We start from the raw sequence: 220526 nt of genomic DNA, 5'->3' as shown, positions 1-220526 counted from the left end.
GGGCGGGGGCGGCATGGGCCGCCGGCCCACCGCCCTCCGGCCCGCCAGCGGGCGCGGCCGGCGGGTCGGCCGGCGGGTCGGCGGGCGCGACCGGCGGCGAGCCGGCTGGCCGGGCGGAGGCCGGGCGGCCGGCGGGCACGGCGCCGGGGACGGGCACGGCCTCGTTGGGCAGGCCGGCGGGCACGGCCGGGCGGCCCGTAGCCGTGACCGACAGGTCGGCGAGGGCGACCGGCGGCGAGCCGGCGGGCACGGCGCCGGCGGTGGACACGGACACGTTCGGCCCACCGGCCGGCTGGCCGGCGACCGGCGGATCGCCAGGGACGACGACCGCCGCCACGTCGGCCGGCGGTCCAGCGGAGGCGGCCGACGCGACAGCGGTGCCGGGCACGGTGGGGCGGGTGGGCGGGGAGCCGCCGGGGGCGGTCACCGGAGGTCCGGCACGGCCGGCCGGGGGCGGTCGGCGAGCAGCGTGGCGAGCGCCCGGCCGGCGGCGACGAACGGCGCCGGCCCGCCCGCGTGCCGCCCGCCGGTGTGCGGCTGAAGACTCAGGTGCGGCTCGATGGAGAGCGGGCCGCGGTAGCCACCCGCCCACAACAGATCCAGCATCGCCGGGAGTTGGGCCTCGCCCTGGCCGGGCAGGGTGTACCGCACGCCGCCCGCGCCGTCGTGCGCCGCGTCCTTCACGTGGACGTGCCCGACCCGGGGCAGCAGCCGTTCCAGCATGGCGAGCCCGTCGTAGCCGTGCGGCACGCCGTTCCCGGTGTCGAAGAGCACGGCCAGCGCGGGGCTGTCGATCTCGTCCAGCAGCCAGTTCAACCGGGCGGCGCTGGTGCCGGCCCAGCCCGAGCAGTTCTCGATCAGCAGGGTCAGGCCCAGCTGTTCGGCGCGCCGGGCGAGCCGGCCGAGCCGTTCGAGGACCAGCGCCCGCCAGCGGTCGGCGGGCAGCCCGCCGCCCGGGTAGCTCATCACCCGCACCCGGCGGCAGCGCAGCACGGCGGCCTGCTGGGCCAGGGTCTCCAGGGTGGCGAGGTCGGCGGAGAGCGGGTCGGTGGCGTGGCTGGCCCAGTTGCCGAGGGTGGAGTCCAGGCAGACCACCTCCAGGCCGGCCGTGTGCAGCCGGGCGGCCAGGTCGGCGAAGTCCCGGGGCGGCAGCTCGGCCAGGCCGACCCCGTCCACCGAGCGCAACTCGATCGCGTGCCAGCCGAGTTGGCGCAGCGCGGCGCACTGGCCCCGGGCGTCGGGCGCGGCCTCGTCGCCGATGCCGGCCAGCGGGGCGCCCCAGGGGGTGGCGCCTTCGGACGGCTCAGGTGTCATGGCGGGCCTCCAGGGCCGGAACGGGGGCGATGGCGGCGTGCTCCTTGGCGGCGCACAGCAGGCGGACCACCTCGCGGTGGACGGGGTAGGTGACCCGCTCGCCGGTGGCGAACCGGCGGTAGGTGTCACGCAGGAACGCGGGCAGCGCGTCGTCCCGGAAGATCGCCGGTGGCCGGTCGGGACGGGTGAGCCGGGCGTGGTCATCGCGTTCGCTGATCGGGTAGTGGCCGGTGACCTCGCCGTCGGCGAACCGCAGTTGGACGCTGCGGCGCTGCACGGGGGCGGTCAGGTCGGAGGTCAGCCGGCTGGTGACGCCGCCGGCGTGCCGGAGGTCCAGCTCGGCGCCGCCCAGCAGGGGGTGCCAGGCGGTCTCGGTGCGCAGTTCCCGGCAGCTGGCCGCGGTCACGGTGGCCGGCCCGGCCAGCTCCAGCACCACGCCGAGACCGTGCGGCAGTTCGACGTCGAAGGCGCTGGGGTGGCCGTCGTCGTGTTGGCCGCGCAGCAGCCGTGGCTTGTCCTGCCGAAAGGCGATGGCGCGCAGCGGCCCGTAGTCCTGATCAGCCGTCAACTTGGCTAGCTGGCGGGTGAGTCGGGCGCTCAGCCAGTGGGCGACCACCTCGATGTGCAGCCGGTGGCGGCGTTGCAGGGCGTCCAGCAGGGCCAGTTGCTCCCGGTCGGTGGCCAGCGGCTTCTCCACCAGCACCCGGGTGAAGCCGAGTCGCGCCAACTCGACGAGCTGGGCGGCCCGTTCGGGCGGAGGGGTGCACAGGTGGACCACGGTGTCCGCCGGGTCGAAGAGCCGGGCCGCGTGCGCCGGGGACTCGACCCGGACCACCCCGGTCAGTCCGGCGCCGGCCTCGGGGCGCGGGTCCATGGCCAGTGGCGGCCCGGTGAACCAGTCCTGGCCGGCGGCCTCGGCCCGCAGCAGCACGGCCGCGTGCAGGCCGGCGCCCGACCGGCCGAGGCCGACGATAAAGGGGCGCAAGTTCTCTCCAGAAGGGATGGTCCGACAGAGGCGGAGGAGACGGGGGAAGAAGACGGACAACGGGACGGCTGGAAACACTGAACGGGAGGCTGACGGCGCTCGGGAGTTGCCCGGGCGAACGGCGGACGAGCGCCGCGCGGTTATCGCCGGAATACCGTGCGGAATCCAGGAGACCGGCGTCAACTCGCCGCGCACCACGCGTCACTCGGACACGCCCGGGTGACTTTCACAGCCGCCCGGGCGAAGTGTCAAGCAATTCGAACGGCCGCTACCTTAAAGGGTGAATCGCCTTGCTGGGGGCGCTCGTTGGGCGAACGAGCGCTATACGTTTGTGCCCTCCCTGGGCGAGTCCAGCGCGCGGCGCCTATTCGGTGGCCGCGCCCCGTGGCGCGCCCCGGAGCGCCTCCCCTTTCCGCCTCACTCTCCCTGGCTGGCACCCCTTGGTTTCGAGGAATTCCCCCCGCGTGATACCAGAAGACGCGGTGGCCGAGGAAGGCGTCGCCTTCTTCTCGCAGGCCGCCACCTTCGAGCGGCTCTGGCCCCGGATAACCGATCGGCTGCACGAGGTCTTCGCCGACGGGAAGTTCTCACACGGTGCCCAGGTCGCCGCTCTGGAGCGGGAGTTGGCCGCCTATACCGGCGCCGGTTTCGTCATCGGGGTGAACAGCGGCACGGACGCGCTGGTGCTGCTGCTGCGCGCCTGCGGGCTGCGGCCGGGGGACGGCGTGCTGGTCCCGGCGTACTCCTTCGTGGCCACCGCCTCCTCGGTGGTACTGGCCGGCGGCCGGCCGCAGTTCGTGGACATCGACCCGGTCAGCTACGCCATGGACCCGGCGGCCCTGGCCAAGGCGGTCACGCCGGAGAGCCGCTTCGTGATGCCGACCCACCTCTTCCACCAGCAGGCCGACATGGCCGCGCTGGGCGAGCTGGCCGAGACGCACGGGCTGACCCTGGTGGAGGACAGCGCCGAGGGCATCGGGATGCGCCAACTCGGCACCCACGCCGGCCTGCACGGACGTGGCGGGGTGCTGTCCTTCTTCCCCAGCAAGACGCTGGGCGCGATCGGGGACGCGGGCGCCGTCCTGACCGACGACCCGGCGGTCGCCGCCAGCGTCGGCGCGCTGCGCCACCACGGGCGGTTCGGCCGGACCCTGGCCCACTTCCCCGGCATCTCCCACGAGACGGCGCTGCCCGGGATGAACAGCAAGATGGACGACTTCCAGGCGGCGGTGCTGCGCGCCAAACTGCCGGAGCTGGAGGCGGACATCGCGCGCCGCGCCACGCTGGCCGCCGCCTACACCGAACGGCTGCGCGGCCTGCCCGGGGTACGGCGGCTGCCCGAGCCGTTCCCCGAGGCCCCCGGCTCCCGGGGCGTCTTCTACGTCTACCTGGTCGAGGTGGACCGGCGGGACGCGCTGGTCGCCGCACTCGCCGCGCGCGGCGTCGGCACCGAGACCTACTACCCGAGGCCGCTGCACCGGCAGCCCTGCTTCGCCGAACTGGGCTACCGGGCGGGCGACTTCCCCGTAGCCGAGGCGGCCAGCCGGCACGCGCTGGCGCTGCCGCTCTACCCGGACCTGGAGCTGTCCCAGGTGGACCGGGTCTGCGCCGCCATCGCCGAGTTCTACACCGAGGCTCCGACCGGGTCACCCGGGGCCACCGCCCCGGTCGCCGAACCCGCGCCCGGCGTCCCGGAGTTCGAGGGAGGGGCCCGATGACCGGGAGCACCGTGCCGTTCTTCTCGCCGCGCCTCTTCGAGGAGGACCGGGAAACCGTACTGCGGCTGGTCCACGCCACCGGCACCGACCCCGGGCAACGCTTCATCCTGGGCGCGCACACCCGCGCGCTGGAGGAGCGGCTGGCCGAGTCCCTGGGCGCGGCCGACGTGGTGGCCTGCGGCAGCGGCACCAGCGGCCTGACCATGGCGCTGGCCGCGCTGGGCGTGCGCGCGGGCGACGAGGTGGTGGTGCCGGCGCTCGGCTGCGCGCCGCTGGCCTCGGCGCCGCTGGCGCTGGGCGCCGTCCCGGTCTTCGCCGACGTGGACCCGGTCACCCTGACCATGGACCCGGCCGACGCCGAGGCCCGGATCACCCCCCGTACCCGGGCGCTGGTGCCGGCCCATCTCTTCTCCACCATGGCGGACATGCCGCGGTTCGTCGCGCTGGCCAGGCGGCACGGGCTGCGGTTGCTGGAGGACTCGGCGGTCGCCCAGGGCGCGGTGCTGCGCGGCACCCCGGCCGGGCTCTGGGGCGAGGCGGGCGTGTTCTCGTTCGTGCAGGTCAAGACGTTCGGGATGCCGGGCGAAGGCGGGGCCGTGGTCACCTCGGACCCGGAGCTGGGCCGGCGGGTGCGGCTGGCCCGCAACCACGGCCAGGCCGAGGGCGAGCGGTTCACCCACCGGGTGGTCGGCCACAACAGCCGCTTCGACGAGCTGCAGGCCCGGATCCAGCTGCACCGACTGCCCGGGCTGGCCGACCGGTTGGCCCGCCGGATGGCGATCGTCGAACGCTACGGCGAGCTGCTGGCGCCGCTGGCCGGGCGCGGCCTGCTGGTGCCGCCGCCCGGCCGGGACGGCCGCTGTGGCTACGTGTACACGGTGCTCGCCGACGAGCGGGAGGCGCTGGTCCAGGCGCTGCGGGCCGAAGGCGTCGAGCCGCACGTCTACTACCCGCGCCCGCTGCCCCGGCACGCCGCGTTCGCCCCCTACGCGCCGCGCGGCGCGCGCTGGCCGCGGGCGGAGTCGGCCGCCGCCCGGATGGTCTCGCTCCCGCTCTACCCCGGCCTGACCGACGCCCAGGTCGAGCAGGTCGCCGCCGCTGTGCGGCAGTTCGTCGAACGTTCCCCCCTCGCCCCCCGCCGTCCGGAGGCCACCACCCCATGACGCGTCCCCTGACCGACCCCGTCCCCGCTCCCCCGAGCGCGCCCGAGCCCGGGACCGCCGGCCCGCCGGCCGTCCGGCCCGTGGAGGGCAAACTGCGCGCCTATGCCCGGCTGGGCAAGCTGGACGTCTACGACTACTACCCGAGCCTGGCCGTGGCCCTCTCCGCGGTGCTGCTGCCGCTGGCCCAGTTCACCGCCGGGGCCGCCGGCACGCTGGCGCTGTTCCTGGCCGGCGAGGTGTTCGTGGTGATGGCGATGGTGGCGCTGGACGACATCACCGGCTACCACGACGGCAGCGACGCGGCCAACTACGGCCCCAACCACCCGTTGCGCGACATCCGCCGCAAGCCGCTGGTGGCCGGCACCCTGACGCTGCGTGAGGCGCACCTGTTCGCCTGGGGCTGCGCCGTGACGGGCGCCGGGCTGTGGGCGGCGAGCGCCGCCGTGGCGCCCCATCTGCCCCTGTGGACGGGGCTGTTGACGGCCGGGCTGCTGGTCGTCTCGCTCCAGTACTCGTACGGCCTGAAGATCAGCTACCACGGCTTCCAGGAGGTCTTCCTGTGTGGCCTGGGCGTCGGCCTGGTGCTGGTCCCGCACGCCCTGGTGGCCGGTGAGTTCGTGGGCTTCCTGCTGGTCCAGGGGGTGCTCTTCGGCTGCGGCCCGCTGCTGTTCGGGGTGTACTCCAACACCAACGACATCGAGGGCGACCGGGCGGTGGGCCGGCGCACTGTGGCCGCGCTGGTCTCGCCGCGGGGCAACGCGCGGTTCGTCGGGGCGCTCTCCGTCGGGGAGTTCCTGGTCGGCGCGGTGGCGTCGGCGAGCGGGGTGGCGCCCTGGTGGTTCGTGCTGGCGATGCTGCCGGTGACCGGCTTGCGGGCCCGGCAGTTCCACCTCGGGTTCGTGGCCGGCGACATCATGCGGGCCCGCCGGCTCGGGTTCACCGCGCACCGGGTCGCCACCGTGCTGCTGATCCTGGTCAACCTGGCGCTGGGCGCGAAGGTGTTGGCGTGAGCGCGGCGCGCGGCGCCGAGTTGGACGTGGCGGTGGTCGGCGCCGGCATCGCCGGGCTGAGCGCGGCGGCCGAGCTGCGGCGCGCCGGGCACACGGTGCGGGTCTTCGAGGCGGCCGACCGGGTCGGCGGGCGGATGCGCAGCCTGCGCCGGGCCGGCTTCACCGTGGACGAGGGCGCCGAGCAGATCTCCACCCAGGGCTACCGCGCCACCTGGCAGTTGCTGCGGCGGCTGGGCGTCCGGCCGCCCGAGGTGCCCAGGATCGGCCGGGGCGTCGGGGTCTGGCGGGGCGGCCGGGCGCACCCGGGTGTCGGCTCGCCCCGGGCCCAGCTGACCGGGGCCGGGCTCTCGCCGCGGGCGCGGCTCGACCTGACCAGGTTCCTGGTCTGGACGGCGAGACAGGGCGCGGCGCTGGACGCCGACCGCCCGGAGCGCGGGCCGCTGGGCGCGCGCACCCTGGCGGAGTTCGCCGGGCAGTACCACCCGGAGCTGCACGACTACCTCTTCCAGCCGCTAACCGGCGCGTTCTTCGGCTGGGACCCGGCGGAGTCCTGCGCGGGCCCGGCGGTCAGCCTGCTGCGCGAGGTGGGCCCGGTGAGCGCCTGGCGCACCTACCGGAACGGCATGGACATGGTGGCCCGGCGGCTGGCGGCCGGCCTGGACGTGGTCTGCGACAGCCAGGTGCGGGAGGTGACCGTCGACGGGGACGTCGCCCGACTGACCGTCGGCGAGCGGACGTTGACGGCCCGGGCCGTGGTCCTCGCGGTGCCGGCGCCGGTCGCCGCCCGGCTGCGCCCGGACGCGCCCGAGGTGGAGCGGTCCTTCCTGGCGGCCTGCGACTTCACCCCGATGCTCAAGGTGAGTTGCCCGCTGGAGCGGCCGTTGGCGCCGCCGGGGGGCGACTCCCTCTACGTGCTGCTCACCCCCCGGGTCGAGGAGGACACCCTCGCCGGGATCGTGCTGGACCACGCCAAGCACCCCGGCCGGGTGCCGCCGGGCCGGGGCCTGGTCAGCCTGATCGCCAGCCCGCACCAGCTGCCCGAGTTGCTGACCGCGCCCCGGGCCGAGGTGATCGACCTGCTGACCCGGGCCGCGGAGCGGTACCTGCCGGGGCTGAACGCGACCCGCACCAACGCCTGGGTGCACGCCTTCGAGCACGGCCTGCCGGCGGCCACCCCGGCCGCGCTGGCCCGGCGCGGCGCGTTCCACGACCGGCCGTTGGGGCCGGTGGAGTACGCCGGGGACTGGGTGCTGCTCCGGCCGGCCAGCGAGGGCGCGGTCCGCTCGGCCGCGCTGGCCGCCGCCCGGGTCCTGGCCAGGCTGGCCTCGACCACCGCCGGCCCTTCCGCGCTGGCCACCCCACGTCACCCCTGAACCGAGGGAGTTCACTGTGCGACCCGACGACATGGGCACGCTGTTCGACGACTGCGCCAGCCGGGGCGGCGCCACGCTGGTCCGGCTGGACCGGCCTTTCGACCTGCCGGGCACCGGGGCCACCACCTACGACCTGGCCCAGTTGGCGGCGCTGGTCGAGGAGACCGCCGGCTGGCTGGCGGCCGCCGGGGTCCGGGCCAGACACCGGGTGGCCATCGTCAAGGACAACCACTGGGACTACGACCTGCTGGCCTGCGCCGCCGTCCGGCTGGGCGCCGTGCCGGCCCAGCTCTCCGCCCACCTGGCGGCCGAGCCGCTGGGCACGCTGCTGGACCGGCTGCGGCCCCGGCTGCTGGTGACCACGGCCGCGCTGCTGGCCAGGCACCGCGCGGCGGGCGTCGATCCGGCGCGGCTGGCCGCCCGGACGGTGCTGCTGGACGGCACGGCCCAGGGCGCCACGTCGGTGGACGAGCTGCGCGGCGCGCGGGCGCCCGGGCCACGCCGGCGCTGCCCGGACGAGCCGCTGGTGATCAACCACACCTCGGGCACCACCGGGGTGCCCAAGCTGGTGGTCCACTCGACGAGGACCATCATCCACAAGCTCGCCAGGTTCGAGGCGTTCCGCTACCCGCGGATCGGGGTGCGGCGGGACGACACGGTGGTCAACGCCAGCTCCTACGCGCACGGCCGGACCTTCTGCTGGACGGCCAGCGTGTTCTGCCTGGCGCCGAAGGAGATCGCCGTCCTGACCGGGACCGACCCGGAGGCGGCCGACCTCTTCCTGCGGGCCCACCCGCCGACCGTGCTGGAGGCGCTGCCCTCGGTCTACGGACGGCTGGCGCCGCTGACCCGACGGCTGGACCAGCCGTTCCACCGGGTGCGGCTCTTCGTCAGCACCTATGACGCGGTGCACCCGCCGACCCTGCGCGCCTTCCTGGGCGCCACCCGCCGGCGCGGCGCGGTGTGGATGCAGGGCTGGGGGCAGACCGAGACCGGCCCGTTGACCTTCCGCTTCCACACCCGGCGGGCGCTGCGCCGGGCGGACGCCGCGGCGGCGGCCGGCGACCCCGGCCACGACGGCACGCCGGGCGGTGCTTCGGACCGCGGCGGCGCGGCGGGCGGCGGCGCGGCGGGCGGTACCTGGTGGTCCGGCGGCGGACAGGACGCCAGGGACCTGGGACGGCCGGTGCCGTTCAAGACCCGGCTGCGGGTGGTCGATCCGGTCACCTTCGCGCCGCTGCCGCCCGGCCGGGCGGGGCTGCTGCTGGCCCGCACCGCGGCCCGCGCCCCCACCTATCTCGGGGAGCGGGAGCGTTGGCTGGCGAAGGACCGGGACGGCTGGTGGAACACCGGCGACATCGGGGTCCGCGACCGCTCCGGCACGATCCGTCTGCTGGACCGCGAGGTGGACCACACGCCGGGCACCAGCTGCCTCCAGCTGGAGGACCTGCTGGAGGACCGGCTGCCCTGGCTGCGCGAGTGCGTGGTGCTCACCCCGCCGGGCCAGGAGCCGGTGCCGGTGCTGGTGACGGACGACGGCGCCTTCGACCGGGCGGACTACAAGCGGGCGGTGGCCGACCTGCCGCCGCTGGCCGAGCCGGTGGTGCGCGCGGAGGATTCGATCCCGCGCACCGGCACCGGCAAGGTGCGCCGGCACGCGCTGCTGGAACAGCTCACCGGCCGCCGGGACACGGCGGGCAGCGGGCGGTGGACCTGATGGCCAGGACCGGGGCGCCCGAGGCGCCACAAGCCACCGGGGCGGTGGGCTACGCGTTCGCGCCGCACGCCACCCACAGCGCGGAGCACCACCGGTGGGTGGCGGAGACCTGGGACCCGGTCACGCTGCCCAGGCTGGCCGCCACCGGGGTCACCCGTGGCTGGCGCTGTCTCGACGTCGGCACCGGAAGTGGCGGGTTGGCCCGTTGGCTGGCCGAGCGCGTCGGGCCCACCGGCGAGGTGATCGCCACCGACCTGCGGGAGCCGACCGCCCCGCCCACCGAGGGCGTCCGGTACCTGACCCACGACATCGCCAACGACCCGTTGCCGGAAGGCAAGTTCGACCTGATCGTGGCGCGCCTGGTGCTCCAGCACCTGCCGAGCCGGCAGGCGGTGCTGACCCGGCTGGCCGGGGCGTTGCGGCCCGGCGGCTGGCTCCAGATCGACGAGTTCGACACCTCCTACGAGCCGCCGCTGCTGACGCCCGACGCGGCGGCCGAGCGGCTCTACCGCAAGTTCCTGGCCGCCAAGTCGACGGCGCTGCGCGCGGCCGGCGGGCACCCGGGCTGGGGGCGCGAGGTGGCGGCGGCGATGCGGAACGCCGGGCTGGTCGCCATCGATCCACGGCCGCTGGTCGAGCTGCGCGACGCCGCCTCGGCGAGCCTGCGCCTCCAGGAACACCACACCCGCCATCTGCGGTCGCGGCTGCTGGCGGCCGGAATGACCGACGAGGAGCTGGCCGCCGTGCGGGAGTTGATGCGCGACCCGTCGTTCCTGGCCTGCTCCAGCGTCCTGTACTCGGTTCAGGGGCGGCGCCCCACGACGCACCCCACGACGGAAGGATCCGCATGACCGACCCACGGTTCGACTGGGACCAGGCGGCGCCCGGGGTGACCGAGGCGCTGGCCCGGCTGGACGGGCTGGCGGCGCGCGGGCTGGACCCGACGCTGGCCCAGCTGGTACGGCTGCGGGTGTCCCATCTCAACGGCTGCGCCTACTGCGTGGAGTTGCACGGCCGGCAGGCCCGGACGGCCGGCGAGTCGGCCGAGCGGCTCGCCTCGCTGGCCGGGCCGGGCGCGGCGACGTCCGGGCTGTTCTCCGAACGGGAGGCGGTGGCCCTGGAGTTGGCCGAGTGGATGGCCCGGCTGGCCGAGCGGGGACCGCTTCCTGAGGAGGTCTACCAGCGGGCCGCCACGGTGCTGCCGATCGCCGAGGTGGCCCGGCTGGTGGCCGTCGCCACCACCACCAACGCCTGGAACCGCCTGGCCACCGCGGCGGCGCTGCCACCCCGCCGCACCGACCCGAGCCGCGCCGTGCCGTGACCCTCCCCCACCCGGGACGGCCCGAGCCCCCACCGCGGGCGCGGTGGGGGCCGGGCGGGTCAGCGACCAGCTCAGCAGATGGGGATCCCCGGGTGCGGCTGGTTGTTCGAACCGCCCTGGGCGTAGACGGCGGTGATGTAGCCGCCCTTGTTCGCCAGCCAGATCCACCAGTCGTTCTGCCAGTCACCGATGGTGACGGGGTCGCCCTTGCGCTGGCAGTTGGCCGCGTGCGTCCCCTTGTTGACGGTGCCCACGATCCTGCTGTCGGTGGTCGGCCGTTCCCGGATGTTGACGCCGTTCTCCCAGACGTAGACCGAGTTGGCCTGCGCCTGGCTGTCGGCCGTGGCGGCCGGCGCGGTGGCCAGCGAGCCGCCCACCAGCACGGTGGCGGTGGTGGCCAGCAGGGCCAGTCGGTTGCGTACGCGCTTGCTCGTCATGTCGTTCCCCTCCCGGGCATTTCTTGGCGGCGCCATGTCACGAGATCCCCCGGCACCGCCCTGATCCGTCCCTCACGTTAGGGGCACCACGACCCGTCGGGCGCACGATTCATTTCTGCCTGAAACCGGCCGCGGAGCCGGGGAGGCGGCACCGGGCCCGGTCAGTAGTAGCCGGTGCGGCCGTCGAGTTGTTCGCGGATGAGGTCCAGGTGGCCGGCGTGCCGGGCGGTCTCCTCCAGCATGTGCAGCAGCATCCAGCGCAGGGTGCCGGCCGCGGCGCGGACCTCGGGGTTCCGGCCGGTGTCGTCCAGCGCGTGCGCGGCGACGATCTCGTTGGAGACGGCGCACTGCCGCCGGTAGTCGTCGAGGAGCTGGTCGAGCGGCACGCCGGCCACCAGCATGTCGCCGTCCTCGGGTTCCTCGCGGAACTGCGGGTTGTCGGCCGCCGGCCGGTTGAGGAAGATCACCTCGAACCAGGCGTGTTCGACCCAGCGCAGGTGGGAGATGATGCCGGCGGCCGTCATCAGGGGCGAGGAGGGCAGCACCGCGCGGTGCGCGTCGGCGGCCGACAGGCCCTCGGTCTTCCAGCGGCAGATGTCCCGCTGGAGGTCGAGCCAGCCGAGGAGTTGGGTGCGTTCGTCGGCGACGAAGGGCGGTCGCTCACGGGGCGTGGACGTGCGTGGAGTGGACATGCGGGTGGAGGCTAACGAGCCGGCCCCCACCCCGCATGTCGTTTTCCCGCGACGGACCGCCGGAGGGGTCAGATCAGGCCGAGGGCGAGCATCGCGTCGGCCACCCTGGTGTAGGCGGCGATGTTCGCGCCGGCCACGTAGTTGCCGGGCATCCCGTACTCCTCGGCGGTCTCCGCGCAGCTGGTGTGGATGCCGCGCATGATGTCCTGGAGCCGCTGCTCGGAGTACTCGAAGCTCCACGAGTCGCGGGAGGCGTTCTGCTGCATCTCCAGCGCCGAGGTGGCGACGCCGCCGGCGTTGGCGGCCTTGCCCGGGCCGTAGGCCAGCCCGGCCTCATGGAAGATCCGGATGCCCTCCGGCGTGGTGGGCATGTTGGCGCCCTCGCCGATCGCGACGACGCCGTTGCGGACCAGCTCGGCGGCCTCCTTGCCGGTGATCTCGTTCTGGGTGGCGCACGGCATCGCCACCTCGCAGGGCACCTCCCAGACCTGTCGGCCGGGGACGAAGCGGGCGCCCGGCCTGGCCTCCGCGTAGGCGGTGAGCCGCTCCCGGCGCACCTCCTTGATCTCCTTCAGCAGGGCGACGTCGATACCCGCCGGGTCGTGCACGTAGCCGCCGGAGTCGGAGCAGGCCACCACCTTGGCGCCGAGCTGGTGGGCCTTCTCTATGGCGTAGATGGCGACGTTGCCGGAGCCGGAGACGACCGCCGTCTTGCCGTCCAGGGAGTCGCCCCTGGCCAGCAGCATCTCCTGGACGAAGAAGACACAGCCGTAGCCGGTGGCCTCGGCCCGCACCTGCGCGCCGCCGTAGGTGAGGCCCTTGCCGGTGAGCACGCCGGACTCGTAGCGGTTGGTGATCCGCTTGTACTGGCCGAAGAGGTAGCCGATCTCGCGCCCGCCGACGCCGACGTCGCCGGCCGGGACGTCGGTGTACTCGCCGACGTGCCGGTGGAGTTCGGTCATGAAGCTCTGACAGAACCGCATGACCTCGCGGTCCGAGCGCCCCTTGGGGTCGAAGTCGGCGCCGCCCTTGCCGCCGCCGATGGGCAGCCCGGTCAGCGCGTTCTTGAAGATCTGCTCGAAGCCGAGGAACTTGACGGTGCCGAGCCGGACCGACGGGTGGAAGCGCAGGCCGCCCTTGTAGGGGCCGAGCGTGCTGTTGAACTCGACGCGGAAGCCACGGTTGATGTGGATCTCGCCCCGGTCGTCCTCCCACGGGACCCGGAAGATGATCTGCCGCTCGGGCTCGCAGAGCCGGGCGACGATCTTGGCGTCGGTGTAGCGGGGGTGCTTGCCGAGCACCGGGCCGATGCTCTCCAGCACCTCCCGCACGGCCTGATGGAACTCGTCCTCACCGGGGTTGCGGGCCAACACCTCGGCGTAGACGGCCTCCGACTTCTCGTGCAACGGCATGGCGTGCTCCCACTCCTGTCCTGGCGTCCCGAACGGCCGACACGGGCGTTCCGGGAAGGGCGGACCGTGCAGGTACGAGCCTGACACGGTGCGTCGTACTGTGCCCGCCAGGCTCCGTTGCCTGGGCGACAAACCGATCACGGTCACTGTATACAGCCAGGTCGGAGGCGGGAAGGGTGGCTACGAACGGGGCCGTGCCGGGCCAGGCTCGGGCCGGTGCGCGAACGACGGGGGCCCGGCGGGAGGCACGTTTTCTGTACCCCCGCCGGGCCCGGTCGGTTCGGTCCAGCTGGCCCTTGGCGGCGCCGGTTCAGTCGGCCGGCTCGGTCGGCCGGCCCGGTTCAGTCGAGGGGGCGGTAGCCCACGCCCAGCCCGTCCAGCAGCGGGAGGTGGCCGCGCAGCCGGCGCTGGAAGTCGGCCAGGCCCAGGTCGGCCTCGGCGGACCAGCCCAGCTCGGCGATGGCCGCCAGGCGCGGGAACGCCCGCCACTCCACGGCGGCCGGGGTCGGCAGGTACTCGCTCCACAGCTGGCCCTGGACCCCGAGCGCGGTGGCCGGCGGCCGGTAGGCGTAGACCTTCTCCAGGGGCAGTCCGGCGCCGATGGCCAGCGGCTCGTCCGGGGCCTCGGTCTCCGCGTAGTCGAGGTAGGTGTGCTGCTGCGGGACGGCCACCAGGTCGTGGCCGGCACGTTCGGCCAGCGCCACCCGGTCGTCGCTCCGCCAGGCGAAGACGGCCGCGCCGGCCGGCACGCCCTGTTCCAGCAGCTCGTCCCAGACGGCGGCCCGGCGGCCGTGGCCGGCCAGGTGCGCGGCGAGCCGCCCGGCCCACCAGCCGAGCAGCCGCTCGGGCCCGGCCAGCCGCTCGGCCGCCGCCCGCTCCCTGGCCTCGGGGCTGGCCAGCCACTCCTCGGTCGGCACCTCGTCGCCACCGATGTGCACGTACTCGAAGGGGAAGACGTCCACCAGCTCGTCGAGCACGTCGCGGACGAACTCCACGGTGCGCTCCCGGGCGTTGAGCACGTGCGGGGAGATGCCCCAGGCGACCCGGACGGGGAGCCGCCGGTCGGGGCGGTTGCCCAGCCAGGGGTAGGCGGCGATGGCCGCCTGCATGTGGCCGGGCGCGTCGATCTCCGGCATGATCCGCACCCCGCGGCGCGACGCGTAGGCGACCAGGTCGCGCAGCTCCCGCTGGGTGTAGGAACCGCCGTGCGGCACCTCGTCGGTGCGGCCGTCCCGGTGGTGCCCGATCACCGAGCCGGTCCGGAAGCCGCCGACCTCGGTCAGTTTCGGATAGCGCCGGACCTCGAACCGCCAGCCCTGGTCATCGGTGAGGTGCAGGTGCAGGGTGTTCAGCTTGTGCAGGGCCAGCAGGTCGACATAGCGGTAGAGGAACGGCAGTGGGTGGGCGTGCCTGGCCACGTCCAGCAGCGAACCGCGCCAGCCGTAGCGCGGCCGGTCCACGATCTCCACCAGCGGCAGCCGGCCGTCCCGCAGCAGTTGGCGTAGCGTCTGGACGGCCCAGCGCAGCCCGGTGAGGGTGCCGGCTGTCCCCCGGACGCCTCGCTCGTCCACGGTCAGCCGGTAGCCCTCGGCGCCCAGCTCCGGGTCGTCCGCGAGGGTCAGCTCGATGCCGGGCCCTGAGCCCCGCACCGGCAGCAACTCCCTGACCAGCTCTGCCACTTCGTCCGGGGCCCGCACTCCCGCCCCGGGCCCGAGCGGCCACCACTCGCCGGGCCGGGTCCGCAGGGTTCGGGGGCGGGGCACCAGGGCCGGCGGTGCGTCGGTGGGGGCGTCGGCGGCGGTGGGCGGCGTGCTCTGCGGGGTCTGGGTCACGTGTCGCACTCTCCCGTTGCTCTCGGCGGTGGGTGGGGCGTCCTCGCAGGACCGCTTCGACGCTAGCCCCCGGCCAGGTCAGTGCCAAGACGCCCGACCACCGGCCGGCGGCGGGTCGGGATCACGGCGGTGAGGTGGGCCGCCGCCAGATGTGGATGTCGGTGCCGGGCTGGCGGGCCGCGAAGCGGCCCGTGGGGGAGGCGGCCCGCAGCAGGCGGCGCAGCTCCGTCTCGAACTCCGCGCGGCGGGCGCCGAAGAGGTGCGGCGCGGAGGAGGAGAGCGAGAAGACCCCGGCGACGGCGTCGTCCACGTCGCGGACCAGCGGCTGTCCGCCGGGGACCACGAGCCGCTCGGGGCCGGTGAACCCGGCCCGGGCGTAGATCGCCGACTCGCCGCCGGGCGTGCCGCCCGGCAGCAGGCCGCGGCCGGCCCGTCTGACCGGGCCGAGGTACCGCCTCACCAGCGCGTCGACGGCCGGGATGGGCACCGCCGGGTGCGGCGGGCCGGCCGGGTCGGTCGGCTCGCCCTTGAGGTCCGAGACGTGCAGCAGCACCCCGCCGGGCCTGAGCAGGTCCCGGGCCCTGGCGGCCACCAGGTCGCGGTCCATCCAGTGGAAGGACTGGGCGAAGGCCACCACGGTGAACGTGCCCAGGTCGGCGGGGAGTCGCTCGGCGCGGGCCCGCACCCAACGGGTCTTCCCGGCCACCCCGGCCTCGGCGGCCAGCCGGCCGGCCTCGGCGATCATCCCGGCGTCCGGGTCCACCCCGACCACCGTCCGGAAGTGGTGCGCCAGCCGCAGCGCCAGCACGCCAGGACCGCACCCCACGTCGAGCAGCCGCCCGGTCCCGTCCCAGCGCAGCGTGGCGCCGAGCGCCGCCGCCAGCCCGGGGGCGTAGGGCAGCCGGCCGCGCCGGTAGTAGGGGGCCGCCCCGGCGAAGAGGGTCTCGTCCCACTGCCAGTCGTCCACGGTCGCCTCCCGTTCTCGCGTGTCTCCCCCGCGCGCCCGACACCGCGCCAGCCGGGCCGGGGGCGCCCGATCCTGCCACGGCGGCCGGGCCGGGCGCGCCTCGGCGCTGTCCGGGCGGCCGAACGGCCGGCACTTTTCCGGAACGGGGCGGAACTTTCTCTTGACGGTGGGCAAAGTCGTTTCTACGTTGTCCGCCGTGGCGAACGCGGTGCAGGCGTCCCGCCCGTCGTGTCCGACGAAGCAACCACAGCACCCACGGCAGGAGTTCGCCCATGTGTTACGGACTTGACGACGACCGCGCCCACGCCCTGGCGCGCGCCGGACGCGCCCCCAGTCGGCGGTCGCTGCTGCGCGGCGCCGCGTTCGGCGCGCTCGGCGCCGGCGCGTTGGCCGCCGGCGTGGCCGGCGCTCCGGCGGCCGCGGCCGCCCGCCGTCCCGGCGGGGGCCGGATCCGGATCCCGAAGGACCGGATCAGCATCCAGCTGTACACCGTGCGGGACGCGTTGAACGGTGACCCCGGGTTCGACGCCTCGCTGCGCCACATCGCCGGGCTCGGCTACCCGCGGGTCGAGCAGGCGCTCGGCTTCTTCGGCCGCACCGCCGACGAACTGCGCTCCTTCTACCGCTCGTTGGGCATCCGGGCCACCTCGAGCCACAACGACATCAGCGCCGACGACGCGGCGTTGGAGACCAAGCTCGCGGACGCCCGCGCCCTGGGGCAGTCCTATCTCAACGTGCCCTACCTGGCCTCGGAGGTCGCCGACGACTGGCGGCGCTGGGCGGAGCGGATGAACCACGAGGCGGCCCTGGCCCGGCGGTACGGGCTGCGCTACGGCTACCACAACCACGCGCACGAGTTCACCACCGACCTGGGCGGCGGGCTCACCCCCTGGGACATCCTGACCCGCGAACTCGACCCGCGCCTGGTGCACCTGGAGATCGACATCTACTGGGCGGTGACCGGCGGCATCGAGACCGGGGCGGCCGACCCGGAGGGCTTCGCCGTCGACGTCATCAGGTCGGCGCCGCAGCGGGTGCTCCAGTACCACGTCAAGGACCGGGACCCGGCGACCGGCGACATGGCCGACCCGGGCACCGGGATGATCGACTTCGCCCGGATCTTCCGGGCCCACCAGGTACGGGAGTACATCGTGGAGAACGACACCCCGGACGTGACGCCGCTGCGCAGCGCCGAGGTCGGCTACGCCTACCTGCGCGACTTCCGCTGCTGACCGGCGGCGGGCGGAGCAGGCACCGGCGGGCGGGCCCGGCACGACGCCCACCGCTGACCGCGAACGGCCGGGCCCGGCACGTCGGTTGACGCGCCGGGCCCGGCCGGGACGTGCGGGTCGGGCCCTTCGGGTCAGCTGGCCGCCCGGGCGGCCAGCGCCTCGGCCACGGTGTCGAAGAAGCGCGCCTGGGCCAGCGCGCTGGGCGGCAGCTCCGGGTTCCAGGGCAGCACGGTGGCCGCCGAACTCAGGGCCAGCCAGCCGGCGTTGTCCTGGAAGACGGCGGGCCCGGCCGCGTTGCCCCGCACGTCGCCCAGCACGATCCCGGGGGCCAGCTCGGCGGCCTCGGCCCAGCCGGCGGTCGCCCAGTTGGCGCCCGGCCCCTCGGCCGGCGCGGCCAGCCGCACCCCGTGCTCGGCCAGCGCCCGCAGGTCGGGCCAGGCGGTGGGGCGGGCCAGGTAGGCGGTGTCGGGACCGGCCGGGGAGAGCGCCAGCACCCGGGTGTCGGGCGCGGCGGCGGCCGCGGCCCGCAGCCGCTCGCGCGCCCCGGCCAGCCGCGCCGCTCGGGCCGCCGGGCCGAGCGGCGGGCCGCCCGACTCGCCGTCGCCGGACTCGGCGCCGCCCGACGCGCCTTCGCCCTCCGGGACTTCGGCCGTCGCGACACCCAACGAGGCGACGAGGGCGGCCAGTCGGGCCGCGACCTCGGCCAGGCCACGGCCCGGGCCGACGTCCAGCACCACGGTCGGCACCCGGGCCTCCAACTCGTCGGCGACCGGCTCAGGCACGCCGTAGAGGCGCTTGCCGTCGTAACTGACGCCGACCAGCAAGTCGGGTTCGGTGGCGAGCAGTTCCGCTATCCGGAGAGCGCCGCCCGGGCCGTGGTAGGGGATCTCGTCCAGTGGGAGCAGGCCGGACTTGGCCGGGTCCGGCGTGCCGCCGTCGTGCAGGGAGCCGAAGTGCCCCGCCGGGCGCACCCCTTCGTCCCACAGCGCGGCGGCCACCTGGGTGTAGCCGACCACCCGCCGGGGTGGGGCGGCCGCGGTGACCCGCGCTCCCCGGTCGTCCTCGAACTGCCAGCCCGGCGCCTGCTCGCGCGCGTCCTCGGTGCCCGAGGTGTGGTCAGTGGTCATGGCCCCGCCCCTCTCCTCACGGTTCTGGAGTGTCCTGGAGTGTGTCGTCCGGTGCCGCCGGACCGTCCGGGCGAACGGGGGCGCCCCCGCCGAGGTGGTCGGCGGGAGCGCGGGTCCGTCCGTGTCCGCTATACCTGCCCAGTACCGGCCGGGATTCCCACTCCTGGCACCCGCCGGCCGTCAGGCGTTGGCGCGGGTCACCAGCAGCACCTCGGACTCGTCGTGCGGCAGGTACTGGGCGCCCACCACCATTCCCGGCTGGACCTGGGGGATGGCGGAGGCCGGCATCGGCTTGGACTGCTCGATGTCGAAGGTGGTGCCGTCGGGGCGGGTGACCCGCATGGTGAAGGTGACGACCGCCTTGTCGTTCCTGATCTCGCCGGTGGGCGCCATCGCCAGGACCACGGCGCGGGTCGCGAAGCCGTGCTCGGCGATCCGCAGCTGCTTCTGGGTCATGTCCCCCTTGGCCACCCGGACCCGGTTCATCGCCTGCTGCATCTCCCGCGGGTCGGCGTCGGTGGCCAGCGCCACCTTCCCGTCCGAGCTGCCCGGCAGGTAGCGGACCGGCAGCATCACACCGGGCTGGAACATGGACAGCTCGTGCAGGGGCACCAACTGCCGGGCCACGCCCCGGAAGGACTGACCGTCGAGGGTGTCCACGTCCATCAGGATGTCCATCTGTGGCGCGTCGTTGACGGTCAGGCCGGTGCGCTCCAGGTCGACCACGGTGCCGACGCCGATCGGCGCGTCCCGGAACGCCTTGGCCACCTTGGCGCCGGTGGCGCCGTCCAGCATGGATCCCACGGTGAACAGGTGCGGCACCACGAAGACCAGCAGGATGGGGCCGACCATGAAGCCGTTCAGCCACGGCATCGGCCCGTCGGAGTTGAGGCCGGTGAGGACGAAGGCGACGGTCAGCCCGGCGGCGATGGCGGCCATCAGCCAGGAGAAGAACTTCATGGGGGTGGTCCTTTCAGGACTTCGGATGTGTTGGCAGGTCTTTGCGTATTTTCGGCCGCATTCCGGGGTGATCTTCACCCGGGGTGACGGCCGGGGGTGACGGGGCCGGTCGGCGTCACTCGGGGTTACCGAAGAAGTCGGTCGCGCCCACCTCGACCTCCACCAGGGAGCCGTCGGGGCGGATCAGCAGCAGCTCGTCGTGCTCGGCGAACTCCTCGTCCGCCGAGGCGACAGGCAGCACGCTGGTGCCGGACGGGGTGGTGAACGCCGGGCCCGCCTCGGCGGCCATCAGCCGGGTGGCGAGGATCTCGCCGGAGTCCAGGGAGACCACGTGCAGCCGGTAGTTGTCGCCGACCGCGTCGGCCGCCTCCTGCACCACCACGTAGCCCTGGTCGGCGCCGAGCGCCAGCAGCCCGGCCTGCTCGTCGCCCTCGCTGCGCGGGGCGGCCCCGCCGAGGCCGGGCAGCCCGGCCAGCCCCGGAAGGTCGGACAGTTCCGCCAGCTCGGGGAGGTTGGTCAGCTCGGCGAGGCCCGCCCAGCCGGGCAGCCCGGGGAGTTCGGCCCCGGCTCCCAGCGCGTCGGACAGCTGGCGGCGCAGCTCCTCGCTCACCTCGACCGGCACGTCGGCCCCCAGCAGCTCCTCGATCCGGCGGGCGACGTCCTCCGCCGGGTCGGCCGGCTCGCCGCCGCCCACCACCACCGGGGCGGCCGAGGCCACCCGCACTCCACCGCCCAGCAGGATCTCCGGCTCCCGGAACGGCTGGCCGCCCAACTGCCGGCTGCCGCCCGCCCGGTCGGTCAGGACCAGGTCGCTGCTCCGCGCGCCGATCTCGGTGGCCCGCAGGGACAGCGAGCCGGCCTCGCCCGCGGCGGCGGACTCGCCGGTCAGCTCGGCGTCGTCCGACGTCAGCGGCCCGTCGCTGAGCCGGCCCCGCCAGGCGTTGGCGGTCGCCTCGTCGGCCGGGGTGGCCGCCAGCTCGCCGATCCGGATCAGGTAGATCTCGCCCAGCGTGTCCATCGCGACCACCGCGTTCCTGGCGCTGTCGAAGGCGTAGGCCGAGCCGGCGGCGATGTGACCGGCGCCGATGCCGGGGATCGCGTCCGGGGCCACGACCGTCGAGCCGTCCGCCAGGGCGACGATCCGCAGCCCGTCGTCGGTGTTGAGGTAGACATGGGTGTCGCTGGTCGCCAACACCCTCGCCTCCCAGATCAGTTCGCCGGAGAGCCGGACGTCCCAGAGCGAGTCGCCGGTGGCCACGTCCACCGCCGCCAGCCGGGTCTCCCACGGGTCGTCGAACATCCGGAACACCCCGGTCCCGCCGTCGCGTTCGTAGGGCACCAGGGCCACCTCACCGGCCGGCGTGACGGCCAGCCCGGTGCCGGTCTGGAGGGCGACGTCGCCCTCGGGGTAGCTGAGCAGCACCGTGCCGAAGATCGCGCCGCCGACGCCCAGCGGCACCGCCAGCCCCAGGAAGAGCGCCAGGCCGCCGCCGGACCGGTTGCGCCGCCTCGGGTAGGAGGGCCGGTCGGGGGTGCCGTAGGGCGAGGTGATCAACCGCACCCCGCCGGCCACACCCGGGTTCCTCGGATCGTTCACGGCCCCGCTCCTCCCGCTCGGTTGTTGGGCCTCCCACCGTGCCGAAGGGCCCTCCGCTACCGATCACAGAAACCGCCCGGCGGGCCGTGGGGCGGGCCGCCGGGCGGCCGGCCGGGGCTGGTCACCACGGCGAGACGCCGGGCTACCATGCCTGGCATGAGCCCCGGAAACCCGACCACCGCCAACGCGCCGGCCACCGTGCCCAGAGCGCTGTTGATCGCCGAGGTCTGGGCCGAACTGGGAGCCGGGGTCGCCCCGTTGAGCAACGGCCAGGGGCAGCCGCTGGCCCGCACCGTGAAGCTGCTGCTGGACCCGCTGGTGCTGCGCCCGGTGCTCAACCCGCACTTCGCCGCCGGCCAGGTGCGCGGCCAGCACGCCGACGAGCTGCGGGCCACGCTGCGCGCCGCCGGGCCCCGACTGGCCGCCACGGCCGCCTGGTTCACCCGGCTCAAGCGGGCCAGGCGCACCCTGCGGATCACCGAGGGCAACCCGCAGGACCTGTACTTCCAGCGCTGCTTCGAGCTGGCCGGCACGCTGGGCGAGCCGGGCGCGGACGCCGAGCGGGTGGCCACCGAGACCGTCGCCGAGATACGCGAGGCGGCCGGCGGACTCACCGTGACCGCGCTGCGCCGCCATGTGACCGACCCGCACCGCGCCGCCGAGCTGCGCCAACGCCTCGCCGCCGCCTGGGCCGAGCCCCCGGCGCCGGCCGCGCCGCCGCTGGCCGAGGGGGCGTTGACCGCCGCGCTGGACGACTTCCTGGACGGGGTGGCCGGCGCGCCCGACCGGGGCAAGCTGGCCGGCCTGGTCAGCGGCCGCCTCGGCTCCCGGGACGCCGACTCGCTCACCCCGCCCGGCGCCGCGCTGACCTGCGGGCTCACCCTGCGGGACCGGATCGCGCCCCCCGAGCTGGGCGAGAGCGCCTCCAAACGCACCCTGCCCCCGCCCTTCGACCGTTCCGTCTTCGAGCGGCTCTTCGCCGGCTTCACCTCCGCTTTCCACCGGGAGGCCATGCCCGAGCTGCCGGACCTGGTCCTCCAGGAGATCCAACGCACCGCCGCGCCCTGGCAGTTGGCCGAGGAGCCGACCCGGGTCACCATGGCGCTCGGCCGGCGCGCCAGCCTGGGGCTCGCCCCGGACGGCGAGCCGGGCAGCGACGCCGGCACCCGGCTGGCGGCGCGCTGGCGGCGCGAGCCGTCCGTGCAGCGCGCGCTGCGGCTGCCCCGGGCCACCGAGCCGGCCGGGCCGGCGGCCGAGGTGGGCCAGGTGCGGCAGGCGTACCTGCGGCGGCTCTGGGTCCGGCTGCACGGCCGGGAGCTGCGCGCCGAGCCGGTCGTCGCGGACGACCTGTGGGACCTGCTGGACGGAGTGCTGCGCTCCGTGATCATGGACCAACGCGACCGGCTGCGCGCGGTGTTGGACCGGGCGGCGGCTTCCGTCGAGGGTGGTGACGCGTGACCGTGACACGGGTGCGGGTGCGACAGTCGGACGGCGTGCTGTGGGTCGGCGAACCGCCGGCGCACGCCGAGTGGACGGCGCTGGTCGAGGCCGGCGGCGCCGTGCTGAGCTGGGACGTGCCGGCCGGGCAGCGGCTGCCGTCCGCCGAGGTGTACCGGCCGTGGCAGGCAGCCGACTGGCTGTGGCAGGTCTACGGGCCGGCCGCCGAGACGCTGCTGGCGGTGCCGGACGGCACCGAGACCGAGATCGAACTCCCGGACGCCGGCGGCCCGTTGGCCGACGCGGTGGCGCGGCTCGCGCTGCTCGGCTGGCTGGCCGCCTGGTGGCCGGCCTCCTATGTGGCCGGCGTGCCGGCGCTGTCGGCGGCGCTGCTCGCCGCCGAACAGGCGGTGGCCGCCGCCGAGGTGGAGTCGCTGCTGGACGACGAGGACGCGGTGACCCGGCTGTTGGCCCGCGCGGCGCCCGCCGTGCACCCGCTGGCGGCGCTCGCCGACCACCCGCGACTCGGCGCGGAGGCCACCCGGTTGGCGGACCGGCTGGCGGATGTCGCGGACACCTTCGGTGTCGAACTGCCGGCGCCGGCCGCGCTGGTCGCCGACCAGACCGGCTGGGCACTGGCGGCCGGCGGCCAGCCGCCGGGCGGGGTCACCGCGCTGGGCGGCGGCGGGCCGCTCGACTGGTGCTGGCTGCCGCCGGGCGTGGTGGACGCCGCCGCCGGGCTGCGCTGGTCGCTGGTGCGCAGGGACGGCCGGCTGCTGCTCGAGGTGTCGGTGGCCAGGGCGCCGGTGGCGTTCGCCGAACGGGTCCGGTCCTGGCCGCTGCGCGCCCGGTCCGACGCGGTGGAGTTCCCGCTGGCGGTCAGCCCCGAAGGCGGCGCGTTCAGCGGCGCGACGGAGCTGCCGCCGACCGCCCTGCTGGTGCCGGCCCCCCGGCGCACCGTGACCGTCTGGGCGCCCGGCTTCGCCGACCCGGACGAACCACCGGTGCCGCCGGCCGAGTTGGCCGGCCGCCAGGAGCCGGTGCTGAGCGCCGCGCGGGAACGACTGGCCGCCACGGACGTCTCGTTCGCCGAGCGGGTGGCCACCCTGGTCGACCCGGAGGCCGGATGACCGGCCCGGGCCCGCGGGGCGCCACCGCCCGGCGGGCGGCGGGCGCGGGCCAGGAACCGGAGGTGGGATGAACGAGGGAGCCGACGCACGGCCGGCCGACGACGAGCCGTTGGGGCTGCGGCCCGACCGGCCGGCGTCGCCGCGCTGGCACCGCTGGCGCGACCTGCACAACGAGGGCACCGAGCTGCTCCAGGCCGGCCGACCGGACGCCGGCGGCGAGCGGCTGGCCGCCGCCCTCGCCGAGACCCTGGTCCCCGACGTGGACGCGGAGGGCCGCCTGCACCGGGCCGCCACCCTGACCAACCTGGCCGGCCTAGCCGAGGGCCTCGGCCAACTCGACGCGTCCGAGCGCCGGTACACCGAGGCCATCGCCCTCTGCGAGACCCTGACCACCGAACTGGCCCGCCCGGCCACCGGGCCGGCCGCCGGCGACGCCCCCGCCCCGGCGGGGGCGCCCGGGTCGCAGCCACCCCCCGCCGGCACTCCCGACCCGGCGCGGCCGACCCCCGACGACGGCGGCACGGCGGGGCCACCCGCCACAACCCCCCAGGCCACCATCGGCGACGCCCCCGACCCGGCGCGGCCCGGGCACTGGCCCGCACCGGCCCCGGCCGCCGACGGCCCCGACGCCCCGGTGCGACCGGCCCTGGCGCAGGCACCGCACGCCGGCATCCCCGACCTGGCGCGGCCGGAGGCCGGGGAGGGGCCGGCGCGCCCGGCCGCCAACGGCCTTGACGCGGCGGGGCCACCCGCCACAACCGCCCAGGCCACCGCCGGCGACGCCCCCGACCCGGCGAAGCCGGAACCCGCCCCCGCCCCGGCGGTGTCCGACGTCGGGCAGTCGTTGGCGAACGCGCGGGTAGGGCGGGCGCAGACCCGGATGTTGGCCGGGGACACCGCCGGCGCCGAGGCCGACGTGGCGGCCGCGTTCGCGGTGGCCGGCGGGCTGGCGGAGCCGCCGGACCTGCTGGTCTTCTCGCTGCACTGCGCCCGGTCCGGCGTGCTGATGATGACCGGCCGGCTGCCCGAGGCCGAGCAGGACGCGCTGCGCGCGCTGGACCTGGCGCTGGACGTCCGGCCCGAGTTGGCGCCGATACCGTGCGAGCACCTGGCCCAGATGGCGGAGGTGTGCGGGAACCCGGAGGGCGCCGCGGAGTTCCGGCGGATCGCGGAGCGGCCGGCGGAGTTCAGCACCATGTGGTCGAACGAGATCGGGTTCGAGGTGGCGGACCCGCTGCCCGGGCCGGAGTTCGGGTCGACGACCCGACCACGCGCCATGACCTGGCCGCTGGCCGCCCGCTGGCGGCGGGTGGCCGCGCTCAGCGCGGAGGGCGTCCGGCTGTCGCTGGCGGGCGGGGGCGAGGAGGCGGCGGCCCTGTTCGAGGCCGCCGAGTCCGCCACCGAGACCCTGGGGGGCGGCCTGGACGTGCTGGTCTGCCGGGCCAGTGTCCGGCTCAACCACGCCGAACTGGCCCGGACGCGCGGCGCGTTGGGTGAGGCGCTACGGCTGGCCGAGGCGGCGATCGGGCCGCTGGCCGAGGTGGTGGCGGCGGTCGGCGACCGGCACGGCGTCGCCGCGCAGCTGCTGGACGCCCGCAACCTGCGGGCCGCGCTGCTGCGGGAGTGCGGTCGCCACGACGACGCGCTGGCCGAGTTGGACCGCGCCGAGCGGGATCTGCCGCTGGTCGGCGAGGGGCGGCAGCCGGCGGCGGTGTGGATCTGGCTGGTGCGGGCCACGGTCTTCGACCAGTTGGGCCGGCTCGGCGAGGGCGAGGCCGCCGGGGAGCGGGCGTTGGCCCTCGCCCAGGAGCACGCGCCCTGGCTGGCGCCCCGGGTGCACCTGATCCTGGCCGACCACGCCAGCACCCTGGGCGACGAGGCGACCAGCCGGGAGCGGATGGCCCTGGCCGGCGAGCTGTTCGCGGTGCTGGGGGACCCCGTGGGCGAGGCGGCGACCCGGATCAGCCTGGGCCGCTCCGACTACCTGGCCAGCCGGCAGGACGCGGCGGCGGCGCACTACGCGGTCGCCGACCAGCTGCTGGCCGGGGTCGAGAACGCCGGGCTGCGCGCCGCCTGCCGGCACGGTCAGGCGGCGGTGGCCGCGTTCGACGGGCGGCCCGCCGAGGCGTTGACGCTGCTGGACGAGGCGTCCCGGCTGCTGGGCCCGGAGCACACCCCGGTGCAGCGGGTCGCCTTCCACCAGATCCGGGCCGGCGCGCTGGGCGCGCTGGACCGGTTCGCCGAGGCGGTCGAGGAGTTGACGAGGGCGCGGGAGGTGGCCGAGGCTTCCTGCGGCTGGCATGTGACGCTGACCCTGGACTGGTGCCAGGCCGACCTCTACGGCCGTTGGGCCGGCGCGCTGGCCGAGGCGGAGCGGGGCCCGGCGCTGACCCGGGCGATCGAGGTGGCGGTGCCGGCGGCGCTGGCCGCCGAGGCGGCCCGGCAGTTCTTCCCGGCCGGTGGGGCCAGGGAGCGCTGGGTGGCGCTGGCCGCCGCGCCCTCGGTGCGGGCCGCGATGGCGGCCGTCCGCAACGCGCGGGACGACCGGCTGGCGGCGGCGTTGATCGACCACCTGGCCGCCACCGCCTCGTTGCGCACGTCGGCGCCCGGGCCCGCCGGCGGTCCCGCCGCGCCACCGGACGTGCTGGACCTGCCGACGCCCGGGCCCGCCCCACTGGCCGGGGACGGCGGCCCGTCGTATGTGGCGACCGCGCTGGGACTGGCGACCGGGGAGGACCCGGCGTTCGCGGCGCCCCGGTTGGCGCTGCCGCCCCGGGTGCGGGTGACGCCCGGGGTGCCGTCGCCGCTGGAGCCGTGGATCGAACGGGCGGAGCGGCGCTACGGGTTCGGGGTGCGCTCGGCCGAGGCGGTGCGGGCCTGGTGAGCGCGCCGGACGGCCGGCCGACACCGGCGGGACAGGGTCCCGATGGCGCGCGCCGGGGAGCGGACATGACACCTGAGGGGGCGGGCGGGACGCTGGACGGCACGGAGGAGACCCCGGAGAACACCGACGACCTGTTGGGCGTGCGCCCGGCCAGCCAGCCCTACGGGCCGCGTTGGCTGCCGCTCGGCCGGCAGGTCAACGACGCGGCGCGGCTGCTCAACGCGGGTCGGGTGCGGCAGGCGCGGGCGCGGTTGGCGAAGGTGGAGGCGGCGACGGCGGCGGCCGACCTGACCGGCGACGGCGAGGGCCTCGACCTGCGGGCCCGGGCGCTGGCCAACCTGGCCAGCGTCGCCGAGCTCCAGGGCCGGCCGGCCGAGGCGCTGCGCCTGGCCGGGGAGGCGCTGGAGTGCTGCGACCGGTCCGAGGAGTCGCTGGGCCAGCGGCGCGGGGTGGGCGCGATGCGGGTCGGGCTGCTGGTCAACCGCGCCCAGACGCTCCAGCTGCTGGGCCGGAACGCGGAGGCGCTCGCCGACTGCGAACGGGCGGCCGAGCTGCCCAGGGGCGAGCACCGGAGCGGCGCGGTGCTGGACTTCTCGCTGCACAACACCCGGGGCTGCGCGTTGATCGGCCTGGGCCGCTACCCGGAGGCGGAGGTCGCGATCCGGGCGGCGCTGGCGGTGGCACAGGAGCGGGAGCCCCGGCTGGCCGGCCACGCCTACTCCAACCTGGGGCTGCTGGCGCAGCGTTCCGGCGATGCCCGGGGGATGGCGGAGTTCCACGACCTGGCCCGGGACTTCCACACGCTGGGCGGCGATCCGGCGGCGCTGGCGCTGTTGGAGGAGAACGAGGCGCGGCGGGCCGCCGGGGAGCGACGGCTGGCGGACGCGGAGCGCGGCTTCGACCGGGCGCGGCGGGCCTATGCCGCGTTGGGCGCCGACCACCGGGCGGCCAGCTGCCAGTACGGGCAGGCCCTGGTCGCGTTCCTGCGGACCCGGCCGGGTCGGGCCCGGCGCGTCCTGCGGCGGGCGCTGCCGGTGATGGAGCGGACCGGTGAGGTGTCCGCGCTGGTGGAATGCCATCTGTTGGCGGGCGACCTGGAGGCGGCCAGGGGCCGGTTCCGGGCTTCCGAGGAACGCTATCTGGCGGCCAGGGCGCTCTGCGCGGAGTCCGGCGCGCTGCACGAGGTGGCCCGGGTGGACGCGCGGCGGGCCCAGGTGGTGCTGTTGGTGCTGCGGTTCGCGTTCCTCCCGCCGCTGCGGCGGCGGTGGATCGAGGGGGCGCTGGCCCTGGCGGTGCCGTCGGCGCTGGCGATCGAGGCGCTGCGGCACTCGTTTCCGGCGGGGCCGGTGCGGGAGCGGTGGAGCCGGGAGGTGGCGGCGCCGGCGGTCGCCGCGGCGATGCGGCTGGTGGCGTTGGCCCAGGAGCCGCAGTTGGCCGTGGAGCTGGTGGAGCACCTGGCGTCGTCGGCGACGCTGGACGCGGACCGGCCGGCCGGCGACATGGCGGCCGACCTGCGGTTCAGGTTCGGTGGCACGACGGACCCGTTGGAGTTGCCGGAGCCGTTCCCCGCCCCGGCCGAGCCGGTGCGGGTGGGGGCGTACGCGGCCGGCGCGCTGGCCGCCTGGGCCGAGGACGCGGCGGACCCGGCGTTCCCGGCGCCGCGCTTCGCGCTGCCGCCCCGGCTGCGGGTCTTCGACGAGCGTCCGCAGGAACTGACCGACTGGATCGCGGAGGCCGAGCGGCGCTACGGCCGGCCCATCAGGTCCGACCAGGAACTCAGGGTGTGGTGAGGAGCGGCATGAGGTGGCGAAGGTCACGGGGGAAGTCCAGGATCCCGCACCTGGATCTCGGGGTGGTGGACGGGCTGGACGGCTCCTTCCAGCCGACGGTCCAGATGAAGTACGTGGACGCCGGGGACCTGTATCTCTCCTGGCGCTGGGAGCACGCGCCGGACGAGCCACGGCTGTTGTACTTCGAGCGGTCGGACGTGGCCGAGGTGCTCACGGAGTTGACCGAGGCGCTGCCGACGCCGCTGCCGGGCGAGTCGATCGAGCGGGCGCTGACCAGGTCGTTGACGGAGGGGCCGCTGACCGACCCGGAGCGGGAGACGGCGCTGCTGGGCCGGTTGACCCGGGCGTTCCTGCCCGACTACCTGGGGGCTGAGCTGCAGACGCTCGTGGAGCGCGGCATCCGGCCGCGGCTGCGGATCCAGCCGTCGCCCTCGACCGGGCAGGTGCCGTGGGAGGCGCTGCCGGTGGACGAGGGCGTGCGGCTGGTGGAGCACCTGGACGTGGCGACGCTGCCGCCGGCCACGGTGCGGCACTCGCCGGAGCGCCGGATCTCGCCCTGGGACCCGGCGGGTCCGGTGGTCGCGGCGCTGGACCCGCGGGTGCCAGGTTCGGCGGCGCACCCGCAGCTGGGGTCGGTGCTGGGCCCGGTCGGCGAGGACTCGCCGCTGCGGGCGATGGTGGCCGGGCTGGGCGACCGGCTGCGGCCGGCCGGGCCGGCGGAGCAGGCGTTCCGCCGCTCGGGGCTGACCAGGGACGTGTTGGAGCCACTGCTGGCGGACGCGGCGCGGTTCCTGTACGTGGGGCATGTCACGACGGCGGACCACGGGCTGGACGCCCGGCTGCACCTGGGGTGCGGCCCGGAGACCACCGGGCGGGCCGCGCCGGTGGGCGGGCACCGGCCGTTGACCGCCGCCGACCTGGTGCTCGGGCACCGGCCGGCGGACCCGAGGCCGTGGCGGATGCCGAACCGGGTGGCGCTGGTGGCCTGCGAGAGCGGCGGCGAGGTGCGGTTCGCCGAGCCGACCGGGCTGGTGGCCGCGGCGATCCACGCGGGCGCCGAGTACGTGGTCTCCACCCGCTGGACGCTGCCCACGGACGCCGGCGTGCGCCGGTTCGCGGCGACCGCCGAGGCGGACACCTCGGTGATCGGCGACGCGGTGGTCGCGGTGGACGCGGCGGGGGACGCGCCCGATCCGGTGGTGGCGCTCAACGACTGGCAGCGGGCCAAGGTGGCGCGCTGGCGGGAGACCGGCGCGGTCGCGCACTCCCCCGTCGTCTGGGGCGCGTTCACCACCACCCATGGCTGAGAAGCCGGCGCGGCTTCGAGTCTCCTGGACGCACGGGATATCTTGATGTCAAGCAATGTTGCAGACGTGGAGTGGAGAGCGCCCGGTGACTGACTCGACCGTCATCTACACACAAACCGACGAGGCCCCCGCCCTGGCGACGTATTCCCTGTTGCCGGTGATCCGGGCCTACGCCGCGACCGCCGGGGTCGATGTCGAACTCCGGGACATCTCGCTGGCCGGCCGGATCATCGCCAGCTTCCCCGAGCGGCTCGCCGAGAGCCAGCGCGTCGAGGACGCGCTGGCCGAGCTGGGTGAGCTGGCCAAGACGCCCGAGGCCAACATCATCAAGCTGCCGAACATCTCGGCCTCCATCCCGCAGCTGAAGGCGGCCATCGCCGAGCTGCGGGAGGCCGGTTACGACCTGCCGGACTACCCGGACGAGCCGGCCACCGACGAGGAGCGCGAGACCCGCGCCCGCTACGACCGGGTCAAGGGCAGCGCGGTCAACCCGGTGCTGCGCGAGGGCAACTCGGACCGCCGGGCGCCCGCCTCGGTGAAGAACTACGCCCGCAGCCACCCGCACCGGATGGGCGCCTGGACGGCGGAGTCCAAGACCAACGTGGCGCACATGACCGCCGACGACTTCCGCAGCAGTGAGCTTTCGGCGATCCTGCCGGCGGCCGGCTCGCTGCGCATCGAGCTGGCCGGCGCGGACGGCACCACCACCGTGCTGCGGGAGTCGGTGCCGGTGCTGGCCGGGGAGATCGTGGACGCCTCGGTGCTGCGCGTCGCGGCGCTGCGGGAGTTCCTGACCGCGCAGATCGCCCGGGCCAAGGCCGAGGGCGTGCTGTTCTCGGTGCACCTGAAGGCCACCATGATGAAGGTCTCCGACCCGATCATCTTCGGCCATGTGGTGCGCGCCTTCTTCCCGAAGACGTTCGCCGCCTTCGGCGAGACCCTGGCCGCGGCCGGGCTCAGCCCCAACGACGGCCTGGGCAGCATCCTCAAGGGCCTGGAGGACCACCCGCGGGGCGCGGAGATCCGCGCCTCGTTCGACGCGGAGCTGGCCGACGGCCCCGAGCTGGCCATGGTCGACTCCGACCGGGGCATCACCAACCTGCACGTGCCGAGCGACGTCATCGTGGACGCCTCGATGCCGGCCATGATCCGCACCTCCGGCCACATGTGGGGCCCGGACGGCACGGAGGCCGACACCCTGGCCGTCATCCCGGACAGCAGCTACGCCGGCATCTACCAGGTGGTCATCGACGACTGCCGGGCCAACGGCGCGTTCGACCCGGCCACCATGGGCTCGGTGCCCAACGTCGGCCTGATGGCGCAGAAGGCCGAGGAGTACGGCAGCCACGACAAGACCTTCGAGATCCCGGCCGCCGGCACCGTCCGGGTGCTGGACGAGGCCGGCGCCGTGGTGCTGGAGCACGAGGTCGGCGCCGGCGACATCTGGCGGATGTGCCAGACCAAGGACGTGCCGGTGCGCGACTGGGTCAAGCTGGCCGTCAACCGGGCCCGGGCCACCGGCGACCCGGCGGTGTTCTGGCTGGACGAGACCCGCGCGCACGACGCGAGCCTGATCGAGAAGGTCCGCGCCTACCTGCCGGAGCACGACACCGAGGGGCTGCGGATCGAGATCCTGGCACCGGTGGACGCCATCGCCTTCTCGCTGGAGCGCATCCGCCGGGGCGAGGACACCATCTCGGTGACCGGCAACGTGCTGCGTGACTACCTGACCGACCTGTTCCCGATCCTGGAGCTGGGCACCAGCGCCAAGATGCTGTCGGTGGTGCCGCTGATCAACGGCGGCGGCCTCTTCGAGACCGGGGCCGGCGGCTCGGCGCCCAAGCACGTGCAGCAGGTCGTCAAGGAGAACTACCTGCGCTGGGACAGCCTGGGCGAGTTCCTGGCGCTGGCGGTCAGCTTCGAGCACCTGGCGCAGCGGACCGGCAACGCGCGGGCCCAGGTGCTGGCCGACACCCTGGACCGGGCGACGGCGACCTTCCTCAACGAGGACAAGTCGCCCAGCCGGCGGCTCGGCGGCATCGACAACCGCGGCAGCCACTTCTACCTGGCCCTCTACTGGGCGCAGGAGCTGGCCCGGCAGGGCGAGGACCCGGCGCTGGCCGCCGCGTTCGCGCCGCTGGCGAAGACGCTGAGCGAGCAGGAGGAGACCATCGTCGGCGAGCTGGTCGCCGTCCAGGGCTCCCCGGCCGACATCGGCGGGTACTACCTGCCCGACCCGGAGAAGGCGGCGGCGGTGATGCGCCCGTCGACGACCTTCAACGAGGCGCTGGCCACGCTGGGCTGAGCCGGGCCCCCGCCCGGGCCGGGCGGCCGGCCCGGGCGGCCGGCCTCCGGCCGGCGGGGGTGGGACTGGTTGAGCCCGGGCCGCTCCGGGCCAAGGGTCGGCCGGGCCCGACCAGGGAGCTTGCCTCGGCCGGCCCGGATCACACCGGGCCGGCCTTGGCCAGGAGCGGACCGACTCTGCCCGACTCAGGCAGTCCTGGGCCGGCTTCGGTCAGCCCCGGTCAGCTTCGGGCCGGCGCAACCCGTCGTAGCCCAGTGCTGGTTGACCGTGGTCGGATGTGGCCGACTCCGGTCAACCCTGGTTTGTTTCGGGCCGGCCGTGCTCAGGCGTCGCCGGCTGCCGGCCGCCCCTGGACGGCCCACGGCGGGCCGGGGCGACGGGATCCGGCTCGGTCGGACGTGGTCGGTTTCGGGCGAGCCCACGCCAGCCCCGGTCGGCTTCCGTCAGTCCTGGTCGACACCGGGCTGACTCCGGCCGGTGCCAGCGCCGGCCGATCGCGATCCACCGGCCGGGCGGCGTGCGGGTCAGCCGCGCTCGGGTCAGCCGGCGGCCGGCCCGTCCCCCGGCTCGGTGGTCCGCATCTGGCCGATGTGGCGGCGCATCAGCGCCTCCGCCGCGGCCGGGTCGCGGCGGGCGAACAGCTCGACCAGCACCAGGTGTTCCTCGGCCGCGGCCCGCAACCGGCCTCGGCCGGCCACCGAGGAGAGGCCCGACAGGCGGGTGCGGGCGTGCAGTTGGGAGACGGTCTCGACCAGCGTCCGGTTCCCCCCGTACTCCAGCAGCGCCAGGTGGAAGCAGCGGTCCGCCTCGCTGTAGCCGAGCAGGTCGCCGCGTGCCGCGTGGTGCACGATCTGCTCGGCGAGTCGGCGCAGCTCCGGCAGGTCGGCGGTCGGCACCAGCGGCACCACCCGCCGCACCGTCGCCGGCTCGATCAACAGCCGCAGTTCCACGATGTCGGCCACGTCCGACGGGGAGATCTCGGTGACCCGGAAGCCCTTGTTGGGCACCGAGGTGACCATGCCCTCGCGCAGCAGGTCCAGCATGGCCTCCCGCACCGGGGTGGCCGAGACGCCGAACCAACCGGCCAGCGCGGGCGCCGAGTAGACCACCCCCGGCTCCAACTCGCCCGAGACCACGGCCGCGCGCAGCGCGTTGGCGACCGCCTCCCGGAGGATCTCCCGTTTGCGGACGGGTAGTCGTGCACTGCCGGCATCGGTCATGGCGTCCCTCTTTGGCGTTCCCTCGTAGCCCGCGCCGCCCCGGCGCCCGGGCGACGGGGCCGTGCGGAGCGGGCCAACTGCCCGTAGTGGTCGGGATGATCTTGCACGGAACGGCCGCGCCGGTCGAAGGGGAAGGACGCCCTCCGCTCAGCGGGGCAGCAGCCCCGCTGCCTCCCGGGCGCAACCCCAGGAGACCGTCACCCCGCAGCCGCCGTGCCCGTAGTTGTGCACGGTGACCCGGCCGTCGCCGGTCGGCTCGGCCGCCAGCCGCACCCGGGGGCGGAACGGCCGCAGCCCGACGCGGTGTTCGAGCACCCGGGCGGTGGCCAGCTCGGGGAAGACCCGGGCACAGCGCCGCACGATGCGGGCGGCCAGCTCCGGGTCGGGCTCCGTCCCCCAGCGGTCCCGGCGGGCGGTGCCGCCCAGCAGCAGGCCGCCCGGCTGCGGCAGAAGATAGAGGCTCTCCTCCCCCTCGATCGGCTCGGCGACCAGCCAACGGTCCAGGCCCGGGTTCTCCACTACCACCAACTGACCCTGGATCGGCCGGACTTCCAGATCCGGCACCAGTTTCCTGGCGGCCAGCCCGGTGCAGTTGACCACCAGCCGGGCCGTCGCCGTGGCCTCGTCGAGGGAGCGCAGCCGACGCCGCTCGATCCGACCGCCGGCCGCCCGCAGCCGGTCGGTCAGGTAGCCGAGGTAGTGCGGCATGTCCAGCAGCGGCATGGTGGCGGCGTATCCGGAGCGGAAGCCGGGCGGCAACTCCGGGGCGCGCAACGGCCGTAGCGCGCCCGGCAGGCTCGGCAGCCACCACGGCGGGACGGGCTCCGGCGTGCGCTGCGCCTTGATCCCCTCGACCATACGCACCCCGGTCTCCGCCGGGTGCTCGGCCAGGGCGACCAGCGTCGGCAGGGTGCGGAACGCCCACTCGGCGACCCGTTCCCGTGGCTCGGCCAGGTACGGCTCCCAGAGTCCGCCGGCCACGGCGGAGGTGGTCTCCCCGGGCGCGCGGTCGCTGACCAGCCGCACCGGCCGCCCGGCCTCGGCCAGCACCACGGCCGTGGTGAGCCCGCTCACCCCGCCACCCACGACCAGCACCTCGTCCTCGACGCTCCCGCCCCGTCGCGCGCTTCCCATCCGCGTCACCTCCGCCGCGGAGTCTCCCACCCGGGACCACGCGAACGGCACCCCGACGACACCGACCGGCCCCGCGCTGCGCGCCGCGCGGAGCGCCCAAGGCGCATGCGGACGCCGGTCAGCCGGCCGGTGTTCCCACCCGGTGGGTGGGGTCCTGCCGGCTGTCCCTTGGAGCCGGGTCAGCTCCCCCCACACCCGCCCGGCGGTGGCAGGGTCGAAGACCCGGTACTCCCGATACGCGGTGATGAGGTTGCGGATCGCCGGCTCCGTCAGGCCCAGGCGGGCACAGGCCCGTCCCAGCAACAGTGAGACATCGGCCACCTGCCCCGGTGCCGCCAGCGCGGTCATCCGCTCGGCCGCGCGCTCCAACCATCCCAACGCCTCGGCCGGGCGGCCGAGATCGAGCAGCAGCTGCCCCCGGCTGGTCCACACCCGCCCGATGTTGTATACGTCCACGGTTGCCAGCCCGCCCAACATGCGCTCCGCCGCCGCGAACTCCGCGAGCGCCGCCTCTGGTTGGTTCAGCGCGGCCAACACCCGGCCGGTGTGGTGACAGAGAAGTCCCTCGGCCCGCTCCGGTCCGTCCGGCCAGCCGGTGGCCATCCGCACAAGGTCTCGGGACTGCCCCAACTGAGCCAGGGCGGCCCCTGGTTGCCCGGATTTCCAGCACACCAGCGCCCGCGCCTCGACGGCCGTGGCCATCCCCCGAAGATGGCCGGCCTCCCGGTCAGCGGCCAAGGCCATCGAGAAGTGTTCGTCCGCCACCGCGAGCTCGCCCAGCAGGTAGTGATGGAAGCCCAGTTGGCTGAGCATGCGCCCGCTCCACCGGCGATCCGCCAGCCGTCGCGCGGCGGCCAAACCCAGCTCCCCGCACTCGAGCCACTCCGGGGTGGTGCGCCCCAGGAAGAACATCGGCCAGGCCGCCTCGACCAGCTCACAGACCAGCAGGGGCATGTCTCGAGCGGCAGCCCAACGGCAGACCGCGACAACGGTGGCCCGCTCGTGCTCCAGACGCAGCAACGCCTCGCGGGATGCACGCATCACCTCGGACGGCGCCGGTCCCACCGAACGCTCCGCCCGCTGGCGTCGCTGGATCTCCTCGCCCAACCACCAACGCTCCGGCATGATCCGCAGCGCCTCCTGGATGACCCGACCCAGCACCCCTCGGGCGAGGTGCTCGCGTGCCGCCAGGCGCTCGGCCGGCGCCAGGACGTCGTTGGCCGCCTCCCGGGCGCCAAGTCGTACCAGTCCGACGGTGAAGCGGTAGCGGTCGGCGACCCTCGGCACCTCCTCGACCAGTTGAAAGTACGCGAGGTCAGCCAGGAGGTGGGCCGTCTCCGGCAACGGCAGATCCAACAGCATGGCCGCGTCAGCCACCGCGAACTCGTCGGTGAAGAGCAGCCCCAACACCGTGATGTGCTGGCGGAGTTCGTCTGGGAGGCAGCCCAGTCCGTAGTCGATGGCCACCCGCATGTCCAGCCGTGCATCGCCCCGCACAGCCAGCCCACGCAGCCGCCCCCGCTCCTCCGACAAGCTGTCGGCCACCGCGCGCCACCGCGTCTGCCCGCCGGCAGCCACCCGCGCAGCCACGATCCGTATCGCCAGCGGCAACCCGCCGCAAAGCCGAACCACCTCCTCGATGGCCGATCGGTCCGCGTCAGCACACCGCCCGGGCAACAGGGCCCGGAACAGCGTGACACCGTCGTCGACGGCGAACGGCGGCACCGGCCGGGACCGCACGGCGCGCGAGTCCAGACCAGACATTGCCTGCCCGGAGGTCACCAGAAGCACGCAGTGCGGTATGCGCGCCACCAGATCCCGCAGGTCCTCCGAAGCGTTGAGGTCGTCGATCAACACCAGGTGCGGCTCGCCGGCAAGGAGGCGGCCGATCAGGGCAAGCCGGTCCTCGCGGGCCACCGGGAGCCGGCCGGCCGGCACTCCCAGCTCGCGGAGCAGGCGTTCGAGGACCTCACCGGCGGATGCGCGGCCCCGCGCGCCGGGCGCACAGTCCACGTACCAGCAGCGGTCGGGGAACGCGGGGCGTAACTCCGCTGCCAACTCAGCGGTGAGGGACCGTTTGCCCACCCCCGGCAGGCCGAAGAACACCCAGACCGCCCCACACCCCCCGGGGGCCTCTCCCAGGACCGCCCGGACCTCGGCTCGAATCGTCTCCCGGTCGGTGAAGTAGTCGGTGGGCACCGGAAGGAAGGTGCCTCGCCCGGTAGGCCTGATCAGCTCGGTGATCTCCCGGTCGGTGAGTCGCAGCCCCAGTTCGCTGTTGAACCGGGCGAGCAGCGCCAGGCGGTCCCCCGATGCTTCCCGGTCGATGAGTTCACCCAGCCGTGCGATCAGCGCAGCCCGGTCCGCGCCAGTCGTGGACTCATCGGCCTCGCCGTCCCCTACGGACTTCAGCAGTCCCGCGATACGGCGGGCCGTCGACCGCAGCCCCCGGCTCCCCAGGTCGATCGCCCCTCGCGTCAGTTCCTCGCTCGCCGCCGATGCCATCTGGCCGGGTAACTCTCCCCACATGCCCCCACCCCTGGTCTCTGATTGCGCCGGATCTCCTCGGGTTCCGAGGTACACGAACCCGCTCCCCGCTGGTCCGCCCGTCCATGCTGCCGGTGACCACGCCGTTCCGGAAGTTCTCGGGGTCGAGACCGGCCGCAGGATACCGGCGCGCGCTACCGCGAGGTTCGGGTGATCGGGAATGACATGTGTTGGCTGCTGAATTTTCTTTTTCGGTGTTCTCGGGTACGGAAAATGCGTCCTTGAGTGGTGGCGCGCCAGGGCGCGGAAAGGCGCCTCGTTAGGTGTTCGTGCCGCGGGGAGCGCGCGCCGGGGCGCGCGTTGATCGGCGCGGCAGCCCCCTGTTTTCGGTCGCCCCGACCGACGGTGCCGAATTCGAAAGCCTTTTCACCTCATCGCCGGTTCAGGGGACGCCGAAGCATTGACGCGCCTCCGTGAGCGACCCCCAGGCACCCCCCAACGCCGCACTTCAGAGACGCGCGATCGGCATTCACCCGGTTAATTCCCGTTACGCCGGCGCACGTTGAAGCTCCCATGCGACCCATCCCGGACACACATCGCCTTTACCATGAGGGCACATCAACGAATCGAGTCACCGAACGAGCAGGTCCGGTAGGACTTTCCCGTTTCTCTCGGCGTGTCCCGCTCGCCACAAAGGTGAGTTCCGCAGACCAACCCCGTTGTCCGGCCGACCGTTCCCGCGCCCTTCCCCGTCGCCCCGATTTCCGTCGCACCGATCTCCGTCACCCGATTTCCGTCGCCCCCGACTCCCGGCCAGGCCCATGCCCACATCCGTGCCCTCACCCGCGGGGGCGCGCGCGCCGCCGCGCCCGCCCCCAGCCGTCCAGCCGTCCGTGACCCGCGGCCGGTGGTGGTGACCGACGGCGTCCACCCGTCCCGTCCACCCCAGCCACCCGTCCGCCACGCACCGCTGCCCCGCTCACCGCTCACCGCAGGTTCCTTTTCTCCCCCGGCCAGCGCCGGGGGCATCCCCGAAGGAATGCAGATGAAGGACACACTCCCCGTCCCCTCCTTCCCTGAGCCCGACAGATTCGCCATCATCGGCATCGGCTGCCGCTTCCCCGGCGGGGCCAACGACCACCGCGCCTACTGGCGCAACCTGCTCGACGGCCGGGACTGCCTGACCGCCACGCCGCGCGACCGCTACGACGTGGCGACCCTGGCCAGCGGCGACCGCGACAAGCCCGGCCGGCTGGTCGGCGGGCGCGGCGGCTACATCGACGGCTTCGACACCTTCGACCCGGCCTTCTTCGGCATCAGCCCCCGCGAGGCCGAGCAACTCGACCCGCAGCAGCGGAAGTTGCTCGAAGTCGCCTGGGAGGCGCTGGAGGACGGCGGCCAGCGGCCCGGCGAGCTGGCCGGCACCGAGGTGGGCGTCTTCGTCGGCGCCTTCACCCTGGACTACAAGATCCTCCAGTTCGCCGACCTGGACTTCGAGACCCTGGCCGCGCACACCGCCACCGGGACCATGATGACGATGGTCTCCAACCGGATCTCGTACTGCTTCGACTTCCGCGGGCCCAGCCTCTCGCTGGACACCGCGTGCAGCTCCTCGCTGGTCGCGGTCCACCTGGCCTGCGAGAGCCTGCGCCGCGGCGAGAGCCGACTGGCCCTGGCCGGCGGCACGTTGCTGCACTCGGCGCCGCAGTACACGATCGCCGAGAGCAAGGGCGGCTTCCTCTCCCCGGCCGGGCTCTCCCGCCCCTGGGACGCCTCGGCCGACGGCTACGTCCGGGCCGAGGGCGTGGCGCTGGTGGCCATCAAGCGGCTGGCGGACGCGCTGGCCGACGGCGACCCGATCCACTCGGTGATCATCGGCAGCGGGGTCAACCAGGACGGCCACACCAGCGGCATCACCGTGCCCAGCGCCGACGCCCAGGTGCGGCTGGTCGAGCAGGTCTGCGCCCGGGCCGGGATCACGCCGGGCGACCTCCAGTACGTGGAGGCGCACAGCACCTCGACGGCGGTCGGCGACCCGATCGAGGCGGCGGCCCTGGGGCGCGCGCTGGCCGTGGGCCGCGCCCCGGGGGACGTGCCCTACGTCGGCTCGGTCAAGGCCAACATCGGGCACACCGAGTCGGCCGCCGGCGTCGCGGGGCTGATCAAGACGGCGCTGGCGCTGCGGCACGGGGTGATCCCGCCGCAGATCAACCTGCGCCGGCTCAACCCGGAGATCGAGGAGGCCGGGCTGGGCTTCCGCATCCCGCGGGAGGCCACTCCCTGGCCGGCGCGCGAGGGGCCGGCCAGGGCCGGGGTCAACGCCTTCGGGTTCGGCGGCACCAACGCCCACGTGCTGTTGGAGGAGCCGCCGGCGCCCCCGCCGGTGGACCTGGCGACGCCCCGACCCGCCTACGGCGTCCTGCCGTTGACCGGCCGGGCCGCCGAGGCGCTGCCGGCGCTGGCCGGCGCGGTCCGGGCCGAGCTGGCGCACAGCGCGCCGGCCGACCTCGGCTGGACGCTGGCGCACCGCAGGGAGCATCAGGCGCACCGGCTGGCCGTCGCCTACGGCTCGGCCGACGAGCTGGCCGAGGCGCTGGCCGCCGCCGAGCGCGGCGAGCCGCACCGGCTGGTGGCCACCGGGCAGCGCCGCGAGGGGCTGCGCCGGCGGCTGGTGTGGGTGTTCACCGGGATGGGCCCGCAGTGGTGGGCGATGGGGCGGCGGCTGTACGCGGAGGAGCCGGTCTACCGGGAGGTGATCGACGCCTGCGACCGGGAGTTCGGCCGGCTGGTGGACTGGTCGCTGCGGGACGAGCTGCTGGCCGACGAGGACGCCTCCCGGATGGCGGAGACCTGGCTGGCGCAGCCGGCCAACTTCGCGCTCCAGATCGCGCTGGCCGCGCTCTGGCGGTCCAGGGGTGTCACCCCGGACGCGATCGTCGGGCACAGCACCGGCGAGATCGCGGCGTTCTACGAGGCCGGCGTCTACACGTTGGCCGACGCGGTCACTGTGGCCGTGCACCGCAGTCGGCTCCAGCACCAACTGGTCGGCACCGGCCGCATGTTGGCGGCCGGTCTGCCACAGGCCGAGGCGGCCCGCCGGGTCCGGGCGCACGACGGGCTGATCGACCTGGCGGCCGTCAACGGCCCCGGCTCGGTCACCCTGGCCGGGAACGCGGCGGCCCTCGCCGAGCTGGCCGACGAGCTGACCGCCGAGGGCGTCTTCGCCCGCTTCCTCGACGTGGACGTGCCCTACCACAGCGCCGGAATGCGGCTGATCGAGGGCGAGTTGCGGGCGGCGCTGGCCGGACTCAAGCCACGCCGGGCCGGGGTGCCGCTCTATCTGACGGCCAGGCCGGGCGCGGTGGCGCACGGGGAGGAGCTGGACGCCGACTACTGGTGGCAGAACGTGCGGGACACCGTCTGGTTCCAGGCGGCGGTGGACCGACTGGTGGACGACGGCTACGAGTTGTTCCTGGAGATAGGACCGCACCCGGTGCTGGGGCACGCGATCCGCGAGTGCCTGACCCGCCGCGAGGTGCCGGGGGTCGCGCTGCCGTCGATCCGGCGTGGCGAGAACGAGCCGGAGCAGGTCGCCCGCACCCTGGCCGCGCTCTTCACGCTGGGCGCCGACATCGACTGGCACGCGCTGCAACCGGCCGGCCGCCAGGTGCCGTTGCCGCCCTACCCGTGGCGGGCCGAGCGGTACTGGACGGAGCCGCCGGCGGTGGCCGGGGTGCGCCTGGGGCGCGAGGACCATCCGCTGCTCGGCCGGCGGCTGCCGGGGGCGGCGCCGGCCTGGGAGGCGGCGCTCGACCTGGAGCGCGCGCCCTACCTGCGGGACCACCGGATCGAGGGCAACGCGCTGTTCCCGGCGGCCGGTTACCTGGAGATGGCGGCCCAGGCGGTGCGGGCGCTGACCGGCGGGGAGCAGACGGTGGTGGCCGAGCTGGAGCTGCGCCGGGCGCTCTTCCTGCCGGCGGACCGGGCCACCCGGGTGCGGCTGGCGTTCGCCCCCGACTCGGCGGCCTTCCACGTGGTCGCGACGGGCGGACCTGAGCCGACCACGCACGCCAGCGGCGTGGTGCGCGGCGGCCAACCCCGTTCGGCCGGCCCCCCGTTGGATTTGGCGGCGGTGCGCGGCCGGGCGGCGGAGCGGCTGGCCGGGGACGCGGTGTACGCGTCGCTCGCGGAGCGCGGGTACCACTACGGGCCGGCGTTCCGGGGGATCGAGGAGCTGTGGCTGGGCCCGGGTGAGGCGCTGGCCAGGCTGCGGCTGCCGGCCGCGGCCGACGACGGCAACGGCGGGGCCGGCCACCAGCTGCATCCGGTGCTGCTGGACGCGTGCTTCCAGACGCTGCTGGCCGGGGCGGTGCGCGCGGAGCCGGCGGACGGCGCGGGCGCCGTGCGGCTGCCGGTTTCCATCGACGAGGTGTGGCTGACCCCTTGGGGCGCCGGCCCGCTGTGGGTGCGGGCGCGGGTCACCGAGCGCAGTCCGGAGCTGCTGGTCGGCGAGCTGACGCTGCACACCGACGACGGGACCCGGGTGGGCGCGGTCAGCGGCTTCCGCGCCGCCGACGTGGAGCGCGCGGCCGGCGCGGTCGCGCCGGCCACCGTCGACGGCTGGCTGAGCGTCCCCGAGTGGTCCGAACTGCCGCCGCTGGCCGTGGAGTCGGCCGGTGCCGGCGAGCGGCTGCTGGTGCTCGCCGACGCGCCCGGCGGGGTGGCCGAGGCGCTGGCCAAGCTGGTGGTGGCCCGCGGTGGCCGCTGCCACCTGGTGCGGCCGGGCGAGGTGGGGCGCACCGACCCGGTGGCCGGCGAGTCGACGCTGGTGCCGGGCTCGGCGGACGACCTGGCGAGGCTGCTGGCCGCGACCGGCGGTGACTTCACCGCGGTGGTGGACCTGTGGGCGTTGGACCAGCACGGTCCGGAGCAGCCGGGGCCGCGGCCGGCGCGGGACGCGGCGCTGGCGCCGTTCACGCTGGTGGCCCTGGCCAGGGCGCTGCTGGAGCGGGGGGAGCCCGGCCGGCTGCACGTGGTGACCAGGGGGAGCCAGCCGGTGCGGCCCGGCGAGCCGGTGGCGCCGCTGGGCGCCCGCGCCTGGGGCGTGACCCGGGTACTGCGCTACCAGGAGCTGACCGGCTGGCCCGGGCGGCTGGTGGACCTGGAGACGGGTGGCGCGGCCGGCCCGGGCGAGGAGGCCGAGGCGCTGCTGGCCGAGCTGTCGGCGGGCGCCGACGAGGCGGTGGACGAGGTCGCGCTGCGCGGCGGCCGGCGGTACACCTGCCGGCTGCGGCCGGCCGACGGGCTGACCAGGCCGCTGCCGTTGCGGCTGCGGGCCGACGGCTGCTACCTGGTGACCGGCGCGTTCGGCGCGCTGGGGCAGCTGCTGTGCCGGACGCTGGTGCGCCGGGGCGCGCGCCGGCTGGTGCTGCTGGGGCGCGGGACGCTGCCGGCGCGGACCCGGTGGCGGGACCCGGAGCTGTCCGGGCGGACGGCCGAACGGGTGCGGTTCGTCACCGAGTTGGAGGCGTTGGGGGCCGAGGTCACGCCGGTCACGCTGGACGTGACGGACGAGGCGGCGCTGGCCGACTGGCTGGCCGGGCACCGGGCGGCGGCGCTGCCGCCGGTGCGGGGCGTCTTCCACCTGGCGGGCGAGGTGCGGGACACCCTGCTGCCTGGGATGGACGCGGAGACCTTCGCGGCGGTGCACGACCCCAAGGTGCTGGGCGCCTGGGCGCTGCACCGGCAGCTGGCCGGGGAGCCGTTGGAGCACTTCGTGCTCTTCGCCTCGGTCGCCGCCTGGCTGCCGACCGCCGGGCAGACCAACTACGCGGCGGGCAACGCCTTCCTGGACGCGCTGGCGCACCACCGCAGGGCGTTGGGGCTGCCGGCGCTCAGCGTGGACTGGGGGCCGTGGGCCACCGGCATGATCGAGGAGCTGGGGCTGGTCGAGCACTACCGGCACAGCCGGGGCATGACCTCGCTCAGCCCGGCGGCCGGGATGGCCGTGTTGGAGCGGGTGATCGGGCAGGACGTGGCGCAGCTGCTGGTGGCCACGGTGGCGGACTGGCCGACGTTCCTGGCCTGGTACGGGGCGGTGCCGCCGCCGCTGGTGGCCGAGCTGGCGGCCGGCGCGGCGCCGGCGGCCGGCGGCCCGACCGGCGGCGCCGGCCAGCCGGACGCCTTCGGCGCGGCGTTCGCCGCGGCCGACGAGGCCGGCCGGGAGCGGCTGCTGACCGAGCGGTTCGCCGCCGTGGTGAGCGCGGTGCTGCGGGTGCCGGCGGACCGGCTCGTGCCGGAGACCAGCCTGCAACTGCTGGGCCTGGACTCGCTGTTGGCGATGGAGTTGCGGGCCAGGTTGCAGGCCGAGCTGGGGGTGGCGCTGCCGGTGGTGGCGCTGTTGAGCGGCTCCGGGGTCGGCGAGCTGGTGGACCAGCTGCGGGGCGAGCTGCTGGAGCGGCTGGCGGACGACGCGACGACGGACGGCGGCGCGGCGGTCGAGGTGTTCACCGACCCGGCGTGCTACCCGCTGACGCAGAACCAGAAGGCGCTGTGGTTCCTCAAGCAGCTGGACCCGGACGGCTTCGCCTACAACATCGGCGGCGCGGTCGAGGTGCGGGCCGAGCTGGACCCGGAGCTGATGCTGGAGGCGTACCGCCGGCTGCTGGATCGGCATCCGCAGCTGCGGGCCAACTTCCTGTTGGAGGACGGGGAGCCGGTGCAGCGGATCGCGCCCGAGGCGCGGCCGGACTGCGCGGTGCTGGACGTCGCCGACCAGTCCTGGGCGGAGATCTACCAGCTGATCATCCGGGAGTACCGCAAGCCGTACGACCTGGCGCTCGACCCGCTGGTCCGGTTCCGGCTGCTGCGGCGGGCGGACGACCGGTGGGTCATCACCAAGGCCGTGCACCACATCGTCTCGGACGCCATCTCGACCTTCACCTTCATCGAGGAACTGCTGGCCGTCTACGAGGAGTTGCGGCGCGGCGGCCCGGGTGAGCTGCCCGCGCCGACCACCCACTACCTGGACTTCCTCAACTGGCAGAACGCGTTCCTGGCCAGCCCCGAGGCGGAGCGGATGTTCCGCTACTGGCGGGACCGGCTGCCGGCCCAGACCCCGGTGCTGAACCTGCCGACCGACCGGCCCCGGCCGGCGGTGCGCACCCACAACGGCGGCTCGGAGTTCTTCGCCCTGGAGGCGACGTTGAGCGCCCGGGTGCACGAGCTGGCCAGGGCGCACAACACCACCGTCTTCATGGTGCTGTTGGCGGCGTACTACCTGCTGCTGCACCGGTACTCGGGGCAGCGGCAGGTGGTGGTGGGCAGCCCGGTGACGGGCCGCACCCAGGAGGAGTTCGGCTCGGTCTACGGCTACTTCGTCAACCCGCTGCCGCTGGCGCTCGACCTGTCCGACGAGCCGAGCGTCGCCGAGCTGCTGGACCGGGTGCGGACGGTGGTGCTGGGCGGACTGGACCACCAGGAGTACCCGTTCGTGCTGCTGGTGGAGCGGCTGGGGCTGCGGCACGACCCGAGCCGGTCGGCGGTCTTCCAGGCGATGTTCATCCTGCTGCACCACAAGGTGGCGACCGAGAAGTACGGCTACCGGCTGGAGTACATCGAACTGCCGGAGGAGGAGGGGCAGTTCGACCTGACGCTGTCGGCCTACGAGGAGGCGGCGGACGGCCGGTTCCACTGCGTGCTCAAGTACAACTCGGATCTGTTCCTGCCGGCGACGGTGCGCCGGATGGCGGACCACTACACCCGGCTGCTGACCGCGCTGACCGAGGCGCCGGCCGACCGGCAGGCGACCTCGCTGCCGATCCTGGGCGCGGCCGAACGGGACCGGCTGCTGGGCGAGTTGAGCGGGGCCGGGCGCACCGTGCCGGTCACCGAGCCGGTGCACCGGCTGATCGCCCGGTGGGCGGAGACGGCGCCGGAGCGGGTGGCGGCGGTGACTCCCGGGGTGCTGGGCTCCCCCGTCACCCTGACCTACGGCGAACTGCACGAGCGGGCCGAGGCGTTGGCCAGGCGGCTGCGGGCGCGCGGGGTGACGGCCGGCTCGGTGGTGGGGCTCTGCCTGCCGAAGTCGCCCGAGCTGCTGGTGGCGCTGCTGGCCGTGTGGCGGGCCGGTGCGGCGTGCCTGCCGCTGGACCCGGGGTATCCGGCGCGCCGGCTGGCGACCATGGCCGGCACCGCCGGCGCGGCCCTGACCCTGGTCGGCGAGGTGACCCCGGCGGGGCTGGCCGGCCCGGTGGTGCCGCTGGCCGAGCTGACGGCGACCGGCGAGCCGGACCCGGCCGACGGCCCGGCGGACCTGCCGGCGGCGGACGACCCGGCCGGTTGGGAGCGCCCGGCGTACCTGGTCTTCACCTCGGGATCCACCGGGACGCCCCGGGCGGTTGCGGTCAGCCACCGCAACCTGGCCTCGGCGTACGCGGGTTGGCTGGCCGAGTACCGGCTGGCCGACGAGGTGTCGGTCCATCTCCAGCTGGCCTCGCCGTCCTTCGACGTGTTCTTCGGGGACGTGGTCCGGGCGCTCGGCTCCGGCGGCCGGCTGGTGCTGGCCGACCGCGAGCTGGTCCTCAACACCGAGCTGCTCTACCAGACGATGCGTCAGGAGGCGGTGGACGCGGTCGAGTTCGTGCCGGCGGTGGTGCGGGCGCTGGCCGGCTACTGCGAGGCCACCGGCCAACGGCTGGACTTCCTGCGGCTGCTGGTGGTGGGCTCCGACTCCTGGAAGGTCGGCGAGTACCGGCGGCTGGCCGCGCTGGCCGGCCCCGACACCCGGGTCATCAACTCCTACGGCCTGACCGAGGCCACCATCGACAGCGGCTACTTCGAGGGCCCGACCGACGGCATGGACGAGCACCGGATGGTGCCGATCGGACGGCCGTTCCCCGGCAGCACCTTCCACGTGCTGGACGAGCGGGGCGAGCCGGTGCCGCCCGGGGTGACCGGCGAGCTGTGGATCGGGGGCGGCGGCGTGGCGCTCGGCTACGTCGGCGAACCGGAGCTGACCGCCGAGCGGTTCGGCGCCGACCCGCTGGGCGACGGCCGCCGCCGGTACCGCACCGGGGACCTGGCGACGATGGACGCCGACGGACTGGTGTGGCTGCTCGGCCGCGCCGACGCGCAGCTGAAGGTGCACGGCTACCGGGTCGAACCGGGCGAGGTGGAGGCCGAGTTGCTCCGCGAGCCGGGCGTCGCCCAGGCCGTGGTGACGGTGCGGCAGGACGCGGCCGGCGAGCCGGTGCTGTGCGGCTACTGGGTGGCCGGGCCGACGGACCCGCCGGACGAGGCGGCGCTGCGCCGCCGGCTGGCCGCCGCGCTGCCGACCCAGTCGATCCCGGACCACCTGGTGGCGGTCGACCGGCTGCCGCTCACCCCGAACGGCAAGGTGGACCTGGCCGCGCTGCCGGCCCCGGTGGCGGGCGGCGCCGAGGTGCCCTACGAGGCGCCGGTGACGCTGTACGAGGAGCGGATGGCGGCGCACTGGTCGCAGCTGCTGGGCGTGCACCGGGTCGGGCTGCACCACGACTTCTTCGCCTCCGGCGGCAGTTCGGTGCGGCTGATCGAGCTGATCCACCGGCTCCAGCTGGAGTTCCAGGTGACCATCCCGGTCGGCCAGCTCTTCAAGGTGACCACGCTGCACGGGATGGCCGGCACGGTGGAGGCCATCGTGACCGGCCGGCTGGCCGGCGGCCGGCCGTGGCTGACGTTCAACGCCGACCGGGAGCCGACGGTGTTCTGCTTCCCGCCGGCCGGCGGGCACGGCCTGGTCTACCGGCGGCTGGCCGCCGAGCTGCCGGACCGGCGGCTGGTCGGCTTCAACTACCTGGCCGGGGACGCGAAGGTGGCCCGCTACGCCGACCTGGTGCTGGAGCTGGCCCCGGCCGGCCCGTTGGACCTGCTGGGCTACTCGCTGGGCGGCAACCTCGCCTTCGAGGTGGCCAAGGAGCTACAGGCCCGCGGGCGCCGGGTGCGGCACCTGGTGATCGTCGACTCGCCGCGCCAGCTGGCCGCGTTCGAGCTGACCGAGCGGGTGCTGACCGCGTTCGACGAGGAGCTGGGTGACCACCTGCGGCGGCACACCGGCTCCCGGACGGTCGCCGAGGAGACCCGCCAACAGGCGCGTGACTACCTGGAGTTCGCCAGCCGCACGGCCAACGTCGGCACGGTGGACGCGGCCCTGACGGTGATCACCGAGCAGGACAACGCCGCGCTGTACGCGCCCGGCGCGGCCGGCAGCTGGCACGGCGCCGGCACCGCGGGCACGGCGGTGGTGCGGGGCGTCGGCGGCCACGCCGAGTTGCTGGACGCCGGCTGGGTGGAACGCACCGCCGAGCAGGTGCGCTCGGCGCTGACCGACGAGGCGGTCGCATGAGCGAACGGGACAACGGGGCAGCGAGGAAGGGGACCGGCAGGATGGCAGAGCCGAAACGCCAACGCGAGACCATGATCATCATCGGCGGTGGGCTGGGCGGACTGGCCACCGGCGCCTACGCCCGGATGAACGGCTACCGCACCCACGTCCTGGAGATGCACGAGATCCCCGGTGGCTCGTGCACCTCCTGGGACCGCGGTGACTTCACCTTCGACTGGTGCGTCTCCTGGCTGCTGGGCAGCGGGCCCGGCAACGAGATGCACCAGATCTGGCTGGAGCTGGGCGCGCTCCAGGGCAAGGAGATGCGGCAGTTCGACGTCTTCAACATCGTCCGGGGCCGGGACGGGCAGGCCGTCTACTTCTACTCGGACCCGGACCGGCTGGAGCGGCACCTGATCGACATCTCGCCGGCCGACGCCCGGCAGATCCGGCGGTTCTGCCGGGGGCTGCGCACCTTCCGCCGGGCGCTGGCCGTCTACCCGTTCCTCAAGCCGGTCGGCATGATGGGCCGGCTGGAGCGCTGGCGGATGATGGCCTCGTTCCTGCCCTACTTCAACGCCATCCGCACCTCCATCACCGAGCTGATGACGGACTACGCGCGGCGGTTCCAACACCCGCTGCTGCGGGAGGCGTTCAACTTCATCCTGTACGAGAAGCACCCGGACTTCCCGGTGCTGCCGTTCTACTTCCAGCTGGCCTCGCACGCCAACCACTCGGCGGGCGTGCCGGAGGGCGGCTCGCTGGGCCTGGCCCGCTCCATCGAGGACCGCTACCTGCGGCTGGGCGGCGAGATCACCTACAACGCCCGGGTCGCCGAGATCCTGGTGGAGGAGGACCGGGCGGTCGGGGTGCGGCTGAGCGACGGCCGGGAGTTCCGCGCCGACATCGTGGTCGCCGCCTGCGACATGCGCAGCGTGGTGATGGACATGCTGGGCGGCCGGTACCTCAACGACACCTACCGGCGGCTGTACGCGGAGACCATCGACGAGCCCGGCATGCTCTCGCCCGGCTATGTCTCCGTCTTCCTCGGGCTGCGCCGCCCGTTCCCCGAGGCCGACCCGTGCACCACCTACCTGCTTGAGGACGAACTGGCCGAGCGGATGACCGGGATGCGGCATCCCAGCATCAACGTCCAGTTCCGCAGCTGCCACTACCCTGAGCTGTCCCCGGCCGAGACCAGCGTGGTCTACGCGACGTACTTCTCCGAGGCGGCCCCCTGGCGGGAGCTGCGGGAGGGGCCGGAGCAGGCCAGCCGGGTGCGCCGGGGGCAGGTGCTGCACACCCTGCCGGTGCGGCACGGCAAGGCGTACCTGGCGGCCAAGCGCCGGGTGCGCACCACCGTGGAGGCGTTCCTGGAGGAGCGCTTCCCCGGGCTGCGGGACGCGGTGGCCGTGCGGGACGTGTCCACGCCGCTGACCCAGGTCCGCTACACCGCCTCGCACAACGGGGCGTTCCCCGGCTGGCAGCCGTTCATGGACGGCGGGGAGACTCTGGAGCAGGAGATCAACCGGAACGGCCCGGTGCTGCCCGGGCTCGCCAACTTCTACATGTCGGGGGTGTGGGTCACCGTCGGCGGCCTGATCCGTGCCGTGGCCGCCGGCCGGCAGGTCACCCAGTTCATCTGCCGAGACGACGGGCGGGAGTTCACCGCCGAGATCGACCGGCGGCTGCCCCCGCCCCGCCAGCGGATCGTGCCGGTCGGCCCGCGGGCGCGGCGCCCCGAGCCGCCGGCCAGCCCGTCCCCGGCCGCCCCGGCCACCACCACCGTCCCCACCGCGTCGAGGAGTGTCTGAGTGAAGACCGAGAAGTGGGTCGTCCGCGAGCACCTGAACGGGGTGCCCGAGGCCGAACGGATCTACGAGAAGGTCACCGAGGAGCTCGATGTCGCCCTGGGCGACGACGAGATGCTGTTGCGCACCCGCTATGTCTCCGTCGACCCCTACCTGGTCGGCCTCTCCCAGGAGACGCCGCTCGGCCACCACGTCGGCGGGGACTCCGTCATGGAGGTGCTGGCCGCCGGGCCGGCGGCCCGGTTCGGCCCCGGCGAGCTGGTGCAGGGCTTCGGCGGCTGGCGCACCCACCTGGTCAGCGACGGCCGGGCCTGGGTCTGGCGGAACGGCCACTTCCCGCTGCGGCTGCCCGCGTTCCGCCGGCTGGACCCGGCCGACCACGACGAGACGACCCTGCCGGTCAGCACCTCGCTCGGCATCCTGGGCACCCCGGGGATCACCGCCTGGGGCACCATGACCAAGTTCCTCGACGTGACCCCCGGCGACACCGTGCTGATCAGCGGCGCGTCCGGCGCGATCGGCACGCTGGCCGCGCAGTTGGCCAAGCGCGCCGGGGCCGGCCGGGTGGTCGGCACCACCAGTTCCCCGGAGAAGATCCCCTACCTGGAGGGCTTCGGTTTCGACCAGGTGGTCTGCTACCGGCAGGGCGACGACGTGGACGACACGCACCGCGCGCTGCTGGCCGCCGCCGACGGCATCGACCGGTACTTCGACAACCTGGGCGGCACCATCACCGACGCGGCGTTCCGGATGCTGCGCCCCTACAGCCGGGTCGCGGTCTGCTGGCAGTGGTCCACCACGGTCAACGGGGACTGGGCCGGCCCCCGGCTGCTGCCGCTGATCATGTTCCCACGCACCACGATCCGGGGCATCTTCGCCGAGGAGTGGTTCACCGAGGAGAACCTGGCGGCCCTGCGGACCGAGGTCGGGGGCGCGGTGCGGCGCGGCGAGATCCGCTACGACCAGACCGTGCACCGCGGCTTCGACAGCTTCCCCGTCGCCTACCAGAACCTCTACACCGACCGGGCCGCGCACCGCGGCAAGGTCCTGGTCGAGGTCTGACGGCGCTCCGGTCTCCGGCGCCCGGGCGGGCGCCGGAGACCGGCGGCGGCCGGTGCGTCAGATGCCGCAGCTGGGTGCGGACCAGCGTCGGGTGCTCTGACTGGCCAGGTGCGCGTGGTCGTTGTGGCCGGGGAAGCCCGGGCCGAGGATGTGGTTGAAGCCGTGGTAGCGCGCCTGCTTCACGATCTGGCAGAAGGTCGGCGAGCCGGTCAGGTCGATGGCCCGGCCGTAGAGGTGGTTGCTGCCGGACGAGCCGCCGACGGCGCTGTTGCACGCGTAGGAGCGGAAGCCGCTGCTGGTGGTGAGGGGCCGGTCACCGAGGGCGTGCCGAAGCGCCTCCAGCTTCCACATCGCCCGCAGGGCGTTCTGTTTGGCGGTCGCGGCACTGACCGCGCCGCCCGTCCAACCGCTGTTGCAGCGGTTCATCTCGGCGTAGGTGAAGTGCGCCGGGGTGCAGTCGTTGTCCTGGAGCGCGTAGATCCTGTTGTAGGTCTGCGGGCCGGCGACGCCGTCGGCGGACAGGCCGTACGCCTGCTGGAACCGCTTGACGGCGGCGGCGGTGGCCGGGCCGAACTTGCCGTCGATCGCCAACTCGGCGCCGTAGCCCGGGTATCCGGCGACCCGGATCTGCAGCTGGGTGACGTCGCTACCGCTGTGACCCTGCTTGAGGGTGCGGCCCCAGGTGTAACACCCGTCGGCCTGCGCGGTGCCGGCGGTGGCCACGGTGCCCACCACTGCGGCTGACGCGATCATGACAAATGTGAGAAACACGCGTAGAAACCGTCTCAACGTGCCACCTCCATGAGGGGAAAGAGGGAACAGAACGAGCGTGCCCGAGCGGTCAACGCGCGTCAACCCGTGCCAGGACAAAGGCAGTTACCCGCCACCGGTGGGGCGGGGGCGCCCCGCCCAGCCGTGGTCCAGCAGCCGGCGGGCGACGACACCGCCCTGTCCGCCGGTCGCGCCCAGGACCAGAATCGTCCGCTGTCTCGACATGGTGGGGTTCCCCTTCGGTGGGTCAGCGCGTGGCTGAACGGAAAAGGCCGGCCGGGCACGGCAGTTGGCCGGCGACGATCGCGGCCAGCGCGAGCCCGAAGCCGAGCAGCTGCACCGGACCGAGGGTCTGGCCGAGGACGACGACCCCGAGCAGCGCGGCGACCAGCGGCGAGAGCAGCACCAGCACGGCGACGGAGGTGACCGGCAGGCCGGCGATCCCGCGGAACCACAGCACATAGGCGAGCAGCCCGCCGACCAGCCCCAGCCACAGGTACCCGAGCACGGCCGGCCCGTCGACGGCCGGCGGCGCCCCCTCCAGCAGCACGGTCAGCGGCAGCAGGAACAGCCCGCCCGCGGTGAGTTGCCAACCTGCCAGGGTCGTCGGCGAGACTCCCGGAGGGCGGCCCCAGCGTTTGGTGAGGGTCACCCCCAGCGCCATCGAGGCCGCGCCGCCCAGGCCCGCCGCGATCCCCACCCCGTCCAGCGCCGCGCTCGGCCCCAACACCACCAGCCCCACGCCGACCACCCCGACCAGGCCCCAGGCCAGCCGCCAGCCGGAGAGCCGCTCCCCCAGCACACCGACCGCCAGCCAGGCGACGAGCAACGGCTGGACCGCCGCCAGCGTGGCGGCCACCCCACCCGGCAGCCGCTCGGCCGCGACAAACAGCAGCGGGAACATCGCCCCGATGTTCAACACGCCGAGCACCGCGGCCCGCCCCCACCAGCCACCGCGCGGCAGCGTCCGGGCGATCAGCAGCGCGACCAACCCGGCCGGCAGCGCCCGCAGCAGCGCCGCGAACAGCGGATGCCCCGGCGGGAGCAGCTCGGTGGTGACCACGTAGGTCGTGCCCCACACGGCGGGGGTGATCCCGGTCAGGGCGGCGCGCGGCAGGTCACCCCGCCGCGGCACGGCGCCGCCGGCCCCGGCGGCGGCCGGCCGGATGGTTGAACTCGTCATGCCGGCAGTCTGGTTCGGCACCGATCAATGAGTCCAACACATGTTTGTCATACCAACGATCGTGATCCACGATGGCTCGGTGGAACTCCAACAGCTGCGCTATGTGGTCGCCGTGGCCGAGACCAACAGCTTCACCAGGGCCGCCGAGCGCTGCCTGGTGGTGCAGTCCGCGCTCAGCCACCAGATCGCCAGGCTGGAACGGGAGTTGGGCGCCCGGCTGTTCGAACGCACCAGCCGCCGGGTGCGGCTGACCGCGGCGGGCGCGGCGTTCCTGCCCGCCGCCCGGCAGTGCCTGGACGCCGCCGAACGGGCGGTCGCCGAGGCCGCCGCCGCCGTCGGCGAGGTGCGGGGGCGGCTCGCCATGGGCCTGATCCCGTCCGTCGCCGCGGTCGATCTGCCGGGCGCGCTGCGGGAGTTCCGCCGGCGGCACCCCCGGGTGCGGGTCAGCCTGCGGGTCGGCGCCAGCGACGAACTCGTGGACCAGGTCAGGGCCGGCGAAATCGAGGTGGCCTTCCTCGGACTGCCGACCACGGCCCGGCTCAAGGGCGTCGAGGCCCGCGAACTCGCCCGCGACCGGCTGGTCGCGGTCCTCGCCCCCGACCACCCGCTGGCCACGGCGGGCCAGGTGAGCCTGCGCGGACTGGCTTCCGAGGTGTTCGTCGACCTGCCGGCGAGGACGGCCGGCCGCGCCCAGTCCGACCTCGCCTTCTCCGCCGCCGGCCTCAGCCGCGAGGTGGCCTTCGAGGTCACCAACGTCGACTACCTGGCCCGACTGGTCGCGGAGGGCCTCGGCATCGCGCTGCTGCCGGCCGCCTACGTGCCCCAGCTGACCGGCGTCACCACCGTCGAGGTCACCGAGGCACCGGCCCGGGTCGAGTACGTCATCTGGAACGAGACCGGCCCGACCCCGGCCGCCGCCGCCTTCCTGGCCGTACTCGACCTACCCCCGGGTCCGGCGGACCCGGCGGACCCGGCGGTTCCGGCTTCGCCGAAGGCGGGTCCGGCTCCGCCGAAGGCCGGTTCGGCTTCGCCGAAGGCGGTCGGGGCGGAAGCGGTCGGGACGGCGCCCAGCCGGTAGCCGGCCTCGCCGGTGGAACGGGGACGGCTTCGCCGAAGGCGGGTCCGGCTTCGCCGAAGGCGGGTCCGGCTTCGCCGAAGGCGGTCGGGGCGGAAGCGGTCGGGACGACGCCCAGCCGGTAGCCGGCCGCACCGGTGGAACGGGGGACGGCTTCGCCGAAGACGGTGGGAGCGGGAGCGGCGGACGCGCCTTCGGCAAAGGCCGTCGGGCCGGCATAGGGCGCGCCGGCGCCCAGCCGGGTAGCCGGCCTCGCCGGTCGAGGGGGCTCGGACGAGCCCGGGGACGCCCCAGCCGGGTCGGCTTCGCCGAAGGCGATGGCGCCGGGTGCGGAGAGGCGGAAAGCGGCCGGCTCGGGATCGGCCCCTGCCGAGGGCTGTCGAGACGGGATCGGCAGGGGCCAAGGCGGCCGGACGGGATCGGCCGCGCCGAAAGCCGTCGAGGCGGCAACCGGGCAGTGGGCGATCTCACCGGCAGCGCCGGGAGCACCGGCAGCGCCGGGAGCACCGGGAGCACCGAGAGCAGCCGAGCCGGGACGGCCCCGAGCCCGGGGCGAGCGAACGACCGTGGGTCGGCTCACGGCCGGCGGCCAGCCGATCCGACGGCGGTCGGGACGGGGGCCGGCCTTGCCGGAGGCCGGCGGGACAAGGAGGTAGTCCAGCCGGGGCCCGCTCGGTGGCCCGCCTCGCCGGTCGCGCGGGCTCGCACCAGCCGGGGCGGCGCCGAGCCCGGGGTGATCGACCGTGGGTCGGGGGCAGCCGAGCGCCCTCCGGGCAGGTCGGGGGTTGACCGAGCCGAGGGCGCGCCGACAAGGGCCGGCGGAGCCGGTGCCCGGCCGGCAGCCGGCGTCGCTGGTCGGCCGGTGCGTGCCCGCCGGGTGCTTGGTAGCTGGGGGCAGGGCCTGCCCGGGGGCGGAAGTCGGTCGGCGCCAGCCCGGTGGACCAGTACCGGAGGCCGGTGCCCCGGGGGTGCACGCCCGACCAGCCAAGGGCCGGGGCCCAGTGGCCTCCGGCCAGGACCCGAGGCTGGGGCGGGGGCCCCGGGGCTCGCCCCGGGCCCGCCGGGGCGCGGGGCGCCCGGCCGGGCGCCCCCGGAGGGCCGAGGCCGGGCCGGCGGCCCGGCCCCGGGCCCGGGGACCCTCGGGCCCGGGGACCCGCGCGCCGCCCGCCCCGGCGGGGCGGGCGGTCAGTCCGGGCGGCCCTCGGCCGCGCGCAGGCCCTCGCGGGCCGCCGTGATGAACGCGAACCTGGCCCGTTCCAGCTCGTCCGGGCCGCGCTGCTGCCGCAGCGCCTCCAGCAGCGCCCCCGCCTCGCTGGCCGCCGGCCCCTCCAACTGCACGGCCCCCATGGCCCGTTGCAGCGCCGCCCGGTCCTCGGCGGTGCCGCCGCCGGCCCGCCGAGCCAGCAGCACCGTCTCGGCCGCGTCCAGAAATCGCAGGTAGGTCGCGCGCCGGGCGGCCAGCGCCCGCTCCTGCCGCTGCTGCTCCACGGTGATCCGCACCGTCTCCAACATCGCCGACGCCTGCCGCCGGCCGGCCGAGCGGGCGAAGAACCCGCTGATCAGGCTGGCCAGCAATGCCGAGCCGGCCGCGATCAACGCCACTCCCCACTCCGTCATACCCGCATTCTTCCCAGCCCGGCTGTTCCACCCACCCCCGACGAGTACGATCGAGCCATGCCGTCGGACAACCCATGCAACCGCCGGTGACCAGCGGCGACAGCCGGGAGTCCGCGCTCCGCCCGGCCCCGTCGGACAACCGCCGCGCGGGCCGGACGGTGCTCTTCGCGGCTCGTTCGGCGACCGCGCTGCACCGGCTGCTCGACACCCTGCCGGTGTTCGCCGGGGACGACCGGATCGCCCGCCGGTTCACCCTGGTCCCCGGCTCGGACTTCGACGCCGAGGCGCTCGCCGCGGTGGAACGCGCCGGCGCGCGCACGCTGCCCTGGGAGCGGGCGCGCGCGGGCAGCTTTGACCTGATCGTGGCGGCCAGCCCCAAGGGCGAGCTGCGCGCCCTGCGCGGCGCCCTCGCGCTGCTGCCGCACGGCGCCGGCTTCGGGAAGTCGCTGCCGGGCGAGGGCACCCCGGGCGCGCCCTCCGGCCTCGACCCGGCGTTCCTGCTGACCGGCGGCACCACGCTGGCCACCCGGCACGCGCTCGCCCACCCCGACCAGCTCACCCGGCTGGCCGGCACCAGCCCCCGGGCCGCGGCGCACGCCGTGGTGGTGGGCGACCCCACACTGGAACGCCTGCTGGCGGCCGTGGGACACCGGGACCGCTACCGGGCGGCGCTGGGCACCGGCGCGCGCCGGCTCGTGGTGCTCACCAGCACCTGGGGGCCGGAGTCCCTGCTGCGCCAACGTCCGGATCTGGTCACCGAGTTGCTGGCACTGCTCGGCTACGACGGCTACCAGTTGGCGCTGGTCACCCACCCCAACGAGCGCAGCCGGCGCGGCTCCTACGACCTGGAGCAGGGGCTGGGCCCGGCGCTGGACGCCGGGCTGGTGCTGCCGGGGCCGCACGCCGAGTGGGCCACGCTGCTGGTGGCGGCCGACGCGGTGGTCACCGACCACGGCTCGACGGCGCTCTACGCGGCGGCCCTCGGCCGCCGGGTGGTCACCGCCTACGACGGCGGCGACGAGCTGCTCGCCGACAGCCCGACCGGCCAACTCCTCGCCGCCAGCCCCCGGTTGACGGCGGCCGACGCGCTGCCCGGCGTGCTCGACCGGGTGTTGGCCGCGCCGCGGGCGCCGGCCGCGCTGGCCGCCGCCGACGCGGCCTTCGCCCACCGGGGGCGGGCGCTGGAGCTGCTGCGGGACGAGCTGTACGGGCTGCTCGGGCTGGCCCCGACCGGCCCGGCGCCGTCGCCGGAGCCGCTGCCGGTCCCGGCCCGGCCGCCACGCCAGCCGGCCGCGTTCCTGGTCGAGGCGGAGCTGGCCGGCGACCGGGTCACGGTGGCCCGCTTCCCGCCCTGGCGGACCCGGCCGGCGCGGTTCCTGGCCGCCGAGCAGGGGGTGGCCGGGGAGCGGCACGCGCAGAGCGCCGGCCTGCTCTACCGCCGCAGGTCGGACCACCAGGGCGGCGCCCACCGGGTGGCCTGGACGGCGACCGGTTGGATCGACGCTGCCCTGCGCGACCATCCGGGCTGCGCCACCGCCGGCGTGCTGCTCTCCCAGACCCGGGCGCTGCTCCGGCGGCGCGGCGGCCCACCGCTGGTCCTGGAGTTGGCGCCCCGGCCGTGCGCCGGCCGGCTGATCCACACCGACCCGGCGGCGGCGCTGTGCGCCGCCCACGTCTGGCTGGCCGCCACCCCCGGCGCCCCCGCCACCTTCACCGCCGACATCGGCGGCCACACTTTCCCCGTCACCCTCCGCCCCGCCACCCCGGCCGAGGCGGAGCAACTTCTCTGAGTCCTCCGGCGTCGAACAGCAGGGTCAGCAGCGGAAGTTGCCCCATCGCGGGAAGCGATGGGGCAACTGGGGGTGCGCGTGTGGTCGGGCCGGCTGGTCAGGTGGGGGCGATCTCCCCGGCCTTGACGCCCGTCACGAACGACGAGAACGCGCCGGTCGAGATGGTCAACACCGGACCGTCCACGCTCTTCGAATCACGAACCGGAACCACACCACGAGTCGCGGCAAGATTGGCGGCGGCCTCCACGCAGGCGCCACCGTTGCTGCTGTAGGAGGACGTGAACCAACGCGGGGCTTCGGATGTCACGGGATGCCCTTTCGGAGTTGCTGAATCGCGGCGACGGTCGCCGACTGGTACAGCGCCTCCGCCTGTAGTTGATGGTAGGCCGCCAGCACCGGTAGCACGGACGCTCCGTCACGCTCGACATGCCCCCACTGAGCGGATTCCGCGTAGGACATCAGGGAGCGGTCCGACATGGTCAGTATGTGGATCGGCAGGTTAAGGGTGCGGCGCACGCGCATCTCGAAGGGAGCCAGCTGGAGCACGGTGTTGGTCCGCTGCGGCAGCGGTTGGCGATGGCCAACCTGCGGTGTCAGGTGTGTGGTGGGCCGGCGCACCGCACCCTGGGCGGGGTGCTGTGGTTGTTGGGCGACGACCCGGACGATCCGGAGGTGTGGACGCGGGGGTGGCACACGGTCCACCCGCCGGTCTGCCTGCCGTGTGCGACGCTCTCGGTGCGGGTCTGCCCGCACCTGCGGAAGCGGTCCGTCGCGCTGCGGGTCAAGACCGGGACGATGGCCGGGGTCCTGGGCGTGCGCTACGGGCCGGGGCCGGACGGGCCCGAGCTGCTCGGGCCGATCGAGCACTCCTTCCGGGAGCCCGGCATCGCCTGGACCGTCGCCCGTCAACTCATCGCCAGGCTGGACGAGTTCACCGTCATCGACCTCGACGCCGAGATCGAGGCCGCCGCCCGCGACGAGATCGCGGTCCAGGAAGCCCTCGCCCAGGCCCGCGCGTTCGCCAACGCGCCGGGGTAGCCGGGGGGTGTCCCCCGGCGCCGCGCCGGACGTCGGGGGTCACGAGGGGCGTTGGGCGCCCGGGCTGGACGGCGGGCGCCGCGCCGGTCGTCGGGGGCCGCCGTCCCGTCACCGACCAGCGGCGGCGGCCCGGTTCGCGTCACTCCGGGTCGGGGTCCGGGGCGGGCAGGGCCCGTTGCAGGAGGAGCGTGTCGATCCAGCGGCCGTGCTTGTGGCCGACGTCGGTGAGCCGGCCGACCTCGGCGAAGCCGAGGCGCCGGTGCAGGGCCGCCGAGGCGCCCTCGCCGGTGTCCGCGACGACCGCGATCATCTGCCGCCGGCCGGCCCGGCCGGCCTCGGCGACCAGGGTGCCCAGCAGGGCGGTGCCCAGCCCGCGGCCGGTGGCCTCGGGGGCGAGGAAGACGGAGTCCTCCACCGTAAACCGGTAGGCCGGCTTGGCCCGCCAGGGCGCGGCGTAGGCGAACCCGACGACGGCGCCGGCCAGTTCGGCCACCAGAAAGGGCAGTCCTGAGCCGGTCACCTCGGCCAGCAGCTGTTCCCACTCGGCTTCGGTGCGGGGCTTCTCGGCGAAGGTGACCACGGTGTGGCGCACGTAGTGCGCGTGGATCCCGGCCACGGCCGCCAGGTCGGCGGGGCGGGCGGCCCGGACCGCCGCACCCGGCGGGACCACGACGAACCCCGCGCCCGAACCCGGACCAGGGCCAGGACCCGAACCCACACCCGGACCAGAACCCGCACCCGAACCCACACCCGCACCCGCACCGGAACCCGCCGCAGCACTCTCATCAGCACTCATGCCGGCACTATGCCGCCCGGGAGCCCCCGCCCCCAAGCACCCACCCCGACCGGCACGCCACCCGCGCCTGAGGCCCCGGGCCCGCGTCTCAGGCGCGGGCCGTCGCCCCGTGTCGGGCCTCGATCCGCTTGGCCGCCGCGCGCAGCGTCGCCGCCTCCGCCGACTCGCCCTGCTCGGCGGCCAGTTCGGCGAACGCCCGGAGCACCCGGGCCTCCTCGTACGTCGCGCCACGGGCCCGGGCGTTGGCCAGCGCCGCCTCGTACCGCGCGCGGGCCTCGGCCGGGCGGCCGAGCCGGCGCAGCACGCCGGCCAGTGCGAGACCGGTGCGGCCGAGCAGCCGCTCGCGGTGCTGCTCGGCGGCCAACCGGTGCGCCTGGGTGAGGAGTTCGGCGGCCCGTTGGTACTCCCCCAGCGCGGCCAGCGCCTCGCCGAGCCGGTAGGTCTGGAGCAGCACGCCGTAGGCGTTGTCGATGTCCCGGTGGACCTGCCTGGCCTCGGCGAAGTCGGCGGCGGCCGACTGCCAGTCGCCGCGCCGGCCGTGCAGCATGCCGCGGAACTCCACGACGGAGGCGGCCAGCTTGCGGTGCTGTTCGCTCGGGCCGAGCAGCCCGACGGCCGCCTGGGCGGCGGCCAGTTCGGCCGCGGCCGCGTCGAACTCCCCCTGTTCCCACAGGACTCGGGCCAGCTGGCTGCGCATCCGGGCGAGCGCCGCCGGGTGTTCGGCGCGCCGGGCCGCGGCGACGCCGAGCTGGAAGGAGTCGGCGGTGTCGGTGTAGTGCGGGTGGTCGAGGAAGTGCGTCCACAGCGGTTCGCAGAGCGCCCAGGCGACGTCGTCCAGGCCGAGTCGGGTGGCCTCGGCCACGCAGCCGTGCAGGGCGTGCCGCTCGGCCTCCAACCAGCGGTAGGCGTCCGTGGCCTGGCCGGCGCCGAAGGTCACGTCCGGGGCTGCCGGCACCGGCTCGGCCGGGGCGGCCAGGGTGAGCCGGGGGCCGGCGGCCAGCAGGTCCGCCCGCTGGGCCTGGCGCAGGTACCAGCGGACGACGCGAACCCGCGCGGCCTCCCGTTCGGCGCCCGAGCCGTCCGTCTCCCGGCCCCGGCGCTCGGCGTGCGCGCGCAGCAGGTCGGGCATCCGGACCCGCTCGCCGCGCGGGTCCAGCAGGCCGGCGGTCTCCAGCGCCTCCAGCGCGTCGTCGGCCGCGTCCCGGCCGCGCCCCAGCAGCACGGTGGCGCCCTCGGGGGTGAAGGAGCCGCCGGGGTAGTGCGGCGCCAGCCGGTAGAGGAGCGCGGCGTCGGCGTCCAGCGACGCGTAGGCGGCGTCCCACACGGCTTCCACCATCGGCAGCCCCCGGTCGGTGAGTTCGGTGTCCAGCTCGGTCAGCAGTCGGGTGAGCGGGCGCCGGCGGTGGCGGCGCAGCCACTGGCCGGCGACGCGCAGCGCGGCGGGCAGCCCGGAGCAGAGCCGCAGCAGCGCGCCGAGCGCCGCCGGCTCGGCGACCAGCCGGGGGTCGTCCACGATCAGCCGCAGCAGTTCGGCCGCGTCCCGGTCGCTGAGCGGGGCCAGCGGCAGCTCGACGGCGGCGCCGTCCGCCAGGTCGTAGAGCGGGCCGTGGCTGACCACGATGGCCAGGCTGTCGCCGGAGGCGGGCAGCAGCGGCAGCACCTCGGCGGCGGTGCGGGCGTTGTCGACGAGCACGATCAGCCGGCGGCCGTCGGTGCGGTCCCAGTACTGCCGGGTGCGGTCCCGCAGCGACTGGTCGAGCCAGCTACCGGAGATGTCGAGCGCGTTGAGCAACTGACCCAGCGCGTCGGTGACTTCGACGACGCCGCCGCGTCGCAGCTCGTCGAGGTCGACCTGGAGGACGCCGTCGGGGTAGCGGTCCCTGAGGGAGCGGGCCAGCCGGTAGGCCAGCTCGGTCTTGCCGACGCCGCCGAGGCCGCTCAGCGCGAGGCACAGCGGCCGGGAGGCGTGCTTCCACTCCGTCACGGCACGGAAGGCCCGCGCCTGCTCGTCCTCCCGATCGACGAAGTGTGCTGTCTCCGGTGGAACGTGGTACACCATGCCGGGCCGACTCCGATGTCCGCTGTCAGTGGTCGCCCGGGCCGGCGCCGGCCGCCGCCGGCCGCGACGCCCCGGGGAGCGTCCGTTCACTCTAGGTGCACCGCCGCCGGGGAACCAGCGAACCCCCGCCGGTTGCCGCGCTGTTCAGGCCAACGGGTCGACGGGCCGCGCCGGCGCGGACAAATCGGTGGCGCCACCAGCCCGGTCGGGTACCGTGCGCGACGCGGGGCGGCCGACGGCCGGGCCCGCGGTTTCGGCCGGACCCACGGTTTCGGCAGGGCACAGCGCGCGAGGGAGAGACGAATGCGGCGTCACCACGGAGCAGTCGAGTCGCCGATCTTCTCTCTCCCGACCACTGAGGACCGTAGTGCCCATCACCACTGTGAACATCGGCGTGCTGGCCCACGTCGACGCCGGTAAGACCAGTCTCACCGAACGCCTGCTCTTCGACCACGGCGCCGTCGCCCGGCTGGGCAGCGTCGACGACGGCAGCACCCGCACCGACGCCGGGGAGCTGGAGCGCGAGCGGGGCATCACCATCCGCACCGCCGTGGCCTCCTTCGCGGTGGGTGACCGCCAGGTCAACCTGGTGGACACGCCGGGTCACCCCGACTTCATCGCCGAGGTGGAACGCGCCCTGTCGGTGCTGGACGCCGCCGTGCTGGTGCTCTCCGCCGTGGAGGGCGTGCAGGCGCAGACCCTGGTGCTGGCGCGTTCGCTGCGCCGGCTGGGGCTGCCCACCCTGTTCTTCGTCAACAAGATCGACCGGGCCGGCGCGCGCCCCGACGCGCTGCTGGCCGACATGCGGGCCCGACTGACCCCGCATCTGGTGCCGTTGACCACGGTCACCGACCCGGGTGGCCGGGCCGCCCGGGTCAGGGCGCGGCGGCTGGCCGATCCCGTCGTGCGGGCGGCGGTCGCCGAGACGCTGGCCGAGCACGACGAGGCGCTGCTGGCGCGGCTCGTCGAGGGCGGCGGGCCGCCGGCCGAGCCGGAGTTGCGGGCGCTGCTGGCGGCGCAGACCGCGGCGGGCCTGACGCATCCGGTGCTGGCCGGCTCGGCGCTGACCGGGGAGGGCGTGCCGGAGCTGACGGCGGCGCTGGCCGCGTTGCCGGCGCCGTCGGCCGCCGGGGGCGGGCCGGCCGGCACGGTGTTCGCGATCGAGCGGGCCCCGGGCGGTGAGAAGACCGCGTATCTGCGGCTGTTCGACGGGGAGTTGCGGGCCCGTCGGGGAGTGCTGCTGCGGCGCCGTGAGTCGACCGGCGGGGCCGCCGAGTACCGGGGGCGGATCAGCCGGATCGAGGTGGTGGCGCCCGGGGCGGTGGTCGAACGCCCGCTGCGGGCGGGCGAGATCGGCCGGCTGCACGGGCTGCCCGGGGTGCGGGTCGGGGACCGGCTGGGCCGGCCGCCGCGGGGCGCGGCGGCGGCGCACTTCGCGCCGCCGGGGTTGGAGACGGTGGTGCGGGCGGCGGAGCCGGCGCGGCGGGGCGTGCTGCACGCGGCGCTGACCGCGCTGGCTGACGAGGACCCGTTGATCCGGTTCCGCACCGACCCGGACGGCACGTTGACGGTGCTGCTGTACGGGGCGGTGCAGCGGGAGGTGCTGGCCGAGCGGCTGCGGCGGGACTTCGGGGTGGCCGCGGTGTTCGCGCCGCCGACCCCGGTCTGCTTCGAGCGGCCGGCGGGGGTCGGCGAGGCGCTGGTGGAGTTCGCCCGGCGGGGGCCGAACGACTTCTGGGCGACGGTGGGGCTGCGGGTCGAGCCGGCGGCGCCGGGCAGCGGCGTGCGGTTCCGGCGCCGGACGGAGTGGGGGGCGCTGCCCCGGGCGTTCCACCGGGCGATCGAGGAGGCCGTCTTCGGCACGCTGCGCCAGGGGTTGGCCGGCTGGGAGGTGACGGACTGCCTGGTGACGCTGGTCCGCACCGGCTACGACGCGCCCATGAGCGAGGTGGCCGACTTCCGTGGCCTCACGCCGGTGGTGCTGCTGCGGGCGCTGGCGGCGGCCGGCACCCGGGTCTTCGAGCCGTGCCTGGCCGTGGAGTTGGCGATCCCGCGGGACACGTTGAGCGAGGTGACCGGTCGACTGGCCACGCTGGGCGGGCGGGTGCGGGACTCGGCGGAGCGCGCGGACGGCTGGCTGCTGGACGTGGAGTTGCCGACCCGGCGGGCGCCGGAGCTGGTCGCGGCGCTGCCGGGGTTGACCCGGGGCGAGGGGGCGCAGTGGTCGCGCCCGGAGGGTGACCGGCTGGTCAGGGGCGTGCCGCCGGTCCGGGCCCGACGGGACGGGAACCCGCTGGACTACGGGGAGTACCTGCGGTACCTGGCGCTGGGCGCGGAGGCCGCCGGCCGGGGGTGACGGCATCGGCGCACCTGTCGGCAGGTGTGTGGAAACGGTGCTTGTTCACCGAATACGGAAAGACCGTCCGGGGCGGAAAACGGAATGCCGGATTCACCGTTCACATCACGACGTGAAACATGCCGGAAATACAGTTGAGTGCCGGGTTCCGTTTTTCATCCGGACGGTCACCCCGCAGGGACGGAACGCGACCACGTCCACCCCTTTCAGCATCGGAACCTTAGTCGCTGATGCACGCATCGACTCGAACAAAGCGGCCAATACGGCCACATCTCCGATCTGGAACCCTTTACCCCCGCACCCGCCAGGAAGGCCTGGACCAATGCGCACCGGATGGCCACAGCCGCTCGCCAGCCAGGCCGACACCCCGACCAAGCACCCCCGTGCGACAACGATTTCATGCCGCCCCACCAGCGATTTCCCCCGGACCCGACCCCGTCGTTAAAACGTTCAAACGACACTGGCAAGCGCCACCCCCAGGACTTCGAATAACTGTCGAATACCCGTCGAACGCGATTAACCAAATGGCCGGGCTAGTCATATGCCGCTCTCTCACGTAAGGTCTGGCCACCAACTCCCCAATCCCTTCACGGGTTTTCCGCACGGCGGAGTTGAGTAACCAACAAGCCGCCCAGAAACGGACATTACGGCGGCTCTCCACACAGTTGAGGAGGTGAAGAACATGGAAAGGGACGACATCCTGGAGAAGGACGCTGTCGACCTGAGCGAGATCGACGTCTTCGATCTCTCGGTGACCGAGGTCAGCGATGGCGCCGCCGCGTTCGCGGTGCCGGCCGAAGGGTCCGGCGGCTGTCTGACCTGTGGCTGCTTCGGCGGCCGCTGCTAGGCGGCCACCCCACGCGCGCCGGTGGTGCACCCAGAGCACCCCGGCGACGACTGGACCGCTGAGCGGTCCGGCTACCGACGGCGGCTGGGCGCCGTCGGTAGTAAATCGACGTAGGTTCTCAGGGGTTTCCCTGGTTCGGCATAACGGAGACCGCGCATGACAGCTCTCACGGGGAAGACGGTGCTGCGCCTCGCACCGGGTCTGGCCTGCTCCTACCAGGGGCGGTCGGCGGTGCTCAGCGCCGCCGGCAGCATCCGCCGCTACGACGGCAACGCCACCCTCCTCCTTCGCCGGATGCTGCCCTTGATCGACGGGCATCGCTCTCTCGACACGGTGGCCGACGAGGTCGGCGGCGACCGGCTCCGGCCGGCCGTGCTCCAGCTCGGTCACCGCCTGGTGATCGACGGCCTGCTGCTCGAAGCCGAGCAGGGCGAACAGGACCGGGCGGACGCCAGGCTGCTGGGCTCCCCCGTGGTCCCCGAGGGCACCGGCGTCCACCGGCACATCACCACGACGCGGGTGGTGGGCGAGCCCGACGAGGTGGCCGCCGTCGCCCAACTGGCGCCGCCGCACTGGCAGGTGACGGCGACGTCGCTGAGCGAGATCACCGGGGTCGCCACCCCGGACGGGGTCTGCACCGTGGTCTGGGTGACCGACCCGCACGACGAGAAGCTCGCGGAGTGGAACGAGACCGCGTACCACAACGGCCAGCCGTGGCTTCCCATCAGTCACTTCGACGGCCAGGTCGCCGTGGTCGGCCCCCACGTGTACCCGAAGGAGAGCCCCTGCTTCGAGTGCTACCGCCGGCGGCGCGCCGCCCGCCACCCGCTCGGCCCCGACTACCTCGACCTGCGCCCGCTGGACCCGGCGCCGCTGACCTCCAAGGCGCTGACCACGGTGCTCGCCGGGATCGCCGTGACCATGCTGCACGACTGGGAGGTCCGCGCCAACCCGTACGTGCCGGGCGCGCTGCGCACCGTCACCTTCGACCGCGGGCTCCAGGTCGGCACCGAGCTGGTGCTCCGGGTCCCCCGCTGCGCGTCCTGTCGCCCCGGGGCGGCGGTGGCCAGGCCGACGCTCTGGTCGGAGTACTTCGCCACCGAGGACACGGCGGCGCGACCGTGACCACGTTGGAGGAACTGACCGGCCCGTTCGTCAGCCTGGCCGGTCGGCTGGGGTCGGCCCGCTGCCCACCGGAGGAGCCCGCGGTGGGGCGGATCTTCTGCGCCGACGTCACCCACGCGCAGGCGTTCGGCAGCGGGGTGTCGTGGTACTGCGGCGTCGGGCGGGACACCCACCGGGACGTGGCGGTGGCCGCCGCCGTCGGTGAGGCGTTCGAGCGTTACGGGCTGCGCGACCTGGACGACACCAGGACCCGCACCGCCTCCCCGGCCGAGCTGGCCAGCCAGGGCGAACGCTTCCTGTCGCCGGCCGAGTTGGCGGCGGTCCACGAACCGGGCGAGGCGACCGCGCGGCTGCGCCCGCCGCCCGCCGGGGACACCCCGATCCGGTGGCTGCCGGCCCAGGACCTGGTCACCGGCGACCCGGTGTTCGTCCCCGCCATGTACTGCATCTACCTGGAGCACGGCTGCGACGGCTGCGGCCGGGAGCACGGCGAGGCGCCCTGGTGCCTGCCCACGTCGAACGGCACGGCCGCCGGCACCAGTCCGGTCGAGGCCTGCCTGTCGGGCCTGTTGGAACTGGTCGAACGCGACGCGTTCATGCTGATGTGGTACCACCGGCTGCGGTTCCCCTTCCTGCGGATCGATCCGCACACCAGGTTGGGACAGCGGATCGACGGCATGTTCGGCCGGGCGCGGGTCGAGGTGCGGTTCCTCGACCTGACCGAGGTGCACGGAGTGCCGGTCGTGGTGGCCGTCGCCCGCGGGAACTCCCGGGGCGAGCCGGTCTTCGCGATCGGTGGCAGCGCCGGACTGGACCTGACGACGGCGGTGTGGAAGGCCGCCCGCGAGGTGGCCGGCCTCTACACCCTGGCGCGCGGCGAGACCGTCCACGGCCGGGCCCGCCGGCTCACCCCCGAACGGGTCGCCAGGTTCGAGGACCACCTCCGCTACTACGCCGACCCGGCGCACCAGCGTGAACTCGACTTCCTGCTGGCCGAACGGGACGGCCCGCCGGTGCCGGTGCCGCGCGCCACCGACCCGCCGCCGGCCGCCGACGCGCTGCGCCGCCTGACCAGCCGGCTGCGGGAGGACGACATCCGCAGCTACGCGGTGGACCTCACCCCGGTGGGCGCGCCGTCCGGCCTCCACTCCTACAAGGTCGTCTCGCCGGACCTGATCCCGCTGGACTTCCACCACCAGGTCCGCCATCTCAACCGCCCACGGCTGCTCACCGAGCCGACCCGGCGCGGCTGGCGGCCCGACCAGCCCGGCCTGGACCAGCTCAACCACGCCCCCCATCCGTTCCCCTAGGAGCCCCGGTGTCCCAGACAACAGTTTCCTCCCGGGACCCGTCGCCCCGGCACGAACAGCTGGTCGGCGACGTGGTCGGGTTGTGCGGTCGGCCCTATGTCGGCCTGCGGGGCCCGGGCGAGGCCCGGATGGGCTTCCTGACCGTCAACGACATCGACGTCCGGGCGCTGGGCTCGGTCGCCTCCTACAACGGGCGCGGCTACGACAGCGACCCGACGGCGCTGCGGGCCGGCGCGCTGTGCGAGGCGTACGAGCGGTACGGCCTGCTCGACCTCGACGACACCAGGACCCGCTACGCCTCGGTCGCGGAACTCCGCGGCGCCGGCACCGCCCACCTGTCACCGACGGACCTGCTCTCGCTGCCCGCCGACGCGGTCCGGCAGGGCTCGTTCGGCACACTGCCGGCGGACGACCAGCCCATCCAGTGGGTCGACGGGGTGAGCCTGGGAACCGGCGCCACCGTCCTGCTGCCCGCCCGCTACTGCGTCATGTTCGGCGACGACGCCTCGAACCGGGCCAGCGACGAGGGCCACTGGTACTGCGCCACCTCCAACGGCGCGGCGACCGCCACCAGCCCCAGCGGGGCGTGCCTGGCCGGCCTGTTCGAGCTGTTGGAACGGGACGCCTTCATGCTGCTGTGGTACCACCGGCTGGCCTTCTCGCACCTGACGGTCGATCCGGCCTCCCGGCTCGGTGGCCGGCTGGCCGCCGCGCTCACCGGCTGCCGGCTGGAGTACCGGCTGATCGACCTGACCGAGGTGCACGGCGTTCCCACGGTGTTCGCGATCGTGCGGGGCGCGGCGGCCGGCAACGTCCAGTACGGGGTCGGCGCGGGCACCGCGGGCAGTGTGACCGAGGCGGTCTGGCGCGCGATCAAGGAGGCACTGGGCTTCTACTCCCTACAGCGCCGGGAGCTGTTGGCGGGGCGCTACCGGGAACTGCGCGCCGATGAGGTGCGGACCTTCGTCGAGCACCCGCTCTACTACATGGACAGCCGGAACCAGGCCGAACTCGGCTTCCTCTTCGCGGACCGGCCGGCCCGGCCGGTCCCGGCCGAGCCCCCGGAGTGGCTGACCGGCCCCCGTCCCGAGGTGCTGCGGCGCGTGGTGGCACACCTGGGCGGGCGGGGCGTCGACCTGTACGCGGTCGATCTCACCCCCGCCGAGGGGGCGGCCACCGGGATGTTCACCTACAAGGTCGTCTCCCCGCAGCTGATCCCCCTCGACAGCGACCACGAGGCCCGCCACCTCACCAATGAGCGGCTGCGGAACGAGCCGACCCGCCGGGGCTGGCGGCCGGACCAGCCGGAACTCGCCGACCTCAACCACGTGCCCCACCCCTTTCCGTGAGGAGTTGCCGTCCCCATGCCCGATGCGCAGATCAACCTTCCGGTGTTCACTCCTCGCTACTGGGAGTTCCTGACCGACGACGAGCCGCCCGAGGGGGACCTCGCCGAGGACTACCACGAGGCGTCGAAGTTCTACCGGGGCACCATGGGCCGGGCGGTGACCCGCCAACGGCTGGAGTCCGACGAGGTGCTGCGGCGCAGCTCCGCGATCGGCGCGCGGGAACTGCCGCACCTGCCGAGGCTGCCGCTGGCCCCGGTGGACCCGGAGCACGAGCAGCAGGCGGCGCCCGCCCTGATCCGCCGGCCGTCCTGCCGGGACTTCGCGCCCCAGCCGCTGCCGGTCGAACAGCTCGGCCGTGCCCTCTGGTTGAGCTACGGCGCCTACCAGGACCGGATTCCCGACTCCCCGGCACACCGCCGGCCGGTCGCCTCCGGCGGTGGGCTGTACCCGCTTGAGCTGTACCTGGTCGCGGACGTCACCGGCAGCGGGCGCAAGGGGCTGTACCACTACTACGTGCACGACCACGTGCTGGAGGAGGTCCGCGCCGAGGTCACCACGGAGGAACTCCGGGAGCTGGGCGCCCAGCCCGACCTGGTCGCCGCCGCGCCGGCGATCGTGCTGATCAACGGCCTGTTCTGGCGCAACCGGTTCAAGTACCGGCTGCGCGGCTACCGGTTCGCGCTGCTGGAGGCCGGCGCCGTCATCCAGCAACTGACGCTGGTGGCACAGAGCTTCGGCTGGGGAGTGGTCCCCTTCGCCGGGCTCTACGACGACGTGGTGGAGCGGCTCTGCGAGATCGACGGGGTGGACGAGTCGTTCCTCAACGCGGTGTTCCTCGGGCTGCCCGAATGAGCCAGCCGAGTGCGACCCGGCGGCCCTCGGGGGCGCGCACGGCCGGCGCGGCCGCGCTCGCCGTCGGGGCGGCGCTGCTGCTCCACGCGGCGCTGCCGGCCGACAAGCCGCCACTGTTCGGTGGGCACGGCTGGGTCGGCACCCCGCTGCGGCTGGTCGGCGCGCTGGTGCTGGGGGCGGTGAGCTGCCTGCTCCTGGCCGCCAAGGGCAGCCCACGTCGGTTGGCGCGGCGGCTGCGGGCGGTGCGGGTGGGGCTGGCCCGGCCGACCACCGGCCGGGCCCGGATCGTCGCCCGGGTGATCGCCGAGGAGGCGCTGTGGCGCGGCGGCGTGCTGCTGGTGCTGTACGTGGCGTTCGGCGCGCTGTTCGCGGTCGGCGTCTCCAGCCTCGCGTTCGGCCTCTCCCATGTCCACCAGGGGCTGCGCGGGATGCTGGCCAACTGCCTCAACGGAGTGACCTTCGCGGCGAGTTACCTCGCCCTCGGCGGCCTGGCCGCCGCCGTGGCCAGCCATGCCGCGCACAATCTGCTGCTGGCCACCGCGATGGCCGGCCGGCGGTCCCAGACAGGACGGCGAACATGACCGAGACCACCCCCGCCCCGACGCGCCTGCCCCTGCTGCTCGACCGGGTGACGAAACGCTACGGGCAGCACACCGCCGTGGACGACCTGGACATCACCGTCGGGGCCGGTGAGCGGGTCGCGGTCCTCGGCCGCAACGGCGCCGGGAAGTCCACCCTGCTGCGGCTGGCGCTCGGCCTGAGCCGGCCGACCAGCGGGCACTGCTACCTGTTCGAGCGTCCACCGGGCGACCACCGGGCCCGCCGCCGGGTCGGCTACGTGCCCCAGGCCAGCGCCGCGCCCGACCGGCTGCGGGTGCGGGAGATCATCCGGTTCGTCCGCGACTGCAAGGGCGCGGCCGAACCGGTGGAGCTGATCGAACGGCTCGATCTGGGCCCCCTGACCAACAGCCTGGTCGGCGGCCTCTCGCTTGGCCAACACCGGCGGCTCACACTGCTGTTGGCCTTCCTCGGGGAGCCGGAACTGTTGGTGCTCGACGAGCCGACGGTGAGCCTTGACGGGCAGAGCCGGCTGGCCGTCTGGGACCTGGTCAACGAGTACTGCGCCGCCGGCGGCACCCTCCTGCTGGCCTCGCACGACTTCCGTGAGGTGTCGGCGCTGACCGAACGGGTGCTGGTGCTGGTCGGCGGCCGGCTGCGGGCGGACAGCGAGGTCACCCAGCTGGCGCGGACCACCGGGGTCACCGCGCTTGAGGTGCCGCGCACCACCGATCTGCCGCTCACCGACGTGTCCTTCGTCAGCCATCAGGCGGACCGGACGGTGCTCATCACCCGCACACCCGAGTCCGTGGTGCGGCGGCTGACGACCGTCGTGGACGGCCCGGTGGTGCAGCGGCGCCCGACCGTCGAAGAGGTCTGCCTGGCCCTGGGCGGTGGGTCCCGATGAGCACGGTACGGCAGGTCAACGCCTTCCTGCGGACCGACCTGATCACCACGGTGCGGTTCTGGTACGTGTCGCTGTTCACGGTGGCGATGACGTCCTTCTACTACGTGATGCTCTCCCGGTTCATCGATCCGGCCCAACGGCCGGAGATGACGCTGACCTTCGTCATCCTGGCCGTCCTCGGGGTGACCCTGTTCCAGTTCGCCATCCGTGCCTCCACCGAGCGGGTCGAGCTGTGGTCCGTCTACGTGCGCACCCTGCCGGTGCCGCTGTGGATCACGTTCCTGGCCCGGCTGATCCTGGTGGTGCTGGTCGGCTCGCTCGCGGCCACCCTGCTGCTGTCCGTCGGCACGATCAGGTTCGAACTGGACCACAGCGCCCGGGAGATACTCAGGACCGTCATCGCGGTCCCGGTCGCCGCCCTGGTGTTCGCGCCGATCGCCGCCTGCATCGGCGGCGTCGCCCACCCCAGGTTCGCGCCCGCCCTGATGACGGTCATCTACCTCACCACCACCTGGACGGCGGGGGTCTGGTCCCGCGGCCTGCGGCCCGAGTTCCTCGACACGTTCGACTTCCTGCTGCCGCTCCAGGCCATCCAGGGGGTCGCCGTGGAACTGTCCGACGGCGCTCCGCTGGCCGCGCTGCCACGGCTCGCGGTGGCCGCCGGGTGGTCCGGCGCCGCGTTCCTGCTGGCCAGGTGGATCCACCAGCGGGACGAGGGGGAGACATACTGAGCGGAGCCGCCGGCCGGGCGGCGGCGAAGGCCCTGCGCGCGACCACCGAGGGCGAGGTGGCCGTGCCGGGCGACGCCCGGTACGACGCCCTGCGGCTGCCGTGGAACCGCCGACTCGATCCACGCCCAGCGGTGGTCTTCCGCCCGCACTCCGCCGCCGAGGTGCCGACCGCCGTCGCGGTGGCCCGGACACACGGCCTGCCACTGGCCCCGCAGTCCACCGGACACGGCACCGAACTCCCTTGCGATGGCGGGCTGTTGCTGCTCACCGGCGGCCTGTCCGAGATCACCGTCCGGCCGGAGCGCCACTCCGTCAGGGTCGGCCCCGGGGTCCGCATGGCCCAGGTGGTGGCGGCCGCCCGGCCGCACGGCCTGACGCCGGTGGCCGGCAGCGGCGAGGTCGGGGTCACCGGCTTCGTGCTCGGCGGCGGCATCGGCTGGCTGTCCCGGGCCCACGGCCTGGCCGCCGACGGCCTGCTCGCCGCCGACCTGGTCACCAGCACCGCCGACACCCTCACCGCCAGCCCGGACGAACACCCCGACCTGCACTGGGCGCTGCGCGGCGGCGGCGGCAACTTCGGCGTGCTGACGGCGCTGGAGCTGCGGCTGCACCCGGTCGTCGACGGATACGGCGGCTTCGCGGTCTACGACCTGCGGCACGCGGCGGGCATCCTGCGGCGCTACCGGGAGCTGGTCTCCGCCTTCGACGAGACGGCCACCGTGGGCGTCGTGCTGTACCGGCAGCCGGCCACGCCGGCCGTCCCCGAGGAGTTGCGGGGCCGTCCCGTGGTCGCGGTCCGGGGTCTCTTCCTCACCAGCGACGCGGCGGCCCGGCGGCAGCTGCGCCCGCTGCTGGCCGAGGCCGGCCGGCCGCTGCTCGGCGGCTTCCGCCGGCTGCCGGTCGCCGCGCTGGGCGTGGGCACGACGCCACCGACGGCCCGGCTGCAACACGTGGACCTCTTCCGGGCGTTGCCCGATCCCGTGCTCGACGCGCTGGTGGCGTGGGCCCAGGCGCGCTCCGGCGTGGTGGAGATCCGGCTCTGGGGTGGGGCGATCGCCCGGCCGCCAGTCCCGCCGGGGCCGGCCGGCCACCGCGACACCCGGTTCTCGGTGCTGGTCGAGGCGCCGGTCGGCGCGGCCGGCGAACTCGCCGCGTTGGCGGGGCGGTTGGCGCCGCACGCGACCGGCGGGACGTTCCTGAACTTCCTGTCCGACCCCGGCCGCACCCGGACCGCCTTCACGCCGGCCCACTACGACCGGCTGGTCGAGGTGAAACGGCGCCACGACCCGGAGAACGTCTTCCACCTCAACCACAACATTCCCCCGGAAGGAGACGGCGTTGGCTGACGCCATCCAGCGGGTGACCACCGGGACCGGCGACCCGGCCTGGCTGGTCACCGGCTACCGGACGGTCAGGTCCCTGCTCACCGACGATCGGCTGGGCCGCACGCATCCGCGCCCGGAGTCGGCGTCCAGGTTCTCCCGGTCGGCGGCCTTCGACCAGCCGCGGGCCGCCTCCGACACCGAGCGTGCCGACCACCGGCGGCTGCGCCGCACCTTCACCCGCTCGCTCTCGGCCTCCCGAATGCGCGCGCTCCAGCCCCGGGTGACCCAGCTCGTGGAGGACCGGCTGGCCGCGCTGGAACGCGCCGAACGCCCGGCGGACTTCCACGGCGTCGTCTCCCAGCCACTGCCCGCGATGGTGATCTGCGAGCTGCTCGGCGTGCCCGACCGGCACCGGGAGCAGTTGGTCGCCTGGTCCGGGCAGGCCGCGTCCCGGGACGGTGGGGAGCGGGCCAGGGAGGCCTATGTCCGGCTCTGCCGTTACATGGCGGTGCTGGCCGCCCGACGCGGTGGTCCTGACGACGCGGCCGACCTGCTCTCGGCGCTGGTCAGGGAGCACACCGAGCGGGCGGCCGGGCTGGCCGCCGAGCTGTTCCTGGCCGGCCATCTGACCACCAGCACCGCCATCGACAAGGCGCTGGTGCTGTTGCTCTCCCGTCCCGACCGGCTGGCCGGACTGCCGCCCGAGGAGCATCTCGGCACACTGGTCGAGGAGTTGATGCGGCTGCCCTTCCCCGGCGGCGGCCGGGACACCGCGCGGCTGCTGCCCCGCTACGCCAACACCGGGCTGACCATCGCGGGGCAACCGGTCGACGGCGGTGAGCTGGTGCTGCTCGCGGTGGACGAGGCGAACCTGGACCCCCGGGAGTTCTCCTGCCCGGCCGATCTCGATCCGGCTCGGAGTCCCAACCCGCACCTCGGCTTCGGGCACGGGCCGTTCTCCTGCGTCGGCGCCCCGCTGGCCCGGTTGGAGCTGCGGGTGCTGCTCGGCCTGCTCGCGACCCGCTTCCCCGGACTCGCGCTCGCGGTCCCCGTCGGACGGCTGCGGCCGCGCACCGACCTGATCAGTGGCGGCCTGTGGGAACTCCCCGTCACCTGGTGACGGGGAGGCGGAGCCGTGGACCCGCCACGGGCCCGTGGGAGATGGGCCGGATTTCGACCTGGACCGGCCGGCGGGTCCCACCTACCCTCGCGTCGTCCGGAATACCGGAGTTGGTTCGACAGCTCGAACACCCCCACGGGAGCCGCGATGACCACCCCCCACCCCACGCGCCGGGGCCGACCGCTGGGCGCGCTGACCGCCGCCCTGCTCGGCTGCGCGCTGCTGGTCCTGCACCTGGGCGGGCCCGCCCAGGCCCGACCCGAGACCGCCGGCCCGGCGCCGGCCGCCGCCTTCACCAACCCCATCGTCACCGAGAACGCCGCCGACCCCTGGATCGTCCAGCACGAGGGGCGCTACTACCACCTCGGCACCACCTGGGCCTCACACTGGGAGATGCGGGTCGCCGACACCCTCGCAGGGCTGCGCTCCGCCGAGCCGGTCACCGTCTACACCGAGGACGACCCCAGCCGCTGCTGCAACTTCTGGGCCCCCGAACTGCACCGCCTGGACGGGCCGAACGGACCCCGCTGGTACCTGACCTACTCGGCCGGGATCGCCGAGAACATCGACCACCAGCACGTCCACGTGCTGGAGAGCGCCGGCGACGACCCGCTCGGCCCCTACACCTACCGGGGGCAGATCGACCCGTACGGCGACAACCGGTGGATGATCGACAGCAGTTACCTCACCACCCCGGACGGCGAACTGTACCTCCTGTACTCCTTCTGGGAGGGAGGCACCCAGAACCTCTACGCCGCCGCGATGACCAACCCCTGGACCCCGGCCGGCCCCGGGACGCGGATCTCCACCCCGACCCACGCCTGGGAGCAGCAGGGCGGCTCGGTCAACGAGGCGCCGGTGATCCTGCGCAACGACGGCCGCACCTTCCTGGTCTACTCGGCCTCGCACTGCGACACCCCGGACTACAAGCTCGGCCTGCTGGAGCTGGTCGGCGACCCGCTGGACCCGGCGGCCTGGGTGAAGCACCCCGAGCCGATCCTGCAACGGGACGACGCGGCCGGCGTCTTCGGCCCCGGCCACAACGGCTTCTTCGACTCCCCCGACGGCTCCGAGACCTGGATCGTCTACCACGCCAACTCCTCCCCCACCGACGGGTGCGGCGGCACCCGCACCTCCCGCGCCCAGCCGGTGGGCTGGCACCCGGACGGCACGCCCGACCTGGGCAGCCCGGTGGCCGAGGGCGTGGAACTACCCGGACCGGCCGGGGAGTAGCCGGCGCGCGCCGGCACCCCGGGATCACCCCCACGGGGGACCCCGGGCGGCACCCCCGACGACCGGTGGGGCCGTGCGCCGAAGGGCGGCCCCACCCGCCGCGCACGCCCCCACACCTGGGAGCCGCCCCGCGCGCGAAGGGCGCGCGCCGGGATCGCGCGCTCGCTGGATCGCGTGACCTCCGGCGCCGCCACCCGCCGGCGGTGCGACCATGGGTAGCGAGCCGATGACAGCGCGTCGTCGGCGTGACGCGGTCATCCGACCGGGCGAGGAGGCGTTCCCATGGGCGTGCGGCACGCCTCGGTCCCGGGCCCCGCGACGACCGCGCGTGGAGCCCCCGCCGCCCCCTGGCCGAGCGCCTCCGAACGGGCGTGCCGGTCGCCGGGCGGCGGGGGCCCCTGACCACCGCCCACCCAAGGACCGGCCCGACGCGGTCCTCTGCTCGCCGAACCCCGGCCGCGTCGGGCCACCCCCATCCTCATCAACCCCCGAGAGAGGCCCTCGTTCGTGCTCGACTCCGCCACCCCTGGCCGTGCGGCGGGCCAGCAGTTCGGTGAACGCACCCACAGCGTCGAGCGGGCCTGGCTGCACGGCCTGGCCGCCGCCGACGAGTTGGGGCTGGCCGCCCGGCACACCCCGGTCCCCGAGACGGAGCCCGACGCCTGGCGCTGCGTGCTGCGCCGGCACGGCACCCCGGCCCGGCTGGGCGAGGGCCACGGCAAGGGCGCCGAGGGCCCGGCCCGGGTGGGCGCGCTCTTCGCCGCGCTGGCCCACCACCTCAGCGGCGACGTGCCCGACTGGCCAGGCACCCGGCTGCGGCAGGCGCACGCGCTGCCCATCGGCGAGCCGGCCAGGGACCAGGCCGTCGCGCGGCTGCGCGACGAACCGGACGCCCCGCTGCTCTGCCTCCCCTACCGCTCGCTGACCGGCGTGGACCTGCTCGACCTGCCGGTCTTCCTCGCCACCCCCGACTACCTGGACCTCGCCGCCCCGGCCCGCGCCGCGCTCGGCGACCAGCACGGCTACCGGACGGTGCGCCGCTACGCGTCCCCGGTCGGCTGGGCCGCCGGCTGCACCCCGGAGGAGGCGACGGTGCACGCCCTCACCCAGGTCGTCGAGCGGGACGCGGCCGCGCGGGTGCTGACCGAGCGGCTCGGCCCGGCCGGGGCCGCGCCGCTGCGGGTGCTGGAGCCGCGGTCGCTGCCGTGCCCGCTGTCCGCCCTGCTGCGCGGCGCGGAGGAACGCCTGGGGCAGCGGGTGGCGCTGTTGGAGATCACCGCCGAGACCGGGATCCCCGCCTACTGGGCCTGGACGCCATCCCCGCCGGGCGCCCCCGACCGGCTGCGTGGCCTGGGCGCCTCGCTGTCGCCGTATCTGGCGGTGGAGCGCGCGTTGCACGAACTGATCGCCAGCCAGGCGGTGTTGGTGGCCAGGCCGCCGGCCGCCCGCCGCCCCGGCCCGGTGCGCTGCCCCCGGTTCGACCTGGCGCCGGCGCTGCGCGTCGCCCGGCACGTGCCGTTCCTCGACGCTGAGGCGCCGGCCACCCCCGAGGCGCATCTGGCGGCGCTGCTGGGCCGGTTGGGCCAGGCCGGGCTCACCGCCTGGAGCTGGGCGCGGTACACGAGCCCGCACCTGTCCGTGATCCATGTCGCGGTCCCCGGCGCGCGGCGGCTGCCCGCGGCCGACGACGGGCAGGCGGACCAAGCGGACCGGGCCGACCTGGCCGGCACCCCCGGCCAGGTCCGGCTGGACGCCACCTCCGGGTAGCACGGGGCCCACGGTCCGGGCGGCGGGGCGCCAGCCCAACGCGTGGACGCGGTAGGCCCACACCGGGGCCCGCCGCGTCCCGGTGCCCGCCGCGTCCCGGTGGCCGCCCGGGCGGGCCCGGCGGGGAGCCGGCGCGGTGCCCGCGCCCGTCTCGGCCCGGCTCCGGGCGACCTCGCCGGTGGCCGGGCCGCACGGCGTCAACGGGCCCCGGTCGCCTCGGGGTTGTCCCGGCTGACCCGGGCCACCGCACCCGCGCCCCGCCGCCATCTCCCCGCCCCAACCTCCCACCCACCGCACCGACCCCCCACCCCGGCCAGCCCGGCGCCTACCCCCGGCGCCCGACCCGCCGGCCGGGCCCCCGCGTCCGGTCACGCGGCGGGGGGCGCGGCCGCGCCCCGGGTCGCTAGACGGGATCTGCGCTCCGCCAGGTCACTTCTCGCGCCCCTGGCGTGAGAACGAGGGTGAACGAAGGGGAGGACCGGGCGATGACGGTCGAGGACGCCACCGTGAAGGCGGGGGCGCGGGAGTGGATCGGGCTGGGGGTACTCGCGCTGCCGACGCTGCTGTTGGCGCTGGACATCAGCGTGCTGCACCTGGCCGCGCCGCAGCTGAGCGCGGATCTCGGGGCGAGCAGCAACGAGTTGCTGTGGATTCTCGATGTGTACGGCTTCATGATCGCCGGCTTCCTGGTGACCATGGGCACGCTGGGCGACCGGATCGGCCGGCGGAAGCTGCTGTTGCTGGGGGCGACGGCGTTCGGCGCCGCCTCGGTGGCGGCGGCCTACGCCACCTCGCCCGGGATGCTGATCGCGATGCGGGCGCTGCTGGGCGTGGCGGGGGCCACCCTGATGCCCAGTACGTTGGCGCTGATCAGCAACATGTTCAAGGACCCCAGGCAGCGTTCGCTGGCCGTGGGGGTGTGGATCATGTGTTTCTCGGGCGGCGCCGCCGTGGGGCCGGTGCTCGGTGGGGCGATGCTGGAGCGGTTCTGGTGGGGCTCGGTCTTCCTGCTGGGCGTGCCGGTGATGGTGCTCCTGCTGGTGGCCGCGCCGCTGCTGCTGCCGGAGTTCCGGGACGACCGGCCGGGCCGGCTGGACCCGGTCAGTGTGGCGCAGTCGCTGGCCACGATGATCCCGCTGATCTACGGGATCAAGGAGCTGGCCAAGGACGGGCTGGCGCCGGTGCCGCTGGCCGCGCTGACCTTCGGCGCGCTGATGGGGCTGTTCTTCGTGCGCCGGCAACGCGCGCTGGCCGCGCCGCTGATGGACCTCGCGCTGTTCCGGAACCGGGCGTTCCGCGCCGCGTTGACGCTGCTGCTGGCCACCACCTTCACCACGGGCGGGGTGTTGCTCTACTTCGTCCAGAGCCTCCAGATGGTGCAGGGGTTCTCGACGCTGCGGGCCGGGCTGTGGATGCTGCCGATGACGGCTGGGGTCATCGTCGGCTCGGCGCTGGCGCCGGTGCTGGCCCGCCGGATACCGCCGGGCCGGCTGATGGCGGCCGGGTTCGGGCTGGCCGCCGTGGGCTACCTGGTGATGTCGGTGGACGCCGGCTCGCTGGCCTGGACGGTGACCGGCCTGCTGGTGGGGACGCTCGGCCTGTCGCCGGCGATGGTGCTGGGCACCGACCTGGTGCTGGGCTCGGCGCCACCGGAGAAGGCGGGGGCGGCGTCCTCGCTCTCCGAGACGGCCTCCGAACTGGGCATGGCACTGGGCATCGCGGTGCTGGGCAGCATCGGCGCGGCGATCTACCGGGCGGAGATGTCCGGCGGCAGCCCGGCGCAACTTCCGCCGGAGGCGGCCGAGTTCGCCGAGGACAGCCTGGCGGGGGCGGTCGCGGTCGCCGAGGAGGCGCCCGCCGCGGTGGCCGACCCGCTGCTGGCCGTGGCCAGGGAGGCGTTCGTCTCGGGCTCCGGAGTGGCGACACTGGTCAGCGCCGGGCTGGTGCTGGTGGTCGGCGTGCTGGCGCTGCGTGGGCTGCGCGAGGTGCCGCCGATCGGCGCGCCGGCGCCGGCGGGCGATGGCGGGGACGGCGACCCGGGTGCTGGCGGCGTCGCGGGCACTGGAGCTGGTGGTGACGCCGCCCCGGGCGACCTGGGAGCCCTGGCCGACCGCCCGGCGGGCGAGGCCGCGGTGCGCGGACGCGCCTGACCGGCGCGCTGCTCGGTGGCGCGCCCCGGCGGGGCTCGCCACCGGGCCGGCTCAGCCGCGTTCGAAGGTGTGGATCCGGCCCACCTGGCGGAAGCCGAGCCGCCGGTACCAGTGCCGTGGCCAGTCGTCGGCCTCGGCGATCAGGAAGCGGGTGGGACAGCCGGCGGCGGCGGCCTGGCGCAGCGCCTCGGTCAGCACCGCGGTGCCGTGACCGTGCCCGAGGTGGGCCTCGGCGGTGAGCACGTCCTCGATCTGCGCCAGCCCGGCGGCCGGGTCGAGATAGAGGTCGGCCCAGGAGGCGACCGCCCCGTCCGCGGCCGGGGAACCGATGAACCGCACGGCGGGCGCGCCCCGATGGCGGGCGTTCCGGCGCTCGACGAGCTGGCGGACGGTCTCCTCGTCGGCGTCCGGCAGGAAGCCGCGCCAGCGGCGGGTCAACGGGCCGCGCAGGGCCGCCAGGTCCACTTCCGCGGCACGCCGGGGCCCGGGGCCCGGCGCGGGCACCGGGCCCCGGTGGACCATCAGCACGTCCACGGTCTGCTCGTAGCCGGCCGCCGCCAGGGCCGGCGCGGCCGCCCGGGCCACCCCGTCGTCCAGCACGGTCAGCAGCCGGTGCGGCAACCCGGCCAGGGCCCCGTCGGCCAGCTCGGGCAGCGCCGCCGGCTCGGCCGGCGGCCGGTCGACGAAGACCTGGTTGTCGGCCCGCGAGTGCCGCAGTTCCTCGTCCAACACCACGAATCCACAGGGCAGTTCACGGACCACGGGGGCCTGGCGCCGGGCGAAGCCGGCCAGGAAGGCGGTCAGCCGCGGCAGTTCGGCCGCCGGCTCGGGAACGGGGGCGTCGTCGGTCATCCCCGCACCCTAGGACGGCGCGCACCGCCCCGCCCGCCGTTTTCCGCGAGCCCAGCGGGCGGGCCCCGCGGGTCACGACTCCAGCCGGTGCTCGGCGACCGGGCCGAGCGGCGCGAAGCCGCCGTCCCGCACCCGGAACAGCTGCGGGCCCGCGCCGGCGTACTCGCCGTCCGCGTCGAAGGCGACCAGGCCGGTGACCCCCTCGTGCCGGTGGGCGGCGACCGCCGCGCGCACCGCCGCCCGGTCCGGCTCCCCGTCCAGCGCGCCCACCGCCTCGATGACCAGGGTGGCCAGGTCGAACACCCGGGCCGTGTAGTGGCCGGGCGACTGGCCCAGCGCCTCCCGGAACCGCTCGGCGAACCGCCGGCCCCGCTCGTTGACCGTGGGGTCGAAACGGTGGGAGACCAGGTACCACCCCTCGGAGACGTCCGACCAGTCGCTGAGGAACCGGCGGCCCATCAACGCGTCCCCGCCGACCAGGGCGCCGGTGAAGCCCTCGTCCGCCAGCGCCCGGGCCAGCTCGCCGGCCTGGTCCAGTTCGCCGCCGAAGACGACGGACGCCGCGCCGCTCCCGGTGACGACCAGCGCCGCGTCGGCGACCGGCGGCACCGCCGCCCGGGCCGGGGCCGGCAGCCGTTCCGCCGCCGCCTCCGCCAAATCCACGCCGTACCGGGTGCCGTCGACGACCACCGCCGTGGCTCCGGCCGGGCTCCCGGCGAGGAGGTCGCCGATGGCCGCGCCGGTCTGCCGGTCGCTCGGGACGCCGCGCAGGACGGCGGCGGCCGTGCCGGGCTCGGCCAGGTCCGGGCCGGTGGCCAGCGGGGTCACCGCGACCAGGCCGGCCGCCGCGTAGTGCGGGCCGGCCGCGCGCGCCGTGTTGGTGTAGGCCGGGCCGACCACCGCGAGCACCCGGTCGTCCTCGACCGCCGTCCGCGCCGCCTCGACGGCGGTGTCGGCCTGGCCCAGGTCGTCGATCTCCCGCACCTCCCACCGTAGGTGCGGGTACGTGCCGGCGGCGTTGGCCAGCTCGACGGCCAGCCGTACGCCCGCCACCAGGTCCGCGCCCACGGCGCCGCCGTCGCCGCTCAACGGGGCCTGGACGGCGATCCGCACGGTGCGGGCGCCACCCTTGCTCTGGCCGTCGCCGTCGCTGGGGCCGGCGCCGTCCCCCGAGGTGGCGAGGACATAGGAGAGCGCGCCGATGCCGGCGGCCCCCACCAACCCCCCGGCCACGGCGAGCGCACGGCGCCGCGAGAGGCCAAACGCCCCGGCCGGCGACGAGGACGGGGACGGCGGGCTGACCGGCGGGGGCGGGACGGCCGGGGACGGCGGCTCCGCCGGGGGCGGCTCGGCGCGCTCCCGGACCGCGTGAGCGACCGGCGCCGGCAGCCAGTCGAGGGCGGCCAGCCCCCGGGGGTCGGCGCCCAGCCGGTCCACCAGCTCCGCCACGTCCGGCCGCCGCTCCGGCTCCTTCGCCAGGCACCGGCCGACCAGGTCCCGCAGGCCGGCCGGCACCCCGCCCAGCTCCGCCGGCTCGAACGCGGCCCGGAAGTTGACCTCGTGCACCAGCCCGGAGCCGAACGGGCCGGCCCCGGTCGCGGTGTGCGCCAGCACCGCCCCGAGGGCGAACACGTCGCTGGCTGGGCGGGCCCCCCTGCCCCGCAGCTGCTCGGGCGCGATGAACCCGGGCGTGCCCACCGCCGAGCCGGTTCCGGTCAGCGCCGGACCGGCGACGTCCAGCGCGATGCCGAAGTCGATCACCCGCGGCCCGTCGCCGGCCAACAGCACGTTCGACGGCTTGAGGTCCCGGTGCACGACGCCGGCGGCGTGGATCGCGCCGAGCGCCTCGGCCAGCGCCGCGCCCAGCGCCCGCAGCGGCGCCTCCGGCCAGGGCCCGTGCGCGGCGACGGCCTCGCCGAGCGGCAGCCCCGGCACGTACGCGGTGGCCAGCCACGGCGGGTCGGCCGTCGGGTCGGCGTCCACCACCCCGGCGGTGAAGAAGCCGTTGACCCGGCGCACCGCGGTGACCTCGCGGGCGAACCGGGCGCGGAACGCCGGGTCCTCGGCCACCTCGGGGCGCACGACCTTCACCGCCACCGGTCGGCCGCCCGGCGAGCGGGCCAGGTAGACCCGTCCCATGGCGCCGGCGCCGAGCCGCGCCAGGACCTGGTAGCGCCCCACCCGGTCCGGGTCGCCTGGCTGTAATCGCTGGTATGCCATGCCGGCTTCCCTACCCACTCCCCTGGCCGACTACAGCGTGTTGCCCGGCACCAGGTGGCCGCTGATGGTGTGCGCGGCGCGGTGCATCCGCTGGGCGATCAGCGGGATGCGGGGCGGCAGCAGGCGTTCGGCCGGCGCGGCCAGCGCCAGCCCGCCGACCGGCTGCCTGGCCTGGTCGCGGATGACGACCCCGACCGCGGCCACGTCGTCGGCGCTCTCGCCGTGGTTGGTGGCGTAGCCGGTCTGCGCGACGGTGGTCAGGTGGCGCTGGATGTCGTCCAGGCTGCCGAGGGTGCGGTCGGTCAGCGCCTGCACGCCGCGCGGGTAGAGGTCGCGGACCCGCTCGGGTGGCAGCGCGGCGAGGATCGACTTGCCGGCGGCGGTGGCGTGCGCGGGCAGCACCATGCCCACCCGCAGCCCGACCCGCAGCGGCTGGGGGGACTCCACGCCGTCCACGAACCGGGCGCCGTTGCCCTCCAGCACCACCAGGTGGACGGTCTCCCCGGTGTCCTCGGAGAGCGCCCGCAGCTGCGGCCTGGCGACCTGCCGCAGGTCGAGCCGGCCGAGCGCGCGCAGCCCGGCGTCCACCAGGGCCGGGCCCGGCCGGTAGACGTGGCTGTCCCCGCGCTGGGTGGCGAAACCGCGGAAGGTGAGGGTGGACAGCAGCCGGTGCGCGGTGGAACGGGCCACGCCCAGCAGTTCGGCGGCCTCGAAGACGCGCAGCTCGCCCCGTTCGTCCAGGGCGTGGATCAGCCGCAGCGCGTTGTCCACCGAGGCCAGGCTGTAGGGCGGCGGGGTGGCCGGCCAGCCGGCCGGCGGGCCGCCCCGGACGGGCCCGGCCCGGCCGGCGGGGCGACCGGTGGCGCGGTCGTCAGGGGCGGTTGACGAGATCCTTGTCATATGCGGCGACTCTCTTGTAGTGGTCGGAGATCGCGGCCATCTCCTCCTGGCTGATGACGTCCTCGATCCGTTCGAAGGGCCGGTCCCCGGTGCGGTCGTGGACCTCCTTGAGGATGGTGTCCGGCGGCTGCACGCGGTTGGTCATCACCACCTGGGTGGTGGCCGGCAGGCGTTCGGCCTCATAGGCGAGGAGCGCTCCGCGCGGGTCGGCCGGGGTGGCGGCCAGCGCCTCGCCGAGCGCCCGGGCGTCGAGGATGGCCTGGCCGGCGCCGTTGGAGCCGCGCGGCACCATGGGGTGGGCGGCGTCACCGAGCAGGGTGACCCCGTCGAAGGTCCAGCGGGGCAGCGGGTCCTGGTCGACCATGGGGTACTCCAGGACGGTCTCGGCGCCCTGGATCAGCGCGGGCACGTCCAGCCAGTCGAAGTGCCAGTCGGCGAAGACGTCCAGGAAGTCGTCCAGCCGGCCAACGCGGTTCCAGTCGCGGGTGGTGTCCCGGGGGCGCTCCACCTCGGCGACCCAGTTGACCAGCTGGTCACCGGCCGCGTTGACGGCGTTCCTGACCGGGTAGATGACCATCTTTCCCGAGGTCAGCCAGCCGGCCCTGACCATGCTGGCGCCGCTGAGGAACGGCTGCCAGGGGGTGACCCCGCGCCACATGGTGACGCCGGAGTAGCGGGGCGCGCCCTCCGCCGGGTAGAGCTGGGCGCGGACGGCGGAGTGGATGCCGTCGCAGGCGACCAGGACGGTGGCGGTCTCGGTGGTGCGGGCGCCGGTGGCGGCGTCCTCGACGGTGGCGGTGACCCGCCGCCCGTCGTCGCTGACCTCGACCACCCGGCGGCCGAGTGCGACCGCGTCGGCGCCGAGCCGGTCCCGGACGGCGGCCAGCAGGCCGAGCTGCACGTCGCCGCGGTGCATGGACAGCTGCGGGTGGGCGTAGCCGGCGTGCCGGCCGAGCGGCTCGCGGTAGCAGAGCTGGCCGAAGCGGTTGAAGAAGACCGACTCGGCGGTCTCGACGCCGGCCGCCGCCAGCGGCCCCGCCACCCCCAGCCGGTCCAGCACCCGGACCGCGTGCGGCAGCAGGTTGACGCCGGCGCCGATGGGCGCCAGCTCGGGCACCGCCTCCAGCACCCGGCAGGGCACGCCGGCCCGGTGCAGCTCCAGGGCGAGGGTGAGTCCGCCGATCCCCGCGCCGACGACGAGAACGTTCATCTGCTTGCCGTGCCTTTCTCCGTGGCCGTCACTCCGGCCGCTCGGTGCCGGCCGTGGTCCCGGCCGCCCGCTGGGCCGTCGGGTGGCCGCCGGGGCGGCGCTCCGCCGCCCGTTCGCCGGCCACACCCGTGACCCGTCTCTGGGACCGGAACCCTAGGAACGCCGGCCGGCGGGATGCCCGGCGCCCCACCTGCGATTCTGCTATGCGGAACTACGAAACGCCAAGGCCCGGACGCGTTCCGCTGAGCGCCATTCCACGGAGCAGAATCCCGTGGCCGGCGGCACCGGACCGCCCGAAGACCGCTCCTAGGGTGTGGCCGGTCGGCCGCCGGTGGCCCGTCCCGCCCCGGCGGGCGACACCCGCCGGACGGCAGCACACCGCAGCCGGACGGCCGCGCACCGCCCCGCCGGACGGCGGCGCGCCAGGCAGCGCGAGAAAGGAAGGGCTCATGACCGTGGACGAGCGACCCACCGACCACGCGTCGGTCGGCAACCCCATGACGGCCGAGGACTCACCCGAACTCAGGCGGCTCTACGCGGACTTCGACGCCGAGCACCTGATCCCCCTGTGGACCCAGCTGGGCGAGCTGATGCCGATGAGCCCCGCCCCCCGGGCCCGGCCGCACGTCTGGCGCTGGGGCACGCTGCACCCGCTGGCCGCGCGGGCCGGCGAGCTGGTGCCGGTCGGCCGGGGCGGCGAGCGCCGGGCCATCGCGCTGGCCAACCCCGGGCTGGCCGGCCACGCCTACGCCACACCCACGCTCTGGGCGGCGATCCAGTACCTCGGGCCCCGGGAGACCGCCCCGGAGCACCGGCACGCGCAGAACGCGTTCCGCTTCGTGGTGGAGGGCGAGGGCGTGTGGACGGTGGTGGACGGCGACCCGGTGCGGATGAGCCGCGGCGACCTGCTGCTCACCCCCGGCTGGCAGTTCCACGGCCACCACAACGAGACCGACCGGCCGATGGCCTGGCTGGACGGGCTGGACATCCCGTTCTCGCACTACACCGACGTCGGCTTCTTCGAGTTCGGCTCGGACCGGGTCACCGACTACGCGACGCCCCGCCACTCGCGCGCCGAGCGGCTCTGGTGCCACCCCGGGCTGCGCCCGCTGACCGGGCTCGCCGACACCGTCGCCTCCCCCATCGCCGCCTACCGGTGGGAGCACACCGACCGGGCGCTGACCGAGCAGCTGCTGCTGGAGGAGGAGGGGCACCCGGCGACGGTGGGGCAGGGGCACGCGGCGATCCGCTACGTCAACCCGACCACCGGCGGCGACGTGCTGCCCACCATCAGGACCGAGTTCCACCGGCTGCGACTCGGGGCCGAGACGGCCACCCGCCGAGAGGTGGGCTCCAGCGTCTTCCAGGTCTTCCAGGGGCGCGGCCGGGTGGTGCTGGACGGCGTCGAACACACCGTGGAGCAGGGCGACCTGTTCGTGGTGCCCTCCTGGGTGCCCTGGTCGGTCGGGGCCGAGTCCGGCACCGAGGGCGGCTCCACCCTTGACCTGTTCCGTTTCTCCGACGCGCCGGTGATGGAACGGCTTGGCTTCGCGCGTACGCACGTAGAGGGAGAGAACCGATGAGGCTGGCGACGATCCGGCTGCCCGAGGGCGGCACCAGGGCGGTGCGAGTGACCGGCGAGACCGTCACCGAGCTGGCGTACGAGGACGTGGGGGCGCTGCTGCGGGCCGGCGCGCTGGACCGGGCGCGGACCGCCGAGGGACCACAACGCGCCTACGCCGACGTGGACCTGGCTCCGGTGGTCCCGCACCCGGGGAAGATCCTGTGCGTGGGGCTCAACTACCGCGGCCACATCCTGGAGATGGGCCGCGAACTGCCCACCGCGCCCACCGTGTTCACCAAGTACCCGGAGGCGCTGGTCGGCCCCAACGACCCGGTGCTGCTGCCGCCGGAGTCCGACCAGATCGACTGGGAGGGCGAGTTGGCCGTGGTGGTCGGCAGCACGGTGCGGCGCGCCGACCCGGCGGCGGCGCGGGCCGCGATCGCCGGCTACGCGGTGCTCAACGACGTCACCATGCGGGACTGGCAGTACCGGACGCTCCAGTGGCTGCCGGGCAAGTCCTTCGAGGCGAGCACCCCGTTCGGGCCCGAGCTGGTCACCCCGGACGAGTTCACCCCGGGCCCGGCGCTGGTGACGGCGGTGGACGGCGAGGAGGTGCAGCGCGCGGCCACCGACGACCTGGTCTTCGACCCGGCCGAGCTGATCGCCTACCTGTCCACCATCCTGACGCTGCGGCCCGGCGACGTGATCGCCACCGGCACGCCGGGCGGCGTCGGCCACGCGCGCAAGCCGGCCCGCTACCTGACGCCCGGTCAGACCCTGACCACCACGGTCGAGGGGCTCGGCACGCTGCGCAACCCGACGGTCGCCGAGCCGGTGGCCACGGCCGCGACCCCGGCATGACCAGCCCGACCGGGGTCGGGGCGACGGGGGCCGGGGCCGGGGCGACCGGCCAGGCGTTCGACGAACTGGCCGCCGCCCGGGCCGAGTTGCGGCGCCGGCAGGGCCCGGGGCTGCGCACCGACGCCCCCGGGGCGCCGCACGCCGAACTGGCGCTGGCCCGGCTCGGCACCGCCTTCCTGGCCCGGCAACTGGCCGGGATCAGCGACGCCGAGCTGGCCGGGCCGAGCCTGCTGCCGGGCTGGAGCCGGGCCGCGCTGGTCGCCCATGTCGGCTACAACGCCCGGGCGTTGACCCGGCTCTGCGCCTGGGCCGAGACCGGGGAGCCGCACCCGATGTACGCCTCGCCCGAACAACGGGCGCGGGAGATCGAGTACGGCGCGAGCCTGCCGCCCCGGGCGCTGCGCGCGCTCTTCGCGCACAGCGCGACCCACCTGGACGTGGCCTGGCGCGACCTGCCGTCGGCCGCCTGGACGGCCGAGGTGGTCACCGCGCAGGGGCGGACCGTGCCGGCCGCCGAGACGGCCTGGATGCGGACCAGGGAGGTCTGGGTGCACGCCGTCGACCTGGCCACCGGCGCCGGCTTCGGCGCGTTCCCGCCGGACCTGCTGGACCGGCTGGCGGCCGACGCGGTCGGCGCCTGGCGGCGGCGCGGCGAACCGCCGGCGCTGACACTGGCGGCCGACGACCGGGCCGCGCCCCTGGTGGTGGGCGACGGCACCGGCCCGACGGTCGCCGGCCGCCAGGCCGACCTGGTCCGCTGGCTCCTCGGCCGCGGCCCCCACCACCTGCGCCACCCCACCCCCGACCCGCCACCCCTCCCCCGCTGGCTCTGACCCACGAACCCCCGCGCCACCGCGGGGGTTCGCTGGCGAACGCCCAGCCGGTCGTCGCTCCTGCTGCGAAACGCCTACGTGGCGTCCTGGTGTGACAGGTTCGACCTACCCGTGCCGCCCATGGTCGCTGGTCGTGCTGCCGGCCGCCTGAACCTCCGCTTCGAGGTCGGTGAACGTGAAGTTGTCGAGGGTCACGGCAAGTTGGCAGGCGACAACCCACCGGATCCGCGGATCGCCGAAGGGGATGCCGGCGGCGTCAACGAGAACGGGGCCCAGGGGCCGAGGTCCCCGCAGTGGGAGCCGGCCCTCTCGCCTTCGCATCACGCATGACCAAGACGCTATTCGCGAAGGTAGCGAGGTTGGTCTCTATGCTCACCGTGCACAGTGGCAAGGCGCGGCCTGGCAACGAACGGAGTGGCGCGTGGTGGGTGGCAATGAGTGGGTCAACACGTCGGCGCCGTACACGCGTGCGCGTGCGGCGGGGCAGGGCGACGCCTGGGGCGCGGAGACCGCCGCCCGAGGTCGGCGCGGCACCCAACGCGTCCTCGGCGCCGGGACGGTGCCGGCCCCCGAGCCGGTGGCGCGGGCGTTCGGCCTCCCCGCAGGCCATTCCGTGGTGGAACGACGCCGGATCATCTACCTGGACGACGAGGCCACCGAGGTGACCGGCAGCTACTACCCCCTGGAGGTGGCCGCCGGGACGCGGCTCGCCCAACGGGCCAAGATCCCCGGCGGCGCGGTGACCCTGCTCGCCTCCCTCGGTTTCGTCGCCCGCACCGTCACCGAGGAGGTCCGAGCCCGAATGCCCGACGAGGAGGAGAAGCGACTCCTCGACCTGGACCACCACGAGCCCGTGCTCCACCTACTCCGCCACACCTTCGGCGACCACGAACTCCCGTTCCAGGTGGACGTGTCCGTCTTCCACGCGGGCACCCAGAGCCTGCGCTACGAGATGAGGACTGTCTGATGTCGAGGGCAGATGAAGCGGAAGCCGCTCGGCGACCACCCGACGCCCGTGCCGGCGGGCCTCCGTGCCAAGGTCACGTCGGGCGGCCTCACACCCCGACACGGCCCCTCGACCGGGTGTCGGCACACGTCGCGCAACCGCCCGGGCGGTCAGCCGCCTGCCGGATGCCGGGCTCGCGCCGGAACGCGGCGCGAGACGAGCGGATGCCGCGATGAGCGAGCGCATCACCGAGCAGGCGTGGGCGGACGCCCGCGTCCTCTGGGGGTATCAGCGGATGCGGCACGAGCCGCGCCCGTGCTCCGTCGCCGTGGGGCTCGGCAGTCACGACCTGGGGGTGGCGGACGTGGCCGCCAGTCTCTACCGGGCGGGGCTGGTGCCGCTCGTCCTCTTCACCGGGGCGAACAGCCCGACCACCCGCGAGCGGATGCCAAGGGGCGAAGCCCAGCACTACCGGGAGCGGGCGCTCACCCTCGACGTGCCCGACGCGGCGATCCTGGTCGAGCCGCGGGCGACGAACACCGGGGAGAACATCCGTTTCTCGCGCGCCCTGTTGGCGGACCGCGGGATCGCCGTGGACTCAGTGCTGCTGGTGAGCAAGCCCTACGAGGAACGGCGGGCCTACGCCACCGCGCGGAAGCTCTGGCCGGAGGTCGAGGTGGTGAGCGCCTCCTCGCCGATGTCGTTCGCGGACTACGTCGCTTCCGTGGGGGACGCCACCCTGGTCATCGACATGCTGGTCGGCGCCCAGCAGCGGCTTCTGGTCTACCCGGAGCGCGGGTTCATGATCAGCCAGCCCGTGCCGACGGAGGTGCGCGCCGCCTTCGACCGGCTCCGCGCGGCCGGCTTCACCAGCCGCCTCGTCCCGTAGCCACGCCGGAGAGACACCCAGCGACAGCACCCACCCACGGGAAGCGACCGCCTCCCTCGCGGGCGACGGCCGCCTCGGCCGCGGGCCGCCGCGCAGCGCGACGGCCCCGCCGTCCCGCGCACCGCCGACCCCCGTCGCCGCCCCGCCGGGGTTCGCACATGCGTGTGGGATGTCAGCCGGACCGACCACATTCGCCACGAACCGCCCATAGCGTGGCCACACCCCCGCCATACTTCTCGGTGACAGCCGACCGATCAACAGCCCAGGGTCAACGACCCCTTGACGGGCCAGGCCCGCGCCACCAGCATCTGTAAACGATTCCAGCGGCTGGAAACGTTTCCCGGAACCAGCCGAACACGGGGTGAAGACCGCCAACCACCATGAACACAGCACAAGGGGACAGGACATGCCAGACGGGGGCCCGCCGACCATCGTGTCCATAGCCGAACGCGCCGGCGTCTCCATCGCGTCCGTCTCCCGGGTGCTCAACGGGCAGGGCGCCCGCCGGGACACCACCGAGCGGGTGCGGCGGGCCGCCGCCGAGCTGGGCTACGTGCCCAACGCGGTGGCCCGCTCGCTCAAGGGCGGCCGGACCCGCCAACTGACCTTCGCCATGCCGGACATCGGCAACCCGGTCTACGTCGCGATGGTCCGGGCCATCCAGGAGGTCACCAAGGCCGCCGGCTACCGGCTGCTGCTGCACTCGACGGACGCCGTCGCCGAGGACGAACTGGCCGTGCTGCGCAGCCTCCAGGACCGCACCAGCGACGGGCTGATCCTGGTGCCGATCCGGATCACCGACGCGCACGTCGCCGCGCTCGGCGCGGCGGCCGGCCCGGTGGTGGTGATCGGCTCGCTGCCGCCCGGCGTGCCGGTGGACAGCGTGCGGGCCGACTCGGTGGCCGGCGCCACCCTCGCGGTGCGCCACCTGCACGCCACCGGCCGCCGCCGGATCGCCTTCGTCAACGGCCCCGCCGACACCGTGCCGGGGCACCACCGGGAGCTGGGGTACCGGGCCGGGCTGGCCGAGTGCGGCCTGCCCTACCGGCCGGAGCTGGTGGTGCGCACCGAGTTCGGGGTGGAGGCCGGCGCCCGCGCCGCGCGGCGGCTGCTGCCGGCCGGCCCGGACGCGCTGTTCTGCGCCAACGACCAGTTGGCGCTGGGCGCCGCGCACGCCCTGCTGGCCCGCGGCCTGCGGGTGCCGGCGGACCTGGCGGTCGCCGGGATGGACGACAGCGAGCTGGCCCAGGTCGCCTGGCCCCCACTGACCAGCGTGGACCTGGGCTCCGCCGAACGCGGCCGGCGCGCCGCCGAGTTGCTGCTGGACCGGCTGGACGGCCGGCCGGCGCCCCCCGGCGGGGAGCGCGCCGGCCCGGCGCCCCGCACCACCACCGCCCCACCCCGCCTCGTCGTGCGCGCCTCGACCGCGCCGGCGACCGACCCGAAGCCATGAGGTTCGCATGACTCTGCTTCCCGCCCGGGCCAAAGCCGTCCCGGGTCAGGGGAACCGCGGCACCCCGCCCCCGAGGACGCCGGCCGAGCGCCGGCGGGCCCTGGGGCTCGACCGGGGCGCCTGGTTCCTGCTGCTGCCGGCGCTGATACCCATCCTGGTGCTGAGCGTGGGCCCGTTGCTGTACGCGGTCTCCCTCGCCTTCACCGACGCGCAGGCCGGCCGCACCGAACCCACCCAGTTCGTCGGCCTGTTGAACTTCACCGACCTGCGGCACGACACCCTCTTCTGGGACTCCTTCCGGATCGGACTGGTCTGGGCGCTGTGCGTCACGACGCTCCAGTTCCTGCTGGCGCTCGGCCTGGCGCTGCTGCTCGACCAGAACCTGCGGCTGCGCTGGCTGGCCCGCACCCTGGCGCTGGTGCCCTGGGCGATGCCGGAGGTGGTGGTCGGCATCATGTGGCGGCTGGTGTACCACCAGGACGCCGGCATCCTCAACCAGACGTTGGGTCAACTGGGCCTGATCGAGAGCGATGTGGACTGGCTGACCAGCCTGTCGCTGGCGCTGCCCTCGGTGATCGCGGTCGGCGTCTGGGCCGGCATGCCGCAGACCACGGTGGTGCTGCTGGCCGGGTTGCAGAACGTGCCGCGGGAGCTGCGGGAGGCGGCCGAGCTGGACGGCGCCGGGGCGTGGCGCCGGTTCGCCTCGGTGACCTGGCCGGCGATCCGGCCGGTGGTGCTGGCCATCACCGCGCTCAACCTGATCTGGAACTTCAACTCCTTCGGGCTGGTCTACGTGTTGACGCAGGGCGGCCCGGGTGGCAACACCAGACTGCCGGCGCTCTTCGCCTACGAGGAGGCGTTCAAGTACGGGCAGTACGGCTACGCGGCGGCGATGGGGCTGGCGATGGTCGCCCTGGTCGCGGTGCTGTTGGCGCTGTTCCTGCGCGGCAGGCTGCGGGAGGACGCCCGATGAGCGACACCCCACGACCCGCGCCCCCGGTCTCCCGGCCGCCGACCCGGCGGCGGCTGGCGCGCGGCGCCGGCCGGGCCGGGCAGTACCTGGCGCTCGGCTGCTACCTGGTCTTCCTGGGCTTCCCGCTGCTGTGGCTGCTGTCCACGGCGCTGAAGTCGCCGCAGGAGCTGGGCTCAATCGACCCGACGTGGATCCCGGAGCAGCCGACGCTGGAGAACTTCCGGGCCGCGTTCGACGCCCAGCCGCTGCTCAGGTCGGCGCTCAACAGCGCGCTGGTGGCGACGAGTTCGGCGGTGATCGCGGTGACGGTCGCGGTGCCGGCCGCCTATGTGATGGTCCGCTACCGGTCGCGGATCGGTCAGGTCGGCACGGTCTGGGTGCTGGTCAGCCAGATGTTCCCGTTCGTGCTGGTGATCATCCCGCTCTTCCTGGTGCTGCGGAACCTGCACCTGATCAACTCGCTGCCCGGGCTGGTCGTCGTCTACGTGGTGTGGAACCTGCCGTTCGCGCTGTGGATGCTGCGCGGCTACGTGCGGGCGGTGCCGGTCGCGCTGGAGGAGGCGGCGGCGGTGGACGGGGCCAGCCGGCCGCGGACGCTGGTCAGCGTGGTGCTGCCGCTGTTGACGCCGGGCCTGGTGGCCACCCTGATGTTCTCCTTCGTGACCGCCTGGAACGAGTTCTTCTTCGCCCTGGTCCTGCTCAAGTCTCCGGAGAAGCAGACGATGTCCGTGATCCTGACCCACTTCATCGGCGCCGAGGGCGTCGCCGACCTGGGCCCGCTGGCCGCCGCCGCGCTGCTGGCCACGCTGCCCAGCCTGCTGTTCTTCGCGCTGCTCCAGCGGCGGCTGGTCAGCGGGATGCTCGCCGGGGCGGTGAAGGCGTGAGCGCCGCGCGCCGGGCCCGGCTGCTGGGCGCCACGCTGACGTTGGCCCTGTTGGGCACGGCCGGCTGCGGCGGCGGCTCGGGCGATCCGGACGGGCCGGTCACCCTCGACTTCCTGAGCCTCGCCTGGCAGGCCGAGTCGGTGGCCGCCAACGAGGATCTGGTCGCCGAGTGGAACGCGGCCAACCCGGACGTCCAGGTGCGCTACGTGCAGGGTTCCTGGGACAACATCCACGACCACCTGCTGACCTCCTTCGAGGGCGGCGAGGCGCCGGACGTCATCCACAACGACGCCTCGGACCTGACGGACTTCGCGAACGGCGGCTTCCTCGCCGACCTGACCGGACTGCTCCCCGCCGAGCTGCTGGCCGACGTGCCGGCCGCCGCCTGGTCGACCACCGAGTACGACGGCGGCCTCTACGGGGTGCCGTTCCTCCAGGAGCCCCGGGTGCTGGTGGTCAACCAGGCGCTGCTGGCGGACTCCGGGGTGCGGGTGCCGACCCCCGACGCGCCGTGGAGCTGGGCCGAGTTCGAGGCGGCCAGCGCCGCGCTGACCCGGGACACCGACGGGGACGGCGAGACCGACACCCACGGCGTCGCCTGGTCGATGAGGGAGCCGGTCACCCAGACCGTCAACCTCTCGCTCTCCACCGGCGGCCAGGTGTTCACCCGGCGGGACGGCCGGAACGAGGTGCGCTACGGCCCGGCGGACTCCGCCGTCGCCGAGCTGATCCACCGGCAGGTGCACGAGGACGGCACGGCCGCCGCGAGCGCCCTGGGCATGTCGGGCTCGGACACGCTGCCCGGCTTCTACGCCGGCCGGTACGCGATGCTGCCGCTGAACTTCTCCTTCCGGCAGCAGGTCGCCCAGCAGGCACCGGACGGCTTCGCCTGGACCGTGCTGCCGATGCCCAGCGGCGGCGCCGAGCACGGCCTCGCGCAGGGGACGGCACCGCAGACCCTGTCGGTCGCCGAGGAGAGCGACCACCAGCGGGCCGCCGCCGACTTCGTCGCCTTCCTCACCCAGCCGGAGCACCAGGTGCGACTGGCCCTGGGCGACTGGATGTTGCCGACCAGCGAGACGGCACTCGCGGACCCGGCGCTGGACACCCCGGAGCACGGCTGGCGCACCGGGACCCGAATAGCCGGCGAGCTGCGTCCCTCCCCGGTGCTCGGGGTGCGCGGCTACCCCGAGTGGAAGGACAAGATCGCCACGCCCGCGCTCCAGGAGTACTACCGCGGGGGCATCGATCTGGACCGTCTCCGCGAGCAGCTCACCGACGACGGCCAGCGGATTCTCAACCGCTACCAGCGCTAGCGGCCCGCCGCGTCGGAGGCTTCCGCCCAACCAGAAATGAGCACGTCAGACATGAGCGTCAGCCTCGACCCCGTTCCCGAGCCGAGAACCACGACGCCAGCCGCGGGGAGCCCGGACGGGCCCCGCGGGCTTCGGACCATGACCGCGGGAGCGCCCCCCGTCGTGCCCAGGGACCGCGCCAGGGGCGCGATGCTGGGCCTGGCGGTGGGCGACGCCCTGGGCGCGCCGGCGGAGAACCTCACCCCGTCCCAGATCCGTGACCGGTGGGGTCGGATCGACGGGTTCGTCAGCGAGGACCCGGCCGGCACCGACGACACCGAGTACGCCATCTTCTCCGGCCTGTTGCTGGCCGAGCACGGCTCGGCGCTGACCGTGGCGCAGGTCGAGTCGGCCTGGCACGCCTGGATCGCCGACCGGGACGAGGGCCCGTTCAAGGGCGCCGGCTTCAGCGAGCGCGGCACCCTGGAGAACCTCCGCCGGGGCCTGGCCGCGCCGATCTCGGCGCAGCACCGGCACGCCTGGAGCGACGGACTGGCCATGCGGGCCGCCCCGTTCGGGGTGTTCGCGGCTGGCCGGCCGGCGGAGGCGGCCCGGCTGGTCGCCATCGACGGCACCGTCTCGCACGACGGGGAGGGCATCTACGGCGGGCGCGCGGTGGCCGCCGGGGTGGCCGCGGCGATGGTCGGGCACCGGCCCGAGGTGGTGGTGCAGGCCGCCCTTTCGGTGGTGCCGGAGGACTCCTGGACGGCCAGGTCGCTGCACCGCGCGGTGTCGGCGGCCCGGCGGGCCAGGCGGGACCCGCTGGCCACCCGGCTCTCGGTGGAGCGGGCGGTCAGGTCGGCCACCGTGATCGGCGGCTACCCGTGGACGGACCTGGCGCCGGAGGCGGTGGGCCTGGCGTTCGGCGCGTTCGCCGCGGCCCGCGGCCGGTTCCGGGAGGCGGTGACCACCGCCGTCAACATGGGCCGGGACGCGGACACCACGGCGGCCGTCGCCGGGGCGCTGGCCGGCGCGCTGGGCGGCGAGTCGGCCATCCCGGCCGACTGGGCCGCGGCGATCGGCCCGGTGCGGGGCAGCTGCCTGCCGTCCATGGCGGGCCGTCATGTGCTGGATGTGGCCGAGCTGTTGACGCCGACGTCGGACGACAGCGCGGGGGCGGTCGCGTGAGCGCGCACCCCACCGCCGACGGGGGCCAGCGCCGGATCGAGGGCCTGCTGCTGGGCATCGCGGCCGGCGACGCGGCGGGCTGGCCCTCGGGCCGGCACCGGGCGACCCGACTGCCGGACTGGACCCGCCGGCTGACCAGGGAGCTGGACACCTTCGCCGAGCAGAACGCGACCACCACGCTGCCGGTGCCGATCGCGCTGAACCAGCCGCCCGACCCGCTGCGGCTGGGCCCGTCGGACGACGCCGAGTGGGCGGCGTTCACCGCGCAGGCGGTGCTGTCCGCGACGGTGTCCGGCGGCAGCGACCTTTCCACCGACCAACGGGTGCGCTCCGCCCTGGCGTTGGCCTGGAACGCGCTGGCCGACGAGGTGGCGGCGGCGGCCGAGCAGGCCGAGGAGATCGAGTCGGCGCACGTGCCGCTGCGGGCCCGGATCTCCGTCCGCGCCGGCCTCGGCAACCTGGCCGCCGGGCTGCGCCCGCCGGCCACCGGCCACGACAACCCGCACTACTTCGACGACGCGGCCTGCGTGCGGGCCGCCGTGCTGGCCGTGGTGCACCCGGGGCAGCCGGCCGCGGCGGCCGATCTCGCCGAGTTCGACGCCCGCTACACGCAGGACGGCGACGGGGTGCACGGGGCGCGGGCGGTGGCCGCCGCGGTGGCGGTGGCGCTCGGCGGCGGCCCGATGGAGAGCTGCGTGGCCGCCGCGCTGCGGCAGCTGCCGGCGGAGACCGAGATCCGGCGGAACGCGCTGCGCGCCGTGGAGTTGGGGCAGGCCGCGGCCGCCGCCAGGCCGGGGCTGCCGGGGAACGCGTTCGCGCTGGTCCCGGTCCTGGAGCACGAGATCGTCGACCACGTCTACAGCTACGGCATCGCGGCGGCCGAGACGGTTCCGGTGGCCCTGGCGGTGGCCACGGCGGCGGCCGGCGCGGTCACCGAGGCGGTGCCGAGCGCGGCCTGCCTCTCCCGGGTCGCGGACTCGGCGCCGGCCCTGGCCGGGGCGCTGACCGGGGTGGTGGGTGGCGCGGCGGCGCTGCCGGCGAGTTGGCGGGACGCCTGCCGGACGCTGGCCGGCTGCGCGCTGCCCCGGCTGGCCGGCGTGGACCTGGTGGAGCTGGCCACCGCGCTGGAGTCGGCGCCGTGCCTGCCGGACCCGGCGGGCGCCGCGTCCGCCGACCCCGCCGCCGGACCAGCCGCCGGACCGACAGCCGACCCCGCCGCCGGCCCCGCTGGAACCCAAGCAGTCACTGCCGATCACCTCGCAGCATCGTCGGAAGGACTCCGAGCATGAACCGACACGAGACCGTCACCGTGGCGCCGTCGCTGGCCGAACGCACCGCGGGGGTCCTGGTGGGCGCCGCCGTGGGCGACGCGCTGGGTGGGCCCGTCGAGGGCTGGACGCCGGAGGCGATCGTCGAGCGGCACGGCGGCCGGGTGCAGGGCATCGTCGAGCCGTTCCACCGGGACGACTGGCGGACCGCCCGGCCGATCGCCCCGTACCACAAGGGCGACGGGCACGTCACCGACGACACCCTGATGACCCACGCCCTGGTCCGCGTCTACGAGCGGGTCCGCGACCACCTGGACGCCTACGCGGTCGCCGACCACCTGGTGCCCGACCTGATGGGCACCCCCCGCTGGATTCCCGAACTGGAGGCGGAGGCCCTGCCGTTGCAGCGGATCTTCCTCGCCGAGAAGTGGATCGTGGCGCGGCTGCACTACGGCCACGTGGACCCGCGGGAGGCCGGCGTGGGGAACATCGTCAACTGCGGTGCCGCGATGTACATGGCGCCGGTCGGGGTGGTCAACGCGGCCAACCCGGCCGGCGCCTACGCCGAGGCCCTGGACGTGGCCGGCGCCCACCAGTCCAGCTACGGCCGGGAGGCGGCCGGTGTGTTCGCCGGCGCGGTGGCCGCCGCCTGCCAGCCGGACGCCACCCCCGACTCCGTGGTGGCGGCGGCGCTGGCGCTGGCCAAGGACGGCACCCGGGCGGCGATCGAGGCGGTCTGCGAGGTGGCCGCCGGCTTCGACGACTACGAGGCGGCGCTGGCTCCGCTGCGGGCCGCCGTCGCCCCGTTCGACACGGTCGGGCCCGAGTACCGCCAGCCGTCGCTGGGCGCCCGCCGGCCGTCCCGGCTGCACGCCATCGAGGAACTCCCCATCGCCCTGGGCATGTTGCTGATCGGTCGGGGCGACTACCGGCACACCGTGCTGGGTTCGGTGAACTACGGCAGGGACTGCGACTCGATCGCCACCATGAGCGGCGCCCTGGTGGGCGCGCTGGCCGGCGAGCGGGCGGTGCCGGCCGAGTGGAGCGAGGAGGTCGGCCGGGCCAGCCGGCTGGACCTGCGCGCCCCGGCGGTGGCGCTGGCCGAGGTGGCGCGCGAGGTGTTCGCCCGCGACCTGGCCAGGCGCCGCGCCCACGAGGCGCTCTTCCGCGCCATCGAGGCGGCCTGATGGGGGCGCCCGCGAGCCCGGCCGGGCTGCGGCTGACCTGGGTGCAGCCGGAGGACCTGGTCGGCCACGAGCTGGCCCAGGCCGCCCAGGACGGGCGGGACGCGCGCGCCGTCGAGCGGCGCTGGCTGGCCGCCGGCGGCCGGCCGGCGCCCGACCGGGCCGGCGCCTCGCCGACCCCGGCGCCGCCCGAGCGGCGCCGGCTCGCCCACGCGCTGCTGGACGAACTGGCCGCGCTGCCCTCGCCGTTGGCGGACCGCGAGCCGACCGAGCTGGCCGCCATCCGGGCCGCCTGCCCCGCCTGGCCGGCGCCGCCGGCCCGACCGGTTGCGCCGGAGCCGGCCCGGCTGGCGGCCGCCTGGCTGGGGCGGGCGGTCGGCTGCGTGCTGGGCAAGCCGGTGGAGAAGCTGCCGCTGTCGGCGATCCGGGCGCTGGCCCGGGCCGCCGGCAACTGGCCGCTGGACAACTGGTTCACCGAACGCGGCGTGCCGGCCGAGCTGTTGGCCGCGCACCCGTGGAACCGCCGCTCAGCGGCCACCTCGTTGGCCGAGAACATCGCCGGCACCCCGGAGGACGACGACCTCAACTACCCGTTACTCAACCTGCTGTTACTCCAGCGGCACGGCACCGACTTCGGTACCGCCGAGGTGGCCGGGGTGTGGCTGGACGAGCTACCGGCCGGCCGCACCTTCACCGCCGAACGGGTCGCCTACCGCAACCTGCTGGCCGGCCTTGAGCCACCCGCGACCGCCCGGCACCACAACCCGTTCCGCGAGTGGATCGGCGCCCAGATCCGTGCCGACGTCTTCGGCTGGACCCACCCGGGCGACCCCGGTCGGGCCGCCGAACTGGCCCACCGGGACGCGGTGTTGACGCACACCGGGAACGGCGTCTACGGGGCGATGTTCGTGGCGGCGGCGCTCGCCGAGGCGATGACCGGCCGGGCGGACGTGGACCGCTGCCTGACCGTCGGGCTCTCCGTGGTGCCGCCCGGCTCCCGGTACGCCGCCGCCGTCCGGGCCGGCGTCGCCGCCGCCCGCGCGCACCGGGACTTCGACCGCGCGGTGGACGAGCTGCACGCCCGCTTCGCCGGCCACCACTGGGTGCACGTGCTGCCCAACGCCGCGCTGCTGGCCGCCGCGCTGACGCACAGCGGGGGCGCGTTCACCGCGGCCGTCTGCCGCGCGGTGGCCGGCGGCCTGGACACCGACTCCAACGGCGCCACCGCCGGCTCGCTGGCCGGCGCGCTGGCCGGCACGCCGGCGGCGCTGCCCAGCCGCTGGACCGCCCCGCTGGACAACCGGCTGGCCAGCTCGGTCGCCGGCTTCGACGGCGTCGGCTTCGACACCCTGGCCGAACTGACGGCGGCCGTCGCCCCGGCCGCCGCGCCCGCCGGCGGCGGGGGCGGCCGGGACGGCGCCGGGTCGGGGAGCCCCCGCCGGGAAGACGCCGCCCGACCCGCCGCCCGGGGCACGACCAGCCCGGACGCCGACCCCGGACGCCGGGCCACCCGAGGCGAAGCCGCCCCGGACCTGCACGCCGGCCCCGCGCCTGCCCCGGGCGGAGTCGCCCCGGACGTCACCTCACCCACCGCCGGCGCCCGGCACGGGACAACCCGCGACGACGCCGCCCGGGACGGCCGCCAGCCGGACGCCGCCGGCGGCCCGCCGCCCGACCACGACGCGGCCCGGCACACCACCGGCCCCGCCGGCCCCGCCGGCCCCGCCGGCCCCGCCGGCCCCGCACCAGCTCAGGAGGCCCCCGCATGACCGGACCCCGCGCCACCGCCGTCGCGGTCCTCGGCTCGACCAACATGGATCTGGTGGCCTTCGTGGCCACCGCCCCCCGTCGCGGGGAGACCGTCGCCGGCCGGGAGTTCCGCACCCTGCCCGGCGGCAAGGGCGCCAACCAGGCCGTCGCCGCCGCCCGCGCCGGGGGCCGGGTCGCCATGATCGGCGCCGTCGGCGACGACCCGTTCGCGCCCCGGCTGCGCGCCGCGCTCGCCGACGCCGGCGTCGACACCACCGGCCTGCGCACCGTGCCGGGCGCCAGCGGGACCGCGCACATCGTGGTGGACGACGAGGGCGGCAACTCCATCGTGGTGGTGCCGGGCGCCAACAGCACGGTCACCGGCCTCGCCACCGGCGACGAGGAACGGATCGCCGCGGCCGACGCCCTGCTGACCCAGCTGGAGCTGCCCGTCGAGGGGGTGCTGGCCGGCGTGCGGGCGGCCCGCGCGCACGGCGTCCGCACCGTGCTCACCCCGGCGCCCGCCCAACCGCTACCGCCCGAACTCCTGGCCCTCACCGACCTGTTGGTCCCCAACGAACACGAGGCCGCGGTGCTGACCGGGGTCGCCGAACCGCTGGCCGCCGCGCGGGCACTGCTGGCCCTGGTGCCCGAGGTGGTGATCACCCTGGGCGCCGCCGGCAGCCTCTACGCCGCCCGGGACGCCGAGCCGGTCAGCGTGCCGGCCGTGCCGGTCCGGGCGGTGGACAGCACGGCCGCCGGCGACACCTTCGTCGGGGCGCTGGCCGTCGCGGTCGGCGAGGGCCGACCGGTGCCGCGGGCCATGGCCTGGGCCGCCGGCGCCGCCGCGCTCGCCGTGAGCCGTCCAGGCGCCTCGGCCTCGATGCCGAACCGCGCCGAGATCGACACCCTGTTCCGCTCAGCACCGACCCCCGGGAGGGCGTCGTGACCCACAACTCCGCCGCCGCGACCACCGCTTCGACGACTGCCCCGACCACCGCCGCGACCACCGGCTCCGCGCCGGACGACCGGCCGACGCCGCTGGCCGGCCTGCGGGTGCTGGACCTGGCCACGCTCTTCGCCGGGCCGCTGGCCGCCACCCTGCTCGGCGACTTCGGCGCGGAGGTCGTCAAGGTCGAACACCCGCGCCGGCCGGACCCGTCCCGCGGCCACGGGCCGAGCAAGGACGGCGTCGGGCTCTGGTGGAAGCTGCTGGGCCGCAACAAGCGGACCATCACGCTCGACCTGTCCACGCCGGACGGCCGCGAACTGCTGCTGCGGCTGGCCGCCGGGGCGGACGTGGTGATCGAGAACTTCCGCCCCGGCACCCTGGAGAAGTGGGGCATGGGGCCCGACGAACTGCACGCCGTCAACCCGCAGCTGGTGCTGGCCAGGGTCACCGGCTTCGGCCAGTTCGGGCCGTACGCCGGCCGGCCGGGCTTCGGCACGCTCGCCGAGGCGATGAGCGGCTTCGCCGCGATCACCGGCGAACCGGACGGCCCGCCGACGCTGCCGCCGTTCGGCCTGGCCGACTCGATCGCGGCGCTGACCACCGCCTACGCGGTGATGACGGCGCTGGCCGGGCGGGCGCACACCGGCCGGGGACAGGTGGTTGACCTGGCCATCATCGAGCCGCTGCTGACCGTGCTCGGCCCGCAGCCGCTCTGGTACGACCAGTTGGGCTACGTGCAGCCGCGCACCGGGAACCGTTCGACCAACAACGCGCCCCGCAACACCTACCGGACCGCCGACGGGCACTGGGTCGCGGTCTCCACCTCCGCCCAGTCCATCGCCGAACGCGTGCTGCGGCTGGTCGGCCGTCCCGAGCTGATCGAGGCGGACTGGTTCGCCAGCGGCGCCGGACGGGCCGCGCACGCCGACGAGTTGGACGAGGCGGTCGGCTCCTGGATCGCCCGGCACGACCGGGCGCAGGTACTGGCCGACTTCGAGGCGGCGCAGGCCGCCGTCGCCCCGGTCTACGACGTGCGGGACGTGCTGGCCGACCCGCAGTACCGGGCGCTGGAGACCGTCACCGAGGTGCCGGACCCGGAGTTGGGCACGCTCCGGATGCAGAACGTGCTGTTCCGGCTCTCCGCGACGCCCGGCGGCATCCGCTGGGCCGGCCGGCCGCACGGCGCCGACACCGACACGGTGCTGGCCGAACTCGGCGTCCCGGCCGACGAGATCGCCCGGCTGCGCGCGGCGGGCACCCTGTGACCGGGCCCGAACGCCCGCCGCTGACCTGGCTCTACGCCCCGGGGGACCGGCCCGAGGTGGTCGCCAAGGCGCTGCGCGCCGGCGCGGACGTGGTGATCGTGGACCTGGAGGACGCGGTCGCCCCGGACCGGAAGCGGTACGCGCTGGACGCCACCGCCGAACTGCTCGCCGACCGGACACCGGTGCCGGTGCACGTCCGGGTCAACGCGGTGGCCGGCCCGCTGGCCCGGCGGGAGGTGGCGCGGCTGGCCGGGCTGCCGGGGCTGGCCGGCCTGCGGCTGCCCAAAGTGACCGGGGCGGCCGCGCTGGCCACGGTCGCCGACTGGGCCGGCGCCACCGGCCCGGTGCCGCCGCTGTGGCCGCTGCTGGAGAGCGCCCTCGGCCTGGAGGCGGCGTTCGCCATCGCCTCGGGGCATCCGGCGGTCGCGGGGCTGGCCCTCGGCGAGGCCGACCTGCGGGCCGAGTTGGGGGTGCGGGACGAGGCCGGGCTGGCCTGGGCCCGGGGCCGCGCGGTGGTCGCGGCCCGGGCCGCCGGCCTCGACCCGCCGGCCCAGTCGGTCTACCCGGACGTGCGGGACCTGGCCGGCCTGGCGGACTCCTGCCGGGTCGGGCGGTCCCTGGGGCTGTGCGGACGGGCGGCCATCCACCCCCGCCAACTCGCGGTGATCGAGGAGGCGTTCACGCCGACCGCGGACGAGGTGGCGGCAGCCGGCGAGATCCTCGCGGCGGCCGCGGCCGAGGCCGGGGCGGCCGCCCTGCCGGACGGCCGGTTCGTCGACCCGGCGGTGGTCGCCGGCGCCCGCCGCACCCTGGCCCTGGCCGCCCGCCACCCCTGACCCCGGGGCCGCGCCCGCCCGCCGGCGGCGGCGCACGTGGCCCGCCCCGCCCGGCCGTTGCCGGCCGGGGCCGGGCGGGCGGGGCCGGGCCGGCCGACCTGCCGGAGAGTCCGGAGGCGTCGCCGGACGAACCGGGCACGCTCGACCAAGGCGTCGCCGGACGAACCGGGCACGCTCGACCAAGGCGGGGGCGGAGGGGGCCGGGACCGTCCGGCCGTGTCGACCGCCCGCACCGGTTCACCCGGGCGCGCCCGGCCGCCGTCGGCGGGCCAGGACCGCCGGGGCGGGGCCGACGAAAAAGGGGAACCGGCCCGGCCGGGACGGCTGTTAGCGTGCTCGGCATGTCAGAGCAGCTCGCGCTCTCCCCCGCCGACACCCGGTCCGTCGCGGTCGCCTTCGGCCTCGGCTCGGTGGTGCGGGAATGCCGGCCGGTGCCCGGCGGGCTGTCCCACCCGCTGTACCGGCTGCGCACCGAGCGCGGCACCTGGGCCGTCAAGCGGCTCAACCGGTCCCGGGAGGACTGGTGGTGGCGGGACCACCTGCTGGCCGCCGCCGTCGAACGGGCCGCGCTGGCCGCCGGCGTTCCGCTGCCCCGGCCGGTCGTGCCGCCGGCGCCGGCCGCCGCCGGCAGCCCGCTGGCCGACCTCCCGCTGGGCGGCGAGCCGGTCAGCTTCCTGGCCTGGGAGTGGTCCGAAGGCGACCGGTTGGACGATCTCAACGTGCCGGACGACGTGCGGAGTTGGGTCGGCGGCACGCTGGCGACGCTGCACGCCCTGGCGGTCGAGGCGCCGGCCGGCGGGCAGGTCCACCCGCCGCACCCGGTCGAGGAGTGGCGGACCTGGCTGGCCGAGGCGCCGCCGGCGACCGACCCAGAGTTCCTCCGGTCCGTCGCCGGTCACCTCGACGCGGTCGCCGAGGCGTACCGGCTGGTCACCGGCTTCACGGCGCGACTCGCCCCGAGCGAGCCGGTGTTCACCCACCGGGACGTCAAGCCGGACAACGTGCTGGTGACCACGCGCACCCCGGTGCTGCTGGACTGGGAGGGCGCCGGGCCCGAGCCCGCGCCCTGGGAGGCGGCGCGCGCCGCGCTGGCCTTCGCCCGCACCCCCGACGGCTGGTCCCGGGCCGGCTTCCTGCGGGTGCTGGCCGCCTACCGGGCGGCCGGCGGCGGCGTCCTGCCGGCCGACCCGGCGGTCTTCGGCGGGCTGTTGGCGAACCGGCTGGGCGGCGCCGCGTTCCTGCTGTGGCGGGCCCTGGGCCACCGCCCGGTCTCCGCGCCGGAACGGGCCGCCGCCCACCGGCACACCCTGGAGTACCTGGCCCAACTCCGCCTGACCCTGGGCCGACTCGACACCTGGACGGGGTGGCTGGCCGAGCTGGAGGGCTCCCCGGCGGCCCCGGCTGCCCCGCCGGGCCGACCGGCCGGGTAGGGGCGCGTCGCCGACCGCCCGGCGGCCGGATTTCGTAGGCTGGTCGCATGACCCAACAGGATCCCCAACGTCCCGAGATCAGCGTGCTGTTGGACCCGTCCCGCGCTGACCTGCGAAGCCCGGGGCAGCCCCGGCCGGTCCGGATCTACCGGTGGCGGCCGGACCTGCCGGCCGGGGAGCCGGCGCCGCTGGTGCTGGTCTCGCACGGCACCGGCGGCTCGGGCAGCGCCATGGGCTGGCTGGCCGGGCCGCTGACGGCGGCCGGCTTCGAGGTGGTCGCCGTTGACCACCACGGCAACAACTTCCTGGACGGCTACGAGCCGGAGGGCTTCCTCTTCGTCTGGGACCGGCCGCTGGACCTCAGCCTGGTGCTGGACGCGCTGGCCGCCGAGGGCCCGCTCGGCCCGGTCGGCGCGGTCGGCTTCTCGCTGGGCGGCTACTCGGCGGCGGCACTGGCCGGCGCCCGGCTGGACGGCGCGGTGCTCCGGGCGCTGTACGAGACGACGGAGCCGCTGGACGGCGTCCCCGAGTTCCCCGACGTGGTGGGGGCGCTGCGGGCGAAGGTCAGCGACGAGGAGCTGGCGGCCCGGGCCGTCGAGGCGGTCGGGGACTACACCGATCCCCGGGTGCGGGCCGTCTTCCAGATCTGTCCCGCCATCGGGCACGTGGCGACCGTGGCGAGCCTGCGGGAGATCACCGTGCCGGTGGAGATCCGCTGGGGCGGCGCCGACACCGTCACGCCCTACGAGTTGGACGTCCGCCCCTACCTGGAGCACGTGCCGACGGCCCACGGCCGGTCGGCCGGCCCGGCGGTGCGACACGACGACTTCTACGCCGAGGAGCCGGCCGACCCGACGGCCAGGCCCAGGACCGCGGCCGAGGCCGTGGCGTTCTTCACCGAACGGCTGGGCGCCGCCGGGCGGGACGCCGCGCCCGCCGAGGCCGGGGCTACCCCGGGCTGAGGTAGGGGGTGGTGACGGTGAGCGGGGTGAAGCCGAGGCGGCGCAGGATGGGGCGACTGGCCGCGACGGCGTCCACCTGGAGGTAGCGGCAGCCGGCCGCCGTGGCGAGCGCCGCGCGGTGCGCCACCAGCGCCCGGTAGAGCCCCCGGCCGCGCCACTCGGGGAGGGTGCCGCCGCCCCACAGGCCGCCGAAGCCGGTGCCGGGAATCAGCTCCAACCGGGCGGCGCAGACCGGGAGTTCCCCGGCCTCGACGAGCAGCAGCCGGGTCAGCTCCGGGGCCTCGCGCAGCTGGGCGGCGAGCCGGCGGCCGAGCGACTCCTGGTCGCCGCCGAAGACCCGGTGGTGCAGTGCGAGGACCGGCCCCAGGCCGGCCGGGTCGGTGATCTCGCGGACCGAGACGCCCGCCGGCCAGACGGGCTCCCGGTCCAGCGCCGCCACCTCGGCCACCATCAGCGTCTCCGGCTCCTGGGCCCGGAACCCGGCGGCGCGCAGCCGGTCGGCCAGGTCGGCCGGCTGGTCGTGGGCGTAGTGCTTCCACTCGAAGGGCAGCCCCAGCGCGCCGAAGTGGCGCAGCGTCTCGGCGATGGCCAGGTCGGCGGCCGCGCCGCTGGCACAGCCCGACCAGACGACCCCGTTCCAGCCGCCGTGCCGGCTGGTCTGCCACACCACGTCGCCGACGCGTTCCCGCACGGCTCCCGGTTCGTCCGGCGGGGCCTCGCGGCGCAGCCGGCGGTCGAAGAGCGCGCGTACCCGGTCCACATCCATGCCGCCATCCCAGCCGACGCCGGGCACCCGGCCAACCACTTTTCCCCGCGCCGGCCGCCCCGGCCTCGTCAACTCGACTGCGGCCGGGGGACGTTCACGCTCTGGTGCGCGGGGTGGCGAACGGGTAGCGTCCACCCCGGCCGCGGCGGGGTGCCCACCCCGGGTCCCCGGCCGGTAGCGCCGGCAGCACGTGGCCCCACCCCCGAGGATGTCCCCCACACTCCTGGAGTCGCCATGCCACGCCGTCACCCCCGAGGAGCCGATCCGACACCCCCCACCCGCCGCCGCACCGGCCGGCTGTTGGCCGCCGCCGTGCTGGCCGCCGCCGTCCCGCTGGGCGGGCTCGCCTGGTCGGCCGGCGCCGCCGAGGAGGAGACCGCCCGGCCGGCCGCGGTGCCGCTGGAGCAGCTGACGCTGGCCACCGAGCAGGTGGCGACGGGCCTGGCCAGGCCCACCGCGATCACCGCGCCGGACGACGGCAGCGACCGGCTGTTCATCACCGAGAAGCGCGGCACGATCCGGGTCCACGACCCGGCGACCGGCCTGGCCGACGAGCCGCTGGCCGACCTCACCGACGTGGTGACCGGCGCCGGCAACGAGCGTGGCCTGCTCGGCATCGAGGCCGCCCCGGACTTCGCCACCAGCCAGCTGCTGTACGTCGCCTACACCGCCCTGCCGGACGGCGACGTGACGCTGGCCCGCTACGACCTGGCCGCCGGCGACCTGGAGGTGCTGCTGTCCGAGCCGCACCCGCAGACCAACCACAACGGCGGCCAGCTGGCGTTCGGCCCCGACGGGTACCTCTACTGGGGCCTGGGCGACGGCGGCGGCGCGGGCGACCCGGACGGCAACGGGCAGCGCCTGGACACCCTGGCCGGCAGCGTCCTGCGGCTGGACGTCAGCCAGTCCTGCGGTGAACTCGCCTACTGCGTGCCGGCGGACAACCCGTTCGTCGACGAGGCCGGGGCGCGCGGCGAGATCTGGGCCTACGGGCTGCGCAACCCGTGGCGGTTCTCCTTCGACCAGGCCGACGGCTCGCTGTGGATCGGCGATGTCGGCCAGGGCGCCTGGGAGGAGGTCAACCACCTGGCGGCGGACGGCGGCGGGGCCAACCTCGGCTGGGCCTGCCGGGAGGGGTTGGCCGAGTTCGACCCGGGCCAGTGCCGGGAGGGCGCCACGCTGACCGACCCGGTCTTCACCTACGCCACCTCGACCGAGGGCTGCGCGGTGATCGGCGGGCACGTCTACCGGGGCGCCGAGTTCGCCGACCTGGCGGCGGGCACCTATGTGGCCACCGACTACTGCTCCAGCAGCGCGTGGGCGCTGCGCGCGGACGGTTCGGGCGACTACCAGTCCGCGGTGATCGGGGAGTTCCCGACCCAGGTGACCGCGTTCGGGGAGACCGTGGACGGCGAGCTGTACGTGGTCAACGACCTGCCCGGGCAGCTGCACCGGGTGACGTTCGCGGCGGCCGGCGCCGGGTAACCGGCGGGCCGGCGGGGCGCGTTCGGCCCGGTGCGCTCCCTCACGGGGGAGGCGCGCCGGGCCGCTTCCGTCACCCTGGGCCGTCGAACAGGTGCGCCCTGACTGGTCATATGGGCGGGTTTTCTCTACTCTTGAAAAGATTCCGTCAAGGACGGATGGACAACTCAGCGCGTCTGGTGCGGGGGAAGTCCGGTGCGAATCCGGCGCTGACCTGCAACCGTGAGCGGCGTTCCCCCCAGGGGCGCCGCGAGTCGGAACACCCGGCCGTTCGCGTGGTTTCGCTTCTCACTGTCATGGTTCGCAGCGTGGAGCCCACAGCCCCGGCTGGCCGGCCCCCGCCGCTCGCGTCACGCGTGCGCCGGGGTTTTTCGTGCCCGCGCCGGACGCGTCGGGGGTCACGCGTCGGACCTGGGAAAGGTCAGGTCCCCGATGGCACGCCGTTCCGCCGGCGCCGCCGCGCTCGGCGCGCTGCTGACTCTGCTCGCCGCCCTGTTGGGCCCCGTCGGGGCCGCTTCGGCGGCGGCGCCCGCGCCGGCCAGGCCGGCCGCCGGGACGCCCGGCCACTGCCCGGACGCGTCCGGGGTGACCGTGGTGGTGGACTTCCGCGAGCTGGGCGGCGGCCGGGTGGTGCGCTGCGCCCCGGGGCCACAGGCGGACGGGCTGGCCGCGCTGCGCAACGCCGGCTTCGAGGTGACCGGCACCAACCGCTGGGGCGACTCCTTCGTCTGCCGGATCAACGGCCGCCCCGGCGCCGACTCCGAGCCCTGCGTGGACACCCCGCCGGCCACCGCCTACTGGTCGTACTGGCACGCGGACAACGGCGAGAACTGGACCTACAGCCAGCGCGGCGCGACCTACCGCACGCCGGCCGAGGGCACCTTCGAGGGCTGGTCGTTCTCGCTGGACGCGGACGAGGGCTCGGCCCCGCCGCCCGGCGTCGCCGCCCAGCGGCCGGCCGACGGCGGCTCGGGCGGGGCCGACTCCGGTGGCTCGGGCGGCGGCTCGGCCAGCGGCGGCTCGGGCTCCGGCGGCTCGGGGGGTGCGGGGGGCTCCGGCGGCGGCTCGGACGGCGGCGGCGCCGGGAGTGCCGGCGGCTCCGGCGGCGCGGCCACCGGCGGCTCCGGCTCGGGCGGCGCGGACGGCTCAGGCGGCGCGGACGGCGACGGGGGCCGGGCGCCGGAGCGGGACCAGGAGGCGCCGGAGCCGGACGGCGCCGAGGAGAACGCCGAGCCGGGCGACGAACCGACCGACGAGCCCACCGAGGACGCCGACGAGGACCCGGCGGCCGAGGACGGCACCGAGGTCGGGGCGGCGCCCCAGCCCACCGAGGCGGCCGAGTGGTCGGGCAGCGACGAGGAGTTCGCCCGGGAGCAGGCCGCCAGGGACGACTCCGGCGGCCCGTCCACCGGCACCCTGGCGACGTTCGGCCTGCTGGCCGTGCTGCTCGGCGCCGGCGGCCTCACCGCCTGGCGGCGGCGCCGCGCCGCGGCGGGCCCGGCCGGCACGGCCGACGCCGACGAGCGACCGACCGATGACCGGTGACGGGCGTCGGGCTCGCGGCCGGGCGGCTCGCCCGGCCGCTGCCCCGGGCGCTGCACCCGGGCGCCTGGTGGCTGTGGGCGCTCTGCCTGGCCGTGGTCGCCAGCCGCACCACCAACCCGCTGCTGCTGGCCTGCCTGATCGCGGTCGCCGGGCTGGTGGTGGCGCGTCGCCGCGGGGACGCGCCCTGGGCTCTGTCCTTCCGGATGTACCTGGTCTTCGGCGCGGTGATCGTCGCTCTGCGGGTCCTCTTCCGGATCGTCTTCGGCGGCGGGGGCGGCGAGACGGTGCTGCTCACCCTGCCGGAGATCCCGCTGCCCGAAGCGGCGGCCGGCATCCGGCTGTTGGGGCCGGTGGCCGCCGAGGAGGTGCTCGGTGGGGCGTATGACGGGCTGCGCCTGGCGGCCATGGTGATCTGCGTGGGCGCGGCGAACGCGCTGGCCAACCCCAAGCGGCTGCTGAAGACCCTGCCGGGCGCGCTGCACGAGATCGGCACCTCCGTCGTGGTGGCGCTCAGCGTGGCGCCGCAGCTGGTGGAGAGCGTCGGCCGGGTGCGCCGGGCCCGGCGGCTGCGCGGCGCGGCCGGCAAGGGCCGGCAGGCGGTGCGCGGCATCCTGATCCCGGTCCTTGAGGACGCGCTCAGCCGGTCGTTGGCGCTGGCCGCCGCGATGGCCTCGCGCGGCTACGGCCGGACCGGCGCGCTGGCCGGCGGCCGGCGGGCGCTGGTCGGCACGCTGGTGATCGGCGGCCTGCTCGGGGTCTGCGCCGGGCTGTACGGGCTGTTGGACGGCTCGGCGCCGCCGGCGCTCGGGCTGCCGCTGCTGCTGGCCGGGCTGGCCGTCGCGGTGCTCGGGCTGGCCGCCGGCGGGCGCCGGGTGCGCCGCACCGGGTACCGGCCCGACCGCTGGCGCGGCGCCGAACTACTCACCGTGGGCAGCGGGTTGGCCGCCGCCGCGGTGATGCACCTGGCCACCAGGATCGATCCGACCGACATCTACCCGTCGCTGACGCCGCTGAGTTGGCCGGAGGTGGCGCCGCTGCCCCTGCTGGCGGTGCTGCTCGGGCTGCTGCCCGGCTACCTCACGCCGCCCCCACCGCCCGCCGAGGTGAGCTGAGTGATCGACTTCGAGGCGGTGACCGTCCACTACCCGGACGCGCCGGAGCCCACCCTGCGGGACGTCGGACTGCACCTGGCCGAGGGCGAGTTGTGCCTGGTGGCCGGCCGGACCGGGGTGGGCAAGTCAACGCTGCTCGGCGCGGTCAACGGGCTGGTGCCCCGGTTCACCGGCGGCCGGCTGGCCGGCCGGGTCACGGTGGCCGGGCAGGCCACCGACCAGCGCCCGCCGCAGGAGTTCGCGCACCTGGTGGGAGTGGTCGGCCAGGACCCGCTGGCCGGCTTCGTCACCGACACGGTGGAGGAGGAACTCGCCTACGCGATGGAGCAGTTGGCCATCGCTCCCGAGGTGATGCGGAAGCGGGTCGAGGAGACCCTCGACCTGCTGGGCATCGCCGAGCTGCGGCACCGGGCGCTGCGCACCCTCTCCGGTGGACAGCAGCAACGGGTCGCGATCGGCGCGGTGTTCACCACCCACCCGCAGGTGCTGGTGTTGGACGAGCCGACCTCGGCGCTCGACCCGACGGCCGCCGAGGAGGTGCTGGCCGCCGTGCTGCGGCTGGTGCACGACCTGGGCACCACCGTGGTGATCGCCGAGCACCGGATGGAGCGGGTGCTCCAGTACGCCGACCGGCTGCTCTACCTGCCGGGCGACGGCACGGTCCGGGACGGCGCCCCGGGCGAGCTGCTGCCGGAGATGGAAGTGGCGCCACCCGTCGTGGAGTTGGGGCGGGTCGCCGGCTGGCGGCCGCTGCCGCTCTCGGTGCGCGACGCCCGCCGGCACGCGCCGGCGCTGCGCCGCCGGCTGGCCGGCCGGCAACCGGCGGCGGCCCACCGGGCCGGCGCGCCGGCCGCGCTGACCGCCGAGCGGGTCAGCGTCGCCTACGGCCGTAAGGTCGCGGTCCGGGAGGTGGACCTGACGCTGCGGGCCGGCGAGGTGACCGCCCTGATGGGGCGGAACGGGTCCGGCAAGTCCTCGCTGCTGTGGGCGCTCCAGGGCTCGGGCCCCCGACACGCGGGCCGGGTGCGGGTGGCCGGCGACGACCCGGCCGAGCAGGACCCGCGGCGGGCCAGGGCGCTGGTCGGGCTGGTGCCGCAGACCGCGGCCGACCTGCTCTACCTCCAGACGGTGGCCGCCGAGTGCGCGCAGGCGGACGCCGAGTCCGAGGCCGAACCCGGGCACTGCCGCGCCCTGTTGGACCGGTTGGCGCCCGGGGTGCCGGCCGCCGCGCACCCGCGCGACCTCTCCGAGGGGCAGCGGCTCGCCCTGGTGCTGGCCATCCAACTCACCGCCGCGCCGGCGGTGTTGCTGCTGGACGAGCCCACCAGGGGCCTGGACTACGACGCCAAGCGGGCGTTCGGCCGACTGGTGCGCCAACTCGCCGACGAGGGCGGCTCGGTGCTGATCGCCACCCACGACGTGGAGTTCGTCGCCGCCACCGCCGACCGGGTGGTGGTGCTCGCCGACGGCGACCTGGTGGCCGACGGGCCGACCGCCGAGGTGGTCTGCGCCTCCCCGGCGTTCGCCCCCCAGGTGGCCAAGGTGCTGCGGCCGGATCCGTGGCTGACCGTCGCCCAGGTGGCGACCGCGCTGGCCGAGGCCGGGCCGGCGGCCGTGGCCGAGGACGGGACCGGGACTGGACCCACGGTCGCCACCGGGTCCGGAACCGGGCCCACCGCCGCCACCGGGTCCGCGACCGGGCTCGGGACCGGGGAGGCGGTGTCATGAGCCCCGCGGAGCTGCCGCGGCGGGCCACCGCGCTGCGGGTGGGGCCGCGTGCCGCCGTGGTGTTGGCGTTGGCCAGCCTGATCGGGCTGGCCATGTTCTGCTGGCCGCTGCTGGTGCCGCCCGAGCCGCAGGCGGTGGCGCACGCCGACCAGGCGCCGCTGCTCTTCGTGCTGCTGCTGCCGGTGATCCTGGCACTGGTGCTGGCGGAGATCTCCGAGGGCGGCATCGACCCCAAGGCCCTGGCGCTGCTCGGGGTGTTGGCCGCGGTCAACGCCGCGCTGCGCCCGCTTGGCGCCGGCACCGCCGGCATCGAGACGGTGTTCTTCCTGCTGGTGCTCGCCGGCCGGGTCTTCGGCCCCGGCTTCGGCTACGCGCTGGGCACCGTCTCGCTCTTCGCCTCCGCGCTGCTGACCGCGGGTATCGGCCCCTGGCTGCCGTTCCAGATGATGGCGGCCGGCTGGGTGGGGCTCGGCGCCGGGCTGCTGCCCCGCGGCCTGACCGGCCGGGCCGAGATCGCGCTGCTCGCCGCCTACGGGGTGGTCAGCGCCTACGCCTTCGGCTTCGTGATGAACCTGTGGTTCTGGCCGTTCGCCGTGGACGACGGCACCCAGCTGGCAGTGGACCCGGAGGCCGGGCCGCTGACCAACCTGCGCACCTTCTTCCTCTACACCCTGGCCACCTCCAGCTTCGGCTGGGACACCGGCCGGGCCGTCACCAACGCGGTGGCCATCTGCGTGCTCGGGCCCGCCGTGCTGGTGACGCTGCGCCGGGCCGCCCGGCGGGCCGCGTTCGACGCCCCGGTCACGTTCGACGCCCCGGCGTCCCCCGACCCGCCGGCCGAGTCGGCCGGCGCCCCCCAGGCCACCCGGCCGGCGCCCCGGCCGGCCGGGGTGCCCGCTGTCCCCCAACCCCATCCCGCCCCCGTCGAAGGAACGTGAACAGCCGTGACCCAGACATCCGTTGACCAGCCGACCCGGCTCCGCCGCGGCAGACCGTGGCGCGGCGCGCTGGCACTGGCCGGCAGCGCCGTGCTGACCGGCACGCTGCTGGTGCCCGGCGGCGCCAGGGCCGACGCGCCGCCCGAGCTGGCGTCGCCGGCCGAGGCCGCCGTGGCCTGGTCGGTGGCCCAGCTCACCGACGGCACCCACGCCTCGGCCGACCACGGGCTGACCGCCGACCTGGTGCTGGCCTTCGCCGCCACCGGCACCGCCGGCGACGCGGCCGAGCGGGCCACCGACTGGCTGGCGGCCAACGCGGCCGACTACGCCAGGCGCGGCGGCCCCGACGCGGTCAACGCCGGCGGCACCGCCAAGCTGGCGCTGGTGGCCTCCGTCCAGCACCGCGACCCGGGCGACTTCGGCGGCCTGGACCTGACCGGGCTGCTGCTGGAGCGGCTCAACGCGGACGGCCGGTTCACCGACGCCGCGCCGACCGGCGACATGTCCAACCAGTTCAGCCAGTCGCTGGCCGTGCTCGCCCTCAACCGGGAAGGCGAACTCCCGGACTCCGCCGTGGAGTTCCTCGCCTCCACCCGCTGCGACAGCGGCGGCTTCCCGCTCTCCCTGAGCCGCCGCCCGGACCGCTGCAACCCCGACACCGACAGCACCGGCATGGCCGTGCAGGCGCTGGTCGACGCCGGTCGGACCGCCGACGCGGAGCCGGCGCTCGACTGGCTGGAGGGCCAGCAGCAGGCGAACGGCGGCTTCGGCTACAACGCCACCAGCGCGCCCAACTCCAACTCCACCGCGCTGGCCGTCCAGGCACTGCTCGCCGGGGGCCGCACCGAGGCCGCCGCGTCCGGCGTCAGTTGGCTGCGCGGCCTCCAGGCCGGCTGCGCCGCGCCGGCCGCCGACCGGGGCGGCGTCGGCTACATGGACCCGGAGATCGACGGGATGGCGCTGCGCGCCACCGCGCAGGTCATCCCGGCGCTGGCCGGCAAGCCGCTGGGCGAGATCGACGGCGCGGGCGCCGACCCGACGCCCGGCGTGATCGACTGCGCGCCGGACGACGGCACCGGCGGCGGCACCCAGGGCACCAGCGACGGCGGCGACCAGGGCGCTGACGGCGGGGCCTCGGACGCCGGCGCCGCCAACGGCGGCACGGACGGCGGCACCGACGGTGGCGCGGACGCCGGCCAGGCCAACGGCGGTGCCGACGGCGGGACCTCGGACGCGGGCACGGACGGCGGCCTGGCCGGCGGCGCCAGCGACGGCGACGGCACCGAGCCGCCCGGCGGCGACCCGGCCGAGCCGGGCGCCACCCTCGGCACCACCACCGGCGGCTCCGACGGCGGCCTGGACGGCGGCGTCAGCGGCGACGACTCCGGCCTGACCGCCGGCGGCACCGACCGCGACGGCAACCTCGCCAGCACCGGCAGCTCGGTGCTGCCGCTGCTCGGCTGGGCCGCCGCGCTGCTGGCCGCCGGCGGCGGCGCCTGGGCCCTGGCCCACCGCCACCGGCGGCGCACCGCGGCGCACTGACCCGGCCGCACCGCCCACCACCCCGAAGAATCCCACTCGGTCACCCCGGCGCCCGACGCGCCGGGGTGCCCCGCCCTGACCACCCCCTGCCCGAAATCAGGGGGAACGCCCAGGAATCACCGCGCACGACAAGGAGCACGCACCATGACCGCACCCAGCACCCAGCTCAGACGCGCCCTCGCCACCGGCGCCGCGCTCGGCCTGACCCTGCTCGCCACGGCGCCCGTCGCGCACGCCCAGGACGAGGTCGCGGCCGCCGCGCCGATCACCGTCGGCCTCACCGTCACCGGCCCCGCCGGCGTGATCATCGACACCGACATCACCACCGACGGGCACACCGTCAGCCCGGCGACCGGCGGTGCCCAGCTCTGCGACTCCACCAACAACGGCGCCAACGCCACCCCCGGCGCCACCCCGACCGCCGCCCTGGACGACGCCGCCACGCTGCACGGCTTCGACTGGGACGGCGTCTGGTACCCGTCCTTCGACGACTACCTGGTGACCACCATCGACGGCCAGAGCCAGACCGCCGACGACTTCTGGCTGATCTCCGTCAACGGCACCGCGACCGCGGTGGGCGGCTGCCAGCACCAGCTGTCCGCCGGCGACCAGGTGGACTTCACCTGGACCCCGGTCGGCTGACCCACCCCCGGCCGCACGACCACCGGTGCCCCCGGACCCGCCAGCTGGCGGGTCCGGGGGCACCGGCGCGCCACCCGGTCAGTCGAGCCGGCCGTCCAGCGTGAGCTCGACGTCCGCCACCGGCTCCCCGACCACCGCGAACTCCCGCACCGGCCACCTGCGTTCGGCGATGGCGGCGCCCGCCTCCGTGGTGTAGGCGGGGACCGCCAGCAGCGCCGCGCCGCCAGCGTCGACCAGCACCTCGGCCAGCAGCGTCACCCCGTCGGAGAAGAGCAGCTCCAGGCTGACCGGCGCCGGCGCGGCGACGTACCCGGCCGGGTCGGGCAGCCCCTGCACCCGCACCCGGGCGCCCCGGAAGAGATGGGAGAAACCGCAGACCGCCGGATAGGGGCCACCGGCGGCGGGATCGGGAGTGGCGGGCATCGGACTCCTCCGGCGTGCTGCTGACCGACCGCGCTGCCGCGGCCCCCGCCACCCTGCCACGCCGGCCCCCGAGCACCGCCGAACCGGCCGGCCGGCGGGTCGTGTCCCGGCTTCGCCCGTTCCGGGCGGGCTGGCTCGGCGCGCTCGGCCGCTGCGCCGCGCGGTCGGTGGCGCGGCGTGTACTGGGGCCATGAGCAGGGGACCGGAGGGCGCCGGCGCGGTGCCGGACGCCGTCGCGCCGATGCTGGCGGTGGACGGCCGGCCGCCCACCGGCGACTGGGCGTACGAGTGGAAGTGGGACGGCTACCGCTGCTGCCTACGGGTCGCCGCCGACGGCGGCACCCGGCTGACCAGTCGCAACGGCAACGACCTCACCCCCAGCTACCCCGAGTTGGCGCGGCTGGCACCCGGGCCGCTGGCCGGCAGGTCCGCCGTGCTGGACGGGGAGATCGTGGCGCTCGGCCCGGGCGGCGGACCGGACTTCGGCCGGCTGCAACGCCGCCACCAGCGGCGCCGCCCGGACGCCGGGCTGCTCGCCGAGGTCCCGGTGGTCTTCTTCGCGTTCGACCTGCTGGTGCTGGGCGGTCAACGGCTGCTGGCCGAGCCCTACCGGCGGCGGCGGGCCGCGCTGACCGGGCTGCCGGCCGACCCGACGGGCCGGCTCGTGGTGCCGCCCGCCTACCGGGGCCCGGAGGCCGACCCGGCGGAACTGCTGCGGGTGGCGCGCCAGCACGGCCTGGAGGGGCTGGTCGCCAAGCGGCTGGACTCGCCCTACCAGCCGGGCCGCCGCTCCCCGCTGTGGGTGAAGACACCGCTGGTCAGCACCGTTGAGGTGGTGGTCGGCGGCTGGCAGGCCGGCGGCGGGCGGCGGACCGGGACGGTGGGTTCGCTGCTGGTCGGGGCCTACGACGCGGCGGGCCGGCTGGCCTATGTCGGGCACGTGGGAAGTGGCTTCAGCGAGGCGGTGCTGACCGATCTGACCACCCGGCTGACCGGTCTCGCCCGGGCCGGCAGCCCGTTCGACGGTCCGGTGCCCGGGCCGCGGGCCAGGCTCGCGCACTGGGTGGAGCCGCGGCTGGTCGGGGAGGTCGCGTTCCGCGCCTGGACCAGGGAGGGGCGGCTGCGGCAGCCGTCCTGGCGCGGGCTGCGGCCCGATCGTGACCCGCGGGCCGCCCGGCTGCCCACCCCACCCGGCTGACGAGCGAACCCTCGTTAACTTACGCTGATGGCCATGGAATCCACCCCACTGGCCGAGGACGCGCGGGCGCTGGTGCCGGCCGCCGGCCGCGTCGTGCTGGGCCTGGCCGGCCCGCCGGGCGCCGGCAAGTCGACGCTGGCCAGGTCGCTGGTGCGGGCGCTGGGCGAGGTGGCCGCCTATGTCCCGCTGGACGGTTTCCACCTCTCCAACGACCAGCTGGACCGGCTGGGGCTGCGCACCCGGAAGGGCTCCGAGCCCAGCTTCGACGCGTTCGGGTACGCCGCGCTGCTCACCCGGCTGGTCGCCGCCGTGGACCGGGAGCCGGTCTACGTCCCGGACTTCGACCGGGCCCTGGACGAGCCGGTGGCCGCGCGTCACCTGGTGCCGCCCGAGGCCCGGTTGGTGGTCACCGAGGGGAACTACCTGGGGCTGGACGCGCCGGGCTGGCGGGCGGCCTGGTCGCTGCTCGACGAGCTGTGGTACGTCGAGGTGCCCGAGGCGGAGCGGGACGCCCGGCTGCTGGCCAGGCACCGGCGGCACGGCCGGAGCGCGGCGGCGGCCCGCGCCTGGGTGGACGCCAACGACGTGCCGAACGCCCGGCTGGTGGAGGGCACCCGGGGGCGCTGCGACCGGGTGGTGTGTCCCCTGGGCCCCGCACCGCCGTGACGGGCGCCCTCCCGCGACCCCCCTGTCCTACCCCAGACTTCTCCCAGGACCTATCCCGGCCGACCACCGGTGTGCTGCCCTGTTGATGCCTTGCGACGTCCCCCAGTCGTCCCCTAGCGGAAGCGCGTAGCGATGGAGTTGACAGTTCCTCCCGACGACCTCAGCCTCGCCGGCGGCTTTCCGCCCGGCGACCTCGAACAGTGGCGGGCGCTGGCCGCCGGCGTGTTGAAGAAGGCCGGGGCCGGCGAGCTGACCGGCGCGGAGGCCGAGGAGCGGCTGGCCACCCGGCTGCCGGACGGCCTGTCCGCCCGGCCGCTGTACACGGCGGAGGGCGGCCACCCGCTGCCCGGGCCGCCCGGCTTCCCGCCGTTCGTCCGCGGCGGGCGCCCCGAGGGCGCGGTGCTGGGCGGCTGGCAGGTGCGGCAGCGGCACGCCGACCCGGTGCCGGCGCGGCTGAACGAGGCGCTGCTGACCGACCTGGAGCTGGGGGTCGCCGCGCTGTGGCTGGTGGTCGGCGAGGGCGGCCTGCCGGTCGCCGAGCTGCCGGCCGCGCTGGACGGGGTGCTGCTCGACCTGGCCCCGGTGGTGCTGGACGCCGGCGCCGAGTTCGGGCCGGCGGCCCGGGAGTTGCTGGCGCTCTTCGCGGCCCGCGGGGTGGCGCCCGGGGCGGCGCTCGGCGGGCTGGGCGCCGACCCGCTGGGGGTGCGGGCGGCCACCGGCCGGGACGTCGCGCTGACCGAGGCGGTCGAGCTGGCGGTGCGCTGCGCCCGGGCGTACCCGGGGGTGCGGGCGCTGGTGGTGGACGGGCTGCCGTACCACGAGGCGGGCGGCTCGCCGGCGCAGGAGCTGGGCTGTTCGCTGGCGACCGGGGTGGCCTACCTGCGGGCGTTGACCGGCGCCGGGCTGACGGTGGACGAGGCGCTCGGGCAGCTGGAGTTCCGGTACGCGGTGGACGCGGACCAGTTCCTCGGCATCGCGAAGCTGCGGGCGGCGCGGCGGCTGTGGGCGCGGGTCGCCGAGGTGTCCGGCGCGACGCCGGCCGCCGGGGCGCAACGGCAGCACGCGGTGACCTCGCGGGTGATGATGACCCGCCGCGACCCGTGGGTGAACATGCTGCGGACGACGGTGGCCTGCCTGGCCGCCGGCGTGGGCGGCGCGGACGCGGTGACGGTGCTGCCGTTCGACGAGGCGCTGGGGCGCTCCGACGGGTTCGCCCGGCGGATCGCGCGGAACACCTCGACGATCCTGGTGGCGGAGTCGCACCTGGGCCGGGTGATCGACCCGGCCGGCGGCTCCTGGTACGTGGAGGCGCTGACCGAGGAGTTGGCGACGGCGGCCTGGGCGTGGTTCCAGGAGGTGGAGGCGGCCGGCGGGCAGGCCGCCGCGCTGGCCTCCGGGCTGGTCGAGGAGCGGCTGGCCGAGACCTGGGCGGCCAGGTCGCGGCGGCTGGCCACCCGGCGGGAGCCGATCACCGGGGTGAGCGAGTTCCCGCTGCTGGACGAGGAGCCGGTGGTCCGCGAGCCGGCGCCCCCGGCGCCGGGCGGCGGGCTGCCCCGGGTGCGGCGGGACGACGCGTTCGAGGCGTTGCGCGCCCGGTCGGACGCGGCGCTGGCGGCGACCGGGCGACGGCCGGCGGTGTTCCTGGCGACGCTGGGGCCGGTGGCCGCGCACACCGCGCGGGCCACCTTCGCGGCCAACCTCTTCCAGGCCGGCGGCGTCGAGCCGGTCCGCGCGGCGGGGCCGGTCGACCCGGCGACGGTGGCGGCCGAGTTCCGGGCCAGCGGGGCCGGGCTGGCCTGCCTGTGCGGGGCCGACGCGGCCTACGCCGAGCAGGCCGCCGAGGTGGCCACCGCGCTGGCCGAGGCCGGCGCGCGGCGGGTCTACCTCGCCGGCCGGCTGCCCGAACGGCCGGCCGGCGTTGACGAGTTGGTGTTCCTTGGGGGTGACGCGGCGGCCACCCTGGACGGCGCGCTCGAGCTGATGGGAGTGGCCAGATGACCGAGGGCATCCCGGACTTCACCCGGATCGGGCTGGGCGCGCCACCGGGCGCAGGTACCGCAGGTGAACGGTGGGCGGCGACGGTGAAGGAGCACACCGGGCACTCCGTGGAGGAGCTGGTCTGGCGGACCCCGGAGGGCATCGACGTCCGCCCGCTGTACACGGCGGACGACCTGGCCGGGCTGGACTTCCTGGCGACCTACCCGGGGATGGCGCCGTTCCTGCGCGGCCCGTACCCGACGATGTACGTCAACCAGCCGTGGACGATCCGGCAGTACGCCGGCTTCTCCACGGCCCAGGAGTCCAACGCGTTCTACCGCCGGAACCTGGCGGCCGGTCAGAAGGGCCTGTCAGTCGCCTTCGACCTGCCGACCCACCGCGGCTACGACAGCGACCACCCGCGGGTGACCGGCGACGTCGGGATGGCGGGGGTGGCGATCGACTCCATCCTGGACATGCGGCAGCTGTTCGACGGCATCCCGCTGGACCGGATGACGGTGTCGATGACGATGAACGGCGCCGTGCTGCCGGTGCTGGCGCTGTACATCGTGGCCGCCGAGGAGCAGGGCGTGCCGCCGGAGAAGCTGGCCGGGACCATCCAGAACGACATCCTCAAGGAGTTCATGGTCCGCAACACCTACATCTACCCGCCGGCGCCCTCGATGCGGATCATCTCCGACATCTTCGCCTTCACCTCCCGGCGGATGCCGCGCTACAACTCGATCTCCATCTCCGGCTACCACATCCAGGAGGCCGGCGCGACGGCCGACCTGGAGCTGGCGTACACGCTGGCCGACGGCGTCGAGTACCTGCGGGCCGGGCGGGCCGCCGGCCTGGACATCGACGCCTTCGCCCCCCGGCTGTCGTTCTTCTGGGGCATCGGCATGAACTTCTTCATGGAGATCGCCAAGCTCCGCGCGGCCCGCCTGCTGTGGGCCAGGCTGGTCGGGCAGTTCGCGCCGAAGAACCCCAAGTCGCAGTCGCTGCGCACGCACTCGCAGACCTCCGGCTGGTCGCTGACCGCGCAGGACGTGTTCAACAACGTGACCCGGACCTGTGTGGAGGCGATGGCCGCCACCCAGGGCCACACCCAGTCGCTGCACACCAACGCGCTGGACGAGGCCCTGGCGCTGCCCACCGACTTCTCGGCCCGGATCGCCAGGAACACCCAGATCCTGCTCCAGCAGGAGTCCGGCACCACCCGGGTGATCGACCCGTGGGGCGGCTCCGCCTACGTGGAGCGCCTCACGCACGACCTGGCGCGCCGGGCCTGGGGCCACATCCAGGAGATCGAGGCGGCCGGCGGCATGGCGAAGGCGATCGACGCCGGCATCCCGAAGCTGCGGGTCGAGGAGGCCGCGGCCCGCACCCAGGCCCGCATCGACTCCGGCCGGCAGCCGGTGATCGGCGTCAACCAGTACCGGGTGGCGGCCGACGAGCAGATCGAGGTGCTCAAGGTCGACAACAGCTCGGTGCGGGCCCAACAGATCGACAAGCTCCGCCGGTTGCGCGCCGAGCGGGACGAGGCGGCCTGCCGGCGGGCGCTCGCCGCGCTGACCGGGGCCGCGGCCGGCGACGGCAACCTGCTGGAGTTCGCGGTCGAGGCGGCCCGGGCGCAGGCGACCGTGGGGGAGATCTCGGACGCCCTGGAGCAGGTCTTCGGCCGGCACACCGGCGATGTCCGTACCATCTCCGGGGTGTACCGACACGAAGCCGGCCCGTCCGGCACCGTCGAGCGGGCCCGCGAGCGGGTGGAGCGCTTCGCCGAGGCGGAGGGCCGCCGGCCCCGCATCCTGATCGCCAAGATGGGCCAGGACGGCCACGACCGGGGTCAGAAGGTCATCGCGACCGCCTTCGCCGACCTCGGCTTCGACGTGGACGTCGGCCCGCTGTTCCAGACGCCGGCCGAGGTCGCCCGGCAGGCGGTCGAGGCGGACGTGCACGTGGTGGGCGTCTCCTCGCTGGCCGCCGGCCACCTCACCCTGGTGCCGGCGCTGCGCGGGGAGTTGGACGAGGCGGGGCGGGACGACATCGGCATCGTGGTGGGCGGGGTGATCCCGCCGGGCGACGTGCCGGCGCTGCACGAGGCCGGCGCCGTCGCGGTCTTCCCGCCCGGCACCGTCATCCCGGACGCGGCGCTCGACCTGCTGGACCATCTGGCGGCCGCGCTGGGCCACGACGCGTAGGCCGTGCCGGCCGGCCGGTGCGTCGGCCGGGATCGCGGCGCCCCGGCGACCGGAGCACCGCCCGGGCCGGGGCGCCCCGGTCAGTCCTCCGGGTCGAGGACGGCGGCCACGCCGCGCTCGGCGCGGACGAACGCGGGGTACTGGTCGGGCTCGCAGGCCACCTCATGCCAGCCGGGCCCGGTCAGCGGCGGGCAGCCGAGCAGCCCGTGCCACTCCCCCGCCGGCACCCACAGGGTGCGCCGGCCGCCGGGCTCCAGCAGCGGGGCGACCAGCACGTCGGGCCCCAGCAGGTACTGTGACCAGGCGTCCCTGGCGCTCCGGTCGCCGGGGTAGGCCAGCGGCATCGGCCGCATCAGGGGCAGCCCCTCGGCGGCGCTCCGCTCGGCGGCGCCGGCCACGTAGCGGCGCAGCCGGTGCCGCAGCCGGCAGGCCGCCACGGCCGCCGGGCCGTACGGGGCCGGGTAGGCGGTGGGCTCCCGGCGGCCCACCCCGTGGAAGCGGGTCAGCGGGGAGAAGGCGGCCCACTGGGCCCAGCGCCCGTACAGCTCGGGATCGACGTCGGCGTGCACCGCGTCGGGGGTCATGGTGGCCCGCAGCTCCTTGCCGCGCCGGTAGGACTCCGGGGTCCAGTAGCCGCCGGCGTCGTGGGTGACCACGGAGCAGCCGCTGAGCGCCATGGAGAGCACCGCGCGCAGCGTGGAGACCATGCCGGTCCAGGTGGACGGCAGGTCGCCGGCCCAGTGCGCCGGGTCGCGCTGCGAACCGGCGGTGCCGGAGCGGGAGATGGCGACGAAGTCGCCGGCCCTGGCCAGCCGGCCGGCCTCGTGCACGGCGTCCTGGTAGATCAGCCCGTAGGTGTTGTGCCAGTCGGGCCCCAGGTGGCCGTCGGCGAAGACGGCGTCGTCGGGGATCTCCTCCCCGAAGTCGGCCAGCACCGCCGCGTTGTGCTCGGTGCGCAGCGTGGCGGCCAGCCGCCGGGTCCACCAGGAGCGGGCCTCGGGGTTGGTGAAGTCGACGGCGCAGATGCCGGGGGTGTCGACGACGGTGGCCGGCTCGCCGGCGCCGTCGCGCACCAGGTAGCCGCGGGCGGTGAGTTCCTCGCCGAGCGGGCTGTCCCGCTTGATGTAGGGGTTGATCCACAGGCTGAGCCGGACGCCCCGGTCGGCGAGCCGCCGGGCCCAGCCCTCGGGGAAGCGGGTCCGGTCGGCCTCGGTGTACCAGGAGGGGGTGGCGAGCACGGTCTCGTCCAGCCACTCGTCGACGTGGATGACGTCCACCGGGCAGCCGGCCCGGTCGAGTTCGTCCACGGTCTCCACCACCTCGTCGGCGGTGAAGTAGGAGCTGCGGCTCATCCACACCCCGAAGGCCCACTCCGGCAGGGTGCGGGGGCGGCCGGTGAGGGCGTGGTAGCGGCGCAGGATGGTGGGTCCGTCGCCGGTGATCAGGAAGAGGTCCAGGTCCTCGCCGTCGATCCGGACGCAGGCCGCCTCCGAGTGCACGGCCCCGATGTCGGCCTCCACCTGGGCGCCGGTGTGGGCGAACAGGCCCCAGCCGGCGTCCGACCAGAGGAACGGCACGTTGAGGTAGGCGGAGTCGCGGCCGCCGTCCCGGTTCTCCTCGGTGTTGCGCAGCCGCCGCCAGCGGCCCCGCAGGTCGATGCCCTGGTAGCTCTCGCCGCCGCCGTAGACGGCCGCGTCGGGCGCCAGGTGGATGGTCTCCACCCAGCCGGCCCGGCGGCCGTCGCCCGCCGGCTGGTAGCCAGCCAGGCAGGGCACGGTGTCGGCCTCGGGCCGGGCGAACCGCTGGTAGGCGCCGAACCGCAGCCCCTGGACCACGCCCTGCCCCGGCTGGCCGCCGGCGTCCCAGTGGGCGTCCACGCCGGGGCCGGTGATGGCGACGCCGTCGGCGACCCGGGTGAGGGTGGCGGGCTCGTCCGCCAGCTCGACCAGCATCGGGGTGCCGTCGTCGTCGGTGAGTCCGGGCGTCGCCGAGCGCAGCCGGAGCACGCCGGGCACCGGCACCGTGGGCACCAGCCGCAGGGTCCGGCCGGAGCCGAGGGTGACCAGCAGTTCGCGCCCGTCGGCCGAGGGTTCGGCCGCCACGTAGGGGTCAGGCTCCAGGTCCACCGGGACCACTCCCTTCCGTCCCGTCCCCCGCCGCTCCCGGTCGGTTTGTCGGCTTTTCCGCGCGGCGCCGAGTACCCGGGCGCGAATCGGGCAAACGCGCGACATCCGACGGTGTGGCACGAACCGAAGGGAGGATGTCCGCGTGACGGAAGTGTTGCTGTTGTGTGTGGCGCTGGCCCTGACGCTGGCCTGCGCGGTGTTCGTGGCCGCCGAGTTCTCGCTGACCACGGTGGAGCGCGGCCAGCTGGAGCGGGCGGCCCGGCAGGGGCAGAAGGGCGCCGCCGGCGCGGTCCAGGCGGTGCGTCAGCTGACCTTCCAGCTGTCCGGGGCGCAGCTGGGCATCACGGTGACCTCGCTGGTCATCGGGATGCTGGCGGAGCCTTCGGTGGCCACCCTGCTGCGCGGGCCGCTCGGCGGTCTTGGCCTGTCGCCCTCGCTGGCCTCGTCGGTGGCGGTGGCGCTGGGCGTGGTGCTCTCCACGGTGGTGCTGATGGTGGTCGGCGAGCTGGTCCCGAAGAACTGGGCGATCTCCCGGCCGGTGCCGGTGGCCCGCGCCATCGCGGCCCCGCAGCGGCTGTTCACGGCCACCTTCGGACCGTTCATCCGGCACCTCAACGGGATGGCCAACCGGCTGGTGCGGGCCTTCGGCATGGAGCCGACGGAGGAGCTGGCCTCGGCCAGGACCCCGCAGGAGCTGGTGGCGCTGGCCCGGCACTCGGCCGCCGAGGGGGTGCTGCCACGGGACTCGGCCGAGCTGTTCGTGCGCACCCTGCACCTGACCGAGCTGACCGCGGCGAACGTGATGACGCCCCGGTTCGCGGTGCGGGCGCTGCCGGCGGGCGCGACGGCGGCGGACGCGGCGGCGCTGACCCTGGAGACCGGCCTGTCCAGGTTCCCGGTGCACGAGGGCGGCCTGGACGAGGTGGTGGGCACGGTGCACATCAAGGACGTGCTGGCGGTGCCCGGCCCGCGGCGGGCCAGCACGCCGGTGCTCGAACTGCTGACGGAGCCGGTGCTGGTGCCGGACAGCCTGCCGGTGGACCGGCTGCTGGAGCGGCTGCGCGGGACGAGGTCGCTGGGGGTGGTGGTGGACGAGTACGGCGGCACGGCGGGGGTGGTCACCCTGGAGGACATCGTCGAGGAGGTGGTCGGCGAGGTGCGGGACGAGCACGACCCGGCGGAGACGCCGGACCTGGCGCGGGTCGGCCCCGGCCGCTGGGAGGCGGGCGGCGGCGCCCGGCTCGACCAGCTGGCGGCGATCGGGCTGGCGGTGCCGGAGGGCCCGTACGAGACGGTGGCCGGGCTGCTGGCCACCGAGCTGGCCCGCATCCCGGAGCCGGGGGACACCGTGGAGGTGGCCGGCTGGCGGCTGCGGGTGCTACGGACCGCCCGGCACCGGGCGGAGCGGGTGGCGATCACCGCGCCGGACGCCGAGCCCGGCGGCACGGCGGCGCTGGCCGGCCCCGGAGGTGCCGGATGATCGCGCTGCAACTGACGCTGGGTGCGCTGTCCATCCTGGTCAACGCGTTCTTCGTGGGCGCGGAGTTCGCGTTGATCTCGGTCCGCAGGGACCAGATCGAGCCGCGCGCCGAGGCGGGTGAGCGGGGCGCGGCCACCGTGCTGTGGGCGCTGCGGCACCTGTCGGCGATGATGGCCACCGCCCAGCTGGGCATCACCACGATGTCGCTGGTGCTGGGCGCGGTGGCGGAGCCGGCGATGGCGCACCTGCTGGAGCCGGTCTTCGACGCGGTCGGGGTGCCGCACTCGCTGGTGCACCCGATCTCGTTCGCGATCGCCCTGTCGGTGGCGACCTACGCGCACATGCTGTTCGGCGAGATGGTGCCGAAGAACATCGCGCTGGCCGCGCCGGAGCGCACCGCGCTGCTGTTGGGGCCGGCGCTGGTGGCGCTGACCCGCGCGCTGCGGCCGGTGATCTTCGGCATCAACGCGTTCGCCAACGTGCTGCTGCGGCTGATCCGGGTGGAGCCGCGGGACGAGGTGGCCTCGGTCTTCACCGAGCTGGAGCTGGCGGAGCTGGTCGCGGACTCCAACCGGGCCGGGCTGCTGGCCGCCGAGGAGAGCGAACGGCTGCGGGACGCGCTGGAGTTGGGCAGCCGGACGGTCACCGAGATCATGGTGCCGACCGGCCGGATGGTGACGGTGGGCCACCAGGTCACGCCGGGCCAGCTGGAGCGCGCCTCGGCGGCCTCCGGCTACTCGCGGCTGCCGGTGACCGGCCCCGGTGGCACGGTGCTGGGGTTCCTGCACGTGAAGGACGCGTTGGCGGCCACCCAACACGACCGGCCGTTCCCCCGGCGGGCCCTGCACCCGGTGGTGCGGGTGCGGCTGGACGCCCGGCTGGACGACGTGCTCACCGCGATGCGCGCCGCCGAGACCCATCTGGCGGCGGTGGTGAACGAGCGGGGGGCGCTGCTGGGCTTCGTCACGATGGAGGACGTGCTGGCCGAGCTGGTGGGACCGGCCGCGCCGGAGGTCGGCTGACGGGCCGGGTGGCCGCCGGCCGGCGGCTCACTCGTCGTCCCGGTCGTCCATCCGCTCGCCCTCGGCCTGCGAGGGCGTCTGCCGGGGATGGTCGTGGCCGCTCCGCTCCCGCTCGTCCTCGGGGTCGGCGCCGTCCGGCAGATCCGGGTCCCGCTCCCCTTCGGCCTGGGAGGGCAGCTGATCGCTCATGGCCCGCGAGTATCCAGGTCAGGGGGGCGTAAACCAGGGCGCGCACGCCGCCAGGTGCCCCCCGCGCGCCGCTTGGGACGGCCCTGCGCGAGGGTAGGGGTGTCCGCGCGGCGGCGCGCGCCAGCGCGGCACCGAGTCACCCGAAGGACCTGGGGGAACACCCGATGACCGACCCGACCGAGCTGACCGACCCGACCGAGCTGACCGAGCCGACCGACCCGACCACGCCCGGGGAGGCGGCCGGCTGGACGCCGGTCGCCGTGGTGACCGGCGCCGGCTCCGGCATCGGCCGGGCCACCGCCGTCGCGCTGGCCCGGCAGGGCGTGGACGTCGGCATCGCCTGGTACGGGGACGAGGCCGGCGCCGAGCGGACCGCCGAACTGGTCCGCGCGGCCGGCCGGCGGGCCGAGACGGCCGAGCTGGACCTGGGCGTGCTGCCCGGGGCGGCCGACGTGCTGGACGGGCTGGCCGAGCGCCTCGGCCGCCTCGACATCCTGGTCAACAACGCCGGCACCGCCGGCCCCTACCCGTTCCTCGAACTCGAACTCGCGGACCTGCGCCGCGTGTTGGACGTCAACCTGATCGGCCCGACGCTGCTGGCGCAGCGCGCCGCGCGGTGGATGATCCGGCAGGGCGACGGGGGCGCCATCGTCAACGTGACCAGCGTCCACGAGCACCAGCCGCGGGTCGGCACCGGCGCCTACTGCGCCGCCAAGGGCGGCCTGGGGCTGTTCTCCTCGGTGATGGCGCTGGAGCTGGCCGAGCACGGCATCCGGGTGAACGCGGTGGCCCCCGGCGAGATCGCCACCCCGATGAACGGCTACCGGGACGTGGACGTGCACAGCCTGGAGCGGCCCGGCATCCCGCTGGGGCGGCCGGGCGACGCCCGGGAGGTGGCCGAGGTGATCGCCTTCCTGGCCAGCGACCGGGCCAGCTACGTGACCGGCGCCTCCTGGCCGGTGGACGGCGGGATGCTGCGGATGGGCCCGGTGGGCGCGTCCGCGCTGCCGACCACCGACTGGCGGCGCCCCTGAGACCAGCCGGCCGGCCGGTCAGTCGGCCGCCGCCTGGTCGAGCCGCTCGGCCAGGCCGGTGCGCTCCGCGTTCCTGGCCCGGTCCTCGCGCAGGATCTCCGGGTGGTGCAGGTCGAAGGCGGGCGACTCGGACCGCACCCGGGGCAGGGTGGTGAAGTTGTGCCGGGGCGGCGGACAGGAGGTGGCCCACTCCAGGGAGCGGCCGAAGCCCCAGGGGTCGTCCACGGTCACCCGGGGCGCGGTGTGGTGGGTGCGCCAGACGTTGTAGAGGAACGGCAGGGTGGACAGGCCCAGCAGGAAGGCGCCGACGGTGGAGAGGGTGTTGAGCCCGGTGAAGCCGTCGGCGGCCAGGTAGTCCGCGTAGCGGCGCGGCATGCCCTGGGCGCCCAGCCAGTGCTGCACCAGGAACGTGGTGTGGAAGCCGATGAAGAGCGTCCAGAAGTGGATGCGGCCCAGCCGCTCGTCCAGCATCCGGCCCGTCATCTTCGGCCACCAGAAGTGGAATCCGGCGAACATCGCGAAGACCACGGTCCCGAAGACCACGTAGTGGAAGTGGCCGACCACGAAATAGCTGTCGGTCACCTGGAAGTCGAGCGGCGGGGAGGCCAGGACGACCCCGGTCAACCCGCCGAAGAGAAACGTCACCAGAAATCCCACACACCAGAGCATCGGCGTTTCAAAAGAGAGCGACCCCTTCATCATCGTGCCGATCCAGTTGAAGAACTTCACCCCTGTCGGCACCGCGATGAGAAAGGAAAGCAAAGAGAAGAAGGGCAGGAGCACCGCTCCGGTGACGAACATGTGATGGGCCCACACCACGGCCGACAGTCCGGTGATGGCCACGGTCGCCCCGACCAGTCCCAGATAGCCGAAGATCGGTTTCCGGCTGAAGACCGGAATGATTTCCGAGACGATACCGAAGAACGGCAGCGCGATGATGTACACCTCGGGATGGCCGAAGAACCAGAAGAGGTGCTGCCACAGCAGCGCCCCGCCGTTGGCCGGGTCGAAGACGTGGCTGCCGAAGCGCCGGTCCGAGGCCAGCGCGAACAGGGTGGCCGCCAGCACCGGGAAGGCCAGCAGCACCAGCACGCTGGTCAGCAGCACGTTCCAGGTGAAGATCGGCAGCCGGAACATGGTCATGCCGGGCGCACGCAGGCAGATGATGGTGGCGATGAAGTTGACCGCGCCCATGATGGTGCCGAAGCCGGACAGCGCCAGCCCCATCACCCACAGGTCGGCGCCGACCCCCGGGGTGTAGACCGCGCTGTTCAGCGGCGCGTAGGCGAACCAGCCGAAGCTGGCCGGCCCCTCGGGGGTGAGCAGCGAGCCGACCACCAGCAGGCCGCCGAACAGGAACAGCCAGTAGGACAGCGCGTTCATCCGGGGGAACGCCACGTCGGGCGCGCCGAGTTGCAGCGGCACCACCACGTTGCCGAAGCCGACGAAGAGCGGCGTGGCGAAGAGCAGCATCATCACCGTGCCGTGCAGCGTGAACGCCTGGTTGTACTGCTCGGCGGTGAGCAACTGGAGCCCGGGGCGGGCCAGTTCGGCCCGCATCAGCAGCGCGAGCACCCCCGCCAGCAGGAAGAACAGGAAGGACGTGGTCAGGTAGAGCACGCCGACCCGCTTGTGGTCGGTGGTGGTCAACCAGCCGACCAGCGCCCCGCCGGCGGGGCGCGCCGGCGGGTCGGCGGGCGGTCTGGGCCTCGGTGGTGCCAGCGTCGCCATGGTGTCCTCCCGGGCTCCGTCGGTCGCGGACCCGTTCTACTGGCTGGACCCCGTGGCGCGGCCGGTTAGGCCGACCGTGGGCGCCGCCCCACCGACCATCAGCCCGGCGCGGGGGCCGGGCTTCCGGTCGCCGGCGCTCAGCTCAGCTCGGCGTGCCCGAAGAGGTCGGCGTAGCCGGAGGGCAGCTGGCTGATCAGCTTGTTCATCTCGCCGCCCGAGATCTGGTCGGCGAGGACGGAGAAGACCACCCGGGTGTCCTCCTCGGCGCTCTCCTCGTCCTGCTCGGTGTGCTCGGCGACCTGGTTGATGAACTCCGAGACGCCCCAGGTGCGGGCCGGGCCGGCGGCGCGGTCGACGAGGTCGGCCAACGGGATCGGCAGCTGGTCGGCGAGGTGCTCGGCGGACGGCTCGGGCAGCCGCTCGCCGAGGGTGGCGATCACGGCCTGGACCAGCCGCTCCGCCTCGTCGGCGGCGTACTCCCCGCGTTCGCGCACGGTAGCCATGAAGGTGCCATAGGTCACGGTGGGCTCCTTTTCGAAGATGTACTGACGTGTGTTTCGGACCCGTTTTCCGACGGCGCTCGAATCCGTGTTTCGCGCGCCAGTTCCGGGTAGGAGCTCCGATCCGAGGGATCTGAGCACTCCGCTGGAGCGCGGGTAACCAGCGGGCCGCCCGGATAACGCGTGCCCGCGCCCTTTTCGGGCTTCCCGAGCCCGATGTCCCGCGCCGCCCCGCAGTGCCAGGGCCGGCGTGGCGGCCATCGTCCGACTTCGAGATGTGACCCGCCGGGTTGGCGTGCAGACTGGGGGCAGCGGTCTCTTCCCGTGGCGAGTTCAGCGCGGAATCGCACGCCCACCCTCACCTGGGAGAGCAGGAATGAATACGCCAGTACGTCCCCGTAAGAAACGCCATCCGCACGACGACGCCCCGGATACCAGCCGGCAGTTCCGGCGTATCGCGGAGCTGCCGAACTGTCCGGAACGCGAGGCGCTGTACAAGGATGTCATCTGCGCCTGGATCCCGATGGCCGACCGCCTGGCCCGCACCTTCAGGGACCGGGGCGAGGCACTGGAGGATCTGGAGCAGGTGGCGGCGCTCGGCCTGGTCAAGGCGGTGCACCGGTACGACCCGGACCGGGGTCGGCCGTTCGAGAGCTACGCCGTGCCCACCATCGTGGGCGAGGTCAAGCGGCACTTCCGGGACCACATGTGGGGCCTGCACGTGCCCCGGCGGACCCAGGAGCTGCGGAACCGGGTGCGCGCCTCCGCGCGGCAGCTGAGTTTCCGGCTGGACGACCGGGGGCCCAGTGTGGCGCAGCTGGCCGAGCACAGCGGGCTGACCGAGGACGAGGTGCGCACCGGCCTGGAGGCGCTGGACAGCTACAGCACGCTGTCGTTGAACGCCGAACTGCCGGGCGCGGACGGCGACTACTCGCTGCTGGACACCCTCGGCACGGTGGAGCCCGGGTTCGACCGGGTGGTGGACCGGGAGGCGGTCCGGCATCCGCTGGCCTCGCTGCCGGAGCGGGAGCGGCACATCCTCTACCTGCGGTACTTCCACGGGATGACGCAGAGCCGGATCGCCGAACAGCTCGGCATCTCGCAGATGCACGTCTCCCGGCTGCTGAACCGCGCCTGCGAACGGGTCCGCGCGGAGATCGAGGGCGGCGAGTCGGGCGGACCGCCCGCCGGCACCGAGCGGCCGGCGCCGGCGGAGCGCCGGCGCGGCGAACGCCAGCCGGTCGAACTGCCCGGATAGGCCGGCCACGGGCCGACAGACCGCCGCGCCGGCGCCCCCTGGACGAGGGGGCGCCGGCCGCCGGCCGTGGTCCGGCCACCGCCCGCGCGCGGCCCGAGCGGCGGCCGTTTGCCCGCACGCGATCGGGCAACTCGTCGGACATGTCCGGTTCTCCCCGCACCCTGGTGGTGCGTCTCGACGGCGCCGGGGACGTGCTGCTGGCCGGTCCCGCCCTGCGCTCGGTGGCCGCCGGCTCGGCCACCACCACGCTGCTGTGCGGCCCGCGGGGGGCCGCCGCCGGGCGGCTGCTGCCGGGGGTCGACGAGGTGCTGGTCTACGACGCGCCCTGGGTCTCCATCTCCCCGCCGGCGGTCCGCCGCTCCACCGTGAACGAGCTGGTGGCGCGGCTGGCGGCGCGCCGCTTCGACCGGGCGCTGGTGTTCGCCTCGCACGGGCAGAGCCCACTGCCGGCCGCCCTGCTGCTCAGGCTCTCCGGCGTGCCGTGGGTGGCGGCCGACTGCGAGCACCGGCCGGGGGCGCTGCTCCAGCTGCGGCACCGCCGGGCGGAGCGGCGGCACGAGGCGGAGGCGGCGCTCGACCTGGCGGCGGCGGCCGGTTTCCCCCCGCCGCCGGGCGACGAGGGGGCGCTCGCGGTGCTTGACCATCCGCCGGCGGACGAGCTGACCGGCCCAGGACCCTATCTGGTGGTCCATCCGGGCGGTCGGACCGCCGACCGGTCCTGGACCCCGGGGCGGGCCGAGCGGGCGGTGGCCGCGCTGGCCGAGGCGGGCCACCGGGTGGTGGTGACCGGCGGCGACGACGAGCGGGCGCTGACCAGGCGGGTGGCCGGCCGGCACGCGCTCGACCTGGGCGGACTGACCGAACTGCCGCAGCTGGCCGGCGTGTTGGCCGGCGCCACCGCGCTGGTCGCCGGGGCCACCGGGCCGGCCCACCTGGCGGCGGCGGTGCGCACCCCGATCGTCTGCCTGCTGCCGCCGTGCCTGGGCGCGGACCGGCTGCTGCCGTACCGGGTGCCGCACCTGCGGCTGGGCGACCGGAGCGCGCCGAGCCTGGACGCCATCGGGGACGAGGAGCTGCTGGCCGCGGTGGCGGCGCTGACCGGCCGGGCGCTGACCGGCTGAGCCCTCCGTCCCACGCCCCGCCCCGGGGGCCACCGTTCACCGGAACGGCCCCGCGGCGTCACCGGAACGCCGGCGTTTGCCCCGGTCGGCGCCGGGGACCCGGCGCGCACGCGCGACCCGGGCCCGGCCGGAGGGCCCGTCCGCCCGCGCCCCGACCGCGAGGAGAGCCGATGGCCGACGAGGAACAACTGGACAAGCAACGGCAGTTGGACCCGCTCCGGGACCGGAACGAGGACGGGGCGCTGACCACCGACTTCGGTACCAGGGTCGATGACACGGACAACGCGCTGCACGCCGGCGAGCGCGGCCCCACCCTGCTGGAGGACTTCCACTTCCGGGAGAAGATCACCCACTTCGACCACGAGCGGATCCCGGAGCGGGTGGTGCACGCGCGCGGGGCCGGGGCCTACGGCCACTTCCGGCCGTACGCGTCGCTGGCCGAGTACACCCGGGCGGACTTCCTCCAGGACCCGGCGCGGGAGACCCCGGTCTTCGTGCGGTTCTCCACGGTCGCCGGCTCCCGCGGCTCGGCCGACACGGTGCGCGACGTCCGGGGCTTCGCGACCAAGTTCTACACCCGGGAGGGCAACTACGACCTGGTCGGCAACAACTTCCCGGTCTTCTTCGTGCAGGACGCGATCAAGTTCCCGGACTTCGTGCACGCGGTGAAGCCGGAGCCACACCACGAGATGCCGCAGGCCGCCTCCGCGCACGACACCTTCTGGGACTTCGTCTCGCTCCAGCCGGAGACCCTGCACACCGTGATGTGGCTGATGTCCGACCGGGCGCTGCCGCGCAGCTACCGGATGATGCAGGGCTTCGGGGTGCACACCTTCCGCTTCGTCAACGCGGCCGGCCGTGGCACCTTCGTGAAGTTCCACTGGCGTCCGCTGCTCGGCACCCACTCCCTGGTCTGGGACGAGTGCCAGCAGATCGCCGGCGCCGACCCGGACTTCAACCGCCGTGACCTGTGGGAGTCCATCGACCGGGGCGACTTCCCCGAGTACGAGCTGGCCGTCCAACTGGTCCCGGAGGAGGACGAGTTCGCCTTCGACTTCGACCTGCTCGACCCCACCAAGATCATCCCGGAGGAGGTCGTGCCGCTGCGGCCGATCGGCCGGATGACGCTGGACCGCAACCCGGACAACTTCTTCGCCGAGACCGAGCAGGTCGCCTTCCACACCGCGCACGTGGTGCCGGGCATCGACTTCACCAACGACCCGTTGCTCCAGGGCCGCAACTTCTCCTACCTCGACACCCAGCTGATCCGGCTGGGCGGTCCCAACTTCCAGCAGCTGCCGGTGAACCGCCCGCTGGCCACCGTCCGCAACCACCACCGGGACGGCTACGGCCAACACCGCGTGCACCCCGGGCAGACCGCCTACTCCCCCAACAGCCTGGGCGGCGGCTGCCCGGCGGTGGCCGGCTGGGACGCCGGGGCCTTCCGGCACCACCAGGTGCGGGTGGACGGCGACAAGATCCGCCGCCGCAGCCCGAGTTTCGACGACCACCACAGCCAGCCGCAGCTGTTCTGGAACAGCATGGCGCCCTGGGAGAAGGCGCACATCGTGGCCGCCTACCGGTTCGAGCTCGGCAAGGTGGACGCCCCGGCGGTGCGGGCCCGCACCGTCGAACAGCTGAACCTCGTCGACCACGAGCTGGCGGTCGCGGTGGCGGTCGGCATCGGGGTCACGCCGCCCGCCGAGCCGGCCGTGGAGAACGCCGGGCGCACCTCCCCCGCGCTCAGCATGGCCACCGGCCAACCCGGCAGCATCGCCACCCGGAAGATCGCGCTGCTGGTCGCCGGCGGCGTGTCGGGGGCGGACGTGACCGCCGTGCGGGAGGCCCTGATCGGCGGCGGCGCGGTGCCCGAGGTGCTGGCCGCGCACGACGGCGAGGTCGCGTCCGAGGAGGGCGGCACGGTCCGGGTGGACCGCGCGCTGGCCACCATGTCCTCGGTGCTCTACGACGCGGTCTGCGTCCCGGGCGGCGCCGCCAGCACCCTGGAGCTCAGCCGCGACGGGCTGGCGTCGCACTACGTCGCGCAGGCGTTCAAGCACGGCAAGGCGATCGCTGCGCTCGGCTCCGGCGTCGGCCTGCTCCGCGAACTCGGCCTGCCCGGCATCCGGTTGGCCGACGAGGGCGAGCCGGCGGTGGACAGCCTGGGGGTGGTGACCGGCGTCGATCCGGACACCGTGCTGGCCTCCTTCGCCGACGCGATCGCCCTGCACCGGGTCTGGGAGCGGGACACCGACCGCACCGTCGCCTGAGCCGGCGGCCGAACCACGCCCGGGGGGCCGGCCCGGCACGAACCGCCGACGCCCCGGACCCGAGCCGGGTCCGGGGCGTCGAGTGCGGGTGTCGGTGGGTGCGGGTGTCGGTGGGTGGGGGGAACGGGCGGCGCGCGGGGCCGGTCAGCGCGCCGGGCGGTCCTCCCGGAAGACCCGGGCCAACTCGGGCGACGCGGTGTCCAGCGGCACCGACCCGGAGCGGACCATGCCCAGCTGCACCGCCTGCCGGGGCAGCACCGCCTCCAGCAGCCAGTCGGCGCCGACCCGCACCCGGTTGCCCGGCATCGACATCAGGTGGTAGCCCCGGGTCACCGCGCCGGCCAGCGGCCCGGAGAGCGAGGTGCCCAGCGGGTTGGCGGCGCCCTGCACCCCGCCGAGGTCCACCGCGAAGCCCAGCTCGTGGTGCTCGTAGGGACGCCGTTCCGTCATGCCCAGCTGGGCGGAGACGTTGCGGGCCGCGATCTTCCCCTGCCGCCAGGCGTGTTGCGCGGTCATCGGGGTGAACTGGCCCGGCCTGGTCGGGTCGGGCACCGCCGCGGCGTCGCCGGCGGCGAACACCTCGGGGTGTCCTGGCACGTTGAGGTAGCGGTCCACCACCAGCCGCCCCCGTTCGGTGTCCAGGCCGAGATCGGCGACCAGCGGGTCGGGGCGCACCCCGACGCACCAGGCCAGCGTCCTGGAGGGCACGAACTCGCCGTCGTCCAGCAGCACCCCGTCGGCGGTGGCCTCCTTGACCGACATCCCGGTACGCACGTCCACGCCCCGCCGGCGCAGCACCCGGTCGGCGGTGCGACTGAGCCCCTCGTCCAGCTCCGGGAGCACCCGGTCGGCGATGTCCAGCAGCAGCCAGCGGGGCTTGACCCACTCGCCCGCGCGCTCCCCGCGCATCACCGCGTCCGCGAGCATCGCGCCCTGCGCCGCCACCTCGGTACCGGTGTAGCCGGCGCCCACCACCACGAAGGTGGCCCGCGCCTGCCGCACCTCGGGATCGGGCTCGGCGGCGGCCAGCTCCAGCTGCCGCACCACGTGGTCGCGCAGGTAGAGCGCCTCGGGCAGGCCGCGGAAGCCGTGCGCGTGCTCGGCGACGCCCGGGATCGGCAGCAGCCGGTTGACGCTGCCCACCGCGAGGATCAGCTGGTCGTAGCGCAGCTCCCCCGGCCGGTCCTCGGGGTCGCAGTAGTGCACGGTGCGGCTGGCCAGGTCCACCCGGGTCGCCTCGCCCAGCACCAGCCGGCTGTCCGGCAGGGTGGCCCGCAACGAGACGCTCACCCGGCGCGGCTCCAGGATGCCGGCCGCCACCTGCGGCAGCAGCGGCAGGTAGAGAAAGTAGTCGGTGGGATTGAGCAGCACCACCTCGACCTGCCGCCGTGCGGTCCGATTCAGAATCCGGGCGGCCCGGTAACCGGCGAACCCCGCGCCGACGATCACCACACGGGTCCGGCTCATGCTCCCACCTCCAAGGCACCGACACAGTCAGGGCCGGCGAGTACCCCACCGACCGCCGGCCCACGCCTCCGGACGGCACCCCGTCACCCTCCGCGTCCACGTCCACACGGTTCGTGGCCGACGGCCCGGAGGGGGGCGGCCGGCCCCGTTCCCGCTGGCCGGGCGCCCCGGGCGGCACCCGCCGCCGGGCGACCGGCGCGCCCGGCAGGGGGAACCACGGCTCCGGGGCAGACCGCGCGGTGCCCCGCTGGCGGTGTCCGGCCGTTCCGGCCGGGCACCGCCGTACCGGCGCGGTTCGCCGGCGGCCCAGGACCGCGCCCGCGACCCGCGGTCCGGCGGCCGACCGGTGGGCGGCGCCGAACAGGCGGGGAACTGGCGGCAGTTGGTCGGGGTCGGTCAGCCGGTACAACTCGGGTTGTCAGCTCCGGGTTGTCGGGAAAGGCTGCGGAAATACCTCCTGGGCAGGACGACTTCGGCGGCTCGACCACCGAGAATGGAGTCGCTCGACCGCAAGCGACCACAGAGAGGAGCAGGCGTGACGGCCTCCTCCCGACGTTCGAAGCGAGCCCTGACGACAGGCGCCGCCTCCGCCGCGCTCTGCCTGAGCGCCCTGACCGTGCCCGCCGCCGTCGCCCAGTCGGCGCCGGACACGCCCGTGAGCACCACCAACGCCGCGCTGGACGCGGCGCTTGCCGAGATACCAGCCAGCGGACTGCCCGGCGCCTACGGCGCCGCGCGGGTCGGCGAGGAGCGCTGGCAGGGTGCCGCCGGCGTCGCCGACCTCACCGACGGCTCGCCCGCCGAGGCCGACTCCTACCACCGGATCGCCAGCCTCACCAAGACCTTCGTCTCGGTCGCCGTCCTCCAGCAGGTCGCCGATGGCGCCCTGGAGTTGGACGCGCTGGCCGCCGACCACCTGCCCGCGGGGACGCTCCCCGCGGAGCTGGCCGAGGCGGTGACGGTGCGGATGCTGCTGAACCACACCACCGGCATCGGCGACTACATCGCGTCCGCCTTCCCGTCCCTGGCGACCCTCTCGCCGGCCAGCCTGGAGGAGCACCGCTTCCGCGAGCTGGCCCCGGCGGAGCTGGTCGAGCTGGGCCTGGCCGCCCCCCGCACCGGCGAGCCGGGCCAGCGGTACTCCTACTCCAACACCAACTACATCCTCGCCGGGCTGCTGGTGGAGCAGGTGACGGGGCAGCCGGCCGAGGAGTACGTCACGGAGCGGGTGATAGCGCCGGCCGGCCTGACCGACACCTTCTTCCCGGACTCCCCCGAGCTGCCCACCCCGCACGCCCGGCTCTACCAACCGCTGCACGGCACCCAGGACCCGCCGGACGACTTCACCGAGTACAACATGTCCTGGGCGGGCACGGCGGGGGCGTTGGTCTCCACGATGCCCGATCTCAACCGCTTCCAGGAGGCGCTCTTCGGCGGCGAGTTGCTGCCCGCGGAGCAGCTCGCCGAGATGCTGGAGACGGTCCCCATCCGGGGGCAGAACGGCCAGGTGACGGGCGCCTACGGGCTCGGCCTGTACCCGATAGCCCTCTCCTGCGACACCTTCTGGGGCCACGACGGCATCGCCTGGGGCGCGAGCACCCTCGCCTTCTCCAGCCTGGACGGCGAGCGGCAGGCCGCCATCGGCTACAACATGTCGCACTATCAGACGCTCTCCGCGGACGGGTATCTCAACCCGCATCCGGGGGACCGGGCGGTGGTCCGCTATCTCGACGAGGCCCTCTGCGGGGCGGAGAGCGAGCTGACCGCCGAGACGCTGCGGCAGGCCGAGCTGGCGCTGCAGACGGCCCGGTTGGACCGCACACCCCTCAGCTGATCCGGCATCGACCGGGCGGCCCCGGTGGCGCGGCGGAGCGCCACGCCACCGGGGCCGGGCCGGGACGGGGCACGCCGGGCACGCCGGGCACGCCGGCCGGGAGTGTCGCTGCGGAGTGACGGGGCGTCGGCTGACTGATGATGAGGAGGAGCCGCACGCCGCCCCACCGAGACGGGACCCCCTCGTGCCAGACCACTCCTTTCCCGCCCCCACCACCGAACAGGGCCTGCTGGTGGCCCACTTCCTCACCGTGCGGGATGTCGCCCGCGCCCGCCGCTTCTACCGGGAGGTGCTCGGCGGGGAGGTCGTCCTGGCGGAGAACCCCTGCACCGTGCGGCTGGCCAACAGCTGGTTGATCATGAACCCGGGGGGCGGCCCGACCCCCGACAAGCCCGGGGTGACGCTGGTCCCCCCGGCAGAGCGGCCCGACACGGTCTCCGCCTTCCTCAACCTCCGGGTCGCCGACATCTGGGCGACCTACGCCGAGTGGCGGTCCCGGGGGGCCGAGTTCCTCACCGAGCCGATCGACCGGGGGGCCGAGATCCGCTGCTACCTGCGCGATCCGGACGGGTACCTGATCGAGCTGGGGCAGGCCACCGGCATGCTGCACGGCGAGTTCGCGCGGGCCGGCAACAGCGCGGAGTGACGTGCGGCCCCCGCCACCCCGGCGGGGGCGAGGCGGCTCAGCCGGCGGCGGCCGCGCGCAGCGCCTCGACGTCGATCTTCACCATGCCGAGCATGGCCTGGGTGACCCGCGCGGCCTTCTCCCGGTCCGGGTCGGCGGTCAGCTCGATCAGCTCCCTCGGCACGACCTGCCAGGACAGGCCGAACCGGTCCTTCAGCCAGCCGCACTGGACCTCCTGGCCCCCGTCGGCGGTCAGCAGCGCCCAGTAGCGGTCGACCTCCGCCTGGTCGACGCAGTCCACATAGAGCGAGATCGCCTCCGTGAAGGGGAACCCGGGGCCGCCGTTGAGCGCGATGAACCGCTGGCCGTTCAGCTCGAACTCCACGGTCATCACCGAGCCGGCCTCACCCGGGCCGACGGCGCTGTAGCGCTGGACCTCCAGCACCCGGGAGTCGTCGAAGACCGAGGTGTAGAAGGCGGCGGCCTCCTCCGCCTGGTTGTCGAACCACAGGTGCGTGATGATCTTCTGCATGGTCGGGCTCCTCGCCGCCGTACCGGATCGGTGTGTGACGGGGAGACCCGCCGGGCGCGCGGGACTCATCGGTGCGGCGCCTGGCCCGGGCCCGAATGGCCGAAAACCACCGAAAACGGCCGGTAAGGGACGGCAGGGGCCGAGGCCGCCGGCCGGCGTCGGGCGTCCGGCGTCGGACGCCCGACGCGTCGGGTCAGGCCGGTTCCAGGGTGCTGAGGTGGGCGTGGCTGGCGGCGAGGGCGGCGAAGAAGTCGGTGTCGCAGGTGTCCAGTTCGACGATGCGGTGGGCGTCGGGCGCGGCGGCGAGGATCTCGCGCACCGGCATCCGGCCGGCCCCGACAGCCAGGTGGGCGTCCTCCTTGGTCACCGGCCCGTCCTTGACGTGCAGGGCGAGGACCCGGTCACCGAGGGCGGTGAGCAGCCGCGGCACGTCGGCGCCGCCCACCGCGGCCCAGTAGGTGTCCAGCTCCAGGAAGACGGCCGGGTCGAGACGGTCCACCAGGTGCTCCAGCGCGTGCCGGCCGTCGATCACCGGCTCCAGCTCCCACCAGTGGTTGTGGTAGCCGAGCCGAACGCCGTGACCGGCGGCGGTGGCGGCGACCGCGTTGAGCCGGTCGGCGATCCGGGAGACGCCGTCCAGCGTGGTGAACTCCTCCGGCGCGATGCCGGCGGGCAGGATCGCCAGTTCGGTGCCGACGGTGTTGATCGCGTCCAGGATCGGCCCCGGCTCGGCCGCGTCCAGCAACGCCATGGCGTGGATGGCCGGCACGGTGAACCCGAGGTCGTCCACCAGGCGGCGGAAGCCCTTCGGGTCGTCGGTGGGGTCGTACGGTTCGACGGCGGTGTAGCCGATGTCGGCGATCCGGCGGAGCGCGTGGGCGCGGTCGGCGGCGAGCGCGTCGCGCACGGTGTAGAGCTGAACGCCCAGTGGTTCGGGCATGGTCACGGCCTCCCGGAGATGCAACGGAACATCAGGACGATAATGGGCCTTTCGCAGCAGACGCCACCCGGGCCCGGGCCGGGACCCGGGCCGTCCGGACCGCCCCCGAGGCCCTCACCCGGCCGCCGGCGGGGCGAGTTCATCCCCCGTTCGCACGCCGCAACGTACAAGCAACTCCCCTTCAACCGGAGCCAGTTGGGCTACACATCCGGGGATGGCCGGCGGCCCGGCGCCGGCCCAGGGGGCGGGGGCACCGGGGCCCCGGGTGGGCGTCTTGACCAGGCCCGCGAACGTTCGCTACGTTCCCCGGCATGCGGACCTCCGAGCAGCTCACCGAGCGCCGTGCCGTCGATCTGATGCGCGTGAGCTCCGCCATCTGTCGCTGATCCGCCGCGCCCGGCCCGGCGCCTGACCGCTGCCCGCCGGTGCACGCCCCGCCGCCGCGCCCCCCCTTCCCTCCGCCGGCCGACCGACGGCCGGCGACCGCCCGCGCCCGGCCGGCCCCGTGCCCTGACCGGCGCCGTGCCCTGACCGGGACCGGGACCGGGACCGGGACCGGGAACCGCTCGGCGGCCCCGCGGAGTTCCCGGCTCCGGCGGCCCGGCCGGTGCGGCCGGACCGGGACCGAACCCCCGGCGGTGCCGCCCACCCTGGCCCCTCCCCGACCCACCCGCGCGCCCTCGCCCCAGCACCGCCCACCGAGAGGAGCCCCATGTCCACGGAGTCCGTGCCGTTGTCCGTGCTCGACCTGGTCCCGGTCAGCTCCGGCGGCGACGCCGCCACCGCCCTGCGCAACACCGTCGATCTGGCCCGGCACGTCGAGGAGTGGGGCTACCACCGCTACTGGCTGGCCGAGCACCACCTGGCGGCCGGGGTGGCCAGCTCGCAGCCGGCGCTGGTGATCGGCCTGGTCGCCGGGGCCACCAGCCGGCTGAGAGTGGGCTCGGGCGCGGTCCAGTTGGGGTATCCGACGGCGGTCTCGGTGGTGGAGCAGTTCGGCACCCTGGACGCCATCGCGCCCGGCCGGATAGACCTGGGCCTGGGGCGCGCGGGACACCGCCCGGCCCGGGCCCGGCCCGCCGACCAGGCCGGTCAACCCAGTCAGCTGAGTCAACCTGGTCAACCGGCCCCGGCGGGGCCAGAGCCGGCACCGCCGGCCAGGTCACGGGTGGTGGGCGGGCTGCTGATCCCGCCGCCGTTCGCCCCGGGGCGGCTGCTCTCGCTGCCCAGGTTCGTGGCGCAGCAGGAGCTGCTGCGCCCGCCGGACGCCACCCCGCGGGACTACGCCGAACAGGTCGACGAGATCCGGGCGTTGCTGGCCGGCACCTTCCGGACGCCGGACGGCCACCCGGTGCACGTGGTGCCGGGCGAGGGCGCCGCGCTCCAGCTGTGGGTGCTGGGCAGCAGCGGCGGCGAGAGCGCCCGGGTGGCGGGCGCACGCGGCCTGCCGTTCACCGCCAACTACCACGTCAGCCCCGGCACCATCCTGGAGACGGTGGCCGCCTACCGGGCCGCCTTCGTGCCGACCGAGGCCCGGCCGAGGCCGTACCTCCAGGTCTCGGCCGACGTGGTGATCGCCGATGAGGCGGCGACCGCCCGGCGATTGGCCGCCGGCTACGCGCCCTGGGTGCGGGCCATCCGCACCGGCCGGGGCGCCATCCCCTTCCCCACCCCGGCGGAGGCGGACGCCCTCAGCTGGACCGACGAGGAACGCGCCCTGGTCGCCGACCGGTTGGACACCCAGTTCGTGGGCGACCCGGACCAGGTGGTGGCCGGCCTGCGGCGGCTGGTGGAGGTCACGGGCGCGGACGAGTTGCTGGTCACCACCGTGACCCACGAGCACGCCGACCGGCTGCGCTCCTACCGGCTGCTGGCCGAGGCCTGGGGCCGGTCCGGCTGAGCCGCCGGCCCCGGCGGGACGCCCACGGTCAGGCCGCGGCCCTGGGGTGCGGGCGGGCGGCCGGCTCCGCCCCGGCGCGGCCGGCCAGCTCGCGCGCGAACCCGTCCACGACCAGCTCCAACGGCCCGGCCGTGCCCGCCGGCAGCGTCACCGCGCCGTCCGCGCCCACCTGGATGTCGCGGTCCAGCACGAACCAGCCCTGGGTGATGTGGCGCGGCCCCATCGAGGCCAGCACCGGCCGCAACGCGTAGTCGACGGCCAGCACATGCGCGGTGCTGCCACCGGTGGCCAGCGGCAGCACCGTCTTGCCGGCCAGCGCGTACTGCGGCAGCAGGTCGAGCAGCGCCTTGAGCAGGCCGGAGTAGGCCGCCTTGTAGATCGGGGTGCCGACGACCAGCCCGTCAGCGGCCCGCACGAGTTCGGCGACCTCCACGATGTCCGGGTGGTGCGGGTCGGCGCCCAGCAGCGCCTCGGCCGGCAGCCGGCGCGCGTCCAGCGGCACCACCTCGTGCCCGTGCGCCCGCAGGCGGTCGTCGAGGTGCCGCAGCAGCCGGGCGGTGCGCGAGGTGGGCGACGGGCTTCCGGACAGGGACAGGACGACAGCCATCTCTCAGCTCCTCAGACACGGGACGAGGTCGACACGGGACGCGGTCGACACGGGACGCGGTCGACACGGAACGAAAGCGGGGCGCGCGACGAAGCCGAACGCGCCGGGCAGGGGGCGAGGTGGGGGGCGCACAGCGGGCACCGCGCGCCCAAAAAGACGGGCACGCGGCGGACGGCGGACCCGGCCGGCGGGTCAACCCGAGCCGGAATGGCGGAGGTTGCCCCTACGGTCGAGCCGCGGCCCGGCGGGGCGACGGGGTCAGCGGCGGACCGGACACATCGCGGCGGCCACGCGGAGCAGGTCCACGCAGCGGCGGCGGGTCAGGGTCCGGACTCCGGGCATGGAGCCGATGCAAACACGGCCGCCGGGGACCGTCAATGCCGCGCCCGCCAGGCGAGACGGGCACGGGACGCCCGACAGAACGCCCTCCTGACCCCCCTCCTCGCGGTGGCCGGTTTCGTATTACCGTCGCCCCATGCAGACCACCGGGGCCCGGGCACGCAACTGGGCGGGAAACATCACCTTCGGCGCCGCGCGGCTTCACCGGCCGACCTCGCTCGACGAGCTGCGCCGCGTCGTCGCCGGCGCCGAGCGCGCCCATGTGCTGGGCAGCGGGCACTCGTTCAACCGCGTCGCCGACACCACGGGGGACCTGCTGCGGGTGGACGGGCTGCCCCGCCGGGTGGAGATCGACGCCGAGCGCCGGCAGGTGACGCTCAGTGGCGGGCTGCGCTACGCCGAACTGGCCGCCGAGTTGCACGCGGCGGGCTTCGCCCTGGCCAACCTCGCCTCGCTGCCGCACATCTCGGTCGCCGGTTCGGTGGCCACCGGCACCCACGGCTCGGGCAACGCCCAGCGCTCGCTGGCCGCGGCGGTGACCGCGCTGGAGTTCGTCGGCGGCGACGGGGAGTCGTTCACCCTGAGCCGCGCGGCCGACCCGGAACGCTTCCCCGGCGCCGTGGTGCACCTCGGCGCGCTGGGCGTGGTCACGGCGCTCACCCTGGAGCTGGAGCCGGCCTTCGAGGTGGCCCAGTGGGTCTACCCCGGCGTGCCGTTGGCGACGGTGGCGGCGCGCCACCCGGAGATCTCCGCCGGCGCCTACAGCGTCAGCGTCTTCACCGACTGGCACAGCGACACGGCCACCGTCTGGCTCAAGCGCCGGCTCGACCGGGAGCCGGCCGAGCACCCCGGCGAACGGTGGCTGGGCGGGGCGCTGGCGGCCGGCCCCTGGCACCCGATCCCGGGGATGCCGGCCACCTTCTGCACCGAGCAGGGCGGGGTGCCTGGCCCCTGGCACGAGCGACTGCCGCACTTCCGGCCGGAGTTCACGCCGAGCCGGGGCGAGGAGTTGCAGTCCGAGCTGTTCCTGCCCCGGGCGGCGGCGGGCGAGGCGGTGACGCTGCTGCGGGCGATGGCGGCGGAGTTCGCCGGGGTGCTCCAGGTCGCCGAGATCCGCACGGTGGCCGCCGACGACCTCTGGCTCAGCCCGGCCGCCGGCCGGGACTCGGTGGCGCTGCACTTCACCTGGGTGAAGGACCTGGCGAGGGTGCTGCCGGTGCTCGGCGCGGTGGAGGACCGGCTGCTTCCGCTGGGCGCCCGTCCGCACTGGGGGAAGGTGACCGCGGCCGCCCCGGCCACGGTGGCCGGCTGCTACCCGAGGCTGGCGGAGTTCCGGCGGCTGGCCGAGTCGCTCGACCCGGCGGGCCGCTTCCGCAACGCCTTCGTGGACGACCTCTTCGCCGCGCTGCCCTGAGCCCCCCGCCCGGGGGCCGGGCGGCTCGGATGGCCGACCCCGGTGGGCCGTCCTACGCTGATCCCATGGACGACAAGGACATTCTCGCCCGCGTCGACGACCTGGTGGCCGAGGAACGGACGCTCCGCGACCGCGCCACCGGCCGCGGCCTCGCCGACGACGAGCGGGTCCGGCTGGCCGACCTGGAGGTCCGGCTCGACCAGTGCTGGGACCTGCTGCGGCAGCGGCGCGCCAGGGACGAGTTCGGCGCCAACCCGGACACCGCCGTCACCCGTCCCGCCCGCGAGGTCGAGGGCTACCAGTCCTGACCGGACCCGGCCGGCCCTGACCCCGGCCGGTCGCGGTGGGCGAGGGCGCTCGGGGCGAGCCGGCCGACGACGGCCGGGGTCTCCGGGCGCCACCGGGCCGGCCCGGTGGTCGGCTCGTTCGCGCCCTCGCGGGGCGCGCGCCGGGGCGGGATACTGGTCCCCCCACGACGCGGAGGGCGGGCCCGATGGACCAGGGATGGGCCGCCGTGCTGGGGGCCGCGGTCGGCGCCCTGGCCACCGGGGGCGGGTCGCTCCTGACCGTCCGCTACGCCAGGAAGACGCAGAAGAAGGCCGCCCGCCGGGAGGTCTACCGCGCCTTCCTCACCGAGCTGGCCGAAGCCAGGGCCCAGTTGCAGAAGGTACGCGACCTCATGTTCTACGGCGCCAGGGACGAGGCGGACGCGCGGAGCGTCGCCGCCGGCTTGCGCGAGGCCGAGCAGGGGGTGGCACGCCTGCGGGGTCTGGAGATCGGCGTCCGCCTGGAGGGGCCGGACAGCGTCTCGGTCCCCGCGCGCGAGGTGACCCAGACCATCACCTGGATGTGGGCGCGGCTGCGGTTCGCCCACGCCAACCCGCTCGGCGAGGACGAGTTCCGGAGCATGACGGCGACGATCGAGGCCGATTTCGCCAACCTGGAGGGGAAGGCCGACGACCTGCTCCTGGAGGCCCCGCGCCACCTGTGAGCGAGCGGGCGCCGGCGCGTGCCGGCGGCCGCCCCCGGAACGTCCGGAAGCGGGCGGCGGGGACCCGGGCCAGCGTGTAGCCTCCCAGCGGCAGGCGGGTCGGATCGGGTGAGGTGGGAGTCAGGTGGCTGCGGCGCGGCGCATCACGACGAGGAACGCGCGCTTCCAACAGTGGCAGGCGCAGCTGACCAACCGGACCAAGCGGCAGCGCGCCGGCGAGTTCCTGGTGCAGGGCGTCCGCCCCATCTCCGTCGCGGTGGAACGCGGTTGGCCGGTCAGGACGCTGCTGTACGACGCGGAGCGCGGGTTGAGCGGCTGGGCCGCCGAGCTGCTCGCCGAGGTGCCGGCCGAGCGGGTGGCGATGGCCCCCGAACTCCTCGCCGAGCTGGGCGAGAAGGACGCGGGCCCGCCGGAGCTGGTGGCCGTGGCCGAGCTGCCGCCGGACGACCTGGACCGGGTGCCGGTGGGCCCGGACTTCCTCGGGGTGGTCTTCGACCGCCCGACCAGCCCCGGCAACATCGGCAGCGTGATCCGCTCGGCGGACGCCTTCGGCGCCTCCGGGATGGTGGTGACCGGACACGCGGCCGACGCCTACGACCCCAAGTCGGTGCGGGCCAGCACCGGTTCGCTCTTCGCGCTGCCGGTGGTGCGCGCCCCCGGACACCGGGAGGTGCTCTCCTGGCTGGCCGCCGCGGCCCCACCCACCGGCCAGGTCACGGTGGTCGGCACCGACGAGACCGGCACCGTCCCGGTGGACGCCTGCGACCTGACCGGCCCCGTGCTGCTGCTGGTCGGCAACGAGACCCGGGGGCTGAGCGCGGCCTGGCGGGAGCGGTGCGACGTGCTGGTGTCGATCCCGATGGGCGGCTCGGCCAGCTCGCTCAACGCCGCCAACGCGGCCAGTGTGGTGCTCTACGAGGCGGCCAGGCAGCGCCGCGCCCGCACCGGCTGACCGGGTGGTCGCCGGCCCGGCCCGCCGGGACGCGGGCCGGGCCCGCGCTCACCTGAGCTGGCCCGCCTGGAGCGCGGCGTAGACCCCGTCCTGGGCCAGCAGTTCCTCGTGGGTGCCGATCTCCACGATCTCCCCCTGCTCCATGACGACGATCCGGTCGGCGCCCCGGATGGTGGACAGCCGGTGCGCCACCACGAAGGTGGTGCGCCCCTCGACCAGCCGCGCCAGGGCCTCTTGGACGAGTGCCTCGGAGCGGGTGTCGAGCGCCGAGGTCGCCTCGTCCAGGATCAGCACCCTGGGGTCGCGGATCAGGGCCCTGGCGATGGCCAGCCGCTGCCGCTGCCCGCCGGACAGCCGCGCCCCGTGCTCGCCGACGACCGCGTCCAGCCCGTCCGGCAGCCGCTCGACGAACTCCAGGGCGTTGGCGGCGGTGAGCGCGTCCCGCACGGCGGCGTCGTCCACGTCCTCCATGCCGTAGGCGACGTTCTCCCGGATGGTGCCCTCGAAGAGGATGGACTCCTGCGGGACCACCGACACGAAGCGGCGGTAGGTCCGCAGGTCGAGCCCGCTCATGTCGGTGCCGTCCAGCAGGAGTCGGCCCTCGGTCGGCCGGACGAAGCCGATCAGCAGGTTCAGCATGGTGGACTTGCCGGCCCCCGAGGCGCCGACCAGGGCGATCGTCTCGCCGGGCGTGACCGTGAGGGAGACCCGGCGGACGGCGGGCCGGTCCGGTTCCTCCTCGTAGCCGAAGGACACCTCCTGGAAGTCGAAGGCACCCCGCACCCGGGTCACCTCGGCCTTGCCCTGGTTCTCCTCCAGGGCGGGGGCCTGGAGCACCTCGCCGACCGAGCGGACGGACTCAAGCCCCTTGGTGATGACGGGGATCAGCGACATCAGGGTGGTGGTCGAGTTGGTCAGGGTGGTCAGGAACGCGCTGAGCATGACCACGTCGCCCGGGGAGACGTCCCACACCTCGTAGTAGGCGATCAGCGCGGCGCCGGTGAGGAAGGACAGCCCGATGATGTTCAGGAACACCCAGGAGGCCGACGCCACCCGCCCGTTGAGCAGGTCGAGCCGGAGGGCGGAGTCGAGCACCTGGCGCAGCGTGCGGTCCATCCGGCCCAGGGCCTTCTTCTCCAGCCCGTGCGCCCGGGTGACGGAGATCAGCCGGGTCATCTCGGTGACCCGGGAGGAGAGCTGCTCTATCTCGCGGCGGAAGTGCTCGTTCCTGGTGCGCAGTCGGACCCGCATCCGCATCACCAGGAAGGCGGCGCACGGCACCACCACCAGGAAGATCGGCAGGAACTCGGGGGCCCGCAGCCCGATGATGATCAGGCCGCCGAGCAGCACGGTGCTGGCACCGAGTCCCATCTCGGTGGTCTGCTGCACCATCTGCTCGATGGTCTCGACGTCCCGGACGACCTTCGCCTGGAGCACGCCCGCGCTGACCCGGGTGTGGTAGCCGATGGACAGCTGCTGCATCCGGGTGCAGAGCGCGGACCGCAGTCCGGTCCCCATCCGGCGGATGCTGCCGTACATCAGCCGCACCCAGAGCAGGTGCAGCGGGAAGTTGATCAGCAGCACGAACATCACGACGCCCGCGCTGGACCACAGGTTGCTGATCGGGAGGTGCTCGACGACGGTGTCGACGATGGCGGCGGTGGTCAGCGGCAGCAGCCAGATCGGGCTGTGCTTGATGGTGAAGACCACGAACGCCAGGACGATCTTGCCGCGGTCGGGTCTGAGGAGCCAGAGGAGGGTACGGACCGGGTGTTCGCCCCGATATCGGTGTTCGAGGGGGGCTTCCGGCGAGGCCACAGGGGATCAACTCCAGGTAGAAAGCGCTTGCGGCGGGTGATCCTACCCGCTGCCGGTGCTCGCCTACCGGGCATTCCAGACCCGCCGGAAGACCCCGTTCCGCCCGCCGGCTCGCGCCCCGTGGTGTGCGTCGGGGCGCGAGCCGGGGGCGTGCGCTAGCGGCGCGGGTAGCTGATCCGCGGCGCGGGCGGCTCGGTCATGCCGTCCCCGAGGTAGAAGCCGGGGTGCGGCGGCTGGTTGTACGCCGTGTTCTGCCAGGCGACCGCGAGCCGGTACTGCGGGTCGTGCATCAGCGTCCGCAGCCGCAGCTCGGTCGGCTCGCTGGTGGTGAAGACCCGCAGCGCGCTCTCGTCCTGGGTGCGCAGCACGACCTCCTCACGCCAGTCGCCGTACAGGTCGGCCTGGAGCACCGGGGTGCCCTTGGTCCAGTTGTTGCTGTACGTCCCCTCCGGCTCGAAGACGACGCGCTGCTCGCCGGCCTCCCAGTCCCACTTGGCGATGAACGGGGCGCCGGCCTCGTCCACCGCCTCGTCGAAGGTGTGGTCCAGGATCTCCCGCAGCGGGTCGCCGTCCCACCAGATCATGAAGTTCGCCGACGGGATGGAGGTGCCGATCAGCTCCCCGTCCACCGCCCGGAGTTCGCCCTCCCGGGAGTTCCAGGTGCCGTCCACGGTCACCGCCCACGCCTCAGCGCCACGGTGCCGCGGGTCGATGTCGCCGGCGGCGCCGCGGCCGATGTCCCGGGTGGCCGGCATGCCGTAGATGACCTCGCCGGTGCCCGCGTCCCGCAGGGTGCCGCCCAGGTTGCCCGAGGCGCTCATGCTCTCGTGCACCGAGAACAGTTCGAGGCCCGGCCGGTCCGGGTCCAGGTCGCCCAGGTGCGCCGCGTCGCCGTGGCCCAGCCCGGTGTTGTACAGCGGGGTGCCGTCGTCGTCGATGGTCATCGAGCCGTAGACCAGCTCGTCCCGGCCGTCGCCGTCCACGTCGCCGACCGCCAGGTTGTGGTTGCCCTGGCCCTCGTACTCGGCGCCGGCCTCGTTCGAGTCGAAGAACCAGCGCCGGGTCAGCCGCTCGCCGTCGAAGTCGTAGGCGGCGACCGTGGAGCGGGTGTAGTAGCCACGGGCGAAGAGCACCGAGGGGGTGCGGCCGTCCAGGTAGGCCACCCCGGCCAGGTACCGGTCGCCCCGGTTGCCGTAGCAGTCACCCCAGTCGCAGATGTCGCCGCGCGGCGGCTCGTAGTCGACGGTGTCCACCGCCGCGCCGGTCTCCCCGTCCAGCACGGTCAGGAACTCGGGCCCCTCCAGCACGTAGCCGGACGCGTTGCGGTGGTCGGCCGTCGGGTCGCCGATCACCTCGCCCGCGCCGTCCACCGTGCCGTCGGCCGTCTTCAGCACCACCTCGGAGCGGCCGTCCCCGTCCAGGTCGTACACCTGGAACTGGGTGTAGTGGGCGCCGGCCCGGATGTTGGGGCCGAGATCGACCCGCCACAGCTGCTCGCCGTCCAGCGTGTAGGCGTCCAGGTAGACGTTGCCGGTGTAGCCGGAACGGGAGTTGTCCTGCGCGTTGCTCGGGTCCCACTTCTGGACGATCTCGTACCGGCCGTCCCCGTCCAGGTCGCCGATCGAGGCGTCGTTGAGGTGGTAGGTGTACTCCTCGCCGGTCGGGGTCACCCCGCCCGCCGGGCGGTTGACCGGGATGTCCCGGTAGCCGTCGGCCCACACCCCGAACTCCTCGGTGCGGTCCCGGTTGCCCTGCCCGAGCGTCACCACCTGGTAGACCGAGTCGGCGGTGCCGTCCGGGTCCACCAGGCTGGTCGCCTCGCGCAGCGGCCTGTCGGTGATGCGCTCGCCGTCCCGGTAGACGTGGAACGCGACCCCCTTGGGGTCGAGGCCCAGCATGCGCCAGCCGACCAGCACGCCGTCCTCGGTCGGCACCGCGACGGGCGCCCGGTCGAGGCGCTCCATCTGCCGTACCGGCGGGCCGGGTTGGCGGTCGGCCGCGGCCTGGGCCGGCTGCGCGCCGGCGGGGGCGACGGCGGTCGCCAGCACGGCGAACGCGGAGAGGACGGCGGCCCGGGCCATCAGGGCCCGGCGTCTGGCCGGCCGGGGCGCGGCGGCTCTGCTGCCCATCAGTGAACTCCTCGGTGGGGTGGTGGGTTTTCTTGGGCGTGGTGCGTGGTGCGTGGTGCGTGGTGGGGTGGCGGGTGGGAGGGTGGTGCTGCCTGGTGCGGCGACCCGGGGGATTACGGCTCGGCTGACGGAAGGTCGGCCGCCCGTCGTGGACTCGGGGGCGGGCGCTTTCCGGAGGTGCGGCTCAGCAACGAGGAGTTGCCTCAGGATGTGCGGCTCAGCACCAGGGAGTTGAGGTGGCCGGTCTCGCCGTAGAGGGACAGGTCCAACCGCCCGTCGGCGACCGTCACCTGGGTGAAGGTCTTGGGGGTGACGGCGCCCGGGTAGCCGATGACCTGGCCCCGGTCGGAGCCCTCCAGCACGAAGCCGGTGCGCGAGGCGCCGGCCGGGTCGCCGACCGTCGCGGAGACCGTGTAGACGCCGTCGGGCACGTCCACCGCCAGCTGGTAGGTGGCACCCGGCGAGGAGACGAAGTCCCGGCTGAGGTCGTCCGTCCCCGGGCCCCGGTCGATCGCCTGCCCGGGGAGCGCGGTGGCCACGAAGCCGAGGCCCCGCTCGCCCGGGTAGACGGTCTCCGGGGAGACCCCCAGGTAGCCGTCGGCCACCGGGCTGTCGGCGGTGCCGAAGTCCAGCCGCAGGTCGGCGGCCGAGGTGGTCAGCGGCAGCCAGCGCGAAGCGGCCGACGGGCCACGGTCGTTGACGGCGATCACCCGCACCTCGTAGCGGGTGTCGGCGGCCAGCCCGGTCACGTCCGCCACCGGGATCGGGGCGACGGCGACCAGCTCGCGCCGGCCCCGGTCGTCCAGCCGCCTGGCCTCCACCCGGTAGAGGTCGGCGTTCGCCACCGCCGGCCAGGTCAGCCGGGCACCGTCGTGCCCGACCTGGCTGGCGGCCGGCCGGTCGGGACGGGCCGGCCGGTGGCCGGTGGGCTCGGTGTTGACCACCGCGTCGGCCAGCGGGAGGTCGGTGCCGGCCAGTTCGACGGCGATCAGCCGGGCCATCCGGTCCGCGCCGTAGGTCTGGAAGTGGGTCTCGTCGATGGTGCCGGCCGGCCGGTTGGGGTAGACGCCCGGCGGCACGTGCAGGAAGACGGCGGTGGACTCCAGCGGCCCGACCCCGCTCAGGTACTCCCGGCTGGCCTGGCCCAACTCCAGCAGCGGCACGCCCTCTTCGGCCGCCACCTCCCGGGCCGCCTGGGCGTACTCCGGGAAGGACTCGCCGAGTTCACCGCTCGTCGGGTCGAACACCCGGCGGGAGACCGGGGTGAGCACCACCGGGGTGGCGCCCCTGGCCAGCGCGCCGCCGATGTAGTCCTCGCGCAGGTACTCCTTGAAGTCGGCGGGCGAGGTGTACCGGTCGGGCCGGCTGATGGTGGCGTCGTTGTGCCCGAACTGCACGAACAGGTAGTCGCCCGGCCGGATCTCGTTCAGGATCGCGTCCAGCCGGCCCTCCTCCACGAAGGTGCGTGAACTGCGGCCACCGATCGCGTGGTTGGCGACGGTCACCGGCTCGGCGAAGTACCGGTCGAGCAGTTGGCCCCAGCCGGCCTGCGGGGCGAAGTCCGTGGTGTAGCTCTGCGCGGTCGAGTCGCTCGCGACGAACACGGTCGGCCCCTCGGCCCGTTCCCCGGCGGCCCGTTCCTCGGCGTGGGCGACGGCCGGGAGTCCGAGCCCCAGCAGCGTCGCGAGGGACAACGTTCCCGCGAGCCTCGCTCTGAACCGGGGACGCGGCGCCGCGCCCGACGACGGGCGGGCGGTCAGTTCGCGCATGCTCTTTCCTCTCCTCGGGTCCGTTCGATCGGTTCGGGGTGCAGGGGGCCGCCGTTGTGAATCGATTCATTTTGTGGGTGGGCGCGGCTGGGCACCGGAAGGCCGGTGACCGCACGGGTTGTTGGGTGGACGACGACCCGGGATGGGTAAGCGCTTGCTTGCGCCTGACGGAGTGTTCCAACGCCCCAACGAGAACGTCAAGACACCTGCCACGACTTTCGCTGACGCGCGGCCGGGTCGCCTGGGCGGGCGTCCGTGCCGGCTGCTTGGGCCGGCGAGCCGCAGGGACGCCGGTTGGGCACCTCCGGCGACCCGGGGGCGGCCCGGGCGGGCTCCGCCGGCGACCCGGGGGCGGTTCCGCCGGTGGCCGGGCCCGCGGCCTGGGCCGGCGGCTTGGGCCGGCGAGCCGCAGGGACGCCGGTTGGGCACCGAGGGGAGCGTGGGCCGCCGCCGTGGGCGACGTCGACCGGCGCGGCTGACCGCCGTTGACCAGCGTCGAGGGCGTCACTCACCGGCACGGATGCCGTCAGTTGCCGGCGTCGAGGGCGACGTCGACCGGCGCGGCAGACCACCGTTGACCAGCGCGGATGGCCGTCGATGAGGGCGCCGTCGGGAGCGCCGTTGGCGCCGCCTCGGACGCCGGAGGCCGTCGCCGGCCGCGAGAAGCCAGCGGGAAGCCGCCGGAGGCCGGCGACTTCCGCCGCCGTGGGCCGACGGCCAAAGAGCAACCGGGGCCCGGGGGTCCGTGGTTGACTGACCGGATGGCCTCCGATGTCGCGCCTGACCGGCCCGGGCGGGCGACCGCCGCGCTGCCGCTGCTGTTGTTGGACGTGGACGGCGTGCTCAACCCGTACGCGGCGGAACACTGCCCCGACGGCTACCGCGAGTACCCGTTCTTCCCCGACGAGGACCCGCCGATCCGGCTCTGCGCCGAGCACGGCGGCTGGCTCGCCGACCTCGGTCAGCTCTTCGAACTGGCCTGGGCGACCGGCTGGGAGGACGAGGCCAACGTGTACCTCGCGCCGGCCTTGGGGCTGCCGCAGCTGCCGGTGGTGCGGTTTCCGCCGGTGCCGTTCCCGCCGGCCGCGAAGGTGCCGGCGATCGACGCCTTCGCCGGCGACCGGCCGGCGGCCTGGGTCGACGACGTCCACCCGCCGGAGGCCTGGGCCTGGCAGCGCGGCAGGTCGGCGCCGACCCTGCTGGTCACCGCCGACCCGGCGGGCGGGCTGACCCGGGCGATGGTCGACCGACTCGTGGCCTGGCACGGCGCGTTGTAACGCACCGCGCGCCGGACGGGGCAGACACGGACCGGACGGGCCCGGACGGCGCGCGCGGAGCGACGCGCGCGGCACGGCGGGGCGCGCGGCGCGCGGGGCACACCGCGCGCCGGATGCAACAGGCTCAACTGGCGCGCGGGCGATGGGGCGCACGAGATGTACCGCGCGCCGGATGAAACGGACCCGGACGATGCGTGCGGCCCAGGGCGCAAGAGGTGCGCCGCGCGCCGGAGCGGGCGTGCGGGCCGGGGCGCACCGTGAAGCAGCGCGCGCCGGAGCAGGCACACGGGGCCAGGCGGGCCGCACTCCGGAGCGAGTCACGCGGGCCCGCGCCGGCGCGAGCACACCGCCCGACGGAACGAACGCGCCGCGCGAAGCCGGGCCGCGCCGCGCCAGGCGGGGCCCGCCCGCGCCAGGTGAAGCCGCGCCGCGCCAGCCGGGGCGCCCGGCCCTGCCGCGCCAGGCGGGCCGCAACCGCGCGAAGCCGCGCCGGCCGGCCGGCCGACCGACCGACGCTAACGCCCGATCCTGTCAGGATCGTTGACCGGTTCCGCGCCGCGTTGCCATACTGCCGGACCGCAAGCGCTTTCCAGCGCTCGCGGGACACCAGCAGCATCAGCACACCCAGGTACGTCTCCCCCGGAGGACCCACGCAGCCCCTTAATGAATCGATTCACGCCGCGTCGTCCTCCTCCCCCACTCACAGGAGAGCAGCGATGGGAAGCAGAGCCGCATCCCCCGGTATCAAGCGCAGGTACGCCCTGCTGGCCACCGGCCTGGCCGTGGTGGTCGCCGCCGGCACCGGACTGACCGCCGCCGCCGGCGAGTCCACCGGGCCCGACCAGGCCCCGGACCCGCCACGGGCGCTGGCCTGCGGCGACGGCAGTTACGACGCGGAGGTGACGCTGGACGGCGACACCTGGACCGCGCCCGGCTACAGCGGGGGCTCGATGCTGGAGGCCATGCGCGCCGGCGTGGCCAGCCTCAGCGAGGGCCGCACCAGCACCGAGTCGGTGGTCGTCCGGGGCTCCGGCGACGTCCCCGCCGACCAGTCACTCGACCTGCCGAGCCACACCTCCCTCGAGGTGTGCGGAACACTCAACGTGACCGGCTCGATGGCCGCCGGGCACGCCCCGATCCGGGTCCGGGACGCCCAGAACGTGGCGGTGCCCTACCTGGAGAACATGCACGGCGCCCCTTACTTCGGGATCTTCGTGCAGAACTCCCACGACGTCGCGCTGGGCGACATCACCATGGAGCTGAACGGCGGACTCGGCATCCGGGTCGACAACCACCGGAACCGCGACCAGCCCACCACCGGCGTCCACATCGACTCGGCCACCATCTCGGGCGCCGGCAGCCACGCCGTGGAGACCTACGGCGTGGACGGCTTCACCGCCGGCACCATCACCGCCAACTCGGTCGGCGAGTCGGGTCTGTTGCTGAACGACACGGTCAACGCGGACATCGGCACCGTGCGCGCCACGGACGCCGGCACCGGCACCGGCTACGCGGCCTTCCGGATGGCCAACCGCAACGGCGCCCTCGACGACTACCGGACCAACATCCGGGTGGGCGAGGTCGTCGCGCGCGGCGGCGGGCGCGGCGTGTTCTGCGTCTCGGAGAGCGGCGGCGCGGTCATCGAACGGGTGGACATCGCCGACACCGGCAACAACGCCGTCCTGATCGAGAACTGCTACAACGTCACCATCGCCAGCCAGGGCGGCACCATCTCCGGCGGCGGCGAGGTGCGGCTGGCCGCGCGCACCGAGTTCGCCAACAACCGGGACATCACGCTGGCCAACTTCACCCTGGTCGACTCCGCGCTTACCGAGAACCCGTGCGGCGAGAACGTGACCGTCGACATCACCTTCCAGAACAGCGCCGACAACAGCTGCTGACGCCGTCAGCCCAGCGCGTCCGGGTCCGTGGCGGGCCGCGGCCCAGCCCGCCACGGACCCCCGGCGCCCCCCACAGCCCCTCATACCGGCCCCCACACCGACCCCCCACGCCGACCCCACGCCGATCCCCACATCCCCACCACGCGAAGCTCCCCCCGCACCAACTCCCCCGTACCAGAGAGGGAATCCCGATGAGACACCACAGACGAGGACGTCGACCCGCGCGGGTCGCGCTGACCGCGCTGCTGGCCGGCGCGGTGCTGGCGAGCGGCGCGCCCGGCGTGGCCCAGGCCGGGGACGGCCCGGGCCGCCCTGGCGGGGATCCCGCCCCCCGGATGGAGGAGCTGGACCGCGGGCTGGTGGCGGTGCGGACCGACGAGGGGGTCTTCCTCAGCTGGCGGCTGCTGGCCGACGAGGCGACCGGCGCCTCCGCGCGGGGCCTGACCGGTGTGGACTTCCGGGTCTACCGGGACGGCGAGCGCCTGGCCACGGTGCGGGACTCGACCAACTACCTGGACGCCGAGGCGGGTTCGGACGCCTCCTACCGGGTGGAGGCCGTCTACCGGGGGCGGGTGCGGGACGTCAGCGAGTCGGTGAGCCCGACGGCCGACGGCTACCACGAGCTGCCGCTGACCAGGCCGGCCGGCGGCGTCACCCCCGCCGGCGAGAGCTACACCTACTCAGCCAACGACATGAGCGTCGGCGACGTGGACGGCGACGGCGCCTACGAGTACATCGTCAAGTGGGACCCGTCCAACTCCAAGGACGTCTCCCAGGTCGGCTACACCGGCAACGTCTACCTCGACACCTACGAGCTGGACGGCACCCTGCTGCACCGGGTGGACCTCGGCCCCAACATCCGGGCCGGGGCGCACTACACGCAGTTCCTGGTCTATGACTTCGACGGCGACGGCCGCGCGGAGTTGATGTTCAAGACCGCGCCGGGCACCCGGGTGCTGCGCTACGACGACGCCGGGGAGGTGGCCGAGGAGCGTCATGTCACCATGCCCCGGGCGGACGTTCGGGCCGGATACTCACACGCGGACGACTACCGGATGAGTGCGGACGACTACCACGAGCACCTGGTGGGCGTGTTCCAGGGCTGGTCGTCGCACCCCGAGGTGGTGGCGGGGAACTGGCCGGCGACGCTGGAGGAGGCGTTGGGCGTCACCGACCGGGAGCCGTTCCCGTATCCGCTGGAGCGGGCGCACGCCGAGGAGTTGGTGGACTACTTCATCGACGTGTACGCGCCGTCCCGCAGCGAGCGGAACCAACTGCGGGCCTTCGAGGGGTTCGTGGTGGACGGGCCGGAGTACCTCACGGTCCTGGAGGGCGCGACCGGGGCGGAGTTGGAGACCATCCGCTACCCGGTCGAGCGGGGTGACGACGGGCTGCTGTGGGGGGACTACGCCGGCGAGCGAATCGAGCCGGGCAACCGGGTCGACCGGTTCCTGGCCGGGGTGGCCTACCTCGACGGGGAGCACCCGTCGGCGGTCTTCGCCCGTGGCTACTACACCCGGGCCACGCTGGTGGCCTACCGGTGGGACGGTCGGCGGCTGCGCGCCGAGTGGACGGCGGACAGCGGGCACGTCCCGATGGACAACCCGTTCCGCAACACCTCCGGGGCGCGCGACGGGCGGAACCCGGCGCACGCCGAGCTCACCCAGCAGGGCTTCCACTCGCTGAGCGTGGGCGACGTGGACGGCGACGGCCGGCAGGAGATCGTCTACGGGGCGGCGACGCTGGACGACGACGGGAGCCTGCTCTACAGCTCGTTCGACGAGCTGCCGGAGGGCAGCGCGAGCCCGGGCGAGTGGCGCCGGCTGGGTCACGGGGACGCGATGCACCTGGCGGACATCGACCCGGAGCGGCCGGGGCTTGAGATCTTCACCGTGCACGAGGGCGGGGCCAGCGTGCCGCACGGCTACGCGCTGCGGGACGCGGCCACCGGCGAGGTGCTCTTCGCCGGGCACACCGGCGTGGACACCGCGCGGGCCATGATCGGTGACATCGACCCGGACCGGCCGGGGCTTGAGGTGTGGGCCAACTCGGCGGAGGACGCGACGGCCGAGCCGGTGGGGATGTGGAGCGCGAGTGGCGAGCCCATCGAGGGGCCGTACCCGGGCGCCAACCAGAGCGTGCGCTGGGCCGCCGATCTGACGACCCAGCAGGTGCACGGCGCGACCACGGAGGTGTACCAGACGCCGACCCTGGAGGACTGGCGGCGCGGCACCCTGTTGACCGCCGACGGCACCACCACCAACAACTGGTGGAAGGGGAACCCGTCTCTGGTGGCCGACGTCTTCGGGGACTGGCGCGAGGAGCTGCTGCTGCCCACCACGGACGGCTCGGCGATCCGGATCTACTCCAGCACCGAGGTGACCGACCACAAGCTGTACACGCTGATGCACGACCCGCAGTACCGGGTCGAGGTGGCGCGCCAGCAGTCCACCTACAACCAGCCCTCGCATCCGGGGTTCTATCTGGCGGCCGACATGGACTTCCGCCGGGTGCCGCTGCCGGGCCGCCGCTGACCGCGGGCCGCTCCGCCGCCCGGCCCCACCGACCCGTGTCGCAACGCTCAGTAGCAGATGAAGAGTTGGGCGTCCGGGTGGCGGAGCAGCGGCCACGGGTACCCGTGCGGGCAGTGCCGGCCGTGGTGCGGGTGCCAGAACCGGCCGGCCGGGGTGCCGCAGAACGCGCAGGCCCAGACCGGTGGCCGGCCGGGCACGGTGACGTCGGGCCACAGCGCCCGGCCGCACTGGCCGCAGGCCGGCTGCCGGAGGGTCAGGGGCGGGACGGCGACGTGGCGCGGGAAGAACGGGAAGGCGTTGAGCACATCGTCTGGCACGTCCGTATCCTTCTGGCCGGGCCGCGCCGGGCCGCCCCGCTACGCCCTCCGTTCCACCGAACGAATGACAAGCGCCGCCCCAAGAGGGCGTAACGTTGCCCCGTTTTGCCCGGGTGGGCCGGCCGGTGGCCGGGGGCGGGGCACGGTCAACGCGCCACTCGGCGCTCGCCGTCGACGGCCCCGACGAACGCCCGCCAGGCCGCCATCGAGACCGCCACCACGGGCCCCCCGGCCCGCTTGCTGTCCCGGAGCGGCACCAGTCCGCCCCGCCCCAGGGCGACCTCCAGGCAGTCGCCCCCCGACGCACCGCTGTAGCTGCTCTTGCGCCATCGCAGAGTGTCCGCGCCATGGTCAGCCATGCCCATCCCCTTCGCGCGCAGTTGATCACCGTCAGGGGCGCTGTCGGGACAGTGCGTGAACACTCCCCCCTGGGCGAATGGTAGGCCATCGACCCCGGTCAGTCAGCGCATCAACTGGCGTGTCCACCAACCCACTTCACACTCAGCAAGACGCCGGCGCAAACGGAACGCCGGCCCCCGGCGCGGCCGGGACGGGCGGCCGGCTCAGGCGTAGAGGGCCTCGATCTGCCCGGCGTAGGCGGCGGCGACGGCCGCCCGACGGATCTTCAGGGACGGGGTCAACAGGCCGTTCTCCTCGGTGAACTCCCCCTCCACCAGCCGGAACCTGCGGATCGACTCGGCCCGGGAGACCGCCTCGTTGGCGTAGTCGACGGCCCGCTGGATGTCGGCCAACAGCTCGGGATCGGCCCGCAGTTCGTCGAACCGGGTGTCCGCGGGCCGGCCGCGGGTGGTCAACCAGTGGGCGGTGGCCTCCGGTTCGAGGGTGATCAGGGCGGCCACATAGGACCGGCCGTCGCCGACCACCATGCACTGGCCGACCAGCGGGCGGCCCCGCAGCCGGTCCTCCAGCACGCTGGGCGAGACGTTCTTGCCGCCGCTGGTGATCAGCAGGTCCTTCTTCCGGCCGGTGATGGTCAGATAGCCGTCCCGGTCCAGTCGGCCGAGGTCCCCGGTGCGGAACCAGCCGTCGGCGAGGGCCTCCTCGGTGGCCGCCGGGTTCCCCCAGTAGGAGCCGAAGACGATGTCGCCCCTGATCCACACCTCGCCGTCCTCGGCGATCCGCACCGCGGCGCCGGGCACCGGCTGGCCGACGGTGCCGAACCGGGGGGCCAGCGGGGGGTTGAGGGTCGCGGCCGAGGTGGTCTCGGTCAGGCCGTACCCCTCGTAGACCAGCACCCCGCAGCCGAGGAAGAACAGGCTGAGCCGCTCGTCCAACGGGGACCCGCCGCTGATCGCGTACCGCAGCCGGCCGCCGAGCGCGGCCCGGATCCGGCGGTAGACCAGCAGGTCGTAGAGGGCCTTGGCGGCCCGCAGCCGGAGCCCGGGGCCCCGCCCGCCGTCCTGGTAGGCGGCCAGCTCGGCCCTGGCCCAGGCCACCGCGATCCGGTCGGCCCGGTCGAACGAGGCGCCCCGGCCCAGGCGTTCGGCGGTGACCCGGCCGGTCTCGTGGATCTTCTCGAAGAGATAGGGCACGCCGACCACGAACGACGGCTGGAAGGAGGCCAGTTCGGGACGGAGCTCGGCGGGCTTGACACTGGGGCAGTGGCCGATCTCCACCCGGCCGGCGACGCAGGCGAGTTGGATGGTGCGGCCGAGGATGTGCGCCAGTGGCAGGAAGATCAGCGTGGTCGGGCGCTCCCCGGTGACCTCCTCGAAGACCGGGATCAGCAGCTCGGCCAGGTTCGCCGTCTCGGCCCACAGGTTCCCGTGGGTGAGCACGCAGCCCCTGGGCCGGCCGGTGGTGCCCGAGGTGTAGGTGAGGGTGGCGACCGTGTCGGCGGTGAGCGCGGCGCGCCGCGCGGTGACCTCGGCCGCTGGCGTCTCGGCGCCGAGCGCGGCCAGTTGTCCGAGGGCGTCCTCGTCCAGCCGCCAGACCCGCGGGCGGTCCGCCAGCCCGGCGACGGCCCGCTCGGCGAGCGCGGCGTGCTCCGCGGTCTCCACCAGCAGCAGGGTGGCACCGGAGTCGGCGAGCTGCCAGGCGAGTTGCTCGGCGGACGCGGTCGGGTAGACCGGCACGCTCTGGCCGCCGGCCGACCAGATCGCGAACTCCAGCACCGCCCACTCGTACCGGGTACGGGACATCAGCGCGACCCGGCCACCCACCGGCAGGCCGGCCGCGACCAGCCCGGCGGCCACCGCGGCGATCTCCTCGGCGAACCGGGCGGCCGTCACCGGCCGCCACGCCTCACCCACCCTGCGCCGCACCACCACCAGATCGGGCTCGGCGGCGGCGTTCCGGAACGGGGCGTCGGCCAGCCCGCTGCCGGGCTCCGGCGGGACCAGCGGCGGCACGGAGGCCCGGCGCACCTCCCCGCTGGCGTCGGTGACCAGCTCGGGCACCGCCCGGTCCGCCCAACCGCCGCGCGCCCGCACGCGTTTCATGTCCCGTCGTACGCTCATCTCCGCTCCCGCCTCCGTCGCCCGTGGGTGGTCGTCTCGGTGTGGTGCGCCCGGTGTGGTGCGCTCCGGCGCGCCTGGTCTTGCCGCGTGCCTCGCTCCGGGGCGCGCGGTCCGGCGGCGCGCCGGGTCGGTCAGGTCTCCAGCAGCGCGGTCACCCCGAGGCCGCCGGCCGCGCAGACCGAGATCAGGCCGCGCAGCGGCGGCCCGTCCGCCGGCCGCCCGGCGGCCCGCTGCCGCAGCGCCTTCGCCAGGGTGGGCACGATCCGGGCGCCGGTGGCCGCGAACGGGTGGCCGGTGGCCAGCGAGGAGCCGTGCACATTGAGCCGCGCCCGGTCCACCGTGCCCAGCGGGCCCGACCGGCCCAGCCGGCGCGCGCAGTAGTCGGCGTCCTCCCAGGCGGCCAGGGTGGCCAACACCTGGGCGGCGAACGCCTCGTGCAGCTCCAGCAGGTCCAGGTCGGCGAGCGTCAGTCCGGCCGCGTCCAGCAGCTCGGGCACCACCCGGGTCGGCGCGGTGAGCAGCCCGTCGGGCCCGTCCACGAAGTCCACCGCGCCGGTGCGGGCGTGGGTCAGCCAGGCCAGCACCGGCAGCCCGCGCTCGGCCGCCCACTCCTCGCTGGCCAGCAGCACGGTGGCGGCGCCGTCGGTGAGCGGGGTGGAGTTGCCGGCGGTCAGCGTCGGCCGCTCGCCGGCCAGCCCGTAGACCGGGCGCAGCCTCGCCAGCCGCTCCGGGGTGCTGTCGGGCCGCAGGTTCTGGTCCCTGGCCAGGCCCTGGAACGGGGTCACCAGGTCGGTGAAGAAGCCGTCGTCCCAGGCGGCGGCGAGCCGTTGGTGGCTGGTCGCGGCCAGCTCGTCCTGCGCCTCGCGGGTGACGCCCCACTCGACGGCGGTGCGGGCCGCGTGCTCGCCCATCGAGAGGCCGGTGCGCGGCTCGGCGTTCCGCGGCGCCTCGGGCACCAGCTGTCCCGGCCGCAGGCCGGCCAGTGAACGCGCCCTGGCCGCCAGGCCCTTGGCCCGGCGGGTGCGCAACAGCACCTTCCGCAGCCGGTCGTCGAGCGCCAGCGGCACATCGCTGACGCTGTCCACACCGCCGGCGACGCCGACCTCGATCTGGCCCAGCGCGATCTTGTTGGCGACCAGGATGACCGCCTCCAGGCCGGTACCGCAGGCCTGTTGCACGTCGAAGGCCGGGGTGCGCCGGTCCAGGGCGCTGCCCAGCACCGTCTCCCTGGCCAGGTTGAAGTCCCGGCTGTGCTTGAGCACCGCGCCCGCGACGAACTCCCCGAGCAGCGCGCCGGAGAGCCCGAACCGCCGCACCAGGCCGGCCAGCGCGGCGCCGAGCAACTCCTGGTTGGAGGCGGTCGCGTAGGGCCCGTCGGCCCGGGCGAACGGGACGCGGTTGCCGCCGACTACGGCCACCCGACGGCCGGTTGGGGTCATGACTGGGCTCTCCTTCGCTTGCCTCCGGCGCCGGCCGGGTACCCGGCCGACCACGCCGGGTCTGCCTTGTGGTGCCGAACACCGTGGTTTAACTTGCCAGTAGACTTACCCGGGAGTAGGGAGGAAATCAATGGCCGACCGTTATCTCTCCTTCGCCACCGGCCGGACGGGCGCCCGCGTGGTGCGCCGGCTGGGCCTGCCCCGCCCCGTCGAGCTGCCCCGGCACCGGCCGGGCGGGCCGGTGCTCGCCGGCCCCGTGGTCCTCGGCGAGGCCGACGGCGCCCGCCTCGGCAAGCCGCTGCGCGCGGTGCTGGAGTCCTGCGGCGCCCGGATCGAGGAGCGCCCCGAACGGCCCGCGGCCCTGGTCTTCGACGCCTCCGGGATCGAGACGCCGGCCCAACTCGACCAGCTGCACGCCTTCTTCGCCCCACGGGTCCGCTCGCTGGCGGTCGGCGGCCGGGTGCTGGTCGTCGGCGCCCCGGCGGCGGACGCGGCCTCGGTGGCGCAGGCGGCGGCCCGGCGCGCGCTGGACGGCTTCGTCCGCTCCCTGGGCCGGGAGCTGCCCGGCGGCGCCACCGCCCAACTGCTCCTGGTGGCGCCCGGCGCCGAGCGGCCCGAGTCGCTGGCGGCCACGCTGCGGTTCCTGCTCTCGGCCCGCTCCGCCTACGTCTCGGGCCAGTCGCTGCTGGTGGGCCCGGCCGAGCCGGGCGAGCCGCCGGCCGACTGGGACCGGCCGCTGGCCGGCCGCTCGGCGCTGGTCACCGGGGCGGCCCGGGGCATCGGCGCGGCCATCGCCGAGACGCTGGCCAGGGACGGCGCGCGGGTGCTCTGCCTGGACACGCCGGCGCAGGCCGAGCCGCTGGCCGCGCTGGCCGACCGGCTGGGCGGCGAGGCCGTCCCGCTGGACATCACGGCCGAGGACGCCGGCGCACGGCTGCGGGAGCGGCTGGCCGCGCCGGCGGACGGCGCCGGCGGCGGGCTGGACGTGCTGGTGCACAACGCGGGCATCACCCGGGACCGGACGCTGGCCCGGATGGACGCCGAGGGCTGGCGGTCCGTGCTGGGGGTCAACCTGATCGCGGTGGAGCGGCTGACCGACGCGCTGCTGCCGGCCCTGGCGCCGGGCGGCCGGATCGTCGTCACCTCCTCGATCGGCGGCATCGCCGGCAACGCGGGGCAGACCAACTACGCCGCCAGCAAGGCCGGGTTGATCGGCCTGGTCGAGGCGCTGGCGCCGCGGGTCGCCGACCGCCGGATCACCGCGAACGCGGTGGCGCCGGGCTTCATCGAGACCCGGATGACCGCCGCGATGCCGGCGCTGCTGCGCCAGGTGGGCCGGCGGGGGAACAGCCTGGGCCAGGGCGGGCGGCCGGTCGACGTCGCCGAGGCGGTGGCCTACCTGGCGGCGCCGGCCAGCGGCGCGGTCAGCGGGCAGGTGCTGCGGGTGTGCGGCCAGGCCCTGTTGGGGGCGTGAGCGCCGGATGCCGGGCCCCGAGACCGTGCTCCCCCGCCCGCCGAGGCTGACCGCCGCCTACGCCCGGGCGGTGCTCCCCCGCCGGCGCCGGCCGGACGCGCCGCTGCCGGACCGGTCGCTCGCGTTGGCCGCCGCGGTGCCCCACCCGGATCGGGTGCGGGCCTACGCCCGGCTCTGCGGCGCCCCCGACGACGACCGGCTGCCCGTCGGCTATCCGCACCTGCTCGCCTTCCCGCTGACCATGGCGCTGCTCACGGCCCCCGACTTCCCCTGTCCGCCGCTGGGCCTGGTGCAGTTGGCCAACGAGATCAGCTGCCTGCGCCCGCTCGCCGCGGCGGAGCCGCTGGCGGTGCGGGTGACGGCGGTGGCCGCGGCGCCGCGGCCCCGGGGCCGCGCGTTCGAGGTGCGGGCCGAGGTGTCGGACGCGCGGGGGCTGCCGGTGTGGCGCGGCAGCAGCACCTACCTGCACCGTTCGGGCCCCGGCGGCGCGGCCCGCGGCGCCGGGCGGGCGCCCGACGCCGAGCCGGCGCTCGACTCGCCCGCGCTGACCGCGCGTTGGCCGCTGGCGGCCGGCCTCGGCCGGCGCTACGCCCGGGTCTCGGGCGACCGCAACCCGATCCACCTGCACCCGCTGACCGCCCGGCCGTTCGGCTTCCGCCGGCCGATCGCGCACGGCATGTGGAGCAAGGCGCGGGCGCTCGCCGCGCTGGCCGACGAGCTGCCGGAGGCGTTCACCGCGCGGGCGCGGTTCCTCGCCCCGGTGCCGCTGCCGTCCCGGCCGGCCTTCGCGGCCACGCCCCGGGCGGGCGGCGGCTGGCTCTTCCAGCTCAGCGCGGCCGACGGCCGCCGCCAACTCGCCGGGGAGATCGTCCCCCACTGAGCCCGCCCACCCATCCGGGCGGGCGACAGCCCCGTCCCGCCACCGGTTCGCCCCGGTTCGCCCCGGCGCGGCAGGGCCGGAGGCGGCCGGGGCCCGGGCCGGTCAGGACGGCCGGAGCCGGCGATCGGCCGGGCCCGGAGCGGCCTGAGCCCGCGATCGGGGCGGGCACGGCCGGACCGGAACAGACCGCCGAAGCCGGCCGTACCGGCGGCCGGGCGACCGGCCCCGCACGTCACCCGGCCGGGCACAGCAAGTCCCGCGCCCGGCACAGCCGTTCAGTCCGACGGCGGAGCCGGGACCGCACCCCCCCCGGCGGGGGCACCGGAGCCGCCGCGCCGGCCGGCCGGGTCGGGCGGCGAGACGTCGCGCCAGCACGGCCGCCCGCCGCGGGGGCGGCGGCACCGCGGTCGTCCGGGCGGGCAGCCGCAGAGGCCGGCCCGGCACGTCACCGGGCCGGGCGGCGGCGGTTCAGGCCGGTGACGGCGACGGCGGAACCGTTCACTCCGCCGGGGGCGGCGGTGGGGTCCACAGCTCGCCGTCCAGCACGTCCCGCATGCCGAGCCAGATCATGTTCATCAGCCGCAGCGCGACCCGTTCCGGCGTCTCGTCCGGGTGGCCGGCCATCCAGTCGGCGAGCGAGTCGGCCGCGCCGACCAGCGTGTGGGCGACGAAGTCGGCGTCCACCGCGCCGAGTCGGGCGTCCGCGCCGCCCTCCTCGATGCCGCGCCTGACCAGCGCGCCGACCTCGGCCAGCACCGAGGCGCGGGCGGCGGCCAGCTCGTCGGTGATCGCCGCGCTCAGTTCGGGCGCCTGGCGGTGCAGCAGGACCCAGCTGTCCCGGTGCTCGGCGACGAAGTGGAAGAACGCCGACAGCCCGCGCCACAGCCGCAGTTCGGGCTCGTCACCGCTGGCAGCCGCGTCCCGGAAGGCGACCGTGAGGGTCCGCGAGGCGTGCTGGACGCAGGCCACGAAGAGGCGCTCCTTGGAGCCGAGGTAGAGGTAGACCATGGGCTTGGAGATCCCGGCCAGCTCCGCTATCTCGTCCACCACCGCCGCGTGGTAGCCGTGGCGGGCGAACACCCGCAGCGCGGCCTCGACGATCTCCCGTTCGCGCACGCTTCTCGGCAGTCGTTTCCGGGTTCGGTCCATGGTCAATCTTGTCAGCCCACCCAGCTCGCCTCTAATCTTACTTTTCAGTAAGTCTACTTGACGGTAGATAGTGCGAGGGGAGTCCCGCCACCCCCGGGGCTGGCGGGACTTCGGTGAGGAAGGACGGCCATGGCCGAGAACGGTCCCGAGCTGAGTGAGCTGGACTTCGCGCAGGTCACGCCGGCGGAGTTCGCGTCCCTTGTGAAGCGGACCCCGGCCAGGGAGATCAGCCGGCTGCTGCGCGGGGAGCTGCGCACCCGGGTGCTCGCGGAGATCTTCGCCCGGATGGAGCGGCAGTTCCGGCCGGACGCCGCCGGCTCGACGCACGCCGTGATCCGCTGGGAGATCACCGGCGAGTCGCTCGTCGTCTACGAGACCAGCATCGCCGACGGCGTCTGCACCGTGCGCGAGGGCGCGCACGCCGCCGCGCCCCGGGTCACCCTGACCATGGCCGACCCCGACTTCCTCAAGCTGGTCTCGGGGAACGGCAGTCCGGTGACGATGTTCATGACCCGCAAGGTGGCGATCAGCGGGGACATCGGCTTCGCCTCCGGCCTGACCCGGCTCTTCGACATCCCCAAGGCCTGATCGACGATGAGCGGATTCTCCCTTGAACTGACCGAGGAACAGCGCGACCTGAAGGAATGGGTTCACGGTTTCGCCGCCGAGGTGGTCCGCCCGGCGGCCGCCGAGTGGGACGAACGCGAGGAGACCCCCTGGCCGGTGATCCAGGAGGCGGCCAGGATCGGGCTCTACGGCTTCGAGTCGCTGGCCGAGATGTTCGGCGACCCATCCGGGCTCTCCCTCCAGATCGCCAACGAGGAGCTGTTCTGGGGCGACGCCGGCATCGGCATGGCCCTCTTCGGCACCTCGCTCGCGGTGGCCGGGATCTTCGCCGCCGGCACCCCGGAACAGCTGGTGGAGTGGGTGCCGCAGTGCTTCGGCGACCCGACCGAGCCGAAGGTGGCCGCGTTCTGCGTCTCCGAGCCGGAGGCCGGCTCCGACGTGGCCGCGATGCGCACCAGGGCCCGCTACGACGAGGCCAGGGACGAGTGGGTGATCACCGGTCAGAAGGCCTGGATCACCAACGGCGGGATCGCGAACGTGCACGTGGTGATGGCCTCCGTCGACCCCGAGCTGGGTGCCCGCGGCCAGGCCGCGTTCGTGGTGCCGCCCGGCACGGCCGGCCTGGTCGGCGGCCCCAAGATCAGGAAGCTGGGGCTGCGCGCCTCGCACACCGCGGACGTCTTCCTGGACGAGGTGCGGGTGCCGGGCGGCTGCCTGCTGGGCGGCCGGGAGCGGCTGGAGCGCCGGCTGGCCAGGGCCCGCGAGGGCGGCCGTGGCAAGGGCCAGGCGGCGATGGCCACCTTCGAGGTCTCCCGCCCCACGGTCGGCGCCCAGGCGTTGGGCATCGCCCGCGCCGCCTACGAGTACGCGCTCCAGTACGCGGGCGAGCGGGTCGCCTTCGGCCGCCCCATCGTGGAGAACCAGGCCGTCGCCTTCCCCCTGGCCGACCTGCGCACCGAGATCGACGCCGTCCGGCTGCTGGTCTGGCGGGCCGCCTGGATGAGCCGCCACGAGAAGACCTTCGAGGCGGGCGAGGGCTCGATGGCCAAGCTGCGCGCCGGCGAGCTCGCCGTCGACGCCACCGGCCGCGCCGTCCAGATCCTCGGCGGCGCCGGCTACAGCCGGGAGCACCCGGTGGAGCGGATGTACCGGGACGCCCGCATCTACACCATCTTCGAGGGCACCAGCGAGATCCAGCGCCTGGTGATCGCCCGCGCCATCACCGGCCGGCAGATCCCCTGAGCGCGCGGCACCCGAATCCGCCCCCACCCACGCGGATCGCCGGTGGGGGCGTTCGGGACCGACCGCCGCCGACCCCGCGTGGGTCAGATGGGTCGGCCGCGTCTCCAGAGGTCCTCGACGTGCTCGGTGAAGCGGTCGAAGAGACCGCCGTCCGCCTGCCGGCGCAGGTGCAGCATCGGGGAGTCGTGCCCGACCGCCCGGGCGAGGTGGGGGGTGACCAGGGCGTCCCCGTCGAACCTGAAGACCGACAACGAGACGTGGTTCATGGCGTCCTCGGCGGCGGAGTAGCGGGCCTCGACGCCGGGCGCCGCGTTCAGCCGCGCCAGATGCTCCAGGGTGATGCGGATCCGGGTGGAGACCGAGAGGGCCACGTCCTCGACCTCCTCCCGGAGCCGCGTCACCTCGCCCTCCGGGTCACCGATCAGGAACCTGACCCGGCAGCCCTCCTCCGCCTTGCGGCGGAGCGTCTCCACGTAGGCGGGCTGGTCGAGCCAGAGGAAGTAACTGGTGTAGCCGGCCAGGGTGATGCCCTCGGTCGCCGTCCGGGTCAGGTCGCCCCAGAGGGAGGACGGGCACGCCGCCCGGTAGGGATAGCCTCGCAACAGCTCTCGGTCCGGTTCCGTCCTGACGGTGTCTCGTGCGGCTCTGGGCCACCACCACATCCGGGCTCTTCCCTCCCGACGCCGTCCGGCGTCAGCTCGGTCGCGCGCGGTTGGGACCAACGCGTCTTCGCTGGTCCGCCGCCCGAGTCTTCCCCGCGACGGTCCGGCCCATGGGCGCCCGCGTGAAAGGGAGATCGAATGCAACAACGGCGGTGCGCGCCAGCGGACCGGGGCGCTCCACCGGCGCCCACCGCCGGTCACCCCGCGCCGGCCGCCCCCGCCGGCCCGGCGCCCGGTGGCGGGGCGCCGGGGACGGGTGGGGTCCTGGTGGCCGGGGCTAGCGGGTGAGAACGTGTGGGGCCGCGGTCCAGTCGACGATCTGGACGGCGGCCCCGGCGGCTTCCAGGCCACGGCAGCAGTGCTCGTGCGCGCGGGCCAACTCGGCCAGCCGCAGCTGGCCGCCGAAGGCGGGCAGCGCGCAGAGCCGGCGGGCGTAGGCCCACAGCGCCGGGTGTCCGGCGATCCGGTGCACCGCGTCGGCGCCCAGGTGGCAGCGGTGCGCGGTGTCCAACCGCACCAGGGCCACCCAGAGTTCGACATCGGCCGCGGTGAGCGTCTCGCCCAGCACGAAGGAGGAGCCGGCGACCCGCCGGTCGAACTCGGCCAGCGTCGCGAGCAGCACGTCGAGGGCCCGCTCGCCCGCCGCGCCGGCGTCGGCCTCGCCGGCCAGCTGGGCGGCCTCGGCGATGTCCCGTTCGCACCGCACGGTCAGCGCGTCGATCTCGGCCGCCAGCCCGGCCGGGCGCAGCTCGGGCCGGCCGGCGGCGCGGAACCGCAGGCTGAGGTCGACCAGCAGGTCGGGCACGTGGTTGCTGACCAGCCGGCCGGTCCAACTGTCGGTCAGCGCCGGGCTGCTGGCCGGCCCCTGGTAGCCGTGCACGGTGGCCTGGTAGGCGGCGCGCAGCGCGGCGCGCTCCGGCCCCTCGTCGGGCGGCGCCGGCAGCAGGGTGACCGGCAGGGTGTCGGCCAGCCCCAGCAGCGCGTGGGTGATCGCCACGCGCAGGCCGTCCGCGCAGGACAGCGAGAGGTGGAGCCGGTAGCGGTGCGGTACGGGGTAGTGGCCGCTCTTGGCGTCGGAGCCGATCCGTTCCCGGACCAGACAGCGGGCGGACTCGTGCGCGGGGGTCGGCGTCGTTGCGGGCATGGCTCTCCCTTGGAGACGTCTACACGGGGGACGCGGGGCAGGCGGGCAGGAGAGAGGGCGGTCGCGGGGCCAGGGGCCCACGACCGCCGTGCGCGCGGGGTTAACCGGCGCTGCAGACGCGCAGCAGATCGATGTGGCGGCGGCAGGTCAGCAGCCGGGGCGCGTAGCGCCGGGGCGGCGCGGGGCGCGTGGCGGGCGCGGCGACGGGCCGAGGGGCGAGCTGGCGCTCCCTCGTCGTTCCGTCCGCCATGGGCGCTCCGTCCGTATCGTCGGTCCCGACCCTCGGGCGGGCCTTCCGTGGGATTGTCCGGCGCCACGGGGAGGGGCGTCAAGGGGTGGCCGCCCGCTGTCCCGCCACGCCCGCACCACCCGCCGGTGCGCCGGCGCCCACCGGACCGCGCGCGCCGGCACCGGTCGGCTCAACGCGCGCCGGATCGAAACGGGTCGGCGCGCGCCGGCCTGGGCGCCGGTCGGGGTCAGTGCGCGCCGGCGTGGGCGCCGGACCGGGGTCAGTGCGCGCCGGCCGCCGTCTCGGCCGCCGCCGTCGCCGCGGCGGTGGCGCGTCGGTCGCGGGCCGCCCGGTCGGCGTCCCGGCGGGCGACCTCGGCGCGGACCAGCGGGATGACGTGCCGCCCGAAGTCGATGGCGTCGTCCAACAGGTGGTAACCGCGCGCCGAGATGATGTCCACGCCCAGGTCGTAGTAGTCGAGCAGCGCCGCGGCCACCGTCTCCGGGGTGCCGACCAGGGCGTTGGAGTTGCCGGCGCCGCCGGTCGCGGCGGCGGTCGGCGTCCACAGCGCGCGGTCGTAGCGTTCGCCCTGCTCGGCGATGGCGATCAGCCGCCGTGAGCCGGTGTTCTCCGGTTGCCCCTCGCCGCCCGGGCGCCGGCGGACGACGCCGCCGCGCTGCCGGATGGCGGCCAGCGTGCGGTGTGCCTTCTCCCAGGCCAGCTCCTCGGTCGGCGCGATGATCGGCCGGAACGCGACCTGGATGCGCGGCGGTTCGGCCCGCCCGGCGGCCAGTGCGGCGTCGCGGACCGCCGCGATCTGCTCGGCGGTACGGGCCAACGGCTCGCCCCACAGGCAGTACACGTCGGCGGTGGCCCCGCCGGCGGCCAGCGCGGCGGCCGACGAGCCGCCGAACGACACGCCGGGGCGGGGCTGTTGCACGGGGAAGACGTCGCTCACGTAGTCCTGGAACTGGTAGTACTCGCCTGCGTGGTCGAAGGGCTCCCGGCTGGTCCACACCCGCTTGACGATCTCGATGTACTCGCGGGTGCGGGCGTAGCGCTGGTCCTTGGTGAGGGTGTCGCCCTCCCGGCGCTGCTCGTGGTCGTTGCCGCCGGTGATGAAGTGCACGGTCAGCCGCCCGTCGCTGATCTGGTCCAGGGTGGCGAAGACCCGGGCGGCGTAGGTCGGGTAGGACTGGTTGGGCCGGTGGGCCAGCAGGATGCGCAGCCGGTCGAGGCGGCTGGCGAGCAGGGCCGCCGCGGTGGCCGGGTCGGGCGAGCCGGAGCCGTAGGCGAAGAGCACCCGGTCCCAGCCGTGGTCCTCGTGGGCCCGGGCGAGCCGGACGGTGTACTCGGGGTCGAAGGCGGCGCCGGAGCGCGGGGTGGTCTCCGTGCCGTCGTTGGTGGCGGCGATGCCGAGGAACTCGACGGGCATTGCTGATCACACCTTTCGGCCGCGGCTCCGGGGCGTCGCGGCGGCAGGGGGTGGTGGCGCGGGGGTGGCGCCGCGGGACGCGGGCGCCGGTGCGGGGCTGAGGGTCAACGCCGGTGCGCGCGCCCCGGGTTGGCGGGGGCCCTGGGGCACCCAGGGGCCGAGGCGCGGCCGGGGCGGCCGGGGTCAGCCGGCGAGGGCGCGGCGACACGCCGCCGACCACACCCGACCGAAGTCGATGTGGTCGCGGGTCACCAACCGCCGCCGGTACCTCATGGATGCCAGTGCAACAGGGCCGAGGGCCGCCGTCAACGGGGCGGGGCCCGCCGCCCGCCAGCCGTAACCCGGCGACAAGCCCCCGTAACATCCGGCCCGGCTCCGTAACCGGCGCGCGATCCGCGGTCAAAGCCGGCGAAACGCCGGCCGCCTAACGTCCCCGGCCATGGATGCACCGCTGTATGCACCCCCGTCCACAACCGCCGGCCGGCCAGCCGCCGGGCCGCCGGCCCCCGCGCCGACCCCGGCACCGGCCGGCCGCCCTCCGGTCGCGGTCTCCGGCACCAGGGCCGGCCGGGACCGCCGCGCCGAGGTCTACGTCCGGCTGCGCGACCTGCTGCTCACCGGCGGGCTCGACGTCCGCCAGCGGCTGGTCGAGGTGCGGCTGGCCGAGCGGCTGGCGGTCTCCCGCACCCCGGTCCGGGAGGCGCTGGTCCGGCTGGTCGCCGACGGCCTGGTCGAGCGGCGGGACGAGGGCTACTACCCGGCCCGGCTCAGCCTGGCCGAGCTGCGGGACCTCTACGAGCTGCGGGTCACCGTCGAACTGCGCGGCATCGCCCGGGCGTTGGAGTCCGACCTGGTGCGCCACGACGCGGCGCTGCTGGAGCCGCTGCGCGACCGGTGGCGCCGGCTGCGGAACGAACCGCCCGCGCCCGACCCGGGGTTCGTGGCGTGGGACGAGGACTTCCACCAGACGCTGCTGCGCGCCTCGGGCAACCCGCGGCTCACCGAGACGCTGGAGTCGGTGAACGTCCGCATCCGGCCGGTGCGGATGTACGACTACCTCACGCCGGACCGGATCGAGCGCACCGTGGTCGAGCACCTGGCCATCGTGGAGGCGGTGCTCGCCGGTCAACTCGCCCAGGCCCTGGCCGCGTTGCGCAGCCATGTCGGCGAGTCGCTGGAGGTGGTGGCGGAGCGGGCGGCGCACGCCATCGCCCAACAGGCCCTGCGCGAACCCTGAGTCACACCTCCCGCCCCCTTTCAACCACCCACCGTGCCACCCGTTTCCACCCCGTTCAGGAGAGTCCGTTGCGCACCACCCCCGCCCCGCCGTCCACCACCCGCTCCCGTCCCGGCGCCGTCGAGCGGGCCCGCCTGGCGCTGCGGCTGCTCGCCGCCGGGGACCGCCCCGAGGCCTGGATCGCGGTCCGCGAGGAGGCCGAACTGCTCGCCGAGGCCGAGGCGTTGGACGCCCGGTTGGCGGCCGGCGAGACGCTGCCGCTGGCCGGCCTGGTCTGCGGCGTCAAGGACAACATCGACGTGGCCGGGCTGCCCACCACCGCCGGCTGCCCCGGCTACGCCTACCGGCCGGAGCGGGACGCGCCGGCGGTGGCCCGGCTGCGGGCGGCCGGCGCGCTGGTGGTCGGCAAGACCAGCCTGGACCAGTTCGCCACCGGGCTGGTCGGCACCCGCAGCCCCTACGGCGCGGTGCGTTCGGCCGGCGACCCGGAGCGGGTCAGTGGCGGGTCGAGCTCCGGCTCGGCGGTCGCGGTCGCACTGGGCGTGGTGGACTTCGCGCTGGGCACCGACACCGCGGGCTCGGGGCGGGTGCCGGCCGCGTTCCAGGGCATCGTCGGGGTGAAGCCGACGCTGGGCCTGGTCCCGACCGCGGGGGTGGTGCCGGCGGCGCGGTCCTTCGACTGCGTCACGGTGCTGGCCCCGACGGTGTCGCTGGCCCAACGGGTGGCCGGGGTGCTGGCGGACGGCCCGGTGGGGGCCGACGGCCGGCCGTGGCCGGCGGACGCGCCGCTGGCCGCGCCGCCCGTGCCGGTGGTCGCGGTGCCGGAGCCGGCGGGGCTGACCGCGCTGGACGCCGACTGGCTGGCCGCCTTCGAGGCCGCCGTGCGGCGGCTGGAGGCGCTCGGGGTGACCGTCCGGAAGGTGGACATCGGCCCCTTCCTGGCCGCCGCCGAGCTGCTCTACGGCGGCGCCTTCGCGGCCGAACGGTACGCCGCCGTGGGCGCGTTCCTCGACGACCCGGCCACCGGGCGGGCGCCCGGGGTCGATCCGTCGGTGCGGTCGGTGATCACTGCGGCCGGGCGGCTGCCGGCCCACCGGTACGCCGCCGACCTGGCCACCCTGCGCGAGCTGCGGCACGCGGCCCTGTCCCGACTGGCCGGCTGCGACGCGCTGTTGCTGCCCACCGCGCCGGAGCACCCGACGCTGGCCGAGGTGGCGGCCGACCCGATCGGGGTCAACAGCCGGCTGGGCGTCTTCACCAACTTCGTGAACCTGCTGGATCTTTCGGCGGTCGCGGTGCCGGCGGGCGAGGTGGCCGGCGGCCCGTTCGGAGTGACGGTGATCGCCCGGGCCTTCGCCGACCGGGTGGCCGGCGACCTGGCGCTGCTGCTGACCGGCGAGCCGGCCGAGCCGGTGGACCCGGCCGGCCCCGGGCCGCTGGGGCCGCCCGGACTCCCGCTGGTGGTCTTCGGCGCCCACCTGTCGGGCGAGCCGCTCAATCACCAACTGACCTCCGTCGGCGGCCGGTTGCTCGGACCGGTGCGCACCGCGCCGGAGTACCGGATGGTGGCGCTGCCGGGCGAGCCGGCCCGCCCGGGGCTGCTGCGGGTGGCACCCGGCGCGCCGGGGCACGCGCTCGGCGGTGAGCTGTGGGCGTTGCCGCCGGCGGCGCTCGGCCCGTTCCTGGCCGGCCTGCCGGCGCCGTTGGCGCTGGGCCGGGTGCTGCTGGCGGACGGCCGGGAGGTCACCGGCTTCCTCTGCGAACCGCACGCCGCCGCGGCCGCCCCCGACATCTCCGAGCACGGCGACTGGCGTGGCTACCAGGCGGCCACCCGCGGCTAGCCGCGGCCAGCGGACACGGAGGGGGCGGGGCCGTCGCGGCCCCGCCCCCTCCGGCGTCCCGCCACCGCCCGCCCCGACCCCGCCAGGAACTGAAAGTTTTTCGGCCGGCCAGCCGTCAACTGGCGTGCCACAAGCGGCCGTTACCGGAGTCTTGACCCGCCATGAGAGCGTGCATAGCCTTCCGGAACCGTTCCGATAATTATCGGTTCCCACCCCCTCATCGCGCGGAGCTGACCTATGACGAGCCGGCGTGCCTTCCTGAGCATCCTCCCGCTCACCGTCGCGGCCACCGCCGTCCCCACCGTGCCCGCCGTCGCGGCCAGCGCCGGCGGGGCCGGCCGGCCGGGCGCCCGCGAGACGTTCGTCACCGACACCTGGCGGCCCGGCAGCCTGCCCCTGGTCGCCGCCGGCCGCGCCACCCCGATCCTGGTCAGCGACGCGGACCACCCCGGGGTGGTCCGGGTGGCCGGCGACCTGAGCGCGGACCTGGAGCGGGTCACCGGGCTGGCCCCCGAGGTGCGCACGGAGCCCGGCGGGCGGCTGGAGGCGGCCGTCATCATCGGGACGATCGGCCGAAGTCCCCTGGTGGACCGGCTGGTCGAGGCCGGGAAACTGGACCTGGACGGCATCGCCGGCCGCTGGGAGACCAGCCGGCAGCAGGTGGTCCACGACCCGCTGCCCGGGGTGCGGCGGGCGCTGGTGATCGCCGGCAGCGACCAGCGCGGCACCATCTACGGCGTCTACGAGGTCTCCCGGCAGGCCGGGGTCTCCCCCTGGTACTGGTGGAACGATGTGCCGACACCGCACCGGGATGCGCTGTACGCGCTGCCCGGCCGGCACACCCAGGGCACGCCGGCCGTCCGCTACCGGGGCTTCTTCATCAACGACGAGAACCCGGCGCTGGGCACCTGGGCGCCCGCCTTCTTCGGCCCCGGCCACGCGCCCGGCTTCCCCAACGGGTTCAACAGCGCCTTCTACGCGAAGGTGTTCGAGGTGATGCTGCGGCTGCGGGCCAACTACCTGTGGCCGGCCGTCTGGGGCCGGGCGTTCGCCGAGGACGACCCGGCCAACCACGCCACCGCCGCCGCCTACGGGGTGGTGATGGGCACCTCGCACGAGGCCCCGATGATGCGCGGCATCGAGGAGTGGAACCGGCACGCCGTCCCCGCCCAACGGAACGCCGACGGCGAGATCGTCACCCCGGGCAGCGACCCGTACGGCGGCACCGGCGAGTGGAGCTTCCGCTTCAACGGCGAGGCCGTCAAGCGCTACTGGGCCGACGGCGTGCGCCGGATGGTGGACGAGGGCTTCGAGGGCGTGGTCACCCTCGGTATGCGCGGCAACGGCGACGTCAGCCTGCCGGACGGCGACGGCATCGAGCTGATGGAGAACATCATCGCCAGCCAACGGGAGATCCTGGACGAGCTGACCGACGACGACCTGGCGAGCATCCCGCAGGTCCAGACGCTCTACAAGGAAGTTCAGCACTACTGGGACGAGGGGCTCCGCCCACCGGACGACGTCACCGTCATCCTCTGCGACGACAACTGGGGCAACCTCCGCAAGGTGCCCGACCCGGCGCTGCCCGCCCGCTCCGGCGGCTACGGCCTCTACTACCACTTCGACTACGTGGGCGTCGGCCGGAACTACAAGTGGGTGGACACCGTCAACCTGGCCAGCACCTGGGAGCAGCTGCACCTCGCCTACCGGTACGGCATCGACCGGCTGTGGGTGGTCAACGTGGGCGACCTGAAGGCCGAGGAGCTGCCGCTGCAGTTCTTCCTCGACTACGCCTGGGACCCGGAACGCTGGGACATCGACGCGCTCGGCGAGTGGGAACGCCGGTACGCCGAGCAGAACTTCGGCCCCGAGCAGGCCGAGGCGATAGCCGCGGCGCTGCACACCTACGGGGTGCTCCAGGCCCGCCGCAAGCCGGAGCTGCTCAACCGGCGGATCACCGTGGACCCGGCGAGGGACCTGGCGACCGACCCGTCCGCCGTGGTCTACGACGACGAGGCGTCCCCGTTCAGCCTGACCGACTACCGGGAGCTGGAGCGGGTGACCGCCGAGTGGGAGGCACTGGACGTCGAGGTACAGCGGATCGGCGAGACGCTGGCGCCGGACCAGCAGGATGCCTACTACCAGCTGGTGCAGTACCAGGTGGAGGCGACGGCCAACCTCTACGCCCTGCGCGCGGCCGAGTTCACCAACCTGCTCTATGCCCGCCAGGGCCGGCTGGCCACCAACGCGCTGGCCGAGGCGACCGACGCCAGGTTCGCCGACGACCAGGCCATGTCGGAGTACTACAACCACGAGCTGGCCAGCGGGAAGTGGGCCGGCTTCCAGACCCAGCCCAAGATCGGCTACGGCGATGTCGCGCGCTACGGGCCGGACGCCGGCTGGCAACAGCCGCAGACCCCCGACCACGTGGCGCTGCCCGACGAGGTGTTCCCGCCGGTTCGCCGGCTCCAGCCGGGCACCGCGGCCGAGTTGGGGGTGGCGATCGACGGCTCCGAGCTGAGCTGGCCGGAGGCCGACGAGCCGGCCGTGCTGCCGGCCTTCAGCCCGTACCAGAGCCAACCCCGCCAGTATGTCGAGGTGTTCAACCGGGGCACCGAGCCCTTCCCGTACACGGTGACCGCGGCCGAGCCCTGGCTGACCGTCAGTGAGCCGGCCGGCACCGTGCACGACCAGGTGCGGGTCGAGCTGGCGGTGGACTTCGAACTGGCCCCGGCCGGGCGGCACACCGTGCCGGTGACGGTCACCGGCGCCGGCCGCATGGTCGAGGTGCTCGCCGAGGTGGACAACCCGGCGGTACCGCGCGGCGGCCTGGCGGGCTTCGTCGAGGCCAACGGCTACGTGTCCATCGAGGCCGCGCACTACCTGCGGGCGGTCGAGACGGCCGGCGTCACCTGGCGGACGCTGCCCGACCTCGGGCGGACCGGCGCCGGGGTGACCCCGTTCCCGGTCACCGCCCCGCGCCGGGCCCCGGGCGGGCGGAGCCCGCGGCTGGAGTACGAGCTGACGCTCTTCACCACCGGCCGGGTCCGGCTGTGGGTCCACCTCTCGCCGCGCAACAACGTGCTGCCGACGGACGGGCTCAGCTACGCCGTCTCACTGGACGACGAGGCCCCGCAGACGGTGAACGTCACGGCCGTCACCGGCTCCGACGACCAGAACATGAACCCGCAGTGGGCCCGCAACACCTCGGACAACGCGACCGTCGTGAGCACCGTCCACACGGTGACCGAGCCCGGCCGGCACCTGCTCGCGTTCTGGATGGTCGACCCCACGGTGGTCCTCCAGAAGCTGGTCCTGGACACCGGCGGCCTCCGTCCCAGCTACCTCGGGCCGCCCGAGAGCTTCCACGTCGCACGGTGAGCCCGGGCCCCGCGCGGGGCTAAGCACTCGGCTCGGGCGCCGCTTCGAATGACTCCGTGATCGAACTGGCGGTCGGCCTGGCCGCGGCGGGGCTGACGATGGGGCTTTTCCCACCGGAAGGCGCGTCAGCGCTCCGCCGCCGCCGCACGGGGCGAGGTGCTGATCGCGGTGATGCCGAGGGAGCTGGAGCACCTGCGCGCCGCCCTGGACCGGACGGCGTGGCCGGCCGCCTGGCGCGGCCCGCCAGGCGGGTCCGCCCGCCCCACCGCGCCGGTCGGGGGCCGGTGTCATGGGCCCGGAGCCATGGGCCGGTGTCATGATGGCGAGATGGGACGGGTCACCGAGCGTCGGCGGGTCATTCGGGTCAGGGACGGCGTGGTCGCCGCGCGGTCGGACACGCTGGTCGGCGAGGAGCCGCTGGAGATCAGGGTGAACGGCCGCCGGCTGGCGGTCACCATGCGCACGCCGGGCGACGACTTCGCGCTGGCGGTCGGTTTCCTGGTCAGCGAGGGCGTGCTGGCCGAGCCGGCGGAGCTGGCCCGGATCGCCTACTGTGCCGGCGCCACCGGCCCCGACGGCGCCAACAGCTACAACGTGGTGGACGTGCGGCTGGCGGACGGCGTGCCGGGGCCCGATCTGTCGCTGGACCGGCGGGTGTTGACCAACTCCTCGTGCGGGCTGTGCGGCCGGGTCAGCCTGGACACCGTGCACACCACCGCCCGCTGGCCGCTGCCGTTGCCGCCGGGCCCTGTGCTGGACCCGGCGGTGCTGGCCGCGCTGCCGGACCGGCTGCGCGCCGCGCAGCGGGTCTTCGCCCGCACCGGCGGGCTGCACGCGGCGGCGCTCTGCGCGCCGGACGGCACGCTGCTCGACGTGCGGGAGGACGTCGGCCGGCACAACGCGGTGGACAAGATCGTCGGCCACGCGCTCCAGGCCGGCGCGCTGCCGCTGACCGACGCCGTGCTGCTGGTCTCCGGTCGGGCCTCGTTCGAGCTGGCGCAGAAGGCGGTACTGGCCGGCATCCCGGTGCTGGCCGCGGTCTCGGCGCCGTCCGCGCTGGCGGTGGACCTGGCGACGGAGGCCGGCCTGACCCTGGTGGGCTTCCTGCGCGGCGCCTCGATGAACGTCTACAGCGGGGCCGAGCGGCTCGGGCTGGCCGAGCCGGCCGAGGACCCGGTGGGTTGACCAGGCCGCCCCCGGGCGAAGCCCGTCCCGGTTTCGGAGACCGGAACGCCGGATATGTAAGACTGCCGTGCATACCGATCGCACCCGATCAGAGAAGGACACAAGAGCACGTGAGTGGCGTCCCCGAAGTTACTCTCAACAACGGTGTCCAGATGCCGCAGCTCGGCTTCGGCGTCTGGCAGGTGCCGGACGACGAGGCCGAGGTCGCGGTCGGCCAGGCCCTGGCCGCCGGCTACCGGAGCATCGACACCGCCGCCATATACGGCAACGAGGAGGGCACCGGGCGCGCCCTGGCCTCCTCCGGCCTGCCGCGCGACGAGCTGTTCGTCACCACCAAGCTGTGGAACACCGACCAGGGCTACGACACCGCCCTGGCGGCCTTCGACCGCTCGCTGGAGAAGCTCCGCCTGGACTACGTGGATCTCTACCTGATCCACTGGCCGGCCCCCGCCCACGACCTCTACGTGGAGAGCTGGAAGGCCCTGGAGAAGATCCTGGCCGACGGCCGGGCCCGGGCCGTCGGCGTCTCCAACTTCAAGCCGAAGCACCTGCGTCGGCTGCTGGACGAGACCCAGATCGTCCCGGCGCTCAACCAGATCGAGCTGCACCCCAACTTCCAGCAGGCGGAGTCCCGCGCCTTCCACGAGGAGCTGGGGATCCTGACCGAGGCCTGGTCCCCGCTGGGTTCCGGCAAGGGACTGCTCGACGACCCCGAGCTGGCCAGGATCGCCGCCAAGCACGGCCGCACCCCCGCCCAGGTGGTGCTGCGCTGGCACCTCCAGCTGGGCAACGTGGTGATCCCCAAGTCCGTCACCCCGTCCCGGATCACCGAGAACTTCGATGTCTTCGGCTTCGCCCTGGACGACGAGGACCTCGCGGCGATCGGCGCCCTGGACACCCCCAACCGGGTCGGCGCCGACCCGGACGAGGCCAACTGGCGCTGAGCCGGCCGGCGTTCACCGTCCGTCGGACCGCCGCCCCTCAGCGGGTGGCGGCCCGGCGGGCGAAGGTGATGATCTCCGGGCTGCCGGCCGTGTGCGGCCCGCCGGACCAGTCGCCGTACCGCTCGACCACCGCCAGCCCGGCCTCGGCCAGCCGCGCGTCCAGCGCCGGCGCGGTCAGGAACCGCAGGGTGCTGCGGCTCGTCTCGGGACGCGGCCAGTCGGGGCTCGTGTAGGTGGTGTCGAAGGTGACGGTGTCCCCCTCGACCGGGGTGTGCACCCGGTGACTCATCGTTACCTCCGCCCCGTGCTCGTCGCGCACCGTGACCGCGTGCTCCGGAGTCCAGCCGGCCCAGGCGCGAGCCGCGGGCTCGCGGGTCTCGAAGGCGAACAGCCCGTCGGCGGTGAGGAGTTCCCCGACGGCGGCGAGCGCGCCACGGATCTCCTCGTCGGTGACCAGCGCCTGGAAGGCGTGCCCGGTCATCACCGCGAGGTCGAACTCCCCCGGGCGGTCGAAGGATTCGAGATCCCCCGCGACCCACTCCACGTCCCCGCGGCGCCTGGCCAGCTCCAACATGCCGACCGCCGGGTCGAGTCCGCAGAGCCGGCCGGTGTGCCCGGCCGCCCTGGCCCGGTGCAGCAGCAGGCCGGTGCCGCAGCCGATGTCCAGCACCGAGCGGGCGGCCAGCAATCGCGGCAGGTAGAAGGGGAAGTCACCCCTGGACTCCCAGGGATGGAACCGGTCGTAGAGCGCGGCGAGCCGGGCGTCGGCGAACTGGTGGTCGACCATCCGGACATTATCCGGCGCCAACTCACCCATCGCGAGCGGGAATTGGCGCACCCGTCGGCCGCGCCCCACCGGTCGCGCGCCCCGGCCCGCGCGGCCGGTCGCCCGCCCGGCTCAGCGGGCGCCGTGCCCGGCGGCGATCTCCTCGATCCGGCTGGCCAGTTGGGTGTCCAGCTCGGTCACCCGGCCGCCGACGCTGTGCGTGTTGACGGCGACGCCCAGCTGGTCGTAGGTCACCGTGAGGTTGGCGTGGTGGTTCAGCTGCTCCTGGATGGTGGCGATGTGCACCAGCAGCGCGACCGCCGCCAGATGGCTGTCCAGCGTGTACTGACGGACCAGCCGGTCCTCGCCGAACGTCCAGCCGGGCAGCCCGCTGAGCACCTCGCCGAGCTGCGTCTCGTCCAATGGCCGCGGCGCCATGCCGTCCTCCTCGCCTCGGGGTCCCGCCCACCGGCGCGGGGCCGGGACGTTCGCCCCTCAGCCTAGGAAGGTCGGCGCCGATCCGCGCTGTGAACGGGCCGGCCGGGTCAGCCGGCGGCCCCGGCGCCCGCCCGGGCCGCCGCCCGGGCCTCGGCCAGCCAGCGGCGCAGCACCCCGTGCACCGCCTCGGCACCCACCAGCGCCCCGTCCCGGTCGGCCGGCGACAGGCCGGGCGGGGCCAGCAGGAACGCCCGACTCTGCTCACCGCCGAGGCCGCCGTGGCAGCCCAGCTGCTCCTCGAAGGCGTGCACCCGGCCGGTGACCGGGTCGTAGGCGGAGTTGACCATGATGTCGGCGCAGTGCCGGAACCCGGCCGTCCGCCGCACCGCCTCGGCCGCGCCGGGACCGAACGGCGCCAGCGGGTCGGCCACCAGCACCTTGCCGGAGTCCAGATGGTGTTCCGCGCCGCCGGCGCCCAGCACCACCGGGCCGTGCCGCTCGTCCCGCACCAGCAGGAAGCCGATGCCCGGATGCTCGGCCAGGGTGCGCAGCAGCGCCGGATAGCGGCCGTCGATGGCCTCACGGCCGGCCCGTTCCGGCAGGTCGGGGAAGGAGACCAGGCCCAGGTTGCCGGAGGCCAGCACCACCGGGGCGGTGCGCCCGCCGGGCTCGGCGCGCCGCTCGGGCGGCGGCGCGGCCGGCTCCTCCGGCCGGTGCAGCGCCGCCCTGGCCACGCCCCTGGCCTCGGCGCCGGTCTCCTCCCGGCGCGGCGGGGCGACCACCGGCCGGCCGCAGCCGATCCGCACCAGCTCCTCCAGCGAGTGCCCGAACGCGCCGCTGAACGTGGGCCCCTCGCTCTGCCCGTGGTCGGAGAGCAGCACCAGGTGGTAGGGGCGCGGGGCGTGCTCGACCGCCTGGCGGACCAGCGCCACGCACCGGTCGAGCCGGGCCAGGACCTGCCGGGTGTCCCGGCTGCTCGGCCCGGAGTGGTGCGCCACCTCGTCGTAGGCCACCAGGTCGGCGTAGACCACGCCGCGCCCGTTGAGGATGTCCCCCACCACGGCCGCCGTCACCACGTCCCGCTGGACCACCGTGGCGAACGCCCGGATCAGCGGGTAGAGACCGCCCCTGCGCACCCGGGGGCGCACCCCGGCCAGCCGCGCGCGGGTGGACTGCCCGATCTCCCGCACCAGCTCGGCGACGAACGCGCCGGCGGTGCGCGCCGCGTGCGCCGGATCGGAGAAGTAGGCGAAGTAGCCGGCCCGCGACCGCTGCCCCCGGCGGCGGCGGGTCGCGATCGAGAGCACCAGCGCGACCTGCCCGGCGCCCCCGGTGAAGAGGTTGCCCCGGCTGGCGCCGTCCGTGGCCAGCAGCCCGGCCCGGCCGGTCCGCGCCTGCGCCCGCCGCTGCAACTCGGCCGCGCTGGACGGCCGGTTGCTCACCAGCACCTGGCCGGTCTCCTTCTCGTACCAGCGGAACGCCGGCACGTCCTCGTTGCTGCCGTGCAGGATGCCCAGCTGGGCGGCGCCGGTCTGGCTGGACCAGTCGGTGCGCCAGGGCAGCAGCGTGTGGCCGCCGGCCAGCAGCCCGGCCACCGTCGGCATCACCGGCCGCTCGCCGGCCACCGCGTCCCGCAGCACCCGGTAGCCGATGCCGTCCAGCTGGAGGCAGACCAGGCCGGCCTCCCGGCTGGCCGGGCTCGGCGCCAACCGGCCGAAGCGCAGCCCGGCCATCCGGCGCAGCCGGCGCCGGGCCGCGCCCCGGTCCCGCACCGCCAGGAACGCGCCGGTCGCCGAGGTGGCGACCGAGGTGACCGCGGCGACCACCACCGCGGTACGCAGCCCGGCCTGGCCGCGGCCGGGCACCGCGCTCAACGCCAGCGACAGCGACAGCCCGTTGAGCAGGAACACCAGCGAGCCCAGCGCCAGCGCCGGCGCCAGCAGCAGCGCCCGCACCAGCCACGGCCACACCAGCGCGTTCAGCAGCCCGAAGAACGCGGCGCCCAGCGCCGCGGTCAGCCCGACCCGGGTGAGGCTGTCGCCGTCGGCCGACTGGAGCCGGAAGTCCGGCAGCACCAGGGACAGCAGCACCAGGGTGCCGGTGGCCACCGCCCACACCGCCAGTACCCGCAACACCGCGGCGCCCGCGCTCCGCCACCGCCCCACCGCCACACCACCGTCCTGCCCGGCGTTCCCGCCACTCGTGCCCGTTGCCGCCCGGTCCGCTCCGCCAGTCCCGTCCGCCGGCCCGGTCCGGGGCCGGCCGGCGTCCCCGGTCCCCGCCATCCTCGCCGATCGGCCGGGGTGCCCGCCGCCGCGGCTGGCATCCTTGACCCAGGCCGTCGGGAGCGACGTCGGGACGGCCAGTGAAGGAGAGAGCCGGATGTCCGTGGAGATCACCTGGTGGGGGCATGCCACGGCGACCGTCCGGGACTCCGGCACCACCCTGCTGACCGATCCGCTCCTCACCCGGGGCTGCGCCCATCTGCGGCGCCGCCGTGGCCCGCTGCCGCCGCCGGCGGCCAGCGGCGCCGACGCGGTGCTCGTCTCGCACCTGCACTGTGACCACCTGCACCTGCCGTCGCTGGCCCGGCTCCCGGCCGGCACCCCGGTGCTGCTGCCCCGGGGCGCGCCGCGCGCGGTGCCGCTGCTGCGCCGGCTCGCGCGCCGGCTTGAGGTGTGCGAGCTGGCCGCCGGCGACCGGGTGCCGGTCGGCGGGGTCGTGGTCCGCGCGGTGCCGGCCGAGCACGACGGGCGGTGGCTGCCGTTCGCCCGCCGCCGGGTCACACCGCTGGGCTTCGTGGTGGAGGGCGCCGGCCGCACCTACTTCGCCGGGGACACCGACCTGTTCCCCGGGATGGCCGACGCGGTCGGCCCGGTGGACGCGGCGCTGCTGCCGGTCGGCGGCTGGGGCCCCGGCCTGGGCCACGGCCACCTCGACGCGGGGCGGGCCGCCGAGGCGCTGACCCGGCTCCGTCCGCGCTGCGCGGTGCCGGTGCACTACGGCACGTTCTGGCCGTGGGGGCTGTCCGCGGTGCGCCCGCACGAGTTCCACGCGCCGGGCGACGAGTTCGTCCGGCACGCCGCCCGGCTGGCGCCCGAGGTGGCGGTGCACCGCCTCCGGCACGGGGAGAGCCTGCGGCTGGCGGTGCGCGGATGAGCCCGGCCCCGGCGGCGCTCGCCGGCTACGCGCTGGCCGCCGAGGGCACGGTCACCACCGAGACCACCCAGCAGGCCATCGGCTACCCATCGCTCTTCGCGCTGGTGCTGCTCGGCTCCCTGGTGCCGGTGGTGCCGACCGGCGCGCTGGTCAGCTCGGCGGCCGTGGTGGCCGTCCACCACAGCGACCCGGTGCTCACCTCGCTGCTGGTCTGGCTGGTGGCGGCCGGCGCGGCGTTCCTCGGCGACGCGGCGCTCTACGGGCTCGGCGCACGCGGCTCCCGCTGGCTGGGCCGGATCAGCGACCAGGTCGCGCCGGCCACCCTGGCGGCGGCGCAACGCCGCCTGGACGAGCGGGGCACCACGGTGCTGCTGGTCTCCCGGCTGGTGCCGGCCGGCCGGCTGCCGGTGCTGCTGGCCTGCCTGTTGGCCGGGCTACCGGCCCGCCGCTACCTGCGCGGCAACCTGGTCGCGACGGTCGCCTGGGCCGGGGTCTACGGCCTGCTGGGCGTGGTCGGCGGCGCGCTCTTCCCGCATCCCTGGCAGGGTGTGCTGGCCGCCGTGGCCCTGACCCTGCTGATCGCCGCCGTCCCCCGGCTCGGCCGCCGCCTCCGCCGGCGGGGCGCGCCCGAGCGCCCGTGACCGCTCAGCGCGGGAACAGGCTGGGGATGACCCGGTGGTCGGAGCTGCGCGCGGTCAGTTCGACGAGCACCACCCCATCCTCGCCGAGCGGGTCGTACCAGACGTCCACCTGCCCGCCGGGGGTCGGGGCGTCCAGGGGACGGGTGACGAACGGCTGGGTCACCTGCCGTGGCCCGTACTTGCCCACATAGGTGACGGTGACCTCGAACCGCGGGTTCCCCTCGATCCAGGTGTGGGTGAAGTCGACCCGGGCGATGGTGCCCGGCATCCGGACCCCGTGCTCCCTGATCTCCGCCGCCTTGGTCGCCGCTCGGCGGCCGGGCCGGTGGGTGGCGGCGAGGCGCAGCAGGGTGACCGCCGCGGCGCTGCCGAGTCCCGCCGGCAACAGCCAGGGCCCGTGGTAGGCGACCCAGGCGACCAGCCCCCAGTCGGCGCTGCCGCCGTCCCACTCGGAGACCATCTCGCCCACTGTCCGCGGCGCTGTCCACCGGCTGGCCAGCCAGGCGGCGAGCAGCCCGGCGGCCGTCCCGCCGGAGGTGACGGCGCCGCCCAGCAGCGCCCCGGCCCTGAACGTGGAGAACGCGCTGGTGGCCTGCCAGCTGACGGCGAACCCGAGGAACGAGGCGGGGAGGGCCGCGGCGAAGAACAGCGTCGGCCCGCCGACCAGACCGGCCGTCCCGTCGCCCCAACCCCCGATGTCGTTGGTGGCCATCAGGCGGAGGGTGTCGAGGAAGGACACCGACGCGTAGCCGGCCACCGCCCACAGCAGGGCGGCCGCGGGGAGCAGCCCCACCAGCCACGCCCTGGCCCGGCGGCGCCTGGCCGGGCCGTGGTCGGGGCTGGCGGCTGGCCGGGGCGACCGGCGGGGGAACGCGGGCACGGCTCAGCCGATCCGCTCGAAGATCCCCACCTCGGCGCGGTCACCTGGGTTGACCTTGCCCCGGAACCGGGCGCCGACGGTGTACTGGGCGAACACCGGTGCCGGGACGACCTGCACCGTCGAGGCCTGGTAGGGCTCGCCGGCACCGGTCACCCGCACGCCGATCGTGTACTGGCGCTGCCCGCCCAGGGTGACGCCGGTCGGCGCGATCGAGGTGATCGTCAGCTCCGCGTCGGTGCCGGTCTCCCACAGCGCGCGGAGCCGCTGGCCGTAGGCCTGGAGCTCCTGCTGCTGGCGCAGCTGCTCGGCCTGCGGCAGCGCCAGGTAGGCGGCGGTCTCCGGGTCGCTGAGCGCGGCGGCCGCCCGCGGGTCGTAGTGTCCCTGGGCGCCCTGGACGATGTTCTGCTGCGTGGCCTGGCGCTGCTCCGGCGGGACGTCGTGCATCTGGGCGTAGGTCTCGAAGGCCTGGTCCTGGTACGCCTTGATCTTCCGGTCGAGCCACTTCACTGGCGTTCTCCCTCGGTGCCGGTGCTCGGGGCCGAGCACGCGGTCACCGTAGGAGGGCGGCCGCTCCTACCGATCCCAACTTTCCGGCGCCGCCGGGCCGTCGGGGCCGTCCGGCCGGACGGCGTCGGCGGTCGCCGAGCACCCCCCCGAAGGCGCTCGCCGACCGGTCACGTCGCCCGGCCGGTCCGCCGGCCGGCCGCGTCGGGGCGGGCGCCCCGGACGCGGCCGGCGGCTGGTCAGCCGACCAGCGCGCGCCAGCTGACCGGGCCGGCGAGGCCGTCCCTGACCAACTGGTTGAGGCCCTGGAAGGTGCGGACGGCGGTGGCGGTCACGGAGCCGAAGGCGCCGTCGACGACGAGCCCCGCGCTCCGCTTGTTGAGCGCGGTCTGGAGGGCGCGCACATGGTCGCCGCTCGCGCCCTGCTGGAGTGAGTAGACCAGCGCCGGCCAGGTCTGCGGGCCGATCTGGCCGTCGGCGGTGAGACCCCTGGCCGCCTGGAAGGAGCGGGCCGCGGCGGCCGAGACGGAGCCGTAGTCGCCGTCCACCACCAGGCTGGCGCCGCGTTGGTTGAGCAGCAGCTGCACGGCGCGCACCCGTTGGCCGGCGGCGCCCGGGTTGAGGCGGGGCCAGCCGCCGTCGAGGTCCACGCCGCGGGCGGCCAGGAAGGAGACCGGGTTGACGACGCTGCCCAGGCTGCCGGAGTGGGTCTCGAAGTGCAGGTGGGGTCCGGTGACGTTGCCGGTGGCGCCCATGTCGGCGATGCGCTGGCCGGCGGCGACCCGCGCCCCGTTGGCCACCCGGAAGGCGTTGAGGTGGCCGTAGTAGGTGTAGACGCCGCCGGCGTGCTGGATGACGATGCCGTTGCCGGTGCGGCCGCCGATCACGCCGACGCCGCGACGGATCACGGTGCCGGCCGCCGCCGCGTAGACGGCGGTGCCGATCGGGTGGGAGATGTCCTGGCCGGCGTGCGGGCCGGCGCCCCGGGGCGCGCCGAAGTGACCGCCGGCCGGGAAGCGCCCCTGGGCCGAGGTGCACCAGGCGCCGTTGAGCGCCGCCGCGCCGACGTTCCGGGCGCCGGCCTCGGCGGCCTCGGCGTCCGGCGCGCCGGCGGCGTGCGCGCTGCCGGGCAGCCCGGTGAGGGCGAGCCCGACGCCGGCCCCGGCGCCGGCGAGCAGCGCGCGACGGGAGAATCCACGCGCGTAGCGTTCGGCCGGATGGTCATCGGTTCCCGCGCTGTCCCGCGCCGGATGGTCCTGGCACATGTGCCCGTCACTCTCCCCGCTGTCGAAGGCCGTCGCGCCTGATGGCACGCGTGAGGGCGGCCCTGGCTGTCAGGTGCAGGTCACGATAGCCGGGGAAACGCGCCACTGACAGCGGTCCGGCTGGCGAGAACCAGCCAGCGACCCACGCCAACCACGCGCGGCGGAGAAGAGGTTGGGGAGGAACCGGAACACCGCCCGCGGGTTCCGGTCGGCCGGCCGACGTCAGTCCCCGCTCCCCAGCACCCGGCTGGCGCCGATCGGCAGGTCCCACAGGTCCTCCGGCGGGCGGCCCGCAGCCCGCCAGGCCGCCCGCACCCGCACCAGCGGCTCCAACGGCGGCTCGGCGGAGAGCGAGAACGTACCCCAGTGCATCGGCGCCATCCGGTCGGCACCCAGGTCGGCGCAGGCCAGCACCGCCTCCTCCGGGTCGGTGTGCACCGGCCGCAGCAGCCACGGCGGGGCGTAGGCGCCGATCGGCAGCAGGGCCAGGTCGATGCCGGGATACCGGGCGCCGATCTCGGCGAACCAGTGGCCGTAGCCGGTGTCCCCGGCGAAGTAGACCCGCCGCCCGTCGGCGGCGGTGAGCAGCCAGCCGCCCCACAGGGTCCGACAGGTGTCCAACAGGCCGCGCCGCGACCAGTGGTGGGCCGGGACCAGGTCGAAGCACACCGGGCCGGCCGGCCCGGGCAGCTGGGCCGTCTCCCACCAGTCCAGCTCGGTGACCTGGTGGAACCCGCGGCGGCCGAACCACTCGCCGAGCGCGGCCGGCACGAAGACCGGGGTGTGCCTGGGCAACCGCTTGATGGTGGGCGCGTCCAGGTGGTCGTAGTGGTTGTGGGAGATCACCACGGCGTCCACCGCCGGGAGTTGGGACCAGGGCACGCCGACCGGGGTGAGCCGGGGCGGGGTGCCGAGGATCTTGCGGGACCAGACCGGGTCGGTGAGCACGGTCAGCCCGCCGATCCGGAGCACCCAGCTGGCGTGCCCGACCCAGCTGACCGCCACCTCGTCCGGGCCGACCTCGGGCACCGGCTCCGGCGCGAACGGCAGCCCGGCCGCCGCGTAGCGGGCGGCGGCGCCGGGCCGCAGCGCGCCCTGCCGGGCGGCCCGCAGCATCGCGCCGAGGCCGGGCAGCGGCTCGGTGAGCCGGTCGGCGAAGCCGCGCGGCCAGGCGCGCCGGCCGAACAGCGGGCGCGGCCGGGCCGCGGACGGCGGGGGCTCGCCGGCGGAAACGGGGCGTCTGGTGGGTCCACTGGGTTCGGTCCGGTCGGTCATCAGGCCTCCGATCTCCCGTATCCCAGCGCACCACGGGGCCCACGCGCGGCCCCTCCGGGCGACCGGCGGGCTGGTCCGATCCAGTGAACCCGTCCATTATTCGGAACACTCTTGCTCGGTATGCGAGACAGCGGCAGGGTGGTGGCATGTCGCATCCCACGCCGGAGACCGGCTACGTGCACGGCCATCACGACTCGGTGCTGCGCTCCCACCGCTGGCGCACCGCCGAGAACTCCGCCGCCTACCTGCTGCCCGAACTCCGCCCGAGGCTGGCCCTGTTGGACATCGGCTGCGGCCCGGGAACGCTCACCGCCGACCTGGCGGAGCGGGTGGCGCCCGGGCCGGTGACCGCGGTGGACCACGCGCCCGGCATCCTGCCGGCGGCCCGCGCCGAGGCCGCGGCGCGCGGCCTGACCCGGGTGCGGTTCGCGACGGCCGACGCGCACGCGCTGGACTTCGCCGACGACTCGTTCGACGTGGTCCACGCGCACCAGGTGCTCCAGCACCTGGCCGACCCGGTCGGCGCGTTGGCCGAGATGCGCCGGGTCTGCCGGCCCGGCGGGGTGGTCGCGGTGCGGGACGCCGACTACGGCGGAATGACCTGGTTCCCGGAGAGCCGGGGGCTGTCGACGTGGCGGGACCGCTACCGGGCGGTGGCCGCCGCCAGCGGGGGCGAGCCGGACGCCGGACGCCGGCTGCTGTCCTGGGCGCGGGCCGCCGGCTTCTCCTCGATCAGCGCGACCGCCTCGGTCTGGTGCTTCGCCGACGAGGGCGACCGCGCGTGGTGGAGCGGGCTGTGGGCGGAGCGGACCGAGGCGTCGACCTTCGCGGAGCTGGCCACCGCGGGCGGCCACGCCAGCACGGCCGAGCTGGCCGAATCGGCCGCGGCCTGGCGATCCTGGGGCGCGGCCGGGGACGGCTGGTTCCTGGTACCGCACGGCGAGCTGCTCTGCCGCCCCTGACCAGCGCGGGGCGCGGCCGGCCGGGGCGGACCCGTTGGGCGGCGGGAAGGACGGTCACGTCCGCCCAACCCCCGGCCGGAGCAGGCCCGGCCGCGCGGACCAGCGGCTGGCCGCCGACTCGACAGCCGACCCGGGCGGACCCGTTGGGCGGCGGGAAGGACGGTCACGTCCGCCCCGCTCGCCAACGGCCGGCCGGGACCGGCCCGTTGGATCGCGGGGCGGCGCGGCCGGGCCCGGCGAGTCCCTCAAAGGCGGACCACGCCCGTTGGGGCCACCAGCCCGCGGGACGTCACCGCGTGCGTGTCCGGCAGCGGCCGCGCAGCGGCCCGGGGCGTCACCAGGCCACGCGGCGAGGCCCAGCGCGGCTGGCCAACGGCCGCTCGGCGCCGTTCCGTTGCGCCGCCGGCACGCGGCGGGCCGGACGCCTTGACCCGACCACGGCCCGTGGCACGCCTGTCGCCCCCCTGGGGCCGCACGACAAGCCAGGCCGCCCGCCGCCGACAGGCCCGGCCCGGCCCCCTGCTCAAGGACGGTCCACGGCAGCCTCGTTCGGCTGCCGGATCGTAGAGCGACCCCGCGCCGGCCCGCCGTGCGTGGCGGCAATCGCCGCCCCGCCGGCCACGGCCGACCGCCCCGGCGGGCCCGTCGCCCCGCCGCCAAGGCGGGTGGCGATCCCCCGGCCGCAACACCCCTCCGTGGCCGGCCCGTTGGCGGTGCCCCGCGGTCAGCCCCGGGGCCAGAGGAGCAGGCCGAGACCGGTCAGGGCCACGGTGCCGACGGCGGCCACGGTGCGCAGCGCGTTGGCGCGGGTCCAGCGGGGCGCGAACTCCGCCCACAGCGCGGCGGCCCGCTCCGGCCCGTCGGCCGCGCCGCCGGCCAGCGCCTCGTTGAGGGGGACGTTCACCACGGCGGTCGGCAGGAAGGCGCCCAGCAGGTAGAGCAGGGCGGCGGCGAGGAAGGCGACCGCCGCCGCCCGGTGGCCGAGCGCCAGCAGCGCCACGCCGGTCAGCGCCGCCGTGACCGGGACGGCCACGAACGGGGTGAGGAAGAGCGGGTTGAGGATCTTCGCGTTCATCCCGCGCATGGCCGCCACCGCCGGCTCCGCGCCCAGCGTGCCGAGGCCCGGCAGCACGGAGACGGAGAAGGCGAAGAAGGTGCCGGCGATGACCGCCGCCAGGGTGAGGGTCACGAGCGCGCCGAGCGCGGCGAGAACTGTCATGTCCCCCAGTGAAGTCCCGCCGTGTGGCGGCGGCCATCGGTCACTCGCTCGGGCGCATAAGCGAGCGTCTCGGTGGCGCGTCCTGGCAGGTCAGGGCCGGACCACGATCTTCCGGCCCTGGCCGGCGGCGAACTGGTCGAGCGCCCGCGGGTAGTCGTCCAGCGGAAGCCGGTCGCTGATGAACACCGACGGGTCGAGCACGCCGGCGGCGAACAGGTCGGCGGCCCGCTCGTAGCTGTGCAGCACCGCCATCGAGCCGGTGATGGTGATCTCCTGGTTGTAGATCCGGTAGGGCTCGATCACCGCCCGGGCGGCGTAGTCGGCGACGCCGAACTGGAGGAAGGTGCCGGCCTTGGCGACCCGGCCCAGGCCGTCCTGGATGGCGGCGGCGTTGCCGGTGGCGTCCACCACGACGTCCCAGCCCTGCGGCCGGTCCAGCTCCTCGGCCGAGCCGGCGGTCCTGGAGCAGCCCAACGTCTCGGCGGTGGCGAGCCGTTCGGGGTTGATGTCGACCACGTCGACCCCGCTGGCGCCGGTCCGCTTGGCCAGTTCCAGCATCATCAGGCCCATGGTGCCCGAGCCGTAGATCAGCACCCGGGCGGCCAGCGTGGAGCGCAGCACGTCGTAGCCGCGCACCGCGCAGGACAGCGGCTCGATCAACGCCGCGTCCTCGGTGGCGACATGGTCGGGCAGCGGCACGCAGTTGGCGACCGGGGCGACGGCGTACTCGGCGGCGCCACCGGCCGTCGTGACGCCGATCGCCGCCCAGCGGTCGCACATGTTGTTGTGGCCGGTGCGACAGTAGCGGCACTCGTGGCAGTAGAGCGACGGGTCGACGGCGACCCGGTCACCCACGGCGCGTTCGGTGACCTCGGTCCCGACGGCCACCACCTCGCCGGCGAACTCGTGGCCCGGCACCACGGGCAGGGTGGGCGCGAACTCGCCCTGCCGGATGTGCAGATCCGTGCCGCACAGCCCGCAGGCGGCGACCCGGATCACCACCTGGCGGGGGCCCGGGGTTGGGTCGGGCACGGTCGTGACGGTGACCGTGCCGACGGATTCGATCAGGGCGGCTTTCACTTGACTGCTCCTAGCGACAGACCTTGGACGAGTTTGTCCTGGGCGGCGAAGCCGGCGGCGAGCACCGGCAGCGAGATGGCGATGGCGGCGGCGGACAGCTGGGCCAGGAAGAGTCCCTGGCTGGTGATGAAGCCGGTGAGGTGGACCGGGGCGGTCTCGGCCACCACGCCGGTCAGCACCCGGGCGAAGAGCAGCTCGTTCCAGCTGAAGATGAAGCAGATCAGCGCGGTGGCCGCGATGCCGGGCAGCACGATGGGCGCGATCACCCGGCCGAGCACCACCGGCAGCCGGGCGCCGTCGAGTTGGGCCGCCTCGATCACCGAGACCGGCACCTCGGCCAGGAAGGACTGGAGCATCCACACCGCGATCGGCAGGTTCATCGAGGTGTAGAGGAGGACCAGCAGCCAGACGTTGTCCAGCATCCCGGTGTTCCTGGCGAACAGGTAGATCGGCAGCAGGCCGGCGACGACCGGCAGCATCTTGGTGGACAGGAAGAAGAACAGCACGTCCCGCCAGCCCTTCACGGGCCGGATGGCGAGCGCGTAGGCCGCCGGCAGGGCCAGCAGCAGCACCAGCGCGGTGGAGGCCAGCGACGCGGTCATCGAGTTGATCAGCGGGGGCCAGGGCGTGGACCCGCCCGAGGTGTCGAAGAACGCGCGGTAGCCGTCCAGGGTGAGCGGCGCGGTGAGCGCCGGCGGGTTGCTGGCGGCGTCCGCCTCGCTGTGGAACGAGGTCAGCACCAGCCAGGCGACGGGCAGGAAGAACACCAGGCCGGCCAGCCAGGCCGCCAGGCCGAGTGCGGCGCTCTTGACCGAGCGCGGCTTCGAGGCCCGGACGGGGGCGGTGAGAGCGCTCATCCGCGGCTCCCCTCCTCACGGAAGAGCGAGGACACCACGCGCAGCGCCAGGACGGCGATGGCGAGGGAGCCGATGACCACCAGCACCCCGGCCGCCGAGGCCACTCCGTAGTCCTGTGCCTGGTAGAACTCGCGGTAGATGACATAGGGCAGGTTGGCGGTGTCGAGGCCGCCGCCGGTGAGGGTGTACACCGCCTCGAAGTTCTGCACGATGTAGATCGAGCCGAGCAGCGCGCCGAGTTCGAGGTAGCGGCGCAGGTGCGGCAGCGTCAGGTAGCGGAAGACCTGCCAGTTGCCGGCGCCGTCGATCCGGGCCGCCTCGGTCAGCTCCGGCGACCGGCTCTGCAGGCCGGCCAGCAGGATCAGCATCATGAACGGGGTCCACTGCCAGACCAGGGCGATCTCGACGGCCAGCAGCGGCATGTCGGAGATCCAGTCCGGCTGGGGCGCGGTGAACCCGAACAGGTCGCCGAACTTCGCCAACAGCCCGTTCAGCAGGCCGTACTCGGGGTTGAACAGCAGGTGCTTCCACATCAGCGCGGCGGCGATGGGGACCAGCAGGAACGGGGTGATGGTCATGGTGCGGACCAGCCCCCGGCCGCGGAACTTCCGGTCGAGCAGCAGCGCCAGCAGCAGCCCGAGGAGCAGGCTGACGACGACCACGGTGGCGGTCAGCAGCACGGTGGTGATGACCGCGTTGCGCAGGCTGGACTCGTTGAGTACGGACTGGTAGTTGTCCAGGCCGGTGAAGCCGCGGTCCTCCGGGTAGAGCGCGTTCCACTCGAAGAGCGAGATCACCAGCGTGGCGACGAACGGGAGTTGGGTGGCCACGATCAGGAAGACCAGGGCGGGCAGCAGCGGCGCTCTGGTGGCCCAGACCCGGGCGTTGCCGCCCCGGCCCCTGGGGCGGCCGCCCGCGGGGCGCTTGCCGGGGCGCTTTCCCGGGCCGCGGGGGTCGGTGGCGGCCGGGCGTTCGGTGGTGGTCATCGTTCGCGGTACCTCTCGGTCGCGGTCTCGGCCATCCGCTGCGCGGCGTCCAGGGCGTCCTGGACGCTCTGTTGGCCGGCGATGGCGGAGCTGATCTCCTGGGAGACCCCGGTGCCGAGGTCGGCGAACTCGGGGATGCCGACGAACTGCACGCCGGGGGCGGGGCGTTCCTGGACGCCGGGGCTGGCCGGGTCGGCCTCGCTGATGGCGTCCCTGGTCACCTCGTAGAAGGCGGCGGCGGCCTCCTGGTACCGCGGGTTCTCGTAGGTGGAGGCCCGCTTGCCGGCCGGGGCGTTCTCCCAGCCGAGGGTCTCGCCGACCAGTTCCTCGTACTCGGCGCTGGAGGCCCAGGAGATGAACTCCCAGGCGTCGTCCGGGTTTCCGGAGGAACGCTGGATGCCCCAGGCCCAGGTGTAGAGCCAGCCGGAGCTGTCGGTGACCTCCACCGGGGCGGCCACGTAGCCGATGTTGCCGCGCACCGGCGAGTCGGCCGCCTCCAACGAGCCGGCGCCCGCGGTGGCGTCGTACCACATCGCGGTGTTGCCCTGCACCATGTTGTTGAGGCACTCGGCGTAGCCGGACTGGGCGGCGCCCGCCTCCCCGTGCTCCCGGACGAGTTCGACGTAGAACTCGGTGGCCTCGACGAACTCCGGCGCGTTCAGCCGGGGTTCCCAGTCGGCGTCGAACCAGGTGCCGCCGTGCGTGTTGACGACGGTGGTCAGCGGCGCGATCACCTCGCCCCAACCGGGCAGCCCGCGCAGGCAGATGCCCTTCATCTCGGGCTCGGCCCCGTCCACCGCGGCGGCCAGTTCGGCCACCTCGGTCCAGGTGGGCCGCTCGGGCATGGTCAGCCCGTGCTCCTCGAAGACGTCGGTCCGGTACATCAGGAACGAGGACTCGCCGTAGAACGGCTGCGCGTAGACCTGGCCGTCGTCGCCGGTCAGCGAGGTCTGGATGGGCTCCAGGATGTCGTCCACCGCGTAGTCCGGGTCGTCCGCCAGGTAGGGGTCCAGCGGGCGCAGCCAGTTGTTCCTGGCGAAGATCGGCGTCTCGTAGTTGGAGATGGTGGCCACGTCGTACTGGCCCGACTGGTTGGCGAAGTCCTGGCCGATCTTGTCCCGGACCTCGTTCTCCGGCAGCACGGTGAAGTGCACCTCGATGCCGGTCTCCGCGGTGAAGTGATCGTCCGTCAGCTGTTGCAGCTGCGTCATCTGCGGGTTGTTGACCATCAGCACGTTGATGCTGTCCTCACCCGAGGTGCCGGAGCCGCCGGCTCCCGCACACGAGGTGAGCAGCAGTCCGGCGGCCGTGGTGGCCAACAGGACGCGCCGCTTTCGGCGGACATCTGGGGACATGTCAGGGGCTCCTGAGGGGATGGCGGCCGTGCGGGATCGCCCCACCCGCCTGGCCGGGGTCGGTTGGTTCGGTGCGCGGGCCGGTCAGACGCGGATGACCTGCGGCCCCTTCAACACGTAGCGCTGGGCCTCGGACGCGGGCAGCCGCAGACTGGTCACGATGGTGTCCAGGTCGGAGACGTCCGCGAAACGGCAGAAGCTGGCCGCGCCGAACTTGGTGTGGATGCCGGCGAAGACCCGGCGCCTGGAGGCCGCCAGCGCGCGGCGTTTGATCTCGGCGACCGCCGGGTCGGGGGTGGTCAGGCCGTGCTCCCTGGAGATGCCGTTGGCGCCGATGAAGCCCAGGTCGATCACGAAGCCGGAGAGCATGTCGGTGGCCCAGTGGTCGACCGTCGCCAGCGTCGCGTTCCGCACCCGGCCGCCCAGCAGCAGCACCGTGAACTCGTCGATCGTCGCCATCGCGCTGGCCACCGCCAACGAGGCGGTGACCAGGGTGAGTCGGCGGTCACGCGGCAGCGACTCGGCGATCAGCTGCGGGGTGTAGCCCTCGTCCACGAAGATGGTCTCGGCGTCGCCGACCAGTTCGGCCGCCGCCGCCGCGATCCGGCGCTTCTCCGGGACGTGCCGGGTCGAGCGGGCCGCCAGCGTGGTCTCGAAGCCCGCGCTCTCCACCGGATAGGCGCCGCCGTGGGTGCGCCGCAGCAGGCCGTGCGCCTCCAGCACCCGCAGGTCCCGCCGGATGGTCTCGCGGGCCACCTGCAACTCCTCGGCCAGCGCGGTCACCTCGACCGAACCCGACCGGCGCGCCGCCCGCACGATGGCACGTTGCCGCTCTACCGCTGCCAATGCCGCCTCCGCCACGGTCGCTGCTCCCGATGCGCTGCCCGATTGGGCCCGTACGGAGATTTGTACCCGCGACGCGGGGCGCGGCACAGGGGGTTCCCCTGGACGATCGTGCCCGGTTAAGCCCGCTTACCGGAACCGGCCCGTCCGCCACCGTGCTGTTCAGGGCGCCGGGTCCGCCCGCCCCCGGCGGGCGCCGGGCCCGTTTCCGCCCCGTTCGGCGCCCGGTCGTGGCCCGGACCGCGCCGGACGCCCGAGCGGGTGTCAGCGGGTCCGAACGGACGTGCCGGCCGGCCGGGCCGGATCAGCGGCGGCGCAACGTGTAGTGGCCGCAGAGCACCCCGATCACCAGGGTGCCCAGCAGCGCCAGCCAGAGCGGCATGGTGACCTCCGGGACCAGCAGCCTGATCCGGGTCTGCCGGGTGTTGCCGAAGATGAAGATCAGGGTGAGCGCCGCCACCACCAGCATGACGATCCGGCCGGGGGTGAAGAACTCGTGGCTGCGCGGGGCGCGGGTCCTCGTCGTCATGCCCCCAGGATGACCGCGAAGGCGGCCGCCCGCCCGCCGAGCGCGGCGGGGAGGCGGCCGCGGGCGGCGCCGTGGCGCGCCGGGCCCGCGGTCCGGCCCGGGTCAGGCGTAGACGCGCTCCACGAACTCGGCGAGCTGGTCGTCGGTCAGCGTCCTGGCCAGGTCGGCCTCGCTGATCATGCCGACCAGCCGCTTGTTCTCGTCGATCACCGGGAGCCGGCGGATCTGGTGGCTCTCCATCTCGGCCAGCACGTCGTCCACGCCGGCCACGCTGGAGATCCAGCGCGGGGTGCCCTCGCACAGGTCACCGGCGGTGGTCTTGCCGGGGTCCCGGCCGGCGGCCACGCAGCGCACCACGATGTCGCGGTCGGTGATGATGCCGCAGAGCCGTTCGTTCGGGTCGCTGACCGGTAGCGCGCCCACGTCCAGCTCGCGCATCAGCTGCGCGGCGCGGTCCAGGCTCTCGGTGGCCGGGATCCACTGGGCGCCGGGGTTCATCAGGTCGGCGGCGGTGGTCATGGGTCCTCCTCCTCGGGGTCCGCGTCAGGGGCCGTGTCGGCTGCCTCCCCTCCATGCTCCCCGCTCCGGCCGCGCTGCGCCATTCGGGTGGCCGCGCCCGGATTCCGACCGGTTCGCCCCGGATCACTTGCCGACCGAGCCGTCCGCCAGTTCCCTGGCGATGTCCAGGTGACCCAGGTGCCGGGCGTATTCCTGGACGACGTGGCAGAGCACCCAGCCGAGGGTCGGCGCCGCCTCGGTGACCCCGTCGAACCGGCCACCGACCGCGGACCGCTCGGTCAGCCCGGCGTCGCCGATCGCCACCCGGGACCGCTCGGCCTGCTCCCAGAAGCGGCGCCGCAGCTCGGCCACCGTGATCCCGTCCGGCACCCGCCAGCCGCCCGCCGGGGCCCGGTCGGCCCACGGCTCGGCCACCTGCTCGGCCCGGAAGCCCCAGACCAGCCAGCGCCGCTCCATCATCGCCAGGTGGAACACCAGTTGGGCCGGGGTCCAGGCGGACGGCACCCGGGAGGTGTGGAACTCCGCCTCGGACAGCCCGGCCAGCTTGTCCCAGAGCGCCGTGCGGCAGCCCTCCAGGTGGCCGAGCAGCAGGTCCCTCGGGTGGGCGATCTCCCGCGCCGGCTCGCCGCTCACCACCGCTCCCGCCCGGCCGCCAGGTCCAACGGTTTCAGGTCGGCCCGCGCGAAGCCGAACGCGTGGGCGTAGAGGGCGAGTTCGGCCTCCAGGGCGCGCTCTATGGTGGCCGCGCGGCGGAAGCCGTGCCCCTCGCCCTCGAAGGTCAGGTAGGCGTGCGGCACGCCCCGCCCGGCGACGGCGGCCAGCAGCCGCTCCGCCTGCTCGGGCCGGCAGATCGGGTCGTCCAGCCCCTGGAGCAGGACGAACGGCGCGGTGATCCGCTCCGCCCGGTGCACCGGGGAGCGCTCCCGGTACCGCTCGGGCACCTCGGCCAGCGGGCCGAGCAGCGACTCCAGGTAGCGGGACTCGAAGTCGTGGGTGCCGTCCGCCGTCCAGCCGGCGAGGTCGAGCAGCGGGTAGCTGATGGTGCCGGCGGCGTAGAGGTCGGCGGTCTCGGCGGCGCTCAGCGAGGCGGCGGTGGTGTAGCCGCCGGCGCTGCCGCCCCGGATCGCCAGCCGGCCGGCGGCCGCGCTGCCCTCGGCGACCAGCGCCCTGGCCACCGTGGCGCAGTCCTCGACGTCCACCACGCCCCACCGGCCGCGCAGCCGCTCCCGGTAGGCGCGGCCGTAGCCGGTCGAGCCGCCGTAGTTGACCTCGGCGACGCCGATGCCGCGCGAGGTGAAGTAGGCGATCTCCAGGTCGAGTACGAGGGGGGCGCGGCCGGTCGGGCCGCCGTGCGCCCAGACCACGAAGGGCGGGGCGGTCTCGGCCGGCCCCGGGTGGTCCGGGTGGCGCGGCGGATAGACCTGGGCGTGCACCTCGCGGCCATCGGGGCCGGTGAAGACCCGGGCCTCGGGCGCCGGCAGGTAGCCGGGGTCGACCGGGTCCCGGTGGTGCTCGGCGAGCACCCGGCAGTGGCCGGTGACCGTGTCCAGGGCGACCACCTCGTAGTGCCGGGTGGGGCCTGCGGCGATGCCCACCACCCGCTGTCCCCGCACGGCCAGCGCCGGCCACCACTCCGTCCAGGGCCCTGGCACGTCCGCCAACTCCCCGCTGGCCGGGTCGAGTACGCCGAGCCGCAGGTCGCCGGTGCCGTGCAGGACGGCGAGTGTGCCGTGCGGCAGCGGCGCCAGCCAGCGGGCGCCGACCTTCCACAGCGCGTCGGCGAACTCCTCCTCGCGCGGGCAGAGGTTGACCGCCTCGCCGGTCTCCGGGTCGACCCGGTGCGGCTGCCACCAGCCGGCCCGGTCGGTCAGGGCCAGCAGGGCGCCGTCCGGCGCCCACTCGACCTGCGCCACCGACTCGTCGGGGCCGCCCAGCAGGGTGCGGGGCGCGCCGAGGCGGCCGGCCTGGTCGAGGTCGGCGAGCAGCACCTCGGTGCCCTCCCAGGGCATCCCCGGGTGGTCCCAGGCCAACCAGGCCACCCGACGCCCGTCGGGCGCGAGCCGCGGGCCGGTCACGAACCGACGCCGGTCGTCCGTCAACTCCCGCACCGCCGAACGGTCCTCGGCGGCCGAGCCGTCCAGGGGGACGGCCGCCAGCAGCCGGCGCAGGTCGGTGGGGTTCGGGCCGGTGAACTCCTCCAGCACGCACCAGACCTCGCCGCGCTCGGGCAGCAGCACCGGGTCGCACCAGCGCAGCCCGGCGCCGACCGGGGAGAGCGGGGTGAGCGGCCGGGGCGCGGCGCCGCCCGGCGCGTCCGGCTCCACGGCGTACAGCCGCTGGTCACCGAAGTCGGTGAAGACCACCAGCGGCCCGCCCTCGCCCCTGGCGACGCCGGCCCAGGGCTGCCCGCCGTACTCGTGCACGCTGTTGCGCACGTTCCACGGCGGCGGCAGCACGACCTCCGGGGACCGCGCGTCCGGCCGCAGCCGCAGCAGGGCGCGGCGCCCGCCCTCGGCGGGGCGCGGCGCGGTCCACCAGACCTCGTCGCCGACCGCGCCGAGCGCCTCCGGTCGGCCGTCGTGCGCCGCGACCAGCGCGGCGTCGATCGGGGACGGCCAACTTCCGTACGGGGCGTGGGACATGGCAGTGATCACTCCCGGGAGTCAGAGAACGGAAACGGGGAACGTCCGGCGAACACAGCGGACGTGACGCGGTGTCAGAGCGAGCGGATGGCGCGGTCCAGCACCCGCACGCCGAAGTGCAGCGCGCTCACCGGCACCCGCTCGTCCACCCCGTGGAACATCGCCTGGTAGTCGAAGCCCTCGGGCAACCGCAGCGGCATGAAGCCGTAGTTGACCACGCCCAGCCGGGAGAACTGCTTCGCGTCGGTGCCGCCCGACATGCAGTAGGGCACCACCGCCGCCTCGGGGTCGAAGTGGCGCAGCGCGTCCCGCAGCGTCGCGTAGGTGCCGCTGTCGACCGGGGCCTGGAGCGGGATCTCGTGGTGCAGGAAGTCCCACTCCACGTCGGGGCCGGTGAGTTGGTCCAGCGTGGCGGCGAACTCGCGCTCGGCGCCCGGCAGTACCCGACCGTCCACCTGCGCCGAGGCGCTGCCCGGAATCACGTTCACCTTGTAACCGGCCGCCAGCACCGTGGGGTTGGTGCTGTTCCGCACGGTGGGGGCGAGCAGCCCGGCGGCCGGGCCGAGCCGGGCCAGCAGGCCGTCCACCGCGGCGGCCAGCCGGTCCGGGTCCGGCTCGTCGAGGTCGGGCAGCGGCACGTCGTAGAGCGCGGCCAGCTCGGTGAGGCCGGCGCGCACCGTCTCGGTGAGCCGGACGGGCCAGCGGTGGTCGCCGATCCGGGTCACGGCGGCGGTGAGCCGGGTGACCGCGTTGGCCGCGTTGATCTTGGAGCCGTGGCCGGCCCGGCCCCTGGCGGTGAGGGTCAGCCAGGCGGTGCCGCGCTCCCCCGCCGCCAGCGGGTAGAGCCGCCGGCCGTCGCCCGGGTGGAAGGTGAACGCGCCGGACTCGCCGATGGACTCGGTGCAGCCGTCGAAGAGATCGGCGTGCTGGTCGGCGAGGAAGCCGGAGCCGTAGGCCGCGGTGTCCTCCTCGTCGGCGGTGAACGCCAGCACCACCGACCGCCGCGGGCGCACCCCGGCGCGCGCCCAGGCGCGCACCAGCGCGAGCACCATGGCGTCGGCGTCCTTCATGTCCACCGCGCCGCGCCCCCAGACCACCCCGTCGCTGACCTCGCCGGAGAACGGGTGCACCCGCCACTCGTCGGGATCGGCCGGAACCACGTCCAGGTGGCCGTGGACCAGCAGCGCGTCCGCCGTCGGGTCGGTGCCCTCGATCCTGGCCACCACGTTGCCGCGGCCCGGCGCCTTCTCCAGCACCCGCGGTTCGAGGCCGGCCTCGGCCAGCCGCTCGGCGACGTACTCGGCCGCCGGCCGCTCGTGGCCCTCGCCGCCGCCACGGTTGGTGGTGTCGATCCGGATCAGCTCGGCGGTGAACCGCACCACCTCGTCGAGCGCGGTGGCGTCCACCGGGCCGCCGGCGTCCGGGAGTCGCGGACCGGCGTCGGTGGGCGGGGCGGGGGCGTTCGGGTCAGCCATACCATTCCTCCACGGCGGCGGACACCATCGTGGTGACCGCCTTGAAACAGCGGATTCCGTCGTACATGTTCGGCGCGGTGAAGGCGACGCGTCGCTCGCCGGTCTGCTCGACGCCGGGGACCGGGGTGGCGGCGCCGGCCAGCTGCTCGGCGTCGAACTCGATCTCGAACCGGCGCGGGGTGGGCGCGGCCGGCGGGTGCCGCACCGCCAGCGCGGCGGCCCGGGTGGCGCCCTCCGTGATGTCGGCGGCGGTGCGCGCGGGGGTGCGGCAGACCGCCGCGTAGCGGGAGACGTAGTCCTTGACGGCGACGCCGACCGCCGTCGGGGCGTACCGCTCGGCGTCCCTGACGGTCAGGTCGTCACCGGTGACCAGCACCACGGGGGTGCCGAACTCGGCGACCACCAGCGCGTTGAGCAGTCCCTCGCTGGCCCGGACGCCGTCCACGAAGACGCCGGTCAGCGAGTTGCCCAGGTAGGTGTGGGCCAGCACCCCGGCGTCCCCGGCGCCGGTGTGGTACCCGACGAAGGCGATCCCGTCGACGTCCCCGTGCTGGACGCCCTCGACCATGCTGAGCGCCTTGTGCCGGCCGGTGAGCAGCTGGGCGCGGTCGTCCAGCCGCTCCAACAGCAGGTTGCGCATGGTCATATGGGCCTCGTTGACCAGCACCTCGTCGGCGCCGCCGGCCAGGAAGCCGGCGATCGCCGCGTTCACGTCCGAGGTGAGCAGCGGCCGGCAGCGCTGCCACTCCGGGGTGCCCGGCAGGCAGTCCGCCGGCCAGGTGACCCCGGTGGCGCCCTCCATGTCGGCCGAGATGAGGATCTTCGTCATGGGGCGACGCTACCCCCGCGTAGCGCCCCCAGCCAGGCCCAGCGCCTCCGCGTCGGCCGGCGGCTCGGCGAGTCGGCGCAGCGCGGCGGCGGCCGGGCTGCCGGGCGCGGCCGAGTAGACGTGCAGCCGCTGGCCGGTGCGACCGTCGGCCGGGGGCACGTGCAGCGTCTCGGAGTCGAGGTCGAGCACGCCGAGCGCCGGGTGCCGGAAGCGCTTGCGGCCCACCGTGCACCGCCGCACGTCGCCGTCCTCCCACAGCTCCCGGAACGGGCCGCTGCGCTCGGTCAACTCCGCCACCAGCGCGGCGAGTCGGGCGTCCTCGGGGTAGCGACCCACGGCGTGCCGCAGCAGCGCCACGTCCTCCCCGCGCCGGGTCCGCAGGTCGGGGAAGAGCCGGCGCGCGGCCGGGTCGAGGAAGAGGAACCTGGCCTGGTTGCGGTCCCGGGCCGCCGGGTCGTCCAGGCCGCCGAAGAGCGCGCCGCCCAGCGCGTTCCAGGCCAGCACGTCCAGCCGCTCGTCCAGGACCACGGCCGGCAGGCCCGGCATGCCGGCCAGCACCCGGCGCAGCTCGTCGCGGACCGGCGGCGGCTCGGCGGCCGGCGGGGCGGTGGCCGCGCCGCGCGGCCGGTGCGCCAGGGTGGCCAGGTGGCGGCGCTCGACGTGGTCCAGTCGGAGCGCCCCGGCCAGCGCGTCCAGCACCTCGTCCGACGGCTGGGTGGCGCGGCCCTGCTCCAACCGCACGTAGTAGTCCACGCTGATGCCGGCGAGCTGCGCCAGCTCCTCCCGGCGCAGCCCGCGCACCCGGCGCCGCCGGCCGGCGGTCAGGCCCACGCTCTCCGGCGCGACCCGGCCCCGGCGCACCCGCAGGAAGGCGCCCAACTCCCGTCCGCTGTCCCGCGTCACCGCCGCCACCCGTCCCGTCATCCCTCCAGTATGCGGCCGGTCTCGCCGGGGCGGCCGCCCGCCCATCCTGGTACCGGCAGTACCGGGAACGGCGGTCCCCAGGCCCGGCCGGGTGCTGGCTGAACCGGCTGTGAGCTGCGAGAACTGGGGGCATGACCGAGAACTCGACCACCTCGGGGGAACGCGCCCCGGGCTCCGTCCCCGATCCGGCGGGCGCCCGCCGGGTGCTGATCGTCAGCGCGCACCCCGACCCCCGGTCCCTGACCGCCTCGTTGACCGGCTTCGCCGCCGACGAACTGCGCCGCGCCGGGCACGAGGTGCGGATATCCGACCTGTACGCGATGAAGTGGAAGGCGGTGCTGGACGCCGACGACTTCCCGAGCCGGCCCGCCGGCGACCGGCTCGACGTGATGGCCGCCTCCGAACACGCCTACGCGACCGGGACGTTGACGGCTGACGTGCGGGCCGAGCAGGAGCGGCTGCGGTGGGCGGACGCGGTGATCCTCCAGTTCCCCCTCTGGTGGGGCGCGGTGCCGGCGATCCTCAAGGGCTGGCTCGACCGGGTGCTCAGCGGCGGCTTCGCCTACGGCGAGAACGCCAAGCCGCCCTACGGCGAGGGGGAGTTGGCCGGCCGGCGGGCGCTGGTCTCGGTGACCCACGGGGCGGGGAGCCCGTCGCTGGCGGCCCGGGGGATCCACGGGCCGCTGCCGGAGCTGCTCTTCCCGCTCCAGCACGGGGCGCTGTTCTTCCTCGGCATGTCGGTGCTGGAGCCGTTCGCGGTGCCGGACGCAGCCGATCTCGACCCGGCCGGCTACCGGGCGGCGACCGCCGGCTACCGGGCCAGGCTGGCCGGGCTGTTCACCGAACAGCCGCTGCCCTACCGGCGGTTGACCGACGAGGAGTACACCAGGGAGCTGGCGCTCCGGCCGGGGCGGGAGCGGCCCGGCAGCACGGGGTTCGGCCTGCACCTGCGGTGACGACACGGTGAGCCGTCGGCGGGCCCGGTGGTCGGCGGGCCCCGGACGGGGTGCCCCGGGGGGCGGTCAGCTGGACTCCGGCGCCGCCGGCTCCACCTCGGCGGCCAGGTTGGCCAGCACCCGCTCGTAGACCCCGTTCAACACCCGTGGCGCGAAGAGCCGTTCGAAGAAGCCGCCGATGCCGCCGGCGCTCTCCCAGACCGTGCGGACGGTGATCCGGGACTGGTCGTCGCCGCCGTCCGGCTGAACCGTCCACGTTGTGGTCAGGGTGGAGTTCCGGTCCTTCTCCACCAGGGTGCGCTCCGCCGGCTCGTCGATCTCCAGCAGGCACTCCCGCACCCGCTTCCTGGTGGCGTGCAGCCGCAGGAAGATCACCGTGCCGGCGCCCTGGCCGCCCTCGCGGACCTCGTAGTCGGTGAACTCCTCGGGCAGCAGTCTCGGGTGGGTCTCCTGGTAGTCCGCGATCGCCGCGTAGACCACCTCCGGCCTGGCGGCGATCCCGCGCCGCGCCTCGACCTCGACCTGCGCCATGTCCGCACTCCCTCTCCTGTGATCGCCCGCGACGCGGCCCGGGTGTCCCGTCGCCGACGCGGGTGTTGCTGGGTCGTACCCACAATTCCCGCCGCCCATCGCGGACTTCACCCTACGCAGCCGAAGGGCGGAGCGGTGTTCGAATCCGGCGGCCCGGCCGGCACCCGGCGGCGCGCCCGGCCGGGCCGGCCGGAGCGCGCTTGACAGCGCATATTCGAACATGTGTCCTATAGCTGTGCACCACCACCGCAGCGAGGAGGCCCCACCGTGCGCTGGACCAACCTGACCGACAGCACCCGCGCCGCCCCCACGCTCTTCGGCACCGACGTGGTCAGCCGGACCATCGACACCCCGGAGTTCCGTGGGGTGACCTTCCACGAGGTGCGGGCGAGGTCCGTCATCAACCGGGTGCCGGGCGCCTCCCGGATGCCGTTCACCCACACCGTGAACCCCTACCGCGGCTGCACCCACGCCTGCGTCTACTGCTTCGCCCGCAAGACGCACAGCTACCTGGACCTGGACACCGGCCTCGACTTCGACTCCCAGATCGTGGTCAAGGTGAACGCCCCGGAGCTGCTGCGCCGCGAGCTCGCGGCGCCCGGCTGGCGGGGCGAGCACATCGCGATGGGCACCAACGTCGACACCTACCAGCGGGCCGAGGGTCGGTACCGGCTCATGCCGGGCATCATCAGGGCGCTGCGGGACCGGGCCAACCCGTTCTCCATCCTCACCAAGGGCACCCTGATCCTGCGGGACCTGCCGCTGCTCCGGGAGGCGGCCGCCGTCACCGAGGTGGGGATCTCCGTCTCGGTCGGCCTGCTGGACGCCGAGCTGTGGCGCACCGTGGAGCCCGGCACGCCGGCGCCCGAGCGGCGGCTGGACGTGGTGCGCGCCCTCAGCGAGCAGGGCATCCCCTGTTCGGTGCTGATGGCCCCGGTGCTGCCCTACCTCGCCGACTCGCCGGCCCGGCTGCGCGAGACGGTGCGCGCGGTGGCCGCCGCCGGCGCCACCTCGGTCACCCCGCTCGCGCTGCACCTGCGCCCGGGCGCCCGGGAGTGGTTCATGGCCTGGCTGGCCAGGCACCACCCGGGGCTGGTGCGCCGCTACGAGGTGCTCTACGCGGACGGCGCCTACGCGCCCCGCTGGTACCAGCGGCGGATCACCGGCCAGGTGCACGAGCTGGCCGCCGAGTACGGGATCGGCCCGGCCCGGCCCGGCGCGCACCGCTTCCGGTCGCCGGAGCGCGCCGAGACCGACGCGCCGGAGAGCACGCCGGCGCCCGCCACGACCCCCGCGCCGGGCGCCACCCAGCTCACCCTGCTGTGAGCCGAGGGCGCCCGGCCACGGGGCGGGCGGCTCAGTCAGCCGCCGGCTTCGGCTGCATCGCGAAGGCCTCCAGGGCCCGCCGCAACAGCTCCTCGGTGGTCGACTTGTCGAGGCCGAGGTCGCTCAGCAGCCCGGCGCCGTTCTCGAACTCCAGCAGCGCCAGCAACAGGTGCTCGGTGCCGATGTAGTTGTGCCCCAACCGCAGCGCCTCCCGATAGGTCAGCTCCAGCACCTTGCGGGCCGCGGCGTCGTACGGCACCAGCGAGGGCGGCTCAGCCGCCGGCGCCGGCAGCGCCGCCCGGGCGGCCCGCCCCAGGTCGTCGAGCGAGACCCCCTGCTCGGCGACGACCAGCCCGGCCAGGCTCTTCGGGTCGACGACCAGCCCCAGCACCAGGTGCACCGGGGCGACCTCGGCGCTGGCCGCGCCGCGCGCCGCCTCGTGCGCCGCGACGATCGTCGCCTTGGCGCGCGGGGTGTAGCGGGCGAAGCCCTCCTGCGCGTCCAGCCCGCCCCCCGGTCCCGGACTCCCGGCAGCGCCGGGGCCCTTGGGGACGAACCGCTTCTGGGCGGCCTGCCGGGTGACCCCCATGCTCTGGCCGATCTCCGTCCAGGAGGCCCCCGAGCGGCGGGCCTGGTCCACGAAGTGGCCGATCAGGTGGTCCGCCAGCTCCCCGAGGTGGTCGGCGGCGATCACCGCGTCGGAGAGCTGGTCGAGGGCGTCCGAGTGGGACTTCTTGATGGCCTCGATCAGATCGTCGAGGCGTACCGGATGAGTCGTGCGCTCCTGCTCCGTCATGCTGTCAACCTTAGGTTGACAGTGCGCCGACCGTCAACCCCAGGTTGACAGTAGGGCGCCGCAGGGCGCCCGGACGCGACAACACCGGCCCAGCGGGCCGCGGTTGACCGCCCCGGCACCCGGGCGGTGGCCGGCCGACCCGCCGGGCCCCGCCTGCCACACTGGACACCCCCGCCCCCTGATCCCTGGAGGCCCCCGCATGACCCACCCGCCGACCGAGCCCCCGGCCACCCCGGAGGCCGACGCCGGCCACCCCCACCGACCCGACCCCGACCCGGCCCGCACCCCCCGGCGCGCCGCCCGGATCGCCGTGCTCGACCCGACGGGCGCGATCTTCCTCTTCCGCTACGACAACGAGGAGGTCGGCGTGCACTGGTCGATGCCCGGCGGCGGACTCGACCCCGGCGAGTCACCCCGCGAGGGCGCGCTGCGCGAACTGCGCGAGGAGACCGGCTGGTCCGACCTCACCCCGGGCCGCCTGCTGTGCACCTGGGAGCACGACTACACCCGGGTCGGCGTGCCGGTCCGCCAGCACGAGCACATCTACCTGGCCAACGGCCCCCGCCGCGACCTCGGCCCGGGCCTGGCCGCCGCCCACGCCGAGGACGGCATCCTGGCCTGGCGCTGGTGGACCCCGGCCGAACTCGGCGCCACCACCGAGGCGTTGTGGCCCCCCACCCTCGCCACCCTGCTGGCCGAACGCGCCCACACCGGCCCGGTCCACCTGGGCTACGTCCCCAACAGCCCCCGCACCGACACCGACACCACGGAACCCGGCTGACACCCGTCCCGGCCGGCCGACGCGCGGGAGGGGGCTTCTCCCCGGCCAGGTCGCCCGTCCACCGCTGGCCACGGCCGTCCGACGCCCGGAGGGCCGCCCCGGGACAGCGGTGACCAGGACGCCGAGCGAGCTCGGCTTCCGGTGAACGCCGGGGCGCCCGGCCCGCTCGCCCATCGGCCGGGCCACACCTCGGTGGCACGGCGGGGGTTCCGGTGGTGGAACGGTGGCCCTGCGGCCTTGTCACCAGCCTGCTATCCGCTGGCCGTTTCCCGCGCCGCGGGGCGACAATCCCGCTGTGGCCGAGACCAGGGTGAACGTGGAACTGCTGGCGGACCGTCCCGAGTTCGTCGAACCGCTGGCGGCGCTCCGGTTCCGGGAGTGGGGGCCCGAACCAGGGCGCGAACGGCTCGCGGACTACGTCACGGTCACGGCTGGTGAGGCCGGCCGGGAGGGCCTCCCGGTCACCTGGGTGGCATCGGCCCGTGCGGCCCTGGTCGGTGGCGTCGGCCTCGCCGCGCGGGACCTTCCGCAGCGACGCGACCGCGGTCCCTGGATCGTGGGCGCCGTGGTCGCCGCCGACCATCGACGGTCCGGAGTCGGCAGACTGCTGCTGGCCCAACTGGAGCGGCACGCCGCCCACCTGGCGGCGGCCAGGGTCTACGTGGCTACCGGCGGCGACGCCGTCGCCTTCTACCAGGCCTGCGGCTGGGCGGTCGACGAGCGCGTGCCCACCGGCCCCGACGAGCACGCGACGGTGCTCAGCAAGGCGCTGTGAACACCGGACGGTCACACCTGAGGGGCCGGCCGGCACCCGCACGGCCGGCGCGCGGGGAGCCCGCCGGCACGCCCCACCGCCCCGCCGTCACTCCAGCAGATGGCGGTGGGCGCGGGTCCAGGCGGTGCGGTGGGTGAGTTCGGTCAGGTGGCCGTCGGCGAGCCAGTCGGCCTGGGGCTGGTGGCCGGCCGCCGCCAGTTGGCGGACCAGCGCCACGGTCCGTTCCTGGGCGTCGATGATCGCGTCGACCAGTCCCTCCGTCGTGTCCAGGCCGTACGCTTCCGCGAACACCTCGATCCGGCGCCGGCGGTCGGGCGGCTTTGGGTACGCCAGCCAGCGCAGGCACTCGGCGTCGTCCCTGGCGGGTGCCGCGTACTCCAGCGCGTAGCCGATGTCGTGCCGTGGGTCGGCGGGGCGGGCGTAGTCCCAGTCGAGCAGGCCGACCGGCCGGCCGCCCCGCCAGACCACGTTCCAGGGGCCGAAGTCCCCGTGGCAGACCAACTGTCGTGGGCCGCGCCCGGTGCTGCCGTCACACCAGGCGAGGTCGGGTGCCGGGTGGAAGTCGGCCACCGCGCGGTGGTAGTCCCGCAGCAGCCGGGCGAAGGCGCGCAACCCGTCGTCGGGGACGATCCGCGCCCAACCGGCCGGCCCGGCCTCGCCGGCCAGGTAGCCCAGCGTCTCCCGCCCGACCGCGTCGGCGCCCAACGCCCGTGGGGCGTACCGGAACCCGACCGTCTCCAGGTGGCGCAGCAGCGCCCGCACGGCCGGGGTCCAGGGCTGCGCCGGCCGCCGGACTGTGGCGCCGACCCGCTCGATCCTGCGGTGCGGAGTGTCCTGCAACACCTCGGCCCCGCCCGCCACTTCACCGTCGCCCGGTGCCGGCTCCCGTTCCGTCACGGCCCCGAGCGTGCCGCACCGGGGCGGGACCCGGCCACCGGGTTTCGCCACACCGGGCCCTCGGCGGCCGGCGGTTGACGCCCGGACCGCTACGGAACGCCCCCGGTGGGCTAGGGGGGTTAGCCCCACCCGGGGTGACCGGCGCGCACCATGGGCCGGGGCGCGGCCCGTTCCTACCGTGGACGTTGACCGGAACGACCGGGGCGGGGCGCCCCGGCCGAGGCGACCAAGGGTGGAAGGCGGAAAGCTGATGGTGCTGTTCGGCGGGCGGCTGACCAGGGCGTGGCTCTACACGGCGGGGGTCGGCCTGTTGGCCACCGGCGCGGCGATGGTGGTGGCGCCGAACGGGTCCGCGTTCGGCCTCGCGGCGGGTGGCCAGGAAGCGACGGAGCGGTCACGGCTGCAAAGGGACGCCGACGAGGTGGCGGCGGCCGGCGCCACCGGCCTGGTGGTCGCGGTGGACGGCGCGGACGGCGGCCACCGCCGGGCGCGGGCCGGCGAGGCCGAGGTGGGCACCGGCACCCCGGTGCCCTGGCAGCCGTACTACCGGATCGGCAGCGACAGCAAGACCTTCACCTCGGTCGTGCTCCTGCAACTCGTGGACGAGGGCGAGGTGTCGCTCTCCGACACGGTGGAGCACTGGCTGCCAGGCGTGGTGGCCGGCGCGGGCAACGACGGCTCCCGGATCACCGTGGAGAACCTGCTGCGGCACACCAGCGGGCTGGCCAACTACACCGACATCCTCTTCGACCTGGAGACCTTCACGCCGGAGTTCTACCAGGACGACCGGTTCACCGTGCGGTCGCCGCGGGAGCAGGTGGCCCTCGCCATGACCCGGGCGCCCGGCTGGCTGCCGGACGCGGCGGACCCGGCCGGCGAGACCCGGTGGAGCTACTCCAACACCAACTACCTGCTGGCTGGCATGATCATCGAGCGGATCACCGGGCACACCTGGGAGCGGGAGGTGCACGAGCGGATCATCGAACCGCTGGGCCTGACCCGCACCATCTCCCCCGGCAGCTCCGTCTACGTGCCCGAGCCGACCGCCCACGGCTACCTCCAGTTCCCCGGCGAGGAGGAACTGACCGACACCACACTGGTGGTGGGCGGCGGCGCGGACGGCGGACTGCTGAGCACGCCGTCCGACATGAACACCTTCCTGCGCGCGGTGCTGGACGGCACCCTGCTCTCTCCCGAGCGGGTGGCCGACCTGCAACGGACCGTGCCCGCACCGGACTTCGGGCCGGGCGCCGAGTACGGCCTCGGGCTGGTCAGCGCGCCGCGCTGCGGCTCGGACGAGCCGCCGCTGTGGTTCCACGGCGGGACCTCGTTCGGCACCGTCTCGGAGGGCGCGGTCACCGCGGACGGCTCGGCGGCGGCCAGCGCCGCGATCTTCACACTGCGCCTGGGCGACCTGGAGCGGCAGGAGGCGCAGGACGAGGCCACCCGCGCGATGATCGACCACGCCCTGTGTGACGACGGGCGCTGACCGAGCGGGCGGGGTGACGGCGAGGGCGGGGGCGACCACCCGCCGGCGCGGCAGGCCCGGCGCGCGCGGGCCCAGGGCGCGGCAGCGGGCGCCAACCACCCGGCGGCGTGCGCCCGGGCGCACGAGAGGGCCAGGAGCGCTGGTAGCGGGGGCAGGGCGGGTGGAACGCGGCGCGCGCCCCGCACACGGGTAGGCGCGGGGGCGACGGCTCACGGAAGGAACTACGGCCGTCGCCGCCCGCGCCGCTCGGGAGGGCGGGCGCGCCGCTCAGGCGGCGGCCATCGCCGGCTTCAGCAGCACCTTGGTCCAGCCCGGGTCGCGCTTGTCGAAGTGCTCGTACGCCTGAGGCGCCTCGGCCAGCGGCAGCCGGTGCGAGACCACGAAACTGGGCGTGGCCCGGCCGGCGATGATCATGTCCCGCAGCTGCCGGTTGTACTGCTTGACGTTGGCCTGTCCGGTGCCCATCCGCAGGCCCTTCTCGAAGAACTTGCCGATGCGGACCAGCAGTTCGCCGTGCCGGGCGCTCTCGCTCGGGCCGCCGGGGTCGGCCGGCACGTAGAGCCCGACCACCCCCAGCGCCCCGGTCGGGCGCACCGCCTCGATCAGCGTGTTGAGCACGATGGCCGGCTGCTCCTCGCCCTCCTGGACGGTGGCCTGGTAACCGACCGCGTCGATGCCCTTGTCGGTGCCCTCGCCGCCGGTCTGGTCCTTGATCTGCGCGGCCGCGTCGGCCTTGCTGTAGTCGATCGGGACCGCCCCGATCCGTTCCGCGAGGGCCAGCCGGTCGGGCTGCCGGTCCACCACGAACACCCGCGACGCACCGCGCAGTTGGGCCGAGTAGGCGGCCATCAGGCCGACCGGCCCGGCGCCGAAGACGCAGACCGTCTCGCCGGGGCTCACCCCGGCCAGCTCGGTGGCGTGGTAGCCGGTCGGGAAGATGTCGGCGAGCAGCGCGAAGTCGTCCTCGTGCTGCTCGCCGGGGGGCAGCGTCAGGCAGTTGAAGTCGGCGAACGGCACGCGCAGGTACTCGGCCTGGCCGCCCCGGTAGGGGCCCATCGACACGTAGCCGTAGGCGCCGCCCGCGAAGCCCTCGTTCACCGTCAGGCAGAAGCCGGTCTTGCCGGCCAGGCAGTTCTTGCAGAAGCCGCAGCCCACGTTGAACGGCAGCACGACCCGGTCGCCCTTCTTGATCCGGGCGACGCCGGGGCCGACCTCCTCGACCACCCCCATGTTCTCGTGGCCGAAGACGATGCCCGACTCGGCGCCGGTGCGGCCCTCGTACATGTGCAGGTCGGACCCGCAGATGGCGCTGGTCGTGATCCGGATGACCACGTCGTTGGGGTCCTCGATCCGCGCGTCCGGCACGTCCTCAACCGTCACGGAATAGGGCTCGTGGTAAACGACCGCCTTCACAGCTACCTCCCGGCACGCGCGTTCTGCTCCTTTTAGGGCGCTTTGCTCCACCGTAGTGGCCCCCCACCGGCTCCGCGACCCGACTCGTTACCCTCGGACCCGTGAACGCCACGACCCGCGCGATGACGCGCGCGGACATCGGGCCGGTCGCCGCCCTGCGCACCACGGGCTGGCGCACCGCCTACCGGGGCCTGCTCCCGGACGAACTGCTCGACGGGCTGTCCCCGGCCGCCTACGCCGCCTGGCTCGCCGGCCTGCCGTCACTGGCCGGGCACTTCGTCGCCCTCGACGGCGCGGGCGCCGTCACCGGCTGGGCGTCGGCCGGCGCCTACCACCCGGAACCGACCCTGGACGAAGCCGATGTACCGGATCCCGACGGCGAGTTGTACGCGCTCTACGTCCAACCGGACAACCAGCGTTCCGGACTCGGCCGCGCCCTGCTCGCCGAGAGCCGCGCCTGGCTGGCCGCCCACGGGTACCGGCGGCTGCGGCTGTGGGTGCTGGACGGCAACCTGCCGGCGCTCGCGTTCTACGCGGCCGCGGGGCTGGCGCCCGACGGCGGCCGGCGCGGCGAGCGGATCGGCGACCGCTGGGTGACCGAGCTGCGCTGCGCTGGCGCCGTCGCCGCCGGGCCCGGCTGACCGACGGGCACCGGCCGACCGGTGGCCAGCGAGCGCGCCGACGCCCCCATGCAGTACGTTCCCTGCATGGCTCGCCCGGTGAAGTCGGCACGTACGCAGCACTCCTCCCAGCGGCGCAAGGTCCGCCGCGACCTCGCGGCCGCCGCGCTGGAGTTGTTCGCCACCAAGGGGTACGAGGCGACCACGGTGGACGAGATCGCCGCCACCGCCGGGGTCGCCCGGCGCACCTTCTTCCGGCACTTCAGGTCCAAGGAGGAGGCGATCTTCCCGGACCACGACGACACCCTGGTCCGGGTGGAGGCCGTGCTGGTGGACGCGCCGCCCCAGGAGCACCCGATCGACACCGTGTGCCGGGGGATCAAGGAGGTCATGCGGATGTACGCCGCCTCCCCCTCGCTCTCGGTGGCCCGCTACCGCCTGACCCGGGAGGTGCCGGCGCTGCGGGAGCGGGAGATCGCCTCCGTCTCCCGGTACGAACGGCTCTTCACCCGCTACCTGTTGGCCCGCTACGACGAGCACTCGCACCTGGGCGACGAGCCGTTGCTGGCCGAGGTCGCCGCCTCGGCCGTGGTCACCGCGCACAACCACGTGCTGCGCCGCTGGCTGCGCCGGGACGGGCAGGGCGACATGGAGGCGGCGCTGGACCACGCCTTCACCATCGTCCGGCGGGCCTTCGGGGAGCTGCCGTCCGGCGCCTCGACGCCGCCGGCGGCGGCCCCGGCCGCGACGGTGGCCGGCAGCGGGGACGTACTGGTCACGGTGGCCAGGACGGACGCCCCGCTGAGCGAGGTGATGGCGGCGATCGAGCAGGCGCTCCAGCGGCGGGGGTGAGCCCGCCGGGCGCGGGCCGCGTCGTATCGTCAACGGGTCAGCCGCCCCGCCCGTTCCCGGCCCTGAGGACCTTCCGATGACCGACGCCGCCCAGTCCGCCCCGCGGCCGCGCCGCTCCTGCCTCGCGGTGCCAGGCAGCAACCCGCGCTTCCTGGAGAAGGCCCAGCAACTCCCCGCCGACATGGTCTTCCTCGACCTGGAGGACGCCTGCGCCCCGGCCGCCAAGGAGGACGCCCGCGCCCTGGTGGTGCGGGCGCTCAACGAGGGCGACTGGGGCGACCGGACGCGCGTGGTGCGGGTCAACGACTGGACCACGCACTGGACCTACCGCGACGTGATCACCGTGGTCGAGGGCGCCGGCGACCGGCTGGACTGCCTGCTGCTGCCCAAGGTGCAGGACGCCCAACAGGTGGTGGCGCTGGACCTGTTGCTGACCCAGATCGAGCGCACGGTGGGCCTGCCGGTGGGCCGGATCGGCATCGAGGCCCAGGTGGAGAACGCCCGGGGGCTGCTCAACGTGGAGGCCATCGCGGCGGCCTCGCCCCGGATGGAGACCCTGGTCTTCGGGCCGGCCGACTTCATGGCCTCGATCGCGATGCGCACCCTGGTGGTCGGCGAGCAGCCGCCCGGCTACCCGGCGGACGCCTACCACCACATCCTGATGCGCATCCTGCTGGCGGCCCGCGCGCACGGTCTCCAGGCGATCGACGGCCCCTACCTGCAGATCCGCAACCCGGACGGCTTCCGGGAGGCGGCCCGCCGCTCGGCGGCGCTCGGCTTCGACGGGAAGTGGGTGCTGCACCCGACCCAGATCGAGGCGGCCAACGAGATCTACGCGCCCTCGCAGGCGGACTACGACCACGCCGAGCTGATCCTGGACGCCTACACGCACGCCACCTCGGTGGCGGGCGGGGCGCGGGGCGCGGTGATGTTGGGCGAGGAGATGATCGACGAGGCCAGCCGGAAGATGGCGCTGGTGGTGGCCGGCCAGGGCCGGGCCGCCGGGCTGCGGCGGACCTCCGTCTTCACCCCGCCCGAGGGCTGAGCGGCGCGCGCCGCCCCGGCCCGCCGGGAGCGGTCGCGGGGCCCGGGAGCGGGACCGGTCGCCGGGGCCGGGAGCGGTCGCCGGAGCCGGGGCCGGCCGCTGAAGCCGGGGCCGGGATCGGCCGGTGCACGCCAGCCGCACATTCCGGCCATTTCGGGGACTTTCTCGCCGGGGCGCGCCCGGCAACGTGTTTTTTACCCGATGATGGCGCGCCACCCCGCCCCGAACCGGGCCGCGACCGCCCCGGACCGGCGGGCCGGCGGCCCGGCCGGGGGCCCCGATGACGGGTTCCGGCCATTTCCGGCCGGGAGGGTGGAGTTCGCCGCCCGGCGGTCGGCCCGGCGCTCGCCGTCCCCCCGCCCGGCTCCCACCACCCCCCGGAGGGACCCGCCACGACCAGCGGAAAGACGGGTTCGGCCGGACCCGACCCGAGGCCCGACCGACGGCCACCAGCCGGCCCCCGGCCCGGCCGCACACGGCCCCACCCACCCCACCGGCCACCCGCCGCCGGCGTGACCGCCCCCGCACACTGGGCGACCACGGGCTGCGGCACCGGACGCGACCGAGCGCGGAGGCACCGCGACGGACGGTGAGGCCGGCCGGAGGGCCTGAGACGTATATCCCTTTCATCCGCCCACGGAACGGCGCCCGCCGGCCGCCGGATCGGCCCGACAAGCCCGCTGGCTTGCCGAGTTACCGCCGAGTGCCGATAGCATCGGTCCTAAGCCGCTTCGTTTCTGACAGGTGCGGCGCTCACCGCTACGAAGGTCTCTCATGCCTCACCGCTCTTCCTCTCTGCCCAGCGGCCGGGTACGTCTGGCCCGAGGGGCCTCCGCCTGGTTGCTCCCCACCGTCGCCACCGCCGCCGTCAGCCTGGCCAAGGCGCGTGGCTCCGCCCGCTGGGCGGCGGTGGCCGTGCCGAGCACCGCGCTGGCCGCCGGCATGCTGTGGTTCTTCCGGGACCCGGAGCGGGAGATCGGCCAGGGCCGGGTGATCTCCCCCGCGGACGGGGTGGTGCAGAGCATCATGGAGTGGCCGGACGGCCGGACCCGGGTGGCGATCTTCATGAGCCCGCTCAACGTCCACGTCAACCGCGCGCCGGTCGCCGGCACGGTGGCCTCCGTCCAGCACATCCCGGGGGGCTACGTTCCCGCCTTCGACAAGGAGAGCGAGAACAACGAGCGGGTGGTGTGGCGCTTCGACAGTGAGTTGGGCGACCTGGAGATGGTCCAGATCGCCGGTGCGGTGGCCCGCCGGATCGTGCCGTACGTGCCGCAGGGCTGCAAGGTCGAGCAGGGTGAGCGGATCGGCCTGATCCGCTTCGGCTCCCGGGTCGATGTCTATCTGCCCGAGGGTGTCGAGCCGGCCGTCGAGGTCGGCCAACGTACGACGGCGGGAGTGACACGTCTTGACCGTGATTGACCGCAAGTCCGCGCGGCGCTGGGCGGAGACCGAGACGGACGGTGACGTCGACGACGACGGCATGCCGCTGTCCATGCGGCTGTCGATAGCGGACACCCTGACCCTGCTGAACGCCACCTGCGGCTTCCTCGCCGTCTACTTCACCACCACCGGCGTGCTGATCCCGCACCTGACCAACAGCGGGGACGCCGGGGTGGTCCGCAACAACGCGGCCACCGCCGTGCTGCTGATGTTGCTCGCCTCGGTCTTCGATCTCTGCGACGGGCTGGTCGCGCGCAAGCTGCGGTCCTCGCCGATGGGCGCGGAGCTGGACAACCTCTCCGACCTGATCAGTTTCGGTCTGGCTCCGGCCTACTTCGTGCTGGTCTGGGGCATGGTGGTGGGGGACGTCCACGAGCCGCTCTCCGCGTTCGCCGCCACGGTGGTGCTGCTGGCGGTGGTGCTGCGGCTGGCGAGATTCTCCTGCGTGACCATGCCGGACGGCGTCTTCCAGGGGATGCCCAGCCCGTTCGGCGCGCTCACCGTGGTCTCCATCGTGCTGCTGGAACTGCCCTTCACGCCGACCCTGCTGGCGATCATGGGGGTGGCCTGGCTGATGGTGAGCCGGGTCGAGTACCCGAAGCCGCGCGGCACGCTGGCGGTGGCCATGCTCTCCTGGATCGTGCTCAGCATGACGCTGCTCACCGCCTGGGCCTTCGACGCGCCCGGCGGGCTGCTGATGCTCCAGACCGCCTGCTCGCTCCAGCTGGTGCTGGGCGCGGTGATCCCGCTCTTCGCGATGGTCCGCCGGGTCTACGCGTTCCGCGACAACCGCCGGGAGGCGCGGGCCGGCGCGCACTCCTGACCGCCCGCCCCGTCCCGGCCCCGCCCTCCTCCCGACCCCACGGCCCCCCGGCCGACCGCGTCCGCCCCCGCTGGCCGCGTCGACCGCCGGGCCGTGGGGTCGGCGCGCTCCGGCGGCTGTCAGTGGGCCGATGCACAATGGCCGCATGGAGTTGACCAAGAAAGGCCACGCGTGCGTGCGGCTCACCGACGGGGAGCGCACCCTGGTGATCGATCCGGGGGCGTTCAGCGAGCCGGACGCGGCGGTGGGCGCCGCCGCCGTCCTGATCACCCACGAGCATCCCGACCACTTCGACGAGGGCCGGCTGCGGGCCGCCCTGGCGGCCGACCCCGGCCTGGTGGTGTACGCCCCGCGCGGCGTGGCCGAGCAGCTGGCCCCGGGCTTCCCCGGGCGGGTGCGGGTGGTCGGCCGGGGGGACGCCCTGGAGGTGGCCGGCTTCCGGGTCGAGGTGCACGGCGAGCTGCACGCGGTGATCCACCCGGACCTGCCGCGCATCGCCAACGTCGGGTATCTGGTCGATGACACGCTGTTCCACCCCGGGGACGCCCTCACCGTCCCGGACCGCCCGGTGAGCACGCTGCTGGTGCCGCTGGCCGCCCCCTGGTGCAAGTTCTCCGAGACGGTCGACTACGTGCGCGAGGTCGCCCCGCGCCGGGCCTACCCGGTGCACGACAGTCTGCTCTCCGAGCCCGGCCTCGCCGTCTACGGGCGGAACATGGGCCCGCAGGGCCCCGGGCTCGGCGAGGTCGAGTACGCCAGGCTGGCCCCCGGCGAGTCCGTCGTCCTGCCCTGAGCCGGCCCACCCCCGCCGCGCCCCGATTCCCCTCCGTACCTCCGCAGCCACCCGAGAGAGCCCCATGCGCATCGCCACCTGGAACGTCAACTCGATCACCGTGCGGCTGGAGCGGCTGCTCGCCTGGCTGGAGCGCAGCCAGACCGACGTGCTCTGCCTTCAGGAGCTGAAGTGCGACGCCGCCGCCTTCCCCACCGCGGCGCTGCGCGCGGCCGGCTACGAGGCGGCGGTGCACGCCGACGGCCGGTGGAACGGCGTGGCGGTGCTCTCCCGGGTCGGCCTGACGGACGTGGTCCAGGGCCTGGCGGGCGGCCCCGCGTTCAACGGCTCGGCCGAGCCGCGCGCGGTCGCGGCCAGCTGCGGCGGGGTGCGCGTCTGGTCGGTCTACGTGCCCAACGGCCGCGAGGTGGGGCATCCGCACTTCGCCTACAAGCTGGCCTGGCTCTCCGCCCTGCGCGAGACGGTGGCCGCGGACGCGGCGGGCGGCACGCCGTTCGCCGTGCTGGGCGACTTCAACGTGGCCCCCACGGACCACGACGTGTGGGACATCGCGGAGTTCGAGGGCGCGACGCACGTGACGGAGGCGGAGCGCACGGCGCTGGCCGAGCTGCGGGGCGTCGGCCTGGCGGACGTGCTGCCGCGCCCGCTGAAGTACGAACGGCCGTTCAGCTACTGGGACTACCGGCAGCTGTGCTTCCCGAAGAACCGGGGCATGCGGATCGACCTGGTCTACGGCAACGCCCCGTTCGTCGCCGCCGTCTCGGACGCCTACGTGGACCGGGACGAGCGCAAGGGCAAGGGTGCCTCGGACCACGCGCCGGTGGTGGTCGATCTGGCGGTGGCCGCTGGCTGATCGGCCCGACCGGGCGTCAAGTGGCCGGCCGGGGGTGCCGGTTGTGGCGCGGACCGCGCGCCGCGGCCGGGGTTTCGGGCCCGAGGTGCGACCCTGGGGCCATGAACATCCCTTTCCTGGACAACTGGCGCAAGCGGCCCGCCGCGACCGACGCCTGGCCGGACTCCGAAGGGGTGGCGGAGCTGCTCTCCGAGTGCGAGTTGCTGCGGGACCGCGCGCGACGGGCGGGACTGGTGCTGGGCGACTCCCCCGTCTCCCTGGAGGCGTTGGACCAGCTGGCCCCCCGGTGGCGGGACGACCCCGAGGAGTTGCCCCGGCTGGCCAACGACGCGGGCCTCTATCTCGGCTCGGTGATGGTGCGTTCGCTGCCGGGGGCCCGCTGGGGGCCGGGCCCGGACGGCCGGCCGGTGGTGGTGCTGGCCTCCGGCCGGCGGGTGGACGTGGCCGAGGTCGGCCGGCAGTGGGCGGAGGCGGGGGCGCCTGAGCTGTCCCAGGTCTACGCCGAGGTGGCCGAGGTCTGACCGGCCCGCGCCGGCCCGGCGGCCGCCGGGCCGGCCGGCCTCCCCGGGCCTCAACCGCCGAAGGAGATGGCGTACTCCAGGCGCCAACGGTCCCCGGGGACCACCATGTCGGAGGTCTCCACGGCGCGGTCGTCCGCGTCGTAGTGGGTCCGCTCCACCGCCGTCACGCACTGGCCGGGCGAGCAGCCGAGGGCCTCGGCCTCGGCGCCGGTCGCCGGCCGGGAGCCGACCACCTCGCGGGCCCGCACCACCCGCACCCCGATGGCGGCGAACCGGCCGCGCACCCCGCGCCTGGCGTAGGGCCCGCGCTCCGGGTAGGCCACGTCGGTGCCCTCGGTCAGCGCCAACGGCTCCCAGCTGGTCGCCAGTTGCAGCGGCCGGCGGTCGGCCAGGTACTCGTACTGGGTGCACATCACCCGGTCGCCCTGGGGCACCCCTAGCCGCTCGGCGATCCCGGGCGGCGCGACCGTCGCCGTCGAGACGGCCTCCCAGGAGATCTCCGGCTGGTCGGCCAACTCCCCGACCAGGGCGGCGACTCCGGCCGCCAGCGGCGAGTCGACCGTGTCGGTGGAGCGCAGCAGCGTGCCGATCGGGGCCCGGTCGCTGACGAAGACGCCACGCCCGAACTGCCCGATGGCGTACCCGGCCGCCTTGAGCACCCGGACCGCGCGGTCCACCGTCTGGTCGCTGGCCCCGTAGGACCGCTTCAGCTCGGCCCGGGAGGGGATGCGCGCCCCCACCGGGAGGGCACCCTCGTCGACCTGGCGGCGCAGGTCGTCCGCGATGCGCTGGTACATCGGCCGGCTGTCGCCCATCCAGGAACTCCCTTCGGTGGGACACGAGGCGTACGTATCCGCCCGCACAGGCTACGTCACACCGTGTCAGAGTTCCTTACTGGTGGTGAACCCCGATGGCTCGACGGTGGCAGCCTTGCTGACATCGGCGACCAGTTCGACCACATCCGCGCCATATGCCTGGGAGTTGACGACCTTCAGGAGCAGGCAGAAAGTTCCGGTCGAGCCGTGCTTCCTGGCCAGCTTCGGGTAGTTACGGGCCAGATAGCGGGTGGCGGCCTGGTGGGTGACCGACCGCTGGCCGCAGGCCAGGAAGACGGGCCGCTCCCGGTCCCCCGCCATCAGCCGGGCGAGCAGCACGTACTCGGTCACGCCGGCGTCGAGCCGGTAGCTCTCCTCGCCGATCTCGAAGGCCCAACGGTCCGGCCCTTCGGTCTCGGTGCGGACCCGGACGCCGGGCAGCAGCCCGGCCAGGTGGGCGGCGGAACGCCGGTTGGCGACCGGGCCGCCGAGGCAGAACTCGGTGCGGTCACCGAAGCCCTGCTTGGCGTTCTCGCCCGAGGTGAGCTGGGGGACGGCCCCGCAGTTCCGGACCACGGCGGCCAACTCCATCAGGCCCAGCACGTCGTTGCGGGCCACCATGCCCTCGGCGGTGGCGTCGCGGCTGACCACCAGCAGGCACTCGGAGTTGTCCGGCAGCCCGAAGAAGCGCTGCTGTCGGCGTCTGGCCCGGGCGGCCAGCCGGCCGTGCAGCACCCCGCCGAGCACCAGCGCGAGCAGGGCGGTGGCGGACACCGCTATCAGCAGCAGGCGGGCGTCGTCATCCATGGCCGGGAATCTACCGGCGCGAAGCGAGGCGCACGAGCCCCGCAGCGCGGCCTACCAACCAGAGTGACCGGCGGACAACCGGCGCACGAAGCCCCGCGCACGCCCCCGACGGCCTAGGTCGGGTGGCCATCGGCGGGGGCGCCCGCGGGGTCGTCGGCGTAGCGGTCGGCGAGGCCGCGCACCGCCGTGGCGACGGCGGCACGGAGCGCGGGCGGCCCGAGGACCTCGGCGTCCGGGCCCAGCCGCAGCAGGTCGCCGACGGCGATCGCGGTGGTCTCGACGGCCAGGTGGACGGTCGTCCAGCCGTCCTGGTCGGCGGGGTCGGCGGCGGCCAGCGCCTCGGCGCCGGCCGCCCCGAAGAACATCGGCAGCAGCCGCGCGGCGCGTGGGGCGAGCCGCAGGCACGCCACCTCGCGGAACCGGTCGGCCGACAGCCGCCGGGTGAACTCGGCCCAGTAGGCGGCCAGATCGAAGTCGGCCGGCCGCTCGAAGCGCTCCGCGCCGAGCCGGACCGCGCCGAACCTGGCGGCCCGGTAGCTGCGGAGCGGGCCGGACCCGGCCTCCTCCGCAGCCGCCCCCTCGCCGGTGCTCGTCCGACCGGTCGCCGTTCCCCCCGTCGCCGCTGCCCCGGTCGTCATTGCCCTCGTAGCCGCCTCGGTCGCGGCCGGACGGCGCTCCGCCACCACGTACCAGATGCCGCCCTTGAGGACCAGGCCCAGCGGCCACAGCTCGCGGGCGCCGGCCGCGCGCCATCCCCGGTAGTGGGCGTGCACCGGCCGTTGCTCCCAGACCGCCCGGGCCAGCACGGCCAGCTGGGGCACGGACTCGTGCTCCCGGAACCAGCCGTGCGCGTCCAGGTGGAAGCGCTCGGCGACGCGTTCCGCGCGGCCGGCCGACTCGGCCGGCAGGGCGGCCCGCACCTTCAGGCTGGCCGCCGCCAGCTCCGCGTCCAATCCCAACGCGCGGGCCGCTGCCGGGACTCCGGCGAGGAAGAGCGACTCGGCCTCGGCGTCGGTGAGCCCGGTGAGCCGGGTTCGGTAGCCGTGTAGCAGCCGGTAGCCACCGGCCGGCCCCCGGTCCGCGTAGACCGGCACCCCGGCGGCGGCCAGCGCCTCGACGTCGCGGTAGACGGTGCGCACCGAGACCTCCAGCTCGCGCGCCAGCTCCGGCGCGGTCAACCGGCCCCGGTTCTGGAGCAGCAGCAGGAGGGAGAGCAGACGGTCAGCACGCATGCGGACCATTCTCGTTCGATTCGTTTCGGTACCTGACAGAGGATGTCAGGTACGGGGTCGAGGGTGGTGCCCGCACGGCATGGAACGGTCATGCCACCAACCCCAGGAGCGCCACCGTGCCCACCCGTCCCACCCACCCGCACGCCCACGAGCAGGCCACGACCGGCACGACGGCCGAGACCACGACCGAGAGCACGACCGGGGCCACCCGACGGGCGGTCGGCACCTTCGGCTTCGCCGACTGGCGGGAGCGCCCGCTCGGCCCCGAAGCCACCGAGGACACCGAGGACGCCAAGGGGACCAGGCTGGCCCACGCCTCGGTGCGCAACAGCTTCTCGGGCGACATCGAGGCGGCCGACACGCTCTGTGAGTACACCGTCGCGTACACCCCCGAGGGGACCGGCGGCTTCGCCGGCCTCGAACTGGTGACCGGCACGCTGGCCGGCCTGGCCGGCGCCTTCGTTCTGGAGGAACGCGGCACCTTCACCGAGCACGGGACGGTGGACTGCGCCTTCACCGTGGTGCCCGGCTCCGGGACCGGGGCGCTGACCGGACTGGCCGGCACCGGCTCGTTCGTCCACCGGCCCGGGCAGCGGGCCGTGCCCTACACCTTCGACTACTCGCTGCCCGGGGACGGCCGGGCGAGCTAGTCGGGTCGGGGCACCGAGGCCGGGTAGCCGAGCCGCCGCTGGGTACTCGGGGCGTCGGGGACGCAGCGCGAGAGGAGAGTCACCCGATGTCGCGGATGTCGTATTTCCAGCAGGTGCCAGCGGAGGAGGCCAGCGCCGCGGCCGGCCGGCCCGTGGTGGGTTCCTACCCCGACTACCCCGGTGCCCAGCGCGCGGTGGACTTCCTCTCCGACGACCAGTTCCCGGTGGAGCGGACCGCCATCGTGGGCACCGACCTGCGCATGGTGGAGACGGTGCTGGGCCGGCTGACCCGGGGCCGGGCGGCCGGCGCCGGGGCGGGCGCCGGCGCCTGGTTCGGTCTGCTGGTGGGTCTGCTGCTGTCGCTCTTCGCCGAGGGCGGGGCCGGCGTGCTGCTGCTGATCTTCTCCGGAGTGCTCTACGGCGCGGTCTTCGGCGCCGTCTTCGGCTTCGTCGGACACGCGATGACCGGCGGGCAGCGGGACTTCGCCTCCCGCAGCCGGATCGTCGCGGCCCACTACGACGTGGTCGCCGACCAGGAGGTCGCCGAGGACGCCAGGAACCGGCTGATCAAGCTGGGCTGGCGGGAGAGTTGACCGCCGGCCCGCGCCGCCCCCGCCGGGGCCACGGCGCGGTCAGCCGGTGCGGGTGGCCACCCAGAGCTCCTCGCTCGGCCAGGCGCGCGCCCAGTCGGCCGAGACCTCGGGATAGTCGCGGACCGCCGACTCGGGCGCCGCCACCTCGATCAGGTCGTCCACGGTGAAACCGTGCCCGCGCAGCAACCGGAGCATCGCGCCGTGCGGCAGGTTGAACTCCACCCCGGCGCCCTCCGGATGGCGGCGCACCGAGAAGTAGGGCCGCCGCAGCCGCGCGTCGGCCGGCCCGGACTCCGCCCGGCAGGCGGTGAAGAT

179 protein-coding genes, 3 pseudogenes and 1 riboswitch (1 of these 183 running past the window's edge) are annotated in these 220526 nt (G+C 75.2%); of the genes and pseudogenes, 107 read left to right on the top strand and 75 right to left on the bottom strand.

From position 1 onward, the window contains the following. From RM844_RS09610 to RM844_RS09600, 3 genes and pseudogenes are all read right to left on the bottom strand, one after another. Window positions 1-274, bottom strand: a pseudogene (locus RM844_RS09610) (2-oxoglutarate dehydrogenase, E2 component, dihydrolipoamide succinyltransferase); the annotation flags it as partial. 149 nt (window positions 275-423) lie between these two features. After that, a complete protein-coding gene (locus tag RM844_RS09605; protein ID WP_311666563.1) occupies window positions 424-1314 on the bottom strand; it encodes a sugar phosphate isomerase/epimerase family protein in 891 nt (296 codons plus the stop codon). Further along, window positions 1304-2299 (bottom strand): Gfo/Idh/MocA family oxidoreductase, encoded by a 996-nt coding sequence (locus RM844_RS09600; RefSeq protein WP_311666562.1) that lies wholly within the window; start codon window positions 2297-2299, stop codon window positions 1304-1306. Before RM844_RS09600 ends, RM844_RS09605 begins: the two co-directional genes overlap by 11 nt. 464 nt (window positions 2300-2763) lie before the next feature. Here RM844_RS09600 and RM844_RS09595 point away from each other — a divergent pair, with 464 nt between their 5' ends. From RM844_RS09595 to RM844_RS09565, 7 genes are read left to right on the top strand one after another with little or no spacing between them, the layout of a single operon-like run. Next, complete coding sequence (locus RM844_RS09595; RefSeq protein ID WP_311666561.1) at window positions 2764-4017, top strand: DegT/DnrJ/EryC1/StrS family aminotransferase; 1254 nt, start codon at window positions 2764-2766, stop codon at window positions 4015-4017. After that, window positions 4014-5180: a DegT/DnrJ/EryC1/StrS family aminotransferase gene (locus tag RM844_RS09590; protein WP_311666560.1), complete on the top strand. Its 1167-nt coding sequence runs from the start codon at window positions 4014-4016 to the stop codon at window positions 5178-5180. Before RM844_RS09595 ends, RM844_RS09590 begins: the two co-directional genes overlap by 4 nt. Further along, the gene (locus RM844_RS09585) at window positions 5177-6190 is read left to right on the top strand and encodes a UbiA family prenyltransferase (protein ID WP_311666559.1); all 1014 of its coding nucleotides are present in this window, start codon (window positions 5177-5179) and stop codon (window positions 6188-6190) included. Before RM844_RS09590 ends, RM844_RS09585 begins: the two co-directional genes overlap by 4 nt. Next, window positions 6187-7563: a protoporphyrinogen/coproporphyrinogen oxidase gene (locus tag RM844_RS09580; protein ID WP_311666558.1), complete on the top strand. Its 1377-nt coding sequence runs from the start codon at window positions 6187-6189 to the stop codon at window positions 7561-7563. Before RM844_RS09585 ends, RM844_RS09580 begins: the two co-directional genes overlap by 4 nt. Before the next feature lie 31 nt (window positions 7564-7594). After that, window positions 7595-9280, top strand: a complete 1686-nt coding sequence (locus tag RM844_RS09575; RefSeq protein WP_311666584.1) for a class I adenylate-forming enzyme family protein — start codon at window positions 7595-7597, stop codon at window positions 9278-9280. Next, window positions 9280-10131 (top strand): class I SAM-dependent methyltransferase, encoded by an 852-nt coding sequence (locus RM844_RS09570; protein WP_311666557.1) that lies wholly within the window; start codon window positions 9280-9282, stop codon window positions 10129-10131. The genes RM844_RS09575 and RM844_RS09570 overlap by 1 nt, the downstream gene beginning before the upstream one ends. Next, window positions 10128-10601, top strand: a complete 474-nt coding sequence (locus RM844_RS09565) for a carboxymuconolactone decarboxylase family protein (protein WP_311666556.1) — start codon at window positions 10128-10130, stop codon at window positions 10599-10601. Before RM844_RS09570 ends, RM844_RS09565 begins: the two co-directional genes overlap by 4 nt. Window positions 10602-10672: 71 nt before the next feature. Here the strand turns inward: RM844_RS09565 and RM844_RS09560 are convergent, their stop codons facing one another. The 5 genes from RM844_RS09560 to RM844_RS09540 form a co-directional block, all read right to left on the bottom strand. After that, window positions 10673-11038, bottom strand: coding sequence for an SH3 domain-containing protein (locus RM844_RS09560; protein WP_311666555.1), 366 nt, complete (start codon window positions 11036-11038; stop codon window positions 10673-10675). A gap of 161 nt (window positions 11039-11199) precedes the next feature. Continuing rightward, on the bottom strand, window positions 11200-11730 hold the full coding sequence (locus RM844_RS09555) for a DinB family protein (protein WP_311666554.1): 531 nt from the start codon (window positions 11728-11730) through the stop codon (window positions 11200-11202). A 68-nt stretch (window positions 11731-11798) separates the two neighbouring features. Continuing rightward, the gene (gdhA, locus tag RM844_RS09550) at window positions 11799-13142 is read right to left on the bottom strand and encodes an NADP-specific glutamate dehydrogenase (RefSeq protein WP_311666553.1); all 1344 of its coding nucleotides are present in this window, start codon (window positions 13140-13142) and stop codon (window positions 11799-11801) included. A 341-nt stretch (window positions 13143-13483) separates the two neighbouring features. Then, window positions 13484-14974, bottom strand: a complete 1491-nt coding sequence (locus RM844_RS09545) for a beta-N-acetylhexosaminidase (protein ID WP_311666552.1) — start codon at window positions 14972-14974, stop codon at window positions 13484-13486. A gap of 121 nt (window positions 14975-15095) precedes the next feature. Continuing rightward, on the bottom strand, window positions 15096-15941 hold the full coding sequence (locus RM844_RS09540) for a class I SAM-dependent methyltransferase (RefSeq protein ID WP_311666551.1): 846 nt from the start codon (window positions 15939-15941) through the stop codon (window positions 15096-15098). Window positions 15942-16213: 272 nt separating this feature from the next. Here RM844_RS09540 and RM844_RS09535 point away from each other — a divergent pair, with 272 nt between their 5' ends. Next, on the top strand, window positions 16214-17173 hold the full coding sequence (locus RM844_RS09535; protein WP_311666550.1) for a sugar phosphate isomerase/epimerase family protein: 960 nt from the start codon (window positions 16214-16216) through the stop codon (window positions 17171-17173). Window positions 17174-17304: 131 nt separating this feature from the next. Here the strand turns inward: RM844_RS09535 and RM844_RS09530 are convergent, their stop codons facing one another. From RM844_RS09530 to RM844_RS09520, 3 genes are all read right to left on the bottom strand, one after another. After that, window positions 17305-18300, bottom strand: coding sequence for an ABC transporter substrate-binding protein (locus tag RM844_RS09530; protein ID WP_311666549.1), 996 nt, complete (start codon window positions 18298-18300; stop codon window positions 17305-17307). A gap of 180 nt (window positions 18301-18480) precedes the next feature. Next, window positions 18481-19260: a hypothetical protein gene (locus tag RM844_RS09525; protein WP_311666548.1), complete on the bottom strand. Its 780-nt coding sequence runs from the start codon at window positions 19258-19260 to the stop codon at window positions 18481-18483. 115 nt (window positions 19261-19375) lie between these two features. Beyond that, the gene (locus tag RM844_RS09520; protein WP_311666547.1) at window positions 19376-20857 is read right to left on the bottom strand and encodes a PA2928 family protein; all 1482 of its coding nucleotides are present in this window, start codon (window positions 20855-20857) and stop codon (window positions 19376-19378) included. Window positions 20858-21013: 156 nt separating this feature from the next. Between RM844_RS09520 and RM844_RS09515 the strand changes: the two genes are divergently transcribed. From RM844_RS09515 to RM844_RS09490, 6 genes are all read left to right on the top strand, one after another. Next, window positions 21014-22315: a hypothetical protein gene (locus tag RM844_RS09515; RefSeq protein ID WP_311666546.1), complete on the top strand. Its 1302-nt coding sequence runs from the start codon at window positions 21014-21016 to the stop codon at window positions 22313-22315. Next, window positions 22312-23424 carry a hypothetical protein gene (locus tag RM844_RS09510; protein ID WP_311666545.1) on the top strand — a complete coding sequence of 371 codons (1113 nt, stop codon included), beginning with the start codon at window positions 22312-22314 and terminating at the stop codon, window positions 23422-23424. The genes RM844_RS09515 and RM844_RS09510 overlap by 4 nt, the downstream gene beginning before the upstream one ends. Window positions 23425-23491: 67 nt before the next feature. Beyond that, complete coding sequence (locus RM844_RS09505) at window positions 23492-26308, top strand: hypothetical protein (RefSeq protein ID WP_311666544.1); 2817 nt, start codon at window positions 23492-23494, stop codon at window positions 26306-26308. Window positions 26309-26373: 65 nt separating this feature from the next. Further along, window positions 26374-28098, top strand: a complete 1725-nt coding sequence (locus tag RM844_RS09500; RefSeq protein ID WP_311666543.1) for a hypothetical protein — start codon at window positions 26374-26376, stop codon at window positions 28096-28098. Window positions 28099-28106: 8 nt separating this feature from the next. Beyond that, the gene (locus tag RM844_RS09495; RefSeq protein ID WP_311666542.1) at window positions 28107-29405 is read left to right on the top strand and encodes a CHAT domain-containing protein; all 1299 of its coding nucleotides are present in this window, start codon (window positions 28107-28109) and stop codon (window positions 29403-29405) included. Between the two features lie 85 nt (window positions 29406-29490). After that, entirely contained in the window at window positions 29491-31710 is a 2220-nt protein-coding gene (locus RM844_RS09490) for an NADP-dependent isocitrate dehydrogenase (protein ID WP_311666541.1), read from the top strand. A 539-nt stretch (window positions 31711-32249) separates the two neighbouring features. On the opposite strand, the gene RM844_RS09485 is transcribed toward RM844_RS09490, so the two are convergent. The 3 genes and pseudogenes from RM844_RS09485 to RM844_RS09475 form a co-directional block, all read right to left on the bottom strand. Then, window positions 32250-32930, bottom strand: a complete 681-nt coding sequence (locus tag RM844_RS09485; protein WP_311666540.1) for a GntR family transcriptional regulator — start codon at window positions 32928-32930, stop codon at window positions 32250-32252. A gap of 147 nt (window positions 32931-33077) precedes the next feature. After that, window positions 33078-34064, bottom strand: coding sequence for an FAD-dependent oxidoreductase (locus tag RM844_RS09480; RefSeq protein ID WP_311666583.1), 987 nt, complete (start codon window positions 34062-34064; stop codon window positions 33078-33080). Window positions 34065-35594: 1530 nt separating this feature from the next. Further along, a pseudogene (locus RM844_RS09475) lies at window positions 35595-36569 on the bottom strand (NB-ARC domain-containing protein); the annotation flags it as partial. 1027 nt (window positions 36570-37596) lie between these two features. Here RM844_RS09475 and RM844_RS09470 point away from each other — a divergent pair. The 3 genes from RM844_RS09470 to RM844_RS09460 are packed head-to-tail and all read left to right on the top strand — an operon-like array spanning window position 37597 to window position 49787. Next, complete coding sequence (locus RM844_RS09470; RefSeq protein ID WP_311666539.1) at window positions 37597-46935, top strand: non-ribosomal peptide synthetase/type I polyketide synthase; 9339 nt, start codon at window positions 37597-37599, stop codon at window positions 46933-46935. 41 nt (window positions 46936-46976) lie between these two features. Beyond that, the gene (locus RM844_RS09465) at window positions 46977-48728 is read left to right on the top strand and encodes a phytoene desaturase family protein (RefSeq protein ID WP_394814465.1); all 1752 of its coding nucleotides are present in this window, start codon (window positions 46977-46979) and stop codon (window positions 48726-48728) included. After that, on the top strand, window positions 48729-49787 hold the full coding sequence (locus tag RM844_RS09460; RefSeq protein ID WP_311666538.1) for an MDR family NADP-dependent oxidoreductase: 1059 nt from the start codon (window positions 48729-48731) through the stop codon (window positions 49785-49787). 57 nt (window positions 49788-49844) lie between these two features. Here RM844_RS09460 and RM844_RS09455 read toward each other — a convergent pair whose 3' ends face one another. Both RM844_RS09455 and RM844_RS09450 read right to left on the bottom strand, forming a co-directional pair. After that, window positions 49845-50540: a D-Ala-D-Ala carboxypeptidase family metallohydrolase gene (locus RM844_RS09455; RefSeq protein ID WP_311666537.1), complete on the bottom strand. Its 696-nt coding sequence runs from the start codon at window positions 50538-50540 to the stop codon at window positions 49845-49847. 265 nt (window positions 50541-50805) lie between these two features. Next, the gene (locus RM844_RS09450) at window positions 50806-51741 is read right to left on the bottom strand and encodes an EamA family transporter (protein WP_311666535.1); all 936 of its coding nucleotides are present in this window, start codon (window positions 51739-51741) and stop codon (window positions 50806-50808) included. A 40-nt stretch (window positions 51742-51781) separates the two neighbouring features. On the opposite strand from RM844_RS09450, the gene RM844_RS09445 reads away from it, so the two are divergent. Further along, on the top strand, window positions 51782-52819 hold the full coding sequence (locus RM844_RS09445; protein WP_311666534.1) for a LysR family transcriptional regulator: 1038 nt from the start codon (window positions 51782-51784) through the stop codon (window positions 52817-52819). Between the two features lie 1182 nt (window positions 52820-54001). Here the strand turns inward: RM844_RS09445 and RM844_RS09440 are convergent. Then, window positions 54002-54433 carry a hypothetical protein gene (locus RM844_RS09440; RefSeq protein WP_311666533.1) on the bottom strand — a complete coding sequence of 144 codons (432 nt, stop codon included), beginning with the start codon at window positions 54431-54433 and terminating at the stop codon, window positions 54002-54004. Window positions 54434-54519: 86 nt separating this feature from the next. On the opposite strand from RM844_RS09440, the gene RM844_RS09435 reads away from it, so the two are divergent. Next, entirely contained in the window at window positions 54520-56223 is a 1704-nt protein-coding gene (locus RM844_RS09435; RefSeq protein ID WP_311666532.1) for a translation initiation factor 2, read from the top strand. A 97-nt stretch (window positions 56224-56320) separates the two neighbouring features. On the opposite strand, the gene RM844_RS09430 is transcribed toward RM844_RS09435, so the two are convergent. Further along, window positions 56321-56530, bottom strand: coding sequence for a DUF397 domain-containing protein (locus RM844_RS09430; protein ID WP_311666531.1), 210 nt, complete (start codon window positions 56528-56530; stop codon window positions 56321-56323). Further along, window positions 56527-56700: a hypothetical protein gene (locus RM844_RS09425; protein WP_394814464.1), complete on the bottom strand. Its 174-nt coding sequence runs from the start codon at window positions 56698-56700 to the stop codon at window positions 56527-56529. The genes RM844_RS09430 and RM844_RS09425 overlap by 4 nt, the downstream gene beginning before the upstream one ends. 9 nt (window positions 56701-56709) lie before the next feature. On the opposite strand from RM844_RS09425, the gene RM844_RS09420 reads away from it, so the two are divergent. After that, complete coding sequence (locus RM844_RS09420) at window positions 56710-57261, top strand: hypothetical protein (RefSeq protein WP_311666530.1); 552 nt, start codon at window positions 56710-56712, stop codon at window positions 57259-57261. Window positions 57262-57400: 139 nt separating this feature from the next. On the opposite strand, the gene RM844_RS09415 is transcribed toward RM844_RS09420, so the two are convergent. After that, window positions 57401-57931 (bottom strand): GNAT family N-acetyltransferase, encoded by a 531-nt coding sequence (locus RM844_RS09415; protein ID WP_311666529.1) that lies wholly within the window; start codon window positions 57929-57931, stop codon window positions 57401-57403. A gap of 214 nt (window positions 57932-58145) precedes the next feature. Next, window positions 58146-60116, bottom strand: coding sequence for a hypothetical protein (locus RM844_RS09410; RefSeq protein ID WP_311666528.1), 1971 nt, complete (start codon window positions 60114-60116; stop codon window positions 58146-58148). 373 nt (window positions 60117-60489) lie between these two features. On the opposite strand from RM844_RS09410, the gene RM844_RS09405 reads away from it, so the two are divergent. The 14 genes from RM844_RS09405 (at window position 60490) to RM844_RS09340 (ending at window position 77746) form a co-directional block, all read left to right on the top strand. Beyond that, on the top strand, window positions 60490-62472 hold the full coding sequence (locus RM844_RS09405) for a TetM/TetW/TetO/TetS family tetracycline resistance ribosomal protection protein (protein ID WP_311666580.1): 1983 nt from the start codon (window positions 60490-60492) through the stop codon (window positions 62470-62472). Window positions 62473-63145: 673 nt separating this feature from the next. Beyond that, window positions 63146-63319, top strand: coding sequence for a hypothetical protein (locus tag RM844_RS09400; protein ID WP_311666527.1), 174 nt, complete (start codon window positions 63146-63148; stop codon window positions 63317-63319). A 156-nt stretch (window positions 63320-63475) separates the two neighbouring features. Then, the gene (locus RM844_RS09395) at window positions 63476-64444 is read left to right on the top strand and encodes a TOMM precursor leader peptide-binding protein (protein ID WP_311666526.1); all 969 of its coding nucleotides are present in this window, start codon (window positions 63476-63478) and stop codon (window positions 64442-64444) included. After that, on the top strand, window positions 64441-65754 hold the full coding sequence (locus RM844_RS09390) for a YcaO-like family protein (protein WP_311666525.1): 1314 nt from the start codon (window positions 64441-64443) through the stop codon (window positions 65752-65754). Before RM844_RS09395 ends, RM844_RS09390 begins: the two co-directional genes overlap by 4 nt. A gap of 8 nt (window positions 65755-65762) precedes the next feature. Further along, complete coding sequence (locus tag RM844_RS09385) at window positions 65763-67103, top strand: YcaO-like family protein (protein ID WP_311666524.1); 1341 nt, start codon at window positions 65763-65765, stop codon at window positions 67101-67103. Between the two features lie 15 nt (window positions 67104-67118). Further along, complete coding sequence (locus RM844_RS09380; RefSeq protein ID WP_311666523.1) at window positions 67119-67955, top strand: SagB/ThcOx family dehydrogenase; 837 nt, start codon at window positions 67119-67121, stop codon at window positions 67953-67955. After that, window positions 67952-68536: a CPBP family intramembrane glutamic endopeptidase gene (locus RM844_RS09375; protein WP_311666522.1), complete on the top strand. Its 585-nt coding sequence runs from the start codon at window positions 67952-67954 to the stop codon at window positions 68534-68536. Before RM844_RS09380 ends, RM844_RS09375 begins: the two co-directional genes overlap by 4 nt. Continuing rightward, window positions 68533-69420 carry an ABC transporter ATP-binding protein gene (locus RM844_RS09370; protein ID WP_311666521.1) on the top strand — a complete coding sequence of 296 codons (888 nt, stop codon included), beginning with the start codon at window positions 68533-68535 and terminating at the stop codon, window positions 69418-69420. The genes RM844_RS09375 and RM844_RS09370 overlap by 4 nt, the downstream gene beginning before the upstream one ends. Next, a complete protein-coding gene (locus tag RM844_RS09365) occupies window positions 69417-70151 on the top strand; it encodes a hypothetical protein (RefSeq protein WP_311666520.1) in 735 nt (244 codons plus the stop codon). The genes RM844_RS09370 and RM844_RS09365 overlap by 4 nt, the downstream gene beginning before the upstream one ends. Next, the gene (locus RM844_RS09360; protein WP_311666519.1) at window positions 70115-71497 is read left to right on the top strand and encodes an FAD-binding oxidoreductase; all 1383 of its coding nucleotides are present in this window, start codon (window positions 70115-70117) and stop codon (window positions 71495-71497) included. The genes RM844_RS09365 and RM844_RS09360 overlap by 37 nt, the downstream gene beginning before the upstream one ends. Continuing rightward, window positions 71490-72596, top strand: coding sequence for a cytochrome P450 (locus RM844_RS09355; RefSeq protein WP_311666518.1), 1107 nt, complete (start codon window positions 71490-71492; stop codon window positions 72594-72596). Before RM844_RS09360 ends, RM844_RS09355 begins: the two co-directional genes overlap by 8 nt. A 147-nt stretch (window positions 72597-72743) precedes the next feature. Next, window positions 72744-73829 (top strand): glycoside hydrolase family 43 protein, encoded by a 1086-nt coding sequence (locus RM844_RS09350; protein WP_311666517.1) that lies wholly within the window; start codon window positions 72744-72746, stop codon window positions 73827-73829. A gap of 507 nt (window positions 73830-74336) precedes the next feature. Next, complete coding sequence (locus RM844_RS09345) at window positions 74337-75596, top strand: YcaO-like family protein (protein WP_311666516.1); 1260 nt, start codon at window positions 74337-74339, stop codon at window positions 75594-75596. Window positions 75597-76081: 485 nt separating this feature from the next. Further along, entirely contained in the window at window positions 76082-77746 is a 1665-nt protein-coding gene (locus RM844_RS09340; protein WP_311666515.1) for an MFS transporter, read from the top strand. A 51-nt stretch (window positions 77747-77797) separates the two neighbouring features. On the opposite strand, the gene RM844_RS09335 is transcribed toward RM844_RS09340, so the two are convergent. The 4 genes from RM844_RS09335 to RM844_RS09320 all read right to left on the bottom strand — a co-directional run bounded on the left by RM844_RS09335 (window position 77798) and on the right by RM844_RS09320 (window position 82928). Next, window positions 77798-78598, bottom strand: coding sequence for a GNAT family N-acetyltransferase (locus RM844_RS09335; RefSeq protein ID WP_311666514.1), 801 nt, complete (start codon window positions 78596-78598; stop codon window positions 77798-77800). A gap of 72 nt (window positions 78599-78670) precedes the next feature. Then, window positions 78671-80818: a bifunctional serine/threonine-protein kinase/ABC transporter substrate-binding protein gene (locus RM844_RS09330; protein ID WP_311666513.1), complete on the bottom strand. Its 2148-nt coding sequence runs from the start codon at window positions 80816-80818 to the stop codon at window positions 78671-78673. A gap of 30 nt (window positions 80819-80848) precedes the next feature. After that, the gene (locus RM844_RS09325) at window positions 80849-81718 is read right to left on the bottom strand and encodes an IclR family transcriptional regulator (protein WP_311666512.1); all 870 of its coding nucleotides are present in this window, start codon (window positions 81716-81718) and stop codon (window positions 80849-80851) included. Next, on the bottom strand, window positions 81690-82928 hold the full coding sequence (locus RM844_RS09320; protein WP_311666511.1) for a flavin-dependent oxidoreductase: 1239 nt from the start codon (window positions 82926-82928) through the stop codon (window positions 81690-81692). The genes RM844_RS09325 and RM844_RS09320 overlap by 29 nt, the downstream gene beginning before the upstream one ends. A 449-nt stretch (window positions 82929-83377) precedes the next feature. On the opposite strand from RM844_RS09320, the gene RM844_RS09315 reads away from it, so the two are divergent. The 18 genes and pseudogenes from RM844_RS09315 to RM844_RS09230 all read left to right on the top strand — a co-directional run bounded on the left by RM844_RS09315 (window position 83378) and on the right by RM844_RS09230 (window position 103460). Then, window positions 83378-84511, top strand: a complete 1134-nt coding sequence (locus RM844_RS09315; protein ID WP_311666510.1) for a cupin domain-containing protein — start codon at window positions 83378-83380, stop codon at window positions 84509-84511. Next, window positions 84508-85353 (top strand): fumarylacetoacetate hydrolase family protein, encoded by an 846-nt coding sequence (locus tag RM844_RS09310; protein WP_311666509.1) that lies wholly within the window; start codon window positions 84508-84510, stop codon window positions 85351-85353. The genes RM844_RS09315 and RM844_RS09310 overlap by 4 nt, the downstream gene beginning before the upstream one ends. Beyond that, a complete protein-coding gene (locus RM844_RS09305; RefSeq protein ID WP_311666508.1) occupies window positions 85350-86186 on the top strand; it encodes a maleylpyruvate isomerase family mycothiol-dependent enzyme in 837 nt (278 codons plus the stop codon). Before RM844_RS09310 ends, RM844_RS09305 begins: the two co-directional genes overlap by 4 nt. 421 nt (window positions 86187-86607) lie before the next feature. Beyond that, on the top strand, window positions 86608-87153 hold the full coding sequence (locus RM844_RS09300) for a GntR family transcriptional regulator (RefSeq protein ID WP_311666507.1): 546 nt from the start codon (window positions 86608-86610) through the stop codon (window positions 87151-87153). A gap of 211 nt (window positions 87154-87364) precedes the next feature. After that, entirely contained in the window at window positions 87365-88021 is a 657-nt protein-coding gene (locus RM844_RS09295; RefSeq protein ID WP_311666506.1) for a YdcF family protein, read from the top strand. 406 nt (window positions 88022-88427) lie between these two features. Beyond that, window positions 88428-89474, top strand: coding sequence for a LacI family DNA-binding transcriptional regulator (locus RM844_RS09290; RefSeq protein WP_311666505.1), 1047 nt, complete (start codon window positions 88428-88430; stop codon window positions 89472-89474). A gap of 7 nt (window positions 89475-89481) precedes the next feature. Then, on the top strand, window positions 89482-90447 hold the full coding sequence (locus tag RM844_RS09285; RefSeq protein ID WP_311666504.1) for a carbohydrate ABC transporter permease: 966 nt from the start codon (window positions 89482-89484) through the stop codon (window positions 90445-90447). Beyond that, window positions 90444-91331 carry a carbohydrate ABC transporter permease gene (locus RM844_RS09280; RefSeq protein ID WP_311666503.1) on the top strand — a complete coding sequence of 296 codons (888 nt, stop codon included), beginning with the start codon at window positions 90444-90446 and terminating at the stop codon, window positions 91329-91331. The genes RM844_RS09285 and RM844_RS09280 overlap by 4 nt, the downstream gene beginning before the upstream one ends. Continuing rightward, on the top strand, window positions 91328-92647 hold the full coding sequence (locus RM844_RS09275) for an ABC transporter substrate-binding protein (RefSeq protein ID WP_394814463.1): 1320 nt from the start codon (window positions 91328-91330) through the stop codon (window positions 92645-92647). Before RM844_RS09280 ends, RM844_RS09275 begins: the two co-directional genes overlap by 4 nt. 138 nt (window positions 92648-92785) lie before the next feature. Next, window positions 92786-93814 (top strand): ADP-ribosylglycohydrolase family protein, encoded by a 1029-nt coding sequence (locus tag RM844_RS09270; RefSeq protein ID WP_311666502.1) that lies wholly within the window; start codon window positions 92786-92788, stop codon window positions 93812-93814. Then, window positions 93811-95103: an ADP-ribosylglycohydrolase family protein gene (locus tag RM844_RS09265; protein WP_311666501.1), complete on the top strand. Its 1293-nt coding sequence runs from the start codon at window positions 93811-93813 to the stop codon at window positions 95101-95103. Before RM844_RS09270 ends, RM844_RS09265 begins: the two co-directional genes overlap by 4 nt. Further along, the gene (locus RM844_RS09260) at window positions 95100-96269 is read left to right on the top strand and encodes an ADP-ribosylglycohydrolase family protein (protein WP_311666500.1); all 1170 of its coding nucleotides are present in this window, start codon (window positions 95100-95102) and stop codon (window positions 96267-96269) included. The genes RM844_RS09265 and RM844_RS09260 overlap by 4 nt, the downstream gene beginning before the upstream one ends. Then, a pseudogene (locus RM844_RS09255) lies at window positions 96269-97630 on the top strand (ADP-ribosylglycohydrolase family protein); the annotation flags it as partial. The gene RM844_RS09260 and the pseudogene RM844_RS09255, both read left to right, overlap by 1 nt. 401 nt (window positions 97631-98031) lie before the next feature. After that, window positions 98032-98964 carry a ribokinase gene (locus RM844_RS09250; RefSeq protein WP_311666499.1) on the top strand — a complete coding sequence of 311 codons (933 nt, stop codon included), beginning with the start codon at window positions 98032-98034 and terminating at the stop codon, window positions 98962-98964. Between the two features lie 92 nt (window positions 98965-99056). Beyond that, window positions 99057-100232: a CaiB/BaiF CoA transferase family protein gene (locus tag RM844_RS09245; RefSeq protein WP_311666578.1), complete on the top strand. Its 1176-nt coding sequence runs from the start codon at window positions 99057-99059 to the stop codon at window positions 100230-100232. Further along, window positions 100229-101068: an HpcH/HpaI aldolase/citrate lyase family protein gene (locus RM844_RS09240; protein WP_311666498.1), complete on the top strand. Its 840-nt coding sequence runs from the start codon at window positions 100229-100231 to the stop codon at window positions 101066-101068. The genes RM844_RS09245 and RM844_RS09240 overlap by 4 nt, the downstream gene beginning before the upstream one ends. Window positions 101069-101409: 341 nt before the next feature. Beyond that, window positions 101410-102498 carry a phosphotransferase family protein gene (locus RM844_RS09235; RefSeq protein ID WP_311666497.1) on the top strand — a complete coding sequence of 363 codons (1089 nt, stop codon included), beginning with the start codon at window positions 101410-101412 and terminating at the stop codon, window positions 102496-102498. Window positions 102499-102545: 47 nt separating this feature from the next. Then, the gene (locus RM844_RS09230) at window positions 102546-103460 is read left to right on the top strand and encodes an alpha/beta hydrolase family protein (RefSeq protein ID WP_311666496.1); all 915 of its coding nucleotides are present in this window, start codon (window positions 102546-102548) and stop codon (window positions 103458-103460) included. Here the strand turns inward: RM844_RS09230 and RM844_RS09225 are convergent. Then, complete coding sequence (locus RM844_RS09225; RefSeq protein ID WP_311666495.1) at window positions 103447-104226, bottom strand: GNAT family N-acetyltransferase; 780 nt, start codon at window positions 104224-104226, stop codon at window positions 103447-103449. The genes RM844_RS09230 and RM844_RS09225 overlap by 14 nt on opposite strands. A gap of 234 nt (window positions 104227-104460) precedes the next feature. Between RM844_RS09225 and RM844_RS09220 the strand changes: the two genes are divergently transcribed. The 7 genes from RM844_RS09220 to RM844_RS09190 all read left to right on the top strand — a co-directional run bounded on the left by RM844_RS09220 (window position 104461) and on the right by RM844_RS09190 (window position 113215). Continuing rightward, window positions 104461-105711 (top strand): PQQ-dependent sugar dehydrogenase, encoded by a 1251-nt coding sequence (locus RM844_RS09220; RefSeq protein ID WP_311666494.1) that lies wholly within the window; start codon window positions 104461-104463, stop codon window positions 105709-105711. A gap of 120 nt (window positions 105712-105831) precedes the next feature. Then, window positions 105832-105993: riboswitch (cobalamin riboswitch) on the top strand. A gap of 147 nt (window positions 105994-106140) precedes the next feature. After that, window positions 106141-107253 (top strand): hypothetical protein, encoded by a 1113-nt coding sequence (locus RM844_RS09215; protein ID WP_311666493.1) that lies wholly within the window; start codon window positions 106141-106143, stop codon window positions 107251-107253. Continuing rightward, window positions 107250-108365, top strand: coding sequence for a CbiQ family ECF transporter T component (locus RM844_RS09210; protein ID WP_311666492.1), 1116 nt, complete (start codon window positions 107250-107252; stop codon window positions 108363-108365). The genes RM844_RS09215 and RM844_RS09210 overlap by 4 nt, the downstream gene beginning before the upstream one ends. Beyond that, the gene (locus RM844_RS09205; protein ID WP_311666491.1) at window positions 108366-110093 is read left to right on the top strand and encodes an ABC transporter ATP-binding protein; all 1728 of its coding nucleotides are present in this window, start codon (window positions 108366-108368) and stop codon (window positions 110091-110093) included. Next, window positions 110090-111031 carry an ECF transporter S component gene (locus RM844_RS09200; protein WP_311666490.1) on the top strand — a complete coding sequence of 314 codons (942 nt, stop codon included), beginning with the start codon at window positions 110090-110092 and terminating at the stop codon, window positions 111029-111031. Before RM844_RS09205 ends, RM844_RS09200 begins: the two co-directional genes overlap by 4 nt. A gap of 6 nt (window positions 111032-111037) precedes the next feature. Continuing rightward, window positions 111038-112573, top strand: coding sequence for a prenyltransferase/squalene oxidase repeat-containing protein (locus RM844_RS09195; RefSeq protein WP_311666489.1), 1536 nt, complete (start codon window positions 111038-111040; stop codon window positions 112571-112573). A 144-nt stretch (window positions 112574-112717) separates the two neighbouring features. Then, the gene (locus RM844_RS09190; RefSeq protein WP_311666488.1) at window positions 112718-113215 is read left to right on the top strand and encodes a DUF4430 domain-containing protein; all 498 of its coding nucleotides are present in this window, start codon (window positions 112718-112720) and stop codon (window positions 113213-113215) included. Between the two features lie 78 nt (window positions 113216-113293). On the opposite strand, the gene RM844_RS09185 is transcribed toward RM844_RS09190, so the two are convergent. Beyond that, complete coding sequence (locus RM844_RS09185; protein WP_311666487.1) at window positions 113294-113638, bottom strand: hypothetical protein; 345 nt, start codon at window positions 113636-113638, stop codon at window positions 113294-113296. 190 nt (window positions 113639-113828) lie between these two features. Between RM844_RS09185 and ligD the strand changes: the two genes are divergently transcribed. The 4 genes from ligD to scpA all read left to right on the top strand — a co-directional run bounded on the left by ligD (window position 113829) and on the right by scpA (window position 119686). Continuing rightward, entirely contained in the window at window positions 113829-114836 is a 1008-nt protein-coding gene (gene ligD, locus RM844_RS09180) for a non-homologous end-joining DNA ligase (protein ID WP_311666486.1), read from the top strand. Window positions 114837-114869: 33 nt separating this feature from the next. Continuing rightward, window positions 114870-115502, top strand: coding sequence for a nucleoside/nucleotide kinase family protein (locus RM844_RS09175; protein ID WP_311666485.1), 633 nt, complete (start codon window positions 114870-114872; stop codon window positions 115500-115502). Between the two features lie 138 nt (window positions 115503-115640). After that, window positions 115641-117500, top strand: coding sequence for a methylmalonyl-CoA mutase family protein (locus RM844_RS09170; RefSeq protein ID WP_311666484.1), 1860 nt, complete (start codon window positions 115641-115643; stop codon window positions 117498-117500). Next, entirely contained in the window at window positions 117497-119686 is a 2190-nt protein-coding gene (gene scpA / locus RM844_RS09165) for a methylmalonyl-CoA mutase (protein WP_311666483.1), read from the top strand. The genes RM844_RS09170 and scpA overlap by 4 nt, the downstream gene beginning before the upstream one ends. 80 nt (window positions 119687-119766) lie before the next feature. On the opposite strand, the gene RM844_RS09160 is transcribed toward scpA, so the two are convergent. Then, the gene (locus RM844_RS09160; protein ID WP_311666482.1) at window positions 119767-121812 is read right to left on the bottom strand and encodes a glycoside hydrolase family 31 protein; all 2046 of its coding nucleotides are present in this window, start codon (window positions 121810-121812) and stop codon (window positions 119767-119769) included. A 142-nt stretch (window positions 121813-121954) separates the two neighbouring features. Between RM844_RS09160 and RM844_RS09155 the strand changes: the two genes are divergently transcribed. Further along, window positions 121955-123292, top strand: coding sequence for a hemolysin family protein (locus RM844_RS09155; protein ID WP_311666481.1), 1338 nt, complete (start codon window positions 121955-121957; stop codon window positions 123290-123292). Then, on the top strand, window positions 123289-124314 hold the full coding sequence (locus tag RM844_RS09150; protein ID WP_311666480.1) for a hemolysin family protein: 1026 nt from the start codon (window positions 123289-123291) through the stop codon (window positions 124312-124314). The genes RM844_RS09155 and RM844_RS09150 overlap by 4 nt, the downstream gene beginning before the upstream one ends. Before the next feature lie 27 nt (window positions 124315-124341). Here the strand turns inward: RM844_RS09150 and RM844_RS09145 are convergent, their stop codons facing one another. Further along, on the bottom strand, window positions 124342-124503 hold the full coding sequence (locus RM844_RS09145) for a hypothetical protein (RefSeq protein ID WP_311666479.1): 162 nt from the start codon (window positions 124501-124503) through the stop codon (window positions 124342-124344). A gap of 164 nt (window positions 124504-124667) precedes the next feature. Between RM844_RS09145 and RM844_RS09140 the strand changes: the two genes are divergently transcribed. Next, window positions 124668-125537: an SDR family oxidoreductase gene (locus RM844_RS09140; protein WP_311666478.1), complete on the top strand. Its 870-nt coding sequence runs from the start codon at window positions 124668-124670 to the stop codon at window positions 125535-125537. A gap of 18 nt (window positions 125538-125555) precedes the next feature. Here the strand turns inward: RM844_RS09140 and ctaD are convergent, their stop codons facing one another. Both ctaD and RM844_RS09130 read right to left on the bottom strand, forming a co-directional pair. Continuing rightward, complete coding sequence (gene ctaD / locus RM844_RS09135; RefSeq protein ID WP_311666477.1) at window positions 125556-127268, bottom strand: aa3-type cytochrome oxidase subunit I; 1713 nt, start codon at window positions 127266-127268, stop codon at window positions 125556-125558. Between the two features lie 137 nt (window positions 127269-127405). Further along, window positions 127406-127789, bottom strand: coding sequence for a DUF2267 domain-containing protein (locus RM844_RS09130; protein ID WP_311666476.1), 384 nt, complete (start codon window positions 127787-127789; stop codon window positions 127406-127408). 355 nt (window positions 127790-128144) lie between these two features. On the opposite strand from RM844_RS09130, the gene RM844_RS09125 reads away from it, so the two are divergent. From RM844_RS09125 to RM844_RS09115, 3 genes are all read left to right on the top strand, one after another. Further along, complete coding sequence (locus RM844_RS09125) at window positions 128145-129026, top strand: SigB/SigF/SigG family RNA polymerase sigma factor (protein WP_311666475.1); 882 nt, start codon at window positions 128145-128147, stop codon at window positions 129024-129026. Between the two features lie 140 nt (window positions 129027-129166). Next, a complete protein-coding gene (locus RM844_RS09120; RefSeq protein WP_311666474.1) occupies window positions 129167-130147 on the top strand; it encodes a glycosyltransferase family 9 protein in 981 nt (326 codons plus the stop codon). A gap of 170 nt (window positions 130148-130317) precedes the next feature. Then, a complete protein-coding gene (locus RM844_RS09115) occupies window positions 130318-132417 on the top strand; it encodes a catalase (RefSeq protein ID WP_311666473.1) in 2100 nt (699 codons plus the stop codon). A 144-nt stretch (window positions 132418-132561) separates the two neighbouring features. On the opposite strand, the gene RM844_RS09110 is transcribed toward RM844_RS09115, so the two are convergent. Beyond that, a complete protein-coding gene (locus tag RM844_RS09110; protein WP_311666472.1) occupies window positions 132562-133884 on the bottom strand; it encodes an NAD(P)/FAD-dependent oxidoreductase in 1323 nt (440 codons plus the stop codon). 535 nt (window positions 133885-134419) lie between these two features. Between RM844_RS09110 and RM844_RS09105 the strand changes: the two genes are divergently transcribed. Continuing rightward, window positions 134420-135718: a serine hydrolase domain-containing protein gene (locus RM844_RS09105; RefSeq protein WP_311666471.1), complete on the top strand. Its 1299-nt coding sequence runs from the start codon at window positions 134420-134422 to the stop codon at window positions 135716-135718. Between the two features lie 184 nt (window positions 135719-135902). Beyond that, window positions 135903-136364 carry a VOC family protein gene (locus RM844_RS09100; RefSeq protein WP_311666470.1) on the top strand — a complete coding sequence of 154 codons (462 nt, stop codon included), beginning with the start codon at window positions 135903-135905 and terminating at the stop codon, window positions 136362-136364. A gap of 37 nt (window positions 136365-136401) precedes the next feature. Here RM844_RS09100 and RM844_RS09095 read toward each other — a convergent pair whose 3' ends face one another. Next, a complete protein-coding gene (locus tag RM844_RS09095; RefSeq protein ID WP_311666469.1) occupies window positions 136402-136875 on the bottom strand; it encodes a VOC family protein in 474 nt (157 codons plus the stop codon). A gap of 193 nt (window positions 136876-137068) precedes the next feature. Next, window positions 137069-137815, bottom strand: a complete 747-nt coding sequence (locus RM844_RS09090) for a sugar phosphate isomerase/epimerase family protein (RefSeq protein WP_311666468.1) — start codon at window positions 137813-137815, stop codon at window positions 137069-137071. A gap of 311 nt (window positions 137816-138126) precedes the next feature. Between RM844_RS09090 and RM844_RS33505 the strand changes: the two genes are divergently transcribed. Beyond that, window positions 138127-138201: a putative leader peptide gene (locus RM844_RS33505; RefSeq protein WP_394814470.1), complete on the top strand. Its 75-nt coding sequence runs from the start codon at window positions 138127-138129 to the stop codon at window positions 138199-138201. 326 nt (window positions 138202-138527) lie between these two features. Then, complete coding sequence (locus RM844_RS09085) at window positions 138528-139715, top strand: LLM class flavin-dependent oxidoreductase (RefSeq protein WP_311666467.1); 1188 nt, start codon at window positions 138528-138530, stop codon at window positions 139713-139715. Window positions 139716-139743: 28 nt separating this feature from the next. On the opposite strand, the gene ssuE is transcribed toward RM844_RS09085, so the two are convergent. Continuing rightward, the gene (gene ssuE / locus RM844_RS09080) at window positions 139744-140322 is read right to left on the bottom strand and encodes an NADPH-dependent FMN reductase (protein ID WP_311666466.1); all 579 of its coding nucleotides are present in this window, start codon (window positions 140320-140322) and stop codon (window positions 139744-139746) included. Between the two features lie 475 nt (window positions 140323-140797). On the opposite strand from ssuE, the gene RM844_RS09075 reads away from it, so the two are divergent. From RM844_RS09075 to RM844_RS09060, 4 genes are all read left to right on the top strand, one after another. Then, window positions 140798-142075: an FAD-binding protein gene (locus tag RM844_RS09075; protein WP_311666465.1), complete on the top strand. Its 1278-nt coding sequence runs from the start codon at window positions 140798-140800 to the stop codon at window positions 142073-142075. Window positions 142076-142140: 65 nt separating this feature from the next. Beyond that, entirely contained in the window at window positions 142141-142383 is a 243-nt protein-coding gene (locus RM844_RS09070; protein ID WP_311666464.1) for a DUF2630 family protein, read from the top strand. A gap of 185 nt (window positions 142384-142568) precedes the next feature. Beyond that, entirely contained in the window at window positions 142569-143066 is a 498-nt protein-coding gene (locus tag RM844_RS09065) for a hypothetical protein (RefSeq protein ID WP_311666463.1), read from the top strand. 124 nt (window positions 143067-143190) lie between these two features. Next, entirely contained in the window at window positions 143191-144018 is an 828-nt protein-coding gene (locus RM844_RS09060) for a TrmH family RNA methyltransferase (RefSeq protein WP_311666462.1), read from the top strand. A 48-nt stretch (window positions 144019-144066) separates the two neighbouring features. Here RM844_RS09060 and RM844_RS09055 read toward each other — a convergent pair whose 3' ends face one another. From RM844_RS09055 to RM844_RS09045, 3 genes are all read right to left on the bottom strand, one after another. Beyond that, entirely contained in the window at window positions 144067-145836 is a 1770-nt protein-coding gene (locus RM844_RS09055) for an ABC transporter ATP-binding protein (protein ID WP_311666461.1), read from the bottom strand. 155 nt (window positions 145837-145991) lie between these two features. Next, the gene (locus tag RM844_RS09050; RefSeq protein WP_311666460.1) at window positions 145992-147965 is read right to left on the bottom strand and encodes a rhamnogalacturonan lyase; all 1974 of its coding nucleotides are present in this window, start codon (window positions 147963-147965) and stop codon (window positions 145992-145994) included. A 203-nt stretch (window positions 147966-148168) separates the two neighbouring features. After that, window positions 148169-149659 carry a GDSL-type esterase/lipase family protein gene (locus RM844_RS09045; RefSeq protein WP_311666459.1) on the bottom strand — a complete coding sequence of 497 codons (1491 nt, stop codon included), beginning with the start codon at window positions 149657-149659 and terminating at the stop codon, window positions 148169-148171. Between the two features lie 836 nt (window positions 149660-150495). Between RM844_RS09045 and RM844_RS09040 the strand changes: the two genes are divergently transcribed. The 3 genes from RM844_RS09040 (at window position 150496) to RM844_RS09030 (ending at window position 155446) form a co-directional block, all read left to right on the top strand. Beyond that, on the top strand, window positions 150496-151011 hold the full coding sequence (locus RM844_RS09040; RefSeq protein ID WP_311666458.1) for a hypothetical protein: 516 nt from the start codon (window positions 150496-150498) through the stop codon (window positions 151009-151011). 716 nt (window positions 151012-151727) lie between these two features. Beyond that, a complete protein-coding gene (locus tag RM844_RS09035) occupies window positions 151728-152912 on the top strand; it encodes a right-handed parallel beta-helix repeat-containing protein (protein ID WP_311666457.1) in 1185 nt (394 codons plus the stop codon). A 191-nt stretch (window positions 152913-153103) separates the two neighbouring features. Continuing rightward, complete coding sequence (locus RM844_RS09030) at window positions 153104-155446, top strand: rhamnogalacturonan lyase (protein ID WP_311666456.1); 2343 nt, start codon at window positions 153104-153106, stop codon at window positions 155444-155446. A gap of 47 nt (window positions 155447-155493) precedes the next feature. Here the strand turns inward: RM844_RS09030 and RM844_RS09025 are convergent, their stop codons facing one another. The 4 genes from RM844_RS09025 to RM844_RS09010 form a co-directional block, all read right to left on the bottom strand. Then, a complete protein-coding gene (locus RM844_RS09025; protein ID WP_311666455.1) occupies window positions 155494-155763 on the bottom strand; it encodes a hypothetical protein in 270 nt (89 codons plus the stop codon). A gap of 146 nt (window positions 155764-155909) precedes the next feature. Further along, window positions 155910-156122, bottom strand: coding sequence for a DUF397 domain-containing protein (locus RM844_RS09020; protein ID WP_311666454.1), 213 nt, complete (start codon window positions 156120-156122; stop codon window positions 155910-155912). 204 nt (window positions 156123-156326) lie between these two features. Further along, window positions 156327-158243, bottom strand: coding sequence for an AMP-dependent synthetase/ligase (locus RM844_RS09015; protein ID WP_311666453.1), 1917 nt, complete (start codon window positions 158241-158243; stop codon window positions 156327-156329). Between the two features lie 131 nt (window positions 158244-158374). Further along, complete coding sequence (locus RM844_RS09010) at window positions 158375-159682, bottom strand: acetyl-CoA C-acetyltransferase (protein ID WP_311666452.1); 1308 nt, start codon at window positions 159680-159682, stop codon at window positions 158375-158377. 130 nt (window positions 159683-159812) lie between these two features. Here RM844_RS09010 and RM844_RS09005 point away from each other — a divergent pair, with 130 nt between their 5' ends. Next, window positions 159813-161156 (top strand): 3-oxoacyl-ACP reductase, encoded by a 1344-nt coding sequence (locus RM844_RS09005; protein WP_311666451.1) that lies wholly within the window; start codon window positions 159813-159815, stop codon window positions 161154-161156. A gap of 7 nt (window positions 161157-161163) precedes the next feature. Beyond that, window positions 161164-162036: a MaoC family dehydratase gene (locus RM844_RS09000; RefSeq protein WP_311666450.1), complete on the top strand. Its 873-nt coding sequence runs from the start codon at window positions 161164-161166 to the stop codon at window positions 162034-162036. Window positions 162037-162534: 498 nt separating this feature from the next. On the opposite strand, the gene RM844_RS08995 is transcribed toward RM844_RS09000, so the two are convergent. Beyond that, window positions 162535-163185, bottom strand: a complete 651-nt coding sequence (locus tag RM844_RS08995) for a TetR/AcrR family transcriptional regulator (RefSeq protein ID WP_311666449.1) — start codon at window positions 163183-163185, stop codon at window positions 162535-162537. A 129-nt stretch (window positions 163186-163314) separates the two neighbouring features. Between RM844_RS08995 and RM844_RS08990 the strand changes: the two genes are divergently transcribed. Together RM844_RS08990 and RM844_RS08985 are read left to right on the top strand one after the other, a co-directional pair. Further along, on the top strand, window positions 163315-163773 hold the full coding sequence (locus RM844_RS08990) for an SCP2 sterol-binding domain-containing protein (protein ID WP_311666448.1): 459 nt from the start codon (window positions 163315-163317) through the stop codon (window positions 163771-163773). 6 nt (window positions 163774-163779) lie between these two features. Continuing rightward, complete coding sequence (locus tag RM844_RS08985) at window positions 163780-164994, top strand: acyl-CoA dehydrogenase family protein (protein ID WP_311666447.1); 1215 nt, start codon at window positions 163780-163782, stop codon at window positions 164992-164994. A gap of 83 nt (window positions 164995-165077) precedes the next feature. On the opposite strand, the gene RM844_RS08980 is transcribed toward RM844_RS08985, so the two are convergent. The 4 genes from RM844_RS08980 to RM844_RS08965 form a co-directional block, all read right to left on the bottom strand. Further along, a complete protein-coding gene (locus RM844_RS08980) occupies window positions 165078-165596 on the bottom strand; it encodes a DUF5919 domain-containing protein (protein ID WP_311666446.1) in 519 nt (172 codons plus the stop codon). Window positions 165597-165933: 337 nt separating this feature from the next. Further along, complete coding sequence (locus RM844_RS08975) at window positions 165934-166800, bottom strand: glutathione S-transferase C-terminal domain-containing protein (protein ID WP_311666445.1); 867 nt, start codon at window positions 166798-166800, stop codon at window positions 165934-165936. Window positions 166801-166900: 100 nt separating this feature from the next. Continuing rightward, entirely contained in the window at window positions 166901-167050 is a 150-nt protein-coding gene (locus RM844_RS08970) for a hypothetical protein (RefSeq protein WP_311666444.1), read from the bottom strand. Between the two features lie 259 nt (window positions 167051-167309). Beyond that, the gene (locus RM844_RS08965; RefSeq protein ID WP_311666443.1) at window positions 167310-168464 is read right to left on the bottom strand and encodes an LLM class flavin-dependent oxidoreductase; all 1155 of its coding nucleotides are present in this window, start codon (window positions 168462-168464) and stop codon (window positions 167310-167312) included. A gap of 439 nt (window positions 168465-168903) precedes the next feature. Here RM844_RS08965 and RM844_RS08960 point away from each other — a divergent pair, with 439 nt between their 5' ends. The 5 genes from RM844_RS08960 (at window position 168904) to RM844_RS08940 (ending at window position 177052) form a co-directional block, all read left to right on the top strand. Further along, entirely contained in the window at window positions 168904-169701 is a 798-nt protein-coding gene (locus RM844_RS08960; protein ID WP_311666442.1) for a GntR family transcriptional regulator, read from the top strand. Between the two features lie 68 nt (window positions 169702-169769). Then, window positions 169770-171542, top strand: a complete 1773-nt coding sequence (atzF, locus tag RM844_RS08955; RefSeq protein WP_311666441.1) for an allophanate hydrolase — start codon at window positions 169770-169772, stop codon at window positions 171540-171542. A gap of 237 nt (window positions 171543-171779) precedes the next feature. Beyond that, entirely contained in the window at window positions 171780-174923 is a 3144-nt protein-coding gene (locus tag RM844_RS08950; RefSeq protein WP_311666440.1) for a glycosyl hydrolase 115 family protein, read from the top strand. Between the two features lie 327 nt (window positions 174924-175250). After that, window positions 175251-176108, top strand: a complete 858-nt coding sequence (gene fdhD, locus RM844_RS08945; protein ID WP_311666439.1) for a formate dehydrogenase accessory sulfurtransferase FdhD — start codon at window positions 175251-175253, stop codon at window positions 176106-176108. A gap of 110 nt (window positions 176109-176218) precedes the next feature. After that, window positions 176219-177052 carry an aldo/keto reductase gene (locus RM844_RS08940; RefSeq protein WP_311666438.1) on the top strand — a complete coding sequence of 278 codons (834 nt, stop codon included), beginning with the start codon at window positions 176219-176221 and terminating at the stop codon, window positions 177050-177052. A 37-nt stretch (window positions 177053-177089) separates the two neighbouring features. Here RM844_RS08940 and RM844_RS08935 read toward each other — a convergent pair whose 3' ends face one another. The 3 genes from RM844_RS08935 to RM844_RS08925 form a co-directional block, all read right to left on the bottom strand. Beyond that, window positions 177090-177839 carry a class I SAM-dependent DNA methyltransferase gene (locus RM844_RS08935; RefSeq protein ID WP_311666437.1) on the bottom strand — a complete coding sequence of 250 codons (750 nt, stop codon included), beginning with the start codon at window positions 177837-177839 and terminating at the stop codon, window positions 177090-177092. Window positions 177840-177950: 111 nt separating this feature from the next. Then, window positions 177951-178256, bottom strand: coding sequence for a 4a-hydroxytetrahydrobiopterin dehydratase (locus RM844_RS08930; protein ID WP_311666436.1), 306 nt, complete (start codon window positions 178254-178256; stop codon window positions 177951-177953). 107 nt (window positions 178257-178363) lie between these two features. Next, complete coding sequence (locus tag RM844_RS08925) at window positions 178364-180421, bottom strand: phage holin family protein (RefSeq protein ID WP_394814469.1); 2058 nt, start codon at window positions 180419-180421, stop codon at window positions 178364-178366. 217 nt (window positions 180422-180638) lie between these two features. Here RM844_RS08925 and RM844_RS08920 point away from each other — a divergent pair, with 217 nt between their 5' ends. Further along, on the top strand, window positions 180639-181415 hold the full coding sequence (locus RM844_RS08920; protein WP_311666434.1) for an MBL fold metallo-hydrolase: 777 nt from the start codon (window positions 180639-180641) through the stop codon (window positions 181413-181415). Then, window positions 181412-182056, top strand: coding sequence for a DedA family protein (locus RM844_RS08915; RefSeq protein WP_311666433.1), 645 nt, complete (start codon window positions 181412-181414; stop codon window positions 182054-182056). Before RM844_RS08920 ends, RM844_RS08915 begins: the two co-directional genes overlap by 4 nt. Window positions 182057-182060: 4 nt before the next feature. Here the strand turns inward: RM844_RS08915 and RM844_RS08910 are convergent, their stop codons facing one another. The 4 genes from RM844_RS08910 to RM844_RS08895 form a co-directional block, all read right to left on the bottom strand. Beyond that, window positions 182061-182936 (bottom strand): hypothetical protein, encoded by an 876-nt coding sequence (locus tag RM844_RS08910; protein ID WP_311666432.1) that lies wholly within the window; start codon window positions 182934-182936, stop codon window positions 182061-182063. Window positions 182937-182939: 3 nt separating this feature from the next. Further along, complete coding sequence (locus RM844_RS08905) at window positions 182940-183443, bottom strand: hypothetical protein (RefSeq protein ID WP_311666431.1); 504 nt, start codon at window positions 183441-183443, stop codon at window positions 182940-182942. Between the two features lie 236 nt (window positions 183444-183679). Then, window positions 183680-184705, bottom strand: coding sequence for a peptidoglycan DD-metalloendopeptidase family protein (locus RM844_RS08900; RefSeq protein ID WP_311666430.1), 1026 nt, complete (start codon window positions 184703-184705; stop codon window positions 183680-183682). 222 nt (window positions 184706-184927) lie between these two features. After that, window positions 184928-185980: an MBL fold metallo-hydrolase gene (locus RM844_RS08895; RefSeq protein ID WP_311666429.1), complete on the bottom strand. Its 1053-nt coding sequence runs from the start codon at window positions 185978-185980 to the stop codon at window positions 184928-184930. Window positions 185981-186126: 146 nt separating this feature from the next. Here RM844_RS08895 and RM844_RS08890 point away from each other — a divergent pair, with 146 nt between their 5' ends. Beyond that, window positions 186127-186942 carry a methyltransferase domain-containing protein gene (locus RM844_RS08890; protein ID WP_311666428.1) on the top strand — a complete coding sequence of 272 codons (816 nt, stop codon included), beginning with the start codon at window positions 186127-186129 and terminating at the stop codon, window positions 186940-186942. A 724-nt stretch (window positions 186943-187666) separates the two neighbouring features. Here the strand turns inward: RM844_RS08890 and RM844_RS08885 are convergent. The 13 genes from RM844_RS08885 to RM844_RS08825 form a co-directional block, all read right to left on the bottom strand. Then, on the bottom strand, window positions 187667-188161 hold the full coding sequence (locus RM844_RS08885; protein WP_311666427.1) for an anthrone oxygenase family protein: 495 nt from the start codon (window positions 188159-188161) through the stop codon (window positions 187667-187669). Between the two features lie 90 nt (window positions 188162-188251). Beyond that, window positions 188252-189241, bottom strand: a complete 990-nt coding sequence (locus tag RM844_RS08880) for a zinc-dependent alcohol dehydrogenase family protein (protein WP_311666426.1) — start codon at window positions 189239-189241, stop codon at window positions 188252-188254. Continuing rightward, on the bottom strand, window positions 189238-190098 hold the full coding sequence (locus tag RM844_RS08875) for a carbohydrate ABC transporter permease (protein WP_311666425.1): 861 nt from the start codon (window positions 190096-190098) through the stop codon (window positions 189238-189240). Before RM844_RS08875 ends, RM844_RS08880 begins: the two co-directional genes overlap by 4 nt. Further along, window positions 190095-191084, bottom strand: coding sequence for a carbohydrate ABC transporter permease (locus RM844_RS08870; RefSeq protein WP_311666424.1), 990 nt, complete (start codon window positions 191082-191084; stop codon window positions 190095-190097). The genes RM844_RS08875 and RM844_RS08870 overlap by 4 nt, the downstream gene beginning before the upstream one ends. After that, complete coding sequence (locus tag RM844_RS08865; protein WP_311666423.1) at window positions 191081-192439, bottom strand: ABC transporter substrate-binding protein; 1359 nt, start codon at window positions 192437-192439, stop codon at window positions 191081-191083. Before RM844_RS08865 ends, RM844_RS08870 begins: the two co-directional genes overlap by 4 nt. A gap of 84 nt (window positions 192440-192523) precedes the next feature. Further along, the gene (locus RM844_RS08860; RefSeq protein ID WP_311666422.1) at window positions 192524-193285 is read right to left on the bottom strand and encodes a DeoR/GlpR family DNA-binding transcription regulator; all 762 of its coding nucleotides are present in this window, start codon (window positions 193283-193285) and stop codon (window positions 192524-192526) included. 301 nt (window positions 193286-193586) lie between these two features. Beyond that, window positions 193587-193811 (bottom strand): LapA family protein, encoded by a 225-nt coding sequence (locus tag RM844_RS08855; RefSeq protein WP_311666421.1) that lies wholly within the window; start codon window positions 193809-193811, stop codon window positions 193587-193589. Between the two features lie 102 nt (window positions 193812-193913). Further along, entirely contained in the window at window positions 193914-194330 is a 417-nt protein-coding gene (locus tag RM844_RS08850; protein WP_311666420.1) for a CBS domain-containing protein, read from the bottom strand. Between the two features lie 123 nt (window positions 194331-194453). Continuing rightward, window positions 194454-194963: a mycothiol transferase gene (locus tag RM844_RS08845; RefSeq protein ID WP_311666419.1), complete on the bottom strand. Its 510-nt coding sequence runs from the start codon at window positions 194961-194963 to the stop codon at window positions 194454-194456. Then, on the bottom strand, window positions 194960-196972 hold the full coding sequence (locus tag RM844_RS08840) for a S9 family peptidase (protein ID WP_311666418.1): 2013 nt from the start codon (window positions 196970-196972) through the stop codon (window positions 194960-194962). The genes RM844_RS08845 and RM844_RS08840 overlap by 4 nt, the downstream gene beginning before the upstream one ends. Before the next feature lie 74 nt (window positions 196973-197046). Further along, window positions 197047-198447: a M20/M25/M40 family metallo-hydrolase gene (locus RM844_RS08835; RefSeq protein ID WP_311666417.1), complete on the bottom strand. Its 1401-nt coding sequence runs from the start codon at window positions 198445-198447 to the stop codon at window positions 197047-197049. Next, window positions 198440-199276, bottom strand: a complete 837-nt coding sequence (locus RM844_RS08830) for a M55 family metallopeptidase (RefSeq protein WP_311666416.1) — start codon at window positions 199274-199276, stop codon at window positions 198440-198442. Before RM844_RS08830 ends, RM844_RS08835 begins: the two co-directional genes overlap by 8 nt. Window positions 199277-199285: 9 nt before the next feature. Beyond that, the gene (locus RM844_RS08825) at window positions 199286-200200 is read right to left on the bottom strand and encodes a helix-turn-helix transcriptional regulator (protein ID WP_311666415.1); all 915 of its coding nucleotides are present in this window, start codon (window positions 200198-200200) and stop codon (window positions 199286-199288) included. Window positions 200201-200331: 131 nt separating this feature from the next. Here RM844_RS08825 and RM844_RS08820 point away from each other — a divergent pair, with 131 nt between their 5' ends. Continuing rightward, a complete protein-coding gene (locus tag RM844_RS08820) occupies window positions 200332-201156 on the top strand; it encodes an NAD(P)H-dependent oxidoreductase (RefSeq protein ID WP_311666414.1) in 825 nt (274 codons plus the stop codon). 66 nt (window positions 201157-201222) lie between these two features. On the opposite strand, the gene RM844_RS08815 is transcribed toward RM844_RS08820, so the two are convergent. Continuing rightward, the gene (locus RM844_RS08815; RefSeq protein ID WP_311666413.1) at window positions 201223-201687 is read right to left on the bottom strand and encodes an SRPBCC family protein; all 465 of its coding nucleotides are present in this window, start codon (window positions 201685-201687) and stop codon (window positions 201223-201225) included. Between the two features lie 267 nt (window positions 201688-201954). Between RM844_RS08815 and RM844_RS08810 the strand changes: the two genes are divergently transcribed. Then, on the top strand, window positions 201955-203013 hold the full coding sequence (locus RM844_RS08810; RefSeq protein ID WP_311666412.1) for an Rv2578c family radical SAM protein: 1059 nt from the start codon (window positions 201955-201957) through the stop codon (window positions 203011-203013). A 31-nt stretch (window positions 203014-203044) separates the two neighbouring features. On the opposite strand, the gene RM844_RS08805 is transcribed toward RM844_RS08810, so the two are convergent. Then, the gene (locus RM844_RS08805) at window positions 203045-203809 is read right to left on the bottom strand and encodes a Clp protease N-terminal domain-containing protein (RefSeq protein ID WP_311666411.1); all 765 of its coding nucleotides are present in this window, start codon (window positions 203807-203809) and stop codon (window positions 203045-203047) included. A gap of 199 nt (window positions 203810-204008) precedes the next feature. Between RM844_RS08805 and RM844_RS08800 the strand changes: the two genes are divergently transcribed. Both RM844_RS08800 and RM844_RS08795 read left to right on the top strand, forming a co-directional pair. Beyond that, entirely contained in the window at window positions 204009-204590 is a 582-nt protein-coding gene (locus tag RM844_RS08800) for an NUDIX hydrolase (protein WP_311666410.1), read from the top strand. 295 nt (window positions 204591-204885) lie between these two features. After that, window positions 204886-205365: a GNAT family N-acetyltransferase gene (locus tag RM844_RS08795; protein WP_311666409.1), complete on the top strand. Its 480-nt coding sequence runs from the start codon at window positions 204886-204888 to the stop codon at window positions 205363-205365. 87 nt (window positions 205366-205452) lie between these two features. Here RM844_RS08795 and RM844_RS08790 read toward each other — a convergent pair whose 3' ends face one another. Further along, window positions 205453-206262: an aminoglycoside phosphotransferase family protein gene (locus RM844_RS08790; protein ID WP_311666408.1), complete on the bottom strand. Its 810-nt coding sequence runs from the start codon at window positions 206260-206262 to the stop codon at window positions 205453-205455. 232 nt (window positions 206263-206494) lie between these two features. Here RM844_RS08790 and RM844_RS08785 point away from each other — a divergent pair, with 232 nt between their 5' ends. Then, a complete protein-coding gene (locus tag RM844_RS08785) occupies window positions 206495-207751 on the top strand; it encodes a serine hydrolase domain-containing protein (RefSeq protein WP_311666407.1) in 1257 nt (418 codons plus the stop codon). 267 nt (window positions 207752-208018) lie between these two features. Here RM844_RS08785 and RM844_RS08780 read toward each other — a convergent pair whose 3' ends face one another. Further along, window positions 208019-209164, bottom strand: a complete 1146-nt coding sequence (locus RM844_RS08780; protein WP_311666406.1) for a glutathione-independent formaldehyde dehydrogenase — start codon at window positions 209162-209164, stop codon at window positions 208019-208021. Window positions 209165-209265: 101 nt separating this feature from the next. On the opposite strand from RM844_RS08780, the gene RM844_RS08775 reads away from it, so the two are divergent. From RM844_RS08775 to RM844_RS08740, 8 genes are all read left to right on the top strand, one after another. Then, window positions 209266-209805, top strand: coding sequence for a GNAT family N-acetyltransferase (locus RM844_RS08775; RefSeq protein WP_311666405.1), 540 nt, complete (start codon window positions 209266-209268; stop codon window positions 209803-209805). Between the two features lie 66 nt (window positions 209806-209871). Continuing rightward, complete coding sequence (locus RM844_RS08770; protein WP_394814462.1) at window positions 209872-210636, top strand: TetR family transcriptional regulator; 765 nt, start codon at window positions 209872-209874, stop codon at window positions 210634-210636. Between the two features lie 76 nt (window positions 210637-210712). Beyond that, on the top strand, window positions 210713-211681 hold the full coding sequence (locus RM844_RS08765; protein ID WP_311666404.1) for an HpcH/HpaI aldolase/citrate lyase family protein: 969 nt from the start codon (window positions 210713-210715) through the stop codon (window positions 211679-211681). Between the two features lie 774 nt (window positions 211682-212455). Then, window positions 212456-213103 (top strand): phosphatidylserine decarboxylase, encoded by a 648-nt coding sequence (locus tag RM844_RS08760; RefSeq protein ID WP_311666403.1) that lies wholly within the window; start codon window positions 212456-212458, stop codon window positions 213101-213103. After that, window positions 213090-213947, top strand: coding sequence for a CDP-diacylglycerol--serine O-phosphatidyltransferase (gene pssA, locus RM844_RS08755; protein ID WP_311666402.1), 858 nt, complete (start codon window positions 213090-213092; stop codon window positions 213945-213947). The genes RM844_RS08760 and pssA overlap by 14 nt, the downstream gene beginning before the upstream one ends. A 145-nt stretch (window positions 213948-214092) precedes the next feature. Then, window positions 214093-214740: an MBL fold metallo-hydrolase gene (locus RM844_RS08750; RefSeq protein WP_311666401.1), complete on the top strand. Its 648-nt coding sequence runs from the start codon at window positions 214093-214095 to the stop codon at window positions 214738-214740. Window positions 214741-214804: 64 nt separating this feature from the next. Next, window positions 214805-215593: an exodeoxyribonuclease III gene (locus RM844_RS08745; RefSeq protein ID WP_311666400.1), complete on the top strand. Its 789-nt coding sequence runs from the start codon at window positions 214805-214807 to the stop codon at window positions 215591-215593. A gap of 101 nt (window positions 215594-215694) precedes the next feature. Continuing rightward, window positions 215695-216114, top strand: a complete 420-nt coding sequence (locus tag RM844_RS08740) for a DUF6278 family protein (protein ID WP_311666399.1) — start codon at window positions 215695-215697, stop codon at window positions 216112-216114. Between the two features lie 50 nt (window positions 216115-216164). Here the strand turns inward: RM844_RS08740 and RM844_RS08735 are convergent, their stop codons facing one another. From RM844_RS08735 to RM844_RS08725, 3 genes are all read right to left on the bottom strand, one after another. Then, complete coding sequence (locus RM844_RS08735) at window positions 216165-216929, bottom strand: GntR family transcriptional regulator (RefSeq protein ID WP_311666398.1); 765 nt, start codon at window positions 216927-216929, stop codon at window positions 216165-216167. A 66-nt stretch (window positions 216930-216995) separates the two neighbouring features. Further along, window positions 216996-217736: a hypothetical protein gene (locus RM844_RS08730; RefSeq protein ID WP_311666397.1), complete on the bottom strand. Its 741-nt coding sequence runs from the start codon at window positions 217734-217736 to the stop codon at window positions 216996-216998. 113 nt (window positions 217737-217849) lie between these two features. Next, entirely contained in the window at window positions 217850-218977 is a 1128-nt protein-coding gene (locus tag RM844_RS08725; protein WP_394814461.1) for a helix-turn-helix transcriptional regulator, read from the bottom strand. Between the two features lie 107 nt (window positions 218978-219084). Here RM844_RS08725 and RM844_RS08720 point away from each other — a divergent pair, with 107 nt between their 5' ends. After that, the gene (locus RM844_RS08720; RefSeq protein ID WP_311666395.1) at window positions 219085-219618 is read left to right on the top strand and encodes a DUF3224 domain-containing protein; all 534 of its coding nucleotides are present in this window, start codon (window positions 219085-219087) and stop codon (window positions 219616-219618) included. An 86-nt stretch (window positions 219619-219704) separates the two neighbouring features. Then, entirely contained in the window at window positions 219705-220211 is a 507-nt protein-coding gene (locus RM844_RS08715; protein ID WP_311666394.1) for a general stress protein, read from the top strand. A 39-nt stretch (window positions 220212-220250) separates the two neighbouring features. Here the strand turns inward: RM844_RS08715 and RM844_RS08710 are convergent, their stop codons facing one another. Continuing rightward, window positions 220251-220526: the 3' end of a class I SAM-dependent methyltransferase gene (locus tag RM844_RS08710; protein ID WP_311666393.1), read on the bottom strand. The gene runs 507 nt beyond the window's last position; only the last 276 of its 783 coding nucleotides appear in the window; its start codon lies off the right edge, out of view; its stop codon occupies window positions 220251-220253.

This window comes from Streptomyces chisholmiae (assembly GCF_031845445.1).
Taxonomy (GTDB): domain Bacteria; phylum Actinomycetota; class Actinomycetes; order Streptomycetales; family Streptomycetaceae; genus Streptomyces; species Streptomyces chisholmiae.
Note: the sequence above shows the minus strand (reverse complement) of the source record. Positions and strands in the feature narration are given on the sequence as shown.

Coding starts and splice junctions, on each gene's coding strand:
- RM844_RS09605 (WP_311666563.1), bottom strand. CDS start 1,314: ATGACACCTGAGCCGTCCGAAGGCGCCACCCCCTGGGGCGCCCCGCTG.
- RM844_RS09590 (WP_311666560.1), top strand. CDS start 4,014: ATGACCGGGAGCACCGTGCCGTTCTTCTCGCCGCGCCTCTTCGAGGAG.
- RM844_RS09585 (WP_311666559.1), top strand. CDS start 5,177: ATGACGCGTCCCCTGACCGACCCCGTCCCCGCTCCCCCGAGCGCGCCC.
- RM844_RS09575 (WP_311666584.1), top strand. CDS start 7,595: ATGGGCACGCTGTTCGACGACTGCGCCAGCCGGGGCGGCGCCACGCTG.
- RM844_RS09570 (WP_311666557.1), top strand. CDS start 9,280: ATGGCCAGGACCGGGGCGCCCGAGGCGCCACAAGCCACCGGGGCGGTG.
- RM844_RS09565 (WP_311666556.1), top strand. CDS start 10,128: ATGACCGACCCACGGTTCGACTGGGACCAGGCGGCGCCCGGGGTGACC.
- RM844_RS09560 (WP_311666555.1), bottom strand. CDS start 11,038: ATGACGAGCAAGCGCGTACGCAACCGACTGGCCCTGCTGGCCACCACC.
- RM844_RS09555 (WP_311666554.1), bottom strand. CDS start 11,730: ATGTCCACTCCACGCACGTCCACGCCCCGTGAGCGACCGCCCTTCGTC.
- gdhA (WP_311666553.1), bottom strand. CDS start 13,142: ATGCCGTTGCACGAGAAGTCGGAGGCCGTCTACGCCGAGGTGTTGGCC.
- RM844_RS09535 (WP_311666550.1), top strand. CDS start 16,214: ATGTGTTACGGACTTGACGACGACCGCGCCCACGCCCTGGCGCGCGCC.
- RM844_RS09530 (WP_311666549.1), bottom strand. CDS start 18,300: ATGACCACTGACCACACCTCGGGCACCGAGGACGCGCGCGAGCAGGCG.
- RM844_RS09525 (WP_311666548.1), bottom strand. CDS start 19,260: ATGAAGTTCTTCTCCTGGCTGATGGCCGCCATCGCCGCCGGGCTGACC.
- RM844_RS09515 (WP_311666546.1), top strand. CDS start 21,014: ATGAGCCCCGGAAACCCGACCACCGCCAACGCGCCGGCCACCGTGCCC.
- RM844_RS09505 (WP_311666544.1), top strand. CDS start 23,492: ATGAACGAGGGAGCCGACGCACGGCCGGCCGACGACGAGCCGTTGGGG.
- RM844_RS09500 (WP_311666543.1), top strand. CDS start 26,374: ATGACACCTGAGGGGGCGGGCGGGACGCTGGACGGCACGGAGGAGACC.
- RM844_RS09495 (WP_311666542.1), top strand. CDS start 28,107: ATGAGGTGGCGAAGGTCACGGGGGAAGTCCAGGATCCCGCACCTGGAT.
- RM844_RS09485 (WP_311666540.1), bottom strand. CDS start 32,930: ATGACCGATGCCGGCAGTGCACGACTACCCGTCCGCAAACGGGAGATC.
- RM844_RS09480 (WP_311666583.1), bottom strand. CDS start 34,064: ATGGGAAGCGCGCGACGGGGCGGGAGCGTCGAGGACGAGGTGCTGGTC.
- RM844_RS09470 (WP_311666539.1), top strand. CDS start 37,597: ATGAAGGACACACTCCCCGTCCCCTCCTTCCCTGAGCCCGACAGATTC.
- RM844_RS09465 (WP_394814465.1), top strand. CDS start 46,977: ATGGCAGAGCCGAAACGCCAACGCGAGACCATGATCATCATCGGCGGT.
- RM844_RS09455 (WP_311666537.1), bottom strand. CDS start 50,540: ATGATCGCGTCAGCCGCAGTGGTGGGCACCGTGGCCACCGCCGGCACC.
- RM844_RS09450 (WP_311666535.1), bottom strand. CDS start 51,741: ATGACGAGTTCAACCATCCGGCCGGCCGCCGCCGGGGCCGGCGGCGCC.
- RM844_RS09445 (WP_311666534.1), top strand. CDS start 51,782: ATGTTTGTCATACCAACGATCGTGATCCACGATGGCTCGGTGGAACTC.
- RM844_RS09440 (WP_311666533.1), bottom strand. CDS start 54,433: ATGACGGAGTGGGGAGTGGCGTTGATCGCGGCCGGCTCGGCATTGCTG.
- RM844_RS09425 (WP_394814464.1), bottom strand. CDS start 56,700: ATGTCGGACCGCTCCCTGATGTCCTACGCGGAATCCGCTCAGTGGGGG.
- RM844_RS09410 (WP_311666528.1), bottom strand. CDS start 60,116: ATGGTGTACCACGTTCCACCGGAGACAGCACACTTCGTCGATCGGGAG.
- RM844_RS09395 (WP_311666526.1), top strand. CDS start 63,476: ATGACAGCTCTCACGGGGAAGACGGTGCTGCGCCTCGCACCGGGTCTG.
- RM844_RS09380 (WP_311666523.1), top strand. CDS start 67,119: ATGCCCGATGCGCAGATCAACCTTCCGGTGTTCACTCCTCGCTACTGG.
- RM844_RS09375 (WP_311666522.1), top strand. CDS start 67,952: ATGAGCCAGCCGAGTGCGACCCGGCGGCCCTCGGGGGCGCGCACGGCC.
- RM844_RS09370 (WP_311666521.1), top strand. CDS start 68,533: ATGACCGAGACCACCCCCGCCCCGACGCGCCTGCCCCTGCTGCTCGAC.
- RM844_RS09365 (WP_311666520.1), top strand. CDS start 69,417: ATGAGCACGGTACGGCAGGTCAACGCCTTCCTGCGGACCGACCTGATC.
- RM844_RS09350 (WP_311666517.1), top strand. CDS start 72,744: ATGACCACCCCCCACCCCACGCGCCGGGGCCGACCGCTGGGCGCGCTG.
- RM844_RS09340 (WP_311666515.1), top strand. CDS start 76,082: ATGACGGTCGAGGACGCCACCGTGAAGGCGGGGGCGCGGGAGTGGATC.
- RM844_RS09335 (WP_311666514.1), bottom strand. CDS start 78,598: ATGACCGACGACGCCCCCGTTCCCGAGCCGGCGGCCGAACTGCCGCGG.
- RM844_RS09330 (WP_311666513.1), bottom strand. CDS start 80,818: ATGGCATACCAGCGATTACAGCCAGGCGACCCGGACCGGGTGGGGCGC.
- RM844_RS09325 (WP_311666512.1), bottom strand. CDS start 81,718: ATGACAAGGATCTCGTCAACCGCCCCTGACGACCGCGCCACCGGTCGC.
- RM844_RS09320 (WP_311666511.1), bottom strand. CDS start 82,928: ATGAACGTTCTCGTCGTCGGCGCGGGGATCGGCGGACTCACCCTCGCC.
- RM844_RS09315 (WP_311666510.1), top strand. CDS start 83,378: ATGACCGTGGACGAGCGACCCACCGACCACGCGTCGGTCGGCAACCCC.
- RM844_RS09310 (WP_311666509.1), top strand. CDS start 84,508: ATGAGGCTGGCGACGATCCGGCTGCCCGAGGGCGGCACCAGGGCGGTG.
- RM844_RS09305 (WP_311666508.1), top strand. CDS start 85,350: ATGACCAGCCCGACCGGGGTCGGGGCGACGGGGGCCGGGGCCGGGGCG.
- RM844_RS09295 (WP_311666506.1), top strand. CDS start 87,365: ATGAGCGAGCGCATCACCGAGCAGGCGTGGGCGGACGCCCGCGTCCTC.
- RM844_RS09290 (WP_311666505.1), top strand. CDS start 88,428: ATGCCAGACGGGGGCCCGCCGACCATCGTGTCCATAGCCGAACGCGCC.
- RM844_RS09285 (WP_311666504.1), top strand. CDS start 89,482: ATGACTCTGCTTCCCGCCCGGGCCAAAGCCGTCCCGGGTCAGGGGAAC.
- RM844_RS09280 (WP_311666503.1), top strand. CDS start 90,444: ATGAGCGACACCCCACGACCCGCGCCCCCGGTCTCCCGGCCGCCGACC.
- RM844_RS09270 (WP_311666502.1), top strand. CDS start 92,786: ATGACCGCGGGAGCGCCCCCCGTCGTGCCCAGGGACCGCGCCAGGGGC.
- RM844_RS09260 (WP_311666500.1), top strand. CDS start 95,100: ATGAACCGACACGAGACCGTCACCGTGGCGCCGTCGCTGGCCGAACGC.
- RM844_RS09250 (WP_311666499.1), top strand. CDS start 98,032: ATGACCGGACCCCGCGCCACCGCCGTCGCGGTCCTCGGCTCGACCAAC.
- RM844_RS09235 (WP_311666497.1), top strand. CDS start 101,410: ATGTCAGAGCAGCTCGCGCTCTCCCCCGCCGACACCCGGTCCGTCGCG.
- RM844_RS09230 (WP_311666496.1), top strand. CDS start 102,546: ATGACCCAACAGGATCCCCAACGTCCCGAGATCAGCGTGCTGTTGGAC.
- RM844_RS09225 (WP_311666495.1), bottom strand. CDS start 104,226: ATGGATGTGGACCGGGTACGCGCGCTCTTCGACCGCCGGCTGCGCCGC.
- RM844_RS09220 (WP_311666494.1), top strand. CDS start 104,461: ATGCCACGCCGTCACCCCCGAGGAGCCGATCCGACACCCCCCACCCGC.
- RM844_RS09215 (WP_311666493.1), top strand. CDS start 106,141: ATGGCACGCCGTTCCGCCGGCGCCGCCGCGCTCGGCGCGCTGCTGACT.
- RM844_RS09200 (WP_311666490.1), top strand. CDS start 110,090: ATGAGCCCCGCGGAGCTGCCGCGGCGGGCCACCGCGCTGCGGGTGGGG.
- RM844_RS09190 (WP_311666488.1), top strand. CDS start 112,718: ATGACCGCACCCAGCACCCAGCTCAGACGCGCCCTCGCCACCGGCGCC.
- RM844_RS09185 (WP_311666487.1), bottom strand. CDS start 113,638: ATGCCCGCCACTCCCGATCCCGCCGCCGGTGGCCCCTATCCGGCGGTC.
- ligD (WP_311666486.1), top strand. CDS start 113,829: ATGAGCAGGGGACCGGAGGGCGCCGGCGCGGTGCCGGACGCCGTCGCG.
- RM844_RS09175 (WP_311666485.1), top strand. CDS start 114,870: ATGGAATCCACCCCACTGGCCGAGGACGCGCGGGCGCTGGTGCCGGCC.
- scpA (WP_311666483.1), top strand. CDS start 117,497: ATGACCGAGGGCATCCCGGACTTCACCCGGATCGGGCTGGGCGCGCCA.
- RM844_RS09150 (WP_311666480.1), top strand. CDS start 123,289: ATGATCGCGCTGCAACTGACGCTGGGTGCGCTGTCCATCCTGGTCAAC.
- RM844_RS09145 (WP_311666479.1), bottom strand. CDS start 124,503: ATGAGCGATCAGCTGCCCTCCCAGGCCGAAGGGGAGCGGGACCCGGAT.
- RM844_RS09140 (WP_311666478.1), top strand. CDS start 124,668: ATGACCGACCCGACCGAGCTGACCGACCCGACCGAGCTGACCGAGCCG.
- ctaD (WP_311666477.1), bottom strand. CDS start 127,268: ATGGCGACGCTGGCACCACCGAGGCCCAGACCGCCCGCCGACCCGCCG.
- RM844_RS09125 (WP_311666475.1), top strand. CDS start 128,145: ATGAATACGCCAGTACGTCCCCGTAAGAAACGCCATCCGCACGACGAC.
- RM844_RS09120 (WP_311666474.1), top strand. CDS start 129,167: ATGTCCGGTTCTCCCCGCACCCTGGTGGTGCGTCTCGACGGCGCCGGG.
- RM844_RS09115 (WP_311666473.1), top strand. CDS start 130,318: ATGGCCGACGAGGAACAACTGGACAAGCAACGGCAGTTGGACCCGCTC.
- RM844_RS09110 (WP_311666472.1), bottom strand. CDS start 133,884: ATGAGCCGGACCCGTGTGGTGATCGTCGGCGCGGGGTTCGCCGGTTAC.
- RM844_RS09095 (WP_311666469.1), bottom strand. CDS start 136,875: ATGCAGAAGATCATCACGCACCTGTGGTTCGACAACCAGGCGGAGGAG.
- RM844_RS09090 (WP_311666468.1), bottom strand. CDS start 137,815: ATGCCCGAACCACTGGGCGTTCAGCTCTACACCGTGCGCGACGCGCTC.
- RM844_RS09085 (WP_311666467.1), top strand. CDS start 138,528: ATGTCCACGGAGTCCGTGCCGTTGTCCGTGCTCGACCTGGTCCCGGTC.
- ssuE (WP_311666466.1), bottom strand. CDS start 140,322: ATGGCTGTCGTCCTGTCCCTGTCCGGAAGCCCGTCGCCCACCTCGCGC.
- RM844_RS09075 (WP_311666465.1), top strand. CDS start 140,798: ATGCAGACCACCGGGGCCCGGGCACGCAACTGGGCGGGAAACATCACC.
- RM844_RS09070 (WP_311666464.1), top strand. CDS start 142,141: ATGGACGACAAGGACATTCTCGCCCGCGTCGACGACCTGGTGGCCGAG.
- RM844_RS09065 (WP_311666463.1), top strand. CDS start 142,569: ATGGACCAGGGATGGGCCGCCGTGCTGGGGGCCGCGGTCGGCGCCCTG.
- RM844_RS09050 (WP_311666460.1), bottom strand. CDS start 147,965: ATGGGCAGCAGAGCCGCCGCGCCCCGGCCGGCCAGACGCCGGGCCCTG.
- RM844_RS09040 (WP_311666458.1), top strand. CDS start 150,496: ATGGCCTCCGATGTCGCGCCTGACCGGCCCGGGCGGGCGACCGCCGCG.
- RM844_RS09035 (WP_311666457.1), top strand. CDS start 151,728: ATGGGAAGCAGAGCCGCATCCCCCGGTATCAAGCGCAGGTACGCCCTG.
- RM844_RS09030 (WP_311666456.1), top strand. CDS start 153,104: ATGAGACACCACAGACGAGGACGTCGACCCGCGCGGGTCGCGCTGACC.
- RM844_RS09020 (WP_311666454.1), bottom strand. CDS start 156,122: ATGGCTGACCATGGCGCGGACACTCTGCGATGGCGCAAGAGCAGCTAC.
- RM844_RS09015 (WP_311666453.1), bottom strand. CDS start 158,243: ATGAGCGTACGACGGGACATGAAACGCGTGCGGGCGCGCGGCGGTTGG.
- RM844_RS09010 (WP_311666452.1), bottom strand. CDS start 159,682: ATGACCCCAACCGGCCGTCGGGTGGCCGTAGTCGGCGGCAACCGCGTC.
- RM844_RS09005 (WP_311666451.1), top strand. CDS start 159,813: ATGGCCGACCGTTATCTCTCCTTCGCCACCGGCCGGACGGGCGCCCGC.
- RM844_RS09000 (WP_311666450.1), top strand. CDS start 161,164: ATGCCGGGCCCCGAGACCGTGCTCCCCCGCCCGCCGAGGCTGACCGCC.
- RM844_RS08995 (WP_311666449.1), bottom strand. CDS start 163,185: ATGGACCGAACCCGGAAACGACTGCCGAGAAGCGTGCGCGAACGGGAG.
- RM844_RS08990 (WP_311666448.1), top strand. CDS start 163,315: ATGGCCGAGAACGGTCCCGAGCTGAGTGAGCTGGACTTCGCGCAGGTC.
- RM844_RS08985 (WP_311666447.1), top strand. CDS start 163,780: ATGAGCGGATTCTCCCTTGAACTGACCGAGGAACAGCGCGACCTGAAG.
- RM844_RS08975 (WP_311666445.1), bottom strand. CDS start 166,800: ATGCCCGCAACGACGCCGACCCCCGCGCACGAGTCCGCCCGCTGTCTG.
- RM844_RS08970 (WP_311666444.1), bottom strand. CDS start 167,050: ATGGCGGACGGAACGACGAGGGAGCGCCAGCTCGCCCCTCGGCCCGTC.
- RM844_RS08965 (WP_311666443.1), bottom strand. CDS start 168,464: ATGCCCGTCGAGTTCCTCGGCATCGCCGCCACCAACGACGGCACGGAG.
- RM844_RS08960 (WP_311666442.1), top strand. CDS start 168,904: ATGGATGCACCGCTGTATGCACCCCCGTCCACAACCGCCGGCCGGCCA.
- RM844_RS08950 (WP_311666440.1), top strand. CDS start 171,780: ATGACGAGCCGGCGTGCCTTCCTGAGCATCCTCCCGCTCACCGTCGCG.
- fdhD (WP_311666439.1), top strand. CDS start 175,251: ATGGGACGGGTCACCGAGCGTCGGCGGGTCATTCGGGTCAGGGACGGC.
- RM844_RS08935 (WP_311666437.1), bottom strand. CDS start 177,839: ATGGTCGACCACCAGTTCGCCGACGCCCGGCTCGCCGCGCTCTACGAC.
- RM844_RS08930 (WP_311666436.1), bottom strand. CDS start 178,256: ATGGCGCCGCGGCCATTGGACGAGACGCAGCTCGGCGAGGTGCTCAGC.
- RM844_RS08920 (WP_311666434.1), top strand. CDS start 180,639: ATGTCCGTGGAGATCACCTGGTGGGGGCATGCCACGGCGACCGTCCGG.
- RM844_RS08915 (WP_311666433.1), top strand. CDS start 181,412: ATGAGCCCGGCCCCGGCGGCGCTCGCCGGCTACGCGCTGGCCGCCGAG.
- RM844_RS08900 (WP_311666430.1), bottom strand. CDS start 184,705: ATGTGCCAGGACCATCCGGCGCGGGACAGCGCGGGAACCGATGACCAT.
- RM844_RS08895 (WP_311666429.1), bottom strand. CDS start 185,980: ATGACCGACCGGACCGAACCCAGTGGACCCACCAGACGCCCCGTTTCC.
- RM844_RS08890 (WP_311666428.1), top strand. CDS start 186,127: ATGTCGCATCCCACGCCGGAGACCGGCTACGTGCACGGCCATCACGAC.
- RM844_RS08885 (WP_311666427.1), bottom strand. CDS start 188,161: ATGACAGTTCTCGCCGCGCTCGGCGCGCTCGTGACCCTCACCCTGGCG.
- RM844_RS08875 (WP_311666425.1), bottom strand. CDS start 190,098: ATGAGCGCTCTCACCGCCCCCGTCCGGGCCTCGAAGCCGCGCTCGGTC.
- RM844_RS08870 (WP_311666424.1), bottom strand. CDS start 191,084: ATGACCACCACCGAACGCCCGGCCGCCACCGACCCCCGCGGCCCGGGA.
- RM844_RS08865 (WP_311666423.1), bottom strand. CDS start 192,439: ATGTCCCCAGATGTCCGCCGAAAGCGGCGCGTCCTGTTGGCCACCACG.
- RM844_RS08855 (WP_311666421.1), bottom strand. CDS start 193,811: ATGACGACGAGGACCCGCGCCCCGCGCAGCCACGAGTTCTTCACCCCC.
- RM844_RS08850 (WP_311666420.1), bottom strand. CDS start 194,330: ATGACCACCGCCGCCGACCTGATGAACCCCGGCGCCCAGTGGATCCCG.
- RM844_RS08840 (WP_311666418.1), bottom strand. CDS start 196,972: ATGTCCCACGCCCCGTACGGAAGTTGGCCGTCCCCGATCGACGCCGCG.
- RM844_RS08835 (WP_311666417.1), bottom strand. CDS start 198,447: ATGGCTGACCCGAACGCCCCCGCCCCGCCCACCGACGCCGGTCCGCGA.
- RM844_RS08830 (WP_311666416.1), bottom strand. CDS start 199,276: ATGACGAAGATCCTCATCTCGGCCGACATGGAGGGCGCCACCGGGGTC.
- RM844_RS08825 (WP_311666415.1), bottom strand. CDS start 200,200: ATGACGGGACGGGTGGCGGCGGTGACGCGGGACAGCGGACGGGAGTTG.
- RM844_RS08820 (WP_311666414.1), top strand. CDS start 200,332: ATGACCGAGAACTCGACCACCTCGGGGGAACGCGCCCCGGGCTCCGTC.
- RM844_RS08815 (WP_311666413.1), bottom strand. CDS start 201,687: ATGGCGCAGGTCGAGGTCGAGGCGCGGCGCGGGATCGCCGCCAGGCCG.
- RM844_RS08805 (WP_311666411.1), bottom strand. CDS start 203,809: ATGACGGAGCAGGAGCGCACGACTCATCCGGTACGCCTCGACGATCTG.
- RM844_RS08800 (WP_311666410.1), top strand. CDS start 204,009: ATGACCCACCCGCCGACCGAGCCCCCGGCCACCCCGGAGGCCGACGCC.
- RM844_RS08770 (WP_394814462.1), top strand. CDS start 209,872: ATGGCTCGCCCGGTGAAGTCGGCACGTACGCAGCACTCCTCCCAGCGG.
- RM844_RS08765 (WP_311666404.1), top strand. CDS start 210,713: ATGACCGACGCCGCCCAGTCCGCCCCGCGGCCGCGCCGCTCCTGCCTC.
- RM844_RS08760 (WP_311666403.1), top strand. CDS start 212,456: ATGCCTCACCGCTCTTCCTCTCTGCCCAGCGGCCGGGTACGTCTGGCC.
- RM844_RS08750 (WP_311666401.1), top strand. CDS start 214,093: ATGGAGTTGACCAAGAAAGGCCACGCGTGCGTGCGGCTCACCGACGGG.
- RM844_RS08745 (WP_311666400.1), top strand. CDS start 214,805: ATGCGCATCGCCACCTGGAACGTCAACTCGATCACCGTGCGGCTGGAG.
- RM844_RS08740 (WP_311666399.1), top strand. CDS start 215,695: ATGAACATCCCTTTCCTGGACAACTGGCGCAAGCGGCCCGCCGCGACC.
- RM844_RS08735 (WP_311666398.1), bottom strand. CDS start 216,929: ATGGGCGACAGCCGGCCGATGTACCAGCGCATCGCGGACGACCTGCGC.
- RM844_RS08730 (WP_311666397.1), bottom strand. CDS start 217,736: ATGGATGACGACGCCCGCCTGCTGCTGATAGCGGTGTCCGCCACCGCC.
- RM844_RS08725 (WP_394814461.1), bottom strand. CDS start 218,977: ATGGTCCGCATGCGTGCTGACCGTCTGCTCTCCCTCCTGCTGCTGCTC.
- RM844_RS08715 (WP_311666394.1), top strand. CDS start 219,705: ATGTCGCGGATGTCGTATTTCCAGCAGGTGCCAGCGGAGGAGGCCAGC.